The sequence below is a fragment of the Pseudoduganella danionis genome (assembly GCF_009720775.1).
GTDB classification, from domain to species: domain Bacteria; phylum Pseudomonadota; class Gammaproteobacteria; order Burkholderiales; family Burkholderiaceae_D; genus Rugamonas; species Rugamonas danionis.
This window is the reverse complement of record NZ_WNKW01000002.1, coordinates 57,672-288,357: the sequence shown is the minus strand read 5'-3', so window position 1 is coordinate 288,357 and position 230,686 is coordinate 57,672. Positions and strand designations below refer to the sequence as shown.

Annotated in this window: 201 protein-coding genes, 1 other RNA gene, 1 CRISPR repeat array and 1 riboswitch (2 of these 204 only partly in view); of the genes, 76 read left to right on the top strand and 126 right to left on the bottom strand. The window is 60.6% G+C overall.

What is annotated here, in order from left to right; all coding sequences use genetic code 11:
- Nucleotides 1-573 carry the 5' portion of a choice-of-anchor A family protein gene (locus tag GM655_RS09465; protein WP_155434426.1) on the bottom strand. The gene continues 366 nt to the left of window position 1, outside the view, so only the first 573 of its 939 coding nucleotides appear in the window; its start codon is at nt 571-573; its stop codon lies beyond the left edge, outside the window.
- A gap of 121 nt (nt 574-694) precedes the next feature.
- Entirely contained in the window at nt 695-1,780 is a 1,086-nt protein-coding gene (locus tag GM655_RS09460; RefSeq protein ID WP_229632490.1) for an FxDxF family PEP-CTERM protein, read from the bottom strand.
- A gap of 116 nt (nt 1,781-1,896) precedes the next feature.
- Between GM655_RS09460 and GM655_RS09455 the strand changes: the two genes are divergently transcribed.
- The 5 genes from GM655_RS09455 to GM655_RS09435 all read left to right on the top strand — a co-directional run bounded on the left by GM655_RS09455 (nt 1,897) and on the right by GM655_RS09435 (nt 5,157).
- Nucleotides 1,897-2,514, top strand: a complete 618-nt coding sequence (locus tag GM655_RS09455; protein WP_229632489.1) for a GNAT family N-acetyltransferase — start codon at nt 1,897-1,899, stop codon at nt 2,512-2,514.
- 139 nt (nt 2,515-2,653) lie between these two features.
- Nucleotides 2,654-2,917: a hypothetical protein gene (locus GM655_RS09450; RefSeq protein WP_155434425.1), complete on the top strand. Its 264-nt coding sequence runs from the start codon at nt 2,654-2,656 to the stop codon at nt 2,915-2,917.
- On the top strand, nt 2,917-3,846 hold the full coding sequence (locus GM655_RS09445) for a sensor histidine kinase (protein WP_155434424.1): 930 nt from the start codon (nt 2,917-2,919) through the stop codon (nt 3,844-3,846). The genes GM655_RS09450 and GM655_RS09445 overlap by 1 nt, the downstream gene beginning before the upstream one ends.
- Nucleotides 3,843-4,619, top strand: a complete 777-nt coding sequence (locus GM655_RS09440) for a LytR/AlgR family response regulator transcription factor (protein ID WP_155434423.1) — start codon at nt 3,843-3,845, stop codon at nt 4,617-4,619. Before GM655_RS09445 ends, GM655_RS09440 begins: the two co-directional genes overlap by 4 nt.
- A gap of 79 nt (nt 4,620-4,698) precedes the next feature.
- A complete protein-coding gene (locus tag GM655_RS09435) occupies nt 4,699-5,157 on the top strand; it encodes a VOC family protein (protein ID WP_155434422.1) in 459 nt (152 codons plus the stop codon).
- Here GM655_RS09435 and GM655_RS09430 read toward each other — a convergent pair.
- From GM655_RS09430 to xapA, 7 genes are all read right to left on the bottom strand, one after another.
- Nucleotides 5,106-6,350, bottom strand: coding sequence for a nucleoside deaminase (locus tag GM655_RS09430; protein ID WP_155434421.1), 1,245 nt, complete (start codon nt 6,348-6,350; stop codon nt 5,106-5,108). The genes GM655_RS09435 and GM655_RS09430 overlap by 52 nt on opposite strands.
- Nucleotides 6,351-6,384: 34 nt before the next feature.
- A complete protein-coding gene (locus tag GM655_RS09425; protein ID WP_155434420.1) occupies nt 6,385-6,789 on the bottom strand; it encodes a cytidine deaminase in 405 nt (134 codons plus the stop codon).
- A gap of 14 nt (nt 6,790-6,803) precedes the next feature.
- Entirely contained in the window at nt 6,804-8,126 is a 1,323-nt protein-coding gene (gene deoA, locus GM655_RS09420; RefSeq protein WP_155434419.1) for a thymidine phosphorylase, read from the bottom strand.
- 99 nt (nt 8,127-8,225) lie between these two features.
- A complete protein-coding gene (locus GM655_RS09415; RefSeq protein WP_371866762.1) occupies nt 8,226-10,613 on the bottom strand; it encodes an aldehyde dehydrogenase family protein in 2,388 nt (795 codons plus the stop codon).
- 42 nt (nt 10,614-10,655) lie between these two features.
- On the bottom strand, nt 10,656-11,618 hold the full coding sequence (gene deoC, locus GM655_RS09410; RefSeq protein WP_155434418.1) for a deoxyribose-phosphate aldolase: 963 nt from the start codon (nt 11,616-11,618) through the stop codon (nt 10,656-10,658).
- Nucleotides 11,615-12,808: a phosphopentomutase gene (locus GM655_RS09405; RefSeq protein WP_155434417.1), complete on the bottom strand. Its 1,194-nt coding sequence runs from the start codon at nt 12,806-12,808 to the stop codon at nt 11,615-11,617. The genes deoC and GM655_RS09405 overlap by 4 nt, the downstream gene beginning before the upstream one ends.
- A gap of 52 nt (nt 12,809-12,860) precedes the next feature.
- Nucleotides 12,861-13,712, bottom strand: coding sequence for a xanthosine phosphorylase (gene xapA, locus GM655_RS09400; RefSeq protein WP_155434416.1), 852 nt, complete (start codon nt 13,710-13,712; stop codon nt 12,861-12,863).
- A 263-nt stretch (nt 13,713-13,975) separates the two neighbouring features.
- Here xapA and GM655_RS09395 point away from each other — a divergent pair, with 263 nt between their 5' ends.
- Genes GM655_RS09395 through GM655_RS09385 form a run of 3 tightly spaced genes read left to right on the top strand, consistent with a single transcriptional unit; the run spans nt 13,976 to nt 16,971 of the window.
- Nucleotides 13,976-15,124, top strand: a complete 1,149-nt coding sequence (locus tag GM655_RS09395; protein ID WP_155434415.1) for a carbohydrate kinase — start codon at nt 13,976-13,978, stop codon at nt 15,122-15,124.
- Nucleotides 15,125-15,134: 10 nt separating this feature from the next.
- Complete coding sequence (locus GM655_RS09390) at nt 15,135-16,052, top strand: pseudouridine-5'-phosphate glycosidase (protein WP_155434414.1); 918 nt, start codon at nt 15,135-15,137, stop codon at nt 16,050-16,052.
- 16 nt (nt 16,053-16,068) lie between these two features.
- Complete coding sequence (locus GM655_RS09385; protein WP_155434413.1) at nt 16,069-16,971, top strand: LysR family transcriptional regulator; 903 nt, start codon at nt 16,069-16,071, stop codon at nt 16,969-16,971.
- 42 nt (nt 16,972-17,013) lie between these two features.
- Here the strand turns inward: GM655_RS09385 and pcp are convergent, their stop codons facing one another.
- From pcp to GM655_RS09360, 5 genes are all read right to left on the bottom strand, one after another.
- The gene (pcp, locus tag GM655_RS09380; protein ID WP_155434412.1) at nt 17,014-17,664 is read right to left on the bottom strand and encodes a pyroglutamyl-peptidase I; all 651 of its coding nucleotides are present in this window, start codon (nt 17,662-17,664) and stop codon (nt 17,014-17,016) included.
- A gap of 87 nt (nt 17,665-17,751) precedes the next feature.
- Nucleotides 17,752-18,708: a DUF979 domain-containing protein gene (locus tag GM655_RS09375; protein WP_155434411.1), complete on the bottom strand. Its 957-nt coding sequence runs from the start codon at nt 18,706-18,708 to the stop codon at nt 17,752-17,754.
- Nucleotides 18,705-19,412 (bottom strand): DUF969 domain-containing protein, encoded by a 708-nt coding sequence (locus tag GM655_RS09370; RefSeq protein ID WP_348699390.1) that lies wholly within the window; start codon nt 19,410-19,412, stop codon nt 18,705-18,707. Before GM655_RS09370 ends, GM655_RS09375 begins: the two co-directional genes overlap by 4 nt.
- A gap of 110 nt (nt 19,413-19,522) precedes the next feature.
- Entirely contained in the window at nt 19,523-21,829 is a 2,307-nt protein-coding gene (locus tag GM655_RS09365) for a TonB-dependent receptor (protein ID WP_155434410.1), read from the bottom strand.
- A 197-nt stretch (nt 21,830-22,026) separates the two neighbouring features.
- Nucleotides 22,027-22,410: a hypothetical protein gene (locus GM655_RS09360; protein WP_155434409.1), complete on the bottom strand. Its 384-nt coding sequence runs from the start codon at nt 22,408-22,410 to the stop codon at nt 22,027-22,029.
- Here GM655_RS09360 and GM655_RS09355 point away from each other — a divergent pair.
- The 4 genes from GM655_RS09355 to GM655_RS09340 all read left to right on the top strand — a co-directional run bounded on the left by GM655_RS09355 (nt 22,409) and on the right by GM655_RS09340 (nt 27,098).
- Nucleotides 22,409-23,404: a BMP family lipoprotein gene (locus GM655_RS09355; protein WP_155434408.1), complete on the top strand. Its 996-nt coding sequence runs from the start codon at nt 22,409-22,411 to the stop codon at nt 23,402-23,404. The two genes, GM655_RS09360 and GM655_RS09355, sit on opposite strands and share 2 nt — an antisense overlap.
- Before the next feature lie 112 nt (nt 23,405-23,516).
- Entirely contained in the window at nt 23,517-25,046 is a 1,530-nt protein-coding gene (locus tag GM655_RS09350) for an ABC transporter ATP-binding protein (protein ID WP_155434407.1), read from the top strand.
- Nucleotides 25,043-26,119 carry an ABC transporter permease gene (locus tag GM655_RS09345; protein WP_229632488.1) on the top strand — a complete coding sequence of 359 codons (1,077 nt, stop codon included), beginning with the start codon at nt 25,043-25,045 and terminating at the stop codon, nt 26,117-26,119. The genes GM655_RS09350 and GM655_RS09345 overlap by 4 nt, the downstream gene beginning before the upstream one ends.
- Nucleotides 26,120-26,126: 7 nt before the next feature.
- On the top strand, nt 26,127-27,098 hold the full coding sequence (locus GM655_RS09340; RefSeq protein WP_155434406.1) for an ABC transporter permease: 972 nt from the start codon (nt 26,127-26,129) through the stop codon (nt 27,096-27,098).
- 84 nt (nt 27,099-27,182) lie between these two features.
- Here the strand turns inward: GM655_RS09340 and GM655_RS09335 are convergent, their stop codons facing one another.
- The 3 genes from GM655_RS09335 to GM655_RS09325 all read right to left on the bottom strand — a co-directional run bounded on the left by GM655_RS09335 (nt 27,183) and on the right by GM655_RS09325 (nt 30,744).
- Nucleotides 27,183-27,542 (bottom strand): c-type cytochrome, encoded by a 360-nt coding sequence (locus GM655_RS09335; protein ID WP_155434405.1) that lies wholly within the window; start codon nt 27,540-27,542, stop codon nt 27,183-27,185.
- A 191-nt stretch (nt 27,543-27,733) separates the two neighbouring features.
- Nucleotides 27,734-29,935 carry a methyl-accepting chemotaxis protein gene (locus GM655_RS09330; protein WP_155434404.1) on the bottom strand — a complete coding sequence of 734 codons (2,202 nt, stop codon included), beginning with the start codon at nt 29,933-29,935 and terminating at the stop codon, nt 27,734-27,736.
- A gap of 14 nt (nt 29,936-29,949) precedes the next feature.
- Complete coding sequence (locus GM655_RS09325; protein WP_155434403.1) at nt 29,950-30,744, bottom strand: TorF family putative porin; 795 nt, start codon at nt 30,742-30,744, stop codon at nt 29,950-29,952.
- 230 nt (nt 30,745-30,974) lie between these two features.
- Here GM655_RS09325 and GM655_RS09320 point away from each other — a divergent pair, with 230 nt between their 5' ends.
- Nucleotides 30,975-31,838 (top strand): transporter substrate-binding domain-containing protein, encoded by an 864-nt coding sequence (locus GM655_RS09320; protein ID WP_371866761.1) that lies wholly within the window; start codon nt 30,975-30,977, stop codon nt 31,836-31,838.
- A 15-nt stretch (nt 31,839-31,853) separates the two neighbouring features.
- Here the strand turns inward: GM655_RS09320 and GM655_RS09315 are convergent, their stop codons facing one another.
- From GM655_RS09315 to puuE, 10 genes are all read right to left on the bottom strand, one after another.
- The gene (locus GM655_RS09315; protein WP_155434402.1) at nt 31,854-32,924 is read right to left on the bottom strand and encodes a S1/P1 nuclease; all 1,071 of its coding nucleotides are present in this window, start codon (nt 32,922-32,924) and stop codon (nt 31,854-31,856) included.
- Complete coding sequence (locus tag GM655_RS09310) at nt 32,917-34,146, bottom strand: phospholipase D-like domain-containing protein (protein ID WP_155434401.1); 1,230 nt, start codon at nt 34,144-34,146, stop codon at nt 32,917-32,919. The genes GM655_RS09315 and GM655_RS09310 overlap by 8 nt, the downstream gene beginning before the upstream one ends.
- A 17-nt stretch (nt 34,147-34,163) precedes the next feature.
- Entirely contained in the window at nt 34,164-35,828 is a 1,665-nt protein-coding gene (locus GM655_RS09305; protein WP_155434805.1) for a bifunctional metallophosphatase/5'-nucleotidase, read from the bottom strand.
- A gap of 207 nt (nt 35,829-36,035) precedes the next feature.
- Entirely contained in the window at nt 36,036-38,408 is a 2,373-nt protein-coding gene (locus GM655_RS09300; protein ID WP_155434400.1) for a TonB-dependent receptor, read from the bottom strand.
- 580 nt (nt 38,409-38,988) lie between these two features.
- Nucleotides 38,989-40,479, bottom strand: a complete 1,491-nt coding sequence (locus GM655_RS09295) for an amidohydrolase family protein (RefSeq protein WP_155434399.1) — start codon at nt 40,477-40,479, stop codon at nt 38,989-38,991.
- Nucleotides 40,480-40,577: 98 nt separating this feature from the next.
- The gene (gene guaD / locus GM655_RS09290) at nt 40,578-41,897 is read right to left on the bottom strand and encodes a guanine deaminase (RefSeq protein WP_155434398.1); all 1,320 of its coding nucleotides are present in this window, start codon (nt 41,895-41,897) and stop codon (nt 40,578-40,580) included.
- 26 nt (nt 41,898-41,923) lie between these two features.
- A complete protein-coding gene (gene xdhC, locus GM655_RS09285) occupies nt 41,924-42,952 on the bottom strand; it encodes a xanthine dehydrogenase accessory protein XdhC (RefSeq protein ID WP_155434397.1) in 1,029 nt (342 codons plus the stop codon).
- Nucleotides 42,953-42,960: 8 nt separating this feature from the next.
- Nucleotides 42,961-45,294, bottom strand: coding sequence for a xanthine dehydrogenase molybdopterin binding subunit (gene xdhB, locus GM655_RS09280; protein ID WP_155434396.1), 2,334 nt, complete (start codon nt 45,292-45,294; stop codon nt 42,961-42,963).
- Nucleotides 45,291-46,775: a xanthine dehydrogenase small subunit gene (xdhA, locus tag GM655_RS09275; protein WP_155434395.1), complete on the bottom strand. Its 1,485-nt coding sequence runs from the start codon at nt 46,773-46,775 to the stop codon at nt 45,291-45,293. The genes xdhB and xdhA overlap by 4 nt, the downstream gene beginning before the upstream one ends.
- A 7-nt stretch (nt 46,776-46,782) precedes the next feature.
- Complete coding sequence (puuE, locus tag GM655_RS09270; RefSeq protein WP_155434394.1) at nt 46,783-47,736, bottom strand: allantoinase PuuE; 954 nt, start codon at nt 47,734-47,736, stop codon at nt 46,783-46,785.
- Between the two features lie 114 nt (nt 47,737-47,850).
- Between puuE and uraH the strand changes: the two genes are divergently transcribed.
- The 9 genes from uraH (at nt 47,851) to yacG (ending at nt 57,131) form a co-directional block, all read left to right on the top strand.
- A complete protein-coding gene (gene uraH / locus GM655_RS09265) occupies nt 47,851-48,204 on the top strand; it encodes a hydroxyisourate hydrolase (protein ID WP_155434393.1) in 354 nt (117 codons plus the stop codon).
- A gap of 30 nt (nt 48,205-48,234) precedes the next feature.
- On the top strand, nt 48,235-49,746 hold the full coding sequence (locus GM655_RS09260; RefSeq protein ID WP_155434392.1) for a tetratricopeptide repeat protein: 1,512 nt from the start codon (nt 48,235-48,237) through the stop codon (nt 49,744-49,746).
- Nucleotides 49,747-50,096: 350 nt separating this feature from the next.
- Entirely contained in the window at nt 50,097-51,386 is a 1,290-nt protein-coding gene (locus GM655_RS09255) for an HlyC/CorC family transporter (RefSeq protein WP_155434391.1), read from the top strand.
- A 166-nt stretch (nt 51,387-51,552) separates the two neighbouring features.
- Nucleotides 51,553-53,289 carry a type IV-A pilus assembly ATPase PilB gene (pilB, locus tag GM655_RS09250; RefSeq protein WP_155434390.1) on the top strand — a complete coding sequence of 579 codons (1,737 nt, stop codon included), beginning with the start codon at nt 51,553-51,555 and terminating at the stop codon, nt 53,287-53,289.
- 10 nt (nt 53,290-53,299) lie between these two features.
- Nucleotides 53,300-54,523 (top strand): type II secretion system F family protein, encoded by a 1,224-nt coding sequence (locus GM655_RS09245; RefSeq protein ID WP_155434389.1) that lies wholly within the window; start codon nt 53,300-53,302, stop codon nt 54,521-54,523.
- Nucleotides 54,524-54,614: 91 nt separating this feature from the next.
- Complete coding sequence (locus GM655_RS09240; RefSeq protein WP_155434388.1) at nt 54,615-55,484, top strand: prepilin peptidase; 870 nt, start codon at nt 54,615-54,617, stop codon at nt 55,482-55,484.
- A 9-nt stretch (nt 55,485-55,493) separates the two neighbouring features.
- A complete protein-coding gene (gene coaE, locus GM655_RS09235; RefSeq protein ID WP_155434387.1) occupies nt 55,494-56,132 on the top strand; it encodes a dephospho-CoA kinase in 639 nt (212 codons plus the stop codon).
- Nucleotides 56,133-56,193: 61 nt separating this feature from the next.
- Nucleotides 56,194-56,949, top strand: a complete 756-nt coding sequence (gene zapD, locus GM655_RS09230) for a cell division protein ZapD (protein WP_155434386.1) — start codon at nt 56,194-56,196, stop codon at nt 56,947-56,949.
- 8 nt (nt 56,950-56,957) lie between these two features.
- Nucleotides 56,958-57,131, top strand: a complete 174-nt coding sequence (gene yacG / locus GM655_RS09225; RefSeq protein ID WP_155434385.1) for a DNA gyrase inhibitor YacG — start codon at nt 56,958-56,960, stop codon at nt 57,129-57,131.
- Nucleotides 57,132-57,151: 20 nt separating this feature from the next.
- Here yacG and GM655_RS09220 read toward each other — a convergent pair whose 3' ends face one another.
- From GM655_RS09220 to argJ, 3 genes are read right to left on the bottom strand one after another with little or no spacing between them, the layout of a single operon-like run.
- Complete coding sequence (locus tag GM655_RS09220) at nt 57,152-57,550, bottom strand: NUDIX domain-containing protein (protein ID WP_155434384.1); 399 nt, start codon at nt 57,548-57,550, stop codon at nt 57,152-57,154.
- Nucleotides 57,547-58,419: an ATP-binding protein gene (locus GM655_RS09215; RefSeq protein ID WP_155434383.1), complete on the bottom strand. Its 873-nt coding sequence runs from the start codon at nt 58,417-58,419 to the stop codon at nt 57,547-57,549. The genes GM655_RS09220 and GM655_RS09215 overlap by 4 nt, the downstream gene beginning before the upstream one ends.
- Nucleotide 58,420: 1 nt before the next feature.
- Nucleotides 58,421-59,659: a bifunctional glutamate N-acetyltransferase/amino-acid acetyltransferase ArgJ gene (argJ, locus tag GM655_RS09210; RefSeq protein WP_155434382.1), complete on the bottom strand. Its 1,239-nt coding sequence runs from the start codon at nt 59,657-59,659 to the stop codon at nt 58,421-58,423.
- A 333-nt stretch (nt 59,660-59,992) separates the two neighbouring features.
- On the opposite strand from argJ, the gene GM655_RS09205 reads away from it, so the two are divergent.
- The 3 genes from GM655_RS09205 to GM655_RS09195 all read left to right on the top strand — a co-directional run bounded on the left by GM655_RS09205 (nt 59,993) and on the right by GM655_RS09195 (nt 63,701).
- Nucleotides 59,993-61,198, top strand: a complete 1,206-nt coding sequence (locus GM655_RS09205) for a hypothetical protein (RefSeq protein ID WP_155434381.1) — start codon at nt 59,993-59,995, stop codon at nt 61,196-61,198.
- Between the two features lie 13 nt (nt 61,199-61,211).
- Entirely contained in the window at nt 61,212-61,619 is a 408-nt protein-coding gene (locus GM655_RS09200) for a type 2 periplasmic-binding domain-containing protein (protein WP_155434380.1), read from the top strand.
- 75 nt (nt 61,620-61,694) lie between these two features.
- On the top strand, nt 61,695-63,701 hold the full coding sequence (locus tag GM655_RS09195) for a sensor histidine kinase (RefSeq protein ID WP_155434379.1): 2,007 nt from the start codon (nt 61,695-61,697) through the stop codon (nt 63,699-63,701).
- Nucleotides 63,702-63,703: 2 nt separating this feature from the next.
- On the opposite strand, the gene GM655_RS09190 is transcribed toward GM655_RS09195, so the two are convergent.
- Complete coding sequence (locus tag GM655_RS09190; RefSeq protein ID WP_229632485.1) at nt 63,704-65,542, bottom strand: AI-2E family transporter; 1,839 nt, start codon at nt 65,540-65,542, stop codon at nt 63,704-63,706.
- 153 nt (nt 65,543-65,695) lie between these two features.
- Entirely contained in the window at nt 65,696-68,482 is a 2,787-nt protein-coding gene (gene secA / locus GM655_RS09185; RefSeq protein ID WP_155434378.1) for a preprotein translocase subunit SecA, read from the bottom strand.
- A 233-nt stretch (nt 68,483-68,715) separates the two neighbouring features.
- On the opposite strand from secA, the gene GM655_RS09180 reads away from it, so the two are divergent.
- Nucleotides 68,716-69,195, top strand: coding sequence for a DciA family protein (locus tag GM655_RS09180; protein WP_229632484.1), 480 nt, complete (start codon nt 68,716-68,718; stop codon nt 69,193-69,195).
- A 62-nt stretch (nt 69,196-69,257) separates the two neighbouring features.
- Here GM655_RS09180 and lpxC read toward each other — a convergent pair whose 3' ends face one another.
- Nucleotides 69,258-70,193 carry a UDP-3-O-acyl-N-acetylglucosamine deacetylase gene (gene lpxC / locus GM655_RS09175; RefSeq protein ID WP_155434376.1) on the bottom strand — a complete coding sequence of 312 codons (936 nt, stop codon included), beginning with the start codon at nt 70,191-70,193 and terminating at the stop codon, nt 69,258-69,260.
- A 614-nt stretch (nt 70,194-70,807) separates the two neighbouring features.
- On the opposite strand from lpxC, the gene GM655_RS09170 reads away from it, so the two are divergent.
- Nucleotides 70,808-71,275, top strand: coding sequence for a GNAT family N-acetyltransferase (locus tag GM655_RS09170; protein ID WP_196308738.1), 468 nt, complete (start codon nt 70,808-70,810; stop codon nt 71,273-71,275).
- A 40-nt stretch (nt 71,276-71,315) separates the two neighbouring features.
- Here GM655_RS09170 and GM655_RS09165 read toward each other — a convergent pair whose 3' ends face one another.
- Nucleotides 71,316-72,158 carry a DMT family transporter gene (locus GM655_RS09165; protein ID WP_155434803.1) on the bottom strand — a complete coding sequence of 281 codons (843 nt, stop codon included), beginning with the start codon at nt 72,156-72,158 and terminating at the stop codon, nt 71,316-71,318.
- Nucleotides 72,159-72,344: 186 nt separating this feature from the next.
- Between GM655_RS09165 and GM655_RS09160 the strand changes: the two genes are divergently transcribed.
- Both GM655_RS09160 and GM655_RS09155 read left to right on the top strand, forming a co-directional pair.
- Nucleotides 72,345-72,602 (top strand): AbrB/MazE/SpoVT family DNA-binding domain-containing protein, encoded by a 258-nt coding sequence (locus GM655_RS09160; RefSeq protein WP_155434374.1) that lies wholly within the window; start codon nt 72,345-72,347, stop codon nt 72,600-72,602.
- The gene (locus GM655_RS09155) at nt 72,599-72,961 is read left to right on the top strand and encodes a type II toxin-antitoxin system PemK/MazF family toxin (RefSeq protein WP_155434373.1); all 363 of its coding nucleotides are present in this window, start codon (nt 72,599-72,601) and stop codon (nt 72,959-72,961) included. The genes GM655_RS09160 and GM655_RS09155 overlap by 4 nt, the downstream gene beginning before the upstream one ends.
- A gap of 96 nt (nt 72,962-73,057) precedes the next feature.
- On the opposite strand, the gene GM655_RS09150 is transcribed toward GM655_RS09155, so the two are convergent.
- The 27 genes from GM655_RS09150 to rnpB form a co-directional block, all read right to left on the bottom strand.
- Nucleotides 73,058-73,561, bottom strand: coding sequence for a peroxiredoxin (locus GM655_RS09150; protein ID WP_155434372.1), 504 nt, complete (start codon nt 73,559-73,561; stop codon nt 73,058-73,060).
- A gap of 113 nt (nt 73,562-73,674) precedes the next feature.
- Nucleotides 73,675-74,898 carry a cell division protein FtsZ gene (gene ftsZ, locus GM655_RS09145; protein ID WP_155434371.1) on the bottom strand — a complete coding sequence of 408 codons (1,224 nt, stop codon included), beginning with the start codon at nt 74,896-74,898 and terminating at the stop codon, nt 73,675-73,677.
- Between the two features lie 135 nt (nt 74,899-75,033).
- Nucleotides 75,034-76,266 (bottom strand): cell division protein FtsA, encoded by a 1,233-nt coding sequence (ftsA, locus tag GM655_RS09140; protein ID WP_155434370.1) that lies wholly within the window; start codon nt 76,264-76,266, stop codon nt 75,034-75,036.
- A gap of 91 nt (nt 76,267-76,357) precedes the next feature.
- Nucleotides 76,358-77,143 (bottom strand): cell division protein FtsQ/DivIB, encoded by a 786-nt coding sequence (locus GM655_RS09135; RefSeq protein ID WP_155434369.1) that lies wholly within the window; start codon nt 77,141-77,143, stop codon nt 76,358-76,360.
- Nucleotides 77,144-77,151: 8 nt separating this feature from the next.
- Nucleotides 77,152-78,111 (bottom strand): D-alanine--D-alanine ligase, encoded by a 960-nt coding sequence (locus GM655_RS09130; RefSeq protein WP_371866759.1) that lies wholly within the window; start codon nt 78,109-78,111, stop codon nt 77,152-77,154.
- Between the two features lie 2 nt (nt 78,112-78,113).
- A complete protein-coding gene (gene murC / locus GM655_RS09125) occupies nt 78,114-79,505 on the bottom strand; it encodes a UDP-N-acetylmuramate--L-alanine ligase (protein WP_155434367.1) in 1,392 nt (463 codons plus the stop codon).
- The gene (gene murG / locus GM655_RS09120; protein WP_229632483.1) at nt 79,502-80,569 is read right to left on the bottom strand and encodes an undecaprenyldiphospho-muramoylpentapeptide beta-N-acetylglucosaminyltransferase; all 1,068 of its coding nucleotides are present in this window, start codon (nt 80,567-80,569) and stop codon (nt 79,502-79,504) included. The genes murC and murG overlap by 4 nt, the downstream gene beginning before the upstream one ends.
- The gene (ftsW, locus tag GM655_RS09115) at nt 80,566-81,783 is read right to left on the bottom strand and encodes a putative lipid II flippase FtsW (protein WP_155434366.1); all 1,218 of its coding nucleotides are present in this window, start codon (nt 81,781-81,783) and stop codon (nt 80,566-80,568) included. Before ftsW ends, murG begins: the two co-directional genes overlap by 4 nt.
- Nucleotides 81,783-83,291, bottom strand: coding sequence for a UDP-N-acetylmuramoyl-L-alanine--D-glutamate ligase (gene murD, locus GM655_RS09110; RefSeq protein ID WP_155434365.1), 1,509 nt, complete (start codon nt 83,289-83,291; stop codon nt 81,783-81,785). The genes ftsW and murD overlap by 1 nt, the downstream gene beginning before the upstream one ends.
- Complete coding sequence (mraY, locus tag GM655_RS09105; RefSeq protein WP_155434364.1) at nt 83,291-84,460, bottom strand: phospho-N-acetylmuramoyl-pentapeptide-transferase; 1,170 nt, start codon at nt 84,458-84,460, stop codon at nt 83,291-83,293. The genes murD and mraY overlap by 1 nt, the downstream gene beginning before the upstream one ends.
- Nucleotides 84,461-84,462: 2 nt before the next feature.
- A complete protein-coding gene (locus GM655_RS09100; protein ID WP_155434363.1) occupies nt 84,463-85,854 on the bottom strand; it encodes a UDP-N-acetylmuramoyl-tripeptide--D-alanyl-D-alanine ligase in 1,392 nt (463 codons plus the stop codon).
- Nucleotides 85,854-87,407 carry a UDP-N-acetylmuramoyl-L-alanyl-D-glutamate--2,6-diaminopimelate ligase gene (locus tag GM655_RS09095; protein WP_155434801.1) on the bottom strand — a complete coding sequence of 518 codons (1,554 nt, stop codon included), beginning with the start codon at nt 87,405-87,407 and terminating at the stop codon, nt 85,854-85,856. The genes GM655_RS09100 and GM655_RS09095 overlap by 1 nt, the downstream gene beginning before the upstream one ends.
- 20 nt (nt 87,408-87,427) lie before the next feature.
- Nucleotides 87,428-89,203 (bottom strand): peptidoglycan D,D-transpeptidase FtsI family protein, encoded by a 1,776-nt coding sequence (locus tag GM655_RS09090; RefSeq protein ID WP_155434362.1) that lies wholly within the window; start codon nt 89,201-89,203, stop codon nt 87,428-87,430.
- The gene (gene ftsL, locus GM655_RS09085) at nt 89,200-89,475 is read right to left on the bottom strand and encodes a cell division protein FtsL (RefSeq protein ID WP_155434361.1); all 276 of its coding nucleotides are present in this window, start codon (nt 89,473-89,475) and stop codon (nt 89,200-89,202) included. The genes GM655_RS09090 and ftsL overlap by 4 nt, the downstream gene beginning before the upstream one ends.
- Nucleotides 89,472-90,440: a 16S rRNA (cytosine(1402)-N(4))-methyltransferase RsmH gene (gene rsmH / locus GM655_RS09080; RefSeq protein WP_155434360.1), complete on the bottom strand. Its 969-nt coding sequence runs from the start codon at nt 90,438-90,440 to the stop codon at nt 89,472-89,474. The genes ftsL and rsmH overlap by 4 nt, the downstream gene beginning before the upstream one ends.
- Before the next feature lie 9 nt (nt 90,441-90,449).
- Nucleotides 90,450-90,878 (bottom strand): division/cell wall cluster transcriptional repressor MraZ, encoded by a 429-nt coding sequence (mraZ, locus tag GM655_RS09075; protein WP_161036408.1) that lies wholly within the window; start codon nt 90,876-90,878, stop codon nt 90,450-90,452.
- Between the two features lie 750 nt (nt 90,879-91,628).
- Nucleotides 91,629-97,919: a CRISPR direct-repeat array (repeat unit 32 nt; unit sequence GTTTCAATCCACGCGCCCGTGCGGGGCGCGAC).
- Between the two features lie 184 nt (nt 97,920-98,103).
- Nucleotides 98,104-98,394, bottom strand: coding sequence for a CRISPR-associated endonuclease Cas2 (gene cas2 / locus GM655_RS09070; RefSeq protein ID WP_155434358.1), 291 nt, complete (start codon nt 98,392-98,394; stop codon nt 98,104-98,106).
- A 13-nt stretch (nt 98,395-98,407) separates the two neighbouring features.
- A complete protein-coding gene (cas1c, locus tag GM655_RS09065; RefSeq protein ID WP_155434357.1) occupies nt 98,408-99,448 on the bottom strand; it encodes a type I-C CRISPR-associated endonuclease Cas1c in 1,041 nt (346 codons plus the stop codon).
- Nucleotides 99,433-100,071, bottom strand: a complete 639-nt coding sequence (gene cas4, locus GM655_RS09060) for a CRISPR-associated protein Cas4 (RefSeq protein ID WP_155434356.1) — start codon at nt 100,069-100,071, stop codon at nt 99,433-99,435. Before cas4 ends, cas1c begins: the two co-directional genes overlap by 16 nt.
- Before the next feature lie 19 nt (nt 100,072-100,090).
- On the bottom strand, nt 100,091-100,984 hold the full coding sequence (gene cas7c / locus GM655_RS09055) for a type I-C CRISPR-associated protein Cas7/Csd2 (RefSeq protein WP_155434355.1): 894 nt from the start codon (nt 100,982-100,984) through the stop codon (nt 100,091-100,093).
- Nucleotides 100,981-102,750 (bottom strand): type I-C CRISPR-associated protein Cas8c/Csd1, encoded by a 1,770-nt coding sequence (gene cas8c, locus GM655_RS09050; RefSeq protein WP_155434354.1) that lies wholly within the window; start codon nt 102,748-102,750, stop codon nt 100,981-100,983. Before cas8c ends, cas7c begins: the two co-directional genes overlap by 4 nt.
- Complete coding sequence (gene cas5c, locus GM655_RS09045; protein WP_155434353.1) at nt 102,747-103,424, bottom strand: type I-C CRISPR-associated protein Cas5c; 678 nt, start codon at nt 103,422-103,424, stop codon at nt 102,747-102,749. The genes cas8c and cas5c overlap by 4 nt, the downstream gene beginning before the upstream one ends.
- Nucleotides 103,425-103,472: 48 nt before the next feature.
- Nucleotides 103,473-105,692 (bottom strand): CRISPR-associated endonuclease Cas3'', encoded by a 2,220-nt coding sequence (locus GM655_RS09040; protein ID WP_155434352.1) that lies wholly within the window; start codon nt 105,690-105,692, stop codon nt 103,473-103,475.
- Between the two features lie 57 nt (nt 105,693-105,749).
- Nucleotides 105,750-106,748 carry a helix-turn-helix transcriptional regulator gene (locus GM655_RS09035; protein ID WP_155434351.1) on the bottom strand — a complete coding sequence of 333 codons (999 nt, stop codon included), beginning with the start codon at nt 106,746-106,748 and terminating at the stop codon, nt 105,750-105,752.
- A gap of 318 nt (nt 106,749-107,066) precedes the next feature.
- A complete protein-coding gene (locus GM655_RS09030) occupies nt 107,067-108,374 on the bottom strand; it encodes a glycosyltransferase (protein WP_155434350.1) in 1,308 nt (435 codons plus the stop codon).
- Nucleotides 108,375-108,411: 37 nt separating this feature from the next.
- On the bottom strand, nt 108,412-109,917 hold the full coding sequence (glpK, locus tag GM655_RS09025) for a glycerol kinase GlpK (RefSeq protein WP_155434349.1): 1,506 nt from the start codon (nt 109,915-109,917) through the stop codon (nt 108,412-108,414).
- Nucleotides 109,918-109,980: 63 nt separating this feature from the next.
- An RNA gene (gene rnpB, locus GM655_RS09020) (RNase P RNA component class A) lies at nt 109,981-110,347 on the bottom strand.
- Nucleotides 110,348-110,528: 181 nt separating this feature from the next.
- Between rnpB and GM655_RS09015 the strand changes: the two genes are divergently transcribed.
- Nucleotides 110,529-112,232 (top strand): thiamine pyrophosphate-binding protein, encoded by a 1,704-nt coding sequence (locus GM655_RS09015; protein WP_155434348.1) that lies wholly within the window; start codon nt 110,529-110,531, stop codon nt 112,230-112,232.
- Nucleotides 112,233-112,238: 6 nt separating this feature from the next.
- Here the strand turns inward: GM655_RS09015 and GM655_RS09010 are convergent, their stop codons facing one another.
- Nucleotides 112,239-112,847: a hypothetical protein gene (locus tag GM655_RS09010; RefSeq protein ID WP_229632482.1), complete on the bottom strand. Its 609-nt coding sequence runs from the start codon at nt 112,845-112,847 to the stop codon at nt 112,239-112,241.
- An 85-nt stretch (nt 112,848-112,932) separates the two neighbouring features.
- Nucleotides 112,933-114,009: a porin gene (locus GM655_RS09005; protein WP_155434347.1), complete on the bottom strand. Its 1,077-nt coding sequence runs from the start codon at nt 114,007-114,009 to the stop codon at nt 112,933-112,935.
- 1,034 nt (nt 114,010-115,043) lie between these two features.
- On the opposite strand from GM655_RS09005, the gene GM655_RS09000 reads away from it, so the two are divergent.
- From GM655_RS09000 to GM655_RS08955, 10 genes are all read left to right on the top strand, one after another.
- Nucleotides 115,044-115,976 (top strand): MerR family transcriptional regulator, encoded by a 933-nt coding sequence (locus GM655_RS09000; RefSeq protein WP_155434346.1) that lies wholly within the window; start codon nt 115,044-115,046, stop codon nt 115,974-115,976.
- Nucleotides 115,977-116,078: 102 nt separating this feature from the next.
- A complete protein-coding gene (gene ftsY, locus GM655_RS08995) occupies nt 116,079-117,140 on the top strand; it encodes a signal recognition particle-docking protein FtsY (RefSeq protein WP_155434345.1) in 1,062 nt (353 codons plus the stop codon).
- 15 nt (nt 117,141-117,155) lie between these two features.
- Complete coding sequence (ftsE, locus tag GM655_RS08990) at nt 117,156-117,812, top strand: cell division ATP-binding protein FtsE (protein ID WP_155434344.1); 657 nt, start codon at nt 117,156-117,158, stop codon at nt 117,810-117,812.
- Complete coding sequence (ftsX, locus tag GM655_RS08985) at nt 117,809-118,729, top strand: permease-like cell division protein FtsX (protein ID WP_155434343.1); 921 nt, start codon at nt 117,809-117,811, stop codon at nt 118,727-118,729. Before ftsE ends, ftsX begins: the two co-directional genes overlap by 4 nt.
- A gap of 294 nt (nt 118,730-119,023) precedes the next feature.
- A complete protein-coding gene (gene rpoH / locus GM655_RS08980; RefSeq protein ID WP_155434342.1) occupies nt 119,024-119,923 on the top strand; it encodes an RNA polymerase sigma factor RpoH in 900 nt (299 codons plus the stop codon).
- Between the two features lie 166 nt (nt 119,924-120,089).
- Complete coding sequence (locus tag GM655_RS08975) at nt 120,090-120,578, top strand: hypothetical protein (RefSeq protein ID WP_155434341.1); 489 nt, start codon at nt 120,090-120,092, stop codon at nt 120,576-120,578.
- A 15-nt stretch (nt 120,579-120,593) separates the two neighbouring features.
- Nucleotides 120,594-122,369, top strand: coding sequence for a gamma-glutamyltransferase (gene ggt / locus GM655_RS08970; protein ID WP_155434340.1), 1,776 nt, complete (start codon nt 120,594-120,596; stop codon nt 122,367-122,369).
- Nucleotides 122,370-122,423: 54 nt separating this feature from the next.
- Nucleotides 122,424-123,104, top strand: a complete 681-nt coding sequence (lepB, locus tag GM655_RS08965) for a signal peptidase I (RefSeq protein ID WP_155434339.1) — start codon at nt 122,424-122,426, stop codon at nt 123,102-123,104.
- A gap of 103 nt (nt 123,105-123,207) precedes the next feature.
- The gene (locus tag GM655_RS08960; protein ID WP_155434338.1) at nt 123,208-123,945 is read left to right on the top strand and encodes an ABC transporter ATP-binding protein; all 738 of its coding nucleotides are present in this window, start codon (nt 123,208-123,210) and stop codon (nt 123,943-123,945) included.
- Between the two features lie 35 nt (nt 123,946-123,980).
- On the top strand, nt 123,981-126,350 hold the full coding sequence (locus tag GM655_RS08955) for a CPBP family intramembrane glutamic endopeptidase (protein ID WP_229632481.1): 2,370 nt from the start codon (nt 123,981-123,983) through the stop codon (nt 126,348-126,350).
- Nucleotides 126,351-126,419: 69 nt separating this feature from the next.
- Here GM655_RS08955 and garD read toward each other — a convergent pair whose 3' ends face one another.
- Nucleotides 126,420-127,982 (bottom strand): galactarate dehydratase, encoded by a 1,563-nt coding sequence (gene garD / locus GM655_RS08950; RefSeq protein WP_155434336.1) that lies wholly within the window; start codon nt 127,980-127,982, stop codon nt 126,420-126,422.
- Between the two features lie 311 nt (nt 127,983-128,293).
- Between garD and GM655_RS08945 the strand changes: the two genes are divergently transcribed.
- The 8 genes from GM655_RS08945 (at nt 128,294) to GM655_RS08910 (ending at nt 140,495) form a co-directional block, all read left to right on the top strand.
- Nucleotides 128,294-128,998: a FadR/GntR family transcriptional regulator gene (locus GM655_RS08945; protein WP_155434335.1), complete on the top strand. Its 705-nt coding sequence runs from the start codon at nt 128,294-128,296 to the stop codon at nt 128,996-128,998.
- A gap of 249 nt (nt 128,999-129,247) precedes the next feature.
- Nucleotides 129,248-131,962: a TonB-dependent receptor plug domain-containing protein gene (locus GM655_RS08940; RefSeq protein WP_155434334.1), complete on the top strand. Its 2,715-nt coding sequence runs from the start codon at nt 129,248-129,250 to the stop codon at nt 131,960-131,962.
- Nucleotides 131,963-131,972: 10 nt separating this feature from the next.
- A complete protein-coding gene (locus tag GM655_RS08935; RefSeq protein ID WP_155434333.1) occupies nt 131,973-133,865 on the top strand; it encodes a glycoside hydrolase family 28 protein in 1,893 nt (630 codons plus the stop codon).
- Between the two features lie 55 nt (nt 133,866-133,920).
- Nucleotides 133,921-134,727, top strand: a complete 807-nt coding sequence (locus GM655_RS08930) for a rhamnogalacturonan acetylesterase (RefSeq protein ID WP_155434332.1) — start codon at nt 133,921-133,923, stop codon at nt 134,725-134,727.
- A complete protein-coding gene (locus GM655_RS08925) occupies nt 134,724-137,390 on the top strand; it encodes a pectinesterase family protein (RefSeq protein WP_155434331.1) in 2,667 nt (888 codons plus the stop codon). The genes GM655_RS08930 and GM655_RS08925 overlap by 4 nt, the downstream gene beginning before the upstream one ends.
- Before the next feature lie 10 nt (nt 137,391-137,400).
- Nucleotides 137,401-139,242 carry a glycoside hydrolase family 28 protein gene (locus GM655_RS08920; RefSeq protein WP_155434330.1) on the top strand — a complete coding sequence of 614 codons (1,842 nt, stop codon included), beginning with the start codon at nt 137,401-137,403 and terminating at the stop codon, nt 139,240-139,242.
- Nucleotides 139,243-139,347: 105 nt separating this feature from the next.
- Nucleotides 139,348-139,950 (top strand): ORF6N domain-containing protein, encoded by a 603-nt coding sequence (locus GM655_RS08915; protein ID WP_371866783.1) that lies wholly within the window; start codon nt 139,348-139,350, stop codon nt 139,948-139,950.
- Between the two features lie 59 nt (nt 139,951-140,009).
- A complete protein-coding gene (locus GM655_RS08910; RefSeq protein WP_155434328.1) occupies nt 140,010-140,495 on the top strand; it encodes a hypothetical protein in 486 nt (161 codons plus the stop codon).
- A 76-nt stretch (nt 140,496-140,571) separates the two neighbouring features.
- On the opposite strand, the gene GM655_RS08905 is transcribed toward GM655_RS08910, so the two are convergent.
- The 11 genes from GM655_RS08905 to GM655_RS08855 form a co-directional block, all read right to left on the bottom strand.
- Nucleotides 140,572-141,450 (bottom strand): SMP-30/gluconolactonase/LRE family protein, encoded by an 879-nt coding sequence (locus tag GM655_RS08905; protein ID WP_155434327.1) that lies wholly within the window; start codon nt 141,448-141,450, stop codon nt 140,572-140,574.
- Between the two features lies 1 nt (nt 141,451).
- On the bottom strand, nt 141,452-143,026 hold the full coding sequence (locus tag GM655_RS08900; protein ID WP_155434326.1) for an aldehyde dehydrogenase (NADP(+)): 1,575 nt from the start codon (nt 143,024-143,026) through the stop codon (nt 141,452-141,454).
- 226 nt (nt 143,027-143,252) lie between these two features.
- The gene (locus GM655_RS08895) at nt 143,253-144,065 is read right to left on the bottom strand and encodes an NAD-dependent epimerase/dehydratase family protein (protein ID WP_155434325.1); all 813 of its coding nucleotides are present in this window, start codon (nt 144,063-144,065) and stop codon (nt 143,253-143,255) included.
- Between the two features lie 76 nt (nt 144,066-144,141).
- Nucleotides 144,142-145,053: a 5-dehydro-4-deoxyglucarate dehydratase gene (gene kdgD, locus GM655_RS08890; protein WP_155434324.1), complete on the bottom strand. Its 912-nt coding sequence runs from the start codon at nt 145,051-145,053 to the stop codon at nt 144,142-144,144.
- Nucleotides 145,054-145,184: 131 nt separating this feature from the next.
- On the bottom strand, nt 145,185-145,943 hold the full coding sequence (locus tag GM655_RS08885) for a FadR/GntR family transcriptional regulator (RefSeq protein WP_155434323.1): 759 nt from the start codon (nt 145,941-145,943) through the stop codon (nt 145,185-145,187).
- An 81-nt stretch (nt 145,944-146,024) separates the two neighbouring features.
- Nucleotides 146,025-146,843 (bottom strand): HDOD domain-containing protein, encoded by an 819-nt coding sequence (locus GM655_RS08880; RefSeq protein WP_155434322.1) that lies wholly within the window; start codon nt 146,841-146,843, stop codon nt 146,025-146,027.
- Nucleotides 146,844-146,990: 147 nt separating this feature from the next.
- The gene (locus GM655_RS08875; RefSeq protein ID WP_155434321.1) at nt 146,991-148,934 is read right to left on the bottom strand and encodes a phosphatase PAP2 family protein; all 1,944 of its coding nucleotides are present in this window, start codon (nt 148,932-148,934) and stop codon (nt 146,991-146,993) included.
- Between the two features lie 174 nt (nt 148,935-149,108).
- The gene (locus GM655_RS08870) at nt 149,109-149,693 is read right to left on the bottom strand and encodes a TerD family protein (RefSeq protein ID WP_155434320.1); all 585 of its coding nucleotides are present in this window, start codon (nt 149,691-149,693) and stop codon (nt 149,109-149,111) included.
- A gap of 20 nt (nt 149,694-149,713) precedes the next feature.
- Nucleotides 149,714-150,412, bottom strand: a complete 699-nt coding sequence (locus tag GM655_RS08865; RefSeq protein WP_155434319.1) for a TIGR00266 family protein — start codon at nt 150,410-150,412, stop codon at nt 149,714-149,716.
- 18 nt (nt 150,413-150,430) lie between these two features.
- Nucleotides 150,431-151,006 carry a TerD family protein gene (locus GM655_RS08860; protein ID WP_155434318.1) on the bottom strand — a complete coding sequence of 192 codons (576 nt, stop codon included), beginning with the start codon at nt 151,004-151,006 and terminating at the stop codon, nt 150,431-150,433.
- Between the two features lie 99 nt (nt 151,007-151,105).
- On the bottom strand, nt 151,106-152,152 hold the full coding sequence (locus GM655_RS08855) for a DUF475 domain-containing protein (protein WP_155434317.1): 1,047 nt from the start codon (nt 152,150-152,152) through the stop codon (nt 151,106-151,108).
- Nucleotides 152,153-152,255: 103 nt separating this feature from the next.
- Between GM655_RS08855 and nhaR the strand changes: the two genes are divergently transcribed.
- Nucleotides 152,256-153,167 carry a transcriptional activator NhaR gene (gene nhaR / locus GM655_RS08850; protein WP_155434316.1) on the top strand — a complete coding sequence of 304 codons (912 nt, stop codon included), beginning with the start codon at nt 152,256-152,258 and terminating at the stop codon, nt 153,165-153,167.
- A 9-nt stretch (nt 153,168-153,176) separates the two neighbouring features.
- On the opposite strand, the gene GM655_RS08845 is transcribed toward nhaR, so the two are convergent.
- The gene (locus tag GM655_RS08845; RefSeq protein WP_155434315.1) at nt 153,177-153,545 is read right to left on the bottom strand and encodes a hypothetical protein; all 369 of its coding nucleotides are present in this window, start codon (nt 153,543-153,545) and stop codon (nt 153,177-153,179) included.
- Nucleotides 153,546-153,699: 154 nt separating this feature from the next.
- On the opposite strand from GM655_RS08845, the gene GM655_RS08840 reads away from it, so the two are divergent.
- Nucleotides 153,700-155,037, top strand: a complete 1,338-nt coding sequence (locus GM655_RS08840; protein ID WP_155434314.1) for a hemolysin family protein — start codon at nt 153,700-153,702, stop codon at nt 155,035-155,037.
- Nucleotides 155,038-155,103: 66 nt separating this feature from the next.
- Here GM655_RS08840 and GM655_RS08835 read toward each other — a convergent pair whose 3' ends face one another.
- Genes GM655_RS08835 through GM655_RS08810 form a run of 6 tightly spaced genes read right to left on the bottom strand, consistent with a single transcriptional unit; the run spans nt 155,104 to nt 160,162 of the window.
- Complete coding sequence (locus GM655_RS08835; RefSeq protein ID WP_155434313.1) at nt 155,104-156,144, bottom strand: AI-2E family transporter; 1,041 nt, start codon at nt 156,142-156,144, stop codon at nt 155,104-155,106.
- A 3-nt stretch (nt 156,145-156,147) separates the two neighbouring features.
- Nucleotides 156,148-156,759, bottom strand: a complete 612-nt coding sequence (locus tag GM655_RS08830) for an SCO family protein (RefSeq protein ID WP_155434312.1) — start codon at nt 156,757-156,759, stop codon at nt 156,148-156,150.
- On the bottom strand, nt 156,756-157,649 hold the full coding sequence (gene cyoE, locus GM655_RS08825) for a heme o synthase (protein ID WP_155434311.1): 894 nt from the start codon (nt 157,647-157,649) through the stop codon (nt 156,756-156,758). Before cyoE ends, GM655_RS08830 begins: the two co-directional genes overlap by 4 nt.
- On the bottom strand, nt 157,646-158,830 hold the full coding sequence (locus GM655_RS08820) for a COX15/CtaA family protein (protein ID WP_229632479.1): 1,185 nt from the start codon (nt 158,828-158,830) through the stop codon (nt 157,646-157,648). The genes cyoE and GM655_RS08820 overlap by 4 nt, the downstream gene beginning before the upstream one ends.
- 11 nt (nt 158,831-158,841) lie before the next feature.
- Complete coding sequence (locus GM655_RS08815) at nt 158,842-159,459, bottom strand: SCO family protein (protein WP_155434310.1); 618 nt, start codon at nt 159,457-159,459, stop codon at nt 158,842-158,844.
- Nucleotides 159,428-160,162, bottom strand: a complete 735-nt coding sequence (locus tag GM655_RS08810; RefSeq protein ID WP_155434309.1) for an SURF1 family protein — start codon at nt 160,160-160,162, stop codon at nt 159,428-159,430. The genes GM655_RS08815 and GM655_RS08810 overlap by 32 nt, the downstream gene beginning before the upstream one ends.
- Before the next feature lie 45 nt (nt 160,163-160,207).
- Between GM655_RS08810 and GM655_RS08805 the strand changes: the two genes are divergently transcribed.
- Nucleotides 160,208-160,411, top strand: a complete 204-nt coding sequence (locus tag GM655_RS08805) for a twin transmembrane helix small protein (RefSeq protein WP_155434308.1) — start codon at nt 160,208-160,210, stop codon at nt 160,409-160,411.
- A gap of 108 nt (nt 160,412-160,519) precedes the next feature.
- Here the strand turns inward: GM655_RS08805 and GM655_RS08800 are convergent, their stop codons facing one another.
- From GM655_RS08800 to GM655_RS08775, 7 genes are all read right to left on the bottom strand, one after another.
- Entirely contained in the window at nt 160,520-161,380 is an 861-nt protein-coding gene (locus GM655_RS08800; RefSeq protein WP_155434307.1) for a cytochrome c oxidase subunit 3, read from the bottom strand.
- Between the two features lie 34 nt (nt 161,381-161,414).
- Complete coding sequence (locus tag GM655_RS08795) at nt 161,415-161,615, bottom strand: DUF2970 domain-containing protein (RefSeq protein WP_155434306.1); 201 nt, start codon at nt 161,613-161,615, stop codon at nt 161,415-161,417.
- A 15-nt stretch (nt 161,616-161,630) separates the two neighbouring features.
- Complete coding sequence (locus GM655_RS08790) at nt 161,631-162,188, bottom strand: cytochrome c oxidase assembly protein (protein ID WP_371866758.1); 558 nt, start codon at nt 162,186-162,188, stop codon at nt 161,631-161,633.
- A 1-nt stretch (nt 162,189) separates the two neighbouring features.
- Complete coding sequence (locus GM655_RS22945; RefSeq protein WP_308807406.1) at nt 162,190-162,300, bottom strand: cytochrome oxidase small assembly protein; 111 nt, start codon at nt 162,298-162,300, stop codon at nt 162,190-162,192.
- Nucleotides 162,301-162,302: 2 nt separating this feature from the next.
- Complete coding sequence (ctaD, locus tag GM655_RS08785) at nt 162,303-163,898, bottom strand: cytochrome c oxidase subunit I (protein WP_155434305.1); 1,596 nt, start codon at nt 163,896-163,898, stop codon at nt 162,303-162,305.
- 15 nt (nt 163,899-163,913) lie between these two features.
- Nucleotides 163,914-165,140 (bottom strand): cytochrome c oxidase subunit II, encoded by a 1,227-nt coding sequence (gene coxB / locus GM655_RS08780; protein WP_155434304.1) that lies wholly within the window; start codon nt 165,138-165,140, stop codon nt 163,914-163,916.
- Between the two features lie 369 nt (nt 165,141-165,509).
- Nucleotides 165,510-166,436 carry a methyltransferase domain-containing protein gene (locus GM655_RS08775; RefSeq protein WP_155434303.1) on the bottom strand — a complete coding sequence of 309 codons (927 nt, stop codon included), beginning with the start codon at nt 166,434-166,436 and terminating at the stop codon, nt 165,510-165,512.
- Nucleotides 166,437-166,509: 73 nt separating this feature from the next.
- Between GM655_RS08775 and GM655_RS08770 the strand changes: the two genes are divergently transcribed.
- Both GM655_RS08770 and trmL read left to right on the top strand, forming a co-directional pair.
- Nucleotides 166,510-167,373 carry a ComF family protein gene (locus GM655_RS08770; RefSeq protein ID WP_155434302.1) on the top strand — a complete coding sequence of 288 codons (864 nt, stop codon included), beginning with the start codon at nt 166,510-166,512 and terminating at the stop codon, nt 167,371-167,373.
- A gap of 20 nt (nt 167,374-167,393) precedes the next feature.
- Nucleotides 167,394-167,864: a tRNA (uridine(34)/cytosine(34)/5-carboxymethylaminomethyluridine(34)-2'-O)-methyltransferase TrmL gene (trmL, locus tag GM655_RS08765; protein WP_371866757.1), complete on the top strand. Its 471-nt coding sequence runs from the start codon at nt 167,394-167,396 to the stop codon at nt 167,862-167,864.
- 19 nt (nt 167,865-167,883) lie between these two features.
- Here the strand turns inward: trmL and rfaE2 are convergent, their stop codons facing one another.
- The gene (gene rfaE2, locus GM655_RS08760; protein WP_155434300.1) at nt 167,884-168,366 is read right to left on the bottom strand and encodes a D-glycero-beta-D-manno-heptose 1-phosphate adenylyltransferase; all 483 of its coding nucleotides are present in this window, start codon (nt 168,364-168,366) and stop codon (nt 167,884-167,886) included.
- Between the two features lie 49 nt (nt 168,367-168,415).
- Nucleotides 168,416-169,612: a PilT/PilU family type 4a pilus ATPase gene (locus tag GM655_RS08755; RefSeq protein ID WP_155434299.1), complete on the bottom strand. Its 1,197-nt coding sequence runs from the start codon at nt 169,610-169,612 to the stop codon at nt 168,416-168,418.
- Between the two features lie 104 nt (nt 169,613-169,716).
- On the opposite strand from GM655_RS08755, the gene GM655_RS08750 reads away from it, so the two are divergent.
- The 3 genes from GM655_RS08750 (at nt 169,717) to GM655_RS08740 (ending at nt 172,062) form a co-directional block, all read left to right on the top strand.
- Entirely contained in the window at nt 169,717-170,652 is a 936-nt protein-coding gene (locus GM655_RS08750) for a hydrogen peroxide-inducible genes activator (protein WP_155434298.1), read from the top strand.
- Between the two features lie 60 nt (nt 170,653-170,712).
- Nucleotides 170,713-171,567, top strand: coding sequence for a 4-hydroxybenzoate octaprenyltransferase (gene ubiA, locus GM655_RS08745; protein WP_155434297.1), 855 nt, complete (start codon nt 170,713-170,715; stop codon nt 171,565-171,567).
- A 141-nt stretch (nt 171,568-171,708) separates the two neighbouring features.
- The gene (locus GM655_RS08740; RefSeq protein ID WP_155434296.1) at nt 171,709-172,062 is read left to right on the top strand and encodes an ElaB/YgaM/YqjD family protein; all 354 of its coding nucleotides are present in this window, start codon (nt 171,709-171,711) and stop codon (nt 172,060-172,062) included.
- 90 nt (nt 172,063-172,152) lie between these two features.
- Here the strand turns inward: GM655_RS08740 and GM655_RS08735 are convergent, their stop codons facing one another.
- Entirely contained in the window at nt 172,153-172,452 is a 300-nt protein-coding gene (locus GM655_RS08735) for a high-potential iron-sulfur protein (RefSeq protein ID WP_155434295.1), read from the bottom strand.
- A gap of 150 nt (nt 172,453-172,602) precedes the next feature.
- Between GM655_RS08735 and GM655_RS08730 the strand changes: the two genes are divergently transcribed.
- Complete coding sequence (locus GM655_RS08730) at nt 172,603-173,862, top strand: parallel beta-helix domain-containing protein (protein WP_155434294.1); 1,260 nt, start codon at nt 172,603-172,605, stop codon at nt 173,860-173,862.
- Nucleotides 173,862-175,028 (top strand): SO2930 family diheme c-type cytochrome, encoded by a 1,167-nt coding sequence (locus GM655_RS08725; protein WP_229632520.1) that lies wholly within the window; start codon nt 173,862-173,864, stop codon nt 175,026-175,028. The genes GM655_RS08730 and GM655_RS08725 overlap by 1 nt, the downstream gene beginning before the upstream one ends.
- A gap of 70 nt (nt 175,029-175,098) precedes the next feature.
- Here the strand turns inward: GM655_RS08725 and proC are convergent, their stop codons facing one another.
- Together proC and GM655_RS08715 are read right to left on the bottom strand one after the other, a co-directional pair.
- Nucleotides 175,099-175,929, bottom strand: a complete 831-nt coding sequence (gene proC / locus GM655_RS08720; protein ID WP_155434293.1) for a pyrroline-5-carboxylate reductase — start codon at nt 175,927-175,929, stop codon at nt 175,099-175,101.
- A 20-nt stretch (nt 175,930-175,949) separates the two neighbouring features.
- Nucleotides 175,950-176,654: a YggS family pyridoxal phosphate-dependent enzyme gene (locus GM655_RS08715; RefSeq protein ID WP_155434292.1), complete on the bottom strand. Its 705-nt coding sequence runs from the start codon at nt 176,652-176,654 to the stop codon at nt 175,950-175,952.
- Nucleotides 176,655-176,727: 73 nt separating this feature from the next.
- Here GM655_RS08715 and GM655_RS08710 point away from each other — a divergent pair, with 73 nt between their 5' ends.
- The 4 genes from GM655_RS08710 to GM655_RS08695 are packed head-to-tail and all read left to right on the top strand — an operon-like array spanning nt 176,728 to nt 182,004.
- Nucleotides 176,728-177,771 (top strand): type IV pilus twitching motility protein PilT, encoded by a 1,044-nt coding sequence (locus GM655_RS08710; protein WP_155434291.1) that lies wholly within the window; start codon nt 176,728-176,730, stop codon nt 177,769-177,771.
- Between the two features lie 26 nt (nt 177,772-177,797).
- The gene (locus GM655_RS08705; protein WP_155434290.1) at nt 177,798-178,934 is read left to right on the top strand and encodes a PilT/PilU family type 4a pilus ATPase; all 1,137 of its coding nucleotides are present in this window, start codon (nt 177,798-177,800) and stop codon (nt 178,932-178,934) included.
- A complete protein-coding gene (locus GM655_RS08700; RefSeq protein ID WP_155434289.1) occupies nt 178,934-179,419 on the top strand; it encodes a glutathione peroxidase in 486 nt (161 codons plus the stop codon). Before GM655_RS08705 ends, GM655_RS08700 begins: the two co-directional genes overlap by 1 nt.
- Before the next feature lie 35 nt (nt 179,420-179,454).
- Complete coding sequence (locus tag GM655_RS08695) at nt 179,455-182,004, top strand: EAL domain-containing protein (RefSeq protein ID WP_229632478.1); 2,550 nt, start codon at nt 179,455-179,457, stop codon at nt 182,002-182,004.
- On the opposite strand, the gene glcF is transcribed toward GM655_RS08695, so the two are convergent.
- From glcF to GM655_RS08680, 3 genes are read right to left on the bottom strand one after another with little or no spacing between them, the layout of a single operon-like run.
- Nucleotides 182,001-183,221 carry a glycolate oxidase subunit GlcF gene (gene glcF / locus GM655_RS08690; RefSeq protein WP_155434288.1) on the bottom strand — a complete coding sequence of 407 codons (1,221 nt, stop codon included), beginning with the start codon at nt 183,219-183,221 and terminating at the stop codon, nt 182,001-182,003. The two genes, GM655_RS08695 and glcF, sit on opposite strands and share 4 nt — an antisense overlap.
- A 7-nt stretch (nt 183,222-183,228) precedes the next feature.
- The gene (gene glcE, locus GM655_RS08685) at nt 183,229-184,368 is read right to left on the bottom strand and encodes a glycolate oxidase subunit GlcE (RefSeq protein WP_155434287.1); all 1,140 of its coding nucleotides are present in this window, start codon (nt 184,366-184,368) and stop codon (nt 183,229-183,231) included.
- 15 nt (nt 184,369-184,383) lie between these two features.
- Complete coding sequence (locus GM655_RS08680; protein ID WP_229632477.1) at nt 184,384-185,901, bottom strand: FAD-linked oxidase C-terminal domain-containing protein; 1,518 nt, start codon at nt 185,899-185,901, stop codon at nt 184,384-184,386.
- A 134-nt stretch (nt 185,902-186,035) separates the two neighbouring features.
- Here GM655_RS08680 and GM655_RS08675 point away from each other — a divergent pair, with 134 nt between their 5' ends.
- Nucleotides 186,036-186,593 carry a cob(I)yrinic acid a,c-diamide adenosyltransferase gene (locus GM655_RS08675; RefSeq protein WP_155434286.1) on the top strand — a complete coding sequence of 186 codons (558 nt, stop codon included), beginning with the start codon at nt 186,036-186,038 and terminating at the stop codon, nt 186,591-186,593.
- Between the two features lie 106 nt (nt 186,594-186,699).
- Here the strand turns inward: GM655_RS08675 and dxs are convergent, their stop codons facing one another.
- From dxs to GM655_RS08660, 3 genes are read right to left on the bottom strand one after another with little or no spacing between them, the layout of a single operon-like run.
- Nucleotides 186,700-188,571 carry a 1-deoxy-D-xylulose-5-phosphate synthase gene (dxs, locus tag GM655_RS08670; RefSeq protein WP_155434285.1) on the bottom strand — a complete coding sequence of 624 codons (1,872 nt, stop codon included), beginning with the start codon at nt 188,569-188,571 and terminating at the stop codon, nt 186,700-186,702.
- The gene (locus tag GM655_RS08665; RefSeq protein WP_155434284.1) at nt 188,572-189,462 is read right to left on the bottom strand and encodes a polyprenyl synthetase family protein; all 891 of its coding nucleotides are present in this window, start codon (nt 189,460-189,462) and stop codon (nt 188,572-188,574) included. It lies immediately after the preceding gene.
- Nucleotides 189,459-189,722: an exodeoxyribonuclease VII small subunit gene (locus GM655_RS08660; protein ID WP_155434283.1), complete on the bottom strand. Its 264-nt coding sequence runs from the start codon at nt 189,720-189,722 to the stop codon at nt 189,459-189,461. Before GM655_RS08660 ends, GM655_RS08665 begins: the two co-directional genes overlap by 4 nt.
- A 332-nt stretch (nt 189,723-190,054) precedes the next feature.
- Here GM655_RS08660 and GM655_RS08655 point away from each other — a divergent pair, with 332 nt between their 5' ends.
- The 5 genes from GM655_RS08655 to GM655_RS08635 all read left to right on the top strand — a co-directional run bounded on the left by GM655_RS08655 (nt 190,055) and on the right by GM655_RS08635 (nt 193,726).
- A complete protein-coding gene (locus GM655_RS08655; protein WP_155434282.1) occupies nt 190,055-191,161 on the top strand; it encodes an aromatic ring-hydroxylating oxygenase subunit alpha in 1,107 nt (368 codons plus the stop codon).
- A gap of 18 nt (nt 191,162-191,179) precedes the next feature.
- Complete coding sequence (locus GM655_RS08650; RefSeq protein ID WP_155434281.1) at nt 191,180-192,103, top strand: DMT family transporter; 924 nt, start codon at nt 191,180-191,182, stop codon at nt 192,101-192,103.
- Nucleotides 192,104-192,187: 84 nt separating this feature from the next.
- Complete coding sequence (locus tag GM655_RS08645) at nt 192,188-193,042, top strand: sulfurtransferase (protein WP_155434280.1); 855 nt, start codon at nt 192,188-192,190, stop codon at nt 193,040-193,042.
- 85 nt (nt 193,043-193,127) lie between these two features.
- Nucleotides 193,128-193,394, top strand: a complete 267-nt coding sequence (locus GM655_RS08640) for a type II toxin-antitoxin system Phd/YefM family antitoxin (protein WP_155434279.1) — start codon at nt 193,128-193,130, stop codon at nt 193,392-193,394.
- Nucleotides 193,391-193,726: a type II toxin-antitoxin system RelE/ParE family toxin gene (locus GM655_RS08635; protein WP_155434278.1), complete on the top strand. Its 336-nt coding sequence runs from the start codon at nt 193,391-193,393 to the stop codon at nt 193,724-193,726. Before GM655_RS08640 ends, GM655_RS08635 begins: the two co-directional genes overlap by 4 nt.
- A gap of 19 nt (nt 193,727-193,745) precedes the next feature.
- On the opposite strand, the gene GM655_RS08630 is transcribed toward GM655_RS08635, so the two are convergent.
- The 3 genes from GM655_RS08630 to polA all read right to left on the bottom strand — a co-directional run bounded on the left by GM655_RS08630 (nt 193,746) and on the right by polA (nt 198,472).
- Entirely contained in the window at nt 193,746-194,450 is a 705-nt protein-coding gene (locus GM655_RS08630; protein ID WP_155434794.1) for a ZIP family metal transporter, read from the bottom strand.
- Between the two features lie 223 nt (nt 194,451-194,673).
- Nucleotides 194,674-195,561 (bottom strand): dienelactone hydrolase family protein, encoded by an 888-nt coding sequence (locus GM655_RS08625; RefSeq protein WP_155434277.1) that lies wholly within the window; start codon nt 195,559-195,561, stop codon nt 194,674-194,676.
- Between the two features lie 70 nt (nt 195,562-195,631).
- On the bottom strand, nt 195,632-198,472 hold the full coding sequence (gene polA, locus GM655_RS08620; protein WP_155434276.1) for a DNA polymerase I: 2,841 nt from the start codon (nt 198,470-198,472) through the stop codon (nt 195,632-195,634).
- A gap of 263 nt (nt 198,473-198,735) precedes the next feature.
- Between polA and GM655_RS08615 the strand changes: the two genes are divergently transcribed.
- The 4 genes from GM655_RS08615 to GM655_RS08600 all read left to right on the top strand — a co-directional run bounded on the left by GM655_RS08615 (nt 198,736) and on the right by GM655_RS08600 (nt 202,099).
- The gene (locus GM655_RS08615) at nt 198,736-199,143 is read left to right on the top strand and encodes a hypothetical protein (RefSeq protein WP_155434275.1); all 408 of its coding nucleotides are present in this window, start codon (nt 198,736-198,738) and stop codon (nt 199,141-199,143) included.
- A gap of 92 nt (nt 199,144-199,235) precedes the next feature.
- The gene (locus tag GM655_RS08610; protein WP_155434274.1) at nt 199,236-200,195 is read left to right on the top strand and encodes a homoserine kinase; all 960 of its coding nucleotides are present in this window, start codon (nt 199,236-199,238) and stop codon (nt 200,193-200,195) included.
- Nucleotides 200,192-200,959 (top strand): BPSS1780 family membrane protein, encoded by a 768-nt coding sequence (locus GM655_RS08605; protein ID WP_155434273.1) that lies wholly within the window; start codon nt 200,192-200,194, stop codon nt 200,957-200,959. The genes GM655_RS08610 and GM655_RS08605 overlap by 4 nt, the downstream gene beginning before the upstream one ends.
- 39 nt (nt 200,960-200,998) lie before the next feature.
- Entirely contained in the window at nt 200,999-202,099 is a 1,101-nt protein-coding gene (locus GM655_RS08600; RefSeq protein WP_155434272.1) for an acyltransferase family protein, read from the top strand.
- A 12-nt stretch (nt 202,100-202,111) separates the two neighbouring features.
- On the opposite strand, the gene GM655_RS08595 is transcribed toward GM655_RS08600, so the two are convergent.
- The 12 genes from GM655_RS08595 to GM655_RS08540 all read right to left on the bottom strand — a co-directional run bounded on the left by GM655_RS08595 (nt 202,112) and on the right by GM655_RS08540 (nt 216,460).
- Nucleotides 202,112-204,406 (bottom strand): UvrD-helicase domain-containing protein, encoded by a 2,295-nt coding sequence (locus GM655_RS08595; RefSeq protein ID WP_155434271.1) that lies wholly within the window; start codon nt 204,404-204,406, stop codon nt 202,112-202,114.
- A gap of 26 nt (nt 204,407-204,432) precedes the next feature.
- Entirely contained in the window at nt 204,433-206,763 is a 2,331-nt protein-coding gene (locus tag GM655_RS08590) for a M56 family metallopeptidase (protein ID WP_155434270.1), read from the bottom strand.
- Nucleotides 206,764-206,933: 170 nt separating this feature from the next.
- Nucleotides 206,934-208,040 (bottom strand): S-(hydroxymethyl)glutathione dehydrogenase/class III alcohol dehydrogenase, encoded by a 1,107-nt coding sequence (locus GM655_RS08585; RefSeq protein WP_155434269.1) that lies wholly within the window; start codon nt 208,038-208,040, stop codon nt 206,934-206,936.
- Nucleotides 208,041-208,102: 62 nt separating this feature from the next.
- On the bottom strand, nt 208,103-208,618 hold the full coding sequence (locus GM655_RS08580) for a DNA-binding transcriptional response regulator (RefSeq protein WP_155434268.1): 516 nt from the start codon (nt 208,616-208,618) through the stop codon (nt 208,103-208,105).
- A gap of 274 nt (nt 208,619-208,892) precedes the next feature.
- Entirely contained in the window at nt 208,893-209,522 is a 630-nt protein-coding gene (locus tag GM655_RS08575; protein WP_155434267.1) for an ANTAR domain-containing response regulator, read from the bottom strand.
- Between the two features lie 119 nt (nt 209,523-209,641).
- Nucleotides 209,642-210,349, bottom strand: coding sequence for a thiamine phosphate synthase (gene thiE, locus GM655_RS08570; RefSeq protein ID WP_155434266.1), 708 nt, complete (start codon nt 210,347-210,349; stop codon nt 209,642-209,644).
- 123 nt (nt 210,350-210,472) lie between these two features.
- Nucleotides 210,473-211,267: a bifunctional hydroxymethylpyrimidine kinase/phosphomethylpyrimidine kinase gene (thiD, locus tag GM655_RS08565; RefSeq protein WP_371866755.1), complete on the bottom strand. Its 795-nt coding sequence runs from the start codon at nt 211,265-211,267 to the stop codon at nt 210,473-210,475.
- A gap of 134 nt (nt 211,268-211,401) precedes the next feature.
- Nucleotides 211,402-212,226: a thiazole synthase gene (locus GM655_RS08560; RefSeq protein WP_155434264.1), complete on the bottom strand. Its 825-nt coding sequence runs from the start codon at nt 212,224-212,226 to the stop codon at nt 211,402-211,404.
- A gap of 29 nt (nt 212,227-212,255) precedes the next feature.
- Entirely contained in the window at nt 212,256-212,495 is a 240-nt protein-coding gene (gene thiS / locus GM655_RS08555) for a sulfur carrier protein ThiS (RefSeq protein ID WP_155434263.1), read from the bottom strand.
- Nucleotides 212,496-212,502: 7 nt separating this feature from the next.
- Nucleotides 212,503-214,419 carry a phosphomethylpyrimidine synthase ThiC gene (gene thiC, locus GM655_RS08550; RefSeq protein ID WP_155434262.1) on the bottom strand — a complete coding sequence of 639 codons (1,917 nt, stop codon included), beginning with the start codon at nt 214,417-214,419 and terminating at the stop codon, nt 212,503-212,505.
- Between the two features lie 109 nt (nt 214,420-214,528).
- Nucleotides 214,529-214,632, bottom strand: a riboswitch (TPP riboswitch).
- 104 nt (nt 214,633-214,736) lie between these two features.
- Nucleotides 214,737-215,444 (bottom strand): hypothetical protein, encoded by a 708-nt coding sequence (locus tag GM655_RS08545; RefSeq protein ID WP_229632476.1) that lies wholly within the window; start codon nt 215,442-215,444, stop codon nt 214,737-214,739.
- 188 nt (nt 215,445-215,632) lie between these two features.
- On the bottom strand, nt 215,633-216,460 hold the full coding sequence (locus tag GM655_RS08540; RefSeq protein WP_155434261.1) for a crotonase/enoyl-CoA hydratase family protein: 828 nt from the start codon (nt 216,458-216,460) through the stop codon (nt 215,633-215,635).
- 139 nt (nt 216,461-216,599) lie between these two features.
- On the opposite strand from GM655_RS08540, the gene GM655_RS08535 reads away from it, so the two are divergent.
- A complete protein-coding gene (locus GM655_RS08535; RefSeq protein WP_155434260.1) occupies nt 216,600-219,392 on the top strand; it encodes a valine--tRNA ligase in 2,793 nt (930 codons plus the stop codon).
- 123 nt (nt 219,393-219,515) lie between these two features.
- Here GM655_RS08535 and GM655_RS08530 read toward each other — a convergent pair whose 3' ends face one another.
- On the bottom strand, nt 219,516-220,484 hold the full coding sequence (locus tag GM655_RS08530) for a threo-3-hydroxy-L-aspartate ammonia-lyase (protein WP_155434259.1): 969 nt from the start codon (nt 220,482-220,484) through the stop codon (nt 219,516-219,518).
- 154 nt (nt 220,485-220,638) lie between these two features.
- Between GM655_RS08530 and GM655_RS08525 the strand changes: the two genes are divergently transcribed.
- Both GM655_RS08525 and GM655_RS08520 read left to right on the top strand, forming a co-directional pair.
- Entirely contained in the window at nt 220,639-221,079 is a 441-nt protein-coding gene (locus GM655_RS08525) for a DUF2147 domain-containing protein (protein ID WP_155434258.1), read from the top strand.
- 13 nt (nt 221,080-221,092) lie between these two features.
- Nucleotides 221,093-221,533, top strand: coding sequence for a YbaN family protein (locus GM655_RS08520; RefSeq protein ID WP_308807405.1), 441 nt, complete (start codon nt 221,093-221,095; stop codon nt 221,531-221,533).
- Here the strand turns inward: GM655_RS08520 and GM655_RS08515 are convergent.
- From GM655_RS08515 to tyrS, 10 genes are all read right to left on the bottom strand, one after another.
- Nucleotides 221,530-222,018 (bottom strand): YaiI/YqxD family protein, encoded by a 489-nt coding sequence (locus GM655_RS08515; RefSeq protein ID WP_155434257.1) that lies wholly within the window; start codon nt 222,016-222,018, stop codon nt 221,530-221,532. The two genes, GM655_RS08520 and GM655_RS08515, sit on opposite strands and share 4 nt — an antisense overlap.
- Nucleotides 222,018-223,073 carry a Holliday junction branch migration DNA helicase RuvB gene (ruvB, locus tag GM655_RS08510; RefSeq protein WP_155434256.1) on the bottom strand — a complete coding sequence of 352 codons (1,056 nt, stop codon included), beginning with the start codon at nt 223,071-223,073 and terminating at the stop codon, nt 222,018-222,020. Before ruvB ends, GM655_RS08515 begins: the two co-directional genes overlap by 1 nt.
- A gap of 95 nt (nt 223,074-223,168) precedes the next feature.
- Entirely contained in the window at nt 223,169-223,747 is a 579-nt protein-coding gene (ruvA, locus tag GM655_RS08505) for a Holliday junction branch migration protein RuvA (RefSeq protein ID WP_155434255.1), read from the bottom strand.
- Between the two features lie 23 nt (nt 223,748-223,770).
- Nucleotides 223,771-224,379: a crossover junction endodeoxyribonuclease RuvC gene (gene ruvC, locus GM655_RS08500; protein WP_155434254.1), complete on the bottom strand. Its 609-nt coding sequence runs from the start codon at nt 224,377-224,379 to the stop codon at nt 223,771-223,773.
- Nucleotides 224,380-224,478: 99 nt separating this feature from the next.
- Nucleotides 224,479-226,056, bottom strand: coding sequence for a bifunctional phosphoribosylaminoimidazolecarboxamide formyltransferase/IMP cyclohydrolase (purH, locus tag GM655_RS08495; RefSeq protein ID WP_155434253.1), 1,578 nt, complete (start codon nt 226,054-226,056; stop codon nt 224,479-224,481).
- Between the two features lie 131 nt (nt 226,057-226,187).
- Nucleotides 226,188-226,421: a helix-turn-helix domain-containing protein gene (locus GM655_RS08490; RefSeq protein WP_155434252.1), complete on the bottom strand. Its 234-nt coding sequence runs from the start codon at nt 226,419-226,421 to the stop codon at nt 226,188-226,190.
- A 121-nt stretch (nt 226,422-226,542) separates the two neighbouring features.
- Nucleotides 226,543-227,571, bottom strand: a complete 1,029-nt coding sequence (gene dusB / locus GM655_RS08485; protein WP_371866754.1) for a tRNA dihydrouridine synthase DusB — start codon at nt 227,569-227,571, stop codon at nt 226,543-226,545.
- Nucleotides 227,572-227,748: 177 nt separating this feature from the next.
- The gene (locus GM655_RS08480) at nt 227,749-228,399 is read right to left on the bottom strand and encodes a histidine phosphatase family protein (protein WP_155434251.1); all 651 of its coding nucleotides are present in this window, start codon (nt 228,397-228,399) and stop codon (nt 227,749-227,751) included.
- 114 nt (nt 228,400-228,513) lie between these two features.
- Nucleotides 228,514-228,975: a D-aminoacyl-tRNA deacylase gene (dtd, locus tag GM655_RS08475; protein WP_155434250.1), complete on the bottom strand. Its 462-nt coding sequence runs from the start codon at nt 228,973-228,975 to the stop codon at nt 228,514-228,516.
- Nucleotides 228,972-230,225 (bottom strand): tyrosine--tRNA ligase, encoded by a 1,254-nt coding sequence (tyrS, locus tag GM655_RS08470; protein WP_155434249.1) that lies wholly within the window; start codon nt 230,223-230,225, stop codon nt 228,972-228,974. The genes dtd and tyrS overlap by 4 nt, the downstream gene beginning before the upstream one ends.
- A gap of 159 nt (nt 230,226-230,384) precedes the next feature.
- Between tyrS and GM655_RS08465 the strand changes: the two genes are divergently transcribed.
- A protein-coding gene (locus tag GM655_RS08465; RefSeq protein ID WP_155434248.1) for a M23 family metallopeptidase crosses the window boundary here: on the top strand, nt 230,385-230,686 show its start. Its footprint extends 1,081 nt past the window's final position; 302 of the gene's 1,383 nt are visible here — the first part of the coding sequence; its start codon is at nt 230,385-230,387; the stop codon falls past the right edge of the window.

Here is a 230,686-nt window from a genome sequence, read left to right as displayed (position 1 = left end):
AGAACCGCTGCTGAGGTTGCTGAAGTTAAAGTAGCTCACGCTGGACAGGGTCTTGGCGTCGATATCGATCACCTCGACCTTGCTCTTGCTGCCAGTGATGTTCAGACCGCCCCACTGTACTGTAGCGCTGCCCGTAGTGGCCAGCGTGGACAGCGAGCTCGATGTCGATTTCAACTGCGTCGCGAGCGCCGTCAGATTCGCCGGCGCATTGGCTGCGCCCGTTTGAATTTTTTTGCCGTACACGTCGACCGACTGGGTCACATTGGCCGTGCCGCCCACATAGGTATTGCCGTTCTTGATAGAGCCGCTGCTGAAACTCAGATTGCGCCCAGCGATGAGGGAATAACTGCCGTAAGCATCGAAATTCTTGTCGTTGACCGAATAGTTGCTCAACTGGACATCGCGCCCGGCAAGTATAGCCCCTTCCACATCTGAGCTCGGAGCTTTGAAATCCGTCAGCGCAAAAACGTTGGCGCCATGCAGGTTCAGATCAACCACGCCGGCCTGAACGCTACCGGCAGCTACCACGGTCATGCAGGCGAACGCCAGCGCGGACTTGAACACTACTTTCATCTGAAATTCCCTCAAAGAAATTTAACTTACTTCGAGGATAGCACATTAAATTTCCGTATGGAACTATTTTTCCACTCGGAAATTAAAATGTGCTTATTTTCAGAATTTTGTACTTTTGCTCTTATTGCTTGCGGCGGCGTGCCAGTGCACCGACCAGGCCGAGCCCGGCCAGCAGCATGGCATAGGTTTCCGGCTCCGGTACCGGGGTCGTAGGGATCGTACCGCTAAAGCTCTGCAAGTGAATTTCACCCGTCTGGTTGAGCGCTTTGGCAAACACGCCACCTTCGACATTGGCATGATTCATGTCGTTCAGCGTGCCATTGGCTACCAGCATCTGGCCACCAAACGTGGCACCGATAGTGACGCTCTCGGCACCGGCAAAATTCCAGATCAGCTTGCTACCCAGCGCCTGCGCCGAACCACCGAGGAAGTTGGCCGAAACGCTGAGATTTTTGTCATTGGTATTGAAAATCACCGTGCTGGCGCCGTGCAGATTGAAATCGAATTCCGCCGTAGTGGACGAGAACACCTGGCTATCGAGAGTGGTCAGGTCGAACACCAGTACGCCGTTGACGGCGGTACCGCTAAACGTCACTTTGTGGTTAGAATTGCTGAAGTCGACCGATGCACCGTCCGTGCCGTGCAGCGCCGCCAGTTGGCTGGACAGGCCAGTCATCACATTGCCAAAGTTGGTCGAAGTGGCAGCGGCCAGCGTGCTGTTCATGGTGGCGGTTGGTGCACCCAGCACTTTGCCATTCAGATTCATATTGTTATAGCTGGCAGCATGGATCAGGTTACCGAAGTTGATGCCATCGGCCGAACCCACCACCCAGGCATTGCCATTCAGACTGGACGAGCTGGCATTGCCGCCGATATAGCTTTCACCCGAATTTACCGCGACGCCCTGCACATCGCCGCCCACCACCATGCCCAGGCCATTCACGTGGACATTGCCGCTCAGCTTGCCGCCGACAGTCAGGCCCGCATAGGCCGAGGCAGGCGTATCGCTGACGTGCTGCACATAGTCGCCGCCCACCACATTGCCGCCCACATAGCTGCGGCCATCCACGTGCGAAGTCGAATTCACGTCGCCCGTCACCACCACGTTAAATTGCTGCAGCATCTGCTGTGCAGTCAGTGGAGCAGCATAGGCGCTGCTGGAGATCAGGGCGGCAATCGCAACGGCAAAACGGGTAGGCTTCAGCATGAAATTCTCCATTTAAAGAGGCCGTGCGCCCCTGCGCCAGCCGAAATTGCTATTTTATAAGCATAATTGCTATTTGTACACTGCCTGTTACAAATTTACCATGACTAGTCAGCAACATGCATTCTGGGCTAAGCTGGCAGGTCTGTTCACCGCCCGCTTGCGCCATGCCCGCCTTCCAGCCCGTCCCGTTGCACACGCCACGCCTGACCCTGCGCTTTGTAAGCGCCGAGGACGCAGGCGCCATGTTCCAGTTATTCTCCGATGCCGAGGCGGTGCGCTACTGGAGCTGCCCGCCCTGGCAGGACATGACGCAAGCCAGCGACTATATTGCCCAGACACTGCAAGGCTATGCCGATGGCAGCAGCCTGCGCTGGGCCCTGGTCGATCAGGATCAGGCCGTGGTGGGCGTGGTCACGCTATATCACTTCGACCGGCAGAATGCGCGCTGCGACGTCGGCTATATGCTGGCCCGTCCCTACTGGGGCCAGCGCTATATGCAGGAAGCACTGACCGCCGTGTTCGATTATGGCTTCGGCCCGCTGGGCCTGCACCGCATCGAGGCCGACATCCATCCCGACAATGCCGCTTCCGTGCGGCTGCTGCAAAGTCTGCACTTCCGGCTCGAAGGCCATCTGCGCGAACGCTGGTTCGTCGCGGGCGAAATCTCCGATAGCCTGATCCTCGGCCTGCTGGCGCGCGACTGGCGCAGCGCGCGCGAGCGCACGGCAGACTGAGCGGGCCAGCGCGGTTTACCATTCGTCGGCGCTTTTACCGCACTTATCCCTAAGAAACAACCGTTGATCGTATCGCGCTGCCCCAAGCAAAAACGCTTTGCTAAAGTAACTCCATCGCCAACGAAACCGGAGTCGCATCATGAAAAAGATCACCGCTCAATCCGTCTACAATTTCCTCGAAGAAGTGCTGCAAGCTTTCGTGCGCGTGGCCCGCTTCGGCGGCCGTCTGCTGCGCCGCATGTCGCCGCAAGCCATCCTGGCCGCCGCCCTGCTGCTGGCCCTGATCGTCGCCGTGCTGCCACTGGCGCTGGTACTGTTCGTCGTGTTCATGGTGTTCAAGGTCATGGTCGGTGCCAGCTTCATCCACGGCCGCCGTGATCCACGCTTCAAGGACATCAACTGATGGCCAAATCGCGTCTGGCACAGAGCAGCTACGCCAACGCCAAAGGTCTGCTCGACCTGATCCGCGAAATCGGCGAAACCGCCGTCGCGATCTGGTGGCGCTTCTTCGACTGGCTGGCCCAGGTCGAATGGCGCAAGCTGATCATCGTGTGGGTATTGTTGCTGCTGCTGGGCCTGACGCCATTCGGCCTGTCGAAACAGGCCGTGGCCTTCATCATGCTGTCGCTGGGTCTGAAAGTACTGGCTGGCGGCAAGCGCAAGGCCGAACTGGAAGCCCTGCATGCCCACCATCAGGCCGACGAAGAAAGCATGGAACGGCGCGTGGTGGAAGCGCGCATGGCCGCCCTGCAGGCACAGGTGGAGCCGCACTTCCTGTTCAATACGCTGGCCCTGATCGGCCAGCTGATCGAGACGGACCCGCCGCAAGCTGCGCGCATCCACCAGAACCTGATCGATTATCTGCGCGCCACGCTGCCGCAGATGCGCGCCGCCGGCGCCGGCACGCTGGGCCGCCAGATCGACATGTCGCGCGCCTATCTGGCCATCATGCAGGCCCGTATGGGTGCCCGGCTGGCCGTCTCGATCGACGTGCCGCAGGAAATGCTGAGCGCTACTTTCCCCGTCATGACGCTGCAGATTCTGATCGAGAACGCCATCAAGCACGGGCTGGAACCGAAGATCGCCGGTGGCCGCATCGATATCCGTGCCAGCGTCGATCAGGGCGTGCTGCAAGTGGATGTGCTCGACGACGGCGTGGGCTTCAATCTGCACGCGGCCGATGGCATAGGCCTGGCTAATGTACGTGAACGCTTGCGCATACTGTACGGCAACCGCGCCCAGCTAGTGCTGGAAGCGCCGCTCACGGGTGGCACCCGTGCCAGCGTACGTCTGCCCTATGCACCCGACATCTTTGCCGGAGCAGCCAAATGAATCAGCCGGCCAGCAACCAGCGTGTCACGGCCCTGATCGCCGATGACGAAGCGCCCATGCGCGCCCAGTTGCGCGCCCGCCTGCACGAAAGCTGGCCCACGCTGGATATCGTGGCGGAAGCGGCGAACGGTGTGGAAGCGGTAGAACTGGCCACGCAACACGAGCCGGACATCGTTTTCCTCGACATCCGCATGCCCGGCATGTCCGGCATCGAAGCGGCGCGCCTGCTGTTCAACCGCTGCCATCTGGTCTTTGTCACGGCCTACGACCAGTACGCCATCGAGGCATTCGAACAAGGTGCGCTCGATTATCTGCTCAAGCCGGTCGGCGGCGAACGTCTGAAGACGACCTGTGCGCGCCTGCAGGCGCGCGTGGGCACCCAGCCGCAGGACATCACGCGCCAGCTTGGCGCGCTACTGGCCCAGCATACGGCGCAGCCAAAACGCGAATACCTGCGCTGGATACAGGCGCAGGTAGGACAGAACCTGCGCATGATCAGCACACGCGAAATCCTGTATTTCCAGGCCGATGAAAAATATACGCGCGTGTGTACGGCACAGGGCGAAGTGCTGATTCGCAAAACCCTGAAAGAACTGGCCGACGAACTCGACCCCGATGAATTCTGGCGCATCCACCGCTCCACGCTGGTGCGCGTGGACGCCATCGATTCCGTGGGACGCGATCTGCGCGGGCGCCAGATGGTGAAAGTGAAAGGTGCTGACGCAGCACTGGAAGTAAGCCGCGGCAACACTCATTTGTTCCAGCAAATGTAATCAGCCCTTGCCACGCATCGGGCTATACTGCTTGGGCTACGCTGAGTATATCCATTCCAACCACCTACGGGAGAGTAACATGGACAGCATACCCAAGACGACGCTATGCAATGTCGTGCCCTGCATGCGCTACCGCGATGCGCCAGCCGCCATCGACTGGCTGTGTACCACCTTTGGCTTCACGGCCACGCTGGTCGTACCGAACCAAGACGGCAGCATTGCCCACGCCCAGCTAGGCTTCGGCAGCAGCATGGTGATGCTCGCATCGGTAGTCGACACGGAATATGGCCGCCTGCTCAAACAGCCGCAGGACATCGGCCAGTTCGTCACCCAAAGTAGCTATCTGGTAGTCAACGATGCCGATAAAGTGTACGACCGCGTGCGCGAAATGGGTGGCCAGATCGTGCTGGATATTCAGGATGAAGATTACGGCGGCCGGGGCTTTACCTGCCGTGACCCCGAAGGTCACGTCTGGAGTATAGGCACTTACGATCCGGCGCAGGCACTCAGTTCGCTCAGTTCGTCTATCAGCAACTGATCGGCCACGGCCACAGGACGTATGCGGATCACGTCGCGATACAGCGGCGGCATGGCTGCGCATATCTGCTCCAGTGCCGCGTCCGCCAGACGCGGTAGCACATACTGGAACTGGGCCGGATTGTAGATAGGTAGTGGCCCCTCCATGGTGGAGCCATAAGCGCCCAGATTCATGAAACTCAGGGCACTGGCATCCGGCCCCAGCGCAAACACAAACGTCCCCTCTTTCGGGTGGCCCAGATACTGCTGCACTTCCTGCTGGCGTTCCGGCGTAGCGCCGGCCATCAGCTTGTAACGCAACTGGGCATAAGCGCGTGTGGTTTCCATGAAGGCGCTGCGTATGCCGGACTGGCTCAAGCGCCCGCTCATGCACAACAGCAGATTACCAAAACCGTCCAGCAGCGCTACCGCGTCGCCGGCGCCGCCATGTTCGCGGTCGCGCAGCATGGCCTGTTTGAGGAAGGGTGCCAGCCCCGCATCGGGCTGCTGCGGCATGCAGCGGTGCGTGAGCGCATCGGGATACAACTGCTTGAGGCCCTGCACGATGGCATGGTCGGCCGGCAGCGTGGCAGGGTCGCGCAACTGCTCGCGCGGCAGATCATTCTGGAACAGTGCCAGCACGGCTTCCGAAGTGGCTTCGAACACCAGCGAACACAAGGCCTGTGTTGGTTCGGCTATCGTCTTACCGATGAAGAAAGACTTGGGTGCGGCACCGGAAGCACTGCGCTGGTAAGACGAAGCGCCCAGCACAGCCGGATAGCTGAAACTGCCCGCCGCCTGCGGGCGCAAGGCTGCCGGCAACGCCACGAAACTGGCCGTGCCATCATAGTTGATGCCGGCATTGTGGTCAGGCGCCGCCACCAGCACATTGAAACCGGCCGCCAGTATCGCCCCCGCACACATGCAGCAGGGATCGAGCGAAGTCACGATGGTGACTTCGCCTGGTGGCGGCAGCGCCGTGCCGCGGGCTTTTTCCGCGTAATACCAGTCGATTAGCTGGCGTTCGGCATGGGCGGTCGGATCGAAAATCAGGCCCTGCTTGATCACATTGCTGTGCACGGACTGCAGCACGTTGCCGTGCTGGTCCAGCATCAGGCCACCGACGCCGAAAGTCCCTTGAGTCTTGGCGCTGATGGCTTCTGCCGCAGCAATCGCCACGGCAGCCTGCACATCGATGGTTTTTTTGTAGGCCATCCTGATCGTATTTCTATCTTCGTTTCCGTCGCGCTTACTTCTTCAGATCGGCGCCACCAAACGCGTTCGGCAATTGCGCCGCCGCGGTGGTTTCGAACACATCGCCTTTCAGATTGGTCAGCAGCACGGGCAGCTCATTACCACCGAGTTCCAGCGTCACCTGACGGCAGGCGCCGCACGGTGCTATCGGGCCATCCGTTTCGCCTATCACCACCAGTTGAGCGAAGTCGCCCGGCTGATAGCCATCGGCAATCGCACTGAAGAAGGCAGTACGCTCGGCGCAGTTGCACAGGCCATAGGAAGCATTTTCCACATTACAGCCGTGGAACACCTTGCCATCACGGGTCAGCAGTGCTGCCCCCACCTTGAAGTTGGAGTAAGGCGTGTAAGCCTTGAGCCGCGCGGCGGCGGCTTGGGCGATCAGTTCCTGTTTATTCATCAGGCGTCTTTCGGTTAAGGGCGAATGGTACGGTAGATCACCGGATTAGCGGCCGGTGCCACGGCGCTGATCTGGTAGGCCGCCTGCACTTCACGCACGGCCTGCTCGGCCGCTTCCTGCGTGCGCGCATGCACCATGGCCAGCGGTTGGCCCGCTTCCACCTTGTCACCCAGGCCAACCAGATCGGTCAGACCCACAGCGAAGTCGATCGGGTCGGCAGCGCGGCGACGGCCACCACCGAGGCTGACCACGGCCAGACCCAGACCACGACAATCCGTGCTGGCGGCATAGCCTGCGCTCAGGGCAGGCGCTGGCATCACGATAGGCGCACGTTCCAGATGGCGATCCGGATTTTCCATCAGATCAGCCGGACCACCGAGTGCGACCACCATACGGGCAAAGCGTTCTGCCGCGCTGCCATTATCGAGGCAGGCTTGCAGCTTGGCGCGCGCTTCCGTTTCATTGGCAGCCAGCTTGCCGAGCACCAGCATTTCGGCGCACAGCGCCATGGTCACTTCGTGCAAACGGGCCGGACGCGAACGGCCGCTCAGGTAGTCGAGCGCGCCGCGCACTTCGATGGCGTTACCAGCATACGGTGCCAGCGATTCATTCATGTCGGTCAGGATGGCCGAGGTCATCATGCCCGCGCCATTGCCCACTTTGACAATGCTGTCGGCCAGTTCCACGGATTTTTCGTAGGTCGGCATAAACGCGCCGCTGCCCACTTTAACGTCCATCGCCAGTGCATCCAGACCGGCCGAGAGTTTTTTCGACAGGATGGAGCCGGTAATCATGGCCACCGATTCCACCGTTGCGGTTACATCGCGCACGCCGTAGAAGATCTTGTCCGATGGTGCCAGCGACGAGGTCTGGCCGATGATGGCCACGCCCACTTCTTTGACCACTTTGCGGAACAGCGCATTGTCCGGCACCGTCGTGTAGCCGGGAATCGAATCGAATTTATCCAGCGTGCCACCGGTGTGGCCCAGACCACGGCCCGAAATCATCGGCACGTAGCCGCCGCAAGCTGCCACCATAGGGCCCAGCAGCAGCGACACGACATCGCCCACGCCGCCCGTCGAATGCTTGTCGACCACGGGACCGTTCAGGTCGAGCGAGCGCCAGTCCAGCACTTCACCCGAGTCACGCATGGCCAGCGTGAACGCCACGCGTTCGTCCATGGTCATGTCGTTGAAAAATACCGCCATCGCCAGTGCGGCGATCTGACCTTCGGTCACGCGGTTGGAAGTAATCCCGCCTACAAAGAACTGGATCTCTTCGGCGCTCAGTACACCGCCGTCACGCTTCTTGCGTATGATCTCTTGAGGTAAAAACATGGAACACTCCACAGGTATAAGGTATTGAAAGCACAAAGGCGGGTCCGCAGACCCGCCCTACTTTGCCGCTTTTAGACGGCGCTGGCAGTCCGTGGCGGCTTAAACGCCGTAAGGAATCCAGATATTTTTAACTTGCGTAGCGTGGGCCAGCACGGCACGGCCACCGGCTTGCGCCGTGCTGTACCAGTCGCGGCCTTTGGCGCCACCTACCCAGGTACGCTTGAGCGAACTAGCCGACAGGCGCTCCACTTCGGCGCAACCGGCAGCAGAACCATCGTGGCGCCATACCGCATCGATATCGCTGTGAGTGGCCAGCGTGCGGGCCAGTTCATCGGCGCTACCGGTGATGATGTTGACCACACCACCCGGCAGATCGGACGTATCGAACACCTGATACAGATCGGTGGCCGACAGCGGATGCGCTTCCGACGGCACTACCACCACGCGGTTGCCCACGGCGATGGCCGGCGCTACCAGCGAGATGAAGCCCAACAGCGGTGCTTCGTTCGGGCAGACGATGCCGATCACGCCGATCGGCTCATTGAGTGCCACGGTAATGCCATGCATAGGCGGCTGGTGTGCCAGACCGTCGTATTTGTCGGCCCATGCCGCGTAGTAGAACAGGCGCTCGATGGATGCCTGCACTTCTTTTTCGGCATTGCGATCACCCGTCATGGCGGCGATGCGGGCAGCGAATTCGTCGGCACGTGCTGCCAGATTTTCAGCGATGTAGTACAGCACCTGCGCGCGGTTGTGCGCCGTGGCTTTGCTCCAGCCGCCAGCTTTGTGCGCCGCTTCGACAGCGTTACGGATGTCCTTGCGGTTGCCTTCGCCCACTTCAGCGATGAAGCTGCCATCCACGCCATTGATGGCGCGGCTGTAGGCGCCGTCAGGGCGGGCTTGCTTGCCGCCGATGTACAGCTTGGCCGTACGGTCGATGGCGAAACCGCCGCCCGTGGCCAGCGTGGCCTTGGCTTTGGCCTTGCCTTGCTCCGGCTGTACCGGTGCGGCAGGACGGGCATCTTCGGCCAGCGCTGTCATGTACTCATACATGCCTTCGCGGCCACCTTCGCGGCCATAGCCGGATTCGCGGTAGCCACCAAAACCGCAAGCGGCGTCGAACTGGTTGGCGGTGTTAATCCACACCACGCCAGCCTTGATCTGCGGTGCCATGTCCAGCGCCAGCGAGATGTTCTCGGTCCACACGCAGGCGGCCAGACCGTACACAGTGTTGTTGGCCAGTTGCACAGCTTCCGGCGGCGTGCGGAAGCTCATCGCCACCAGCACAGGGCCGAAGATTTCTGCCTGCGCTACCGCAGCAGAAGTGGATGCGCCGGTAATCAGAGTCGGTGGATACCATGCGCCGTTGGCAGGGATTTCGCACGCTGGCTGGTACACGGTGCAGCCTTCGGCGCGTGCCGAATCGACCAGACCGGCGATACGCTGCTGCTGGATAGGATCGACCAGTGCGCCAATGTCCATCGACTTGTCCAGCGGCGAACCGAGCGTGAGCTTGTCCATGCGGGCGCGCAGCTTGGCGAGGAATTTCTCCTGCACGGATTCCTGCACCAGCAGGCGCGAACCGGCGCAGCATACCTGCCCCTGATTGAACCAGATCGAATCGACCAGACCTTCGACAGCAGCATCCAGATCGGCATCGTCGAACACGATGAATGGCGACTTGCCGCCCAGTTCCAGCGACAGCTTCTTGCCGCTACCAGCGCTGGCCTGACGGATCAATCGACCGACTTCGGTCGAGCCGGTAAAGGCCAGCTTGTCGATGCCCGGATGGGTGACGATGGCTTCACCTACGCGGCCGTCGCCCGTAACGATGTTGACCACACCGGCCGGTACGCCAGCCTGTACGCAGATCTCGGCGAACAGCATGGCAGTCAGCGACGTGAATTCGGCTGGTTTGAAAACGATGGTATTACCTGCTGCCATGGCAGGCGCGATTTTCCATGCCAGCATCAGCAGCGGGAAGTTCCACGGCACGATCTGGCCCACCACGCCCACGGCGCGGTAGTCGGCAAATTCTTCCGCCTGCAGCTGGGCCCAGCCAGCGTGGTGGTAGAAGTGACGCGCGACCAGCGGCAGATCGACGTCGCGGGTTTCGCGGATGGTCTTGCCGTTGTCCAGCGTTTCCAGCACGGCGAACAGGCGCGCATGCTTCTGCATGAGACGGGCCAGCGCGTACATGATCTTGGCGCGGCCATGGCCGCCCAATGCCTGCCAACCCGGCTGCGCAGCGCGGGCTGCGGCCACGGCGCGATCGACGTCGCCGGCAGTGGCTTGGGTCAGGTCGGCCAGCTTGCTGGCGTCGGCCGGATTGATGGAGGCGAACAGCTCACCTGCTGCGCTCCACTCGTTATTGATGAACAGGCCGAAGCTACGGCCATGCTGGTCCAGCCATGCTTGCGCTTCTTTCGTGCTTTCGGGTGCAGGGCCGTATTCCATGGTGTTGAGGATCTCTTTAATTGATGGCATGACGTGTCCGATATTCTGTAGGCTAAGGTGCGCGCTAACGATTTAAGGCAGCGCGTGACGATGGGCGGCCGAGTAATTGCCGGTCACATAGTGCTCAAGCTGACGTTCGATGTCGGTCAGCAGGCTGGAAGCACCAATGCGGAACAGGTGCGGCTGCAGCCATTCATTACCCAGTTCTTCTTTCATCAGCGTCAGGTATTGCAGCGCAGCCTTGGCCGTGCTCACGCCACCGGCAGGTTTGTAGCCGATCTTGAAGCCGGTCTGCTCGTGGTAGTCGCGAATCGCGCGCACCATGGTCAGCGACACAGGGATGGTGGCGTTGACAGGTTCTTTGCCGGTCGAAGTCTTGATGAAATCGGCACCGGCCATCATGCACACCCACGACGCTTTCGCCACATTTTCCAGCGTGACCAGTTCACCCGTCGCCAGAATCGCTTTCACGTGGGCTTCGCCGCAGGCTTTGCGGTAAGCCAGCATTTCGTCATACAGCGCCTGCCAGTTCCCCGTCAGCACGTGCTGGCGGGTGATGACGATATCGATCTCGGTAGCGCCAGCAGCCACCGACAGTTCGATCTCGCGCACCTTGGTTTCCATGCTGGTCAGGCCAGCCGGGAAACCGGTCGATACGGCCGCAATCGGCAGACGGCCTTGCAGCACCTGCACGGCCGGTTTGATCATCTCGTGATAGACGCATACGGCGCCAGTGGTCAGCGGGTAGTCCTGCAGACCCATGGCTTCCACCAAGTCACTGCGCAGCGGGCGCATGGCCTTCATGCACAGGCGCTCGACGCGGCCCGGCGTATCGTCACCGGACAGCGTGGTCAGGTCGATCAGGCCGATGGCCTTGATCAGCCACGCTGCCTGATATTCCTTCTTCACCGTGCGGCGATTGGCCAGACTGGCAGCACGACGGTCGGCCGCACTCTTGTTGATGTGGATGTGATTGATCCAGCCCAGATCGAGGGGGACCGCTTCGTTGCGCTTGAAGTCGGAGATGATGGTCATAACAGATTGCTTCCGTTGGAAAGTGGTTTGACGCCGAGATGATGGGCCAGAGTCTGGCCGATGTCGGAGAAGGTTTCGGAAATCGGCAGTGCCTGCGGCTTGACTTGCGGACCGAAGAAGATCATCGGGATATGTTCACGCGTGTGGTCGGAACCGGGCCAGGTCGGATCGCAGCCATGGTCGGCGGTCAGCACCACCAGATCGCCCTCTTTCAGACCAGCCATGAATTCCGGCAGACGCGCATCCATTTCGCGCAGTGCCTGCGCGTAGCCGTTCACATCGCGGCGGTGACCGAAAGCCTGATCGAAGTCGACGAAGTTCACAAAGGTCAGCGACTTGTCGCCCGCTTCCTGCTGCACTTTCAGCAGCGCGTCGAACAGCGCCATATTGTCCTTGCCCTTGACCACGCGCGAAACGCCCTGCGCTGCGAAGATGTCGCTGATCTTGCCCAGCGCGATAACTTCGCCGCCATCGTTCTTGACGTGATCGAGCAGCGTCGGCGCCGGTGGTGCAACTGCGTAATCGTGACGGTTGGTGGTACGGGTGTAGTTGCCGTTGGCGCCCAGGAATGGACGGGCGATCACGCGGCCAATGTTGTACGGCTCGACCAGTTTGAACGCGATCTCGCACAGTTCGTACAGACGCTCCAGACCGAACGATTCTTCGTGCGCAGCGATCTGCAGCACCGAGTCGGCCGAGGTGTAGATAATCGGCTTGCCGGAAGCGACGTGTTCATCGCCATGCTTGTTGATGATTTCCGTACCCGAAGCGTGGCAGTCACCGAGGAAGCCCGGCACCTTGCCCAGTTCCTGCAGCTTGGCCGTCAGTTCGGCGGGGAACGATGGCACGGTTTTCGGGAAATAGCCCCAGTCGAATTCCACCGGCACACCAGCGATTTCCCAGTGGCCGGACTGGGTATCCTTGCCGGTCGAGCGTTCGCGCGACGCGCCATAGGCGGCCGTAAAGCCTTCGCGCTGGTCAAAGCCAGCGGCCCACTGGCCGCTGGCCAGTTGGGCGGCCGCTGCCAGCCCGAGTTTTTCCAGGGTGGGCAGGGCCAGCGGCTGGCCGCCAGCGGCGATGCGCTCGGCGATGTGGCCGAAGGTGTTGGCGCCCGCGTCGTTGTATTTCGCTGCGTCCGGCGTAGCGCCCAGACCGAAGGAATCCAGCAGCAGAATAAATGCGCGTTTCATGTTTTCCAGCTCCTCAAATGCAAAGGGGCGGACTAGCCGCCCCTCGGGGTTGTTACGCCTGCTGCGTTTTGGCGACGTTGGCCAGGAAGGCCAGAATCACGTCGATCAGCGAGGTCGCTGCCACGGCAGCATATTTCAGCGTCTGTTCATGCGACAGCGGGAACGGCGACAGGCCTTCGGCCAGATTGGTGATGGCCGAAACGCCTACCACTTTCAGGCCGCAGTGACGCGCCGACACCACTTCCGGCACTACCGACATACCGACCACGTCAGCGCCCAGCGTCTTGAAGGCGCGGATTTCTGCCGGAGTTTCGAAGTTAGGACCGGCGTAGGCGATGTACACGCCTTCATGCAGTGTCACGCTCTTCTCTTGGGCCGAAGCGTGCAGCAGTGCGCGCAGGTCGGCATCGTAGGCATTGGCCATGCTGAAGAAGCGCGGACCGAAACGCTCGTCGTTCGGGCCCATCATCGGGGTGCCCGGCAGGAAGTTGATATGGTCGGTCAGCGCCACCAGCGAACCGGCGTCCACTTCGGTGCGCAGCGAACCGGCAGCATTCGTCACGAACAGCATTTCGCAGCCCAGCAGCTTGATGGTGCGCACGGCGCTGGTCATCACGCCCAGGCCGTAGCCTTCGTAGACGTGGCCGCGACCCTTCATGCACACCACATCGACGCCCGCCAGCGTGCCGATCACCAGTTCACCGGCGTGGCCGTGCACGGTGCTGATCGGGAAGCCCGGCAGCTCGTCGTAGCTGATGGTGACAGGATTGCTCATCTGTTCGGCCAACACACCCAGACCGGAGCCCAGAATCAGGGCAACACGTGGTTTGAAACCGGCAGGAAGACCAGCACTAATACGGGCACGAATAATGTCAGCAGCCTGGAATGGGGAATTGTTCGACATGAAGATCCTCTAGTTTTAGGGAAGCCCGCGCGGGGCACAGCATGGGACTGAAGCCGACACTATGCATCATCGGCCATATGTATGGCAAATACCATTTTTCTTGCACATTTATACGAAACAGATATAAATCAGGAGTATTATGTGGATCAGTATTGACGCCAGCAAGCGGGATTGACGCCGCACAAACAAATGTTTAAACTCGCAGACAATTGTTTATTCGACCGAAATCCGCCGTTTCATTTCCTGCCCTAGCCTGCACCGCCATGTCCGACGCCTCTAAAAAAGATCAGCTATATCAACTGATCCGCGCTAATCCCTTCATTTCGCAGCAGGATCTGGCAGTGGAGCTGCGCCTGTCACGTTCGGCCGTAGCTGGCCACATCGCCAGCCTGATCCGCGAACGCCGCCTGCTGGGGCGCGCCTATGTGTTACCCGATAAGCGCCCTGTACTATGTATAGGCGCTGCCAATCTGGACCGCAAGCTGCGCAGCATCGCGCCACTGCAGCATGGCACTTCCAATCCGGCCACGGCGGAAGAAGTGCATGGCGGCGTGGCGCGCAATATTTCGGAAAATCTGGCCCGCCTCAACCTGCCGGCTGCCCTGCTCACCGCCTTTGGCGATGATGCGGCCGGCCGCACCCTGCAGGATCAGGCCGAGCGCGCCGGCATCGATACACGTGGCAGCCTGAAACTGCCCGACACGGCCAGCGGCACCTACACGGCGATACTCGACGAACGTGGCGAACTGGTACTGGCACTGGCCGATATGGCGCTGTACGACCATATTACGCCGGAATTCCTGACCAGCCGCCAGCCGCTGCGCGCTTCCGCTGCGATGACCGTGGTGGACCTCAACCTGCCGCATGCCAGCGTGGCCCTGCTGCTGGAAAGCGCGCGCGCCGACAATGTCCCGCTGATCGTGATTGCCGTCTCGCAGCCCAAGATGAGCCACTTGCCGGCAGATCTGCGCGGCTTGCGCGTGCTGATCCTCAACCGCGGCGAACTGGAGACCCGCGTCGGCCGCGCCCTGCCCACGGAAGCCGATGTGCGCGCCGCCTGCCAGAGCGTGCAGGCCGAAGGCGCGCAGGATCTGATCGTCACCTGCGGCAGCCACGGCGTCTATCACACGCGCGGCACGGAGCTGGTCTGGCTGCCGGCCCATCAGGTGGAAGTCGTGGATGTGACGGGCGCCGGTGATGCGTTTTCGGCTGCCGTCTGCTGGTCGCTGTACCAGGGCAGCCAAGATCTGACGCTGGCCTGCCGCCGTGGCCTCAAAGTGGCCGCCATGACGCTGGAAACCCAGGATACGGTATCGCCCATGCTGGCCGCCGACATCCTCGATGAAATTCACGACTTCGATCTGTCGGCCGATTACCATCCGCCGCTTTTCCCATCTAGCCCGAAATCCTAAGGAATACCCCATGCAGCAATTTCTCCTCTATTCGCCGGAAGTCGCCGCCGCCCGCGCCGCCGGCAAAGCCATCGTGGCACTGGAATCGACCATCATTTCGCACGGCATGCCCTATCCGCAGAACGTGCAGATGGCACGCGAAGTGGAACAGATCATCCGCGATGCAGGCGCCGTGCCAGCCACCATCGCCATCATGGACGGCAAGATCTGCATAGGCTTGAATGAGCAGCAACTGGAACTGCTGGGCACTTCGCCGGACGCCATGAAAGTCAGCCGGCGCGACCTGCCCTTCGTGCTGGCACAGCGCAAGCTGGGCGCCACCACGGTGGCCGCCACCATGATCTGCGCCGAACTGGCCGGCATCAGCGTGTTCGTCACGGGCGGTATAGGCGGCGTACACCGCGGCGCCGAAACCAGCTTCGACATTTCGGCCGACCTGCAGGAACTGGCCCACACTTCGGTCGCCGTAGTGTGCGCCGGCGTCAAATCCATCCTCGATATCGGCCTCACGCTGGAATATCTGGAAACCTATGGCGTGCCTGTGGTGAGCGTAGGCCAGCGCGGCTTCCCTGCTTTCTTCACACGCGAGAGCGGCTTCAATGCCGACTTCCAGCTCGATACGCCAGCCGAACAGGCAGCCTTCATCCACACCAAATGGCAACTGGGCCTGAAGGGCGGCGTGGTGGTCAGCAATCCCGTCCCGGCGGCCGAAGCCATGCCGAAGGCGGAGATCGACGCGATCACGGAACAGGCACTGCAGGAAGCCGATACACAAGGCATTACGGGCAAACAGGTCACGCCTTTCCTGCTTAGCCGCATCAAGCAGCTCACCGATGGCCGCAGCCTCGCTACCAACATTGCACTGGTCAAGAACAATGCGCGCTGCGGCGCCGCACTGGCACTGGCCATGCACGCGCACCAGAACTGAAGCAGGCTAGCTCCCTATGTCTATCGATCTGAAACAACTCAAGTATTTCCTCGCCGTGGCAGAAGAAAAAAGCTTCAGCCGCGCCGCCGAACGGCTGCACATTTCGCAGCCACCGCTGAGCCAGCAGATCATGAAGCTGGAGAGCGAACTGGGAGTCAAACTGTTCGCCCGCACCACCCGCACCTTCGAACTGACGGTGGCCGGCAAGGCACTGATGCAGGAAGCCACCGACCTGCTGGCCAAGATGCGCATGACGGTGGACACCATACGTCAGATCGACCGCGGCGAAGTGGGCCGGCTACGCGTGGGCATCGTCGGTTCCGCCATGTGGGGACCGATACCTAGCCTGCTGGAAGAATTCCAGACCAAGTATCCGCGCGTGACGTGGACCATCCATGAACTGGGCCCTACGCTGCAGTACGAAGCGCTGCGCGCCAAGCAGGTGGACGTGGGTTTCTGGCGCGAACCTCGCCTTGATGAAGAAGATCTGAAGCGCGACAATCTGCGCCAGGAACTGTGCTTCCGTGAAGACGTGTGCGTGGCCATCAACGAGCACCACCCGCTGGCCAAGGAAGAAGCCATCGAACTCAGTGATATTGCCGAAGAACCCATGCTGACTCTGGCGCTCGACAAGTCATCGTTCCCGCGCTATCTGATCCAGTGCTGCGTCAAGGCTGGCTTCCAGCCGACCATTTTTCAGGAAGCCACCGAACCGCAAACCCTGCTGGCCATGGTGGGCGCTGGGCTGGGCGTGGCGCTGATGCCGGAAACCACCAGCCGCATAGGCTGGCCCGGCGTGGTGTTCGTACCGATCCGCAGCAACCCGCCTTCGGCCAATCTATATATCACCTACACCACGCTCGACGATGCGCCCGTGGTGCGGGCTTTCCTCAACATCCTCAATCCGCCGGCCGCCTGATTGCAGCGCGCCGCGCTCGCAAGGCAGGCGCCGCATCACGGCCTAGTGGGTTACGCCGCCCGCCTCGCGCATGTCGACGTCGTAGGCCAGCGTGGTGCGCACGGCAATGCGCAAGCCTTCTACCATGTCGTCCAGCTTCATGCTGGCAGCACCCGGATGGGCCGCCGCCTGCTGCGGCAGATAGGGAATGTGGATGAAACCGGCGCGCATGGTGGTGCCCCATTCATGCGCCTGATGCATCAGACTATAGAACACATGGTTGCACACATAGGTGCCCGCCGTATGCGACACGGATGAAGGCAGCCCCGCTTCGCGGATCGCATGCACGATGGCCTTGATAGGCAGGGTAGAAAAATAGGCTGCCGGACCGGCCTTGACGATGGGTTGATCGACTATCTGGCGATTTTTGTTATCGGCTATCGGTGCATCGTCGATGTTGATGGCGATGCGCTCCACCGACATATCAACACGGCCACCGGCCTGCCCCACACCGATCACCACACTGGGCTGCAGCTCCTCGATGGCGTGATGCAGCATGCGCGCCGAACTGCCGAACACGCAAGGCAGCTGGCGCGCATGCACGACGAAGTCGCCTTCACGCCAGCCCTGCAAAGCCCGCACGGCTTCCCACGAGGGATTGATTTTCTCCTGATTGAACGGCTCGAAGCCCGTCAACAATATGATTTTTTCCATCTTGCTCAACTCCGCGAATAGCGGGACGTTACTGACCTGTGCAGCACTAGCCCAATGCTGCGCTACTCTACTCTAATCCGGTCAGGTTCAGAGATTCATCAGAAAATAAAGAAGTGCAATATTTGCAAGCAATAGAGGCAGCGCCGTGCCTATCTGGGCACGGATCACGGCATTCTTGTCAGGCAGCTCCAGCAGCGCGGCCGGCACGATGTTGAAGTTGGCCGCCATCGGCGTCATCAACGTGCCGCAGTAAGCGCTGAACATGCCGATGGCCGCCATCACGGCCGGATTGGCGTGATACACACCCACCAGCACGGGGATGCCGACACCGCCCGCAATCACGGGGAAGGCGGCAAAGCCATTACCCATGATGATGGTAAACAGCGCCATGCCTATGCAATACACGGCCACGGCCACCAGCCGGATATCCAGGTTGATGTAGGAAGTGACCACGTGCGCCACTGCCTTGCCCATGCCCGCCTCGGTAAACAGCAGGCCCAGTACCGCCAGCATATGCGGCAGCACCAGCGCCCAGCCCAGATGGTCCATCAGACGGCGCGATTCGCGCAGCGCCTGCAGCGGTGTGGCGCGGGTCAGCCAGCATGCGGTGGCCACCGCCAGCAGCGAGCCGCAACCGAGGCTGACCAGCGTGAGGTTTTTCGGATCGAGCAGCAGCGCGCCGGCTATCTGCACATCTTTGAGCAGCGTGGAACCTATCATGGTGGTGATGGGGATCAGCAGCGCCGGTATCAGCAGGCGATGCCCTAGCCGCTGCGCGCTGTCCTTGCGCTGTTCCGCAGTACGTTCCGTATGGCGCCCCAGCGCCACGCCGCCGAAACCGGCCAGCAGTGCCATCAGCACCATCATCAGGCCCGACACGGCAGGCGGGATCTGCTCGCCGGCCAGATAGATGGCCGCATACAGCACCCAAAACAGCGCGCTGCTGTAGCGCTTGGGATTATCGCGGTCGAGCAGCGCCATCACTGCGGCCGACAGCAGCAACAGGCCGACGATAACAATGAACCAGTCGAGTTTGACGATCATGGCTGGCCCTCCCCGCGCTGCATGGCACGGGCAATTTCTGCATCGAGCCGGTGCAGCCGCCACGAGTGGATCAGGAAGGCCGTAATCGCTGTCGGTATGCCCCACATGGCGATGTGCAGCGGATCGACTTCCAGCCCTTCGCCGCGCAGGATGGTCTGCATCAGCACGATGGCGCCAAACGCCACGAACACGTCTTCGCCGAAGAACAGGCCGACGTTATCGGTGGCTGCTGCCATGGCGCGGATGCGGTGCCGCAGTTCGTCCGTCAGCGCCGGATAGCGCACTTCGGCCGCGCCCTGCGCCATCGGTGCTACCAGCGGGCGCACCATATTCGGATGGCCACCGAGGCTGGTCAGGCCGAAGGCCGCACTGAGTTCGCGGATCGCCAGATACACGATCAGCAGACGGCCCGTGGTGGCGGAACGGATGCGGGCTATCGACGCCTGCGCATGTTCTTTCAGACCGTAGCGCTCGAGCAGGCCGATGGCGGCCAGCGGCAGCAGCAGGATCAGCGGCAGGTTGCGCGTCTTGACGAAGGCTTTGCCCAGCGTCTCCAGCAACTGGTGTACCGGCATGGCTGCGGCCAGCCCCGTGACCGCGCACGCGGCAATCACCACCAGCACCGGATGGGCGCGCAAGGCAAAGCCCAGAATAATGACGGCCACGCCTAACAGTGGCCAGAGATTGACGACAGTTTGTTGCACAAGCGGCTCCCCGAATGGAAAAAATCCCCGCCACCTTGCGGTGGGCGGGGATTGCTAGCATAAGCGAGTTTGCGGCCAGTTTAAAGCCGCACTGCAAAAACGCTGTCTGCTTAGAAGTTGACCTTGAAGGTCGCGCCTATGGTGCGTGGCTCGTTCAGCATACCGGTCAGGTTGTCGAAGTCGATCGCGCCGATCAGCACACGTTTGTCGGTGATGTTGCGAGCAAACGCTGCCACTTCATACTTGCTCCATTTGTAGCCTACGCGTGCGCCACCTTCGACCAGCGTCTTGGCCTTGTATTCAGGCGCTTCGTACAGGAAGAAGTTGTAGCTGCTGCGGTAGGTCCAGTCGGTGTAGGCATAGAACTCGCCGTTGCCGATGTCGGTGCTGTACTTCAGGGTGAAGTTCATCTGGGTCTTCGGAGCGCGTGGCAGCGGGTTGCCATCGATCTTGGAAGTACCGGCGAACGGGCCAGCCGCGTTGGTCGGGGTGCAGCCATAAGGATTAGGCGCCGTGTTACCCAGATTACCGCAGTACTGGACGAACAGGTTCTTGTCCTTGATCTCGGTATCGTTGTAGCTACCGCCCAGCGTGGCGCTGAAACCGCTGCCCAGATTCGCCTGGAAGTCCACTTCCACACCCTGGCCGGTGACTTTGTCAGCGTTGATCAGCTGGTTCATATTGATACCGCCGCTACCGGCCGTCAGCTGCTTGTCTTTCACCGTGTACTGGAACACCGAGGCACTCAGACGGGCGCGTTTTTCAAACAGATCCTGCTTGATACCGGCTTCAAACGACAGAGCTTTCTCGGCGCCGGCGAACGATGGCTTGTCGCCCAGGCCATTCAGACGGCCCTGCATGGAAGGTGCACGATAACCGGTAGCGACACGGCCGAACAGATTGGTGCTCTTATCGAGTTCATAGGTACCGCTCAGATCCCAGCTCAGATTATGCGAAGTATTGTTGATATTGAACGGGCCAGCGATCTTCGGTGGCTCTACGCGCATCGCCTTGAACTCTTTTTTGTCGCTGGTGTAGCGCAGACCGCCGCGCAGTTTGAACTGGTCGCTCACCGTGTAGTTCAGCGAGCCGAAAGCGGCCCACGATTTGGCGTCCTGGAATTGCTGGGCGTACTGCGGGTTCTGCGGATTACCCGGCGCAAACGTGTTGAAGCTGATCGAATCGATCTGGATGTTCTCGTTGAAGAAGAACAGACCACCTATCCATTGCAGCGGGCCCTTGTAGTTGGACTCGGCGCGCAGCTCTTGCGAGAACTGCTTATGGTTAGGCAGCAGGTCAGCCGTTTCAACCGCAAACGGAATAAAGCCCGGACCGTAAGGTGGCGCGTAGGAGGCACCGAAGCCGCCATCAACGTCGGCACGGCTGTTGAACTTCAGCGTTTCGTAGCCGGTGATCGAGTGCAGGGTGATGTCATCCAGATTGTATTTCAGACGGATGTTGCCGCCTTTGGTGCTCAGACGCTGGTAGTTGACGCCATCGCTAGGGTAGGAACCATAATCGAAACCGTCGACCAGATCATTGGTGCCCTTCTTGATGATATTGGCGCGGAACAGCGTGGCGCTGCCATGGTAGTCACGCTCATGGTAGTTCAGCAGTGCGCTGAAATCCTTGCTCGGCTGGATCAGCGCTTGCAGGCGGAAGGCGTTGTCGCCGTAGCCTTCGAAATCTTTGGTGCCGGTGTTCGGATTCGGGTTGGTGTTGTGTACACGGTTGTCGCGATGCTGGGTGGTGCCCGAGAAGCGCAGTGCTACGGTATCGCTGACAGGAATATTGAACGCGCCTTCGGCCGTCTTGGCCGAGTAGTTACCGATGCCCAGCGTCAGATAGCCTTCCTGCTTGAACACTGGCTTGGCCGAATCGAACTTGATCACACCGGCTGGCGAGTTACGGCCGAACAGCGTGCCCTGTGGGCCGCGCAGTACTTCCACCTGATCGACGTCGAACACCGGGAAGCCTTTCAGCATGGCGTTTTCCTGCACGATGTCATCCATCACCAGACCGACCGGCTGGGAAGCATTCAGGTCGAAGTCGGTGTTACCCAGACCGCGGATATAGAAACGCGGGAAGGTACGGCCGTAGTCAGATTCCACGTTGACCGATGGCGAACGGCCGGCCAGGAAGCGGATGTCGGCGGCGCCCGAAGTCAGCACGTCGAGTTTGTCGCCTTTCAGGGTGGCGATCGACATCGGCACGTCTTTGATGTTTTCCGCACGGCGCTGGGCCGTCACGATCACGGTTTCCAGCTGGCCCTTGGTGGACGAGTCTGCGCTACTGGTGGCAGCCTGGTCGGCCGCGTCCGTGCCTTCGGCAGCGTAAGCGCCGTGCAGCGGGAAAGCACTCGCCACAGCCAGCGCGATCAGCGTACGGGCGGCGAAAACACTATTTTTTTTGTTCATCGGTTGGACTCCTTCAAGTGTGTGTACTGGCATAGATATGCGAGTTGCCAGCCACTCTAGCACGGAAAAAAATGTCATAAATCTACTTTTCCTCAGAACAGATTCATATCAAAAAGATATAAATAAGCAAGAAAAAATGAATTTGTCGTACATATCGCGCCTCATGCATAGTTATGGATGGCCGTAAAATCAGGCAGTTAGCAGGGCTGGGAGAGCGTTTCCATAGTGCTGGAATGCAGTTTGGAATGCGCGGCAAAATTAGCCGAATGGCATGAATTTTGTCCAAGCGGACAAAAAAGCAACATTTTAAAAAATTTTAATTCGGCGCTGATTGTTGCTGCGATGCGACAAAGACAGCGGCGCGCAGTCAATTGCAGGCAAGAAAAAATTGCAGATGGTGCAAACGGTGACGCGAAAAGATTGTCGGACGTGCAATGAAGTGCGCCGACGATCAGCGCAAGAACCGCACCGTTACGGGGCAAACGGCGAAAAATCGGCCATTTGCTGCGATAAACCGGCACCAAATTACATGTTTCGTCAAATAAAAATATACAATATCGATCTTCCAGGAGCCCATTCATGAAACTTTCACAACTCGGTTTGACCGTGGCCGCACTGTTTGTTGCTGCCAGCGCGTCCGCAGCAGATCCTAAGCTGGGCATCGTGTATGACGCCGGCGGCAAGTTCGATAAATCGTTCAACCAGTCCGCATTCGAAGGCGCTTCGCGCTTTACCAAGGAAACCAATATCAAATTCATCGAGGTGCAAGCCTCCAGCGATACGCAAGCCGAGCAAGTGCTGCGTGGTCTGGCCCGCAAAAACCTCGACATGATCGCTTCCATCGGTTTTGCCCAGCAGGCAGCCGTGCAAAAGGTCGCCAAGGAATTCCCTAAAGTCCGCTTCGTGCTGATCGACGGCGTGGCGCAAGGCGCCAATGTGGAATCCATCACCTTCAAGGAAGAAGAAGGTTCGTATCTGGTCGGCGTGGCCGCTGCCATGGCTTCCAAATCGAAGAAGATCGGTTTTGTTGGCGGCGTCGATATTCCGCTGATCCGCACTTTCGCTTGCGGCTATGCGCAAGGCGCCAAAGCCATCAACGCCAAAGTCGATGTAACGTCGAACATGGTGGGCACCAGCGCCCAGGCCTGGAACGATCCGGGCAAAGGCGGCGAACTGGCCCGCTCGCAGTTTGATCGTGGCGTGGACGTGGTGTTTGCCGTGGCCGGTGGTTCCGGTCTGGGCACGCTGCAGACGGCCAAGGAAAAAGGCAAGCTGGCCATCGGCGTGGACTCCAACCAGAACAGCCTGTATCCGGGCACCATCCTCACTTCCATGGTCAAGCACGTGGACGTGGCCGTGTATGACGCCTTTATGCAAATGAAGAACGGTACCTGGAAAGCTGGCGTGAGCGCCAAAGGCCTGAAAGAAGGTGGCGTGGACTGGGCACTCGATGAACACAACCGCAAGCTGATTACGCCGGAAATCGAAAAGCGCGTGCTGGGTGCACGCAAGGACATCATCGACGGCAAAGTTAAAGTGATCGATATCCGTTCGGGCGCATCCTGCCCGGTATAAACCTCGTCTGACATGAAGCGCGCCGCCGGAGAATTTCTCCGTTCGGCGCGTTTTACCGTTTAGCGTTTTAGCTTTTTGTTTGAGCTTTTTTATAACCCCCGAAAACCATCCTATGCAGCCAGCAGTAGAATTTCGCGGCATCTCCAAGCACTTCGGAGCGGTCAAAGCGAACACGGACGTCAGCTTCACCATCGCCAAGGGTTCCATCCATGGTCTGGTAGGCGAGAACGGCGCCGGCAAATCGACCCTGATGAGCATCCTGTACGGCTACTACCGTGCCGACAGTGGCGACATCCTGCTCGACGGGCAAGTGCGCCGCATCCACAACAGCCAGGAAGCCATCAGCCTCGGCATCGGCATGGTGCACCAGCACTTCATGCTGGTCGAGAACATGACGGTGCTCGACAACGTCATGCTGGGTACGGAAGGCGGCTTCCAGCTGAATAAGCACCGCGCCCGGGTGGAGCAGGAACTGCGCGAGATCTGCCAGCGCTACCGGCTCGATGTCGATCCGCTGGCCACCATCCACGATCTGTCGGTGGGGGCACAGCAGCGCGTGGAGATACTCAAGCAGATCTACCGCAGCGCCAACATCCTAATTCTGGATGAACCGACGGCCGTGCTGACGGCGCAGGAAACCGCTTCGCTGTTCGAAATTCTGCGCCTGTTCAAAGAGCAGGGTAAGACCATCATCCTGATCACCCACAAGCTGCAGGAAATCCTCGACATCACCGACACTGTCACCGTGATGCGTGGCGGCCGCGTGATCGGTGCCGTGCCGACGGCCGGCACCACCAAAGAGGATCTGGCCAATATGATGGTAGGCCGTCCGATCGAGAACAATCTGCCGCGCAAACCGTACAATCCGGGTGCACCCGTGCTGCAGGTGCAGAACCTGCAACTGCTCGACGATCAGGGCGTGAAACTGCTGGCCGATATCGGCTTTACGCTGCGCGCCGGTGAAATCGTCGCGATCGCCGGCGTGTCCGGCAATGGCCAGAGCGAACTGATGGAAATCCTGTCCGGCATGCGCCTGCCCTCTGCGGGCCAACTGGACTTGCTGGGCCAGCCGCTGCCGTTTGCAGGCCGCAGCAATGCCGATGGCCTGCCGCGCACCTTCCGCGATCTGGGCATTGCCCACGTGCCGGAAGACCGTCTGCGCGATGGCGTGATCAAGGCTTTCTCGGTCATGCACAACACCATCTTCGGCTATCAGGATCAGCTCAAAAACCGCTGGGGCCTGCTCAACTTCAAGGCCATCGCCAGCCGCTGCGCGGAGCTGATGAAAAACTTCGACGTGCGTCCGAATAACCACGATCTGCGTATCGGCCTGCTCTCGGGCGGCAACCAGCAGAAGGTGGTGATCGCGCGCGAAGTGCTGGCCCAGCCCAAGCTGATGCTGGTCGGCCAGCCTACCCGTGGCGTCGATATCGGCACCATCGAAAGCATCCACACCCAGTTGCTCAAGTTGCGCGATGAAGGCGTGGCCATCCTGCTGGTGTCGGTGGAGCTGGAAGAAGTGCGTGCGCTGGCGGACCGCATCCTCGTCATGTGCGGCGGCCGCATCACGGGCGAACTGAAAATTGAAGAATTCGATACCACCCGCATCGGTCTGCTGATGGGGGGCGAGCATAAATCATGAATAAAGACTTGCCACGCTGGGCCACTGCCTTCGTCATGCCCTTACTGAATCTGCTGTCGGCACTGCTGGTGACGGCACTGGTGATCCACATGCTGGGCGAAAGCCCGGTCGAATCGCTGCAGATCCTGATCAACAGCGCCGTGATCAATCCTGAAGGTTTGAGCTACACGCTGTTCTACGCTTCTACCTTTATCTTCACGGGTCTGGCCGTGTCCATCGCCATGCAGGCCGGCCTGTTCAACATCGGCGCCGAAGGCCAGATGTATATCGGCGGCCTCGGTCTGGCCTGGGCCATGCTGGCCTTCGACAGTTCGCTGCCAGGCTGGATGCTGATACCGCTCGGCGTACTCGGTGCTGCCGTCTTCGGCGCGCTGTGGTCTTTCCTGCCCGGCTATCTGCAGGCCAAGCGCGGCAGCCACGTGGTGGTGACCACCATCATGTTCAACTTCATCGCTTCCCAGCTGATGAACTTCCTGATCGTGAAGTACATGATACCGGTCGGCGAACAGAATCCGGCCAGCCGCGCGTTTGAGGCCGCAGCCGAAATGCCGCGCCTGAACCAGTGGTTCCCCGTGCTCGGCGAAACCCCGCTCAACATCAGCTTCTTCCTCGCCATCTTTGCACTGGTAGTGTATGGCGTGGTGGTCAGCCGTTCGGCGTGGGGCTTCAAGCTGCGCGCCACCGGTCTGAATCCTCACGCGGCCCACTACGCCGGCATCCGCATCAGCAAGATGATCATCATCGTCATGCTGATCTCGGGCGCGCTGGCCGGCCTCGGTTCGGTCAACTCCATCATGGGTTCGACCCACTACCTGTCGCTCAACTTCGTTGGCGGTGCGGGCTTTATCGGCATCGCGATTGCGCTGATGGGGCGCCAGCATCCGGTCGGCATTTTCCTCTCGGCCGTGCTGTTCGGTGCACTCACGCAGGGCGGCTTCGACCTGTCGCTGGAAAAGCAGAACATCCCGCCCGAGATGGTAATACTGGTGCAGGGCCTGATCATTCTGTTCTGCGGTGCCATGGAAAACCTGTACGGTCCGGCCATCGCCAAAATGCTGAAACTGAAGAAGTGAGAACGATATGACTTTTGATGATCTCCATATCGGCAGTATCCTCGTCTCCACCGTACGCAATGCGCCGGTGCTGATTTTTGCCGGCATGGCCGGCCTGTTTGCCGAACGTTCGGGCGTGATCGACATCGGCCTCGAAGGCAAGATACTGGCCAGCGCTTTTGTCAGTGCAGCCGTGGCCTTCCTGACCCAGAACCCGTGGTATGGCGTGGCTGCCGGCATGCTGGTATCGCTGCTGCTGGCTACCCTGCAAGGCTATGTGGCGATTACCCAGAAAGGCAACCAGTTGGTGGCCGGTATCGCCATCAACATCGCCATGAGCGGTCTGACCTTCGTGGTGGCCCAGTATCTGTTCCAGCAAGGCGGCCGCACGCCCGATCTGGGTCAGGCGCGTCTGTTTGACGTGGTGCTGCCCGGCACTGCTGCCGTGGAAAACATTCCGTTCATCGGCTGGCTGTACGCCCACCTGATCGGTGGCCATTCGGTACTCGTTTATCTGGCGTTTGCGCTGGTGCCGCTGGTGCACTGGGTGGTCTACCACAGCCGCTTCGGCCTGCGCCTGCGCGCCTGTGGCGAGAACCCGCATGCGGCTGATGCTGCCGGCATCAACGTCGAGCGTCAGCGCTACATGGCCATGCTGATCGCCGGGGTACTGTGCTCGTTCTCGGGCGCTTATCTGTCGGTGGTGCAGAGCGGCTTCTTCCTGCGCGATATGTCGGCCGGTGCCGGCTATCTCGCACTGACAGCCATGGTGTTCGGTAACTGGCGTCCGCTGCACACCTTCCTCGGCTGCCTGATGTTCGGCTTCTTCGGCGCCGTGCAGATCCAGATCGAAGGCGTGGAACTGCCGGTAGTCGGCCGCATCCCCGGCTCGCTGATCCAGATGATTCCTTACGTCGTCACAGTGATCGTGCTGGCCGGTCTGATGGCCAAATCGGTGGCGCCTAAAGCACTGGGCACACCGTTCGTCAAATCGCGCTAAGACTCGGCACTTATTCCCTCCTGCGGGGAAGCCAGCCTGGCTTCCCCCGACCGCTGCCTGTCCCTTCTTCAGACTTTCCGCTGCCTACTGCGCACTGGCTTTCAAATAGGCCAGCAGATCGGCTATTTTCTGCTCATCGCTTATGCCCCAGAAGCGCATGCGCGTGCCCGGTACCACATGGTCAGGCGCACGGATAAAGGCCGCTAACTGAGCCTCGCTCCAGACGATGCCGGACTTCTGCATGGCGTCCGAATAATGGTAATCGCTGGTGCTACCCGCCTTGCGGCCTATGATGCCCGTCAGTTGTGGGCCAAATCCCGCGCGCGCACGCGGCCCGACCTGATGGCAGGACGCGCACAGTTTGAACACGGCCTGACCAGCCTGCGGATTGCCTGCCAGCGGCGCTGCCAGCGCACTAGCGGTTACGGTGCAACTGGCAGCCATAGCCACGGCGAGCCGAACGGCGAGGCCGAAGGCCGGACAGGTGCGGAATCGGACGGCAGCCGGCCCGCGCGGGGGGAATAGATACGGATACATGGCAGGAACGTAGAACAGAAATGAAAAACGGCGTGGCAGCGCCACGCCGTTACCATCATTGTGCCAGAGCTGGCGACAGCCTGCCCGTCACGAACGGGCTAGAACTCTTCCCATTCGCTGTCGGCTGCAGCGGCCGGCTTGGCGGACGGTTTGGCGGCTTTGCCGGCGGCGACACTGCCTGCGCTGCTGCCCGCACTACTGCCTGAGGTGCTGGCGGCCGCACTGGCGGCGCTATTGGCTGGCGCCCGCGCCGTCAGCTGGCGTGCAGCTGGGGCTTGCGCTGCACGGGGCAAGGCCGGCCGGCGCGTGGTCTGGCTCGCAGCGCTACTAGCGCGCTGCAGCCGGAATACGCTGACGGCCTGCTCCAGATGGTGGGCCTGTTCCTGCAAGCTCTCCGCTGCGGCAGCAGCCTGCTCCACCAGCGCCGCATTCTGCTGCGTCACGCCATCCATCTGTACGATGGCCTGATTGACCTGTGCAATGCCGTCGCTCTGCTCGACCGTCGCGACCGTAATCTCGCTCATGATTTGCGTGACGCGCCGCACGCTGCTCACCACCTCTTCCATGGTGCTGCCGGCTTCATCCACCAGCCGGCTACCGGCAGCGACCTTGTCCACCGAATCATCGATCAGTTCCTTGATCTCCTTGGCCGCAGCAGCACTGCGCTGAGCCAGATTACGCACTTCGGTCGCCACCACGGCAAAGCCACGTCCCTGCTCGCCCGCGCGTGCTGCTTCCACCGCCGCGTTCAGCGCCAGAATATTGGTCTGGAAAGCGATGCCATCAATCACGCTGATGATGTCGACGATCTTGTTGGACGAAGCATTAATCGACGCCATGGTGGAAACCACCTGCGCCACCACGGAGCCGCTGCGCTGCGCCACTTCGGAAGCGGCTTCCGCCAACTGATTGGCCTGACGGGCGTTTTCCGCATTCTCTTTCACGGTTCCCGTCAGCTCGTCGATCGAAGCGGCCGTCTGTTCGAGTGCGCTGGCCTGATGCTCGGTGCGCGCCGACAGATCGGTATTGCCCTGTGAGATTTCGGAACTGCCGCGTGCCACATTTTCGGCACTGGCGCTGACCTGTACCAGCACATCATGGATCTTGCCGACGAACTGGTTGAAGCCATTGCCGATCACGGCCAGTTCATCGTTGCCATGCACTTCCAGCTTGACGCTCAGATCAGCATCGCCGCTGGACAGCGCCGTCATGCGTTCACCGAGCGCACGCAATGGCGCCGTCAGGCGGAACACCACGGTGATCAGCACCAGCGCGGTGGCAATTGCGCACAGCAGGGAAACCCCCAGCGTGTACCACAGCAGCTCGCGCGCTGGCGCCAGTGCGACGCTCTTGGGGAAGACCAGTTGCACCGACCATGGCGCCGAATCCGCGTGGATCGCCAGCGGCTGCAGCAGGTGCACCATGCCGGCCGCATCTTCATACTCATAGGTCTGGCCCTTGCGCACATGCTCGAGTGCTTCGGCCGGAATATCCTCGGCCTTCTTGCCCAGCCGCGCCGCATCACCATGGCTGGCATACAGGCCGCCATTCGAAATCAGGCTCAGTTGCGCACCATCGATCACTTTCAATTCTTTGAGGATGGCCGTCAATCGGGTCAGCATGAAGTCGGCGCTGGCCACGCCCTGGAATTTGCCCTCGATGATGATAGGCGCCACCAGCGACGCCATCAGGGTCGGCTTGCCATCGACGGGATAGTTATACGGTTCGGTGAAAAATACCTTGCCGCTCTTCTTCGGTATGTCGTACCAGTCATTGGCACCGGGCGCACTATCGAACACGATAGGCTCCACATGGGTGCCGCCGCCACTGGCGCGGGTCCAGTAGGGCATGAAGCGGCCCGTGGCATCGTACAGCGGCAGCTTGCCGGCAAACTCGGCATCCTTGCCATCGAGCGCATTCGGTTCCCATGTGACGGCCGCACCTATCAGATCCTCGGAACCGAGCAGCGTGGCTTTGACCATCTCGTTGATCTGGTCGCGCGCCAGTGCCTGATTGGCGGCGCGAGTCTGGCGCATGGCACCGGACAGATTGATCACGGCCGACAGATTGCTGACGATGCGGCTCTGCAGCGCGCCCGCCACTTCGCGCGCCGAGGTCCGCGCCAGATTCATGGCCGCCGCTTCGGCACTGCTGCTGCTGCGCACACCGATCACGGTGGCCGTCACGGCCAGACTCAGTACCACCAGCGCTGTCGCCGCCGCGCAGATTTTGCCGTTGAGTGAAAGGGAAAACAGCGAACGCCCCGACGGGCCGGCCGAACTAGAAAATTCCATGCTCATGCGTCACCTGAAAGTCAGAAAGTACGGGTCAACGCCAGCACCAGCGTGCCAGCGGCGGGATTGGAAACATCGATCTTGCCGGCTGAATTAGGAATGCCCAGCGTGTAAGCATCGTAGGCATTGGTCTTGCCGTGAGCGCGCGTGTAGGCACCGGACAGCGCCCAGCCGGGTGCCAGCTGGCGCGTTACGCCCACTTTGTAATCACGCCAGCTCCACATGCTGTTATTGGCCACCCTGCCCTGGCCATAGTGCAGGTTCAGCGTATAGCCGCCGCCCAGATCAGGGTTGGCGCCGACATCGAGATAACCGGTGCCGCGCGCATTGGTGATACCGAAGAACTCCTTGCTCACCGTGTAGTTGTACTTGAGGTAGGCCACCTGATAGCTCAGGCCCAGCGCCAGTTCGGTGTAATCATAGGTGGTGTGGCTGGCGCGGTACTCGGCGCCCGGATATTTGTACACATACAGACCGGCGCTGTAGCCCAGCTCGCCCACGCTGCCGTTGTAATTGCCATAGATATCCCATTCCAGCGTGCCGTCTTCGATATAGCGGTTGCTCACCGTAGACAGCCAGGTACCGGCCGAGAAGCCGCTGGGGTCGGCATAATCGAAACCGCCCTGCAGCGCGGGCTTGCCCCAGGTCTGGCGGAAGCCGCGCGAAATGTATTGCGAGGTCAGCGTGAGGTTGGCAGTGAGCGGTGCGGCGGCGGCCACTGGCGCGCTGGCATCGGCGCTGGTCTGGGCCTGCACGGCGGCAGGCAGCAACAAGTAGCTGGAACTGAGCAAAGCTAAACGGACGAGTAACTTCATACGACACCACCCCCGGAATAGAAAACATTGACGTACATAAACATCTCTAGGATAAGCAGGTGGGAGTTTTCGAGTCAACGCTAGCAGCAACAATCCTGCATAAGCGTTGCAACAACGTTGCATACTTTCAAATTGATATGCACATAGGCCGCAGCCATGGCACACTAGAGAGTATTCAATTCAGAGAGTGCTGGTGCTGTATGTGGCGTACACAGGGAATCCGATGCGTTGTGGCGCTGCTACTGGCCATGTCGGCCAACTACTGTCAGGCTCTGACCCAGCTCACTTTTCCGCTCACCAGCGAAGGCGTCGATAGCCGCTACGACTACGACTGGGCCGTGCTGCGTATGGCCATGGAAAAGACCCGGCCGGCTTATGGTTCTTATCGCCTGCATCAGTCCGACGTCGCCATGTCGCCGCAGCGGGTGCTGCAGGAAATGAGCGCGCCGCAGGGGCGCGTCAATGTATTCGTGCGCGCCACCTCGTCCGAACTGGAGCAACGCTACCTGCCCATCCGCTTGCCCGTGGATCGCGGTCTGCTGGGCTACCGCCTGCTACTGATACGCGCCGATGATCAGGCCCGCTTTGCCAAAGTGCGCACGCTGGACGACTTGCGCCACCTGCGTGCCGGGCTGGGCAAAGGCTGGGCCGATGTGAACATCTTCGAGGCAGCGGGGGTGGAAGTGGTGGAAGGCAGCAATTACGAAGGCCTGTTCGGCATGCTGGAAGCCCAGCGCTTCGATTTCTATTCGCGCTCGGCCGATGAAGCACTGCGCGAATTCGACGAGCGCCGCACCAGCCACCCAGGGCTGGCCATCGAATCGACGCTGCTGCTGCAATATCCGCTGCCGCGCTACTTCTTTGTGCGGCGCGACGCCGCAGGCGAGAAGCTGGCGCGCCGCATCGCCGACGGCATGGAAATCATGCTCAAGGATGGCAGCCTGAATGCGCTGTTCCAGCAGCATAAAGGCCGGCTGATAAAGAAAACGGCGCTGTTCAAGCGCCGTCTGATCAAACTGCCGAATCCCGATCTGTCACCGCAAACGCCGCTGGCCCGTAGCGAATGGTGGATCAATCCGCTCACCGGCCAATGACGCTGCGCACTACTCTCAGGGCCAGATCGCCTTGAGCACGGCCGCCAGTTGGTAGCCGCCCTGTATCAACTGGGTTTTCGCCAGTGTGGAGCTGGGCACGGGATAATTATCCGGCACCGTCAGCGCCCACACGGCATAGCTCTCGCCACTCTTGCTGGTCTGGCGCGACAACGCGCCGGCCGTCACACCATCATGCGCCTGCTTGGACACGGCCAGCGCCTGATCGGCCCACGCGTAAGGCCACTGCACTGGATCGCCGCTCTGGCTGGCCACCTGCGGCTGCCCTGCAATCACCTTCTGGGCAAACTGCTGCGGCGTACGCACACCCGTGCGGCGGAAAACATAGTTGACCACCGTGGTATCCCAGTAGGAATGGAACGGCCGCGTAGTCTGCGGCGCGCGGGCCGGCTGGCCGCTGGTTGCTGCCGGCTTGTCGTCGGCCGGACCGGCTTCGATCAGCTGGGCACTCAGGGTGCTGAGTTTCACATCATCGAGCAGCAGGTTATTGCCGCCACGGGCATCGAACAGATTGACAGCATCGACCTGCGCCGCCGTCTGCGGCACCACAAACGTGCCGCGCTGATCGACATAAGCTGCACCTACATGCAGCGGCTGGGTGATATCACCGGCCAGATGGGTCAGTATCAGAAGGGCTTGACGCGGCGTGAAGCGGTGCGGGTTGCTGGTCGCGTCATCCTTGCCCTGCAAGACCTGTATGCACTGCTTGAGCGTCTGCACGATATCGTTGTCGGCGCTGCCCACATCGTGGTCGTGGTAATGGCTGTACTGGAACGGCAGATCCGTGTAGTGGTACTCGCTATGTTTGGGGTTGGCCGCCACATAGCTTTGCATCTCGTCCGTCTGCGGGCCGCAATAACTACCCTTGACGCAATCAGCCCAGGTGGCGATCTTTTCCAGCGATTCACCCGGCAGCAGCAGCGCTTTGACGCGCTGTTCGGCCGCGCTGCCCTGCAGCAACTGGTCGGCAATCGCGCCGACAGCACGGTGGCCATCATTGCCCCATGCGTGGGCGTTAAAACTGGCAAACACGCCGCACAGTGCGGCGCTCACAACTAATTTATTCATTCGGACTACCTTTGGCCGGTTTCGGATATTGACGGTTGATGTCGAGAGGCTGGCTATACGCGGAGCTCCAGATCTGCTCCTGCAAGGCCGCCAGGCGCTGGGCCATTTTCTCGTTGCGCAGCACCACTTCCAGATTGCGCGACAGGTCGAAATAGCCGCCGCTCCAGTTGCTCGTACCTACCCAGGCGATCTGATTGTCGATCACCATGGTCTTGCTGTGGATGACGCGAGCAAACGGAATGAAGCCACTGCTGGCCGCAGGCAGTGTGGCCACGCGGATTTCCACATTGGGCAGAATCGCCAGACTTTTCAGATACACTTGCGGCAGTGCTTCCAGATTCCAGTTCGACACCAGCAGCTTGATCTTCACGCCGCGGTTGGCCGCCGCGCGCACGGCATTATCGATCACGGCGTAGTATGGCCGCGTACCTTTGGGGCCATAGCTGAGCGGCGCGTAATCGAGCAACTGTACCCGCACTTCAGTCTTGGCCTGTGCCAGCAAGGCTGGCAGCGCGGCTTCGCTATCGTCCACCCCGACCGGATTGTAGGCCTGCGGGCTGGCCACCAGCATGGCGTCGCGCTGCAGATTGAGCGGTTGGCGTGCCACGTTCAGCGCTGGCACCACCATGCCTTGCGCGGTCAGCGCCTGCGCACGCCAGTCCTGATTGAAGATGGCCTGCACCTGCGCCACCAGCTTGGGTTCGCTGATGCGCAAGCCCGTTTCATGGATATGCTCGAACGAGCGCCAGTCGAAATTCTGGCTGCCCACATAAGCCACCGCACCATCGACCACCAGATACTTGGCGTGGATGATGCCGTTGCCGGTCAACTTGTTAAAGTCGATTACGCGCAGTTCCAGATTCGGAATGGCTTTCAGCTGCTCTATGGTGCTTTGCTCGGACAGGCCCACGCCTTTCTGGTCCAGCAGGAAGCGGATTTTCACGCCGCGCTGGCCTGCTGCGGCCAGCCGTTCCACCACTTTGCTGAACACGCTGCCGGACTTGTTGACGGCATAGAATTGGCCGATCAGGATTTCCTGTTTGGCGTGATCGAACAACTCACTCCAGACGGTGGCCGGATCGCGCAAATCACTATTCGTCAGCGTGGTTTCGACGGGCGCAGTCTGCACCAGCTCGAAACCGGGAATGGTGAATTCGGCGCGGGCGGGGCTGGCCAGTGCCAGCAGTGCCGGTAGCACAACGGCGGGTAAAACACGACGCATAAGGTCACTCCTAGAAATTATTGCAGGCGCTTGATGCGGCCCAGCGGTTCGCTGCGGCCGGCTGGCTTGCCGGCCTGTTCGCGTTTGACCAGATAATCAGTCAGCGCATCGATATCGCGTATGCCTGTTTCGGCACGGTTGCGGCCCAGCGGGAAGACGGAAAAGCCTTCCCCGCCCTCGGCCAGAAAATTCGTCACGATGATGCGGTAGGTGGTGTCGTTCTCGATCGGCACGCCATGCAGCATCACGCTATCAGGCACGATCTTGCTGCCAATGGTGGCGCGCGGATCCCAGCTATAGCTAAAGCCTTCCGACACCTGCATCAGACCACGCGTGATATCGCGCCCGCCCAGCCACTGCTGCTCGAGCAGCTCGCGGATCTGGCTGCCACGCAGATTCATCGCCACCACGGTGTTCCCGAACGGCAGCACATACAGCGCCTGTCCCGCCGTGACGCGGTTGCCGCTGGTGGTTTCCAGATCCTGCCGCATGGCGCCATTGTTCATGAAGGCGATCTGGCCGCCATAAGGACGGCCAGCCGCCAGTATCGCATCGGCTACCAGATCGCCGAGCGCCGATTCGCCGTCATCATGTTTTTCGCGCAGCACGCTGGGCACGGCCAGTCTCGCCACAGGACGGGCCAGCGCACTGGCACTGCGCTCGCGCACCTGGGCCAGATAGGCATCCATTTTCGGATCATTAGGCCAGCGTCCCGCTGTCATCACTTCCTGGCTGGCACGCAGCTCGCGCACGCTCTGGCTGGCCAGATCGACTTTCATGGTAATGCGCGATAGCACATGGCCACCCATGTCCGATTGCGTTACCAGCCGGTCATCCACCTTGCACAGATAGCCGCGGTGCGAGTGGCCCGTGACTACCAGCCGGATGGCCGGATCGAGTTTTTTGACCACATCGACCACAGGCCCGGTCAGGTGGCTGCAGTCCTGCTGGTCGAATTTATCGGTGGTGCGGCCGCCCTGATGGATCAGCACGACGAACACGCCCACGCCCTGCTTGCGCAGTTCCGGCAACTGGCGGTTGATGGCTTCCGCCTCGTCGATGAATTCCAGCCCGGCGATGCCCGAGGCCAGCAGCTTTTCTGGCGCATCGCGCAGCACCGTGCCGATGAACGCCACTTTGACACCGCGCGCCTGTTCAATCTTATAGGCCGGCAGCAGCGGCTTGCGCGTGACCATGTCGATTACATTCGCGGCCAGATACTGGAACTTGGCGCCTTCATAGGTGGCGCTGAACTGGCAGGCTTTTTCCGGCCGTGGCGAAGCACAGCCGCCCTTCTGCTGGCGCAGCAGTTCGAGCCGGCCCGCATCGAATTCGTGATTGCCCACCGAGCTGGCTTTTAAACCCAGCAGATTCATCGCACCGATCGTCGGTTCATCGGCCCACATCGAGGATATCGCCGGGCTGCCGCCTATCAGATCCCCTGCGCCCACCAGCAACAGCTCGGGATCTTCCTTGCGCCATGCCTGCAGGGCCGCGCCCAGCGTATCGATGCCGCCGGCCGTGACAGTGCGCGGACCAAGCCCGTAAGCACTGTCGATGACATATTTACTGGCCTCGATATTGCCGTGGAAATCATTGATGGTTACCAGCTGCAGCTCGACTTCCTTGGCAGTTTGGGCTGGTTGGCGCCAGGGCAGCGCACAGCCGGCCAGCGTGGCCATCAGCACGGTCCCGATCAGGGCAGAAGACAATTTTTTCATAAGACTGCTAGCTTACCGTAAGCAAGGTACAACGGGGGACGGAGAAACATATGTGATACAAAGCCGGATCAGCCCGGCTTTGCGGACCTCATGCCATTAACGGCAGCCGGATAAAAAAACGGACCCGAAGGTCCGTTTTTTTGTAGTACGGCTTTAAGCAGGCTTGGCTTACAGATCGATCGACAGGGTGACCGATGCGAAGCGTGGTGCGCCCAGGTAGTAACGCTGGGTGTCAACAGCGGTGGTCACGCCTGGGATAGCCAGGGTGTTCTTAACCGTGGTCGACGACGCATTGCGGTACTGCTTGTCGGTGATGTTGCTCAGGTTGAAGGTCAGCTTAGGACGCTTGAACATGCCGAAGTTCGCGAAGGTGTAGCCACCGTCGATACCGAAGGTGGTGTAGCCTGGAGCTTGTTCGTCATTAACCATCGAGGTCTGCTGCACGCCGGTAGCGCGGGCTTTCAGACGGGCCCAGAACGCGCCATCCTGATACTCAACCGACAGGCCAGCTTTGCGGCGTGGGGTATTGATCATTTCCTTGCCAGCGGTAGGCAGGAAGACATTGCTACCCAGCTGCATGTTGTCCTGGATCTTGCTGTTGTTGAAGCCCAGCGAAGCGTAGAACGACCAGCCGTTGATAGGCATGTTACCCAGTTCGAATTCCAGACCATTGTTCTTCACGCGGCCTACGTTGTTGTAGGTGCTTACCTGGGTCAGCGGATCGAAAGCGGTTGCTTGACGATCTTTGAAGTCCACCCAGAAAGCGGTCACAGTCGCGATGAACTTGTTGTCCTGGTGACGGTAGCCGATGTCGGTGTTCCACGACGATTCTTCTTTCACTTCACCCACGAAGGTTGCAACACCGTTGGCCACTTTGATATTGCCGCTGTTAGCGAAAGCAAAGTTAGGTGGTGCTTTGACGTTTTTCGCCATCGAAGCGAAGAACTGGTCGTCGTTGGTCAGACGGTAACGGGCACCCAGTTGTGGCAGCACGTCGTTGTACTTCTTGGTCAGAGCGTATGGCTTGTAGCTGTTGTTCTCGTCGCCGAAGTTGGTGAACTCGCGTTTGACTTGCGGGTTACGCACGCCGACGTTGATCTTCAGCTTGTCTTCCATGAAGCTCACGGTGTCTTGCAGGAAGAACTGGTAAGCGGTCGAGATGGTCAGCTGATCGCGGCTCTGGGCGAATTTGCCGTCAGGGCGCAGGATCTTGCCGATCTGCAGGTATTCGTCAGCACGTTCGCCGTCGTTGCTCAGAGCCAGCATTGGGCCGGTTTGCTCGTGACGGGCACGTTCGTACCAGAAGCCACCCAGAATTTCGTGGTTGTCCACGGTCCACAGCAGCGACGAGGTCACGCCTGGACGGTAAGTTTTGGTCACGCTGGCGTTGGCCACCAGTACGGTATCCAGGGTATCGCCGTCGCCGTTCAGATCGACCAGGCCATCACGCGCGCCGGTAGCCGAGTTGTAGAAGGCTTTTTCCGACTGGGCGCGTTGCTGCACGCCGCCGTTACCGAAGCCGTACCACAGGTATGGCAGTACTTTCAGGTCCAGATTGTCAGCCAGACGGAACTTGGCGGTAGCCGAAGCGATCGCGTTCTTGAACGGATTCACGCCCAGTTTGTAGTAAGCAGGCGACTGGGTGGTTTCGGTCTGAGCCGTACCTTTAACTGGGGTCAGGTGACCTTTGAAGGTGTCGGCGTAGTCGTAGTAGTAACCGTTCTTGTTGATTTCCGACAAGGTCAGGTTGTTGATGTTGTTGTTCATCGCTTCGTTGTACAGCACGGTTGCGTGTACGTAGTTGAAGCGGTCCCAGTCGTAGTTCAGGCCAGCGTCGATGTGGTCGCGCTTGGCGCCGCCTTTGCCTTTCCATTTGTCGGCTTCAGCGTGCGAGAACGAGATGAAGGCTTTGGTGCGCTTGTCCGACAGCAGGCCGGTGTCGTAGCGAGCGAAGGTTTTCTTCATGCTCAGCTGACCGATGGTCTGCATCAGGCGGACGCGCTGCTTGTCTTCAGGGTTGCAGGTGTTGATACCGAAGTTACCGCCGGTAGCGCCCACTTGTGGCGAGTCGGCATCGGTCGAACCTTGGGTAACGAATTGCGAGCAGGTGTTTTCCTGGTCAACGTATTCTTGTGGGTAGATCGCGAAGTTACCCGAGTCATTCACTGGCACGCCGTTGATGGTGGCGCCGATCTGGTCGGAGTTGAAGCCACGCAGGGTCAGGCCGCCACCGAACAGGCCGGTTGCATCCTGGTTGAAGCTGTTCACTGCAGGCAGCATTTCCAGAGCTTCATAAGCATTGCCGGTTGGGCGTTGCTTTTCCAGTTCCTCAGCAGTAATCGTGCTGCGTGCTTTCGGTGCATCCTCGGTCACCATCAGGCCCATGCCGAGCTTCTTGCCGGTAATGATCACTTCAGCAGGTTTTGCTGGAGCTGCGTCAGTCTGCGCGTAAGCGACCGAAGCGCTCAGGCACATTACTTGGCAGGCCAGAGCAACGAGGCTCAGGCGCAGCTTAGGATTGTGTTTAACAGAGGATTGCATTGAGGGAACTCCCAGTTATGTGAAAAAAATTATTGTGTTCTACGATGCTTGCGAGTCCTACAGCTTGTGGCTGCGGCTCTTGCATGGCACAAGGTGCCCATGACATCACAAAATTGTAACCAGTAAATATTTCATCAACATGACAGCACTACCGTTGATAAACTGTCACGCTTTACGCTTGCTACTACCCTCCTCGGAACAGACCCAACCACGCCCGAATGAGGCATCTCTGGCAACTATGCATGAGCCAAAAATGTGTGACAAATACGATTTACTTTAGGGATTTATATGAAAGCGATATAAATAAAGGCACGAATTACCCGCCTTTACATCGCTGGGCAGCCTAGCCTCATTAAGAGGCAAATTATAGTTGACCAGCCCATCCTTGAAAGGAATTCACACACAATACGCACCAAATTGGTGCATATTACGGGATTCTGTCGCACCACCACCACATTCCTGACGGCAACTGCCGAGAACGGGTTGATCCACCCGAGGCTGGTCGAGCGGAAAATAAGTGCGCGATTTTAGAGTACGCGTCGCGGCAACGCAACATTTCTTGCCGCGACGGTCTAGGAACTCAGCGCGGCTTGACCTGCGCTGCTGCCGCGATGGCGGCTTCGAACTGGCTGAATTTGCTCCGCATATCCTTGAGCAATTGCTGCTTGTCGGCTTCTTTCAGGAAACTGTAGCGTATGCTGTCGAAGGAAAGTTTCTTGATTTCAGCGTAGTCCGGCTTGTAGCGTGCTGCGTATAACACATACTCGCTCGACAGATTGTTACGTGACACGCCAGCGTCGTCCGTGGCCAGTACAAAAGGCACGCCATATTTGCGGTACAAGGTCACTGGATGGGCCTCGCCCTGTACGCCGAGGATGAACTGGTTGCTGCTCAGGTTGACTTCGACAGCGATGTCCTTGTCATGCATGTTTTTCATAATAGCCAGCGCATCCGTCTCATGCGCGATATCCATGCCATGGCCGATACGGCTGGCGCCAGCGATATCGAGCGCATCGCGGATATGGAAACTCAGGTCTTCCGGCTGCACCATGCCCAGCGCCAGCTCACCCGCATGCAGCGCCAGTTTCACGTCGGGATAACGCGCTTTGAGGAACTGGTACATGCGCATATGCAGCTTGTAATCGCGCATGGAGACATAGGTGCTCTCCTGTCCGACGATGTTGGCACCGACGATTTTCGGATGCGACCGTGCCAGCTTGAAGCTGGAGACGATTTGCGAGAACACCTGCGAAGGCGACAGGAAGCGCAGCGCGAATGGCTGGTAGCGCATGGTGAAATTGGCATCGTCGATACCGGCGCTGCTGGCATCCAGATTGGCCGTATAGCCATTGATCCACTGCTGGAAGGGCTGGTTATCGTCCAGCCGCGCGGCCAGTGCCGCCATATCCGCTTCCGTCACTGCGCCAGACTGGGCCAACTGGTCGAACGCGGCATCCTGCGCCATCGGCGCAATCTCGAAGATGGTTTCGATGTAGCGCAGGTTTTCCTGCACGGCGCGCTGCTTCAGGCGCTGCAGGCCATCGGCCGTATTGGTCGACGATACGGGGCCGAAATAGGCAAAAGTATCGAAGAACTGGCGGTCCGGCGGCGACTGGATCGCGCTGTGGTTGTAGAAGTCCTTGTCGGACCAGCGCTGCAGCAACTGCGCCAGCACCGTGTTGTTCTGCATGACGTCGACGCCGGACAGGCAAGTACGCTCAGCCAGTGGCTTGGCACGTTCAGCCGCCACTTCGGCTGCCACCGTGTTGATCATGTAACTCTGCTTGTTGACGCAATAGCCCTGCTTGTCCACCCACTCCAGATACTGCTCGGCATAGATAGCACCCGAGTAATGGTGGTGCAGATCGCCGCCTTTGGGCAGCATGGTCATGAACATCGTCAGTTCGGCCAGTTTGGGTTCACCGCCGGACAGCAGCGCAGCGAAGTGGCGCTTGGTCACTTCCTCGTTGCTCGGTGCTGCGGCCTGTGCTGGCGCCACGGCGCACAGCAGGGCTAGGGCCGTCTGCACGGCCAGTGCAGCGGTCTTCAGGCTGACGAATTTTTTTTGCATGAGTTTTCCCGTATAGAGTGGATGACTAGCGAAATCTGTCTGAAGTGCGCTACCGCTGCGGCGCCAGGCGCCGCCCTGCCCTGCGCAGACCGGCGCTGCTAGTGCGCTGCGCGCTGATACACCGGCTGGCCGGCCGCATAGGTGGCGGCTACCGCGCGGTCATCGCCCAGCAGTGCCAGCGCAAACAGCAGCTCTTCCAGACTGGCGCCGCTCTCCTGCCATGCACGGTTGCGGCGCGCCAGCAATGGCGTCGCGGCCGGATCGAGCACGATGAAATCAGCTTCGGCACCAGTGGCAAAATTGCCGATCACGCCCTCTAGCTGCATGCTGCGCGCGGCGCCCAACGTGGCCAGGTAGAACATGCGCAAGGCTGGCAGATAACTGCCCTTCAGTCGCGCTACTTTATAGGCTTCATTCATCGTTTGCAACATCGAGAACGAGCTGCCGCCGCCCACATCGCTCGCCAGCGACAGCGCCATGCCGGCCCGGTCGGCCGCGGCAAAATCGAATAGACCACTACCGAGGAACAGGTTGGAAGTGGGGCAGATCGCCGCTGCCGCGCCACTATCCGCCATGCGGGCGCGGTCGGTTTCATCGAGCCAGATGCAGTGACCATACATGGAACGTGGGCGCAGCAGACCGACGCTGTCATACACGTCGATATAGCTGCGCGCCTGCGGGAACAACTCATGCACCCATGCGCATTCAGCCTTGTTTTCCGATACGTGGGTCTGGATAAAGGTATCAGGATAGGCGCGTGCCAGCTCGCCGGCCAGATGCAACTGGACGTCAGTCGAAGTCGGTGCAAAGCGAGGCGTGATCGCATACAGGGCGCGGCCGCGCTTGTGCCAGCGCTGGATCAATGCTTCCGTATCGCGTGCACCGCCTTCGGCCGTATCGCGCAAAAACTCGGGACAGTTACGGTCCATCAGCACTTTACCTGCCACCATACGCAGGCCACGCTGCTCGCTAGCGCTGAAGAAGGCATCGACCGATTGCGGGTGCACGGTGCAGTACACCATGGCGGTGGTGGTGCCACAGCGTAGCAGTTCGTCGAGGAAGAACTCGGCCACCTGCCCGGCGTGGGCCGGATCTTCGAACTGGCGCTCGGTCGGGAAGGTGTAGGTTTCCAGCCATGGCAGCAGGCCATCGGCGGGCGAGGCGATCATATCCGTCTGCGGATAATGCACGTGAGTGTCGATAAAACCGGGCATCAGCAGCTTGCCGCGATAGTCGTGCACGGGCGTGCCGGCAGGCAGCGTGGCATGCAGGCTGGCGTAATTGCCGGCTGCCTGCACCTTGCCATCGGCCACGATCAGCAGGCCGTCCGCATGATAGACATGGGCATCGCTGCTGAAGGCCGGATCGGCGAGAAAGTGCAGCAAGCTGCCTCGGTAGGCTTGCAGATTTGGGAGCATAACGAAGTCCTGAATAGTAATGAATTCTAGCGCGAGTCGGCCGGTGTCGCGTACTGCGCTTCCCACACCATCAGCAACTGGGCGCAGACGGAGGTGGCAATCACGGCAGGCAGCTTGCTGCGGATGCCGGGCAGGCCGATCGGGCAGACCATGGCGGCGATGCGCTCTGCGGGCAGGCCGCGCGCCGCCATGCGCCGCTCGAACTGTACACGCTTGGTCTGCGAACCGATCAGGCCGAACCAGCCCACATCGGCACGCGCCACGATGGCTTCGCTCAAACGCTGGTCCAGCGCATGGCTGTGAGTCAGCACCAGATAACTGGCACCGGCGGGGGCGCTGGCAACCAGCGCTTCCGGCACATCGGTCGCTTCGATGCGCACATTGGACGGCAGCTCGGCCGGGAACATGTCTTCGCGCTCGTCTATCCAGCTCACGGTGCAAGGCAATTCGCCCAGCAGGCGCACGATCGCGGCGCCCACATGACCGGCGCCGAACAGTAAAAGATGGGCGCGTGGCGCCAGTACAGCATCGGCCAGCCAGCGGCGTCCCGCCTCGTCGCGCAGCACTTGCGTCGTGCGCGCGTATTCGAAGGCAGGCAACAGGGTGCGCACATCGCCCGCCCCGTTCAGCAAATGACCATCGGCATCCAGCAGCATGCTGGCGGCAGCACCATCGAGTGCGCTGAGGCGCCAGTAGTCGCTGCGCTGATCCTGCTGGAGCACGGCCAGCGTCTGTGTCAGTCCGGCATCCACCAGCTCGAAAGCCAGATACACCACACCGCCGCAGCACTGCCCAAGCGTGGGGCCCAATGCATAGCGTTGCAGTTGCGGCGCCGGCGTTGTGGTTGCAGATCCTAACGCTGCCGCTTCGCGCAGCATGGCGCGCGCCACTTCCAGCGCACACAGCTCCAGATGGCCGCCGCCTATGGTATCGGCCTGCGCATCAGCCGTCACCAGCATATGTGCACCGGCCTCGCGCGGGACCGAGCCCTCGGCGATGGCGACCGTGACCAGAACTGCCGGTCCGGCAAGTGCAGCGTTCAGCCATGGATTCATTGCAGTCCTCAGGCAGCCATCTGCACCGCAGAGATGGCACGCAGGATTTCTTCGCTGGTCGCGGGTGCATTCAGCGGCGGCTGCACGCGATGGCCGCCTACGCTGGAAATCGCATCGCGGATGGCGAAGAACACGGAGAACGGCAACAGCAGCGGCGGCTCTCCCACGGCTTTGGAACGATGGATGCTGTCCTCGACATTCCGGTTCTGGAACAGCTCCACCCGGAAGTCCTGCGGACAGTCCGAAATGCCCGGTATCTTGTAGGTCGAAGGCGCATGGGTCATCAGCTTGCCCGCCGCATTCCACCACAGCTGTTCCGTGGTCAGCCAGCCCATACCCTGTATGAACGCGCCTTCCACCTGCCCTTTGTCGATGGCGGGATTGAGCGAATTGCCGGCGTCGTACAGCGCATCGGCACGCAGCAGCTTCCATTCGCCGGTCAGGGTGTCCACCACCACTTCCGACACCGCAGCACCGTAGGCATAGTAGGAGAATGGGTGGCCGCTCATGGTCTTGGCATCCCAGTGCAGGCCCGGCGTGGCATAGAAGCCGTCCGACCATAGCTGCACGCGCGCCAGATAAGCCTTCTGCACCAGTTCCGCAAACGCTACGCGGTGGCCGTTCACCAGCACGGCATTATCGAAGAACTGCACGGGCAGGCCATCCTCGTCGCCATACAGCTTGATGGCGAAAGTGCTCAGCCGTTCGCGGATCTGGCGCGCCGCATCCTGCGCGGCCTTGCCGTTCAGGTCTGCACCCGTCGATGCGGCCGTGGCCGAGGTATTGGCCACCTTGCTGGTATCGGTCGCAGTAATGCGCACATGCTCGAGATCCAGCCCCAGTTCATGCGCCACCACCTGCATCACCTTGGTGTTGATGCCCTGCCCCATTTCCGTACCGCCGTGATTGACCAGCACGGAGCCATCCACATACACGTGTACCAGTGCACCGGCCTGATTGAGATGGGTAACATTGAAGGCGATGCCGAATTTCAGCGGCGTCAGCGCCAGCCCTTTTTTCAGCACGGGGCTAGTGCGGTTGTATGCCTCGATGGCGCTGCGGCGCGCGCGGTATTCGCTGCTGAGTTCCAGTTCTGCCGTCAGCGCGTCGATCACGTTATCGACGATCTGCTGACCGTAAGGCGTGACATTGCGCTCGGTCTTGCCGTAGAAATTCAGGCGGCGGATATCCAGCGCATCGCGCCCGAGCTGACGGGCAATCTCGTCGATCACATATTCGATCGCTATCGCCCCCTGCGGGCCGCCGAAGCCACGGAAGGCCGTATTCGACTGGGTATTGGTCTTGCCGCAGGCCGCGCGTATGTCCACATCCGACAGATAGTAGGCATTGTCGAAGTGGCAGACGGCGCGCGTCGCTACGGGGCCGGACAGATCGGCCGAGAAACCGGCACGCAAGGTCATGTCCACGCGCGCTGCCAGTATGCGGCCTTCCGCATCAAAGCCCACTTCGTACTCGTAATAGAAGCAGTGGCGTTTGCCTGTCACCAGCATATCGTCGTCGCGGTCGGCGCGCAGCTTGACGGGACGGCGCAGCTTGGACGCGGCAATGGCTGCACAGGCGGCCCACAGCGCCGACTGCGACTCCTTGCCGCCGAAGCCGCCGCCCATGCGGCGGCATTCCACCTGTACCTTGTGCGCATGAATGCCCAGCGCGTGGGCCACCACATGCTGCATTTCGCTAGGGTGCTGGGTCGAGCACTGCACCAGCATGGCCTGATCTTCCTTCGGCGTGGCGTAGGCGATCTGGCCTTCCAGATAGAACTGTTCCTGCCCGCCGACAAATAGCTGGCCGCGCACCACGTTGGGCGCGCTGTCGAATGCGGCTTTGAAATCGCCGCGCTGTAACTGCATGGGCGGCAGCACGTACTGCTGCGCCGCCTTGGCTTGCTGCGGCGTGAAGATGGCCGGCAGTTCCTCGTAGTCGATGCGGGCCAGACGGGCCGCGCGGCGCGCGTTGTCATGGCTATCGGCTACCACGATGAATATCGGCTGACCGACATACTGCACTTCGCCGGCGCTCAGGATAGGATCGTCATGGATGATGGGGCCGCAGTCATTGGTACCCGCAATATCGCTGGCCGTATAGACCGCCACCACACCACTTGCCGCCAGCACGGGGGCCAGATCCATAGCCGTGATACGGGCGTGTGCCTTGGACGACAGGCCCAGCGCCGCGTGCAACGTACCGTGCAGTTCAGGGATATCGTCCGTGTAGGTGGCCTGCCCCAGCACATGCAGGGTGGCCGATTCATGTTTGCTGCCTATGCCGACGGCTTTCCAGTCTTGCGCTGCCAGCAGTTTGGGGGCGACGTTCTGATTCATGGCTTCTCCTTGCAGCCGCCGCAGGCAAACGGGTTGACATCCTGTGCGGCCAGCGGTGCATAGCCGCGCGTCTCGAACCAGTAGCGACGCAGCAGATTCTGCGCCGTCTGCATGCGGTAACTGCTCGAAGCGCGCATATCGGACAGCGGCTGGAAATCCTGCGCCAATTTATCCATCGCCACCTGCAGATTCGCTTCATTCCAGCGCAGGCCCAGTAGCGCGGCTTCCGCCTGCGCGGCACGGCGCGGCGTGGCAGCCATGCCGCCAAAGGCGATACGCGCATCCCTGATCACATCGCCATCGAAGCGGAAGGCAAAAGCTGCGCAGACGGCCGAGATATCCTGATCGAAGCGCTTGGCCAGCTTGTAGGTGCGGAACTGCACATCTGGCCGTGGCAGCGGTACGCGCACGGCCGCAACGAATTCGTCGCCGCGCATATCCTTCTTCTGATAGTCGAGATAGAACGCTTCCAGCGGCAGCACACGCTCGCCTTGCGGACCACGCAGCACCACTTCGCTACCCAGCGCTATCATCCACGGCATGGAGTCGCCGATAGGCGAGCCGTTGGCCACATTGCCGCCCAGCGTACCCGCATTACGGATGGGCAGCGAAGCAAAGCGCTGCCACAGTTCACCCAGCTGGGCAGGATAGTGGCGGCACAGCGCCTCATAAGCCTCATTGAGTTTGACGCCGGCGCCGATGTGCAGCATGCCGTCCGCCTCGTGCACGCTTTGCAACGCCGTCACGTGGCCAAGATAGATGATGTCGCCCAGTTCGCGCATCTGCTTGGTCACCCACAGACCGATATCGGTGCAACCGGCCAGCAGGGTGGCAGCCGGATGGGCTGCCCGCAGCGCCACCAGTTCGTCCAGCGTGCGCGGCGCATGGAAAATCTGGCCCTGCGCGCTGTAATGGCTGCCGCCGTCGCGCTGCATGGCCTGCAGCTGCGCCGTCAATGCGGCGCGGTCAAATGCCACTTGCGGCAGTTCCGTCATGCGCTGGGCCGCATCGATGATGGGACGATAGCCCGTGCAGCGGCACAGATTACCGGACAGGCAGTCGTCGATCTCATGGCGCTGGGCCGGCTGGCCATCCTTGTCCAGATACATGCCCCACAGGGACATGACGAAACCGGGCGTGCAGAAGCCGCACTGCGAACCATGGCATTCCACCAGCGCCTGCTGCACCGGATGCAGCACCCCATCGGGCTGCTGCATGTCTTCCACCGTGAACAGGGCTTTGCCATCGAGCGTAGGGGCAAACTGTATGCAGGAATTCACGGCCTTCATTTCCAGTTCACCGGCCGCATTCAGGCTGCCCACTACGACTGTGCAGGCGCCGCAATCGCCCTCGGCACAGCCCTCCTTGGTGCCAGTGCAGTGCAGGTCTTCACGCAGATGCTGCAGCACTGTGCGGGTAGGCTTGAGGCCGGAAATTTCGCGGACTTCGCCACGGTAGAAATAACGGATGGTGTCGGACATCAGGGCCTCACACGGAATAAGGATGCGTGGTATGCCAGTGTTCGGCAATATCGATGCGGCGCGTGACCCAGACATGGTCATGCTGCTGCACATAATCAAGGAAGCGCGCCAGCGCGGCAGCACGCGCAGGCCGGCCCACCAGACGGCAGTGCAGACCTATGGACAGCATCTTGGGCTGGTTCAGGCCGGCCGGATCGCCTTCCTGGTACAGCACATCGAAAGCGTCTTTCAGATAATCGAAGAACTGCGTGCCCGAGTTGAAGCCCTGCGCTGCCGCGAAGCGCATATCGTTGGTGTCCAGCGTATACGGCACGATCAGCTGCGGCGCCACGGCGGCCAAGCCGTTCGCGTCGGTGTAAGCCACCTGCTGCCAGAACGGCAGATCGTCGCCGTAATTGTCGGCGTCGTAGCGGAAGCCGCCATGCTCGACCACCAGCTTGCGCGTCTGCGGCGAATCGCGCCCCGTGTACCAGCCCAGCGGCGCGCTGCCCGTCAGCTCGCGCATGATCTCCACCGCTTCCTTCATGTGGGCGCGCTCGGTAGCTTCGTCCATATTCTGGTAGCTGATCCAGCGCAGACCATGACAGGCAATCTCGTGACCCAGTTCGCGGAACGCCGCGACGGCCTCGGGGTGACGCTTGAGCGCCATGGCCACGCCGAAGATGGTCAGCGGCAGCTTGCGCTCCTCGAACATGCGCAACAGACGCCACAGACCGGCACGCGAGCCATACTCATAGAGGGACTCCATGCTCATGTGGCGGTTGCTGAACGAGGCCGCGCCGATGATCTCCGACAGAAAAGTTTCGGAGCCGGCATCGCCATGCAGCACATTATTCTCGCCGCCCTCTTCGTAATTGAGCACGAACTGCAGCGCCACGCGGGCGCCGTTGGGCCATTTTGCATGGGGCGGTTTCGGGCCGTAGCCTATCAGGTCACGCGGATAGTGGTCGTAAGTATTCATGTCGCAGGGGCGGCCAGTCTATGAGTTATATATCTGCAATCATATATGGCTAGCGGCCGTCCAGTATATGATTTACACAATAGACACTCATCACCTACCAATATAGGACAAGCCATGGGCAAACTCAGTACCCACGTTCTCGATATCAGCATCGGCAAGCCGGGCGCCGGCGTGCAGGTCAGCCTGTATGCCGTCACGCCGCAGGGACGCGAGCTGCGCGCACAGGCCGTCACCAATGCCGACGGCCGCTGCGATGCGCCGCTGCTAGAAGGCGAGCGCATGCAGACCGGCAAATACGAGCTGGTGTTTGCGGCCGGCGCCTATTTCGCGGCACGCGGCGTGGAACTGCCCGAACCGCGTTTCATCGACGAAGTCACGCTGGCCTTCGGCATAGCCAGTCCCGAGCAGAACTACCATGTGCCGCTGGTCGTTTCGCCGTGGGCCTATTCCACCTATCGCGGTAGCTGAAACGCTGCGCAGGCGCTAACATAGGCGTCCATGACCTCAAACAATACGGCGCTGATCGCCTCATTGCTCCAGCAAGCGCTGGCCCACCACCAGCAGGGCCAGCTGGGCGCCGCGCAAGCTTTTTACCGGCAGGTACTGGCTTTGCAGCCACAGCAGTTCGACGCGCTGCACCTGCTCGGCGTGATCGCCCGCCAGCAGGGCGATACCGATCAAGCCATAGACCTGATCACGCAAGCCATCCGGCTCGACGGCCAGCAAGCCAAAGCCCATTGCAATCTGGGCGTGGCACTGATGGATCAGGGCCGTGCGGCCGAAGCGCTGGCCAGCTACGACAGCGCATTGGCCCTGCAGCCCGATTACGCCATGGCATGGAGCAACCGCGGCAACGCCCTGCACCGCCTCGGCCAGCAGGAAGCTGCGCTGGACAGCTACCAACAAGCCCTGCGCTATCAGCCCCGCTATGCAGAAGCACACTGCAACCGCGCCGTCGTGCTGCAGGAGCTGGGCCGCTACCTCGATGCACTGGGCGCCTCCGAAGCTGCGCTCGATCTGAACGACCGCCATGCCGACGCTTGGCTCGCACGCGGCCATGCGCTGCACTGTCTGCGCTGGCTGCCGGAAGCAGTGGAAAGTTTTGACCGCGCCCTGCACCTGCGGCCGGACTGGGCCGAAGCCTATGCAGCGCAGGGTGCCGCCCTGCACCGACTGGGCGAGCTGGCGCCAGCGCTGGACAGCTATGAACGGGCACTGGCGCTGCAACCGCGTCATCCCCAATGGCATACGGCGCGTGGCAACACCCTGCGCGCCATGCAGCGCCACGAGGAAGCGGCACAGGCCTACCGCACGGCGCTCGAATGTGGCGAACAGGCCGAAACTGTGGCATACGCGCTGGCTTCCGTCGGCGCAGGCGAGGCACCGGCCAGCCTGCCGGCCGAATATGTGCGCAATCTGTTCGATCAATATGCCAACCATTTCGACGAGCATCTGCTCAAGGTGCTCGACTACCAGACGCCGGCCCATCTGGCGCGCCTGCTGCAGCAGCACTTGCCCGCCACGCCGACGCCGCACGACATTCTCGATCTCGGCTGCGGCACCGGTTTATGCGCGCCGGCCCTGCGCCCACGGGCGCGCAAGCTGTGCGGCGTCGACCTGTCGCCGCAGATGCTGGAAAAAGCCGCCCAGCGCCAGCTCTACGATGAACTGCACTGTGCCGATCTGCTCACCTATCTGGCCGATCAGTCCGACGCATGGGACCTTGCCGTTGCTGCCGACGTATTCGTCTACATCGGCGACCTGAGCGCCGTGTTTCATGCCATCGCCCGCGCCCTGCGCAGTGGCGGCCAGTTCTGCTTCTCGGTCGAAGCGGCCAGCAGCGGCGACTACACGCTGCAAGCATCAAACCGCTACGCCCACAGTCACGCCTATCTGCAGCGACTAGCCAGTGCCAGCGGCCTGCAAGTGCTGGCCTGCGAAGAACTCACGGCCCGCGAAGAAAACGGCGCACCGATACAGGCGCTGGCCCTACTGCTGCAAAAGGCCTGAAGCTGCAGGCCGGCAGCAACTTCGGGGTCAGGTCTGTCATTCGGACATCCGTAACGCACTTTTGACCACCCTCAAGCCAGGTCCGAAATTCCGGTCGCCAGAAAACACAAAGCACGTTGTGAGTGCCTCAGAAAACACACTCTTCTTCAGATGCACAGTATTGAGAAATAACAAAAGTAATTCATCGGTGTCCGAATGACAGACCTGACCCCGAAGTTCAGTAAAGTTGCGTGGATGGGCTGCTTGCCTTAGAATCAAAAGTTCTGTGGCCAGATTTTGCTGGCCATGCCGCCTGTGTCAGCGCAACTCCGGCTGACCAGTTTCCCATGCAGTTTTCTTGACGGTGACCCTTGGATACCGTGCCGTTTTGGGCAGAATGTCTTGCCCTCGCACTCCTGATACTCTGTTCGGCCTTCTTCGCCATGGCCGAAACCGCCCTGATGGCGGCCAACCGCTACCGCTTGCGCCACATGGCCAAACGGGGCAGCCGCCGCGCCATTACCACGCTATGGCTGCTGGACCGCACCGATAAGCTGCTGTCGCTGGTGCTGATCGCCAATACCCTGATCAACGCGATGGCCACGGCGCTGGTTACGGCCATCGCCATCGAAACCTTCGGCCATGACGATAACGTCATCACCATTTCCACCGGCGTGGTGGCCTTCCTGCTGATCGTGTTCGCCGAAATCAGCCCGAAAGTGATAGGTGCTACCTACCCCGAGCGCATCGCCCTGCCGACCAGCATGCTGCTGAAGCCGCTGATGGGGCTGGCCAAGCCGGTGATCTGGTTCGTCAACCTGTTCGTCAATCTGGTACTCAAGCTCTTCCGCATCAAGGCCGGCGCTCATGCCCACGATGCCCGCCTGTCGCCGGAAGAACTGCGTTCCATCGTGCTCGAGGGCGGCAACTTCATGCCGCAGAAGCACAAAAGCATCCTGCTCAATCTGTTCGATCTGGAAACCATCTCGGTCGAAGACGTGATGACGCCGCGCGCCCAGATCGAAGCGCTGAATCTGGAACTGAGCGTGGAAGAAATCAAGCGCGAGCTGACTACCTGCTATCACAACAAGCTGCCCGTGTATGAAGGCGAAATCAACCGTATCGTCGGCATCCTGCACGTGCGCAAGGCCGTGGCCCTGCTCAATCAGGACGACGAGCTAACGGTCGACGACTTCCGCAAGCTGCTCAGCGCGCCGTATTTCATCCCGCAGGATACGGGCGTGTTCACCCAGCTCCAGTATTTCCAGGAAAACCGCGAACGCCTCGGCATCATCGTCGACGAATACGGCGAGGTGCAGGGTCTGGTTACGCTCGACGATATCATCGAGGAAATGATAGGCGAGTTCACCACTTCCATGCCCGGCGCGGCGCGCGCCGACAGCTTCGGCTGGTCGGAACAGGGCGAATGCCTGCTGGAAGGCGCCACGGCGCTACGCGATATCAACAAGCGGCTGGGCCTGAACTTCCCGCTGGACGGGCCCAAGACCCTGAACGGCTTGCTGCTGGAAGTGCTGCAGGAAATCCCTGACGCCCCCATCAGCCTGAAACTGGAACCCTGCATCGTCGAAGTGGTCCAGGCCCACGATCAGGCCATCAAAGTGGTCAAGCTGATACGACTGCCACAAAAACGGGCACACTGAAGCAAGCAGACTTGCGCCAAACGCAACGTTGCAGAGTAAAATCGGTCATCTGCGGCGAAAAACGCCGCCTTACGGCTTTACAAATATAGTTCCTGAGAGCATCATTTCAGGATATAGCCACCCCTCTTGGCCGCCTGTTCGGGCCAAGCTTTCCGACTGATTGACTATGGCAGCAGTTCTTCCCAATACCGCGCCCGGCGCCTCCATGCCGGGGCTGGCAAGGGCCCTGATGCAGGCCGGGCGGCTCTCTGCCGTGCAGGCCGAACTGCTGCAAAAAAAGGCCGTGACGGAAAAGCAGGCCTTCATCGATGTGCTGCTGGCCAGTCAGGCGATCGATGCCAACAGTCTGGCCCAGTTCTGTTCCGAAACCTTTGCCTATCCCCTCATGGATGTGCATGCGCTGAATATCGAAGCGCTGCCCGCCAAGATCATCGACAGCCGGCTGATGCAGGCCCAGCGCGTGATTGCGCTGGCCAAGCGCGGCAACCGCATGTCGGTGGCGATTTCCGATCCGACCAATACGCAGGCGCTGGACCAGATCAAGTTCCAGACCGAGACCACGGTAGAACCTGTCATCGTTGCCCACGATGCCCTGCTGCAGCTCCTGGCGCGCCTGAACAAGGATAACGAGCAGGCGCTGAGCGATCTGGCCGGCGAAGATGCCGATATCGAATTCGCCGAGGAAGAGGAAGTCATCTCGGCCAATGCGGCCACTGATCCCAGTGCCAACGATGTGGAAGATGCGCCCGTGGTGCGCTTCCTCAACAAGATGCTGATGGACGCCGTACACATGGGCGCTTCCGACTTGCACTTCGAGCCTTTCGAGAAGTTCTACCGCGTGCGCTTCCGCGTCGACGGCGTGCTGATCGAACATGCCCAGCCGCCCATCTCCATCAAGGAAAAGCTGGTTTCGCGCATCAAGGTGCTGGCCAAGCTGGATATTTCGGAAAAGCGCGTGCCGCAGGATGGCCGCATGCGCCTGATCGTCTCGCCCACCAAGACCATCGATTTGCGCGTCTCTACCCTGCCCACGCTGTTCGGCGAAAAGACCGTGATGCGGATTCTCGATGCCACCCAGGCGCAGATGGGCATCGATGCGCTGGGCTACGATCCGGACCAGAAGGAATTGCTGCTCGACGCCATCCAGCGCCCTTACGGCATGGTGCTGGTGACGGGCCCTACCGGCTCGGGCAAGACGGTGTCGCTGTACACCTGCCTGAACGTGATCAACAAGCCGGGCATCAATATCTCGACGGCGGAAGATCCGGCCGAGATCAACCTGCCGGGCGTGAATCAGGTCAACGTCAACGAAAAAGCCGGGCTGACTTTCCCCGTCGCGCTGAAATCGTTCTTGCGCCAGGATCCCGACATCATCATGGTGGGCGAAATCCGTGATCTGGAAACGGCCGATATCGCCATCAAGGCGGCGCAGACGGGCCACATGGTGTTCTCGACCCTGCACACCAACGATGCGCCGTCCACCCTGACCCGTTTGATGAATATGGGCGTGGCGCCATTCAACATCGCTTCCTCGGTGATCCTGATTACGGCCCAGCGGCTGGCGCGCCGGCTGTGTAGCTGCAAGCAGCCGGTCGATATTTCGCCCGACCTGTTGCGCAAGGCCGGCTTCCGCGACGACGATCTGGACGGCACATGGAAGCCTTATGGCCCGGTCGGCTGCGAACGCTGCAATGGCGGCGGTTACAAAGGCCGGGTGGGCATCTACCAGATCATGCCGATCACGCCCGCGATCGAGGCGCTGATTCTGGCCCATGGCAATGCCATGCAGATCGCCGCCCAGTCGGAACAAGAAGGCGTGAAATCACTGCGTCAGTCCGGTCTGCTCAAGGTGAAGAGCGGGCTGACCAGTCTTGAAGAAGTGCTCGGCTGCACCAACGAATAGGATCCCCGTCATGGCGACATCGAGCAACGCTGGCCATCAGGTCAAGGAAGTAATCTTCGCGTGGGAAGGCCGCGACAAGAGCGGCAAGGCCGTGCGCGGCGAAATGCGCGCGGGCGGCGAAGCCGTGGTCAATGTGACGCTGCGCCGTCAAGGCATCATGGTCACCAAGGTCAAGAAGAAGGCCTACCGCAGCGGCAAGAAAATCACTGACAAGGACATCACCCTGTTCACGCGCCAACTGGCCACCATGATGAAGGCCGGCGTGCCGCTGCTGCAATCGTTCGACATCGTCGGCAAAGGTCATGCCAACCCGTCCGTGTCCAAGCTGGTGATGGATTTGCGCGCCGATATCGAAACGGGTACCAGCCTGAATCAGGCTTTCCGTAAATTCCCGCTGTATTTCGACCCGCTGTTCTGCAACCTGGTGGGCGCCGGCGAACAGGCCGGCATCTTGGAAGACCTGCTGACGCGGCTGGCCATCTACAAGGAAAAGACCGTGGCCATGAAGGCCAAGATCAAATCGGCGCTGATGTATCCGATTTCGATTCTGGCTGTGGCCTTCATCGTCACCGCCGTGATCATGATCTGGGTGGTGCCGGCCTTCAAGGAAGTATTCAAGAGCTTCGGCGCCAACCTGCCCGCGCCCACGCTGTTCGTAATGGCCATGTCGGAATTCGTGGTGGCGTGGTGGTATGTGATCTTCGGCGGCACGTTTGCCGCCATCTACTTCTTCTTCCGCGCGTGGCAGCGCTCGCTGCAGATGCAGCGCTTCATGGACCGGCTGCTGCTGCGCCTGCCCGTATTCGGCGCAGTGATACGCAAAGCCACCATCGCACGCTGGACCCGCACGCTGGCCACCATGTTTGCCGCCGGCGTGCCGCTGGTGGAATCGCTCGATTCGGTGGGCGGCGCGTCCGGCAATGCCGTGTATTTCGACGCCACCCGCAAGATCCAGAGCGAAGTCAGCACCGGTACCAGTCTCACCGTGGCCATGCAGAATGCCGAAGTGTTCCCGAATATGGTCACGCAGATGGTCGCCATCGGCGAGGAATCGGGCTCGCTCGATGCCATGCTGGGCAAGGTGGCCGACTTCTACGAAGACGAAGTGGACGAAGCCGTGGCTGCCCTGTCCAGTCTGATGGAACCGGCCATCATGGTCATCCTCGGCGTGCTGATCGGCGGTCTGGTCGTGGCCATGTACCTGCCCATCTTCAAACTCGGCTCGGTGGTGTAACACGCGGCGCCGCGATGGCGCTGCAGTGTTTCCAGCGGGCTTAACTATAATGCGCCTCTCCTACTCAACAAACTATTTCCAGCCCTGATACATGACTGAATCGTCCCTCTTGTTTGCGCCTGCCGGCATGCTGTCCATCAGCCTCGTGGCCGGTCTGTTCGGGCTGCTGTTCGGCAGCTTCCTCAATGTGGTGATCCACCGCCTGCCGAAAATGATGCAGCGTGAATCCGATAACTATGTGGCGTCGGAAAGCGGCCAGCCGCTGCCCCACACGGAGCGCTACAACCTGATGCTGCCGCGCTCGGCCTGCCCCCAGTGCGGCCACCAGATCACGGCGCTGGAAAATATCCCCGTGCTCAGCTATCTGTTCCTGCGCGGCCGCTGCAGCCAGTGCAAGACGCCCATCTCGGCGCGCTATCCGCTGATCGAACTGCTCACGGGCCTGCTCTCGGCCGGCGTGATCTGGCGCTTAGGCAGCGGCTGGATGGGCCTGTCCTGCCTGGTATTCCTGTATGCCTTGATCGCCCTCACCTTCATCGATCTGGATACCCAGTTGCTGCCCGACGACATTACTCTGCCGCTGCTGTGGCTCGGGTTGCTGCTCAATCTCAACCAGCTATTCGTGCCCCTGCACGAAGCCGTGATCGGCGCCGCTGCCGGCTATCTGGCGCTGTGGGCCATCTACTGGCTGTTCAAGCTGGCGACAGGCAAGGAAGGCATGGGTTATGGTGACTTCAAGCTGCTGGCGGCACTCGGTGCATGGATGGGCTGGACCATGCTGCCCGTGATCATCCTGCTGTCCTCGCTGGTCGGCGCCGTGGTCGGCATCTGCCTGATCGTATTCCGCCGCCATGGCCGCAACCAGCCCATACCGTTCGGCCCCTATCTGGCGGCCGCCGGCCTGCTGGCCATGATGCATGGCCACGAGCTGTCGGCCCTGATGCGCCAGTTGTTCGGCTAGGAAGTGCCCATGTCCCGTTTGAATTTTGCCATCGGCCTCACGGGCGGCATCGGCAGCGGTAAATCCACCGTGGCCGACCAGTTCGCCGCCCTCGGCGCCAGCGTGGTCGACACCGACCAGATCGCCCACAGCCTGACGGCGCCCGGTGGCAGCGCCATGCCGGCCATCGTGGCTGAATTCGGCGCCGAGTTTGCCGATGCCAGCGGTGCGATGGACCGCGCGCGCATGCGCGAGCTAGTGTTCAGCGATGCCAGCGCCAAAGCGCGGCTGGAAGCCATTTTGCACCCGCGCATACGCGATGCCGCACTGGCTGCAGGCGAGGCCGCTACTGGCAGCTATGTGATCTTCGCCGTACCGCTGCTGGTGGAATCGGGCACCTGGCGCCAGCGCGTGAGCCGCATCGTCACGGTGGACTGTCCCGAAGAGGTCCAACTGGCCCGTGTGATGGCACGCAACAATTTAACAAAAGAGCAAGTTTTAGCCATCATGGCCAATCAGGCCAGCCGCCAGCAAAGGCTGGAGGCGGCCGATGATGTAATCGACAACGGTGGCGAGGTCGCTGCTCTGGCCCCGCAAATTGCCCGGCTACACGAGTTATATCTGGCGATTTCGAAAAGAAGCGCCACAAACGCTGCACAATGTTTGTAATTTTGCTTCGCTTGCTTCAAAATCATAGGATTCACGCAAGTCCACCTAAAGGGATGTTATTTTGATCGTCTACGAATATCCATTCAACGAGCGCATCCGCACGTTGTTGCGATTAGAGGACCTGTACGAGAAATTTAAATTTTTTGTGCAACAAGACCATCCCATGCAGCATCACGTGGCGCTGGCGACGATCTTCGACATGCTGGAAGTGGCCGGCCGCGCCGATCTGAAATCCGATCTGCTGCAGGAACTCGAGCGCCAGCGCCAGACCCTGCTGGGCTACCGCATGAACCCGAATGTGCAGGCCGACATGCTCGACGCGATATTGGACGAACTCGACGGCGTCAGCACGGCGCTCGTCAATGCCCAGGGCAAGACGGGCCAGAACGTGCGCGACAATGAATGGCTGATGAGCATACGCGGCCGCACCATCATCCCGGGCGGCGCCTGCGAATTCGATCTGCCGTCCTACTATGCGTGGCAAAAACGTCCGGCCGATCTGCGCTACAACGACATCATGAACTGGTTTGCCCCGCTTGCGCCGCTGTTCGACGCACTGGGCCTGGTGCTGCGCCTGCTGCGCGATTCGGGCAGCGCCGTGAAAATGATCGCCGTCTCGGGCAGCTACCAGCAAATGCTGCAAGGCAAGGTCTACCAGATGCTGCGCCTCACGCTGGACGAGGAAATGGGCGCCATCCCCGAAGTGTCGGCCAATAAATACATGCTGTGGGTGCGCTTCACATCGCAGGATGGCGACTTGAAACCCAAGCCGCTGGAAGACGATGTGCCGTTCGAACTCACCCTGTGTAACTTCTGAAGCAAGTCATGACCACCGTAGTTGATTGCCCTACCTGCGGCGCCAAAGTTGAATGGACGCCCGCCAACCGCTATCGCCCGTTCTGCTCGGAGCGCTGCAAGAAAATCGATCTGGGTGCCTGGGCCGAGGAAAAGTACGCGATTCCTGCGGCCCCGCCCAAAGACCCGCTGGACCAAGAGTAAGTAGAGATCACACTCAGGCCTCAGGCCGGATAGCGCAGTTCGTCCAGCCAGCCCAGCAGCGGTATGGTAGCTGGCAGCAGCGGCTCCACACCTACCGTGCCCTGCCATGCAAACGCCTGTCCTTCCAGACTCTGGGGCTCGCCCTGCCAGTCGCGGCTGAGGTAGAAATGCAGCCGCACATGGGCATGCGGATAGACATATTCCACCCCGCACCATTCCTCGGCACTGTGGATGGTCAGGCCCAGTTCTTCCATGAATTCGCGCTGCAGCGCCGCGAAGATGGTTTCGCCGGGATCGACTTTACCGCCGGGGAATTCCCAGTAACCCGCATACGGCTTGCCTTGCGGACGCTGGCCCAGCAGCACATCGCCATTCGGCTTGATCAGCACGCCCACGGCCACATCGACGATACCGCTCATGCGTGCTTCCCTGCGTAATCCTTGGCGAACTGCCATGCTACGCGGCCCGAGCGCGAACCGCGCTGCAGCGCCCAGCGCAAGGCATCAGCGCGTGCCGCTTCGATCTGTACAGGCGTGCAGCCCAGCGTGGCCAGCCAGTGCGCCACGATGGCCAGATAATCATCCTGCTTGAACGGATAGAAGCTCAGCCACAGGCCGAAACGCTCGGACAGCGAGATTTTTTCTTCCACCGTTTCACCCGGATGCAGGTCGCCATCTTCGTCATGGCGGTAGCTGCTGTTATCCGACATACGCTCCGGCATCAGGTGACGCCGGTTCGAGGTGGCATAGATCAATACATTGTCCGACTGGGCCGCGATACTGCCATCGAGCGCCACCTTCAAGGCCTTGTAGCCGCTTTCGCCTTCCTCAAACGACAGGTCGTCGCAAAAGATCACGAAGCGCTCGGGCCGGCCCGCTACCAGATCGACGATGTCGGGCAGATCAGCCAGATCGGCCTTGTCGACTTCGATCAGGCGCAGGCCCTGCGCGCCGAACTGGTTCAGACAGGCTTTGATCAGCGAGGATTTTCCCGTGCCGCGTGCGCCCGTCAGCAGCACATTGTTGGCGGGCTTGCCCTGCACGAACTGGCGCGTGTTCTGCTCGATCTGCTCTTTCTGCGGTCCGATGTGCTGCAGATCATCGAGCGCGATCGGGGCCAGATGGCTGACGGCCTGCAGATGGCCGGCCCCGCCACCGCTGCGCTTGCGCCAGCGGAAAGCATGGGCCAGCCGCCAGTCCGGCTCGCGCGGTGCAGCCGGCAATACGGCTTCCACCCGCGCCAGCAAGGCTTCAGCGCGGGTCAGGAACTGCTCGAGTGGCGTCGTCATATCAGGAACGGTAGTCGGCGTTGATGCTGACGTAGTCGTGCGACAGGTCGCAGGTGTACACGGTGGCCTGGGCCGCACCGCGCGCCAGTTTCACGCGCACGGTGATTTCGCTCTGCTGCATCACGCGCTGGCCGTCTTCTTCCTTGTAGTCGGGATTGCGGCCGCCGTTCTTGGCCACCCACACGTCGTCGAGGTAGAGATTGAGCTTGCTGACGTCGAGATCATCCACACCGGCGTAGCCGATCGCCGCCAGAATCCGGCCCAGATTCGGATCGGACGCAAAGAAGGCGGTTTTCACCAGCGGCGAGTGGGCGATCGAGTAAGCGATCTTGCGGCACTCTTCCATGCTGTTGCCCTCTTCCACCGTCACGGTGATGAACTTGGTCGCGCCTTCGCCGTCACGCACGATGGCCTGGGCGAGGAACACCGCCAGTTCCGTCACGGCGGCCGCCAGTTCGGCATATTCGGGGCTATCGACCGAGTTGACTTCCAGCGTGCCGGCGCCGGTGGCGATCAGCATGAAGGAATCATTGGTCGAAGTATCGCCATCGATGGTGATGCAGTTGAACGACTGGTCGGCCACCTGTTTTACCAGTACGTCGAGCACCGGCTGGGCCACTTTGGCGTCGAAGGCCAGATAGCCGAGCATGGTAGCCATATTCGGCTTGATCATGCCGGCGCCCTTGCTGATGCCGCTCAGCGTCACGCTGTGGCCGGCGATGGTCACGCTGCGCGAACCGGCTTTCGGCTGGGTGTCGGTAGTCATGATGGCTTCGGCCGCGTTATACCAGTTATCGGCTTTCAGACCGGCCACGGCCTGAGGCAGACCGGCGATCACTTTCTCGGCCGGCAGCGGTTCCAGAATCACGCCGGTCGAAAACGGCAGAATCTGGGCCGGGGCGCAACCGAGCTGCTGCGCCAGCGCGGCGCAAGTCTGGTTGGCCAGCGACAGGCCCAGTTCGCCCGTGCCCGCATTCGCATTGCCCGTGTTCACCAACAGCGCCACGATGGGCTGGCCGCTGGTTTGCGCGGCCGCCAGATGGGCTTTGGAAATCTGTACCGGCGCTGCGCAGAAGCGGTTGAGCGTAAACACCCCGGCCACCGTGGCCGTCGGTGCCAGCTTCATCACCAGTACGTCTTTGCGGTTCGGTTTTTTAATCCCGGCTTCGGCATAGCCGATTTCGATACCGTTGACGGGCTTCAGGTCGGCGGCGACGGGCAGAGGGGAATTAACGGCCATTTCAGTGTTCTCGTGTGGGTAGAAGGGAAGCCGCTATTGTAATCCCTGCAGGGGCAAATGGCGCAGGCGCATGACTCTTGCGCAGCAGTTCATAAATCACGCAAAAGATGTCTGACAAGTTATTGAATTAACTTTAAAAATAGACATCATTCGCAGAAAAACGACAAATTTTTAGCACGATCGTACACATTTATCGAAAGAAATTTCCCTATTGCACTTAAAAGCGCTTAAATGATGGATGGAATGCCGTACCCCCGCATCTCAAGAGACGATTGTGACGACAAAATCGTTCAAGCAGCACACAAACGACAACAATTTCAAGGAACCCTACTCATGAACAAAACTCTGTTAGCCGCAGCCCTGTTCGCCGCCATGCAAGCCCAGGCAGGCACCCTCGACGACGGCAACCTGAGCCTGAGCGGCTTCGGTACTCTGGGCGTCGCCAAATCCAATACCGATCAAGCGCAGTTCACCCGCTACAACCAGGCCGAAGGCGTGGCCGATCAGGCCAAAATCGGTCTGGACAGCAATCTGGGCCTGCAAGCCACCTACAAGATCAATGACTGGCTGTCCGGTACTGCGCAGATTCTGACCCGCAAGAACACCAGCCCGACCTTTACCACCGACCTGACCTGGGCCTTCCTGAAAGCCCGCATCAATGACGAAACCAATGTGCGCGTCGGCCGCGTGGTGCTGCCTGCCTTCCTGATTTCGGAATACCAGAACGTCGGCTATGCCAACACCATGATGCGCCCACCGGTCGAAATGTATGCGCAGGCACCGATCGAAGCCGTGGATGGCGCCGACGTGACCTACCAGCACGCTTTCGGTGACTTCAACTTCACCACTTCGGCCTACGCCGGCGTGAGCCGCGGCAAGCTGTTCGTACCGGCCGCCGCTACTGTGGCCACCTACCGCGCCCCATCGGCCGGCCTCAGCGTGGGCGGCGAATACGGCCCGTTCAGCGTCCGTCTGGCCCATGCCCGCGTGAAAATGACCAGCAACGATCTGGGCCCCGTCAACACCCTGACCAGCACGCTGGCCAAGGTCGGCTTCGCCCAGCTCGGTAGCGACCTGAGCCTGATCCAGGGCAAGAAAATTGCCTTCACTTCGCTGGGCGGCACCATGGACTGGAACAACGTGGTCGCGCAGGCTGAACTCGCCATGCGCGTGGCCAAAGAGCCGGTCTACATTCCGGACACCACCTCGTGGTACCTGATGGCCGGTTACCGTATCGGCAAAGTGCTGCCTTACTTCGCTCACGCTGCCGTGCGCGATGCTGGCCACTCCGTCACCCCGCCCGCCACCTTCCCGAAAACCGGCGCACTGGCTGCGACCGTGGGCGGCCTGATGGCTGCGGCTGAACAGAAGAACGACCTGATCGGCGTGCGCTGGGACTTCGCCAAATCGATGGCCCTGAAAGTGCAGATCGACCGCGTCAAGCCTAAGACCAAGGCCGGCACCCTGATCTTCGCCCCGGCTGCAGGCTACACCAACACCGTTACCGTGGTCGGCGCTGCGCTCGACTTCGTCTTCTAATCCGGAGCCCACCATGCATAAACTGATGTCCTCCCTGCTGCTGTCGGCGCTGGCCATGGCAGCTCTGCCGGCGTCGGCAGAAATCGTTGTGATCGTTAGCCAGAAGAACCCTGCCACCCGTATGTTCTCGGAACAGGCTTCCCAGTTCTTCCTCGGTAAATCCAACCTGTTCACCCCGGTCGACCAGCCGGAGAGCTCGCACATCCGTGCCGAGTTCTACCAGAAAATCGCCGACAAGGATCCCGCTCAGGTGAAAGCTTTGTGGTCGAAACTGGTGTTCACCGGTAAAGCCACACCGCCGAAAGAATATGCCAATAGTGCCGAGGTAAAGAAAGCAGTTGCTGCTGATCCGAAAGCAATCGGTTATATTGATAAATCGGCAGTAGATGATACGGTGAAAGTCATTCTGACCTTGCCTTAACATCCGGTAGTATCGCCCGCGCAGCAGCACATCTGCGCGGGACGGCACTCCCGGTTAGCCCGAGGAGTGCCTGATTTGAGTCTCACACTACGTGCGAAATTCCTGCTGCTGAGCGCCCTGATCCCTACCCTGGTGGTCGGCCTGCTGATCTGGAACAGCCTGCGGCTGATGAACAACGCCGTCAGCGCCAATGCCGAACGGGTTGCGCAGGAATATGCGGTAGCCCTCAATCTCGCGCTCAGTCCCTACGCCACTGGCGGCCGTCTGCCGCAACTGCACGGCCATCTGGCCGAAATGCTGGCCGATCCGGCCGACAGTTATCTGCGCTATCTGGTCATCCTCGACCAACATCAGCAGCCCATCCTGTCCGTCGGCCAGCCGCCGGCCCGGCTGCCGGAAACGCTGCGTCTGGGCGGCGGCACTGTTTTCAAAGGCGTACGTACGGAACTCGGGGCCAAGCTGCTGCATGCACGCGCCCCGCTGCTGCTGGTGGATAACCACATCGGCTCGATCAATTTCGGCATCACCACCACTGAGCTTGAACAGGCACGCGATGAAGTGATGTGGCAGGGCGGCGTGATTTCCATGGCCGGCCTGATGCTGGGCATGCTGCTGTTCTACATCGTCACCCAGGGCATCGCGCGCCGCCTCAATGTGCTACGCCGGCAATCCACCCGCATGGTGCTGGGCGATTACAGCACCACCCTGCCGGAACAGGGCAATGACGAAATCACCGTCTTCACGCGCACCCTTAACACGCTCAGCGCAGCGCTGCGCGAGCGCATCAAGCAGCTCGAGCTGTCACAGCAGCGCCTGCTGGAATCGGAGCAGCGCTTCAAGACCCTGTTCGACATGGCCCCCCTGCCGCTGACCGTATCGGACCGCGCGGGCCGCATGATCGCAGCCAACCGCGCCGTCACGGAAACTTTTGGCCACCCCGTGGCCGAGCTGATCGGCAAGCGCTCGGAAGAAGTACGCTTCTGGGCCAGTGCAGTGGAGCGCAAGCGCATCTGGAATATGTACCAGAACGATGGCGCCGTGCATGGCGATATCGCCGGCGTGCTGCTGGCCGATGGCAGCGTGGGCAGCGTGGCCATCTGGTCTTCCTCGCTGACGCTGGACGGACAGGAGGCCATCATCTGGGCCCTGCTCGACCTGACGGAAGAACTCAATGCTAAACGCGAACTGAAAGACCTCAACTTCTCGCTCGAGCTGCGTGTCAAGGAACGCTCGGCTGCACTGGAGCGGGCCAATACGGAATTGCAGGCCACGCTGGAAACCCTGCGCATGACCCAGAGCGAGCTGCTGTCGGCAGAAAAAATGGCGTCGCTCGGTTCGCTGGTGGCCGGCATCGCCCATGAACTCAACACCCCTATCGGCAACAGCCTGCTGGCCTCGACGTCATTGCGTGACCGTGTGATCGAATTCGACCGCAAAGTGGTGGCCGGCGCGCTGCGCCGTTCGGAACTGACGGTGCATCTGGAAGAAGTGCGCATGGCCAGCGAACTGATTTCGGGCTCGCTGCACAAGGCGGCCGAGCTGATCTCTTCGTTCAAGCAGATCGCGGTCGACCAGACCAACGACCAGCGGCGCGAATTCGATCTACTCTCGGCCGTGCATGACACGGTGGCGACCTATATGCCGCGCCTGCGCCGCGCCGAATGTGAAGTCCGGCTGCAGATCAATGAGGGGCTGATGCTGGATTCCTATCCGGGTGCGCTGTATCAAGTGCTCAACAACCTGATCAACAATGCCCTTAATCACGCCTTCGAACAACGCAAGGGCGGCCACATCACCATCCGCGCCGAAATAATAGACGACAGCACCATCGGCCTGCTATTTGCCGACGACGGTGCCGGCATGCCGGAAGAGGTGCTGCGCCGCGTGTTCGATCCCTTCTTCACCACCAAGATGGGACAGGGTGGCACGGGCCTCGGCATGAACATCGTCTACAACGTGGTGACGGGCGTACTCGGTGGCCGCATCAGCATCGATTCCACGCCAGGCGCCGGCACCAACGTGCGCCTGATCCTGCCGCGCTGCGCGCCCCAGCGCAACAGTGGCAGCAGCAACGGCCACTAAAACTAGTTGCGGCCCGCTGCGCGCGGCGCCACAAAGGCCAGCGCTTCTTCGAACGAGCGCAGCACCATGTCCACATGGGGCTGAACGCTGCCGAGCGCCGGCACATCTTCTTCCAGCGTGGGCCGGATAGTGGCCAGCAGGGCTTGCGGCAGATTGGCACGCAGTTCGTCCACCACGGTTATCCATGGCTCCAGCGTTTCGCGGGTCGGATAGGGGATGAACAGCGTCGACACCAGATCGGCCTTGTCGGGATCCTGTTCCTCGGGCGCGATAGGCACCACCACGGAACGGGCATCATGGCTGGCTTCGCGCAGCGCGCGTGCCAGCAGTTCGCTGACCAGTTCGTCGCGCTCGGCGGCCTGGCTTACGCACAGGATGATGGAGCGCTGCGGCACGTCGAGCGAGCCCTGCCAGCGGCCCAGTCGCGCTTCGCGCAGATGGCGCAGATGCGCGCCCACATTGGCATCGAGCAGCGACACCTGGCAGCGTTTGGCGCGCGTCACGCCACTCGGTGCCAGCGCTTCCGCTACTTCGGCCACAGTATGGCGCAGATGCTCACGCTGAGTCGCGTCTATCAGTTCGGCGCGGATTTCAGCACCGGCCAGAGCCAGCCCCGGCAGCAGCACCTGATCGCAGTAGCGTGCCAGACTGTTACGGCGCAGGAAAGGCCGCGCATCGCGCAGGATGGCCCCCGTGTCGCCATTCAGCGCGCGCTGGTAGAAGCGCTGCGCGCCCGTCACATCGGGCGCCTGCCCCAGTAAGATCGCCAGCCACTCGAGCGCGGCCACGTGGCGCCCGGCCACCACCAGGCATACCGTTAGCGGGGTCGACATCAGCAAGCCTACCGGCCCCCACAGCGTGCCCCAGAACAGCGCCGACACCATCACGGCCAGCGGCGACAAGCCTGTGCTATGGCCATACACATTCGGCTCCACCACATTCGCCACCGTCAGTTCCAGCACACCGAACAGCACCAGACAGGACAGCGCGAGCTGCCAGCCCGGATCGACGGCTGCGGCAAAGCCGGCAATCAGGGCACCGGCCACCAGCGCGCCCAGATACGGCACGAAGCGCAGCACGGCGCTCAGCGTACCCCACAGCACGGCATGCGGCAGGCCCATGGCCCACAGCGACAGGCCGATGGCGATGCCGAAAGCGGCATTCACCACAAACTGGGAAAAGAAGAAGCGCGCCACGCCTTGCGCGGCATCGGCCAGTGCACGCGCCGTGCGGCCGATCTCGCGCTGGCCGGCCAGCCGGATCAAACGGTCCTGCAGCGACTCGTGCTCGAGCACGACGAATATCAGCAGCACCAGCACCAGCCCCGTTTCGCCCAGCGGCCCCCAGACCTTGCTGGTCAGGTCGCTCAGCAAATCGGTGCGCGGCCCCGTCGCCAGATTCTGCGCTGCTGGCGGTGCCGCCTCCTGGGCTTCGGGCGCCAGCGGGCTGATATGGCCGAAGCTGTCCTGCATGTGGATGAACGGGCGCTCGACGGCCGTGCGCACCTGCTCGATCTTGGTCTGGATGGCGGCGCGGTACTGCGGCAAATCTTCCGACACACGCAGCAGCTGGGTGGCCAGCACCATGGCCGTGCCCACCACGCACACACCGGCCAGCACCAGCGTCACCAGCATGGCCGGCAGCCGGCGCAGGCCGAAGCGGCCCAGCACCTGCAACATGGGCGCCAGCAGCAGACTCAGGATCACGGCCAGCGCGACCGGCTGCAGCACGTCGCGGCCGAAGTACAGCAGCGCCAGCACACAGGTGATCGTAACGATGGAATTGGCGCTGACGCGCGTGGCGAGGGACGGCGGGCTGGACATGGGAGCGGACAAGGGCATAGGGTGTGACTAGTTTAATTCATTCTCTCAGGCAAATCACTGCCCTGCCCCGCCGGCTCACCCGGAAGACGAAAAAAAACCCGGTACTGACTAACAGTACCGGGTCGGGTGAGCTTCAGGCTTGGGCCGGCGCAGTGCGCCAGCACCTGGCACTTAGGCCAGCTTGCCGTGGCAAGCCTTGTATTTCTTACCGCTGCCGCAAGGGCATGGATCGTTACGGCCGACTTTCAGGCCCAGTTCCATCAACTGTTCGCCCGTCAGGCCAGCCAGTTCCGCTGGCAGACCGGCGATGGCCGGTGCGGGTGCCAGCAGTTCTTCCGGTGCCGCGTTCGGGTTGAAATCGGCGTGCTGGTAGCTGACGTTTTCCACGTGCGACTGCTGCATAGCCGCTTCGGCAGCATCGATCTCTTCGCGCGACTGGATGCGTACCGTCATGATCAGCTTGACCACTTCCTGCTTGATCATGTCCAGCATCTGGCCGAACAGTTCGAATGCTTCGCGCTTGTATTCCTGCTTGGGATTCTTCTGCGCATAGCCGCGCAGGTGGATACCCTGACGCAGATGGTCGAGTGCGGCCAGGTGTTCGCGCCAGTGGCTGTCCACGCTTTGCAGCATCACGTTGCGCTCGAAACCGGCAAACGATTCCTTGCCGACGATAGCCACTTTCGACTGGTACAGCGCATCGGCTGCGGCCAGCACGCGTTCCAGTATGTCTTCGTCGTTCAGATTGGCTTCGGTTTCCAGCAGGCCGCGCAGCGGCAGCTCGATCTGCCATTCGGCGGCCAGGGCTTTTTCCAGGCCGGCCAGATTCCACTGTTCTTCCACCGATTCTTCCGGCACATATTCGCGCACCAGATCCGTGAAAGCGCCATGGCGCAGCGAATCGATCAGCTCGGAAATATCGGCCGCTTCCAGCAGCTCGTTACGCTGCTGGTAGATGACTTTACGCTGGTCGTTGGCGACATCGTCGTATTCGAGCAACTGCTTACGGATATCGAAGTTGCGCGCTTCCACTTTGCGCTGGGCCGATTCGATCGAACGCGACACGATGCCTGCTTCGATCGGTTCGCCTTCCGGCATCTTCAGACGGTCCATGATGGCGCGCACGCGGTCGCCCGCGAAGATGCGCAGCAACTGGTCGTCCAGCGACAGGAAGAAGCGCGACATGCCAGGGTCACCCTGACGCGCAGCACGGCCACGCAACTGGTTGTCGACGCGGCGCGATTCGTGGCGTTCGGTGCCGACGATGTGCAGGCCGCCAGCGGCCACTACTTGTTCGTGCAGTGCCTGCCAGCCATCGCGCAGCGCTTTCGACTGGGCAGCTTTTTCCGCATCGCTCAGGGCTGGATTGGCTTCGATGAACTGGATCTGCTTCTCGACGTTACCACCCAGCACGATGTCGGTACCACGGCCGGCCATATTGGTGGCAATGGTAATGGCTTTCGGGCTACCGGCCTGGGCGATGATTTCCGCTTCGCGCGCATGTTGCTTAGCATTCAGCACGTTATGCGGCAGGCCGCCCTTGGTCAGGATGCCGGACAGCAGTTCCGAGTTTTCAATCGAAGTGGTACCCACCAGCACAGGCTGGCCGCGGTCGTAGCATTCGCGGATTTCCAGCATCATGGCGTTGTACTTCTCGGCCGAAGTCTTGTAGACCTGATCGTGGCGGTCTTTACGCTGCGATGGACGGTTAGGCGGAATCACCACGGTTTCCAGACCGTAGATTTCCTGGAATTCGTAAGCTTCCGTATCGGCCGTACCGGTCATACCGGCCAGCTTGGCGTACATGCGGAAATAGTTCTGGAAGGTGATCGAGGCCAGCGTCTGGTTCTCGTTCTGGATCTTCACGCCTTCCTTGGCTTCCACGGCCTGATGCAGACCATCGGACCAGCGGCGGCCCGTCATCAGACGTCCCGTGAATTCGTCGACGATCACCACTTCATTGTTCTGCACCACATAGTGCTGATCCTTGAAGTACAGCGCATGCGCGCGCAGCGCTGCGTACAGGTGGTGCACCAGCGAGATATTGGCCGAATCGTACAGCGACGCGCCTTCCGGCAGCAGGCCCATACGGGTCAGGATGGCTTCGGCCTTTTCGTGACCGGCTTCGGTCAGCAGCACCTGATGGGCTTTTTCATCCTTGGTGTAATCGCCGGGTACTTCGACCTTGCCCTTGCCGTCCGGGGTTTCTTCGCCGATCTGCAGGGTCAGCAGACGCGGCACTTCATTGATTTTGTAGTACAGGTCGGTGTGGTTCTCGGCCTGACCGGAAATGATCAGCGGAGTACGGGCTTCATCGATCAGGATCGAGTCCACTTCATCGACGATGCCGAAGTTCAGTGCACGCTGGACGCGGTCGCGCGCTTCGAACACCATGTTGTCGCGTAGGTAGTCGAAGCCGAATTCGTTGTTGGTACCGTAGGTAATGTCGGAAGCGTAAGCAGCCTGTTTGGCGCTGTGCTCCATCTGCGACAGGTTGATACCGGTGGAGAGGCCCAGCCAGCCATACAGCTTGGACATGGTGTCGGCATCGCGCTGGGCCAGATAGTCATTGACGGTCACGATGTGCACGCCCTTGCCGGACAGCGCATTCAGATAGGCTGGCAGCGTTGCGGTCAGGGTTTTACCTTCACCCGTGCCCATTTCGGCGATCTTGCCATAATGCAAGACCATGCCGCCGATCAACTGCACGTCGAAGTGGCGCATCTTGAACACGCGCTTGCTGGCTTCGCGGCAGACGGCAAATGCCTCTGGCAGCAGCGCATCGAGGCTGGCGCCCTGGGCGATACGTTCCTTGAAAGCCGGGGTTTTCGCTTGCAGCTCGGCGTCGGACAGTTTTTCCATGGCCGGCTCGAGCGCATTGATCTCGCGTACCGTTTTTTGGTATTGCTTGAGCAGCCGCTGGTTGCGGCTACCGAAAATCTGGGTCAGTAATGACATGCTTGAATTCTTGAAAAAACGCCGTTAAAAAAGCCCGGAAGGGATTGCGTGCCCTAGCGCTCGCTATTCGACTATGGCAAAAGACCATGATTTTATCATGCGACCGCGTCTACATTGGGTTATTGGCCTGATTAACAATAGCTCAAGCATGAACAAAGTCATAAAACCGGCGGATTTAGGACCGTTTTTCCTTTGCCGTGACGTTTTTTTGCCGCTGTGATATGTTGCGGCCCATGCGCTTCAACTCTTCCAACCTGACCATCAAACGCCGCACCGCCGTCGAAGCGACGGATTTCCTGCGCCGCGACGACCGCATGGCCAGCCTGCTACCGGCCATCGAACGCATGGCATCGCTGCAGAAAGACTGCGCCGCGGCTTTGCCAGCCATGTTCAAGTATTGCGAAATCCTCGCCTACGAGCAGAATGTGCTGACACTGGCCCTGCCTAATGCGGCGCTCGCGGCCAAGCTCAAGCAGCAGATCCCCAAGCTGCAGGACACACTGGCACGGCGCGGCTGGCAGGTCGATCAGGTCAAATTACGCGTGCAGATGGTGAAAGCGGCCGAAATCAAGGAGCCTATGCGCGCGCTGTCGCTGTCGGAAGCGGCGGTGCAAGCGTTCGACCAGCTCGGCGACACGCTGGAACCGAGCAGCCAGAATGCGCCCTTGATTGCAGCACTGAAGGCCATGGTAGCGCGCCGGCGCACACCTTGAAGCCGGCCTGACCTGATCTGGCGCACGCGCACGCACTGCCTAAGCGCCCTGCGCGCTGGCGATCAGGTAAGTGCCCACTCGCGCGCCATCTGGCGCAGATACGACGGTGGTGCAGCCTGTTCCGAACCGAACGAAACAATCTCGTAGGCGTCGGGATGCTTGAGCAGTTCCAGCAGCAGTTGGTTGTTCAGCGCATGGCCGGACTTGTGGGCTTCGTAGCTGGCCAGCAGCGGGTGCCCCACCAGATACAGGTCGCCGATGGCATCGAGGATTTTGTGGCGCACGAATTCGTCGTCATAGCGCAGACCATCCGCATTGAGGATGCGGTACTCATCCATCACGATGGCATTTTCCAGCGAACCACCACGCGCCAGACCTATGCCGCGCAGCATTTCCACGTCCTGCATGAAGCCGAAAGTACGCGCGCGCGCCACGTCATGCACATAGGACACGTCGCCGAAATCGACTTCTGCGCGCTGCTGGGTGCCATCCACGGCCGGATGGTTGAATTCGATGAAGAAGTCCAGCTTGAAGCCGTTATACGGCGTCAGACGGGCCCATTTTTCCTTGTCGCCCGTACCTTCGCGGATTTCCACCGGCTTCAGCACACGGATGAACTTCTTGGCCGCTTCCTGCTCCTGCACGCCTGCCTGTTGCAATAAATACACGAACGACGACGCCGAACCGTCCATGATGGGAATTTCTTCCGCACTCACGTCGATGTAGAGGTTATCGAGCCCCATGCCGGCGCAAGCCGACATCAGGTGCTCCACGGTCGAAACGCGCGCACCATCCTTGATCAGCACGGAAGCCATGCGGGTGTCGCCCACGGCCATGGCACTGGCAGGGAATTCCACCACCGGCGTCAGATCGACGCGGCGGAACACGATACCGGTATCCGGCGCGGCCGGACGCAGGGTCAGTTCGACCTTGGTGCCGGAATGCAGGCCTACACCTGTGGTGCGGACCATTTCTTTGATAGTGCGTTGTTTTAGCATCTGAAGATTATAGCGAAGTTAGCCCGGCCGCGCTGTCAACGATGTTTCCAACAGTAAAGCATAAAGCTCGCCGTACAGGTGCTAGCTATGGCGTCGGCATAGCTGGCAGCCCATACTTGGCGATACACGCATTTTCAAAGAGGCAAAAGTGCTACTATTGCCACACTCAACAGAATACTGCCGGTCAATACACAGCACATAGCTCAGGAGAGAAAAATGCGTAAGTGTCCATGTTGTGGAAAGGCGGCGATATCGTCTTCAGTGCTCTCGACGATACGTTGGACTGGCTCGGCACAATGCCCGGCGTGCGGCAAGCATCTAAAAGTTAAGCGCAATATTTTCAGCTTACTCCCGCTGGTGTACACCACAGGCCGGATAGCACTGGACCGCATATTCCATATCCGCTTTAGCCTAGGCGATCGCTGGGAACTGGGCGTGATTGCTGCCCTGTTACTGCTTGCAATCTGGCGCGTTTCCCTGCGACAAGACAGCACAAAAAAATCGGCCGATGGCGATGTTGCCAGCACTGGCTGAAGATTCACTCAGGCAGGCCGTCATTCTGGAATAATCACTGCAGGCTCACAATCAGAATCAGCGCCAGAATGAAAGAACTGATGGAATATACCCTACACACACCTGCCCCCCGGCATTTCGCCACACTGGGCGGCTGGATCAGCGATGCCGAGCAGTGCCTGCGCTGGGCCGGGCCCAAACTCGCATTTCCCTTTGAAGCCAGTATGCTGCAGACTTTGCTCGAAACCGAGCCCATGGATAGCTACGCACTGCTGGACCAACACGCCAGTCTGGCAGGGTTCGGGCAGATTTTCCGCCGCGAGCCCGCCACTGGCCATCTGGGCCGGATCATTATCGATCCCCGCCGTCGCCAGCAGGGCATAGGACAGATACTGTGCAGCGAGTTAATCCAGGCGGGCGTGCGCCGGCACGGCTTTCGCTCGATGACGCTATGGGTCTATCTGGACAATGCGCCCGCCGTACAGCTCTACCGTGCGCTCGGCTTTGTGCCGGAAGCCCGCGAAGGTGCTGCCGGTTGCCAGTTCATGCGGCTACCGATAACACCATGAGTTCAAGCGCTGCGGGGCCAGGCGGCACCGCGCTGCGCAGTCACGGATGCTCGGCTTCTGCGTGCACGCTTTCACGCCGCACCAGATAAATGCCACTGGCGATGATGATGGTGGCACCCAGCAGCGTGTAGCCGTCCGGCAGCACCTGCCACAGCAGCCAGTCGATTGCCACGCCCCAGGCCAGCGCCGAATATTCGAACGGCGCCACCACGGAAGCCTGCCCCGAGCTGAACGCACGGGTAATCGCCAGTTGGCCAAAGAAGCCGCTCAGCGCCAGTGCCAGCAGCACCCAGCCGTCTTCTGCGCGCAGCGCCACCCAGTGCGACAGCGACATGGCCAGCCCGCCGGCCGCCATCATCAGCAGATACCAGAACATCATGGCTTCATTACTATCGGTACGCGCCAGCACGCGGCTGACGATGGCCGACAGCGCATAGCAGATGGCCGCGCCCAGCACAGCCAGCCCGCCCAGCGAAATAAAGCCGCTGCCTTCGGGGCGCAGCACCACCAGCACGCCCAGCAGGCCCACCACGATGGCCACCCACTGGCCCAGTCCCACCCGCTCTTTCAGCACCCACACCGACAAGGCAGTAATCAGGGTGGGCGCGATGAAGAACAGGGTGTACGCCTGTGCCAGCGAGAGTTCCTTCAGGCCGAAGGCGAACGAGGTCAGCATGATCACCCCCAGCGCACTGCGCAGCAGATGGACTGACCAGCGTATCTGGGTAATGCCGCGGAACGCGCCGCGCGCCAGCATATAGCCGCACAACAGCGGCAGCGAGCTTAAAGCCCGCATGGCCGTCACCTGTGTGGCCGGATAGTGGGCCGACAGCACTTTCATGGCCGTGTCCATCATCGAGAACATGGCCACCGACACCAGCATGGCGTAGATGCTGCGCAGATTATCGGAACGGGTAGCAGAAGACAGAGCAAGCTCCTTGCAGGGTGTTCGTTTGAACGAAGAAGACGTCAAGCGTGGCGACGTCGGGAGCCGGAATCGGGTATAAAAGAACTTCGATTCAAGACTGATGATTATAGCAAGCTGCTCAGCCATACGCAGGAGGCAACGATGGAGACCCAAGTAACGCTGGAGTTACGGCAGATCGGCAAACATCTCGCACTATGCCTTCCCCGCGAGCTCGCCCTGATACATCAGCTGACTGCAGGGCAGTCACTCACCGTTACGATTCCTAGCCAACAAGCCAACACAGCAGCGCCTGTTAGCAGTGTCGGGACACTAGAGCAGATGCTGGCTTTATTTGATCCGGATAAATTCGGTGGAGAGTTTCACCCCAGCTCCAACATTGGAAGCGAAATCATAAAATGAAACGCCCGCCTGCATGGGTACCTGATCGGCGCGACATCATCTGGATAGATTTTAATCCGCATGTCGGTGCGGAAATGAAAGATCTCCATCCCTTGCTTGTGCTGACTCCCCGGAATTTTTGCAATGCAACCAGTCTGGTCATAGGGCTGCCCATGACGACGGCAACCTTTAACGAACACAATCCCTTCGCCATTAAAGTTATCTGGGAAAATGGACTGATAAGTTATGTGCTTGCCGCCCAGCCCAAGTCCTTTGATTGGCGACGCCGCCGGGCCACGCCACATCCGCTAAGACAAGTACCCGCCGAGGCCTATCGACGCGCCTGTCTGACACTCAATCGCATCATCGAGATTTGCTGACACCACGCGAGCTGCAGCGTAATTGCCCGCATCCGGTTCAAAAGATTTCAGACAAAAAAATGGCGCCGCAGCGCCATTTTCTTGCTGTGTTACCGATCAGGCCTGTGCCAGCATGGTTTCGGCGTTCGACACTTCGAACTTGCCGCCCTGCTCCACGTTGAGCTGGGTAACCACGCCATCGACTACCAGCATCGAGTAGCGCTGCGAGCGGGTGCCCATGCCGAACTTGCTGAAGTCGGCGTCCAGGCCCAGCGCTTTCGAATAGGCGGCATTACCGTCAGCCATCATACGGACGATGCCGGTGGCTTTCTGATCGCGGCCCCAGGCGCCCATGACGAAGGCGTCGTTGACGGAAATGCACCAGATTTCATCCACGCCCTTGGCTTTCAGCGCATCAGCGTGCTGTACATAGCCGGGCACGTGCTGGGCCGAGCAGGTCGGGGTATAAGCGCCTGGCAGGCCGAAGATAGCGATCTTCTTGCCCTTCACCAGATCTTTCACCTGGAAAGTATTCGGGCCCAGCGAGCAACCTTCGGTTTCCGTCTCGATGAATTCGGACAGGGTGCCTTCTGGCAGGGTGTCACCGATCTTGATGGTCATAATAATCTCCGCAATGAATGTAAACAAAAAAGCCGCGCTCTAGCGCGGCCTAAACCGGCATAGAACGCGCAGTATGCCTGAAGCCTGCGGTTCTTGCCGGACGCGGATAAATTTTAGTCAGCTTGCTTGCGCAGGAAGGCTGGAATGTCGTACTGCTCCATACCATTTTTCTCCAGCGCAGCCACTTGCTCGGCGGCCGAATCACGACGCCATACGGCTGGTGCTTTCATGCCGCGCATGGCGGCATTGGCACCGCCGTCGATGCTGCTGCCCACACCCATCGAAACGGTAGTAGCGGCGGCACCGCCCATGGCTGCCGATGGCACCATAGGAGCGTTGTGGGTACCGGTACGCAGCATCTGCTGTGGCACCAGTTGTACATGTTTCTTGGCTTTGCCCAGACCGGTAGCAACCACGGTCACGCGGATATCGTCGCCCATGCTGTCGTCGTAAGCGATACCCTGTGCAATCGAAGCATCCGGTGCAGCGAAGGCGCGTACGGCAGCCATGACTTCCTTGATTTCCTTACCCTTCAGGCCACGGCTGGCGGTCACGTTGACCAGCACGCCACGGGCGCCCGACAGATCGACGCCGTCCAGCAGTGGCGAAGCCACAGCCTGTTCGGCAGCGATGCGTGCACGGTCGATACCGGAAGCGGTAGCGGTGCCCATCATGGCTTTGCCCTGCTCGCCCATGATGGTCTTCACGTCGTTGAAGTCGACGTTGATGTGGCCCGGCACGTTGATGATCTCGGCGATACCGGCGACAGCGTTGTTCAGCACGTCGTCGGCGTGTTGCAGCCATTCGATCAGCGATTCGTCTTCGTAGATCTCTTCCAGCTTCTCGTTCAGGATCACGATCAGCGAGTCGACATTGGCCGACAGTTGTTCCAGACCTTCGTCAGCGATGTCCATGCACTTCTGGCCTTCGTGCGAGAACGGCTTGGAGACGACCGCCACGGTCAGCGCGCCCAGCGATTTGGCCACTTCGGCCACGATAGGTGCAGCGCCGGTGCCGGTGCCGCCGCCCATGCCGGCAGCGATGAACACCATGTGCGCACCGCGCAGCGAGTCTTCAATGCGCTGACGCGATTCTTCCGCCAACTGGCGGCCGACGTCAGGCTTCATGCCAGCACCCAGACCAGTCTCGCCGATCTGGATGATGTTGTCCGCCTTGGAAGTCGACAGTGCCTGGGCATCGGTATTGGCGGCGATGAACTCCACGCCGGACATACCCTTGTTAATCATGTGTTGAACTGCATTGCCACCTGCGCCGCCGACTCCGACGACCTTGATGACGGTGCCCAAAGCTGCGTTATCGACCATATCAAACTCCATGATGTGCTCCTATCAGAATGCGGTTTTCAAGCGCCAGGCCTCATATTAGTAGGAGAACTGGAGATTGAAAACTGCGGTTTTTATATAAAAAAGGTTGTGTGTGTTTTGTGCTGCAAATACTGCAAAAAAAATACGTCAGAAATTACCCAGGAACCATTCCTTCATGCGCTGCCAGACTGCTTTAACCGAACCATCCTGACGCGTGACGATATGCCCGCGCAGATACTGCTTTTTCGCTTCCATCAACAGGCCCAGCACAGTCGCGTAGCGCGGGCTGCGCACCACGTCGGCCAGTTGGCCACGGTAGTCCGGCGTGCCCAGACGTGCCGGTTTGAGGAAAATATCTTCTGCCATTTCCACCATGCCCGGCATGATGGAGCTGCCGCCCGTCAGCACGATGCCCGAGGACAGCACGCCTTCGTAGCCCGATTCGCGCACCAGCGTGTGGACCATGGCGAACAGCTCTTCCACGCGCGGCTCGATCACGGCGGCCAGCGCCTGACGCGACAGCGTACGCGGCGAGCGGTCACCGAGGCCCGGCACTTCCAGCGTCTCGCCCGGATCGGCCAGCACCTGCTTGCCCACGCCGTAGCGGATCTTGATCTCTTCCGCTTCAGCGGTCGGCGTACGCAGCGCCATGGCGATGTCGCTGGTGATCTGGTCGCCGGCGATCGGCAGCACCGCCGTATGGCGGATTGCGCCATCGGAGAACACGGCCACGTCGGTGGTACCGCCACCGATATCGATCAGCACCACGCCCAGTTCTTTTTCATCGGCCGTCAGCACGGCATCGGCCGAAGCCATAGGCTGCAGGATCAGGTCGGACACTTCCAGACCGCAGCGGCGCACGCACTTGACGATGTTCTGCACGGCCGACACGGCGCCGGTGACGATGTGCACTTTGACTTCCAGACGGATGCCGCTCATGCCGATAGGCTCGCGCACATCTTCCTGATTGTCGACGATGAATTCCTGCGGCACCGTATGCAGCAGCTGCTGGTCGGTCGAGATGTTGACGGCTTTGGCCGTTTCGATCACGCGCGCCACGTCGGTGGCCGTGACTTCCTTATCCTTGATGGCCACCATGCCGCTCGAATTGAAGCTGCGGATATGGCTGCCCGCGATGCCGGCATATACGTTGCGGATCTTGCAGTCGGCCATCAGCTCGGCCTCTTCCAGCGCGCGCTGGATCGATTCCACCGTTGCTTCGATGTTGACCACCACGCCTTTTTTCAGGCCCCGCGATTCATGCTGACCCAGCCCGATCACTTCGTGGCGCCCGTCGGCCATTACTTCGGCCACCACGGCCACCACTTTCGAGGTGCCGATATCGAGGCCGACGATCAGGTTTTTCGCGTCTTTAGTCATGTCTTTTAACCTACTCTCTTACCCGCTGATGCTGCTATGTTTTGTGGTTAGTCTTAACAACGTTTGTTCTGTGCTGCGTGTTCTGTACTGCCTAGCGTACTACCGTCACCGGCTTGGGTTTCACACCTTCGGCCGGTATCTTGAGGCCTTTGGCGCTGAGCGCCAGTCCGTTCTGATAACGCATATCGATGGTCTCGATGTTCTGCAGATGCGTTATCAGTTGCGGATAAATGCCCGTCAGCCGGTCTACCCTTTCCTTCAGCGTGGTGCTGCTCTGTTCCCGTCCCAGCGCCACGCTCATGCCGTTATTCAGCCGCACTGTCCACGCATACCGGCTCGATAACGACAGCGCTTCCGGTACCAGCTTGAGCGGCGCGAACCATTTGCGCAACTCGCTATAACGCGACAGTACTTCCTTCTCGCTGCCTTCCGGTCCTTCGAACTCTGGCAGCACATGATCCTCTTCCGCTTCGGCCAGATTGGCGGTGAAGATATCGCCCTTCACCGACAGCAGCCGCCCATCTTCGCCCCACGTACCCAGCGCTTCATGCTCTTCCAGCGCCACGATCAGCTGGTTGGGCCATTCGCGCCGGATGGTGGCCCGGCGTACCCACGGCACCGACTCGAAGGCCTGACGCACTGCATCGAGATCGGTGGTGAAAAAATTCCCCTTGATCTTGCCCAGCACGTTGTTACGCAAGGTCAGGTTATTCACATGCCTTAACTCGTCCTCGCCCATCGTTTCAACCCGGATGGTGCGCAGATTGAACATCGGCCGCTGCGACACCCACCACACTCCGGAGGCTATGCATGCCAACAGCGTCAGCACGAACAGCGTGCTCGAAGTTGCATTCAATGCCTTGACGTCTTGCCACATCCTGCTACTTAACCCTTCATCTTCAAACGTGCGCTAGCCAGAATCTCGACACACAGATCTTCATAGCTGATACCCAGCGCGCGCGCCGCCATCGGCACCAGCGAGTGCCCCGTCATGCCGGGCGAAGTATTCACCTCCAGCAGATAAGGCTTCTGGTCACGCTCGCGCAGCAGCACGTCGACCCGTCCCCAGCCTTCGCAACCAAGCGCACGGTAGGCTTCCACCGCGATGCGCTGCATTTCGGCCGTCAGTTCGGCCGGCAGTTGCGCCGGGCAGAAGTACTGGGTGTCGTCGCTGAAGTACTTGTTCTGGTAATCGTAATTGCCTTGCGGTGCAACGATTTCCACTACCGGCAGCGCACGCGCTGCTGCACCGGCGCCCAGCACGGCCACGGTGAACTCGCGCCCCGTGATGAATTCTTCCGCCAGCACGGCATCGTCCAGCGCTGCCGCCACATCGTAGGCAGCTTTCAGTGCGCCCGCTTCGCTGACCTTGGTGATGCCGATGGTCGAACCTTCATGCGGCGGTTTGAAGATCAGCGGCAAGCCCAGATCGGCGCACACGCCAGCCAGATCGGACTGCGCGTTCAGTACCGCATAGCGCGGGGTTGGCAGGCCGGCCGCCAGCCAGACGATCTTGGTGGTGATCTTGTCCATGCCGACCGCGCTGGCCATCACGCCGCTGCCCGTGTACGGAATGCCCAGCAGTTCCAGCGCGCCCTGCAGGCTGCCGTCTTCGCCGTAGCGGCCGTGCAGCGCGATGAACACGCGGTCGAATTTTTCCGCGGCCAGTTCGGCCAGCGAGCGCTCGCCCGTATCGAACAGGTGAGCGTCGATACCTTTGCTCTGCAGCGCCTTGGCCACGCCCGTGCCGGACATGATGGACACTTCGCGTTCGGCGGAACGGCCGCCGAACAGCACGCCCACCTTGCCGTATGCTTTAGCCTCAGTTGCAATTGCTTGATTCACGTTCAGACCTTAGGATAGTTAGTCAGTTTGGCTGGGACGCCGCTGATCGAGCCTGCGCCCATGGTGAGTACGACGTCGCCGTCGCGCACCACGCCCATGATGGTTTCCGGCAAATCGCCGATCGCCTCAACAAAAATCGGTTCGGTTTTACCGCGCGCGCGCAGCGCATGCGCCAGCGAGCGGCCATCGGCAGCCACAATCGGGGCTTCACCGGCGGCATACACTTCGGCCAGCACCAGCACATCGGCATGGCCCAGCACTTTGACGAAATCTTCAAACAGGTCGCGCGTACGGGTGTAGCGGTGCGGCTGGAACGCCAGCACCAGACGGCGGCCCGGGAAAGCAGCGCGGGCAGCGGCCAGCGTGACTTCCGTTTCCACCGGATGGTGGCCAAAATCGTCCACCAGCGCGAAGCTGCCACCAGCAGGAATGGCGATGTTGCCATAGCGGGTGAAGCGGCGGCCTACACCGGCAAAACCGGCCAGACCGGCTTGCGTGTGCTGGTCTTCGATACCGATTTCGCGCGCAATTGCCACCGCCGAGCAGGCATTCTGCACATTGTGCAGGCCGGGCTGGTTCAGCACCACGTCCAGATCGGGATAGCCTTCCTGAATCACGGTGAAGTGCATTTCCACGCCCACCGCGCGCGCGTTCACGGCGCGCACTTCGGCTTCTTCATGGAAGCCATAGGTGGTCACCGGCTTGGTCACGTGCGGGATGATGGCGCGCACATGCGGATCGTCGATGCACAGCATGGCGCGGCCGTAGAACGGCAGACGATGGGTGAACTGCACGAAAGCCTGCTTGAGCTTCTCGAAATCGTGCTCGTAGGTTTCCATGTGATCGGCGTCGATATTGGTGATCACTTCTATCATCGGCGACAGATTCAGGAACGAGGCATCCGATTCGTCGGCTTCGGCTACCAGATAGTCGCCCGTGCCCAGTTTGGCGTTGGCACCGGCCGCCGTCAGACGGCCACCGATGACGAAGGTAGGATCGAGCCCGCCCTGTGCCAGCACGGAAGCCACCAGACTGGTGGTGGTGGTTTTGCCGTGGGTGCCAGCGATGGCGATGCCGCGCTTGAGGCGCATCAGTTCGCCCAGCATGACGGCGCGTGGCACGATAGGAATCTTGCGGCTACGTGCAGCCACCACTTCCGGATTGTCCTGCTGCACAGCGGTCGAAGTGACTACTGCATCGGCTGCGCCGATGTTCTCGGCCGCATGGCCCTGATGCACGGTGGCGCCCATATCGGCCAGACGCTGGGTTACAGCATTGCTGCCCAGATCAGAGCCGGATACCGTGTAGCCCAGCGTGAGCAGCACTTCGGCGATGCCGCTCATGCCGCTGCCGCCGATGCCGACGAAGTGTATATTTTGTACTTTATGCTTCATGTCAGTTGTTCCAATACCTGAGCGATCGCGTCATTCGCATCGCGTTTGCCTGCGCCCAGTGCGGCCGTTGCCATTTCCAGGCAGGCGCTGCGGGTAAGGGATTCCAGCAGCGCAGCCATGCTGCGGGCGCTCAATTCTGTCTGCGGCAGATGGATGGCTGCCTTCTGTGCCGCCATCCACTGCGCGTTGTCACGCTGATGGCTGGTGGTCGATGCCACCAGCGGCACCAACACGCTGGCCACACCGGCCGCCGTCAGTTCCGACACGGTGATGGCACCGGCGCGGCAGATTACCAGATCGGCCACGCTGTAGGCGCCCGCCATATCGTCGATGAAGTCCACCACATTGGCGCTCACGCCAGCCTGCGCATAAGCAGCGCGCAACGCATCGATATTTTTCTTGCCCGACTGGTGAGTGACCTGCGGACGCTGAGCTTCGGGGATCAGCGCCAGCGCAGCCGGCAGGCTATCGTTGAGCGCCTTGGCGCCCAGACTGCCGCCTACCACGAGGATGCGCAGCGGACCCACACGGCCAGCAAAGCGCTGCACAGGCAGCGCCATTTCCAGGATTTCCTTGCGCACCGGATTGCCACTCACGACAGCTTTGCTGGCGGCATTGCCGAAGTTGGCAGGGAAGCCGAAGCACACGCGCTGGGCAAACGGCACCAGCGTCTTGTTCGACAGCAGCAGGGCCGCATCGGCGTTCACCAGCACCAGCGGCACACCGCGCAGGCGCGCCATCAGGCCACCCGGCACCGTCACATAGCCGCCCATGCCCAGCACCACGTCCGGCTTACGCTGGCCGATAAAGCGGAAGCAGTCGGCAAACGCCTGCACCATCTTGAAGGCGCCGCCCAGCGTATGCTGCCAGCCTTTGCCGCGCATACCGGTAAAGTTAATGCTGTCCATGGCCACGCCCTGCTTGGGCACCAGTTCCTGCTCCATGCCAGCCTGCGTACCGAGCCAGCTCACTTCCCAGCCGCGCGCGCGCATCGTGTGCGCAATCGCCAGCCCGGGGAAAATATGACCGCCCGTACCGGCCGCCATAATCATCAATCGTTTCATAATCTGCCACCTCGCATCAGAACCCGGTTCTCGTAATCGATCCGGAGCAGGATCGCGAGTCCGACGCAATTAATTACAACACCCGTGCCGCCATAGCTCATCAGCGGCAGGGTCAGCCCCTTGGTCGGCAGAAGACCAAGGTTCACACCCATGTTAATAAAGGTCTGCACACCGATCCAGATGCCTATGCCCTTGGCCGTCAGGCCGGCAAAAGTCTGGTCGATGGCGATGGCCTGACGGCCGATATCGAAGGCGCGTTTGATCAGCCAGTAGAACATGGCGATCACCACCAGCACGCCCACTAGTCCCAGCTCTTCGCCGATCACGGCCAGCAGGAAGTCGGTATGGGCTTCCGGCAGGTAGTGCAGTTTTTCCACGCTGCCGCCCAGCCCTACGCCAAACAGTTCGCCGCGACCGAACGCGATCAGCGAGTGGGTCAACTGGTAAGCCTTGTTGAGCGCATTGTCTTCTTCCCACGGATTGAGGTAGGCGAAATAACGCTCGCGACGGAATTTGGACAGCGCGATGATGGAGGCAAAGATCAGCGCCAGCAACGCACCGATACCGCCGAACCAGATCACGTTGATCCCGCCCAGGAACAGGATGCCCATGGCGATGCAGACGATCACGCCGAAGGCGCCAAGGTCAGGCTCCAGCAGCAGCAGGCCGCCGACGAAGGCCACCGCAGCAGCCATGGGCAGGAAGCCCTTGGTCAGCTTGTGCATGTATTCCTGCTTGCGCACCGTGTAGTCGGCCGCGTACAGCACGATCACCACTTTCATCAGCTCGGACGGCTGCACATTGAACACTTTCAGCGACAGCCAGCGGCGGCCACCGTTCACCACCACGCCGAGGCCGGGAATCAGCACGGCCACCAGCAGCACCAGCGTGCCGATGAACAGATACGGCGCAGCCTTCTGCAGATCGGCGATGCGGATGCGGAACACGAACAGCGCGGCCACCAGCGATACGGCCACGAACATGGCCTGACGCTGCAGGAAGTAGGTATTCTGCCAGCGCACATAGTTGGCGAATTTCGGCGAGTCGGGCAGCGAGATGGAAGCCGAATACACCATCACCATACCGAGCAGCATCAGCAGCAGCGTGACCCACACCAGCGGCTGATCGTACTCCATCATTTTCGACAGCCGTGCGCGGCTGTCCATCGACGGCGTCGATTTCTCAGCAAAGCGGAACGGCATCTGGAAGGCCATTAGAGCTCCTGTCCGGCGTCGAGGGCGATATCGCGCACGGTGTCGATAAACACCTGAGCACGATGCGCGTAGTTCTTGAACATGTCCATGCTGGCGCAAGCAGGCGATAGCAGCACGGCGTCGCCACTATGTGCCAGTGCGGCAGCGCGCTTGACGGCGGCCGGCAGATCGGTGCCGCAGTCTTCCAGCAGCACGCCGCTATCCTGCAGGGCAGCGCGCAGCTGCGGCGCATCGCGGCCGATCAGCAGCACGGCGCGCACATAGCGGCTGACAGGATCGGCCAGCGGCGCGAAGTCCTGGCCCTTGCCATCGCCGCCCATGATGACCACCAGACGCTGCTCGGCACCGGCGAAGGCTTTGCCCAGACCGATCAGTGCGGCCACGGTGGCGCCCACATTGGTGCCTTTGCTGTCGTCGTAGTATTCAACATCGTGTATCGAGGACACCAGTTCGACGCGGTGCGGCTGGCCGCGATATTCGCGCAGACCATGCAGCAGCGGTGCCAGCGGCAGATCGATGGCGCGGCACAGGGCCAGCGCAGCCAGCGCATTGGCGGCATTGTGCACGCCGCGAATCTGCAGCGCATCGGCCGGCATCAGATTCTTCACCATGCATTCCACTGGCGGTGGCAGCGGATCATTCTTGCGGCGTTTCTTCGGTTCGCCCTCTTCTTCCATCGGCACGGCGCTAGCCAGCCACAGTACGCCGCGTTCCGTATTCAGGCCCAGATCATCGCGCAGCACAGGAGCATCCGTACCGAAGGTAACGTTCTGGCCGGTAGCGCTGGCCATACGCATCACGGTGGCATCGTCGCGGTTCAGCACGCGCACGGTGTCGGCTGCAAAGATGCGGTGTTTGGCGGCCGCGTAGGAAGCCATGTCGCCGTGCCAGTCCAGATGGTCTTGCGTGACGTTCAGCACGGTGGCTGCATCGGCTTCCAGCGTGTAGGTAGTCTGCAACTGGAAGCTGGACAGTTCCAGCACCCACACTTCGGGCAGCGTGCCGCTGTCGCTGACCTGACGCAGCACGTCGAGCGCGGCAGGGCTGATGTTGCCAGCCACGCGCACGGTCTTGCCGGCGCGTTCGCACAGCTGGCCCACCAGCGTGGTGACCGTGGTTTTGCCATTGGTGCCCGTAATGGCGATGACTTTCGGTGCATAGCCCTGCTGCGCTTTGAGCGCTTCCAGCGCCTGCGCGAACAGTTCGATCTCGCCCCACACAGGGATATTTGCGGCAGCAGCGGCCGGCGCAATCTGGGCCAGTTCGCGGCCTGGCGCCAGGCCAGGGCTGACGGTGACAAAGTCCACGCTCTGCAGCAGATCGGCCGTGAACGGGCCGCCGACAAATTCCGCATCCGGCACGGACAGGCGCAGCGCCGGCAGGCGCTCGGGCGACTCGCGCGTATCGGCCACGCGCACGCGTGCGCCACTGCGGGCCAGCCACAGTGCCATAGCTAGACCGGACTCACCGAGTCCGAGTACCAGTGCGTTTTTGCCGTCGTAGATCATTAGCGCAGTTTCAGAGTCGACAAACCTATCAGTACCAGCATCATCGTGATAATCCAGAAGCGCACGACAACCTGGGTCTCTTTCCAGCCTTTTTGTTCGAAGTGGTGGTGCAGCGGTGCCATCAGAAACACGCGACGGCCTACGCCAAAACGCTTCTTGGTGTATTTGAACCAGCCCACCTGAATAATCACGGACACGGTTTCGGCCACGAAGATGCCGCCCATGATGAACAGTACGATTTCCTGACGCACGATCACGGCGATGGTGCCCAGCGCACCGCCCAGTGCCAGCGCACCCACGTCGCCCATGAACACTTGCGCAGGATGGGTGTTAAACCACAGGAAGGCCAGACCCGCACCGGCCAGTGCGCCGCAGAAGATAATCAGCTCACCTGCGCCCGGAATGTGCGGGATCAACAGGTATTTCGAATACGTGGCGCTACCGGTCAAGTAGGCGAACAGGCCCAGTGCGGCACCGACCATAATGGTCGGCATGATGGCCAGACCATCCAGACCGTCGGTGAAGTTCACCGCATTGCTGGTGCCGACGATCACGCAGTAGGTCAGCGCGATAAAGCCCCACACACCCAGCGGATAGCTGATCGATTTGAAGAACGGCACGATCAGGTCGGCCTTGGGCGGCAGATCCATCGAGAAGCCCGACTGCACCCAGGCGTAGAACAGTTCGAAAACTTTCGAGGCATTCGGGGCCGACACGGAGAACGCCAGATACAGTGCGGCGGCGATGCCGACCAGCGACTGCCAGAAGTATTTTTCGGCTGAGCGCATGCCCTCAGGGTCCTGACGCACCACCTTGCGGTAGTCATCTACCCAGCCCACCGCGCCGAAGCCCAGCGTCACCACCAGCACTGGCCAGATCAGACGGTTGGACAGGTCGCACCACAGCAGCGTGGAGACGCCGATGGCGATCAGCACCAGCACGCCCCCCATGGTCGGGGTGCCGTGTTTTTTCAGGTGGGTCTGCGGACCATCGGTACGCACGGCCTGGCCGTATTTCATCGCCGTCAGCTTGCGGATCACGGCCGGACCGGCGCACAGGCCGATCAGCAGCGCCGTCGCCGTGGCAAACACGGCGCGGAAGGTAATGAAGTTGAAGACCCGGAGTGGCCCGAGGTCCTGCTGGAAGTATTGCGCGAGCCAGAGCAGCATGATTAGTGTGTTTCCTTGTTAGCTTGTTGCGATCCAATCAAATGCTGCACGACCCGCTCCATTTTCATGAAACGGGAGCCCTTGATTAATACGGTTGCCTGTGGCGTGACGGCGGCATCGACTGCCGCAATCAGATCGCCGAACTGATCGAAATGACGCACTACCCCGCCATGCATGTGGCGGGCCAGTTCGCCCGTTACCAGCACCTGTTCGATGCCTTTCATTTGCGCGTAAGCGCTAATCTCTTCGTGGAACTCGCGACCGAGGCTGCCCACTTCGCCCATATCGCCGAGCACCAGCACGCGCGGCGCAGCGGCCTTGGCCAGCACTTCGATGGCGGCGCGCACGGAATCCGGATTGGCGTTATAGGTATCGTCGATCACCAGCGCGCCATTGCTGGCGCTCTTGCGCTGCAGACGGCCGCTGACTGGCGCGAAAGTATCGAGACCCAGTTTGATCTGTTCCAGCGCGATGCCGGCGGCATAAGTGCAGGCCACGGCAGCCAGCGCATTGAGCACGTTGTGCACGCCCGCTGCCTGCAGATTGACGAAGAACTGCTGCGCTTCGCCCTCGCCTTCCTGCACGGTGATGAACATCTCGCTGCCGAAATCATTGGCGCGGAAGCTGCAGCGCACTTCGGCGCCCTTGTCCAGACCGAAACGCAGCACACGGCGGCTGCCAGCCAGTTGCTGCCAGATAGGCGAATACTGGTCACCGAACGGGAACACGGCCACACCGTCGGCGGGCAGGCTGGCCAGCACGGCGCCATTTTCGTGCGCCACGGCTTCGACCGTGTGCATGAATTCCTGATGTTCGCGCTGGGCGTTATTGACCATGGCGATGGTCGGTGCTGCAATCGCGCTCAGACGGGCGATTTCGCCCGGGTGGTTCATGCCCAGTTCCACCACGGCGGACTGCTGTTTGGCTTCCATGCGGAATAGCGTGAGCGGTACGCCGATTTCGTTATTCAGATTGCCGCGCGTGGCCAGACGGCCTTCTTCGCCATGGGCTGCTGCCAGCACAGAGGCGATCATTTCCTTGACGGTGGTCTTGCCATTGCTGCCGGTGACCGCGATGACAGGCATGGCAAACTGGCTGCGCCAGTAGTTGGCGATCTGGCCCAGTGCGACCAGCGTATCGGGCACCACCAGCGCTGGCAGCGTCCAGCCTTCCGGCAGCTCTTCTACCACCACAGCCGCCGCGCCCTTCTCGGCCACTTGTACCAGGAACTGGTGTGCGTCGAAGACTTCACCACGCAGCGCCACAAACAGCGAACCGGCAGCCACACTGCGGCTGTCGGTCGAAACACCGTTGAACGCGACTTCGCCGCCAGTGCTATTCACCAACTGCGCGCCCGTCAGCGCAGGCAGAATCTGTGCGAGTACAGCGCGCATTAATTCGGCCTCATCATGGTTAAACGTGCCGACAGCGCCAGTTGGGCGTGGTCAGCGTCGGAGAATGGCAGTTTCTTGCCCTTGATTTCCTGATACGGCTCGTGGCCTTTACCGGCCAGCAGTATCACATCCGTCTTGGCCGCATGCTTGATGGCCGACAGAATGGCGGCCGCGCGGTCAGCCTGCTGTTGCACGCTCGATGCAGGATTGGCCAGATCCATACCGGCCACGATCTGGGCGATGATGGACTGCGGGTCTTCGCTGCGCGGATTGTCGCTGGTGACCAGTACATGGTCGGCAATCTGGGCGATCTTGCCCATCTGCGGTCGCTTGCCCGGATCGCGGTCGCCGCCGCAGCCGAACACACACCATAGCTGACCGGCGCGGTCGCTGGCTACGCTGCGCAGCGCGAGCAGGGTTTTTTCCAGCGCATCGGGCGTATGGGCGTAATCGATCACGATCAGCGGCGCATCCTGGCCACCCACCTGCTGCATGCGGCCCGGTGCTGGCTGCAGTGCTTCCACGGCTTCGATGGCAGCGCGCAGACCCAGACCTTTGGCCAGCAACGCCCCCATCACACCGAGTGCATTGCTGATGTTGAAGTGGCCCACCAGATGGGTCTTGATCATGGCAGCGCCCAGTGCGCATTCCAGATGGAATTCGGTACCGCCGCTACGGCCCGAGCGCAACTGGCTGGCGCGCAGCATCAGCACGCCGTCGATAGCAGGCTGGCTGGCAGCATCTTGCAGGGTGTAGCCGATCAGCGGAATTGCGCCGGCCAGCGGGGCCTTGGCCTTCAGGCTATTCATCAGGCGCACACCGGCAGCATCGTCCAGATTGATGACGGCGGTTTTCAGGCCGGGCCAGTCGAACAGGCGTGCCTTGGCAGCCTCGTAGGCTTCCATCGTGCCGTGGTAATCGAGGTGGTCGCGCGTGAGGTTGGTGAACAGCGCCACGTCGAAGTGCATACCGGCCACACGGCTCTGCTCGAGCGCATGCGAGGACACTTCGATGGCCAGTGCGCCAGCACCCTGCTCGCGCAACTGCGCCAGCGTGCGGCCCAGCAGCACGGCGTCCGGCGTGGTGTAGCCGGTGGCTTCAAATTCCACTTCGCCACGGGCGCGGAACATGCCCACGCCCAGCGTACCGACGACGGCAGTCAGCTCGCCAGCGCGCGACAGCGCCTGACCGAGCCAGACGGCGCTGGAAGTCTTGCCGTTAGTGCCCGTCACACCGACCGTGAACATGGCCGCATCGGGTTGTTCGTAATAGGCGTGCACAATCGCGCCGGCCTGCTGTTTCAGCTGTTCTACCGTGATATACGGGACTTTCCAGTTGGCGTTCCAGTTGAAGCCTGCTGGGTCTAGCACGATCAGGGCGGCACCCTGTTCGATCGCGCCTTCGATGAAGTTGCGGCCATCAGCGGCATCGCCGCTGGCTGCTGCAAAAGCAAAGAACACGTCGCCCAGCTTGATGCGGCGCGAATCCGACGCGAGCTGCGCACCGGGCGCCAGCTTGCGGATGGTCGCGGCGATGGCTTGTACGTCGGCCATGGGGGCGAAGTTAAAGGTCGTCACATTTTCTCCTGTGCTGCATTATCAGGAATGATGATATGGGTGAGGGTCGAATCCGGCGTCACATTCTTGGCACGCAAGGCGTTGGCGGCCAGCGCCGAAAATACCGGGCCGGCCACGTCGCCGCCGACGTGAACCGGACCACCCGGTTCGTCGATCATCACGGCGATAATGAAACGCGGATTCGTCATCGGCGCCATGCCGACGAAGTTACCGATGTATTTGGTCTGCGAGTAGCGGCCGTTGACCACCTTCTGGGCGGTACCGGTTTTGCCGCCGACACGGTAGCCAGGCACCTGCGCCTTGACGGCCGAGCCGCCAGGCTGGGTGACCATTTCCAGCATTTCGCGCATCTGTGCGGCAGTCTTTGCACTGATCACCTGCGTGCCGTGCGGCGCTTCATGCACCTTCTGGAACGACAGCGGAATGATGTCGCCATCACGCGCGAAGATCATGTAGGCACGTGCCAGCTGGATCAGCGATACCGAGATACCCTGACCGAAACTCATATTGGCCTGTTCCACCGGACGCCACGATTTATACGGACGTACGCGGCCTGCCACAGCACCGGGGAAGCCCCACTTGGGCTGCTGGCCGAAACCGACCTTGGTAAACATTTCCCACATATCCTGCGAAGGCATGCCGAGTGCGATTTTCGACGTACCGATATTCGAGGACTTCTGGATAATCGTCTGCACATCGATCACGAAGTGCGGGTGGGTATCGTGGATCACGTGGTCGGCAATCACCATCGAGCCGTTGCCGGTATCGAACATGGTGTGCGGCGTGATGCGTTTTTCATCCAGCGCCAGACCCACGGTGAACGGCTTCAGCGACGAGCCGGGCTCGAAGGTATCGGTCATCACGCGGTTACGCAACTGTTCGCCCGTCAGCTTGGAGCGGTCGTTCGGGTTATAGGTTGGCCAGTTGGCCAGCGCCAGCACTTCGCCCGTGTGCACGTCGAGCACCACGGCCGCACCGGCCTTGGCATGGAATTTTTCCACCGCGTCTTTCACCTGGGTGAAAGCGATGTACTGGATCTTGCTGTCGATCGACAGGGTCAGGTCCTTGCCGTCATGCGGTTCGCGCACCGACTGGATATCTTCCACGATGCGACCCAGACGGTCCTTGATCACGCGGCGGCTGCCCGGCTGGCCCACCAGATTCTTCTGCTGCGCCAGTTCCATCGATTCCTGACCGATGTCTTCCACATTGGTGAAGCCCACCACGTGGGTGGTCACTTCGCCCTGCGGGTAGTAGCGCTTGTATTCTTTACGGGTCTGTATGCCTTCCAGACCGAGTTTGGCGATCTGCTCGGCCACTTCCGGTTCGACCTGACGTTTCAGGTAGACGAAACTGCGGTCCGAATCGAGTTTTTTCTGCAGTTCGAAGTCGCTAATTTCGAGCAGACGTGCCAGTTCTTTGAGCTTGGCCTTGGGTGCATTCTGCAGATCGTCCGGAATCGCCCAGATAGCTTTCACGGGCAGCGAGGACGCCAGCACCTGACCGTCACGGTCAGTGATCTTGCCGCGCGTGGCGGGCAGATCGATGGTGCGGGCATAGCGGATTTCGCCCTGCTTTTGCAGGAACTGGGTGGACAGGCCTTGCAGCCACAGCGCACGGCCAGCCAGTGCAGCGAAAGCGGCAAACAGTACGAACAGCACCACGCGCGAACGCCATACGGGCAGACGCACTGCCAGTACGGGGCTCTTGGAGAATGGCACGCCTTTAGCGGCGGCCACGCGGGACGAGTTCAGACTGCTGCCGCGGCTCATTTCGATCCTTCCGGCGTCAGGTACTGCGTGCGGGCGGCCGTTAGCGGCGTCATATTCATTTCGCGGCGGGCGATTTCTTCGATACGCGCGTGCTTGCCCAGCGTCGACTGATCGAGCTGCAACTGGGCCCATTCGATATCGAGCTGGCGTGCCTGCGACTGGCTGCGTTCCAGTTCGATGAACAGGTGGCGTGCCTGATACTGGGCGTTCACCAGCGACAGCGCGCAGCCCACCAGCAGCGCCGTCAGGAACAGATTAATCTTGCCGCTCATGCCGCCCCCTTGGCTGCCACTGGCAGACGGCGTGCGACGCGCATCACGGCGGAGCGGGCGCGCGGATTCTCGTCCACTTCGGCGTCGGACGGTTTGATCTTGGCCAGCAGCTTGAGTTCCGGCTGCGGCAAGTCGACGGCGCGGATCGGCAGACGGCGATCAGGCTGCTCGACATTGGCCTTGGCGGCGAGGAAGCGCTTGACCATGCGGTCTTCCAGCGAGTGGAAGCTGATGATGGCCATGATGCCGCCCGGTGCCAGACTGGCCCAGGCCTGATTCAGCCCGGTCTCGAGGTCTTCAAGCTCTTTATTGATGAAAATCCGGATAGCTTGAAAAGTACGGGTGGCCGGATCCTTGCCCTTTTCCCGAGTCTTGACCGCGCCTGCCACGATGCCGGCAAGCTGTCGTGTGCTTGAAATTGGCTCGACTGCCCGGCGAGCAACAATCGCCTTTGCAATCTGAAAAGCAAACCGTTCTTCCCCATATTCTCTGATCACCTTTTCCAGTGTCTGTTCGGATTCTGTGGCAAGCCACTCGGCCGCCGACAGGCCACGCGTGGTATCCATGCGCATGTCGAGCGGACCATCATTGCGGAAACTGAAACCGCGTGAAGCATCATCCACCTGAGGCGAGGAGATGCCGAGATCGAGCAAAATGCCATCCACGGCCTGAACGCCGCGTTCGACCAGCGCGTCATGCATGGTGGCGAAGCTATCGTGCACAATGGTGAAGCGGCTGTCCTGCACCTGCTCCGCCGTGGCGATAGCCTGCAAATCCTTGTCGAAAGCGATCAAGCGGGCATTCGCGCCGAGGCGCGACAGGATCAGGCGCGAATGGCCGCCACGGCCAAACGTGCCGTCCACATACACGCCTTCGGCGCGTGCGCCAGCCAATTCGAGTGCGTCAACCGCTTCGTTAAGCAGCACCGTACGATGCTGAAATTCCGGCACCGATGTCATCGTCATCCCAGTGCCTTAGAAAGAGAAATTTGCCAGTACATCCGGGGTGCCAGCTTCCAGAGCTTGCTGCTCTTTCTCGGCCATCTTGGCGGCATCCCAGATTTCGAAATGAGAACCCATACCCATCATCATCACTTCACGGTCGATGCCGACAGCAGCGCGCAGCTCCGGCGAAACCAGGATGCGGCCGGCCGTGTCGAGTTCGACGTCGGTGGCATAACCAAGGAAGATGCGCTGCCATGCACGGGCCTGCATAGGCCAGGCGGCAATTTGCTGACGGTGCTGTTCCCACACGGGACGGGGGAACAACATGACGCAGCCATCGGGGTGACGGGTGAGCGTGAGGCGGCCTTCGCACTGGATCGCAAGCGCGTCACGATACTTGGCAGGGATAGCCATCCTGCCTTTCGCATCGAGATTGATTGCAGACGCACCTTGAAACACGGAATACCTCACTTGGGTTAGCGGCGCATGGTCAGTGTGCTATTTCGCTTCCATCTCCCCCGCCGCTAAGTCGGGTGAAATTTCCCACAAAATGACACTTTTCCACACATGTGCCCACTTTAGAGGATGGCTGATCCGTGGTCAAGCGGTTTCAGGCAATCGAAACACCGATTTTAGTAATGAAATTAAGGACTTAGCGCAATTCGTTGAAGCCGGATAGAAATAAAATAATCAGCCAAATTAAGTACTTATGCCGGACAGTGAAAGTGCTACTTCACGTATGCACATGGGTTTCTGGCGAATTTGCTATGCTGAATTAATTGCACATAGTTGCATCGCGACAACATGGCAGTGCCAAATCGGCAACACTGAGGCGGGAGGATAAAAGCTTTAGGCGGGGATTAGCGGGGAGATCAGGACATGTAATGATACCGCAGTTCCACCAATGCACGCGGACTAGCTATGAATTAACGGGCTGATGCGCGTCTATATCTCTACGGAGATGATCGCATATTCCCATAGCATGGATTGCCTTTTTAATAATATCGACGTCTGCTTGCCAACAGCGAACAAATTCAGCGTCCGCACCTTGAACATTGAACTAGTGAAAAGGGGAGTATTTTTATCAACCACATATTGCGGCTAAAAATATTTGATCCACGCATCTACACGGCACATTAAGGCGACCTAGATACCACCCTGATCGTCGGCATCATGTGGAGCGGGTGCAGAAACTGGCGAGTGATATGGATTTCAATCCACGCGCCCTCGCGGAGCGCGACATCCACCATCCTCTCCCCCCATCGCCGCCATAGAGTTTCAATCCATGCGCCCTCGCGGGGCGCGCTCCACGTTGCCGGCAGCGCAGCCAGCACAGGCGCAGTTTCAATCCACGCGCCCGTGTGGGGCGCGACACAAGATGGTCGACATTAGCTCGCGTAACCTGGCGTTTCAATCCGCGCGCCCGTGCGGGGCGCGACTGCCGGATCGCCGGTTCTTCACCGAGATTGACCTGTTTCAATCCACGCGCCCGTGCGGGGCGCGACATCTGAATAGCCGGGTGTTCTGCCTTCAGGGTGCGGTTTCAATCCACGCGCCCGTGCGGGGCGCGACGCCACCCGATAAATCTTGGTAGGCTGATCGTCAAGGTTTCAATCCACGCGCCCGTGCGGGGCGCGACCGGCGCCGGCCTGAGTGGAGGAGCGGCAACCGCAGTTTCAATCCACGCGCCCGTGCGGGGCGCGACTGCACATGATAGCGCCAGTTCGCAATCGACTTGCTGTTTCAATCCACGCGCCCGTGCGGGGCGCGACTTTGCCTGACCGCTGGGGGCGTCGGGCTTACACGGTTTCAATCCACGCGCCCGTGCGGGGCGCGACGCGCACTGACGAGCAGAAATGCAACGAACTCATGGCGTTTCAATCCACGCGCCCGTGCGGGGCGCGACGAATGCCTCAAGCGCTACCGCTGGAACATAAGCCAGTTTCAATCCACGCGCCCGTGCGGGGCGCGACTTGTTCAATGGCGCGATTATGTCGTCACGACTATGTTTCAATCCACGCGCCCGTGCGGGGCGCGACGCTACCCTGACAGCTACAATGATGTAGCTGCAATGGTTTCAATCCACGCGCCCGTGCGGGGCGCGACCAGGCGATGGATGAAAAATCCGACGCCACTGAAATGTTTCAATCCACGCGCCCGTGCGGGGCGCGACGTGTCATCAGCTGATACATCTGCGGCTCCAGCGCTAGTTTCAATCCACGCGCCCGTGCGGGGCGCGACTTTCCACATAGTTATCATCAGGATCCTTATAGAGGTTTCAATCCACGCGCCCGTGCGGGGCGCGACGCCAGCGGTGCAGCAGGATGCGGCGCGATATCGTGTTTCAATCCACGCGCCCGTGCGGGGCGCGACTTTTTATTCCGGTATTCCAACGACGAACCAACTAGAGTTTCAATCCACGCGCCCGTGCGGGGCGCGACGGTTGTCGGGTCGGTCGATTTTGCTTTGGTGCCATGTTTCAATCCACGCGCCCGTGCGGGGCGCGACCCCGCATCAAGCATTTTGTTTTGCCAATTCCGCAGTTTCAATCCACGCGCCCGTGCGGGGCGCGACGGCATCTACATAGGCCTGATCGTAGCCCTTTGCGTGTTTCAATCCACGCGCCCGTGCGGGGCGCGACGCGTTTAAAAAGACCGTAACTCCTAAGCGTAGCGGTTTCAATCCACGCGCCCGTGCGGGGCGCGACGAGCGACCCATTAGACTTGATAGAACCCGATGGAGTTTCAATCCACGCGCCCGTGCGGGGCGCGACGCTGCTGCGTCTTGGGGTCCATTGGATCGCTGAAGTTTCAATCCACGCGCCCGTGCGGGGCGCGACACCACACGTTTAACCCGTTCTCGCGCAATCGCGGAGTTTCAATCCACGCGCCCGTGCGGGGCGCGACGCCCGCATGTGGTCATACTGAACGATGTGGCGTGGTTTCAATCCACGCGCCCGTGCGGGGCGCGACTAATCATGCTGCAGCACCTACCGTGCGGCTGCAGTGTTTCAATCCACGCGCCCGTGCGGGGCGCGACGCTCATGGGCTACACACATAAGGCCAAATGCATCAGTTTCAATCCACGCGCCCGTGCGGGGCGCGACTACCTTTGCCACCTCCCGCTGCTCGATGCGCTCGGTTTCAATCCACGCGCCCGTGCGGGGCGCGACGCTGCCGGGTGTCGGCTACGACTCGGCGCATATGTTTCAATCCACGCGCCCGTGCGGGGCGCGACTGGACAGATTTTAGCGGGATCCACTTCCGACATGTTTCAATCCACGCGCCCGTGCGGGGCGCGACATCGCTTGGCGGCATCGGGACCTCATTGCTTTGGGTGTTTCAATCCACGCGCCCGTGCGGGGCGCGACGGTCAGGTAATCAGTACCAGCGGAACCTTGATTATGTTTCAATCCACGCGCCCGTGCGGGGCGCGACCAGAACATCTCGGCCAGCGGCGTGCAGATGCCGATCGGTTTCAATCCACGCGCCCGTGCGGGGCGCGACGTGAATGGAGAGACGCAACGCCTGAAAGCCGAGTTGGTTTCAATCCACGCGCCCGTGCGGGGCGCGACCGGCTCGATTGGCCATCGCCACGGCCTCACGCAGTTTCAATCCACGCGCCCGTGCGGGGCGCGACTAGGATGCGCAGGGCAGTATTTCGCGCTGCACAGGTTTCAATCCACGCGCCCGTGCGGGGCGCGACAGCCAGCCATGCCTGCAGACGTGGGCGGGGTGGATCAGGTTTCAATCCACGCGCCCGTGCGGGGCGCGACTCCGCAGGCGTGGCTGGCTGGGCGGCGAGGGCGGTTTCAATCCACGCGCCCGTGCGGGGCGCGACTACCCCAGCGGGCACCTGAAAATTGTCGCTGTATGAGTTTCAATCCACGCGCCCGTGCGGGGCGCGACTCACGCGCCACGAGGCTATCACCAGACTGGCAAAGTTTCAATCCACGCGCCCGTGCGGGGCGCGACCTTACCGGCCAGCTGTTATTGCTGATGATGATTGTTTCAATCCACGCGCCCGTGCGGGGCGCGACACTGGAAACCGCTAAAAATGACGATCCACCAGGGTTTCAATCCACGCGCCCGTGCGGGGCGCGACGGACCGTGATCTATACGCCAAAAAGCGGGCACAGGTTTCAATCCACGCGCCCGTGCGGGGCGCGACCTGCGACGATCAACCTTTTCAGCGGCTGGAAGATGTTTCAATCCACGCGCCCGTGCGGGGCGCGACTCGCCTACTTCATTGACGAAGTGCGCCGCCTCAAGGTTTCAATCCACGCGCCCGTGCGGGGCGCGACAGCCATCCCACATGCACTAGCGTGGCGTTTGATAGGTTTCAATCCACGCGCCCGTGCGGGGCGCGACGTTCTGATGCGCTGGAGGTAATCACGTGGGCGACGCTGTTTCAATCCACGCGCCCGTGCGGGGCGCGACTTGGGCGGCTCATAACTTCGGACAGTTCGATGCAGTTTCAATCCACGCGCCCGTGCGGGGCGCGACCGCGTCCGATTTGAAAAGGATTCCATAGATTTTGTTTCAATCCACGCGCCCGTGCGGGGCGCGACATGGAGACGCCGCCACCTTTGACGCCATCAATGACTTTTGTTTCAATCCACGCGCCCGTGCGGGGCGCGACTTTGACGGGACGCGACTGCAATCAGGCGTAGAAGGTTTCAATCCACGCGCCCGTGCGGGGCGCGACGGGCATTCGTCTAGCGGGTTTGGCCGCCCGCAGAAGTTTCAATCCACGCGCCCGTGCGGGGCGCGACGGACGTGCACCGTAAGTTCCATGAGCTTTACGAGGTTTCAATCCACGCGCCCGTGCGGGGCGCGACGAGCACTACCCGGCGCGATATTGAAGTTATGCGAGTTTCAATCCACGCGCCCGTGCGGGGCGCGACCCGCGCGGTCGAAGAAGCCCGTACCGACGCCGAGTTTCAATCCACGCGCCCGTGCGGGGCGCGACCGAGTTGGCCGCAAACCCATCGGAGACTACGAAGGTTTCAATCCACGCGCCCGTGCGGGGCGCGACGCTCGTCCAAGTTCCACATCGATCCCTACACGTGCGGTTTCAATCCACGCGCCCGTGCGGGGCGCGACGTTCCGAGGCATATCGGATTCACGTGGAATCGAAGGGTTTCAATCCACGCGCCCGTGCGGGGCGCGACCAGGTAAACAGATCGGTCCGACGGTCACGTTATCGGGTTTCAATCCACGCGCCCGTGCGGGGCGCGACCGACATAACACAATGTGGTCAGGCTATTCATATCGGTTTCAATCCACGCGCCCGTGCGGGGCGCGACGTCAAACGAGAACCCATGCACAGGCGTAAAGAAGTTTCAATCCACGCGCCCGTGCGGGGCGCGACCCGATGGACCTTCGGGCACCTCGTCAGGTAGCAAGTTTCAATCCACGCGCCCGTGCGGGGCGCGACTACAATAGGCAATACAAGTCCATAGCTGGATTGTTGTTTCAATCCACGCGCCCGTGCGGGGCGCGACCCGCCCGAAACGTAAATCATCTTGAGGCGCAGAAGGTTTCAATCCACGCGCCCGTGCGGGGCGCGACTCAGGTCTGCGAGGCGGTCAGGCGCTACGGTGATGTTTCAATCCACGCGCCCGTGCGGGGCGCGACCATGGTCAATGAATGGGCTACGCGAGAGGGCAGGGTTTCAATCCACGCGCCCGTGCGGGGCGCGACGTGGACTTCGTGTTCTTCTTGCTAATCAGCAGATAGTTTCAATCCACGCGCCCGTGCGGGGCGCGACTTTGATGCGGCCATGAGACACGTGCTGTTACGTTAGTTTCAATCCACGCGCCCGTGCGGGGCGCGACGTCGTTTATCCAGATGGTGCGACGGCTCCGCCAAGTTTCAATCCACGCGCCCGTGCGGGGCGCGACGTGAGCGCAACGCACAGCTTGCGGCGGCTATGCAGTTTCAATCCACGCGCCCGTGCGGGGCGCGACACGAACACGCAGCCTTGGTTCTTGGCGATAGGCTTGTTTCAATCCACGCGCCCGTGCGGGGCGCGACGCGCAGGTAAATGTGTCGTATGACTTCGGCTATGGTTTCAATCCACGCGCCCGTGCGGGGCGCGACACAGTGGCTAGACGGTCATTGCAAGCCATGCGGAGGTTTCAATCCACGCGCCCGTGCGGGGCGCGACCGACAGCACCGAATTCACGATCATGGATAGGCTGGTTTCAATCCACGCGCCCGTGCGGGGCGCGACGCCCTGCAAGCGGAGCGGCTAACGCCAAATACACAGTTTCAATCCACGCGCCCGTGCGGGGCGCGACACGAGGCTGGCCGTGCGCACGAGATATTGCGCAGGTTTCAATCCACGCGCCCGTGCGGGGCGCGACTCGCATGGTGGCAAACCTGTACCAACAGAGCGGAGTTTCAATCCACGCGCCCGTGCGGGGCGCGACGCTTATGCGGATATGACGAAGAAGCGGAAGAAGTCGTTTCAATCCACGCGCCCGTGCGGGGCGCGACATGTTCCAAGAGGCAACTGGCGGGCAAGTTTCTCGGTTTCAATCCACGCGCCCGTGCGGGGCGCGACCTTCTGCCCCTGCTTCCCCCATCAGGCCCAACGGGTTTCAATCCACGCGCCCGTGCGGGGCGCGACTAGCCTGCAGCGTAGGCTTGACGACCATCGTTTTGTTTCAATCCACGCGCCCGTGCGGGGCGCGACTCGGCCGCTATGGTGACTAGCTCGCCCGGTACTTGTTTCAATCCACGCGCCCGTGCGGGGCGCGACATGATCCTGACATCGATCCCGTTCGGGAATCAGTACGTTTCAATCCACGCGCCCGTGCGGGGCGCGACTTCAACGCTGTGAATGAGGCCGCACCACGTCTGATGTTTCAATCCACGCGCCCGTGCGGGGCGCGACTTGTTCCCATTTTTCCACCCATTCATTCACTGCAGGTTTCAATCCACGCGCCCGTGCGGGGCGCGACGCTTGAGTTGTTTAATCTGACGCATACTGCCGCGGTTTCAATCCACGCGCCCGTGCGGGGCGCGACCTTCGAATCGTCCATTTAGTCCGAGTTCTGGATCAGTTTCAATCCACGCGCCCGTGCGGGGCGCGACGCTTGCTCTCGGTGCTGTTATTGCCCCACTCCTGTTTCAATCCACGCGCCCGTGCGGGGCGCGACCAGATTGCTATTAAATAGACAGATGGCTACCAACAAAGTTTCAATCCACGCGCCCGTGCGGGGCGCGACTCAGGTGGGCATACTTTAGTCTGGAATCAAATAGGTTTCAATCCACGCGCCCGTGCGGGGCGCGACGGACCCAATCAAGGGAAATTTATTGGATTTATAGTTTCAATCCACGCGCCCGTGCGGGGCGCGACTTCTGCGATTCGATCTGCAGTTGACATTGAGAATGTTTCAATCCACGCGCCCGTGCGGGGCGCGACGCACCGACACTGGGAACGGAGGCCGTATTAGGCGGTTTCAATCCACGCGCCCGTGCGGGGCGCGACTGTGTTTCTGTAAGTCATTGTATCGAACGAAAAAAACTTCGTCATCCCGCGAACGCCACAGCAGCGTCGCAGTTTTTTTACTCCCGGATAGTTTCGAACGGGAATGCTTCAGAAAATCAATAAGATATGGACGCGCGAACCGCACTCCTCAGCTCAGATCATTGTGGGTTCGCGCAGAGAATAGCTACATTACAAGAGGACCATTCAGGTCCAACAACGGCTTTGCACCGATGTGCTCAACTTTTGATGACCAATTGCGACCCAGATAATAGAATCGTAAACTATCGCATTCAGGATCAATAATTTCAGAGAGGCGCCGCTTAACCACCACCCATTGCGCCTGATCTACCTCTAACTCAAATACTGAATATTGTGCTCTCTGCCCAAAATCAAGGCATGCGCGAGCGAGCCGCCTCAGCCTTCTAGCGCCGCCGGGATCACTTACGCGAACGTCATAACTTACCAATACCATCATATCGCTATTTCATTCATTTCCAGAGAAATGGAGGATAACCGTCCAAGTCGCCCCTCAAGTGCCTGGCCAGTAGTTGCGCCTGCACAAAAGGAAACTGCCCAAGTGGTACTTTCTCATCTATAAATGCATGGTAAATATCTTCACGCTTTCTATCTTGATACGCAATTAATACCTTCTTTCTTGCGTCATCCCGCAGAATCACAGCACCATTATCCATGGTCCGAAAATCTCTTTCTATAATTTGCCGCCGGTTCAACAATGAAAGGACTAACCTGTCGGCAAATACAGGCCGAAACTCTTCCATCAAATCAAGTGCTAGGCTTGGCCGTCCGGGTCGATCTCTATGCAAAAAACCAACTGCAGGGTCAAGCCCAACAGTTTCCAAAGCCGAGCGGCAATCATGCGTCAGCAAAGTATAAATAAATGAAAGCAATGCATTTACCGGATCTAACGGAGGACGCCGACTACGGTTCGTAAACCGAAATGCTGAATTATCAACACGAATCAATAAATCAAAGACCGAAAAATAGAGCTGCGCAGCCTCCCCCTCCATACCTCGTAATATATCGATCTCATCAATTGAAAACAGCTGCTCTCCAATTCGCTTTAACCGCAACAGTGCATAGCGCAATCTATCGCTGCCGTCAGTTGAAAAACCAGCGCCATGATCTCGCATTGCCCTAGCCAGCACAGCCCGCTGATTAAATATCTTCCCTTTCAATACATTTCGGACAATTTCTAGATCTTCCTGAATCTTTTCACTCCGCCTATATTGCTCACGCCGCAACAACACATTTCCGGAGACTGGGCCTTCGACCCGAGCAAGAAATTTTCCATACGAAGAAAGAAAACTAATGCAAATTCCTTTCTCAGCACAAAATCCAAGCAATGGTGGCGATACTAAAACACGCCCAAAGCAAACCATACTTTCAAGCATATGAACGGGGATACGCGCTTTAGTCTCTCCCTCCACATCCATAACAATATTTTCACCATCCTTATGTAGCCACGCACCTTCCGTGGTCACGTACAAGGTGTTTAATTGTCGCCGCATGATTCTTCTTTCGTTTGCTCGGTCAACCAATCGGATACTGGTTTTCTACGGCCCAATAATCGAGGCTGACAGAGATCAAAAAGTGAACAGGAATCGCAACGCTTGGGAAGATATTGTGGAAGCGGAGTCTTACCTGACAGGAGAAGCTCACGAGTTGCAGAAATAATTTCGCAGGTTAGATTCCGTAATTCCTGATCAAATAAAACAGCAACTCGACGGCGCGTGAGTCCGTAAAAAAGCGCCCCCTCTGGAATGCTCACATCCAGCATTGCTTCAAGACACAGTGCTTGTGCACACAGTTGCACCTCATCTGCGCGGTGTGCTTTTTTTCGTCCTCGTTTATATTCAACAGGAAAAACATTGGGGCAGGATCCATCAGAAAATTCAACAACATCAGCCACCCCGCTTATTCCCAATGCAGGATTCACTATAGGCAAAGCACAGGCTGTTCTAACACCGCGTCGTCGCCCTGAATGAATTTTATCCACCCGATCATGCATCAGCAGTCCTTCGGCAGTCTGCTGATTTTCTGCCCATAATCGCTCGGTGTGAATGAGTGCACATTGACGAGGACAATACAGAAAATGCTGGAGTGCCGATAGCGGTATAAAATCCTGATCCATCGCCGCACTCCAGACTTAATTAAATCAGATCGGTAACATTTACACCGGCAGGCACTGCAGCAACATCAACAGTTACCTGGTAATCAGCAAAGCTGCGGGCCGGTGTGTTCGCTTCGCCTTTCACACGCTGCACCTTAACAGCATCGAACAGCACATGAGACGGAGCATTGCCCATCACATTTTCATGTTTAAAGACGATTAATTTTCGCGCTGACATTTCACCACGCGCTGCCGCGTGATCGTGCTCAAACATATTTATCAGGCTACGCCACAAGAGCTCAAGATCGGCATCTGAAAAACCAGTACGTTCTGCAAGCTTGGCCGAAATATAGCCATGTGCGCGATACAAGCCATAAGGAATAATATGCTTACGGCCCATAGTACGATTGGCACCACTCTGATCTTCGGCTTCCTTTTCAGTGGTAACGGCCATACGCGTAATCGAAATTTCCATAGGCACGACAGGATCAATTGACGTAGCAAATGCCATTTGGATAGGGCCGCGTACCTGTCCACAATTTACGCCCGTGCTCATTACTGCACCAAAAGTTCGTACATCGAAGAAATTCTGGCACATCCAGTCTGTCAATTCTTTCGCTTTTGCAGCGTCTTTGGGCAGCTTTTTATAGCCGTCCTTAGCATCTGCCGGAATCTCCAAAGCCTTCCATGCCAGCTCATGCTGATTATTAAGAATCGCTCTTTCTTGCATGTAGATCGCATAACCCTCGCCACCATCTTTTTCAAGCGTGACGTAATTACGGATCTTGCGCTTGAGACAGACGTCAGTGACAAGGCCCTGATTCGTTTCAGGATCAAGCCGTGGCATGTTGCCAGCGTCAGGATCCCCATTGGGATTACCATTCGTCACATCGAACAAATAGACAAACTCATACCGATTAGCGATAGCGCTCATTTTTCAATTCCCTTTTCAGTTTCAACATTACGATTAAAGCGAGAGTTAGTCTGCTGGTAGTAGCCAATAGCAAAGCGGCCCTGATCTTCTAGACGCAAACTCCGAGGAAAATCACTGCCCAACCCGCCAATGATCTCGCCAATTTCACGCTCCAGAACCACTGCAAGTCCGGGCTTTTCTTTACGAAGCTTACTCAAGTGATTCTGCGAACTACGGACTAGAACCGGGAAAATCGTCGCTGGAGTTGCTGATGCTGCACCAAAAAAACGATCACGTATCGTTGCATTCACATGTGTTCCGACGGCATGGCGTTGAGCATCCTCCAGCACGGCAAATAACCTCCCCAACCGATAACCGGGATTACAATTTTCTAGATCAAGACTCACACTAATCTCCTCGTTAATTCCATGAACACCTAGCCGCTTATCGCGGACCAAGATTGCTTTACACAATGCGATTCGTATGCCGGACACATCCCCGTCACTGCGCATACGCATAATGAGATTTGCCAGCAAACTACGTGGGTAGCGGCCACCTCCGAGCACCGCCCGCGCGATATCGCCAGCCAACTGGGGAGCAATATCTTCAGATCGAGTCTTCCCATCACGCACAGGAACGGTCGCGTGCAGCAAGCGCCAGATAGCAGGCGGAGTCCGCCAAGGTAGGGGGGAAATCTCAAGGTCTTTGAAGTGCTCTGCAATACGCCTTGCAAACAATTCCAGACTGCCGTATAACCAGAACCGGATCGACAAACGTGATGAGTTCGGCGCCAATCCAAGCACAAATAATTCGGTATCATCATCGAGGTCTAGCCCCAGCTCCTTGAGCGCTGTGCCTGCGCTTATCGCATCAAGTACCGTACGCAACTTTGCTGTTTCCTGCACATCGTCGCTCGGCGGATTCAGTAAATCCGCAAAAATCGATTCTGCCTGCGCGCATGCACTTGCACGCGCTGCCCTGGCCCAGAACACAACGGTGGTATCGCCTATCTGTATGCGCTGCCGATTATGTTCGTCGCGACGCAGCAAATAATTCAGTATGGTGGTATAAGAAAAAGCAACCGCTTCGGAAATCGGTGCATTGTCTCCCTGCTCCTTCCCGTATGACCTAAAGGATTCAAGATTGAATGACACGATCGAGGCACCAGCACTCTGTGCCCCATTCACGCCTTTAATCGATGGATGCAGACGTGCCAAGGGCATCGTTTCACCAGTCACCAGACATACCCCTTCCTGAACCTGCGCATCGGCGAGTAACTTTGCCCTTAACATTCGCGCTACAGAATTCTGATGGATGTAAATATGCTCACCATCCAATCGGAAAACGAAATTTGCATCCCGCATTTCGTCACTGAATAAAGGACTACAGAAATTCTCTGGAACCCAATTTTCCAAGAATTTTCGAAGTGCCAATAGCGCAGGTTCATCGACTCCCGCCAGTATCGCCAGATGCATAGCCTTGAAAGCTGCATGCTCCTGCGCTGTACGCACTTCCCCTTTTTCACTTACGCCTAGCACATAGCTCGACTTATCCCACAAAAAACAAGGGGATATATTCGAGGCCCGTTTGGGTGGTTGCGGCACTTCCATGACTTTAGGGTGAACCTTCTTACCTGAAGTGTCTTGAATGTTCTGCACATCAACCAGCATGCCGTCAGGGGACAAAATCAATGCATAGCTAATTTTCTCCTGACTGAAACCAAATAGTGGCACCTTGCCACTTTCAGCCATAGATTGGTAGTACCGATTAAGCTCTCCCAGAATCATGTTCGCACCTCACGCGGCATGAACTTAGGAACAGCGATCAATCCATCCGTCATCTGCGCACGGAAAAAATGTGGCGTCATGTCGTTGGCAAAATCAATGTCATGTAACATCCATCCGAGATCAATACTCTTACCGAGATGAACTGGATCGGCTTCGGGCAACTCTGCTTCGGCCTCGACTAATTGAAAATTAGCTGCGAATTCCCGCACTCCTAGACAGGGTGCATGAAAGCACTGTCCTTTCCTGGCACGACGGGTAAATATATCCAGATGTTTCCCAATTGAATCCGCCGCCTCGGCTTTATTCGTCATTTCGAAATGTGCCTCAATAACATAGGCAACATCACGCAATATGGTCGCCGCCCGTTGCTGTCGATCTTCATCCACGAAAGTCAGCAGAGTATCCGTACGTCCGGCTTTACTAGCCTTGGCGATACTCACTGACGAGAGTTTGCTCCCGACTTCATTGCGCCGTATGGTTTCAAACCGTATTGGCTTCAGCACTTTAATTCGGTCGATCTCCCAGCGAATTGCCGGTTTCCAATGTATCGCCTCGAGGATGCCGCGTGCTGCAGACGGCGTAATGACGTCATAAGAAACACGCTCCACTTTCATTTCGGGACGGGTGAAACAGGCACGCTCCCCCCACACCAACAATCGAACTCCAAAAGTCATGTATCCTCCATTAATTTTTTGCTCCGTGTACCAATAACCTTCGCCTGATTACCAGCACAATCTCTCGCTCTGAATAAAGCTGGGGTCCTCCCAGTGCAAGCCGTACTCTTGATGATAAAGGTCGCTATTCAACAACTGGACAAATTGCAAACCATAGCGCTCCTCGTTAATTGGCTGTATCGCCCCCGTAGAACGCAATGCAAGAAACGCCTGACGTGGAACTTGAACGGTGTAAGGCTGCAGCCGCCGCGCCTCGCGCGGCGTCCCGAAAGCTGACGCTAGATGCTCGATCACTGCACGGGCTTCTTCATCCGCTGGGATAATTACCGGCATCTGAATACTCTCGATCATGCGGAACTTTTGCGCCAATATCTCGAATGGAAAACCGTCGAGCCCACCAGCGTGGATTTGTTCCAGCAAGTTGTAGGCGTCTAGTTCACGTTCTCCCTTCTGCCAATAAAGCAGGCGGAAATAACTTTCAATCGCCGCTGGACTCAACGGATCGTGACTATGTTGCCGTAATACCTCCCGGGCAGCCTGTGCATATTGCTTCAGTTCAGCTGGCGGCACCCAGTCAGCATTCTCCGGATTAAAAATCTGAAGTTCGCTTTCTTCCAAGGGGCGGCGCCCCTCCCGATTACACCGTCCCGCCGCTTGAGCAATAGAGTCAAGACCAGCTTCCGCACGAAATACACAAGGGAAGTCAATGTCGACACCGGCCTCAATCAACGAAGTCGAAATTAGTCGGCAAGGCTCGCCGGCGCGAAGCAAGCTACGAATTTCTGCAAGTGCTGCACTACGATGTTTGGGGTACATCAGCGTAGAGAGATGGCGCGCACCCGGCAAAGGCGAAATCAGATCATATAAGGCACGGGCGTGACGTCGATTATTAACAATGCAAAGAGCCTGTGAGCTTTGCTGGATGCGCTGCGCTAATTGCAAATCACTCAAAATTCCGACGTGTCTGATCTGCACTCGCTTTAATGCATCGAATAACCGCTTGGGCTCCGGTGCCAATTCACGCACATTCGATAAGCCATCCGTCATGGCATCTTCTTTTAGTGCTGGCTGGGTTGCCGTACACAACACGACACTGGTCTGATAATTCAGCGCTAGCTCGTCTATTGCAGCAATGCAGGGCTTCAGCAATTTCAGAGGAAGCGTCTGCGCTTCGTCGAGAATGACGGCACTTCCCGCGATGTTATGCAGCTTGCGGCAAGCCGCTGGTCTAGCGGCAAATAAACTTTCGAAGAATTGCACGGCGGTCGTAACAATTATCGGCCTGTCCCAATTTTCCATTGCAAGCTGAAGCTTCTTTTTTGCTTCTGCATTTTGAGTAGGATCATCAATAAATGAACCATGGTGCTCCAACACAACGTCTGCATAATCTCCGAGTACTTGACGAAAAACCGCCGCTGTTTGCTCGACTATGCTAGTGAATGGGATGACATAGATAATGCGATCAAGACCATGTGCAATCGCATGATCCAGCGCGAAGGCGAGCGACGCTAACGTCTTGCCCCCGCCAGTTGGTACCGTCAACGAGAACAATCCGGGAATCAGCGACGCCTCAGCACGCACGTGCCGCAGAATCTCGCCGCGTAGGCGATTCACCGGAGTATCTTGTTTAAAGCCAGATAAATGGACATCAAGTCGATCTCGCAGCATTTTCAGGTCAGGCATTTCTGCTGCACGCCTTGGGGAGCGAGATTCGATACGATCATAGTAGGCTTCAGTGTCAAGATAGTCCGCATCAACCAGGCAGGAAAATATCATCCGGCACAAGAATGACAACTGAAACTGCCCGCGCCCCTTTTTTACCCGAAACTTCTGAGGATGGGATAATTTTCCTTCTGGCGGCAGATCAATCTCCTCGCGCCAGTCAGGCTGTAGTGCAGGTAGATCCGATCTCAATCGGTCTGCCAGTGCCGTACGCTCCCCCGAATCACGTCCGTTGGCTAGGCCAGCATGATGGCCTGCAATTCCGTACGCCAACAATTTACCGAACGCGCCATAACGCTCACAAGCTACTTTCGCCCCCCAGGTAGAATGGTCAACAGGGCCAGCGTCGCCGCATAGTCGACGCTGAAATTCTTCAGTGTACTTACCCAGATCATGCAGAACGCCAGCAACTCGCGCCAGCTCATCGGCGCTGAAGTGCCTGGCGAACTTTGCAGCAAGATCCCCCACTGATTGCAAGTGATCGCTCAGTATTTGCCAATCCGCTTTATCGGATTTTGCAGTGGAGTGGGCATAGTAAGTGGACATTTTTCAGGATAAATATTCTGCTTGCCTGAGCGCTATGGTTAATCGATGTTGCAGATGCTACAGAGCGCTAGGCTCATAGGATGAGCCTGTCCTAAATTGCTCCAAACCTTTTTTCAGTTGGCGTTGTACTTGTTCGCATAAATCCTGCGGGGCAATTACCTGCACTTCAGGTATGTGCCGCATTATGTCCATCACTAATTCGCGTGTATCGCTGTACGGAACCGTCAGGTGGTAATTTCCAGCTTCATCAAAATGACCTTTTTGTTCTGGGTGCCAGGTTTCTTTGCTGACCCAGCGCGCCCGTTCATTGAGAAACATCAATTGAGCCCAGCGCTGTTCTGGTCCCGAGAAAATCCCATAGCCACCATCGAGCGCTTTCTGGATATCTTTCTCAGGTACATCTAATGCGGTTTCAGGCAAAACGCGTACAGACTGTAAAGAATCCAGCGCAAATCGTCTTAGATCATTCCGCAGATGGCACCAAGCATCCAAGTACCAGTTTTCCTGATAATGATTCAACCGCTGCGGTGAAATTTCGCGGGATGTCGAGGCATTTTTTGAGCGGTTATAGTGCTCAATTCTCAGCCGTTGGCGCATTAAAACTGCAGCCGCAACTGGAGGAAAATGTTCAGGCTCATAATGGCGAGCATTCAGCTTCTGAATTCGAATGCGACGTGCCAGATTTTCGACTGAATACGAGCTATGGTCGAGAATGCTGCCTAGCCGATCAAGTAGAGGGGTAATGTGCGGCGTCAATAAGCCAGGTCCCAGACTGGTCAACAGCTGCTGCATCGTTAATAGCGCATGAACTTCCGCAGCGCTGAACCAAAGTCCCGGCAGTTCAAACTTGGTTTCACTACTTATTTTCTGCAGTCGATATGCGGACACCTCGCGGTCCCACACGATGGGCGCATTAAATCGATCGCGCAAATATTCTAGGTCGCGCTTAAAAGTCGCCTTAGAAACCTCTAACTCGTGCAGAAACACATCGAGGCTAACTGTCCCCCTGTCACGCAGGAGGCGCTCAATCTTATAGATCCGTTCCGTACGATTCATAGTTAAGTAAGAACTAAAATTAAAGCGAAAAATCAAATACTCGCCACTTGGAAGGTAATCCCCCCAAAGGATTGCATAATGATTATTGCAATAATATTACTTAACTTTTAGAAATTGTGGAAATTTAATTATCTATAACCAACAACAAAATGTAGATAAGTCGTAGCAAAGATTGGGAAATCCGTTGTTGAATTTACCATTAGCCTGCCAGATGCCGGTAACGCTCTGATTACAATTGATCTGCATCCGTAAAATCGAATCGACTTTCTTTGGCGGTCCAGATAACTATTACGACATAAATTAGACGGCCTAATGTGATTAGATCTGTTGCGACGTTAAGATAGGGAACAGAGCAAGCTCAACTTGTGTCAGCAATTGTGGCATTGACGCTTCTGCCTTTAACTGACGGGCTTGCGTCTGGCAGGCCTGCGCCACCTGCGGCGCCGTCAGCAGATGCTGTAGGCGCTGCTGCAAGCCGCGCGCCGACAGGCGCTTGGCCAGCAGCACGTCCGCCACGCCTAGCTGGCGCGCGCGCAGGCCGTTATCGAACTGGTCATAGGCAAACGGTACGATTAACTGCGGTGTGGCGCAACGCAAAGCTTCGGCTGTGGTGCCTATGCCGCCGTGATGGACGATCGCGGCCACCCGTGGCAGCAGCGCATGGAATGGCGCTTGCGCCAGCGCCATTACACCGGGCGGCAGCACGGCCGGCAACTGGGTCGCGTGCGACGTGACCAGCAGGCCGCGCCGTCCGAGACGCTGCAAGGCTTGCAACGCCGCAGCGAAATACTCGGCCGCATGCTGGTGCCCGGTACCGGGCGTGAACAGCACGGGCGCTGTGCCCGCCGCCAGAAACTGCTCGAGCTCGGGCGCCAGCGCTGTCGCCACCGTCGTTTCATCCTGCACGAAGCCGCTGCACAGCCAGCCCTGCGGCCAGTCCGGCTGAGGCGCGGCAAACCATTCGGGGAACAGCCCCAGCGAGACATCGGGCACCTCGAACATATGTTCGAAGAAGTGCGACACCGGTACCATACCATGCTGGTTGCGGCGCGCATTCAGGCCGGGCAGCATGAGCGGATCTATCATGTGCTGGTGGATCAAGCTCCACAAACCCTGACGCCAGCCCAGCGGCACCCAGCGCGGCACGGTTAGCGAACCGGCGCACAGCATGTCATGACTGCTGCACAGATTGGACGGTGCCAGATAGGCCCCGACTATGCGCAAGTCAGCCCGCACCGAGCGGGCCAGATCGGCCATCGGCAGCAGGATAGGATGACTGAGCACCACGCATTGCTGCTGGGCCGGTAGCTGACGTACCAGCTCGCGCAGCGCGTCCAGATACGGCACCAGCCCGTTCCACAGTACCCCCCAGCCGCGCCGTTCATCCCACAGGGCCGGATTAGCGAGCATGCTCTGGAACGCTGCCGGTGTGGAAAAACTCCGGCATGGCAGGCCTGCTTGGGCCACCAGTGCGGCATGGAAGGCCGGCGCCAGCATCAGCACCTGATGGCCACGCGCCTGCAGGCCGCGTGCCAGCGTGATGAAAGGATACATATCACCACCCGTGCCGCTGGCGGCAACGATGACCAGCGGTTTGGAGCTATCGAAGTTGGTGCTGCTGGACATGGCGATCGATCTATTAGAGAGACTGGAAAGAAGTAGGTCAGGCCGGCAGTTCCCAGCCGCGCGAACGTTCGACCGCGCGCTGCCACTGGCCCATCAATTCAAGCCGGCGCTGCTCCGGCATGGCCGGCTCGAAGCGCCGCTCGCAGCGCCACTGGGCACGGATTTCATCCTGGGTCTCCCAGTAGCCCACGGCCAGTCCGGCCAGATAGGCGGCGCCAAGTGCCGTGGTTTCCGTCACGGTAGGCCGGATCACGGGCACGCCGAGCAGGTCGGCCTGGAACTGCATCAGCATATTATTGCAGGCGGCACCACCATCGGCCCGCACTTCCGTCAGCGGTATCTGCCGGTGCGCGGCCGCCACATCTTTCTGCATGGCGGCCATCAGCTCGGCGCTCTGGTAGGCAATCGCTTCCAGCGCGGCGCGCGCGATATGGCCACGGTTGCTGCCGCGACTCAGGCCCACCAGCGTGCCGCGCGCATACGGGTCCCAGTGCGGCGCACCGAGGCCGACGAAGGCCGGCACCATGTACACGCCGCCGCTATCGGGCACGCTGGCCGCCAGTACCTCCACATCCGACGATTTACTGATGATGCCCAGCCCGTCACGCAGCCACTGCACGGTAGCGCCGCCCATGAACACGCTGCCTTCCAGCAGATAGTCGGTAGCGCCATCGACGCGCCAGCCCACGGTGGTCAGCAGGCGGTTGTGCGAGGCCACCGGATGGCGGCCCAGATGCATCAGCATGAAACAGCCCGTGCCATAAGTGTTTTTCACCATGCCGGGGGTCATGCAGGCCTGACCGAAGGTGGCGGCCTGCTGGTCGCCGGCGATGCCGGCCACGGGAATCTCGGCGCCGAACAGCGCGGCATGGGTGGTGCCCACTTCCTCGCTGGACGACACTACTTGCGGCAGCAATTCTTCGGGAATATCGAACAGGTGCAGCAGATCGCTGTCCCAGCGCATCAGGTGTATATTGAACAGCATGGTGCGCGAGGCATTGCTGACGTCCGTCACGTGCTGGCCGGTCAGCTTATAAGTGAGCCAGCTATCGATGGTGCCGAAGGCCAGCGCACCACGCCTGGCCCGCTCGCGTGCGCCGGGCACGTGGTCGAGCAGCCATTTGAGCTTGGTGGCGGAAAAATAGGCATCCAGTTCCAGCCCCGAGGCATCGGCGATCAGCTTGGCCTTGCCGGCCGCGCGCAGTTGCTGGCACAGATAAGCCGTACGGCGGTCCTGCCAGACGATGGCAGGGGCGATCGGCTCGCCGCTCTTGCGGTCCCACACCAGCGTGGTCTCGCGCTGGTTGGCAATGCCGATCGCAGCGATCTGCGCGCCGCTCACGCCATGCTCGTGCAGCACTTTGCGCGCTACCGTGAGCTGGCTATTCCAGATTTCGTTGGGGTCGTGTTCCACCCAGCCGGACTGGGGGAAATGCTGGGGAAATTCCTGCGCGGCGCTGGCGCAGATCTGACCGGCGCGATCGAACAGGATCGCGCGCGAGCTGGTCGTGCCCTGATCGAGGGCCAGTATGTAGTGTTTCATCGGCATCGTCCCCGTAGGCGTCGTGCTGCACGCCGTCGGCGCTCCAGCCGCGCACTGTAAATTAGTTGAAGCAAGCCGATAGGCCGGATTTTGTTACGGCACAGGCGAACCTGCGCTATGACAGCCATTCCTCTAGGCGCCGGATTACTCCGGCGCTCAAGCTTCCTACCCGCACGCTCCGCGAGCCACATCATCGCGTGCCTATTTGGAATTGCACCAGGTGGAGGTTACCGCGTTTCACCGTAACTTAATACGCTCGTCTCTGTGGCCCTATTCCTCGCCTTATACCCCTGTTCCGCACCAGTACAAGTACCGGTACGGCACAGCAGGCTTTCAACGGACGGCCGTTAACCGTCACCCCGCTCTATGGAGTCCGGACCTTCCTCCCGTCAGGCATTACGCGCTGACCAGCGGCTGTCTGGCTTGCTTCGGGCGCTATTGTACCAGTTGCCGCCTACCCCATGCCACCGGCAGCCCCGTCGTGCCAGAAATCTGAAATTTGGTGTCGCCATTAGAAAAGCCGTGCTTCGGGCTGCGCCGTAGAATGGCTGACATCCTGACACCCGTCTGGCCCACCCGAACCCAGACTTATAAGATCGCAAAGGCAAGCAATGACCCTCCCATCCCGTACCGGCGGCCAGATTCTGGTCGATGCCCTGAAGATCCACGGCGTAGACATGGCTTTCGGCGTACCCGGCGAAAGCTATCTGGACGTACTCGATGCCCTGCACGATTCCGGCATCCGCTTCATTATCAACCGGCAGGAAGGCGGCGCCGCCTTCATGGCCGACGCCTACGGCAAGATGACGGGCAAGCCCGGCATCTGCTTCGTCACGCGCGGCCCCGGCGCCACCAATGCCTCGATAGGCGTGCACACGGCGTTTCAGGATTCCAGCCCGATGATTCTGTTCATCGGCCAGGTAGGCAATGACTTCGTCGACCGCGAAGCCTTCCAGGAAATCGACTACCGTCGCATGTATGGCCAGATGGCCAAATGGGTAGCCCAGATCGACCGTGCCGATCGCGTACCGGAATACATCGCCCGCGCGTTCCAGATCGCCACCAGCGGCCGGCCCGGTCCGGTGGTACTGGCCCTGCCGGAAGACATGCTGACTTCCATGGCCAGTGTGGCCGACACGCGCGGCTACCAGCCGGTGCAAGCCGCGCCAGCGGCCAGCCAGATCGAACAGCTGCGCGGCCTGCTGGCCGGCGCCAAGAAGCCGCTGGTACTGCTCGGTGGCGGTGGCTGGACGCCGGCCGCCTGCGCCGACCTGCAGCGCTTCGCCGAAGCCAACCACCTGCCTGTCGCTTGCGCCTTCCGCTTCCAGGACCTGCTCGACAACGCCCACCCCAACTATGTCGGCGACGTAGGCATAGGCATCAACCCGAAACTGGCCGCGCGCGTGCGCGAAGCCGATGTGCTGATCGCGATTGGCCCGCGCCTCGGCGAAATGACCACAGGCGGCTACAGCCTGATCGAGGCACCCGTGCCGCGCCAGCAACTGGTGCATGTGCATGCTGACACAGAAGAACTGGGCAGCGTGTATCAGGCCCAGTTGATGATTAACAGCGGCATGCCGCAGATGGCCGCCATGCTGGCTGCCATGACGCCTGTCGACAGCAGCGCGTGGCGCGACAGCGTGGCTGCGGCCAAGGCCGATCTGGCCGCATGGCAGCAACAGCCGCCGATATTCCAGGATGGCAAAGCACCACTTGATCTATGGCAGCTGGTGCAGCAACTGGACCAGCTCACCCCGGCCGATACCATCATCACCAACGGTGCCGGCAACTACGCCACCTGGGCACACCGCTTCCACCGCTATGGCGGCATGCGCACCCAGCTCGCACCGACCAGCGGCGCCATGGGCTATAGCGTACCGGCCGGTGTGGCCGCCAAAATAATTGATCCAGATCGCACCGTGATTACGTTTGCCGGCGACGGCGAGTACATGATGAACGGTCAGGAACTGGCCACGGCCGTGCAATACCGTGCCGGCGTGGTCATCATCGTGTTCAACAATGGCATGTTCGGCACCATCCGCATGCATCAGGAGCTGCACTATCCGGGCCGCGTCTCGGGCACCCAGTTGCACAATCCCGACTTTGCCGCACTGGCTGCAGCCTATGGCGGCCATGGTGAAGTGGTGGAAACGACGGCCGCGTTTGCGCCCGCGCTGGAACGTTCGCTGGCGTTTGCGCGCAGCCAGAACCTGCCGGCCGTGATCGAATTGCGCTATGACGGCAACCTGATTACGCCGGGTGCCACGTTGGAGACCATCCGCAGCAACGCCCTGAAAGCCCAGGCCGCAAAATAAGCCGGTCTAGAGGCTGGCGGTAGTGCGGCCAGCCTCGATTTTCTGCAAGGGCTGCGGCGGCAAGGACGGCTGTGGCTCTGGCTGCGGCTGCGCCGGTTCCGCTTCGGCCGGCGGCGGATTTTTCGGCGCCGGACAGACGCGGCAAGTGCCGGCCGCACGGCCGAAATCCGTCACGCGCGCCAGCTTCATCGGCACTTTCGGGTCATTGCAGTAACTGCCGTCGAGCACCAGCGCCTTGCCATCATCACTGAGCGTGCCGCGTATGGTGCGCTCTTCCTCGTCGGGCGGCTGCACCGTGAAATAGAACTGGCGGCCACGCGGATCGATCACCACTTCGCTGGCCACCACGGGCCAGCTCAGGCCACCGGCCGTATATTCGTACAGCACCGTATCGACTTCGGCGAAGCGCTGCAGCGTAATGCGCTGGCCGCCGAATTCGCCGTTCTCGGGACTGATGCACAGATCGGAAAACACCAGCATGCCGTAACGTGGTAGCACCTGTGCAGCCGGCTTGCGCGCCAGCTTGGGCGCCGCCAGTACGGCAAACGACGCCAGTAGCAGAGAACTGGCGATGAGGGCGCGGCGCGACAGCAGCATGGTAGGGGCTTTCAACAAAAATGAAGGTGATCCGAAATCGGGCGCAGAAATGAACAACGGCTGCACGAGGCAGCCGTTGATGATTCTACCTGATCAGATCAGATTAGAACGAGTGACGTACGCCCACGTTGAAGGCTTTGTCACCGGTACCGGATTCAGCGTTGTTACCAACGGTGTAGCTGGCGCCGTTTTTGTTGTGGATCTTAGCGTACGAAACGTAGGTGCTGGTGCGTTTCGACAGAGCGTAGGAGTAACCCACTGCCCACTGGTCAGCGTCACGGTTCGCTACTTCTTTGTCGTTCTTACGGGTGTACGAAGCCATCAGGGTGCCTGCTGGGCCCACTGGTGCGGTCAGACCGATCAGAGCAACGGTGCTGTCTTTCGACGCCACTGGAGCAACGGTGTAGCCGAATGGGTTGCCGGTGTTACCCAGAGCCGAGCTGTTGGTGCCCTTGTCTTTGCTGAAAGCAGCGTAAGCTTTAACAACTGCGAAGTCGTAGTTAGCGGCGATCAGGGTGTTGTGGCCAACGTCGGTGCTCAGCTTCGATGCTGGCAGGTCGTTGTTACGGGCATTGTGAGCAACGCGCACGTTCAGAGGACCGTTAGCGTAACCAATGTAGGCACCGATTTGACGCTGAGCCGATGCATCGCCAGCTTGCTCGCCAACGCTGTACGACACTTCGCCTACGAAGCCTTCAACTACTGGCGACTGGTAAACGATGGCATTGCTGTTACGGGTGTTGTTGCCAGCCACGCCGAACAGGTTTTTAGCGGTACCAGCGTAGCCCATAGCGAATGGATCAGCTACGTCACGTACGGACTCGTAGTAAGGGGTGTACTGACGACCCAGGGTCAGGGTACCAGCGGTGGTCGATTTCAGACCAACGTAGGATTGACGGTTAGCGATCGAACCAGCAACGTCGGATTCGCCGGTGTCAGCTTTGATGCCCGATTCCAGCACGAAGACAGCGCTCAGACCACCGCCCAGATCTTCCGTACCTTTGAAGCCCAGACGGGAGGCTGCGCCTACGCCGCTGGAAACTTTGGTGGTGTTGGCTACGCCGCCGCGCTCGCTCACCAGACCGGCATCAACGATACCGTAGATGGTGACGTTCGATTGGGCGAAGGCTGCAGCGCTGGTTGCGCTCAGGACGGCCAAGGCGATAAGGGATTTTTTCATAACGTGTTTCCTTCAGTTGTGTTGCTGTAAATAGGTAAAGCTAGTATTACGGCATGTTCGGTGCTTATCGACGCCACATGAGGCGCCGTGTATTTGTGAGGGCAAACTCCCCAGCTGCCACTTTGCGTCGCGGGGTACGTGACGCGTTCACTTAAATGCGGCCGATACGGTCGCCGCTGGCTTTATCGCAGCGCGCTTGCGCGCCGGAGGCGGCACTATACTGATGCTTTGTTTGTCTATCAAGAGTCACACAGGCAAAATTGCCTTTTGTTACTCTTGGCAGAATTTCAAAACGCCAGCATTTTACCGCATCGCAATATTTCCTGCCGACAGAGCCAACTAGCCCGGTTTCTCCGCCCGATTTCTTCCTTGCAAACTGCCCTCGCCTCGCGGTTCGGACATCGTTGTCGGACCAAGTGAAAATAGCTACATTTGCTATTAACCATGACATTTTATACCGGAGTCTGCTGTCAACGACCTCAACTAATTGGTAATAAGCTTACAACTCCGCAGAAAATTCGGCGATTTCAACGGGGAAATATGAGGCAACACCAACTATATTCATGAAAAATCACAATATTGCTGAATGAAATTCAGTCCACTCTGCAAGCTGTTGCGCCGCATCAGCAATTTGTAAGTAATTGCTACTTGTCACATTGGCGCAACATAAACACTCAGAAATATTGCGCAAAATCGCGAAATGTGTAGATATAAGTCAGTTTCATTGAGAAAGTAAGAACTAAAAACAACAGTTATCAGTCATTTGATAAACTTTCCTGAGAAAAATATTTTGTCTATGACAAAATTTCTGCAACTGGCAGAATCAGATGATTCGTCAGGACTGTCTCAAGCATGTCGTGGACAAGCTGTTTTCTGTATGTGCGCACAGACAAGCGGTGAGCCGCGTGCCATACTTGCGTTCATAAATCGAATGTAGAATGCAGGTCGCGTTATCCGGCGTGACTCTGCGCGTTGTGCACCCGGACCCTGTGCCAACCCTTGCGGCCATCGAAAAAAGTGGCCGCTGTAGCCTGATGATTAATAGAGAAAATACACCACTTGCACTGAGCACAATTAGTGACGTGGAACGCGACACCGGCGTTGCCAAGGAGACTTTGCGTGTATGGGAACGCCGCTATGCCTTCCCTCAGCCATTGCGCGACCCTAATGGCGAACGCATCTACCCGCAAGACCAGGTGCAGAAGCTGCGTCTGGTGAAGCGGCTGATCGATCTCGGCTACCGCCCCAGCAAAATCATCCAGCACAGTGCTGACGAACTGCGCGCTCTCACGGGACAGGCTACCAGCGTCAAAACCACCAGTGTGGCGCCGCCCGAACTGCAGGGCTACATCGACCTGTGCAAGAGCCACCAGATGGAAGCACTGCGGCGCAAGCTGTCGCAGGCGCTGCTGATGATGGGGCTGAAAAGCTTTGTGATTGATCTGGTCGCCCCGCTCACCTCGCTGGTAGGCGAAGCCTGGGCCAGCGGCATGCTGGCCACCTTCGAAGAACATCTGTACACGGAATCGCTGACGGTAGTCATGCGCAGCGCCATCTTTGCCATGCCCCAGGCCAACGGCAACAGCCATGGTGCGCCGCGCATCATGCTGACCACGCTGCCGCAGGAACGCCACGGGCTGGGCCTGCTGATGGCCGAAGCCATGTGCGTGGCCGAAGGGGCCCACTGCATCTCGCTGGGTGTGCAGACCCCGCTGATCGACATCGTCGAAGCAGCACAGGCCCAGCGCGTCGACATCATTGCGCTGTCGTTCTCGGTCGCCATGAATGCGCGCCAGGCGCTCGACGGTCTGGCCGAACTGCATACCCGCCTGGGCGGCCATGCCGAACTGTGGGCTGGCGGCAGCAATGTCGCGCTGAAACGTCGCCGCCCGCCGTATGTACGCGTGTTTGCACTCAATGAACTACAGAGCGCCATTGCCGACTGGCGCCAGCGCCACCCGCGCTAAGCGAGCCGGTGGGCGAAATCGCTGTAGGGCTCTGGTAGAATAGGCGTTTCCTAGTGGCTGGCCCAGCCAGCCTCCGCTTGAAGCGCCCGTAACCACCTGCCCATGTTTAGTTTCTTCAAGAAAAAACCCGTCACGCCACCCGAGGCGATTACTCCTGCTGCTGCAGCGACCGCTGTACCTGCTCCCGCACCGGCGGGCGCAGCTACCCCATCCGTTTCCGACCCGGCCGCCGCTGCACCGCTGCTGGTAGAAGAGCCCGCACCGCGCCAGTCGTGGATGGCGCGCCTGAAAGCGGGCCTGTCCAAAACGTCCTCGAATCTGTCCATCCTGTTTGTCGGCGCCAAGATCGATGACGATCTGTACGATGAACTCGAAGCGGCGCTGCTGATGTCCGATGCCGGCGTGGAAGCGACCACCTATCTGCTCGACGCACTCAAGCAGAAGGTCAAGCAGGACAAGCTGCTCGATGCCGCGGCCGTGAAAGCGGCGCTGAAACAGTTGCTGGTGGAACTGCTGCTGCCGCTGCAACGTCCATTCGAACTGGGCCGCCACCAGCCCATGGTGATGATGATCGCGGGCGTGAATGGCGCCGGCAAGACCACCACCATCGGCAAGCTGGCCAAGCATATGCAGACCCACCACCAGTCGGTGCTGCTGGCTGCCGGCGACACTTTCCGCGCGGCTGCGCGCGAACAGTTGATGGTCTGGGGCCAGCGCAATAACATTACGGTCATTTCGCAAGCTTCCGGCGATCCGGCTGCCGTGGCCTTCGATGCCGTGCAGTCGGGCAAAGCCCGTGGCCACGATGTGGTGATGGTGGATACGGCCGGCCGCCTGCCGACCCAGTTGCACCTGATGGAAGAACTGAAGAAAGTCCAGCGCGTGCTGGGCAAGGGCATGGAAGGCGCGCCCCATGAAACTCTGCTGGTGATCGATGGCAATACGGGGCAGAATGCGCTGGCGCAGGTAAAAGCTTTCGACGATGCGCTGCATCTGACCGGGCTGATCATTACCAAGCTCGATGGCACGGCCAAAGGCGGCGTGCTGGCCGCCATCGCGCGCGTGCGTCCTGTACCGGTCTACTTCATCGGCATAGGCGAGAAGATAGAGGATCTGCAGCCCTTCGTGGCGGCCGAATTTGTCGATGCTTTACTGGGTGAATGACCGGATAACCGTTCCATGATCGAATTCCGCAACGTTTCCAAACAATATTCCACTGATACTTACGCGCTGCACGACGTGTCTTTCACGGTGGCCAAGGGCGAGCTGGTGTTTCTGGCCGGCCCTTCCGGCGCCGGCAAATCCACGCTGCTCAAAATGATCGCCGCCATCGAGCGCCCCAGCAGCGGTCAGGTGCTGATCAACGGCACCGATATTTCGCGCATCCGCCCGGCCGCGATTCCTTCGCTGCGGCGCAATCTGGGCCTGATTTTCCAGCAGCAGCGCCTGCTGACGGACCGCAGCATCCTGGCCAATGTGATGCTGCCCCTGCTAGTGGCCGGCGCCTCGCACAAGGAAGCGGAAACCCGCGCCCGCGCCGCACTGGAAAAAGTCGGGCTGGACGAACGCGCCGATGCCCAGCCGCTGTCGCTGTCGGGCGGCGAGCAGCAGCGCGTTTCGATCGCGCGCGCGATCGTCAACCGTCCCCAGCTAATACTGGCCGACGAACCCACGGCCAATCTGGACCGCGCCAGCGCCAACCGCGTGCTCGACGCGCTGAAAGCATTTAATTCCGTGGGCGTGACCTGCATTATTTCCAGTCACGATGAGCAGATGCTCGATGCAGCCGCCCGCGTCATCCACCTCAACCACGGCCAACTGGAGGGCGCAGCATGACCAACTGGTTACGCCAACACCGTTATGCGTTGGGCGCGGCACTGGTGCACCTGCGCCGTTCGCCCGGCGGTTTCCTGTTCAACATCCTCGTCGTCGCGATCGCGCTGGCGCTGCCGTTTGCCGGCGTCACCCTGCTCGACAATGTGCGCCCCATGTCGGAACAGCTATCGGTCGATCCCGAAGTCAGCGTATTCCTGCGTCAGGATACCCCGCGCGAACAGGCTCAGGCACTGGCTTCTGCGCTGCGGCAGGCCGTCAAGGACAAGCAGGCCAAGATCATCTTCACTCCGCGCGAAAAGGCGCTCGAGCAACTACGCGACAAAAACGGTCTGGCCGATGTGCTGACCACGCTCGGCGAAAACCCGCTGCCTGATAGCTATGTCATCAAGATCGATGCGTTCCGCAATGCACAGGCCGGCGGCGATGTGGACCAGTTGGCCGAACAGCTCCGCAACCTGCCCGCAGTGGAATCCGTGCAGGTCGATTCAGCCTGGGTCAAGCGGCTGGCCGCGCTGATCAATGTGCTGCGGCTGGCCCTGCTGATCCTGGCCGCCACGCTGGGCACGGTCGTGGTAGCCGTGATTTTCAATACCATACGCCTGCAGGTGCTGACCCAGCGCGAGGAAATCCTCGTCTGCAAGCTGATCGGCGCTACCGATAACTTCATCCACCGCCCCTTCTTCTACACGGGCGCCCTGCTTGGCCTGTGCGCCGGCGGCGTAGCGCTGGGCGCCGTGGCCCTGGCACTGCACCCGCTGAATCAGGCCATCGCCGAATTTGCCCGCCTGTATGCGTCGGAATTCCAGCTTACCCCGCTGCCGCCGCTGGCCATGGCCGGCTTGCTGGCGCTGTCCGCCGGCCTGGGCCTGCTGGGCGCCATGCTGTCCGTACAGCGCCACCTGTCGCGCATGAACTAGGCGCTGCTTGCGCTCGCGTCCGTGCGGCCCCGCACGGACGCTCTCCCCTTCCGCTCCTACCCTGTGCCGTATTAAGTCCGCCCTAAGATCCGGCGCGCATTCTCTTCCTTGCACCAGCGACTGTTCTTGATTTTTACTATAGCTTTTTTGCTATCAATGCGATAAATTGGCAGTGATTGGCACTCAACGGCAGAGAGTGCTAATATATATCGACTGTAGGGCAAAATGAGTTCTCTACAGCAACCAAGCAATACGAATACATAGCTAAGACGCACTCACCACTAAGGAATGAATATGACTACGATGTCCGCACCGACTGCTCTGGTACCGGTCACCAATCGCGCCTTGGGACTGGGATTCACTGGTAATCTAGGCAATATCGATGCCTACATTTCGGCCGTCAACCGTCTGCCGATGCTGAGCCATGACGAGGAAACCTCGCTCGCCAAGCGTCTGAAAGAACACAATGATCTGGCCGCCGCACAGGAGCTGGTGCTGTCGCACCTGCGTCTGGTGGTGTCCATCGCGCGTGGCTATCTGGGCTACGGCCTGCCGCACGCTGACCTGATTCAGGAAGGCAACATCGGTCTGATGAAGGCCGTCAAGCGCTTCGATCCCGATCAGGGCGTGCGTCTGGTGTCGTATGCGATGCACTGGATTAAAGCCGAGATGCATGAGTACATCCTGAAGAACTGGCGTCTGGTCAAAGTGGCCACCACCAAGGCCCAGCGCAAGCTGTTCTTCAATCTGCGCAGCCACAAAACGGGGCTCGATGCCATGAGCCCGGCCCAGATCGACCAACTGGCACAGACGCTGGATGTGAAGCGCGAAGAAGTGATCGAGATGGAAACCCGTCTGAGCGGCCGCGATATCGCGCTGGAATCGCCGAGCGACGACGAAGACGACAAGTTCGCACCGATCGCCTACCTGTCCTCGGAAGCCAGCGAACCGACCCGCGTGCTGGAAGCGGAACAGGTCACCCGTTTGCATTCCGAAGGTCTGGAACAGGCGCTGGCCAAACTTGATGCGCGCTCGCGCCGCATCGTCGAAGCGCGCTGGCTGGCCAACGATGATGGCAGTGGCGCCACGCTGCATGCGCTGGCCGACGAGTTCGGCGTGTCCGCCGAGCGGATCCGCCAGATCGAAGTAGCGGCGCTGAAGAAAATGAAAGGTGCACTGGCCGATTACGTGTAAGCCAGTTCCGCAGCACCGAACAGCCGCCGGTTCCCCCGCGCGGCTGTTTTTTTTTCGTGGCACGCTGCGCTCAGGCGTAGCGTGCGCCCCATCTATGGTGTTTTTGTTAAGCTGATCATGTGTCGCGCCGCATGATGGCTTGCGTTCGAGGTTTTGAGGTATTCCCATGAAATCCAGCATACTCCGGCAGCTCGTGATCCTGCCCGTGCTGACGGCCTGCATGGCCCTGCTGTACGCGTGTAGCGGCCAGCTCGGGCGTGCCGCTGGCACACCCGCGCTGCCCATTACGCGCGAGGTGGTGCTCACCCAGGGCGGCAGCATCGTGCTGGGCAGCATCGCCAGCCCCAACGCTGCCAGCGAAGGCGCGCCAGTCGCCCAGCTAAAACTGGAACGCGTCAACGATAGCCGCTGTCGCACAGGCATGGTGTGCGTCTGGGCCGGCTACATCAGCTACAGCTTTATCCTGACAGGAACGGACGGCAGCACGAGCCAGTTTGTGCTGTCTGACAACATGCCGAATGCCCGCCCGAGCATCACGGAACAGGGCTGGACCATCACGCTGACAGGGCTGGAGCCGCAAGCGGCCCCGGCAAAAGATGAAATCACGCCGAATTATCGGGTAAGCTTAAGGGTGAGCAACGCACCTTCATCCTAACCCGAGTAAGCGCCCATGACCCAGCTCCGCCAGTCCACCCTGTCCTTCGTCGTTTCCACCACTGTTCTAACCACCCTGACCATCAGCTTTAGCGCGCCCGCTGCGGCATGGGCCAAAAGCCCCGTCGCTACCGGCACGGGCGGCGCCGTGGCCACCATCAGCGAGCCGGCGTCGCAAGCGGCGATTACCATTCTCAACAAGGGTGGCAATGCGATCGATGCAGCCGTGGCAGCGGCCGCCACGCTCGGCGTGACCGACCCGTTCAGCTGCGGCATAGGCGGCGGTGGCCTGATGGTGATCTATCTGGCCAAAGATAAGCGCGTGATCACCATCGACCACCGCGAAACGGCACCGGCCAGCTTTACGCCTAGCGTGTTCCAGCAGGATGGCAAGGAACTCGATTACGACACGGCGATTGCGAGCGGCATGGCAGTCGGCGTGCCGGGCACGGTGCGCGGCTGGCATGAAGCGCTGCAGCGCTATGGCAGCATGTCGTTCGCACAGGTGCTGGCACCGGCCATCGGCGTGGCCAGCAAGGGTTTTACCGTGAATGCCAACTTCAGCCACCTGATCGACGAGAACCTCAACAAGTTCAAGCTATTCCCCGCCACGGCCGCGCTGTACATGAAAGACGGCAAGGCGCTGCCGGCCGGCACGTTGCTGCGCAACCCCGATCTGGCCAAGGCCTACCGCGAACTGGCCAGCGGCGGCATCCGCACTTTCTATGAAGGCAAACTGGGCCGCGCCGTGGTGGCCGCCGTCAACCAGCCGCCCGTGGCGCCCGGCGTGCAAGTACGTGCCGGCAAAATGAGCATGGCCGATCTGGCCAATTACGAAGTGCGCATCCGCCAGCCCATCCACAGCACCTACCGTGGCTACGATGTGTACGGCATGGCCCTGCCCAGCAGCGGCGGCATCGCCATCGCCGAGGCGCTGAATATTCTGGAAGGCTATGACCTGAAAGCCCTGCCGCGTGCCCAGGCCGAGCATCTGTATCTGGAAGCGAGCCGGCTGGCCTTCGCCGACCGCAATGCCTATCTGGCCGATCCCGAGTTTATCGATGCGCCCGTGGCCGGCCTGCTGAGCAAGGAATACGCAGCGCGCCGGCGCGAGCTGATCAACCCGCAGCAAGCCAGCCCGCATGCTGACGCGGGTGATCCGTATCCGTTCCAGAACGATGTCAGCGTGCCGCTGCGCCCGCGCAGCAACAAACTGCTGGCCGAAGGTGCCCACACCACCCACCTGACGGTCTCGGACAAGGAAGGCAATATCGTTTCCTACACCTACACCATCGAATCGTGGGGCGGTAGCGGCATCGTGGTGCCCGGCTATGGCTTCCTGCTCAATAACGAAATGACGGATTTCGATTTTTCCGGTCCCGCACCGAACGTGCCGGAAGCCGGCAAACGGCCCCGTTCCAGCATGTCGCCCACCATCGCCTTCCGCAATGGCAAACCGGCCTTCACCATCGGCAGCCCCGGTGGCGCCACCATCATCACCACGGTGCTGCAAACCATGGTCAACTACCTCGATCTGGGCATGAGCATGGCCGATGCGCTGAATGCGCCGCGCCTGTCCGAGCGTAACGGCATGGCCACCGATGTAGAGCCGGGCTTTGCCGGTACGGCGCAAGCGCAGGCGCTGGAAAAACTGGGCCAGCGCTGGGGCCAGCCGGAAGAAATCGGCGCGGCCAACGCGCTGGTGTTCAATCCGGATGGCACGGTGACAGCCGTGAGCGAAGGCAAGCGCCACGGTGTCGGCAGCGCCATGGTGCAAAAGGGCGCGCACTAAGCCGCGTTTAAGATAAAGCTAACACACTGACAACTCCACCACACGGGAGTTGTCATGAAAAACTGGATGCGCGCCAACAAAGGCTTTGTACTGTTTCTGATGCTGTTCGGGATCTTCCGCACCGCCGTAGCCGACTGGAACCCGATTCCGTCCGCCTCCATGCACCCCAATCTGCTCGAAGGCGATGTGGTGTTCGTCAACCGTCTGGCCTACAACGTCAAACTGCCGCTGACCGACATCGTGCTGGGCCACACGGGTGAACCGCAGCGCGGCGACATCGTCACGTTTTCGTCGCCAGCCGATGGCACCCGGTTGATCAAACGCGTGATCGCCCTGCCCGGCGACCGGGTGGAAATGCGTAACGAACAGCTGATCATCAACGGTCAGGCGGCCAACTACGGTGGCGTGGTACAGGCCGCCGAGCACATTCAAGGTCTCGGTGCACTGAAGGCCTTGCAGGTGGCAGAGAAAATCGATGGCAGCCGCCCGCACACCATCCAGATCCTGCCGCAGCTTCGGGCCCAGCGCGATATGGCGGCGCTGGTAGTGCCGCCTGGCCAGTATCTGATGCTGGGCGATAACCGCGACAACAGCGCCGACTCGCGCTACATCGGCATGGTGCCGCGTGCGCTGCTGATCGGCCGCGCCGAGCGGGTGCTGGCTTCGGCTGACATTCAGGGCAACTGGCTGCCGCGCACGGAGCGCTTCGGCATGAGCTTGTACGCCAGCCATTAAGGCTGAAACCCGCCACTCGCCGCCGTCATCCGGCAATGCTATGATCCGTAGCATCTTCTTAACATTGCCGAATACGCCAACAGCGTGCGGCGCGCGAGACAGCATGATTGCATTCGAAGCACTGGCCAAAAACTACGGCGAGTTCCACGCCGTCCATCCCCTCTCGCTGCACGTACGCCGCGGCGAAGTGTTCGGTTTCCTCGGTCCCAACGGGGCCGGCAAGACCACCACCATCCGCATGATGATGGGCATACTGGTGCCCAGCAGCGGACGGGTACTGATAGACCAGCTCGATTGCCATGCCGATGCCACCGAAGTCAAACGGCGGGTCGGCTATCTGCCCGATACGCCGGTGTTTTACGACTATCTGCGCGGGCGCGAAATCCTCCAGTTCGTCGCCGAAATGCACGGTTACGGCCGCGCCGAAGCACGCACACGCAGCGCCCGTCTGCTTGAAGAATTCGGCCTGCAGGAAGCGGCCGAAGACTATGCCGTCAACTACTCGCTGGGCATGAAAAAACGGCTAGGACTGGCCTGCGCCCTGATCCACGATCCGGCCGTGCTGATACTCGACGAACCCATCAACGGCCTTGATCCGCGCGCCTCGCGCGATGTGCAGGAACGCTTGCTGGCCGCCGCAGCGCGGGGCGTGACCATCTTCGTTTCCACCCATTTGCTGGATATGGCGGAAAAGCTGTGCGACCGCGTCGGCATCATCCACCACGGCCAGCTGGTGGCCACCGGCACGCTCGACGAAGTGCGTGCCCAGGCTTCCGCCAGCGGCTCGCTGGAAGAAGTCTTCCTGAAGATCACCGACGCTGACAGCGCCCACGCCGCATGATGCCGCGCCTGTCCGCGCTGCAGACCATCTGGCTAATGACCAGAATGCGCTGCCTGCGCCAGCGCAACCTGTTGCTGCATGCACTGCTGCGCGGCTTGGGCCGCAAGGCCGCGCGCGATGGCAATGGCGGCAAGCGCAGCACCAGCTGGATACTGGGCGGGCTGGTGGCCGTGACCATGGCCATTTCGCTGCTGAGCATCTCCAGCAACATCGTGCTCAATCTACAGTGCCATGTGGTCAGCAGCAGCGCCTGCCATCACAGCTCGCCCGACATCGGCGGCGCGGCGCGCAACCGCATCGCTGCGGCCGAACTGGAACAAGCTGCCAGCTTCGCCGCGCCGCTGCAGCACGCACTCGCACTGGAGCTGGGCGCACTATTTCTGGTCAGCGTGCTGCTGTCACTGGGCAGCAAGGAGCTGGCCCAGCCGGACTGGGATCTGGAATGGCTGGTCACCCTGCCCGTCAGCCGCTCCAGCCTGCTGTGGGGCCGCGTGGTCGAACGCAGCGCTGCCAACCTGATCGGCATCTTCCTGTTCGGCGCCGCCTACGGCATGATCGCCTGGTATGGCGGCAAAGGCTGGGCCAGCGTGCCACTGGCCCTGCTGGCTGCAATCGCCCTGCTGCCGCTATCGGCCATCGTGCAGACGCTGGCCGACACGGGCTTGCGCATGGCCTTGCCCGCTTCGCAGCTGCGCAATCTGCAGGCACTAATCTCCCTGCTGGGCTTGCCGCTGATGTATTTGGTCATCGCCACCAGCATGCCGGAAGCGAGCAGCTTCATCATGGACTGGGCGCGTGCCAGTCCGGCGTGGCTGATGTGGACGCCGCCCGGCCTGCTGCTGCAAGCCATGCAGGCGCCCGGCGGCGCCGCCCTGATCACCAGCCTCTGCCTGTTCGCCTTGCAAAGCATAGTCCTGCTGTGGGGCGGTGTGATCCTGCTGTCCTACCAGCTGCGCCACGGCGTGGTGCGCTCCGGTGCGCGCGACAGTGCGCGCCGCATTGCCGTGGGCGCAGCGCAAACACCCATCCACTCCATGGCACAGGCAGAGCCGCACAGCGGTAGCCAGCCTGCTGGCTGGCTCGAGCGGCGGCTCTCGCCGATACAGCGGCGCGAACTGCGTCTGCTCAGCCGTGACCGCAACTTCCTCGTGCAGACCCTGGTGCTGCCGCTGGTGATCGTGTTCAGCCAGCTGATCTTCAACGGCAAGCTCGATAGTCTGGCCGAACTGGGCCAGCACCATGCCGCCACGGCCGCTATCGCCTTCAGTATAGGCGCTTATGTGCTGATGCTGTCAGCCTTCCAGACCCTCAACAATGAAGGGCAGGTATTGTGGCTGCTGTACACCATGCCGCAATCGCTCAACGATATCCTCAAGCAGAAGGCCCGCCTGTGGGCCTTGCTGGGCCCGCTGTATCCGCTGGCCGTGTTTGCCATCGGTGCCTACTACAGCACGGCATACGCATGGTCCATGCTGATACCGCTGCTGACGGCGCTGGTGGGCATCCCCATCTACTCCATACTGGCCGTGGCGCTGGGCGTGTTTGCCTGTAATCCCCATGCGGTGGATACCCGCCACAAGGTCAAGCCTACCTTTGTCTATCTCTACATGCTGCTGGCCAGCTTCTACATCTGGTCCATTACGGCCAGCTTCTGGTGGCAGAAGCTGATCGTCACGGTGCTGATTACCTCGATGGCGCTGGCGCTGTGGCAGAAGGCGCGCGACGCCATGCCCTATCTGCTCGATCCGGCTGCCGCCCCGCCGGCACGGGTGGCGCTGGCCGATGGCCTGATAGGCGCTACCGCCTTCTTCATCCTGCAAGGCGTGGCCGTGCTCATCATCGCCGACGACCCGAGCACAGTCGATATGCGTGCCACCACACTGGGTTTCATCAGCGCCGGCATCCTCGTCTATGTGCTGATGCGGCTGTACTACTGGCGCGCCCGGACGGCCGGCGTACCAGCCATATTGCGCGGTACTCAACTAGTCACGACGCTCAAAGCCGTGCTACCGGCTGCCGCGCTGGCCATCGCTGCCGGCCTGCTGGCCCAGAGCGTAATCCGCCATAGCGAATACGCGCCCATGCTGCATCTGAATGTCGATGGCAGCCCTACGCTGCAATACTGGCTGCTAGGGCTGACGGTACTGGCCGCACCACTGTGCGAGGAATTCATTTTCCGTGGCCTGATCTTCGGCGGTCTGCGCCGCACGCTGACGCCATTGTTATCGGCACTGGTCAGCGCGGCCATCTTCGCCGTGGTGCACCCGCCCCTGTCCATGCTGCCTGTCTTCATGCTGGGCCTGTGCACGGCATGGGCCTACCAGCGCAGCCAGACTTTGCTGGCCCCCATGCTGGTGCATGCGCTGTATAACGCCGCTGTCGTAACCGCCCTGCTACTGGGCTAAGCCCCACCCAAAAAAAACGCCGCTGTGCTCAGGCGCAGCGGCGTTCCAGTAAAACCAGTGCAAGGGGAGTCAAGTCACGGGAGCTGGATTAAACAGTACCAGGGAATTATGCAGCTTCCACTTCTCGGCCCAGGTCTGGCGACCGCTGGCCACTTCCAGCAGCAGGTGGAACAGTTCCCAGCCCACGTCGGCAATGCTGGCTTCACCGCTGGCGATACGGCCAGCGTTGATATCCATCAGATCATGCCAGCGTGCGGCCAGTTCGTTACGCGTGGCTACTTTAATCACCGGCACTTCAGCCAGGCCGTAAGGCGTACCGCGTCCCGTGGTAAACACATGCAGATTCATGCCGGCCGCCAGTTGCAGCGTGCCGCAGATGAAATCGCTGGCCGGCGTCGCCGCGTAGATCAGACCTTTCTGGCTCAGCTTTTCGCCCGGCGCCAGCACGCCCGCAATCGGGCTGCTGCCCGACTTGACGATGGAACCCATGGCTTTTTCCACGATGTTCGACAGGCCGCCCTTCTTGTTGCCGGGCGTGGTGTTGGCGCTGCGATCGACGCCGCCGCGCTTCAGATAATTGTCGTACCACTCCATTTCGCGGATCATGGCCTGCGCCACTTCCGGCGTGGCTGCGCGCGCCGTCAGTTGATCGATACCGTCACGCACCTCCGTCACTTCCGAGAACATCACCGTAGCACCGGCGCGCACCAGCAGATCCGTCGCAAAACCTACTGCGGGATTGGCCGTCACACCGGAGAAGGCATCGCTGCCGCCGCACTGCACACCCACCACCAGTTCGGAGGCTGGCACGGTCTCGCGCCGGCGTGCATTCAGCACGGCCAGATTGGTTTCGGCCTGCCGCATGATGGATGCTATCATCGACATGAAGCCCACATGCTGGGCATCCTGCAGGCACACGAGCGCCGGATCGGCACCGCCGCCATTCTGGATAGGGATGGCGCCTTTAGGGAACAAACGCGCAGGCTGCAACTTCTCGCACCCGAGGCTGACCACCATGGCCTGACCACCAAAGTTGGGATTAAGCGTAATGTTGCGCAGCGTCTGGATAGGCACCATGGCGCCCGGCGCATCGATCGCCACGCCGCAGCCATAGGTGTGCTCGAGTCCCACCACATCGTCCACGTGAGGATACTTGGGCAGCAATTCGTTTTTGATGCGCTGCACGGCAAAGTCCACCACGCCGGAGACGCATTGCACGGTGGTGGTAATCGCCAGAATATTGCGCGTGCCCACGCTGCCATCAGGATTGCGATAGCCCTCGAAGGTATAGCCTTCCAGCGGCGCCGCCGCGGCAGCCAGATTGGTCGATATGGGCAGGTTGACCAGTTCGCGCGCATCCGGCATTTCCACCTGCGCTTCTGCCACCCAGCTACCGGCCGGCAGATCGCAGGCAGCATAGCCGATGATGACGTTGTAGCGCCGCACAGCTTCGCCCTTGGCCAGCGCGCGCAGCGCCACCTTGTGCCCTTGCGGCACGGCCTCGCGCAGCGTCAGGCCGCTCTCGAATACGGCGCCGGCCGGCAGGCCGCCATCGTTGACGACGATCGCAACGTTATCGTTTTCATGCATGAGGATGTAGCGCGGTGTAGCGGCGCTGGCGGGTGTGCTCATCTGGCGTCCTTTGCTGTGTTCGGCGTCTCGAATATCGTTGTTTTTTTCTGTTGCAGGTGTGGTAAAAAGTGGTCAGGCCACTTTGCGGGGAGCGCCCCGGCGCTACTTTGTGGTCTACGCACCACAGTGTAAAATCGCTTATTTTTCAAGGCTTTACCCTTGTAAATCACGATAATTCAGCGCTACAACACGATTCGAGTATGACAGCTAAAAATTATTTTGGCTAGTCCACATTGCTTCTTTGGTCTGACCACCTTAGAATTGTCCTAACCACAAAGCACTTAGATGCTTACCAAGAGAATAACGAGACCATGCAGAAAAAACCGTCTTCCGTTGCCGATAGCTCCGCCCACGAACCGCGCCTGTATCGTGTGGTGGCCAATCGCATACAGGACCTGATCCGCGATGAACATATCGCCGGTGGCGAACGCCTGCCGTCGGAGCGTGACCTGTCCACCAAGCTCAATGTCAGCCGCGCCTCGCTGCGCGAAGCGCTGATTGCACTGGAACTCAGTGGCGTGATCGAGGTGCGTGGCGGCTCCGGCGTGTATGTGTGCGAAGAGGCGCAGCCGAGTGCAGCCGAACTGGCCGAAGCCGGACCGGGTCCGTTCGAAGTGCTGTCGGCACGCCGCCTGATCGAATCGGAAATCGCTGCTATTGCAGCACGCGTGGCGACCGATGGTGCCATCGACGCCATCCTGCAGGCGGTCGAGGAAATGGAAAAGAACCACGACAACTACGCCAGCAACGAACAGGCCGACCGCAACTTCCACCTGTCGATTGCGCGCGCCACCGGCAATAGCGCGCTGGTTGGCTCGCTCAACTACCTGTGGGATCAGCGTGGCCGTCTGTGGCACAAACTGAAAGAACACTTCCAGACCGAAGAACTGCGTCAGGAAACCCTGAAGGATCACCGCCGTATTCTGGAGGCGATTGCCGCCCACGATCCGGCTGCAGCACGTAAGGCCATGCGCTCCCACCTCGAGCGCGTGACCCGTACCTTCTCGCGCGGTTAAAAGCCGACGCGTTGCAGTGGCAGATAAGCAGCACATAAGCAGCAAATAAGCAGCAGGAAGTACCGCAGGACCAGCCTAGCTGCTGGTCCGCGCATAAAAAAGTAATCAAGTTATCGACCGGCTTGCGACCTCGGCGCGCGTTTAACGCAGCGACCCTCGTCTCAACGGCACGGAGTACGCGAGGTGCTCCACACACGCTTGCGCTTTTCAGCGCGCGTATAACTTTATTCAAAAACCAAGGAGACTCGTATGAAACAGCCCGCACAGCAACGCTCTGCACAACCTCGCTTGCTGCTGTCGGCCATCACGGTGGCCGTACTGACCCTGGCCAATCAGGCCGCTGCACAACAGAATGGCGAAGGCGCCATCACCCGCGTGGAAGTGACCGGTTCCAGCATCAAGCGTCTGGCCACGGAAGCATCGCTGCCAGTCAGCACTGTCAAAGCCGAAGACTTCATCAAGCAGGGCATGACTACGCTGGCCGACGTGATGATGACGCTGCCGCAATCGGCCTCGCTGGCACCATCGAACGCCGGTTCGGGCACAAACATCAATCTGCGCGGCCTCGGTGTGAACCGCACGCTGGTGCTGCTGAATGGCCGCCGTATGGCCAACGAGGCGATTGCCGACGGCTACGCCAATCTGGACGTAATCCCGATGAGCGCGATCGCCCGCGTGGAAATTCTGCGTGACGGTGCTTCCTCGATCTACGGCTCGGACGCCATCGGGGGCGTGGTCAACTTCATCACCAAGACCTCGTTCGAAGGCCTGTCGCTGACGGGTCAGGCGGTACAGCCGGAGCGCAATGGCGGCGGCGACGAACAACGCGCCAGCATCACCTGGGGCAAGGGCAATCTGGAACGCGACGGCTGGAGCTTCTACGGCACTATCGATGCGCACCAGCGCACCCGTCTGGCCTCCTCCGATCGCGCCGACCTGAGCTCGGCCGAGCTGCTGACCAGCATAGGCCGCGCGCCAACGCTGGGCACGGGCGGCAATGCTACGCCGGCCAACTTCACCACCGCCACCAACAAGACGGCGCAGAACCCATACGGCAGCACCGGCTGTCTGGCGCCCTACTCGATCAGCGGCCAGAAAGGCACTTGTATCCTCAACGCCAACGAGTACGGCACGGCGCTGTATGCCAACCAGCAGGTGACCTTCTATGCGCGCGCCGCCAAGAAACTCAGCGAAGATCACGTGATCACCATGGACTATTCGCGCGGCGAAGAGTTCATCCTCGGCACCAAGAACCCGACCAATGCACTGGCCGTCAACGGTGTCGCAGCAACGCTGCCATCGACCAGTAAATGGTATCCGGGCAAAGCGGGCGGCGTACCTGCCGTCGCTGGCCTGAACAACGCACCGCTGACGGTGACGTGGGCTGTGGCCGATCTGGGTCTGGCCACCACCAAAGACGTCCAGCTCAACCAGCGCTTCGCCATTAGCGACGAAGGCAAAATCGGTGCATGGGACTACAAGGCCGGTCTGGTCATCGGTATCTCGAACCGCGATAACTACTACCACTCGGGTTACGTTAAAGGTCAGGGCCTGCTCGATGGTCTGAAAGGCGGCCAGCTCAATCCATTCGGCCTGCAGGATGCCGACGGCAAAGCCTATCTGGAAACCATCAAGGTGGACGGCCAGAAGAACCGTACTTCCAAATCGACCTTCACCGGCATCGACGTAACGGCTAGCCGTTCGCTGATGGATCTGGAAGGCGGCGCGCTGGCACTGGCACTCGGTGCCGACCTGCACCGCGACACCACGGAAGATACCAAGCTGCCGCTGTCGGGCGAAGTCACCTACGCCAACAGCTCGCCATCGCACGGCGAAGGCCAGCGCAATGTGGCCGCACTGTTCGCCGAGCTGAATATGCCGCTGACCAAAACGCTGGAGCTGAATGCCGCTGTACGTGACGACCATTTCAGCGATTTCGGTAACACCATCAATCCGAAAATCAGCTTCCGCTACGAGCCTTCGAAACAGCTGATGTTCCGCGGTTCGGCCAACACCGGCTTCCGCGCACCGACCCTGTTCGACCGCTACGGCTACCGCCTGCCCGGCGCCACCGGCCTGACCGCTGCCAAATGGGATGATCCGGTACTCTGCCCGGGCGGCACGCCGGGTGTAGCGGGCACCGGCAAAGCTCTGCCGGGCTATGTGGCTTCCACCGTCTGCAACACTACGCTGCCTAAGCAGACCGGCTCCAACTCGGAACTGGTGCCGGAAAAATCCCGCGGCTTCACGCTGGGTACCGTGTTCGAGCCGACTTCGAGCTCGTCGATCTCGCTCGACTACTGGAACATCAAGATGACCGACATGCTGGCCAATCTGCCAGAGCAGGTCTACTTCCTCGATCCAGTGAAATACGCGGCCTACTTCGTGCGTAATGCCGACGGCACCATCAACTACATCAAGAACACCACCATGAATCTGGGTGGCCAGAAAGCTGCCGGTATCGACGTATCGGCCGCCTACATGTTCCCGAAAACTTCGTTCGGCACCTTCAAGGTTTCGCTCGACGGCACCTACCTGACCCAGTTCGACAACCAACTGGATAAAGGCAGCCCTTATGTTTCCAACGTCGGTCAGTTCGGTCTGGCCAGCAATGGCACCACCTCCAGCTTCCCTATCATTACCTACCGCTGGAAGCACACGCTGAAACTGAACTGGGCTGCCGGCAACTGGAACAGCCAACTGACCCAGAACTACAACTCCAAATACACCGACCAGAATCTGGTGGCGCAGCAGTACTGGCGCAACATCAATTCCTACAAGGTGTGGAACATGACGACCACCTACAGCGGCTTCAAGAACATCTCGGTTACCGCCGGTATCACCAATCTGTTCAACGTGAATCCGCCAGTCACCAACAGCAGCCTGTATAGCTTCGGTTACCTGAGCAGCGCCGCCAGCCCTATCGGCCGCGCCTACAACGTACGTGCTACCTACTCGTTCTAACGGAGTCTAGATGTCTAAACTGGAACAGCAAGTATCAGCAACGGTGGCAGGCCCGGGCCGTCGCCGCTTCCTGCGGACCCTGTCGGCCGTGGGTGCAAGCAGCACCCTCGGCGGCTTCGGGCCAGCAGCGATGGCGGCGGCCCGGGCCGACGATCCGTGGCAGGCCGCCGCAGCGATCGTCAAGCGGGTACGCCATCCCGTCAAGTTCCGTGACGAAGATTTCCTCGTCACGGCTTACGGCGCCAAGACCTGTGAAGTACGTGCCGTCACGGCATGGACTTCCTTCACCGAATCCGACACGCTGCAAACACCGGTGGCCGGTTCGCACGACTGCTACCCTGCTATCGCTGCGGCGATCGCCGCCTGCCACAAGGCCGGTGGTGGCCGTGTGGTGATCCCGGGCGGGAACTGGTACTGCGCCGGCCCTATCGTGCTGCTGTCGAACGTGCACGTGCATCTGAAAGCGGGGGCCCACGTCTACTTCAGCAACAACCCGCTCGACTATGCCCGCTATGGCGCCTACGACTGCGGCAAGCACGGCAAGCTCTCCATCACACGCTGGGAAGGCAACGACCTGCTCAACTACTCGTCCATGGTGTATGCCCACGGCCAGAACAACATCGCTCTCACGGGCGAGGACTGGACCAGCATCCTCGATGGTCAGGCTGGTGTGACGTTTGATGGCGACACGGATTGCTGGTGGTCGTGGAAGGGCCGCGAAAAGCCTAACTGGGCCGGCGACATTGCTGCCGGTACGGGCAACTACGTCAAGCACACCAAGGGCAAAACGGAAGTGCACGTCAACCCTATCAATCCCGTGTCGCTGCGCGAAGTAGCGCCGCACCTGAGCGAGGAAGAAGCCCTGTTCATCCAGGGGCCGAACGACAAGTGGCGCACCGATTCCTACTTCCTGCGTTCGCTGGCGGAAGCCCGCGTACCAGTGGAGAAGCGCATCTTCGGCATCGGCCACTATCTGCGGCCGCACATGGTGCAGTTCATTAGCTGCACCAATGTGCTGTTCGAAGGCTATCAGACCACCAACACGCCGTTCTGGCAGCACAATCCCGTCAACTGCCACAACATGCACGTGAAGAAGGTGTATGCCAACAGCATGGGGCCGAACAGCGACGGCTTCGATCCGGAATCGTGCACCAATGTGCTGATCGAAGACTGCCACTTCAATACAGGCGACGACTGCATCGCGATCGACTCGGGCAAAGGACCGGACATCCAGTTCGGACCAGCCAAGGACATCGTGATCCAGAATTGCCGCATGCAGAGTGGCCACGGCGCACTGACGCTGGGCAGCATCATGTCGGGCGGAATAGAGAACATCTATGCGCAGGATCTGGTGTTCGAAAACGCGCACTGGAAGACCGATCCGCTGAACATCGCGATACGGCTCAAGACCAATATGAGCCGCGGTGGCTACCTGCGCAATATGCATGTGCGTAATGTGCATATCCCTAACGGCATCCGCACCACGCCCGCGTTCTATTCGACCTTGCCCGGTTCGCTGATCCCGACCAAGACGGTGGCCACATCGGCCGGTGGCATCATCACCATCGATTGCGGCTACGATCCGATCAACGATAACGTGCGTATCCGTCCGCCTAGCGTGAGCCATGTACGCATTTCCAACGTGACCTGCGCAAATGCACCGACCAAGGCCGGCAACTACTCGTGCTATCAGGCCGTGGTGGTACTGGGGCCGGTGGCGTCGGACTACAACGGTCCGGGCAAGCCTACCATTCTGCCCGTGTCCGATATCGAGATCAGCGACTGTGATCTGGGCACGCCGGTCAAGGCCGATCAGCCGCTGTATCTGTACAACGTGAAAGATCTGAAGCTGAAAAACGTCAAGATCGCCGGCAAGGTGATCAATCAAACTCTCTCCGCCTGAGTTGAAGCGCCGGTCTAGTCTATGGCCGGCGCTTTTTTTATACGCTGAACCATCCATGAACATGTTCCGATTCTGCCGCACCGCAGCGCTGGCAAGCCCCCTGATGCTCGGCATCGCCAGCAGCCATGCTGCCGACGTTCCCGCCAAACCGATCCGCATACTGCTGGTGGGCGACTCCACCATGGCGAACAGCAGCGGCTACGGCGACGCCTTCTGCGCGCGCGTCAACCGCGCCCACACCTGTCTGAATCTGGCCAAAGGTGGCCGCAGCTCGGGCAGCTTCCGTGTCGAGGGGCGCTGGGATGAGGTGGAAGGCCTGTTGCGCGGCAGCGCCGCCTACCGCAGCACCTATGTGCTGATCCAGTTCGGTCACAACGACCAGCCGGGGAAACCGGGCCGCTCGACCGACCTGAAAACCGAATTCCCCGTCAATATGGCGCGCTACGTACGCGAAGTACGCGCACTGGGCGGCATCCCTGTGCTGGTCACGCCACTGACGCGCCGCACCTTCAAGGACAAGGTGCTCGAGAATAATCTGCAGCCCTGGGCGGAGGTAGTCCGCGCGACGGCCACCGAACAGCAGGTTGCGCTGCTCGATCTGAATGCCGAGAGCTATGCCGCCGTACAGGCCATGGGACAGGACCAGGCGGATACGCTGGCGGTGGTACCACGGCCGGACAACTTCAACGACGCCGCTAACGGCAGCACCAAGGTGGAAGTGGCCGGCGCGGCGAAGTCCGCTTTTGACCGCACCCACGTGGGCAGCAAGGGCGCAGCCTATTTCTCGCGCATGGTGATGGATGAAATCAAGCGCGCGTTGCCGGAGACGGCTGGCTACTTCAAACCAGAGAGCGAGCAATGAAGCGCGGCTTGCCTGATCTGGCCCTGACGGCCAGCCTGCTCTGCGCCGTCACGCTACCGGCACAGGCGCAAGATAGCCGCAACGTACAGGAACCGCTTGTGCCGCCCACCTGCAGCACGCTGATGGCGACGGCAGCCGCCTCCACGCCGGCTTCCACGTCAGCCGCTATTTCCGCAAGCGACGATACTGCACGCATCCAGCAAGCCATCGACCATTGTGAGACCGGTCAGGCAGTACGCCTGAGTGCCGCTGCCGGCCAGAACGAGTTCGTCGCCGGCCCGCTCACTCTGCGCAGCGGCGTCAGTCTGCTGATCGATCACGGCGTCACGCTTTACGCCAGCCGCAACCCTAAGCTGTATGACCGTGGCGCAGGCACTTGCGGCAAGATCACTGATGCCAGCAAAGGCTGCAAGCCTTTCATCAGCGCCCAGAATACCGAAGGCAGCGGCATCTATGGCGAAGGGATCATCGACGGCCAAGGTGGCCGTGTGGTGGAAGGCCTGAGCGAATCGTGGTGGCAACTGGCACGCCGCGCCCAGAAAGAGGACGGGCACCAAAACGTGCCGCGCCTGATCGAAGTGACCGGCTCGCGCAATTTCACGCTGCACCACATCGCCTTGCGCAATTCGCCCAACTTCCATGTCACGCTCAATGGTGTGGACGGCTTTACCGCCTGGGGTGTGCGCATCGATACGCCGGCGACGGCGCGTAACACGGATGGCATCGATCCTATCTCGTCGCGCAATATCACCATTGCGCACAGCTATATCCGCACGGGCGACGACAACATCGCCATCAAGGCCAACAGCAGCGGCCCGTCGGAAAATATCTCGGTGCTGCACAACCATTTCTACAGTGGCCACGGCATGTCCATCGGTAGCGAAACCAATGGCGGTGTACGCCGTGTGCTGGTAGAAGACCTGACGCTCGACGGCACCACTTCCGGTCTGCGCATCAAGAGCGATATTTCGCGCGGCGGCGTCGTCGAACAGGTGCGCTACCGAGACGTCTGCCAGCGCAACGTCAAGACACCGATCGATATCAGCACGCGCTACAATCCGCGCGCTAGCGGCAAACTGATACCGCTGTACCGCAACATTGCACTGGAATCCGTGCATAGTGTGACGCCCGGCCGCGTAGTCATCGCCGGCTATGATGCAGCCCATCCGCTGCAAGTAAAGCTCGATCAGGTATCAGTGGCGCAGGGCAGCGCCAGTGCCATCGAATTTGCCAACGTCAACGGCACTGTGGATAGCGCAGACAAATCCGGCCGCAGCAATTGCGAACAGCGCCTGCTGCCCTACCCCGAATTGGTGGCGCGCGCCAGCCGGCCCCAGTTAAGTCTGGAGCAGGCCAAGCTATACAGTTATAGCGAAGTACTGAAGTTCGTCGGCATGGCAGGCAAGGAGCGCGTCGATCCTTGGGATCCGCTGAATGACCCGCTGGCACGCGGCGTCAGCTTCACGCCGGACTACATAGTCGACCAGAACGCAGCGGCCGATGGCGTCAAGATGTTCCGCACCGTGCAGCAGGCCGTCAACCGCGCCATTAGCGGCAGCAAGCGCGATCCGGCGCGCCGGCTATACCTGCTGATCAGACCGGGCATCTACCATGAACTGGTCTACGTGCCAGCAGTCACCGCACCATTGACCATGTACGGTGAAGGCAGGGACGCCAGCGCTACCCGTATCACCGCCAAGCTGGACGCCTCGAATTCCGGCGCCGAGTACATTGCCCGCCATGGTGCGCAATTCAACGATGCAGCGCCGGAAGTACAGGCCATGTACGCCACCGTCAAAGACCGCCCACAGATAGGCACGATGGCGACAGCAACGGTGTGGGTACAGAATAACGGTTTTCAGGCGCGTAATCTGACCTTCGAAAACGGCTACAACAAGGATATCGGCAACGCCCGCGCCGAGGAACTCCCGAATATCAACAACGTGCACCATCAGGCGCTGGCCCTGCAGGTGGATGGGGCTGACAAGGCGCAGTTCGAAAGTATCCGCCTGCTCGGTTTTCAGGACACGCTGTACCTGAAATCACCGCAGATCGGCAGCACCAGCCGCAGCTTCTTCAACAAGTCCTACATCGAAGGCGATGTGGACTTCATCTTCGGCGACAGCACAGCCTATTTCTACCAGAGCGAAATCCGCACGCTAGGCGACCGTGGCACCTCTTACGTTGCTGCGCCCGATACCCACCTTAACACCCGCTACGGCTTCGTGTTCGACCAGTGCCATTTCACGCACGACAATTCGGTCAACGCCCGCGCCGGAAAATTCTCCCTGTTGCGCCAGTGGTTCCACAGCGCCCGCTGCAGCCCGTACGCGCCCGTGGCGGTGGATGGCTATACCTGCAGCTACGGCACCAGCAATGGCTATCAGGCGCCGAAAGGCACGGTGGCGCGCACCTCGCTGGAAGCAGTCGGCAAGATGGTGGTGCTCAATTCGCGCATCGGCACGCATATCAACCGGCTCACGCCGTGGTCGGACTGGAACAAGAAGGGGGCTCTATCCTACCGGCCAGCCCAGTACAACTCGGACGATCACTGGAACTATCTGCAGCAGGCAGGCATCGATCCAGTGCGGGACCTTGGCTACACGGCACGCCCCGCACCGGCCTTGATCTTCCTCGGTGAATTCAATAATTCGGATGAATAGGACACTCAACATGAGCATCAATACCCACCGCCGCAATCTGCTGAAAGCCTTACCTGCCGCAGGCATGAGCGCTGCGCTGCCGGCCAGCGCCAGCACGGCGCCCGATCCATGGCTGCAGGCGCAAGCCATCATCGACCATGTATCGAAACCGCTGCAGTTCCGCAAGCAGGACTTCCTCGTCACGGCCTACGGCGCCAAGCCATGCACTATGGAGAAGGTGCGCGCCTGGATTTCGTTCGAGGAGCAGGACACCATCGACACCCCGGCCAAGGATGCACCGGACTGCTACCCTGCCTTCCGCGACGCGATACAGGCCTGCCATGACGCTGGTGGTGGCCGCGTGGTAATCCCCAAAGGACGCTGGTACTGCGCCGGCCCTATCGTGCTGCGCTCGAATGTGCACGTGCATCTGGCGTCCGGTGCGCAGATCTACTTCAGCAACCAGCCGCAGGACTATGCGCGCTATGGCGATATCGATTGCGGCAAGCACGGCAAGCTGTCCATTTCGCGCTGGCAGAGCAACGATTGCCTGAACTACTCGTCCATGATCTACGCTCACGGCCAGCACAATATCGCACTGACGGGCGAAGACTGGAGCAGCACCTTCAACGGTCAGGGCGGTGTACCTTTCAACGAACAGGGTGACTGCTGGTGGACCTGGAAGGGCAAGCTGAAAACCCTGAATGCGGTAGCACAGGGCTCCACGCCGAATTTCAGCAAAGGCAAAATGTCCGAGAATACCGAGAATCCGCTTAACGCCATGTCGCTGACCGAAGTGGCGCCGCAACTGACGGAAGCCGAGCGCCTGCTGATACAGGGCGAAGGCCAGCGCTGGCGCGCCGATGCGCAGTATCTGCCTGCACTGTCCGAAGCGGGCGTGCCGATATCACGGCGCGTATTCGGTATCGGCCATTATTTGCGTCCGCCGATGATACAGCTAATAGGCTGCACCAACGTGCTGCTGCAAGGCTACCACGTGACCCACACGCCGTTCTGGCAGCATCACCCTGTCCATTGCCGTAACATCGTGATCCGCAATGTGCACTGCGAGAGTCTGGGTCCGAATAGCGACGGCTTCGATCCGGAAGCCTGTGACCACGTGCTGATCGAAGGCTGCACCTTCGACACGGGCGACGACTGCATTGCCATCAAGGCCGGCAAGGATCTCGACACCCAGTATGGCCCGTCGCAAAACATCGTGATCCAGAACTGCATCATGCAAAGCGGTCATGGTGCCGTCACGCTGGGCAGCGAAATGGCGGGTGGCATCCAGAACGTGTATGCGCAGAAGCTGACCTTCCAGAACATCAACTGGGCCACCAATCCGCTCAACACGGCGATCCGCCTTAAGACCAATCTGAACCGCGGCGGCTATCTGCGCAACTTCTTCGTGCGCGATGTGACAATTCCTAACGGCGTGCAGACCAGCCCTTCGTTCTACGCTTCCCTGCCCGGCTCACCGATCCAGTCCAAGACGGTGGCCACGGCAGCAGGCGCCATCGTCACTTTCGACTGCGACTACACCCCCATCAGCGACAACGTGCGTACGCGCCCGCCCATCGTCGATAACGTCCACATCTCCAACGTCAAGGCCGGCAACGTGCGTACGCGTGACGGCAAGTCAGCCTCCTGCTATCAGGCCATCGTAGTACTGGGTCCCGTCGCCTCCGACTACAACGGCCCGCTGCCGGTACCGCCCGTGCCACCCGTGACCAACGTCAGCATCAGCGACTGCGATTTCGGCACGCCGGTAAATACTGCGCAGCCGTGGTTCCTGTTCAACGTCAAGGATCTCAAGCTGAACAACGTTACCATAGCCGGCAAGGTCCACAGCACCACACTCTCCGCCTGATGAAGCCTCACATACTTTCGGAGCGATGTTTGCTCCGGAAGTAAATGCCCGGAGAGCCAGTAGTGCACAGTTCAAGCGGATACTCGTGGCCTGATCCAAGTTTGAATTTCCGGAGCACGCAGCCATGGAAGCAGGAAGCCTGAAGGCCTTCATTTTCAAGCGAGGATAGAAACCCGCATTCTGCTAATACGCGGGCAGAAGGTTTTGCTTGATGCTGAACTGGCGTATCTGTACGGCATAACCACTAAACGCTTCAATGAACAGGTCAAACGCAATCTGGAATGCTTCCCGGGCGATTTCATGTTCCGGCTTACAGCCGAAGAAAACACCACTTTGAGGTCGCAAAATGCGACCTCAAACCAGTCTGTCAAGGAACGGGGTGGCCGGCGCTACCTGCCATTCGCCTTCACCGAGCATGGCGCCATCATGGCAGCTACTATCCTCAATTCGCCCAGAGCCACGCAGGTTTCAGTGTATGTGGTACGAGCATTCGTGCAACTGCGCGAGCTGTTAGTATCGAACCGCGAATTGGTACTACGGCTGAATGAGCTTGAAAAGAAGGCCGAACTGATGGCACTACAGTCCGAAACTGATCGGCGTGACAATCAGGAGCAGTTCAGGAGAATCTTACAAACGCTGCGAGAGTTGATGGCGCCCCCAATGCCGGTGAATAAGCGGCCCATCGGATTTGTCACCCCTGACGAATAAGCCACACCATCATCCTGAAGCTGGCCTATACTAGCCCTGTCTCTACAGGGAGCTGGGCCATGCGCAAACTCTTACCGATACTACTGCTGGCAGCGACGGGCGTGCAGGCTGCACCGCCCACGCCCTTGCAGCCTATGGCTTTTCTGGCAGGCCACTGCTGGAAAGGCACTTTCGCTGATGGTAAAACCACGGATGAACACTGCTTCCAGTGGCAGTACGAAGGTCACGTGCTGCGCGATGTGCATACGGTGAGGGCGGCAGGCCGGCCAGACTATGTGGGCGAAACGCTGTACTACTTCGACAGTGCCAGCGCGCAGGTGGCTTTCCTGTATGTGGAGAATGGCGGCGGATATAGTCGCGGTACCATGCTCGCCACCAAAGATGGACTGGATTTCCCCGAAACGGACTATGTGGCAGGAGGCAAGGCCCTGCGCTACCGCGTGCGCTGGACGCCCTCGTCAGCCGATGGCTACGAAGCCCACAGCGAAATGCTGCTGAACGGCCAGTGGACTACGCAGTTCCGCCTGCAAATGAAAAAGCAGTGAGCACAGTTCACTGTGACTCACTGCTTACACTGATGCGACTGAGCTTATACGCCTGACTAGCTGGCCTGCGCCAGCCTTAGGCAGCGAACAGCGTTTCCGCTACGCCCTGTGCGCCGGGTTGCAGCAGCACGACGGCGCCACCCCACTCGGCATCTTCGGGCTTGCCGGAAATGATGGAAGTAACCATCAACGTATCGAGATTCTTGCCGCCGAACGCGCACATGGCTGGTTTGAGCATCGGCACTTCCAGCCGCCTATCCAGCTTGCCGTCCGGCGTGAAGCGCAGCACGCAGCCATCATCATTCCCGCACACCCAGTAGCAGCCATCGGTATCAATCGCTGCACCATCAGGGCGACCGGTCATTGCCGTCATGTCGGCAAACACGCGGCGATTACTCGGTACACCATCGGCGATATCGTAGTCGAAAGCCCACACCATGCGCCGCGCCGGATGCGAATCCGACAGATACATGGTGCGGCCATCCGGCGAGAAGGCCAAGCCGTTCTGGGTCAGCAGTTCCGATACGAACGGTGCGGACAAGCCGCGCGCTGAATCGTAACGATACAACTGCCCGACAGCACGCGCCGCCGCCATGTCCATGAACATGGTGCCGCTCCAGAAGCGTCCCTGCCGGTCGCAACGGCCGTCATTGAAGCGCATCCCCTCGCCCAGACCACTGGCCGGCGCGGCCAGCTTGCGCTGCGCCAGCGCCGTGCAGGCATCGAGTTCCAGCGCGAAGATGCCCGTTTCCATACCGGCAATCAGGCCACCATCGGAACGGGGCGCCACGCAGGCCACCATCTCGTCCGCCACCCAGTAGCGGGTGGCGCCCGTGGCGCCATCGAGCCGCCATACGCGCTGCTGCGGAATATCGACCCAGTACCACGCGCCTTCGCCAGCGTGCCAAGTCGGGCTTTCGCCCACCTTGCAGCTAACGTCGCTCAGGCGTTCCATCTTAGCCATTCCAGACCAGATCGCCGTTCACCACGCGCGGAATGTTCTGCGGGTTGGCGTCGGCCAGCGCTTCCGGCAGCAGATAGGATGGTACGTCCTGGTAGCAGATCGGGCGCAGGAAGCGGTCGATGGCGGAAGCACCCACCGAAGTGGTGCGGCTGTCCGAGGTGGATGGGAATGGACCACCGTGTACCATGGCATGCGCCACTTCCACGCCGGTGCCGAAGCCGTTGAACAGGATACGGCCCACTTTGCGTTCCAGCGTAGGCAGCAGCTTGGCTGCCAGTGCGCGGTCGTCCGCGGTAGCGTGGACGGCCGAAGTCAGTTGGCCTTCCACATGCTCGGCCACGGCCAGCATCTGCGCTTCATCGTCGCACACCACCAGCAGCGAAGTTGGTCCGAAGATTTCGCCCTCCAGTGCAGGGTTGCTGAGGAATTCGCTGGCAGGCACCTGATACAGGAAAGCCTGAGCTGCGCATGGCGCATCAGTGCCCTGACCTGCAGCCTTCTGGCTTACGCCGGCGATACCGGCCAGCGCAGCCACGCCCGTCACATAGGCTTTGTGGATGCCCGGGGTCAGCATGGTGGTGGCTGGCTTGGCGCCTATGGTGCCGCCCACGGCTGCGACGAAAGCATCCAGCTTGTCGCTCTTCAGGCCCACCAGCATGCCGGGGTTGGTGCAGAACTGGCCCGAGCCCATGGTCAACGAGTCCGCAAACGCCTGCGGCAGTTTAGGATTATCGAGTGCACCCGGCAGCAGGAACACCGGATTGATGGAGCTCATTTCGGCATACACAGGAATCGGTTCCTTACGTGCCGCAGCAGTGCGCATCAGCGCAATACCGCCATTGCGCGAACCGGTGAAGCCGACTGCCTTGATGGCAGGATGGGCCACCAGTTCCTGACCGATGGTCTGGCCGGAACCAATCAACAGCGAGAACACGCCTTCCGGCATGCCGCATTCTTCTGCCGCGCGTGCCACAGCTTTACCTACCAGCTCGGAGGTGCCGAGGTGGGCCGAGTGAGCTTTGACCACAACAGGGCAACCGGCCGCCAGTGCCGAAGCGGTATCGCCGCCAGCCACCGAGAAGGCCAGCGGGAAGTTGCTGGCGCCGAATACGGCGACCGGGCCAAGACCGATTTTGCGCAGACGCAGATCAGGACGTGGCGGCGTGCGTTCCGGCAGCGCTGAATCCAGCGTGGCCGACTGCCAGCGGCCATCGCGCACGACTTTGGCGAACAGACGCAACTGGTTGCAGGTGCGGCCACGCTCGCCTTCCAGACGCACTTGCGGCAGACCAGTTTCCTGCATGGCGCGTTCGATCAGCGCAGGGCCCAGATCCATGATGCGGTCAGCGATGGTTTCGAGGAATTTGGCGCGCGCTTCCAGGCCGGTGGCGCGGTACACATCGAAAGCCTGCTCGGCCAGTTCGCAAGCGCGTTGCAGATCTGCCGCACCAGCCAGACCAAAAGCTGGTTCGATTTCCGCATTACGCGATGGGTCCACCGCTTTCATCGTGCCTTCCTTGCCGAAAAACGCGCTACGGCCGATGATCATTTCGCCTGCAATTTGCATAAAGCCTCCGTAAATTTGTTCCCGGGTGTAGTCAGACCACACCCTGCTTCATCATGAATTGTGCTGATTGCTGCAACACCTGCGCGGTGTTCAGCATAAAGTGCTCGCCTATGTTGCGCACATACGGCTAAAGGGCCGCAGGCCGCAAACTAAAACGCCAGCGTCAGTTTCCGCAAAGGCGAAACCAACGCCGGCAAGTATACTCCGCTATCGCAAACTGGTGCGATCAGGGCTGCTGATATTGCGGACCGGGTACGACGAAACCACCGCCCTGATAAAGCGTGGCACGATCATCGGCGGCCGGATAGTTACCCGTGGGCGGGAACTTGTCGGCAAACTGCAGCGAGCTGTCTTTCGGTCGGAAGCCCAGATGTTCGGCCTTGCTGTTATCCCACCAACTAGCCGGATTGTTGGATGCGCCAAACAGGATGGTGTGCCCTACGCGCGGTGCGAACAGCGAGCAGCGCAGCGACTCCACCAGATCGTCGTAGCTGAACCATGTCACCAGCATGCGCGGATTGACAGGCTCGGGGAACGACGAACCGATACGCAGGCAGACCGTTTCGATGCCCACGCTGTCATAGTAGTAGCGCGACAGCGATTCACCGAAGCACTTGCTCACGCCATACAGGCTGTCCGGACGCATCGGGCTATCAGCGTCGATGTAGTCAGTGGTCTTGTAGAAGCCTATGGTGTGGTTCGAACTGGCAAACACGATGCGCTTGATGCCGTTCTTGTGCGCTGCTTCGTACAGGTTGTAGGTACCGGCGATATTCGCCGCCATGATGTTTTCGAACGTGTTTTCGGTCGAGATGCCGCCGAAGTGCAGCACCACATCCACGCCTTCCAGCAGCTTGATCACGGCCGCCTTGTCGGCCAGATCGCAGCGCACCACTTCCTCGCCCTCACCGGCTGGCGCCATTTCGCCGATATCGGACAGGCGCACCACATCGGCCCAAGGCTTGATGCGTTCGCGCAGTATCTTGCCCAGACCACCGGCCGCGCCGGTCAGCAGTATCCGTTTAAATGGTTTACTCATTTTTCACCCGAAGTTAAACCGCACCGCGCGGCCAGTTGCCGCAGCGGTGCGCAAAGACATTGAAACCGGCGCAGGCTTATTGCGCGCCTTGTTTGCGGATCAGTTTATCGAGCATATCGCATTCTTCAGCCGTCAGGTCGGTCAGCGGTGCACGCACCGGGCCGGCGTCGTGGCCAACCAGACGGGCGCCCGCCTTGACGATGCTGACCGCGTAACCGGCTTTGCGGTTGCGGATTTCCAGATACGGCAGGAAGAACTCGTCCAGCATGCGGTTCTGCTCGGCGTGATTGTCCGATGCCACGGCGTGGTAGAAGTCCATCGCCAGCTTCGGCATGAAGTTGAACACGGCCGACGAGTACACCGGCGTGCCCAGCGCCTTGTAGGCGGCAGCATAGACTTCCGCCGTCGGCAGGCCGCCGAGGTAGCTGAAGCGGTCGCCCATGCGGCGCCAGATCGACACCATCAGTTCGATATCGCCCACACCATCCTTGAAGCCTATCAGGTTAGGGCAACGGTCGGCCAGTTTGGCCAGCGAGTCCGGCGTCAGGCGGCAATTGGCGCGGTTATACACCACCACACCGAGACGGGTGGCTTTGCAGACCTGCTCGACGTGCGCGATAAGACCATCCTGGCTGGCTTCCGTCAGATAGTGCGGCAGCAGCAGCAGACCGTCAGCGCCCACGCGCTCGGCTTCGCGGGCATAGGCTGCCGCGACGCGGGTCGGGCCGCCGACTCCGGCCAGGATCGGCACTTTACCGGCGCAGGTATCCACCGCGGTCTTGATGATGTCGGTGTATTCGCTAGGCTCCAGCGAGAAGAACTCGCCCGTACCGCCAGCGGCGAACAGCGCGCTCGCGCCATACGGCGCCAGCCACTCGAGGCGTTCAATATAGGTCGACTTGCGGAAATTGCCTTCCGCGTCGAAGTCGGTCACCGGAAACGACAGCAGTCCGGAAGAGAGAATTTTTTTAAGGTCATTCGGTTGCATACAGTCTCCAGTGTGTGAGGTGGCTATGGGCGCGCCGTTTTTGCGCCTTGTTGTATGACATCGTACAACTATATCGAAACGCAGGCAAGCGATTTAGCAAAATCTCCCGCCGCGTCAAAAATTCGTGGTTTTCAGGCGTCCTTGGATGCCATGCCCTCCTGCGCACGGCGCAGGCGTTCACGGCTATTGCTCAGGTGGGTGCGCATGGCGGCACGGGCCGCTTCTGCATCTTTGCGGGCAATCGCGTTGTAAATGTCTTCGTGCTCGCGGTTCAGGCGTTCCAGATAGACATTCGGGTCGTCATGGGCCAGTTGGGCCGAATCGACGCGGGCACGCGGGATGATGGTATGCCCCAGATCGCTGAGGATATCGACGAAATAGCGGTTGCCGGTGGCTTGCGCAATCAGCAGGTGGAAAGCTACATCGGACTCCACCGAGCCGGGCCGGCTCTGCGATTCCTGTATGCGCTTAAGCACCGCGCCCATTTCCGCGACCTGCGCCTCGCTACGCCGCGTCGCCGCCAGCCACGCTGCTTCCGTCTCCAGACTGATGCGCAGCTCGAGTATCGCCAGCACATCGGCAATGGTACGTATGGTTTCGGAAGAAATACGCAGACTGGCAGCGGGCGGCTCCAGCACAAACGTGCCGATGCCGTGGCGGGTCTGCACCAGCCCGGCTGCCTGCAGATGGGAAATCGCTTCGCGCACCACGGTGCGGCTGACGCCATGCATTTCCATGATGACGGATTCGGTCGGCAACTTTTCGCCGGGCTTGAGCGTACCTGCCTGTATGCTGCTGGTGATGGCCGCCACCACGCCCTGGGCGAGATTGCGGTGCTTCTTCACGGGCGCGGCAGGCAGGCTACCAGGCTGGGCAAAAGTCTGATTCATGGCGATGATAGGTTGTATGATGACCGTTAGCATACACGCTAAGCCAGGCCAGAGAAAGAGGCAAGCAGGCGGTGGGCAAAATCAGGCCAGCAGGGCGGCGCTCATGGAAGCGGCATCCTCGGCCGATTCTTCCAGTATCTGGGCCAGTGCCACATTGCCATCGATGAATTCGGCCAGGCTGGCGTGGGCAGGTTCGGTGGCCAGCGGCGAAGGCACGGGCGCCAGCGCACGCGCTACCAGCAGCGTATCGCGCAAGCCTATCGGTGGCGGCATCAGGCTGGCGCCACGCAGGGCCACGATGGCCTGGCTGACGGGCTCCGGTATCGCCATTTTCTTCATCATTTCGCGCGTGATGATTTCCTGTGCTGCGCCCTGCCACTGCTCGGGATGTTCGAGCAGGCCGGGCAGCTCGTCGGCGCAGGACAGCAGATAGAAGCCGCCCGCCTCGTGCACGATGGCGGCAAACAGCGCCGTGTCGGGATCGGTATGGGTCAGCTTGCGGCCGATGATGTAGGACAGTGCGGCTACATGGGCCGTGTGCTGCCACAGTTGATCGGCCTTGGCGCGCAATTCGGGATCGTTGATGCGGTTGCCGAATTGGCGCACCACCATCGAAGCGGCCATCGAATACAGATGGCGGAAACCCAGCCGCTGCACAGCGACCCGCACATTGGTCACGGGGCTGTTGCTGCGATTGAAGGCCGCCGCATTCGACAGCGCCACGGTACGCGCCGCCAGCTGCGGCTCGGCCAGCACCTTGCGGATCACGTCTTCCATTTCGCAGTCAGGATCGGCCAGCGCCAGCTGCAGGCGCAGGGCGGCATTGACGCTGGTAGGGAATACCAGTTCACCGCGCTCGGCGCGACTCACGACTTCCGCATAATCCTTGAGCTTTTCCATAGCTTGATTATAGCCTTAGCCAGCGCGCAAGGATTATTCCGTGAAGAAACTCTCTACAAAATGTGCAGAAATTGCCACTATCACGATAAATCTGTGGGAAAACGGCAATTCCTGCAATTCTCGTTATCAAGCCGTTAAGGAAAACACTTAGTTCCCCAGATTCAGCGTCAGCGCGGTAGCACCATACACGGGGCTCACATTGCTGAAGCCATCCACGCTGATGCTGGCATAGCGGCCTTTCAGGCTGCCTGCCGTCAGCACGGCCAGACTATCGCCCGCCTTGGGCTTGTAGCCGCTGGCAAAGCGGATGCGCAAGCTGCCGCCACCCACCGTGGCCGTACCGGCTACGCTGAGGCTGCCCTGCCCGTTCGCGCCCAGCACCAGTTCCGTCGTGGTGGCGCCCGTCAACTGGGTATATTTGCCGGCCAGCTTGAGCGCCTGCGCTGCGGCCACCGTCAGCGTGCCGCCGCTCACATACACGTCGCCCGTACCGAAAGCCGTGGCCGACTCGGCCTGCAGGCCACCAGCCGTCAGCTCTACCCCGCCGCTCCAGCTATTGCTGCCAGCCAGCTTGAGTACACCCGTGCCCTGCTTGACCAGTTTGCCCGTGCCGCTGATGTCGTTGCGCCAGCGGTCGGCCGCATTGAAGCCGCCTTTGCTGGCATCCATTGCGATCACCACGTTGCCCGTGAAGCCAGCATAGCCATCGGCTGCAGCGAACAGATTCAGCCGGCCCCAGCCTTCCGCATCATCCATCACGGGATAGCCCGATGCCAGCGCCGTGGTTTTCAGCACCACGCGGCGCTGCGCATCGCTCAGATAAGGCTGGCGGGTTTCCAGCAGCACTTCCGCACCTTTCGGCACCACGGCCGCCATATTGGTAGCGGCGATAGGCGCGAAACCGTAAGTGCTGCGGCGTACATAGTTGGCCTTGTTGACGCTGTAATCCGCAAAGCGGTCATTCGCCACCGTTCCGGACTGGGCAAACGCGGCAAAGCTATCGGCATTGGTGCCGGTAGCCGCCATCAGCGTGGCATGGGCTTGGGTAACGGCAGCAGCCTTCTTGGCAGCATTGGCCGGATCAACCAGATTGGCCGCAGCGCTGGCCTGACCGAGGATGCGGCCACTCAGCACGTCCAGCGGCGAGTGCATGCCGGCAAAAATACGCGATTCGCCCAGTTCCAGCCCGCGGCTGAGGATTTCCTGATAGCGCTCGGGCAAGGCATAGGCCATCGCCACCGCATCGCGCACGGCTTCGGCCGAGTGCCCGCTGGTGTAACCACCGTCCGTGGCAGGCGTGCTGCTCTTGGCCGGCAGCAGTGCCGGCAGCACCTGCACGCTGCTGCTCCAGCGGTAAGGACGGGCATATTTGTAGAAGCGCTTGGCCGGTTCGGTGGACGCGTTATTGCCCACCAGATTGACCAGATCCACCACATTGCCAAACGCCGCGTTGGCACTGCCGCCCACGCCGGTATTGTTGCCGCCATCGTTGTACAGCACCGTGCTGGCATCGGCCGGGACATTGTTGATGGTGGTGGTCTGCTGGGCCGCCGTACGCCACGCCGCCGTCAACGGGCCCAGACCTTCCGTCACGCTATAGCCTTTGCCACGGCGGTCATCCAGATAAGCTTGCACGGCCTGAGCTTCGGTGCGGCTGGCCGTTGCCGTTACCACGTAACCGATATTGGCCGCGTGCACGGCAGCGTTGAGCACCATGCCATCCGGCGTGCCGTCGTTCGGTACGCCGCTCCATTTCGAGGCCTGCACGGCAGGGAAGCCATCCACCGCAGGCGCGGTCACGCCGGCATCGACGATTTCCGTCAGCGGTTTCCAGATCTGCAGGAAGCCACCCAGCACGCGCACGCCGGCATTGGTCGCCAGCGTGGCATAGCGGGCATCGCCGCGCTGATTGGTGGCAGCCGTATCGACAAAGGCGGTGACGGCAGGGACAGGCACCACTTCCGCCGCGCCCTGATCTGCCGGAGCTGAAGGGATGACCAGTGGCTGGTCTTCAACATTCGAGCCGCAGCCGCTCAAAGCGAGCGCAATGCTGACGGCCATAAACATAGGACGGGGCTGGAAAGGACGCATAGAGATTCCGTTACTGTTGGTTAAAGTAGCGGAACGGTAACATCGCGATATGACATAGTTGTTACACGTCATATGACATGCAAATTGCACATCAACTTTCTCTCGCAGCAACTCCGACAATAAAAAAGGCAGCGGGAAAACTTCCCCGCTGCCAAGGGCGACTACAAAACCGGATTACAGATGGGCGGCTATCTGCGGCAGCAATTCATCAAAAGTGCGGCCTTTGCCGTTTTCACCGATCGCATGCATTTTCCATTCGCCGTTATGGCGATACAGCTTGGCCATGATCTGCGCCGAGTGCGGTCCCTGCACGGACAGGTTGAAGCGTGCCACTTCCTTGTGCTGGCTGGCGTCGAGCAGGCGGCAGTAGGCGTTTTCCACCTGTGCAAAGCTCTGGCCCGTAAAGCTGTTGACCGTGAACACCAGACTCTTGACGGAGGCTGGCACGGCATTCAGATCGACATTGATCTGCTCATCATCGCCATCGCCGGCACCAGTGCGGTTATCACCCGTATGCTGCACGCTGCCATCGCGGCTGCGTAGCTGACGGAACCAGATCACATCGACCGGACGGCCGCCTTCATCGAACATCACGCACGAAGCATCCAGATCGACCGCTTCCGTCTTGGCGCCAAAGCCGAAGAAACCCTTGCTCTTGATGGCATCCCAGCCCAGCCCCATGGTCACACGGCCGAGTGCCGCGCCACCGCTTTCCTTGGCCAGCGAAATCTTCTGGCCCTTGCTTAAATTAACCGTCATTGCTGACTCCTTGAATACGTTTATTGCTGTGCGCCGCGCTGCGCCCACAACTGGAAGGCAGCACGATTGCGCGAACAGATCAGAATCTTGCCCTGCCCCGAGAAGCGCAGCACCATGCCTTCGCCGCTGGTCTGGCTATTCACCAGATTGCCGAGGAAGCCGCCGCTACTGCCGGTCGTGACCGAAATCTCGTAGCGCAGCGAGCTATCCCATGCCACCACGTGGGCGTTATCGATGATCATGTCGTTACCGGGCGTGACCTCGAGCTGCGAGATCGCGCCGAAGCCCGACACTGCCACCTGCCCCACACCGGCCGTCTCGGTGATGAAGAAACCGCCGCTCTGGGCAAACAGTGCATTGCCCAGACTCTGGGTACGCACTTTCAGTTCCACCTTGTCGCTGGCCGCCACGAATGCGCCGTCGCTCAGCAGATACTGGCGCGCGCCCACATCGAGCACCTGCATGGCACCGGGCAGGCGTGGCGCCAGCAGACAGTCGCCGCCGCTACGCACGGCTTCGATATGCTGCTGGAAGAAGGACTCGCCGTTGGCGAAGCGGCGCATCAGTGCCGCACCGAGGCCGCCGGTTATCTTGCCTTTCAGATCGAGGCCCGCTTCCATCATCACCATCGCGTCGGATTCGCAATAGATCTTTTCGCCATGCGCGAGCGATACATGCAGGAAGGGATCAATGTCACCGGTAATCGAAAATACAGGCATGATAAAGTCCCCTTCCGCTTAAACGCGTACGCCGAACGATGCCGCCAGTGGGCCCAGACCGCCCTTGTAACCCTGACCGACGGCCTTGAATTTCCAGTCGCCGCCATAGCGGTAGACTTCACCGAAGATCATGGCCGATTCGGTCGAACCGTCTTCCGACAGGTCGAAGCGGGCGATCTCGCCGCTGTTGGCTGCATTCACGCAGCGGATGAAGGCGCGCTGCACCATGCCGAAGTTCTGGTGGCGCTCGTCGCCTTCGTGGATGGTGGCGCAGATAGCGATGCGCTCGACTTCGGGCGGAACGCGGGTCAGGTCGATAGTGACGGTTTCGTCGTCGCCATCACCGGCGCCGGTGCGGTTGTCGCCCGAGTGCGCCACCGACTGGTCGGCCGATTTCAGATTGTTGTAGAAGATGAAGTCGTTATCGGCACGTACCTTGCCATCGACTTTGAGCAGGAAGGCCGAACCATCGAGATCGAAGTCCTTGCCGTCGGTGCTGCGCACGTCCCAGCCCAGACCGATGACGACCTTGTTGAGGCCAGGAGCTTCTTTGCTCAGATTGACGTTACCACCTTTTTGCAGACTGATTGCCATGATGTGTTACTCCTAAAAGAAACAGCGGACTAATTTTTACTACAGGCGGCGTGCCGTGTCCGTTTTTAACGGCGCGCCGTATTCTTTACATGCCTCGGTTCAAGCCGTGAGCGCCGCAGCTTCCTGCTGGCGACGGTGGCGTACCGAGGACCACAGCGAGGCAGCGATAAAGGCCACGCCGATCAGACCCGTGAACAGCTCCGGAATGTGGTACTTCATACTGGCCAGCATGATCGCGGCGAGGATACCGATGGCGTAGTGGGCGCCATGTTCGAGGAAGACAAATTCGTCGAGCGTGCCCTTCTTCACCAGATACACCGTCAGCGAACGCACAAACATCGCGCCGATGGCCAGGCCCAGCATGATGATCACCACGTCGGTGGTAATCGCAAACGCGCCGATCACACCATCGAAACTGAACGAAGCATCCAGCACTTCCAGATACAGGAAGCCACCAATACCGCCCTTCTTGACCATATCGCCGACATTGCTGCCCTCCTCTTCCTTCTCCAGCAGGTTGCTGATCGCATCCACGCCGACGTAGATCAGAATGCCCCACAGACCCGAAATCAGCACCACCAGCTTCTGTGCTTCCGCCACCAGACTCATGGAGCCCAGCAGCACGCCCATGGCGATCATTACCGCAATCGACGACACCTTGCCCAGCGCGCCCAGCTTCTGCTCGACGTGGCCCAGCCAGTGCACTTCCTTCTCGTGGTCGAACAGGAAGTTGAGGAATACCAGCAGCAGGAACATGCCGCCGAAGGCTGCCACTTCCGCATGGTGATTGGTCAGGTGCATGGAATAAGTCTTCGGATCATTGAGCGCCAGATGCCACACATCCGTGATGCCGATATCTGCCGCCACGGCCACGATCACCAGCGGGAACAGCAAACGCATACCGAACACGGCGATAATGATGCCCACGCCGAGGAACAGCTTCTGCCAGTAGTCGTCCCAGGTTTTAAGCACGGAAGCATTCACCACCGCGTTATCGAACGACAGCGACACTTCCATCGCTGCCAGAATCGCGGCAATGCCGACGGCCGACAGGGCACCGCCCCAGCCGCTTAATTCGAATCCCCACCAGCCCGCTGCTGCCAGACACAGCGCAGTAACGAGAAAAGACACTTTGAAGTGCTTCATGTTTTACTCACATATTGTTTTAACGATGGGACGCAGTGTAGAGAAAAACAGGATTTTAAAAAATAGAAGATAATTGAAGCGTTACTTCGAAAAAACAGAAGATATGAAAACTTCGGGACTGAATTTCCGCCATCTGTATTTCTTCTACATGGTGGCCAAGGAAGGTGGCGTCACGCGTGCAGCCGAGCGGCTGGGGCTGGCCGTGCAGACCATCAGCATGCAGCTAGCCCTGCTGGAACAGAGCATAGGCAAGCAGCTGCTGGAGCCGCAGGGGCGCCGGCTGGTGCCGACCGAAGCCGGCAAGCTGGCGCTCAATTATTGCGAGCAGATTTTCCTGCTGGGCGACCAGTTGCAGGATGCGCTGGAAGCCTCCGATGCCGGTACCATGCGCCTGACAGTGGGCATTTCCGATTCGCTGCCCAAGCTGGTGGCCTACCGTCTGCTGCAGGCCACCCAGCAGCTGGATCAGCAGGTAAGGCTGGTATGTATGGAAGATGAATTCGAATCGCTGCTGGCCGATCTGGCGCTCGGCAAGCTCGACGTGGTGCTGACCGACCGCACCGTGCGCGCGGGCGGCAGCCTGAAAGTCTTCAGCCATTTGCTGGGCGAAAGCGATATGCAGCTCTATGGTACGCAGCAGTTGGCGCGGCGCTACCGGCGCAATTTCCCGGCCAGCCTGCACGGTGCACCGCTGCTGCTACCGACCCGTAACAACGCACTGCGCGGGCGCATCGATGCCTGGTTTATCGAGCACGGGGTCAGGCCCGAAATCGCCGGCGAGTTCGAAGACAACGCCATGCTCAACACCTTTGGCCGTAACGGCATGGGGCTGTTCTTTGCGCCAGCGGCGCTGGAAGCCGATATCAAGGCCCAGTTCGGAGTGGTACTGGTGGGCCATGCGCCGGAGCTGCGCGAACAGTTCTATGCCATATCCAACGCGCGCAAGATCACCCACCCCGCCATCGAGGCGATACTCAACACCGTGCATGACGGTCCATTCAGCGTCAGCGTTTAAGTCAGGGATTTAGAGCAGCGGCGTGAGGCTGTGGCGGCAGGTTTCCAGCAGCTTGCGCGCAGTCTGCAACTGGCGCTGATACGGCAGCATGGCACTGCCCTCGCCGCCAGCGGGCACGGGCCGCAGCAGTGTATCGATCTGCTGCAGCGCGCGGAAGCAGTCCAGCAGAGCTTCGAAATCCGTCACCACCTGCCGGCCCACGCCGGCCGCACGCACGCGCAGGCGCGCCGTATCGATCAGCGCGAGTTCGGCATCGAGCGTGAGCGGCGCATGCAGCGCGATACCGCACAGCGAGGACAGCAGCATGGCAAACTCGTTACGCGCCCGCGCGTAGCCATAAATGATCTGCCCTATGCTCTGGTAATCAGCGGTTTCCATGTGCGGTAGTCGATAGCATTTTTATAATTACCCCACTATACCGCAAGCCCTTGCGCCAATTTACACACATTGTTGCAGTCCACCCTTTTTAGCGGGAATGGCAACAGTCGGCTAAGATACTGGTTTTTACACTGCTGACGGTCGCCGTCTTTCTATGCAAAACCTACTGCTTGTCGTGCTGGCCCTGATTCTGGTTGCTCTCAACGGATTCTTCGTGGCCGCCGAATTCGGCATCGTCACTCTGCGCAAAACCCGTGTGCGCGCCATCGCTAAAACCCAGGGCCTGCGCGGCCGCATACTCGCCACCGTACACGGCGAACTGGATGCCTATCTGTCCGCCTGCCAGCTCGGCATCACGCTCGCTTCGCTGGGTCTGGGCTGGGTAGGCGAACCGGCTTTCGCCGGCCTGCTCGAGCCGCTGCTGTCGCTCATCGGCATCAGCTCGCCGGAGCTGGTGCACGGCATCGCCTTCGTATTCGCGTTCGGCGTAATCTCCTTCCTGCACATCGTGGTCGGCGAACTGGCACCCAAGTCGCTGGCGATCCGCCTGCCGGAAGCCGTCAGCCTGTGGAGCGCGCTGCCGCTGTACGGCTTCTACTGGGCCATGTATCCGTTTATCTGGGTGCTCAATGCCAGCGCCGCCATGGTACTGGGTCTGGCCGGCCTGTCCGGCAAGGGCGGCCACGACAGCCACTATTCGATCGACGAACTGAAACTGATCCTGCGCACCAGCCAGCCCGGCGAAAACTTCAATCAGGAAGAGCGCAAGATACTGGCGCACACGCTGGACCTCAGCGATATGTCGGTATCCGACCTGATGCGGCCAATTAACGAAGTAATCGCCCTGCATGCCAGCCGCACCTTGCAGGAAAACCTGGACACCATGCTGCGCAACCGCTTCAGCCGCTATCCCTATTACGATGAGGATGGCGAGACGGTGCTGGGCGTGATCCACCTGAAGGATCTGTTCTTTGCCCAGCAGTCCGGCAAGCCGGTGACCGACCTCGTGCCCTTCCTGCGTCCGGTCGAAACCATCGCCGCGCGTACGCCCGCGCTGGAACAGTTCCGCCGCTTCCGTGACGGTGCGCCCCACTTCGCCCTGATCGGCGAAAAAGGCAAGCGCCCGCTGGGCTTCGTCACGCTGGATAATCTGCTCGGTGCCATGGTGGGGGAAATCCACGACGAATTCCGCCTGAATGAAAACGACTGGCTCAAGCAGCCGGACGGCACCCTCGTCGGCAAGGCCAGCCTGCCCATCGTCTCGCTCGAGCGGGCACTCGGCATCGATATCGAAAACGAGGAGCTGGGTATCGAAGACGTGGAATCGGTGGGCGGCCTGCTGATGCTCAAGCTCGGCGATATTCCTAAACAGGGCCAGCGCATCAGCTTCAAGGAATTCGATATCGTGGCGCGCAAGATGAACGGCCCGCGCATCCTGCTGGTGAAAGTCATCCCGCGCGACGACACCGACGATCACGCCGAACACGACTGACTCCTAGCCCGCTGCTGCGCGCCAGCCGGTACAAACCGGCGGCGCGATTGAAGTCCCAAGCAGCGCCTATTGCGGCGCCGGTGCGCTCCAGTTATTCAGCAGGCCCAGTGCCACGGCCAGCAGTGCCGGCCCGATAAACAGGCCGACAAAGCCGAAGGCCAGCACGCCACCCGTCACGCCCAGCAGCACAAGGATGAATGGCAGGCTGCTGCCACGGCTGATCAGCATGGGCTTGACCACGTTATCGACACTGCTGATCAGGAAGAAGCCCCACACCAGCATGAAGATGCCCCAGCCAGTCTGGCCCGCATCGAACAGATAGATGGCAGCGCCACCCCATACCAGCGGCGGCCCTACCGGCACCAGCGACAGCAGGAAGGTAGCGGCCGACAGCAGCGCCACGGCCGGCACACCGGCGATCAGGAAGCCGATAGCGGCCACGCCAGCCTGCGCCAGCGCCGTACCCAGCAAACCATACACCACGCCGCGCACGGTACGGCTGACCGTCTCCGTTACTAGCTGGCCCTGCGGGCCGATCAGGCGCTGCATGGCCGTCTGCAGCGTTTCGTGCAAGGCTGCGCCATCGCGGTACAGGAAGAAGCTGACAAACACGGCCAGACTGACCTGGGCCACACCGCTGCCCAGCACCACGCTGGCACCGAGCAGCAGACGACGCGCCGGTTCCAGCAGATTTTTGGCCAGATTGAGTAATTCTTCTCGGCTGCCCAGCAGCTTGCGCAGATAGTTATCGGCCGCCTCACCCAGCAGTGGTATGTCTTTCAGCCATGCGGGTGGCGCCAGCGTGCCGCCATCCAGACTGGCCTTTATATGGTCGTAGAACACGCTGATGTTGTCGGCCACATTCCACGTCACGGCCGTCAGCGGCGCGATGATTAGCAGGGTCAGGGCCACGCTCATGATGGCAGCGGCCAATGAACGGCGCTGGCGGCAGCGCGCCAGCACATACAAATAGACGGGCCAGCTGGCGATGGTGATCGCGGCAGCAAACAGTATCGCAGCCAGAAACGGCCGCAGCACCGCCACACAGCCCACCAGCAGCAGGACGATGGCGGCCAGACGGGTGTAGGGCTGGTAGCGGTCGTGCATGGATCAGGACTGGGCCAGCAACAGCTTCACGTCATGCACCACCGAAGCCGGGCCCTGGCCATTGCGCACCATCAGGCGGATCTTGCCCTGACGGTCGAACACATAGCTGGCGGCCGTGTGGTCCATGGAATAACTGCCCGGATTCTTGCCCGGCACTTTGGCGTAGAACACCTTGAATTCCTTGGCCACGGCGGCAGTCTGCTCGGCCGTGCCATACAGGCCGATGAAGCGCTTGTCGAAGGTCGGCACATATTGCGCCAGCAGCGGCTGGGTATCACGCTCGGGATCGACAGTGACGAACAGCACCTGCACCTGATCGGCCTGCGGGCCCAGCTCCTGCATCACCTGCGCCATTTCCGTCAGCGTGGTCGGGCAGACGTCGGGGCACTGGGTATAGCCGAAGAACATCACTACTACCTTGCCTTTGAAGTCGCCCAGTGTGCGCGACTTGCCCGTGTGGTCGGTCAGGGCGAAGTCCTTGGCGTAGGCCAGCCCCGTCAGGTCGGTGTTCTGGAATGCCACCTTCGGCGCGGACGATTTGTTTTCACCGCAGCCAGTCAGCACAGTCAGGGCCAGGGCAAGGGCGGTAGAGCCCACAGCAAACAGTTTTTTCATATTTTGAAGTAGTGGTCCACCAGCAGAGCGGCGAACAGCAGCGACAGATAAATAATGGACCAGGTGAACGCCTTGCGTGCAATCAGGTCGGTGTAATGACGGTAGATTTTCCAGGCGTGGTGCAGGAACACGGCATTCAACACGATGGCGCTGACCAGATAGATCAGGCCCGACATGCGTACCGCATACGGCATCAGCGTGGTGGCCGCCAGCGCGATCGAATACAGCCAGACGTGGAAGCGGGTGAACTGCATGCCGTGTGTAACGGGCAGCATGGGCAGGCCGGAACGCGCATAGTCATCGCGGCGGTACATGGCCAGTGCCCAGAAGTGCGGCGGGGTCCAGACGAAGATGATCAGCACCAGCAGCCAGGCCTGCATGGGCACATCGTTGGCCACGGCAGCCCAGCCCAGTGCCGGCGGCATGGCGCCGGACAGGCCACCGATGACGATGTTCTGCGGCGTGGCCGGCTTGAGTATCATGGTGTAGATGATGGCGTAGCCGACGAAGGTGACAAAGGTCAGCCACATGGTGAGCGGGTTGACCAGCGTGTAGAGTATCCACATGCCGGCGCCGCCGATCACGCCAGCAAACACCACCGTCTGCATGACCGTGATTTCACCGAGCGCCATCGGGCGGCGCGCGGTACGCGCCATGCGCGCATCGATTTCACGCTCGGCCAGACAGTTGACGGCAAACGCCGCGCCGGACAGCAGCCAGATGCCGGCCGTGGCCGCGATCAGCAAGCGCCAGTCGGGCATGCCATCGGTCGCCAGAAACATGCCGATCACGGCGCAGAACACCGCGAGCTGGGTCACGCGCGGCTTGGTCAGCGCCCAGTACTGGGCGGCACGGCTAGGAAGCTTGGAAGAGACAGTCTGTGTGGTCATGAGGGGGTGTTATCTTTGCGGCCATGTTGCGCATGCGCGGCTGCAGTGGCATTAGTAGCAAGGGCCAGCGCAAACTGGCATTTTGCCTGATAGTTTAACATGGTCAGCCACAGCACCAGCAGCGCCGCACCGGCGTTGTGCAGCACCGCGATGGCCAGCGGGAAGTTCAGATAAATGGTGGCGATGCCCGTGGCCAGTTGCAGCAGCAAGGTCAGGGCCAGCCAGCGCGCCGTGCGCTGCAGCGCCGCATGCTGCCACGCGCGCCAGGCCGTGTAGCCTGCCACCATGGCCAGCAGCAGGCCGAAATTACGGTGTACCCAGTGGATCGCCGTCAGCGCGGAAAATGGCAGGTAGTGGCCGGCCGCCGTTTTGCCCAGCGCGCGCCACAGCGTGAAACCATGTTCGAAGTCCATAACCGGCACCAGCTCGCCACCACACAGCGGGAATTCGGTACAGGCCAACGTGGCGTAATTGGTACTGGTCCAGCCGCCCAGCGCCAGTTGCACCAGCAGCAGCGCCGCCGACAGGCCGGCCAGCCAGCGGATGCGGCGCATGGCCGGCGGCGAAGCGGTCAGCGTGCGCGCGGGTGTAATCAACTGGTCCTGGCGGCAGCCATACCACACCAGCAAGGCCAGCAGCCCCATACCCAGCAGCAGATGGGTGCTGACGATTACGGGCTGCAGTTTCAGTGTGACGGTCCACGCGCCGAACGCGCCCTGCAGACACACGGCAAAAAAAAGCAGCGTAGGAATCAGCGGTGCATAGTCGGCCCGGCGTGCGGCCGGCGTGGCTGCACTGCGACGCCACTGGTACCACGCCTGCGCCAGCATCGCCACGATCAGCACGCCGATGGCCATGGCCAGATAGCGGTGGATCATCTCTATCCATGCCTTGAAGACGGTGACGGGGCCGGTCGGCATCAGCGCTTCGGCCGCGATGATTTCCTCATGGGCGAGGAAGGGATTGGCCGCGCCATAGCAGCCGGGCCAGTCCGGGCAACCGAGGCCAGAATCGGTCAGGCGCGTAAACGCGCCGAACACGATCAGGTCGAAGGTGAGGAACACCGTCACCCACACCAGCTTGCGGTATTTGCTGACGTCGGACGAAGTCCACACCAGCGTCAGTGGCAGCAGCGCCACCAGCAGGGCCGTTACGGCCATCTGGGCCAGAGTCAGATGCATGATGAGCCTATTTAACCTATGGCGGAAGCCTTGAGCAGTTTGGCGATATCTTTATGCACGCGCTTCACCTGCTCGATATCGCTCGATACGGCGCCTTTGGGGAAGCGCATCATCAGATTGCCCAGCGGGTCGATCAGGTAGACATGATCGGCCGCCTGATCACCGTGCGCTTCGGTGGGCAGCCAGCGCGCCACCACATCGGCCGGTGCGCGCAACATGCGCGTGCCATCGTTCACGCGCAGCAGCATGGTATCGAGCGGCTGCTGGTCGGTAATCAGCCAGACCCGTTCGATGCGTTCCATTTCCTTGCCCTGCATGGTGCGCAACTGGCGCATGGCAAACAACTGGTCCTGACAGGCTTGCTGGCAATCGGATGGCCCCACTTTCAGCATGATCCACTTGCCCTTGTACTGCTCCAGCGTCTGCGGCTGGCCATCCAGCGTGGTGCTGGCCATGGCCGGTATCGGATGCTGGCGCGGATCGATCAGGCTACCGGAATTGGTGGCGCCACCCTGCGGCTTGATCACGTAATAGGTAAAGTAGGAAGCCAGCAACGGTGCAGCACATACGGCCAGCACGGCCAGCAGCTTCAAACGGTTAATCTGCTTTTTTTCCACGTCTAAATCCATTCACAACAAAGAAGACAACGGCCATTGCCGACAGCGCATACCACTGCAGTGCATAGCCCTGATTTTTTTCCACCCCCAGCGCCGGTGCCGGCCAGTCACGTACCAGACTGGCATCGTCACCCGCCGGCTGGGCCGCAGCGTGCTGCTCGACCACGAAAGGCTGCATGGTCAGGCCGCTATCCTTGGCCAGTTGCAGCGGATCGACATTCGAGACGATGGCGCCCGGCGTGAGTGGCGCGGCACTACCGAGCTCCATCACATGGCCGGTGCCAACTCTGGCCAGCCCGGTCAGCGTCACGGGACCGGCCGGAGTAAGCAGCGCCGGCAGGCGGTCGCGCTGCTGCGCGTCGCGCGGCACCCAGCCACGCATCACCAGCACGTGCATGCCGCTGCCCGTCAGGCGGAACGGCATCAGCACATAGAAGCCGGCACGGCCCTGATACGGCCGGTTATCCAGATACAGCGGCCAGTTACGGACAAATTCGCCCTCCAGTTGCACGCGACGGAATTCCACCGCTTCGGCTGCCAGCGCCGCGCCATCCAGCCGCAGCGGCGCCGCATGCTGGCCCTGCTCGAGCTGGCTCTGCATCACCAGCTTCTGTGCCGCTCGGCGCTGCTGCCAGTTGCCTAGCTGTATGCCCAGCGTGACCACCAGCACCGTCGCGATAAACGGAATTAGCTTAAAGCGGAAGCGAATACGCATTACAATGAGTTCTCCCTTTCCTGACATTTAACCACTGCCGCCCACATGAAAATCGTTGTCGCCATCGCCTTCATCCTGATCATCGGCAGCCTCGCCTCGGCATTTTTCTTCCTCATGCGTGACAAGGGCAAGACGAATAATACCGTGCGCGCGCTCGCTGTGCGTGTCGGACTGTCCATAGCGCTGTTTGCCGCCCTGCTGCTGGCCAACAAGCTCGGTTACATCCACCCCACCGGCATCCGCACGTAGCGCGCGCCTGGCGCTAAAAAAACAGCCGCATCCGGGCTTCCCCGCATGCGGCTTTTTTTGTCGCTACAGCGACCGCAGCGCAGGCGCTGCGGTCAGCACACTCTCGGCTTACAGCCAGTACACCACAACGTACAGGCCGAGCCAGACTACGTCCACGAAGTGCCAGTACCATGCTGCACCTTCGAAGGCGAAGTGGTTTTCCGGCGTGAAGTGGCCTTTCAGTACGCGCAGCAGCACCACCGACAGCATGATCGCGCCCATGGTCACGTGGAAGCCGTGGAAGCCGGTCAGCATGAAGAAGGTGGAACCGTAGATGCCCGAAGTCAGCTTCAGGTTCAGTTCGGTGTACGCATGGTGATATTCGTAAGCCTGGAAGCCCATGAACACGGCACCCAGCAGCACGGTAGCGAACAGCCAGAAGGCGGTTTTGCCGCGCTCGCCCGCACGCAGTGCGTGGTGCGAAATGGTCAGGGTCAGGCCCGAGGTCAGCAGCAGTGCCGTGTTGATGGTCGGGATAGGATACGGACCCATGGTCTTGAATTCCTGCACCGTACCGGCCGGCCCCGTGTTGCCCCAGTGTGGCACGAAATCAGGCCAGATGGCTTTGTGATCGAGATCGCCCAGCCATGGCATGGTGATGGAACGCGCATAGAACAGCGCACCGAAGAAGGCACCGAAGAACATCACTTCGGAGAAGATGAACCAGCCCATGGACCAGCGGTAAGAGTAATCGATACGCTGGCTGTACTGGCCGCCTTCCGATTCGCGGATAGCGTCACCGAACCAGCAGAACAGCACGGCCAGCGTGGCTGCCAGACCGATGTAATTCACGGTCGGACCCCAGGACACATCATTGACCCATGCCGACGCGCCTATCATGGTGGTCAGCAGCGACATACCGGCCATCAGCGGCCACTTGGATGGACCTGGCACAAAATAGTACGGTGCCGCAGCGTTATGTGAACTCATCTTCATCTCCTCACTTTTTCGAGTGTGCTTCGTTTTATTTTAAAACTACATATTTGACGATGGTGATCAGGGTGCCGATAAAGCAGGCTACGGCGATCAGCGCTGCAATGATGATGTGCAGCGGATTGAGTTTCGCTTCGTCGCTGTCGAAATCGCTTTTGCGGCGCAGGCCGAAGAACGACCAGATCACCGCTTTCAGCGAATACAGGAACGAGGCCTGCTTGTTCGATTCCATGCCACCCCTTAAGCCTTAGCGTGCTGCTGTTTTTTCCAGTCCACCCACTTCAAAGAAAGTGTAGGACAGGGTAATCGTTTTCACATCCTTGGGCAGAGCCGGATCGATGAAAAACACCACCGGCATCTGCTTTGCTTCGTTGGCCTGCAGGGTCTGCTGCTTGAAGCAGAAACACTCGACCTTTTTAAAATGCGGCATGGCGTTCTGTGGTGCGTAGCTCGGTATGGCTTGCGCACTCACGGGACGGTTGAGCGTGTTGACCACTTCATACATGGCCGTTGCCAGTTCGCCCGGATGCACGGTCATGCTGTGCGTCACAGGACGGAAACGCCACGGGCCTTGCGCATTGCCGTCGAACTCCACCACCACCTGACGCGTGGTATCGATCTGCGTATTTACCGGCGCGCTCACCGTGCCGTCTTTCTGTGTCAGCACATTGATGCCCAGTGCTTCGCAGATCTGGCGGTAGAACGGATTGAGCGCGTAGGCAAAGCCGAACATCAGAATCGCGACGACGATCAGCTTGCCCAGTAAAGTGCGGTTCAGACCACGGCTGGCTGCTTCGTCGCTCACGTTAGCTCAGCCACATGCGTTTAACGAATACCGACACGAAGAAGAACAGTGCCAGACCGGCCAGCAGCCAGCCGGTACGGGCGTTGTTCGTCTTTTTGCTAGGCTGGTTCACGATTACTTCACCTGTGGCGGGGTTTCGAAAGTATGGAACGGTGCCGGCGAAGGCACGGTCCACTCCAGACCTTCGGCGCCTTCCCATGGCTTGGCTTCGGCTTTTTTGCCGCCACGGATGGTCGGCAGCACGACGAAGAACAGGAAGAAGGCTTGCGACAGGCCGAAACCGAAAGCACCGATGGTAGCGATCGAGTTGAAGTCGGTGAACTGGGCCGAGTAGTCGGCATAGCGGCGTGGCATACCGGCCAGACCCAGGAAGTGCATAGGGAAGAAGGTGATGTTAAAGGTGATCAGCGACGCCCAGAAGTGGAACTTGCCCATGCCTTCGTTGTACATATGGCCAGTCCATTTCGGCGACCAGTAGTAGAAGCCGGCGAACAGGGCGAACAGCGAGCCGGCCACCAGCACGTAGTGGAAGTGGGCCACCACGTAGTAGGTGTCCTGCAGCTGGATGTCGATCGGGGTCACGGCCAGAATCAGGCCGGTGAAGCCGCCGATGGTGAACACGAAGATGAAGCCGACGGTGAACAGCATCGGGGTCTCAAAAGTCATCGAACCCTTCCACATGGTAGCGACCCAGTTAAACACTTTCACGCCAGTCGGTACGGCGATCAGCATGGTGGCGTACATGAAGAACAGCTGCGACGTCACTGGCATACCGGTGGTGAACATGTGGTGGGCCCACACGATGAAGGACAGAATCGCAATCGACGCGGTGGCGTACACCATCGAAGCGTAGCCGAACAGTTGCTTGCGGGCGAACGCCGGCAGGATCTGCGAGACGATGCCGAAGGCCGGCAGAATCATGATGTACACCTCTGGGTGACCGAAGAACCAGAAGATGTGCTGGTACATCACCGGATCACCGCCGCCGGCGGCGTTGAAGAAGGAAGTACCGAAGTGACGGTCGGTCAGGGTCATGGTGATAGCACCGGCCAGCACAGGCATTACAGCGATCAGCAGGTAGGCAGTGATCAGCCAGGTCCAGCAGAACATCGGCATCTTCATCAGCGTCATGCCCGGTGCGCGCATGTTGAGGATGGTGACGATGATGTTGATCGAACCCATGATGGACGAGGCGCCCATCAGGTGCATGGCGAAAATACCCATGTCCATGCCGATACCCATCTGGCTCGACAGCGGCGCGTACAGGGTCCAGCCGGCCGCCGTGGCACCGCCCGGCACGAAGAAGGAACCGGCCAGCAGCAGCGCTGCCGGTGGCAGCAGCCAGAACGAGAAGTTGTTCATACGGGCAAACGCCATATCGGATGCGCCGATCTGCAGCGGGATCATCCAGTTAGCGAAGCCGACGAAGGCTGGCATGATGGCGCCGAACACCATCACCAGACCGTGCATGGTGGTCAGCTGGTTGAAGAACTCGGGCTGGAAGAACTGCAGGCCCGGCTTGAACAGCTCGGTGCGGATCATCAGGGCCAGTACGCCGCCCGACATCAGCATAATCAGCGAGAACCACAGGTACAGCGTACCGATATCCTTGTGGTTGGTGGCAAACAGCCAGCGCGACAGGCCATGTGGATGGTCGTGCGCGTGGTCGCCATGGTGATCGTGCGCGTGATCTAAAGTGCTAGTGCTCATTTGTAACGCTCCTGATTACTTACGTGCAGCCACAACTTCGGCTGGTTGGACGATGTTTTCGGCGGCCTTGTTCGACCAGCTATTGCGGGTGTAGGTGATCACCGCAGCAATATCCGTATCCGACAGTTGCTTCCACGCTGGCATCTCCGTGCCATATTTACCGCTCTTCTTACCGTGCAACAGCACGTTAATCTGTTCCGCTTTCGGGCCCGTTACAACAGGCGAGCCGTCCAGTGGCGCGAAGGTGCCGGGCATGCCCTTGCCGTTGGCCTGGTGGCAGGCTACGCAATTGGCGGCATATACTTTTTCGCCCTTGGTTTTCAGTTCGTCTATCGTCCAGGTCTTGCTCGGATCATCGGCCAGTGCGGCCATTTCTTTTTTCTTGGCAGCGACCCAGGCGCTGTAATCGGCATCGCTGACCACACGCACCACGATAGGCATGAAAGCGTGTTCTTTGCCACACAGTTCCGAGCAGTAACCGCGGAAGGTGCCCGTGTGTTCCGATTTGAACCAGGTATCGCGCACGAAGCCGGGGATCGCATCCTGTTTCACGCCGAAGGCGGGAATCGACCACGAGTGGATCACGTCGTTGGCCGTAGTAACCAGACGGATTTTCTTGTTGACCGGCACAACCACTTCCTGATCGACTTCCATCAGGTAGTTGTCGCCACGTTTTTCGGTCGGCTCGAAGCCGGGCGCGCCCACTTGCGAACGCGGGGTGGACAGGTTGGACAGGAAGGAAATGCCTTCGCCCTCGCCTTTCAGGTAGTCATAGCCCCATTTCCACTGCATGCCGGTGACCTTGATGGTGATGTCGGCATTCGAGGTGTCTTTCATGCCCACCACGGTGCGCGTGGCTGGCAGTGCCATTCCGATCACGATCAGGAAAGGCACCACGGTCCAGGCGATCTCGACGGCGGTGGATTCATGGAAGGTCGCCGGTTTGTGACCAAGCGACTTACGGTGTTTGAAGATAGAGTAGAACATCACGCCGAACACGCCGACGAAGATGACCAGACAGACCATCATCATCCACGTGTGCAGACTGTAGATTTCCGATGCAATCTGGGTTGCCGGCGGTTGCAAATTCAGTTCGCCGGCGACAGGTCCGCCGGTACCGCCCGTAGCTGACGTATAACTGCCTGCCGCTTCAGCCGCCCACGCTGGGACGCTGGCTGCCATTGCGGCTGCCATCACTGACAGTCCGAGCATCAACGATGGAAGTCGTTTCGCATGTTTCATGTTGTCCCCAACCACCCAAGAAATTAAAAATTAGTATATTTTTTAACGACTCCGGATTTCGGTGAACTGAACCGGCGTCGCTCCTTAAACAACCTCAGGCCCCATGCCAGAATGGCGGGGCCTTAGGGCCTAGCTAGCGTCCTCGATGCTGCCTAAGGACAATAAAAAAGCCCGATTCTGCTTAATTCCACTGCTCGTTCGTGCTCGCTGCTATCCGCCCCCGGTTCAGGCTGCCTTTTTATGGCTGGCAGCTTGGTCCGAAGGCAAAATTTGTTGGCCGATTATATATAAGTAGACTACCACGCTCAAGAAATAATCTATATCAAGATTTCGACTTGCTAGGCTTACCACACTTCCGATAGAAAAACCCTATTTTGGCCCTTTTCGTGGTAAATCAAAGCGGATTATGGCCTCGCCACTTGACGTCATGCGCGCCTGGGGACGGAACGCGTGTCCATAAATGACCTCAAAAGTGAGCGCTAACTTGCCATCCGCACGGCGTCCGCGCTCCAGCGCAGCCAGCATGCGCTGCCAGCGCTGGCGCCCCATCAGGCCACGCGGCACGGTAGCCAGCGGGTTGCCACCGAGCGCACGTACATCGGCCAGCAGGGCTTGCGCCGTGTCGTAGGTGACGGTGATGGTTTCCATATCGAGCACGGGGGTGGCAAAACCGGCGTCCACCAGTTGGTCGCCGAAATCGTGCATGTCGACGAAGGGCAAGGTATGTTCGGCCAGATCCGCCTCGGCAAACGCGGCGCGCAGCTCACGCAGACTGTCCGGGCCGAAGCAGGAGAACATCAGCAAGCCGTTCACGCGCAGCACGCGGCGCCATTCAGCAAACACGCGGTCCGGCTGCGGGTGCCAGTGCAGCGCCAGATTCGACCACAGCAGATCGACACTCAGATGGCCCAGCGGCAGCTCGGCGAAATCAGCACACAGCAGGTCCACGCCAGCCTTGGCCGGTAGCAGCTTGCTCAGCAACTGGTTCAGCGAAGAGCCACGACTGCCCGGCTTCTGCGCCGCCTGCAACATGGGTAGAGCCGCGTCCACACCCAGTATCTGGGCGGCGGGATAGGTTTTTTGCAACTGGGGCAGGTCGGCGCCCGTGCCACAGCCGGCATCGATCAGGCGCTGGGGGGCAATTTTGACCAGTTCCAGTCGGTCGAACATGCGCGAGGCAATTTCACGGCGCAGGAAATCCGCCGCGGCCACGCGCTGCGGGCGGCGAAACAGGCTGCGTACACGCTGCAGATCAATAGGAGCACTAAGTTTGGGAGCTTGGGCAGGGGCTTGCATGGTGATGAGGACGATGTAATGCGATAATGTCGGCAGTGTACATGGTTGGAGACTCTCGCGTCCGGAGGCTGCTATGTCTGCCGCTGCACCGCCAGCACCAGCGCGCCTGCCGCGCAGTCTGGCTAACTTTGGGCGCCGCACTGCGCAGCGCCTGCTCGATGCCCTGCTACCGCCTGCCTGTGCCCTGTGCGGCGACGCCGAGGCGGGCGCCCTGCTGTGCCCCGCTTGCTGCGCGCAGTTTTTCAGCGCTGCCGCCAACGGCTTGCGCTGCGCCTGCTGCGCCAATCCGTTGCCGCAATTGCCACCCGCAACGCTGGATGCCAGCGCGTTGCACGCAGCAGACGCCGTGCCGGCCCAGCCGGCCGGACCGGCCACGACAGAACCGGTGCTGCCGCAGCTATGCGGCCAGTGTCAGCAGCAACGGCCAGCCTATGCGCGGACCGTGGTGGCATGCGACTATGCGCTGCCGCTCGACCAGCTCGTGCTGCAGCTGAAATTCGGCCAGCGGCTGGCCTACGCAGGACTAATGGCACAGCAGTTGCGCGATGCCGTGCTGCGCCAGCCTGGCTACCGCCTGCCCGAACTGCTGTGCCCCGTGCCGCTGGGGCCGCGCCGGCTGGCAGAACGGGGCTACAATCAGGCGCTGGAAATCGCCCGTCCGCTGGCACGCCAGCTCGGCATCGCACTGGCACCACGACTGCTGCTGCGCGTGCGCGACACGGCGCCGCAAAGTCTGGTCACGGCCAGCGCGCGCCAGCACAATCTGGCCGCTGCGTTTGCCGTCAGAAGCGCGGCGCAGGTGCGCGGCCGGCACATCGGCATCGTCGATGACGTGATGACCAGCGGCAGTACCTTGCAGGAAATTGCGGCCACGCTGCAGCGCTATGGCGCCAGCCGCATCAGTAATCTGGTGTTCGCCCGTACACCGCCCCATTGAATTGCATTAAGGAGAAGCACGTGTTTCATGTCGTTTTAGTTCAGCCGGAAATTCCACCGAATACGGGCAATGTGATCCGCCTGTGCGCCAACACGGGCGCCCAGTTGCATCTGATAGAACCGCTGGGCTTTCCGCTGGAAGACTCGAAACTCAAACGCGCGGGACTCGATTACCACGAATACGCGCGCATGCAAGTACATCCGGACTGGGCGGCGTTTCTGGCCGCCGTGCAGCCGGCGCCGGAACGCATGTTCGCCATGACCACGCACGGCTCCTCGCCGTTTGCGCAAGCGAACTTCCAGCCCGGTGATGTGTTCGTATTCGGTTCGGAAACGCGCGGCCTCGACCCGGCCCTGCGCGAAAGTTTTGCTCCGGCCCAGCGCATCCGTCTGCCCATGCGGCCCGAAAACCGCAGCATGAATCTGTCGAACACGGTGGCCGTGGTGGTGTTTGAAGCGTGGCGCCAGAACGGCTATGCCGGCGGCGCCTGATACCGCAAGGGTGTCAGCCTTACAGCTTGTGCGAGCGCACTTTGGTGAGTAATTTGGTGGTGGAGCGGTCGTGTTCGAATTCGATCGCCACGGCTTCGCCGCCATACGCCAGCACCGCCAGCCCTTCGGGAATTTCGTCCATCTGGTAATCGCCGCCTTTGGCATAGATTTCCGGACGCGCCGTCAGCACGGCCTGCAAGGCCGTATCTTCATCGAATTCCACCACCAGATCGACCGATTCCAGCGCAGCCAGTACGGCCATGCGGTCGGCGCAGTTGTTGAGCGGGCGGTCATCGCCCTTGCCCAGGCGCTTGACGGAGGCATCGGTATTGGCCGCCACCACCAGCGAAGCGCCCAGAGCGCGGGCTTGTGCCAGATAAGTGACGTGGCCGCGATGCAGTATGTCAAACACACCGTTGGTCATGACCACGGGCTTGGGTAGCGCTGCCACGCGCGCTGCCAGCTGGTCGCGGCTGCAGATTTTTTCTTCGAATTGTGGCATGGGTTACTTCCTATAGTGATACTGAATCGGGTGCTGCCTTATTTGCTACTTAGTTGCTATCTGCTTGCTGATCGCCTTCTGCCGCCTCGTCATCGAGCTGCATGCTGAGCGTATCAGCCGGCGTAGCGGCGCCTTCTGCCGGCTCCTTGCGGCCGCCGTGCAGCTTGATCTGCAGGCGTAAACCGTTCACCGAGTCGGCATTGCGCAACGCTTCTTCGTAAGCGATGTAACCGTTATTATAAAGTTCGTACAGCGCCTGGTCGAACGTGCACATACCGAGTTCGCGCGACTTGTGCATGATCTCCTTGATGCCGTGGAAGTTACCCTTGAAGATCATCTCGGCTATCGTCGGCGTGTTGAGCAGGATTTCGATGGCCGCTTTGCGCCCCATACCATCTTCCGTGCGGATCAGGCGCTGCGACACGATGGCGCGCAGATTCGACGACAGATCCATCAGCAACTGGTTGCGCCGCTCTTCGGGGAAGAAGTTGATGATGCGGTCCATGGTCTGGTTGGCATTGTTCGCATGCAGGGTGCCCAGACACAGGTGGCCCGTCTCGGCAAACGCAATCGCATGCTCCATGGTTTCCGTATCGCGGATTTCGCCGATCAGAATCACGTCGGGCGCCTGACGCAATGTATTCTTCAGCGCGTTATGCCACGACAGCGTATCGACGCCCACTTCGCGGTGCGTGATCAGACAGCCCTTGTTCTTGTGCACGTATTCGACCGGATCTTCCACCGTGATGATGTGGCCGGCCGAATGGGCATTGCGGTAATCGATCATGGCGGCCAGCGTGGTGGACTTGCCCGAGCCCGTGCCGCCCACCACCAGTACCAGCCCGCGCTTGCTCATGATCACATCCTTGAGCACTTCCGGCAGGGCCAGCTTGTCGAAATTGGGGATTTCCGAAGCGATGGTACGGATTACCATGCCCACGCTCTGCTGCTGCACGAACACGTTGACGCGGAAGCGGCACACCTCGGGCAGCGAGATGGCGAAGTTACATTCGAGCTCGGTTTCGAACTCGCGCTGCTGCTTCTCGTTCATGATGGACAGCGCCAGCGCACGGGTCACATGGCCCGTCAGTTTCTGCTGGCTCAGCGGCTTCATCGCCCCCTGCGCTTTCACGCTGGGCGGAAAATCAGCCGCGATAAACAGATCGGAAGCGCCCATGTGATGCATCACCTTGAGCAGCTTGTGCAGATAGGCTTGCGCCTCTTCCGGACCAAACGGGGTAGTCATATCAGCCTTTCGATGCTTCAGAGCAACCCACATTATATAGTTGGCGGCGCGACAATCGGTCGAGATTTATTGCATACCACCATAGGCTGTGTTCAAATACCTGCATGACTCTGACCGAACTGAAATACATCGTAGCAGTTGCCCGAGCCAAACACTTCGGCCACGCCGCCGAAGCGTGTTACGTTGCGCAGCCCACCTTATCGGTCGCCATCAAAAAACTCGAAGATGAATTGGGCGTGGTGCTGTTCGAACGGGGCGGCGCGGAAATTTCCGTCACCCCGCTGGGCGCGCAGATCGTCGCTCAGGCCGAACGCGTGCTGGAACAGACCGCCGCCATCAAGGAACTGGCCAAACAGAATAAAGACCCGCTGGCCGGTCCGCTGCGTCTGGGTGTGATCTACACCATAGGCCCCTATCTGCTGCCGCCGCTGGTCAAAGGCATGATAGACAAAGTGCCGCAGATGCCGCTGATCCTGCAGGAAAACTTCACGGTACGTCTGCTGGAAATGCTGCGTCAGGGCGAGCTCGATGCCGCCATCATGGCGCTGCCGCTGCCCGAACACGGCATGGCCGTGCAAGCCCTGTATGACGAACCGTTCGTGGTGGCCATGCCGGCCCAGCACGCATGGTGCAAACGCCGCACCATCCCTGCCGACGACCTGAAAACGGAAAACATGCTGCTGCTGGGAAATGGCCACTGCTTCCGCGATCAGGTGCTGGAAGTCTGCCCGGAGATGGCGCGCTATGCCACGCCGGGCAATGGCATGCAGCGCACGTTTGAAGGCTCTTCGCTGGAAACCATACGCCATATGGTAGCCAGCGGCATAGGCCTGACCGTGCTGCCGCGCGCGTCCGTGCCTGACATGGAAAGCAAGGACGGCATGCTGCAGTTCCGCCCGTTCGACCAGCCCGTACCGTCGCGCCGCGTGGTCATCGTCTGGCGCAAGAGCTTTACCCGCAAAGCCGCGATCGACGCCGTCTGCGCAGTGGTGGCCGGCTGCAACCTGCCCGGCATTACCCCCGTCAGCGGCAGCGACTGAGGCAGCGCAAGCGCTCAGGATTTGCGATAATCGCTACTTTCCCATCCTGTAACGCACACGATGAACAAGCTGGCACTCTATTACCGTCTGGTCCGACTCGATAAACCCATAGGCACGTTGCTGCTGCTCTGGCCTACCCTGTGCGCACTGTGGATGGCTTCGAACGGCCACCCCGATCCCGTGCTGGTGCTGATCTTCTCGCTCGGCACCCTGCTGATGCGCTCGGCCGGCTGCGCCATCAACGACTACGCCGATCAGGATTTCGACAAATACGTCAAGCGCACGGCCGAACGGCCCATCACCAGTGGCCGCATCAGCGGCAAGGAAGCGCTGGCCATCGCCGGCCTGCTGGCCATCCTGTCGTTCTGCCTGATCCTGCCGCTGAATACTCTGACCAAGCAGCTATCCGTGGCCGCCGTGATCATCGCCGCCAGCTACCCCTACTTCAAGCGCTTCTTCGCCATCCCGCAAGCCTATCTGGGCATTGCCTTCGGCTTCGGCATGCCGATGGCGTTTGCCGCCATCCAGAACAGCGTGCCGCCCGTGGCCTGGCTGCTGTTGCTGGGCAATGTGTTCTGGGCCGTGGCCTATGACACGGCCTACGCCATGGTCGATCGCGACGACGATCTGAAGATAGGCATCAAGACGTCCGCCATCACCTTCGGCCAGTACGACGTAGCCGCCATCATGCTGTGCTACGCAGCCCATCTGGGCCTGCTGCTAGTGTGCGGCAAGATGCTGAACATGGGCTTGTACTATCTGGGCGGCATCGTAGTGGCTGGCGGTATCGCCGCCTACCACTACACGCTGATCCGCACGCGCGAGCGCGACGCCTGCTTCTACGCCTTCCGTCACAACAACTGGCTCGGCGCGGCCGTGTTTGCCGGCGTGCTGCTCGATTACGCGCTGCGCTAGCCGCACGCGCCGCCGTGCTGGCCGCTCGCAACGGCGCCAGCACGACACTTTGCACACAGGCAAACGCGCGCCAACACCCGCGTGCTCAGGCTACATTCGTAACTCGCGGCCCGGTACAGGCCCATCTAGAGTGAGGACAGCATGGAACATACCCAGCAAAATGGTAAAGACATAGCCGAAAGCAAAGCCGCCAGCAGCGATGCGCGCGATCGCCTGATGAGCGAACTGAAAACCGCCATAGGCGCCGCCGAAGGCTGGCTGCAGGACGACAAGGACAAAGAGCCCAGCAAGGCGCCCACGCCCGCCCAGACCCAGTTTCACGAAACCCTGAGCACGGCGCGCAAAGACTTGCAGCAGCTGCAGCACAGCCTGCAGGAGCGCGGCCGCAGCGCGGCCCAGTCGGCCGGCGCCTATGTGCACGAAAATCCGTGGAAATCAGTCAGCCTCGGTGCCGCGCTAGGCGTCATCGTCGGCCTGCTCATCGCCCGCAAATAAAATACGGGGTCAGGTCGGGCATTGGCGCAGAGCTCGCTTTGGGCTTAGCAGACTCAGCGCCAATGCCCGACCTGACCCCGCCTGTATTCATCAGCCGAAGGACGTGCACCAGCCCGCCGCTGCCACTAGACGCTTGGGGAACAGCGGGCAGCCGCCCATCTCGTCCGGGCCGTCTTCATAGATCTGGCATTTGCTGCAGCGGTCACCCGGTTTGAAGTCGGGGAATTTTTTCGGATCGACTTTGCTCGCATTGTTCACGTAGCTGAACTCGCGCGCCTGTGGTTCGTCCTCCTGCAAAGGCTGGCGATCCTCGGCCAGTGCGCTCCGCGTGGCCAGGGCCGCCAGCGCCGCCGCGCAGCTACCCAGCATGAATATCCGTCGGCTTGTCATGTCTCCCCCTCCCAGGCTTACACTAGTTTCATTCTGTCGTAGCCACGCCACAGCGTGATGTGAAATGATACAACGTTGACCCTTAGACATGCTCTATACTCGGCTGGCATTGCTTTAAATATCAAACAAAACCAACAACGAGGGGATGATATGGTTAAGGCTTTACGCGCACTCGCCATCTGTGGCGCCGTCAGTGCAGCGCTGGTCGCCTGCAGCAAATCTGAAGCGCCGCCGAGCGCCGACAAGGTCAGCGCCGATGCGGCATTCCAGAAGAAATTACAGGAACAGTTGCTTGATGCCAAGCCCGGCAGCGTGATCGACATTCCTGCCGGCAGTTATCACCTGACCAGCGGCCTGACCTTGCGCGCCAACGGCGTGACCATACGGGGCGCCGGCATGGACAAGACTATCCTCTCGTTCAAGGATCAGGTGGCTGGTCCCGAAGGCATGCTGGTGTACGCCAGCAACTTCACCATCGAAGGCCTGACCATCGAAGACTCCAAGGGCGACGGCCTGAAAATCAATGACGGCGACAACATCACCATCCGCAAAGTCAAAGTACAGTGGACGGGCGGCTCCAAAGTCACCAATGGCGCTTACGGCATCTACCCCGTCAAGACGCGCAATGTGCTGATCGAAGACTGCGTGGCCATCGCCGCATCGGACGCCGGCATCTATGTGGGCCAGTCGAACGGCGTAGTGGTACGCCGCTCGCGCGCCGAGCAGAATGTGGCCGGCATCGAAATCGAAAACACCGTAAATGCCGACGTGTACGACAACGTGGCCACCAATAACACGGGCGGCATCCTGGTATTCAACATGCCCAACCTGTCGCAGCCCGGCCATAGCACGCGCGTGTTCAAGAACAAGGTGGACAAGAACAATCTGGGCAACTTCGCTGCACGTGGCACGGCCGTGGCCAGCGTGCCGGCCGGTTCCGGCATCGTCATCAACTCCAATTCCAAAGTGGAGATTTTCGATAATGACGTGACGGACAACCAGACGGCCAACGTGATCATCTCCAGCTACCACTCGACCGGCTACTTCACGGAAAAAGGTGTGGCCAGCAATTACGACCCGTATCCGAAAGCCATCTACGTGTACGGCAACCGCTTCAAAGGCGGCGGCGATTCGCCGGATGGGCTGGACCTCAAAGCCCTGAAGATCGCCATGTATGGCCTGAGCGGCCATCTGCCCGATGTGCTGTGGGATGGCTATGTGGATACCAAGCTGCTGGTCAAAGGCCAGTTGCCGGCCGAGCAGCGCATCTGCATCCAGAACGATGCGGAAGTGCTCAACGCCGATGGCCCCAACAAATACAAGAACCCCAGCAAGGATAGTGCACCGTTCCGCTGCGAACTGGCCAAACTGCCGGCCGTCTCGATTACCCAGCTGGCGGCGCAATCGTGATGCGGTGGCAGTGGAAACAGGGCGCCGTTGCGACGGCGCTGTTGGCCATGGCCGCCGGTGCCGCGCTGGTGTTGAGCGGCTGCACGCGCAGCCAGCCTGAAGTGAGCTTCATCACCGAGGGCAATCCGGCCAAGCTCAGTGACTGGCACCTGATGGCCGTCAATAGCGGCCGGCTGAATCTCAACGCTGGCGTAGTGCCTTATGATCTGAACACGCCGCTGTTCACCGACTACGCCCAGAAGCTGCGCACCATCTGGATGCCGAAAGGCGTGAGCGCGACCTATGACGCCGAGAACACATTCAACTTCCCGGTCGGCACCATCATCAGCAAGACCTTCTACTATCCGAAAGAAGCCGGCGGCGGCAAAGCCGTACTGGCCACTTACGATAGCAGCCGCAGTGGCGGCGACCGGCTCGATCTGGCCCATGTGCGGCTGGTGGAAACCCGCTTGCTGGTACGCCGCGCCGATGGCTGGATTGCCCTGCCCTATGTGTGGAATGCCGATCAGACTGACGCCGTACTGGCGCGCACGGGCGAGCAGATCCCCGTCGAAGTGCTGCACGAAGACCAAACCCGCAAGCCGCTCACCTATGTGGTGCCGAACGTGAACCAGTGCGCGGCCTGCCACGTGGCCGACATCAAATCGCGCCAGTTCCAGCCCATAGGCCCGAAAGCGCGCCATATGAACCGCGACTATAGCTACGATGGTGTGAGCAGCAACCAGTTGGCCTATCTGGCCAAGATGGGCTACCTGACAGGCCTGCCGCAAGATCCCGCCAAGACTGTGCCGCGCAACGCCAACTGGCGCGACAGCAGCCAGCCGCTTGATGCGCGTGCGCGCGCCTACCTCGACATCAACTGCGCCCACTGCCATAACGACAAGGGCGCAGCGAATACCACGGCACTGCATCTGAATATGGGCGCACCGGCCAATCTGCATCTGGGTCTGTGCAAGCCACCTGTGGCGGCAGGCGCCGGTACGGGCGGGCATACGTTCGGCATCTATCCGGGCAAGCCAGATGATTCGATCATGGTGTATCGCCTGAACAGCGCGGAGACAGGCGTGATGATGCCGGAACTCGGGCGCGGCTCGGTGCACCGCGAAGGCGTGGCGCTGATCAAGGAGTGGATCGCTGCGATGAAACAGGGCTGCGACCAGCGCTGAGCCTAAGGCCGTGTGCCGCGCCGCCCGGCTGCGCTGCTGCGCTGCCGCGCGGCGGCACTCGGGATATTTGCTAGCTGGCGGCGCCCAGTTCGTCGCCCATTTCCTTGCCGCGTGCTGCGGCCGCCTTCATCGCCTGAATAATCGCCGGCTTCACGCCCGCCGCTTCCATACTGGTCAGCGCGGCATAGGTGGTGCCGCCTTTGGAGGTCACGCGTTCACGCAGCAGCGTTACCGGTTCGTCCGACTGCTGCGCCAGTTGCGCTGCGCCCGTAAAGGTGGCCATGGCCAGTTGCTTACCCTGCTCGGCACTGAGACCCATTTCCTGCGCCGCCTGCTGCATCGCTTCGATGAAGTAGAACACATAGGCCGGGCCGCTGCCGGAAACTGCCGTCACTGCATCGATCTGGGCTTCATCGTCGAGCCACACGGTAGGACCGACGGCACGCAGAATATCGTCGGCCGCCTGCTTCTGCGCAGCGCTCACACCGGCCGTAGCCACCATGCCAGTGATGCCCATGCCGATCAGCGCGGGCGTATTCGGCATGCAGCGCACGATGGGGCCATAGCCGCCCAGCCAGCGCGACAGATCGGCGCCACGGATGCCGGCCGCAATCGATACGATCAGCGGCTGGCGCTCAGGCACGGCCTGCAGCAAAGGCAGCAACTGGGCTGCGACGGCGCGCATGGCTTGCGGCTTCACTGCCAGCACTATGACGTCGGCCGCAGCAGCGACGGCATCGGCCTGCTCCGCCGTCGTCACCCCGAACTGCTGCTGCAGCCGCACCAGCGCTTCTGCACTCGGGTCGGCCACATGGATATGTGCACCGGCCGTCAGTTTGTTGGCCAGCCCCGCGATCAGGGCAGAGGCCATATTGCCGCCGCCGATAAATGCTATTTTCATACTTGTCATATTCGACCTACTCAAGCCTTGTGATAATTTCGTGAACCGAAAATGGCGCTGCCCACCCGCACGATGGTGGCCCCTTCCACGATGGCGGCGCGCAGATCGGCCGACATGCCCATCGACAGGGTATCGAGTGCCAGTCCTTCGGCGCGCAACTGCTGGTACAGCGCCCGCAGCGCGGCAAACGCCGCACGCTGCTGGGCATAGTCCTCGACCGGCTCAGGGATCGCCATCAGGCCACGCAAGGTCAGATTGGGTAGCGCGGCAACCTTGTGGGCCAGCGCTGAAAGTTCTTGCGGGGTCACGCCGCTTTTGCTGGCCTCCCCGCTGATATTTACCTGCAAACAGATCTGCAGCGGTGCCAGTCCGGCCGGACGCTGCTCGGACAGGCGCAGGGCGATTTTTTCGCGCTCCACCGTGTGTACCCAGTCGAAATGCTCGGCGATAGGCCGCGTCTTGTTGCTCTGGATAGGACCGATGAAATGCCATTCCAGTTTGGGCGCGCCGGCATCCTGCACAGCCTTGATCTTGTCCACCCCTTCCTGCAGATAATTCTCGCCAAATGCGCGCTGCCCGGCTGCCACCGCTTCCAGCACGGCGTCAGCACCAAAGGTCTTGGACACGGCCAGTAGTTGCACGGATTCGGCAGGTCGACCGGATTCTTGTGCTGCGGCAACAATTGTGGTGGCGATCGCTTGCAAGTTCTGGGGAATCAGAGACATAATCAGTAGATAAAGGTTGTAAACCGGCAAGCGTCATGAAGACGCTCCACCATGTCAGGCACAGGAATTATAAATGGACATCACCGAGCTACTCGCATTCTCCGTCAAGAACAAGGCCTCGGACCTGCACCTTTCGGCCGGTTTGCCGCCCATGATACGGGTGCACGGCGACGTGCGCCGCATCAATCTGCCGCCGCTGGAACACAAAGACGTGCACAGCATGATCTATGACATCATGAACGATGCCCAGCGCAAGGCTTACGAGGAAATGCTCGAGTGCGATTTCTCGTTCTCGATTCCCGGTCTGGCCCGTTTCCGCGTGAATGCCTACAATCAGGAGCGCGGCGCTTCTGCTGTGTTGCGTACCATCCCGTCCAAGATCCTGACGCTGGAAGAACTCAACGCGCCCAAGATCTTCGCCGACTTCTCGCTCAAGCCGCGCGGTCTGGTGCTGGTGACGGGGCCAACCGGTTCCGGTAAATCCACCACGCTGGCCGCCATGGTCAACCATCTCAACGAAAACGAGTATGGCCATATTCTGACCATCGAAGACCCGATCGAATTCGTGCACGAATCGAAGAAGTGCCTGATCAACCAGCGCGAAGTGGGCCCGCACACGCTGTCGTTCAATAACGCGCTGCGCTCGGCCCTGCGCGAAGACCCCGATGCGATTCTGATCGGCGAGATGCGCGATCTGGAAACCATCCGTCTGGCCCTGTCGGCCGCCGAGACGGGCCACCTGGTATTCGGTACGCTGCACACCTCTTCGGCCGCCAAGACTATCGATCGTATCGTCGACGTGTTCCCGGCCGACGAAAAGGAAATGGTCCGTGCCATGCTGTCGGAATCGCTGCAGGCAGTGATTTCCCAGACCCTGCTGAAAACCAAGGATGGCAGTGGCCGCGTGGCGGCGCACGAGATCATGGTGGCCACTCCGGCCATCCGTAACCTGATCCGCGAAGCCAAGGTAGCGCAGATGTATTCCGCCATCCAGACCGGCAGCAATGTCGGCATGCAGACGCTGGACCAGAACCTCAGCGATCTGGTGCGACGTAATGTGATCAGCGCGGCGGCGGCACGCAGCGCGGCCAAGTCGCCCGATAACTTCCCCGGTTAATTCTCCACACTAGGACAGGACGCACCATGGAACGCGATCAGGCCTCTAAATTCATGTTCGACCTGTTGCGCCTGATGACCAGCAAGAAGGGTTCGGACCTGTTCATCACGGCCGGCTTCCCGCCTGCCATCAAGATCGACGGCAAGCTCACGCCCGTCTCGGCGCAGGCGCTGACGGCCGCGCACACCACCGATCTGGCCCGCTCCATCATGAACGACAAGCAGGCCGCGACGTTCGAGCTGACCAAGGAAGCCAACTTCGCCATCAGTCCCGGCGATCTGGGCCGCTTCCGCGTTTCCGCTCTGGTGCAGATGGGTTCCGTGGCCATGGTGCTGCGCACGATTAACACGGAAATCCCCCAGCTGGAAAGCCTGGGCCTGCCGCCTGTGCTCAAAGATATCGTGATGGCCAAGCGCGGTCTGGTCATCATGGTGGGCGCCACCGGTTCCGGCAAATCGACCACGCTGGCGGCCATGGTGGGCCACCGCAATGAAAACAGCTACGGCCACATCATCACCATCGAAGACCCGGTCGAATACGTGCACCCGCACCGCAACTGCATCGTCACCCAGCGCGAGGTGGGCGTCGATACGGAAGACTGGGAAGTGGCGCTGAAAAATTCGCTACGGCAGGCGCCCGACGTGATCCAGATCGGCGAAATCCGCGACCGCGAAACCATGGACCACGCGATCGCGTTTGCCGAAACGGGCCACCTGTGTCTGGCCACGCTGCACGCCAACAGCGCCAATCAGGCACTCGACCGCATCATCAACTTCTTCCCCGAAGAACGCCGCCAGCAACTGCTGATGGATTTGTCGCTGAACCTGAAAGGCATGGTGTCGCAGCGCCTGATTCCGCGCAAGGAAGGCGCGGGCCGCGTAGTCGCCATCGAAATTCTGCTCAATTCTCCGCTGATTTCGGACCTGATCTTCAAAGGCCAGATCCACGACATCAAGGAACTGATGAAAAAATCGCGCGAACTGGGCATGCAGACGTTCGACCAGTCGCTATTCGATCTGCACGAGGCGGAGCTGATCAGCTACGAAGATGCGCTGCGCAATGCCGATTCCGTCAACGACCTGCGCCTCGCCATCAAACTGGAAAGCAAGACGGCACGTAACCGTGACCTGAGCGCAGGTACCGAACATCTGGGCATCATCTGATGACTACTATTTTCGACTACAGCGCCGATACGCTGGCCGGCACCCCGGCCAGTCTGGAGCAATACCGCGGTCAGGTTCTGCTGATCGTCAACACGGCCAGCCAGTGCGGCTTTACACCGCAGTACAAAGGGCTGGAGGCGGTCTACCAGCAGTTCAAGCAGCGCGGCGTGACGGTACTCGGCTTCCCGTGCAACCAGTTCGGCCAGCAGGAGCCGGGACAGGCCGACGAAATCGGCGCCTTCTGCGAAAAGAATTACGGCGTGAGCTTCCCGCTGTTTGCCAAGATCGACGTGAACGGCGATCAGGCCCACCCGCTGTTCCAGCGGCTCAAAAAAGACGCCCCCGGCATCCTCGGCACGCAGGCCATCAAATGGAACTTCACCAAATTCCTCGTGCGTAAAGATGGTCGGGTCTACAAGCGCTATGCGCCCAGCACCACACCGGAACAGCTAATCACCGACATCGAAGCCCTGCTCGCAGAATAAGTCGCCATGCCACCACACGAGGAAAACCGGCGCCCATGACGCTGTTCGAAAAAATACAGTCGCGCTGGATGCGCACGGGGATGTACGCGCGCATGTTCATCCCCGTTTTCATCATTATCGTGATTGCGCTCAGCGTGCGCTACTCTATGTTGTACGGCAACGAGACCGAGTATGCCAACCAGCGCTACCAGCGCGATGCAGGCGATCTGGTCACCTATATGCACAAGGCGCTGCTGCCATCGCTGCAAGTACGCGACCGTGCCGCGCTCGATAACACGCTGGCCAGCGCCATGCTGCTGGAGGCCGATCTGGCCGCCGCCCACCTCGATTATCCGGGCGGCCATCTGGAGGCGCTGCGCAGCCAGCCCACGCTGGCCGAATATCCGGCCTGGTTTGCCCGCCTGGGCGGCATCACGCCGCAGCAGCGCACGCTCGATTTGGGCAATGCCAAGCTGGTACTGAGCTTTGTTCCTACCCTGCCGCTGACACAGGTGTGGCGTACGCTGCGCCAGCAGGCCGTCATCACGACCGGAAACATCATCATCATCTACACCCTGCTCGGCCTGCTCATCTACGCCAACACGCGCATGCTGCGCCGCGTAACGGATGGCACGGCGCGTTTTCAGGATGGCGACTACGGCGTGCGCCTGCCTGTCAGCGGCACGCTGGAAGCGCGCACGCTGGCCATCAGCTTTAACAACATGGCCCAGCGCATGCAGTCGCTGGTGCACAAGCTGCAGCAAAGCCAGAGCCAGCTCAGTGCCCAGCTAACCCAGACCCTGCAGGTACAGGCCACGCTGCAGACAGAGAAGGAACGCATCGAAGTCACGCTGGCCTCGATCGGCGATGCGGTGATCACCACCGACCTGTCAGGCCGCATCGCCAGCATCAACGTGATGGCGCAGCAGCTCACGGGCTGGCAGCAGGAACACGCGCGCGGCATGGAGCTGCATCAGGTGTTTGTGCTGGCGAATAACTTCGGCCAGCATTCGCTGCTCAAATCCATGGCCGCCATCTACGCGGGCAGCTCCGTCATCAAGGTGGGCAACCAGAGCATGCGCAACCGCAACGGCCAGCTCTACACGGTGGAATACACGGCCAATGCCATCCGCTCGGGCGCGGACGAGATCCAGGGTGCCATACTGGTGTTCCGCGACGTGACGGAACGGCGCCAGCTCATGCAGCAGATTTCGTGGCAGAGCAGCCATGACGTGCTGACCGGCCTGCCCAACCGCACGGCCCTGACCACCCGCTTCGAGCAGGAAGTCTTCCACGCTCGCGAAGAACACTACCCGCTGGCCGTCTGCCTGTTCGATCTGGACCGCTTCCAGCAGGTCAACGATACGCTGGGCCAGCACATCGGCGACGAAGTGCTGAAACAGGCAGCCAGCCGGCTGCATGACTTTGCCGGCCCGCGCCATTATGTGGCCCGTCTGGGCGGCGACGAATTCGTCATGCTGCTGCCCCAGCTCGATGATAGGCTGGCCACCGAACAGGCACTGGAACGCCTGCTGGCCGAACTGTCGCGCCCCTATCTGTGCAATGGCCAGCAGGTCAGCATGTCGGCCAGTGCCGGCGTGACCATCTATGGCGGCAGCGAAGTCAGTGCCGACAGCCTGCTGCGCCAGGCCGACCAGGCGCTGTATCAGGCCAAGATCACGGGCCGCAACCGCGCCCACTTCTTCGATGCCGATCTGGACGAGCAGGTACGTACCCACCACAACCGCCGCACCGAAGTACGCGCCGCCGTGCGCGCGGGCGAACTGCGGCTGTACTACCAGCCCAAGCTCGATATGCGCAAAGGCCGCATCATCGGCATGGAAGCGCTGGTACGCTGGGCCCATCCGGAGCGCGGCATCGTCGGACCGATGGAATTCCTGCCCATCGTCGAGCATAGCGATGTGATCGTCGATATCGGCGAATGGGTGCTGCGCGAAGCGCTGCGCCAGTTGCAGCAGTGGCGCAGCTACGACGCCGAGTGGGTGGTCAGCGTGAACATCGCGGCGCGCCATTTCCAGCGTCCCGACTTCGTGCCCAAGCTGAAAACCATACTGGCCGAATACCCCGACGTGCCGGCCCATATGCTGGAACTGGAGATACTGGAGTCGTCTGCCCTCAGCGATATGGCCCATGTACGCAACATCATGCTGGACTGTCAGGCGCTGGGCATCAGCTTTGCGCTCGATGATTTCGGCACCGGCTATTCGTCCATGTCCTACCTCAAGCGGCTGCCGGCCGATGTGCTGAAGATAGACCAGAGCTTTGTGCGCAATATGCTGGTGGACCGCGACGACCTGCATCTGGTCAGCGCCGTGATCGGGCTGGCCCGTTCCTTCGGATTGGGCGTGATCGCCGAAGGCGTGGAGACAATAGAACACGGCGCCATGCTGATGCGCCTCGGCTGCGATCTGGTACAGGGCTACGGTATCGCGCGTCCCATGCCGGCCAGCGAAGTGCAGCCATGGGTGGACAACTTCGGCAGCGCCGATGTGTGGCAGGCCGCTGCGCAACTACCGCCCATCGTCAATCTGCACCACGAACATGCGCTGGGCACGAGCCAGATTCCAGCCTTGCAGCAAAGCTAGTTCAGCGCCCGCTCCAGCAATTCTATCCAGTGCATGACGGGCGTTTGAGTACCCGTCTGCAAGTGGGCGCTACAGCCCACATTGGCCGAGACGATCGTGCTGGCGCCCGTATCGGCCAGACTGGCCAGCTTGCGGTCACGCAGCTGGCGCGAGAGTTCCGGCTGCAGCAGCGAATAGCTGCCGGCCGAGCCGCAGCACAGATGGCTGTCGGCGCACAGCACCACATCCACCCCGACCGCACGCAGTATCGCTTCTACCTTGCCGCGTATCTGCTGGCCGTGCTGCAGCGTGCATGGCGGGTGGTAGGCCACCCGTTCGTTCAGCCGCGTACGCAGCGCCAGTTCCGCTTCGAATTCCGCCAGCACCTCGCTCAGGTCGCGCGTGGCGGCTGCTACCTGCTGCGCCTTGGCAGCATAAGCCGCATCATGCGCCAACAAGTGGCCATAATCCTTGACGGTGGCACCGCAGCCAGACGCCGTCATCACGATGGCTTCCACCGTCCCATCCTGCAGCATGGGCCACCATGCATCGACATTGCGCCGCATATCGTCGAGCGCTGCTTCATGCTCGTTGAGGTGGTGGCGCAAAGCACCGCAGCAGCCGGCACGGGGCGCCACCAGCAGCTGCACGCCCAGCGCATCGAGCACGCGCGCCGTGGCGGCGTTGATGTTGGGCGCCATAGCTGGCTGGGCACAACCGTCCAGCACCAGCATCTTGCGCGCATGGCTGCGTGCAGGCCAGACCCCGGCAGGCTGCCGCGCCGGCAGCTTATCCTGCATGGCCGGCGACAGCAGCGGCTTGACCAGCCGGCCTGCCGCCAGCGCCGCGCCAAACACGGCCTTGCGCGACACCCCTTCGCGTACCAGCAAGCGCTGCATGCGCTGCATGAAAGGCCGCTGCACGCGCTGCTCCACCACCTTGCGGCCGATATCGACCAGACGGCTGTATTTCACGCCGGACGGGCAGGTGGTCTCGCAATTGCGGCACGTCAGGCAGCGGTCCAGATGCTGCTGAGTTTTGGCCGTGATCGGTGCACCTTCCAGCACCTGCTTGATCAGGTAGATGCGGCCGCGCGGGCCATCGAGTTCATCACCGAGTAGCTGATAGGTAGGACAGGTGGCCGTGCAGAAGCCGCAGTGCACGCAGGCGCGCAGGATGGCATCGGCCTCTTCGCCTTCGCGGGTGTTGCGGATGAAGTCAGCGAGATTAGTCTGCATGGCGCTCTCAGTACATGCGGCCGGGGTTGAAGATACCGGCCGGATCAAACGATGCTTTCAGCCGTTCATGGATGCGCATCAGCGGCGCGCTGAGCGGATGGAATACGCTGACAGGCTTATGCTCGCTGCGGTACAGCGTGGCATGGCCGCCGGCAGCGGCTACCGTGCGGCGTATCGCTTCCTCCTGCGCTTCGTCGCATGCCGCCGTTTTCAGCCAGCGCTGTGCCCCGCTCCATTCGATCAGCTGTTCACCGCCGAGGATCACGGCACTGGCCGCAGAGGGCAGCGACAGCCGCCACAAACAGCCAGCGCTGAAGTGCGGGTGGGTCTGGTCGCGCAGTGCGGTCCAGAATGCGTCGGCATGTTCGAGCGGCGCGCCGCCCATGCGCTGCTGCGCTGCCGCCACGGCAGCCCGCGCACCGGACAGGCGCACTGCCAGCACGCCCTGATACCAGCAACTGGCCGAAATCGGCAAAGGCTGGCCGGCCCATTCATTCAGGCGGCGCAGCGCGTCGATCTCGCTCAGATCAAAACGCAAGCTGGTTTCGCACAGCGGCAGCGGCAGCACCTTGAGCGAGACTTCAAGGATCAGGCCCAGCGTACCGAGCGATCCGGCCAGCAAGCGCGACACATCATAACCGGCCACGTTTTTCATCACCTGCCCGCCAAAACGCAGCATGGTGCCCTGCCCGTCCATCAGCACAGCACCCAGCACGAAATCACGCACGGCGCCCGCACTGGCACGGCGCGGACCGGACAGCGCACTGGCCACGACGCCGCCTATGGTCGAACCTGCGCCAAAGCGGGGCGGCTCGAACGCCAGCATCTGCTGGTGTTCGGCCAGCAGCGCTTCGATCTCGGCCAGCGGCGTGCCGCAGCGTACGGTGATGACCAGTTCCGTCGGTTCGTAGGACACTACACCCGCATAAGCGCGGGTATCGAGCACTTCGCCTTGCGGCGGCTGACCATACCAGTCCTTGCTGCCGCTGCCGCGCAGGCAGAGCGGCGTACCGGCGGCACTGGCCGCGCGGATACGCTCGGCAAATTGCGCGGCAATGGCGGCATAGTCATGCGCCGGCGTTGCGCCACTCGCCGCAGTGCCCGCGGCGCTCGCTGCGTCCGGTATAGCCTTGTCTACTGTCGTCATATTCGTCAGGCCTCCTCAGAAGCGCGGCAGATAGGCAAACGGCAGCTTGCCGCCGCTGACGCGCATCTTGCCGAATTCCGCACAGCGGTTCAGCGTCGGTATCGCCTTGTCAGGATTGAGCAGCCGCGCCGGATCGAACGCGCGCTTGACGCCGAAGAAGGCTTCCAACTCGGCCGGCGCGAACTGCGCGCACATGGAATTGATCTTCTCTATGCCCACCCCGTGCTCGCCGGTGATGGTGCCCCCCACTTCCACGCACAGCGCCAGTATCTCGGCGCCAAACGCTTCGGCCCGTTCGAATTCGTCAGGAATGTTCGCGTTGAACAGGATGAGCGGGTGCAGATTGCCATCTCCCGCATGGAACACATTGGCGCAGCGCAGGCCGTACTTCACTTCCATCTGCGCGATGCCTTCCAGTACCTGCCCCAGTCGCTTGCGCGGGATGGTGCCATCCATGCAGTAGTAGTCGGGCGATATGCGCCCGGCTGCCGGGAAGGCATTCTTGCGGCCGGACCAGAACTTCATCCGTTCCACTTCCGACTGCGACACAGCAATCGCACTGGCACCGGCCTGCTGCAGCACGGCCGACATGCGCGCGATTTCTTCTTCCACTTCCTCGGCCGTGCCATCGGCTTCGCACAGCAGGATGGCGGCCGCTTCGGTGTCATAACCGGCATGCACGAAAGGCTCCACCATGCGCGAGGAAGTCTGGTCCATCATTTCCAGCCCGGCCGGAATAATGCCGGCCGCGATCAGCGCAGCGACGGCATTGCAGCCTGCCACCACCTCGTTGAACGAGGCCATGATGACGCGTGCGCAGGCCGGCTTGGGCACCAGTTTTACCGTCACTTCGGTGACGATACCGAGCATGCCTTCCGAGCCTATGAATACGGACAGCAGATCCAGCCCTGCCGCATCGAGCGCTTCGCTGCCCAGTTCCACCACCTCGCCTTCTATCGTCACCATGCGCACGCGCAGCACGTTGTGCACGGTCAGGCCGTATTTCAGGCAGTGCACCCCGCCCGAGTTCTCCGCCACATTGCCGCCTATGGTGCAGGCGATCTGCGAGGAGGGATCGGGCGCGTAGTACAGCCCATGCTGGGCCGCTGCATCGGAAATCGCCAGATTGCGCACGCCGGGCTGCACCACGGCCGTACGCGAATAGGCATCCATGCGCAGGATGCGGTTGAGGCGCGCCGTAGATAGCACTACCCCGTCCGCGATCGGCATGGCGCCACCGGACAGCCCCGTGCCGGCGCCACGCGGTACGATGGGCACCTGCAGTTCGTGGCACAGCTTGAGCACGGCCACGATCTGCGCCTCGCTATCGGGCAGCACCACGATCAGCGGCATCTGGCGGTAGGCGGCCAGACCGTCGCACTCGTAGGGACGGGTATCTTCGGGGTCGGACAGGATGGCACCGGGCGGCAGCACCTGTAGCAAGGCGGCGGCCAACTGGACGCGGCGGGCGGAAAGCGCAGCCGGCGAGGCCGCGGCCGCTGTAACTGTGGTGACTGGGGTGGCTGTGTTCATGGAGCGGGCACCTGAAAGCACGGGATCAGAACAGAATTGTAAGCACAAATGTGGGGTCGATCCGGCCCGCCGGTGAAATACAAGCGCAAACTGTTGTATTCTTCGGGCGCTAACCTCCAACACAAGGAAATGACATGGGTAACCGACTTTCTAAAATCGCCACCCGCACGGGCGACGGCGGCACCACCGGCCTAGGCGACGGCAGCCGCACCGACAAGGATAGCGTGCGCATACAGGCCATAGGCGAAGTCGACGAACTCAATTCCCATCTGGGCCTGCTGCTGTGCGAAGACATGCCGGCCGAGCTGCGCGAAGAACTGGTCACCATCCAGCATGATCTGTTTGATCTCGGTGGCGAGCTATGCATCCCCGGCTACCAAATGATTACCGAAGACCACGTGCTGCGTCTCGATGAGCATCTGTCCAAATACAACGCCACCCTGCCCGCACTGACGGAATTCATCCTGCCGGCCGGTTCGCGTGCGGCCTCGCAGGCCCACGTCTGCCGCACCGTGTGCCGCCGCGCCGAACGCGCCATCGTCACGCTGGGCAAGGCCGAAACCATCCATGAACACCCGCGCCAGTACGTCAACCGCCTGTCCGATCTGCTGTTCGTACTTGCCCGCGTACTGAACCGCCATGCGGGCGGCAGCGATGTGCTGTGGCAGCACGAACGCCGCCGCAAAGCCTGAAAATAAAAACGGGGTCAGGTCGGGCATTGGCGCAGAGCTCGCTATCAAAATAGCGGACTCTGCGCCAATGCCCGACCTGACCCCGAACTAATGCGGCAGGGCCGCCTTAGCCGTTATTGACCACCAGACGCGGCTCGACGGCAGCACTGCGCTGGCGGATGGATGCCGTGATACCGGCGCCATCAAGGCCCACGCTGGCCAGCAGCTTGGCCGGATCGCCATGGTCGATGAACTGGTCCGGCAGGCCCAGCATCTGCAGCGGCTTGACGATGCCTTCGGCAGCCAGTGCTTCGGCCACGGCCGCACCGGCACCACCCATGATGCAGCCCTCTTCCACCGTTACCAGATAATCGTGTTCGGCCGCGAGCTGGCGCACCAGCTCTACGTCCAGCGGCTTGACGAAGCGCATATTTGCGACCGTCGCGTCCAAGGCTTCGCCCGCTGCCATGGCCGGTGCCACCATCGAGCCAAAGGCGAGGATGGCGATCTTCTGGCCGCGGCGCTTGATTTCGCCTTTGCCAATTTCCAGCGTGGTCAGCGCTTTTTCTACCGCTGCACCGATGCCGGCACCGCGCGGGTAACGGATCGCTGCCGGGCCCTGGTAATGGTAGCCCGTGGTCAGCATCTGGCGGCATTCGTTTTCGTCCGATGGTGCCATCACCACCATGTTAGGGATGCAGCGCAGATAGGCCAGATCGTAGTTACCGGCGTGGGTGGCACCGTCGGCACCTACCAGACCGGCACGGTCCAGCGCAAAGGTCACGTCCAGATTCTGCAGGGCCACGTCGTGGATCAGCTGGTCGTAGCCGCGCTGCAGGAAGGTGGAGTAGATCGCCACGACGGGCTTCAGGCCTTCGCAGGCCAGACCGGCGCCAAACGTCACCGCGTGCTGCTCGGCGATGCCGACGTCGAAATAGCGGTCCGGATATTCCTGATCGAAGCGCACCATGCCCGAGCCTTCGCGCATGGCCGGCGTGATGCCGACCAGCTTCTTGTCGGCAGCGGCCATGTCGCACAGCCAGTTGCCGAATACTTCCGTGTAGGTCAGTTTGCTAGGCGCGGTAGGCGGCTTGATGCCTTCGGCCGGATTGAACTTGCCCGTTCCGTGGTACAGAATCGGCTCGGCTTCGGCCAGCTTGTAGCCCTGGCCTTTTTTGGTCACCACGTGCAGGAACTGCGGGCCTTTCAGGTGGCGGATATTCTGCAGCGTAGGAATCAGCGATTCCAGATCATGGCCGTCGATAGGGCCGATGTAGTTGAAGCCGAATTCTTCGAACATGGTGGCCGGTACTACCATGCCTTTGGCATGCTCTTCGAGGCGCTTGGCCAGTTCCAGCACAGGGGCAGGCAATACCGATTTACCCACGTTCTTGGCCGCCGCGTAGAACTGCCCCGACATCAGGCGGGCCAGATAGCGGTTCAGCGCGCCCACGGGCGGCGAGATCGACATATCGTTGTCGTTCAGGATCACCAGCAGATTCAGGTCTTCCTGCACACCGGCGTTATTCAGCGCTTCGAAGGCCATACCGGCCGTCATCGAGCCGTCGCCGATCACGGCGATGGCGTGACGGTTTTCGCCCTTGATCTTGGCTGCCTGCGCCATGCCCAGTGCGGCCGAAATCGAAGTTGACGAGTGCGCCGTGCCGAAGGTGTCGTATTCGCTTTCGTCGCGCTTGGGGAAGCCGGAAATGCCGCCGAGCTGGCGCAGCGTGTGCATGCGCTCGCGCCGTCCGGTGAGGATTTTGTGCGAATAAGTCTGGTGGCCCACGTCCCACACGATGCGGTCGTAGGGCGTGTTAAACACGTAATGCAGTGCCACCGTCAGTTCCACTGTGCCCAGATTGGACGACAGGTGGCCGCCCGTTTTCGACACCGAATCGAGCAGGTAGGCGCGCAGTTCGTGCGCCAGTGGCGTCAGCTGGGTGCGCGCCAGTTTGCGCACATCCGCCGGCGAATTTATAGTTGCTAGCAAGTCCATTTATGCCTTCCGCTGTACGATCAGATCCGCGAGTTCGCGTAACCGCAAAGCTTTATCTCCGAACGGCGCGAGCGCTGCATGCGCATCGAGCCGCAATTTTTCCGCCAGTGCCCGTGACGGTTCCAGACCCAGTATCGAGACATAAGTCGGCTTGTTGTCGGCGGCATCCTTGCCAGCCGTTTTGCCCAGCGTGGCCGAATCGGCCGTCGCGTCGAGCACATCATCCACCACCTGGAAGGCCAGACCGATGGCACGCGCGTAGTCGTTCAGCGCCTGCAGTTCGGCTGCGTCCAGTTCCTTGCCGGCCAGCGCACCGAGCACCACCGAAGCGCGCAGCAGCGCGCCGGTTTTCAGCTGGTGCATCTGTTCCAGTTGGGCCAAGGTCAGGCTCAGACCCACGCTATCGAGGTCAATAGCCTGGCCGCCGCACATGCCGGCCGAGCCGGAAGCATGGGCCAGCACGCGCAGCATGGCCATCTGGCGCGCCGGCGGCAGCGTGGTTGCTTCGGCCAGCACCATGAAGGCCTGCGATTGCAGCGCGTCGCCTACCAGCAGCGCGGTGGCGTCGTCATAGGCCACGTGCACGGTCGGTTTGCCACGGCGCAGTTCATCATCGTCCATGCAGGGCATGTCGTCGTGCACCAGCGAATAGGCGTGGATCATTTCCACTGCGGCCGCAGCGCGGCTCAGGGCCTGCGCTTCGGCATCGAACAGGGCGCCGGCCGCGTACACCAGCAGCGGGCGCACGCGCTTGCCGCCACCGAGCAGCGCATAGCGCATGGCTTCGTGCAGCTTGGTCGGCACCACCGTGGCGGCAGGTAAAAAGCCGGCTAGATCAAGTTCCGATCCGGCTTGTACGGTTTTCATCCAGTCGTCGAAAGCGGCCGTCATTGTTCCGCCTCCCCGCCCGGTGCGAATGGTTTGAGCATGTCGCCTTCCAGAATTTTGACCTGAGCTTCCACTTTTTCCAGCTGCGCAGCGCAGAACTGCACCAGCGTCGAGCCGCGTGCGTAGGCGGCCACCGAGCCTTCCAGCGGCAGCTGGCCGCCTTCCATCTGGGCTACCAGTTGCGCCAGTTCGGCCATGGCGTCTTCGAACGAGGCCGGGACCGGGTCCGGACCTGCGCCAGCGGCAGTTGATTTCTTAGACATAGTTACTCAAGTTGTATGGCAATACACATGCCCGCGCAGTGTAGCCCGTTATTTTAGAACAAACCACCTGATCCGGTGGTACTCTAGCGGCCCGCGCGGCAGTGGAAACAGTGGATTTTATCGCAATTAGGCATGCAGGCAGCGCAAACCTGCCGTTTATCGTCCCTAGCGAGGCCTGATAGGCCCTAAAACACTGGCTGGCGCGCCTCAGGGGGCGGAAACACGGTATAATCGCCGGTTCTGTCCGAAATACCATTTTCAACAAACTTGAATTCAGGTCTTTACGGATTCTGTCTCTTCTTGGTTTGAAGTACATATTAAGGGGGGTTGGGATGTCCGATCTGGGTACCCACGCTAAGCTGGCGCGTTCGAACGCGCAACTACCGGTTGACGTCTATTTTGACGAAGCGCTACTGCAGCGTGAAATGCAGCAACTTTTCCAGAACGGTCCGCGCTATATCGGCCACGAACTGATGGTGCCGAATGTGGGCGACTTTGCCACGCTCGCATCCGAAAACGAGGGCCGCGTACTGGTGCGCAATGCCGATGGTCTGGAATTACTGTCCAACGTATGCCGTCACCGGCAGGCGGTAATGGTCAATGGCCGTGGCAATGCAGACAACATCGTCTGCCCGCTGCACCGCTGGACCTATGACCTCAAAGGTGAGCTGATCGGTGCGCCGCACTTCCCGGCCACGCCTTGCCTGCACCTGCCACAAACCAAGCTGCAAAGCTGGAATGGTCTGCTGTTCGAGCAGAATGGCTACAACGTGATGGAAAAGCTGTCGCAGCTGTCCGTCACCAAGGATCTGGATTTCACCGGCTATATGCTGGACCACGTGGAAGTGCACCACTGCGATTACAACTGGAAGACTTTCATCGAAGTCTATCTGGAGGATTACCACGTCGAGCCGTTCCACCCGGGGCTGGGCAGCTTTGTCAGCTGCGACGATCTGCGCTGGGAATTCGGTGCCGACTACAGCGTGCAGACGGTGGGCGTGCACAAAGGCCTGCAGAAGTCCGGCTCGGAAATCTATAAGCGCTGGCAGGAGCAGGTGCTCCAGTTCCGTGGCGGCGAAGCGCCGCCATATGGCGCCATCTGGCTCACGCTCTACCCCAACATCATGGTGGAGTGGTATCCGCATGTGCTGATCGTCTCGACCCTGTGGCCGGACGGTCCGCAGCGCACCAAGAACGTGGTGGAGTTCTATTATCCGGAAGAGATCGTGCTGTTCGAGCGCGAGTTCGTCGAAGCCGAGCGAGCCGCCTACATGGAAACCTGCATCGAGGACGATGAAATCGGCCAGCGCATGGACGCGGGCCGCAAGGCGCTGATGAAGCGCGGCATGACGGATGCGGGGCCTTACCAGTCGCCAATGGAAGACGGCATGCAGCACTTCCACGAATGGTACCGCGCCAACATCGAACTGCCGAAGTAACTCGGTAGGCAGCTAACGATGCAATCTCTGTGGATGCTGTTTGCCAGTTTCATGTTCGCCGCCATGGGCGTGTGCGTGAAGCTGGCGTCGCAGCAGTTCTCCACGTCCGAAATCGTGATGTACCGCGGCATCGTCGGTGTCGTGGTCCTGTCCCTCATCATCCGCCTGCAGGGCGGCAGCTTCCGCACGACTATGCCGGGCGCCCATTTGTGGCGCGGCGTGGTCGGCGTGGTATCGCTGTGGATGTGGTTCTACGCAATTGCCAACCTGCCGCTGGCCACCGCCGTCACACTCAACTACATGGCGCCCATCTGGATCGCCCTGTGGCTGTTCATCATGGGCTGGTGGCATGCCAAGAATCAGGTGCGGTGGCCGCTGCTGGCCGCCATTGCTGCCAGCTTCGGCGGCGTCACGCTGCTGCTGCAACCGGCTTTCCACGCCAACCAGCTAGGCACGGCGCTGATCGCGCTGGGCTCCAGCGTGCTGTCCGCCATGGCCTATATGCAGGTACGCAAACTGGGGCTGGCCGGTGAACCGGAAAACCGCGTGGTGCTGTATTTCTCCGCGATGAGTCTGGTCGCGGGTATTGCCGGCAACTATGCACTTGCGCCCGATGGCGCGGCCGTCTGGCACCCCATCACGAGCTGGCACGGCGGCTTGCTGCTGCTGGGCATAGGCATCTGCGCCACCAGCGCCCAGATCGCCATGACGCGTGCCTACCGGCTGGGCCAGACGCTGGTGGTGGCCAATCTGCAGTACACCGGCATTGTGTTCTCCAGCGTATGGGGCGTGCTGGTGTTCGATGATGCTTTCAGTTGGCATAGCTGGGCCGGGATCAGTGTGATCCTGCTGTCGGGCGTGGCCGCAACGTTCTACAATACCCGTAACACGGAGCGCGGTAAGGCCATCGCCAGTACCGATCCGATTGCCAGCGAAGTCTGAGTTCTGGCCTGCGGCCTGGTCCGGGGCCGCAGGCCGGGATCAGGACTGGACACTGGTGCCAGTCACTCAACGAGGAGCCCTGTTATGCACACTACCCTGATCAGCGCCGCCGAACTGGCGCGCAATGCCCACGATAGCCAGTGGGTCGTGCTCGATTGCCGCCATGACCTGATGAACCCTGCGGCCGGCCGCGTAGCCTACGCCGGCGGGCATATCCCGGGCGCCCGTTTTGCCCATATCGATACCGATCTGTCGGGCGCCAAAACGGGCGCGGACGGCGTGTTCCGTGGCCGCCACCCGTTGCCCGAGCGGGCTACCCTGCTGGCCACCTTGCGTAGCTGGGGCATCAGCGATGGCACGCAGGTGGTGGCGTACGACGCCCACGGCGGCATGTTTGCGGCCCGCCTTTGGTGGTTGCTGCGCTGGATGGGGCATGACAGTGTGGCCGTGCTGGATGGCGGCCTGCCCGCGTGGCAGGCCCAGGGCCAGCCGCTGGAAACGGCGGAGCCAGCACCGGCCAGCGCAGGGACGCTCAGCGAACGTGCGGCGCTGGTGCAGACGGTGACGGTGGAAGACGTGCTGTTCAACCTGTCCACGCAGGACCGCATCGTGGTCGATGCGCGCGCAGCAGACCGCTATCGGGGCGAGAACGAAACCATCGATCCCGTCGGCGGCCACATTCCCCATGCACGCAACCGCTTTTTCAAGGACAACCTGACGGCCGACGGCACTTTCAAGGATGCGGCCCAGCTGCGCAGCGAGTTCGCGCCTCTGTTTGCCACGGCCGCGCAAGCCATCATGCAGTGCGGTTCCGGTGTAACGGCCTGCCACAACCTGCTGGCTCTGGAAGTGGCCGGCATGCCGGGCGCCGTGCTCTACCCCGGCTCGTGGAGCGAATGGTGCGCCGATCCGGCCCGCCCTGTCGCCACCGGCAATTAATCAAACACAGGGCATTTATCCGCAAGCCATCGTTGACGGGGCAGAATCCGGCTCGTATTCTGACCCCATACTTTCAGGAGCTGCCATGCCTCTCCCTCAACAGATCAGGCCCATCACCTATCTCAAGTCCAGCGCCGCGGAAATCGTCAAGGAATTCATCACCAATCCCGAACCTATCATCATCACACAGCATGGTGAACCCAAGATGGTGGTGATGGATATCCGCGAGTACGAAAAACAGCAGGAAACGCTGGCGCTACTCAAGCTTATCGCGCTCGGCAAACAGGAATTCAAAGAGGGGAAATTCAGCGACGCAGAATCGTTCCTCGATGAAATGGACGATCACCCGTGAGCCGCAAGGTCGTCGTTCTTGAGAGTGCCAAGCAGGACTTCGTAGAGGTCAAGCGCTATATCAGGAACGACTTCGGTGAGCACGTATGGAACGCCATCAATCTGGAATACAAGACAGCGATACGCCAGATCAGGGAACATCCCCATCTCGGCAGCCAGATCGATGATCTGCTGGAACTTGGCATCCGCAACATCCGCTACATATTGGTGCGGCAAACTAGAATCGTCTATGAATACGACGATGAGCTAGTGCTCATCCACATGTTCATACATACCCGAAGAAACTTCCGAACCCAGCTATTCCAGCGCATCGGAGGCGCGCCTTCAGGCTGAGCGTGGTTCCCGATACGACTTAATGGTGGCTGTGGGTTAGCCACAGCACGATAGACACGCCGGCCGCGATCAGCAGCACTTGCGGCACGCTTTCGCGCAGGGTAGCGCGGCGCTGCATCTGCGGCATCAGATCGCTGACGGCAATGTAGATGAAGCCCGACGAGGCAAACACCAGCACATAAGGTATCAGGCCGCTGGCACGGTCCAGCGTGTAGTAGCCAAGCAGGCCGCCAGCGATCGACAGCAGGCTGCACAGCAGGTTGTAGACGTAGGCACGCGTGCGCGAGAAGCCGGCATTGAGCAGCACGATGAAGTCGCCGATTTCCTGCGGGATTTCATGCGCGACGATGGCCAGGCCCGTCACCAGCCCGAGTTCCGGATTGGCCAGGAACGCGGCCGCGATCAGGATGCCGTCAGTGAAATTGTGCATGCCGTCGCCGACCAGTATCATCCAGCCCGCTTTGCCCGCTTCATGCTTGTCATGACCATGGTGATGGTGGTGGCCATCACCTTCATGGTGGTGCGAGTGGCGCAGGATGGCCAGCTTCTCCAGCAGGAAGAAGGCCAGCAGGCCGGCCAGCAGCGTGGCGAACAGGCTGCGCGCGCTGGCCTGCGATTCGAACGCTTCCGGCAGCGCATGTAGCAGCGACGTCGACAGCATGATGCCGACCGACAGGCTGACCATCCGTTCCACCATTTTCGATAGCAGCGCGAACGAAAACAGCGCGGCAGCAGAAATGCTGACGACGCCGGCCACAGTGGTGGCTAACAGGATGGAAATCAGTACGGGATCGATCTTATCGCCTCTTCTTACGGGACTACCGCTGCCAAACTGGACAGCGGGGGCATTATTTTAACGCCCAGCCCGGTTTTCTGCCTAAAACAGCGCCGGAATCGCTAACCGCCGCCGCCACGCCGCGCACTTGCGCGGCTGCCTGGCGGTGTATTCAGGGCGCCACGCCGTACTGCTTGAACCAGTTCTGCAGGCGCTGCCAGCCATCGCGCGCATCGGCCGCCACATAGCTGGGGCGGTAGTCGGCATGGAAGGCGTGGCCCGAATCGGGATAGATCACGAACTGCGAGCCACTGCTACCCTTGGCCAGTTCCTTCTGCATGGCGGCGATGCTGTCCTGCGGGATGCCCGCATCTTTCAGGCCGTACAGGCCCAGCACGGGAGTTTTCAGAGATCCAGCGATATCAATAGCTTGCCTGGGAGTCATGGCACTACTGGTTCCCACCAGACGGCCATACCACGCTACACCTGCTTTGACTTTGGGATTATGGGCGGCGTACAGCCACGTGATACGGCCGCCCCAGCAGAAACCGGTAATGCCCAGCTTGTCCGTATTACCGCCATGGGCTGTGGCCCAGGCCACGGTGGCATCGAGATCGGCCATCACTTGCTCGTCTGGCGTGCGCGCAATGATGTCGCGCTGCAGTTCGGCGATCGAGGCCACTTTCTGCGGATCGCCCTGGCGCACGAACAGGTCGGGCGCCAGCGCCATGTAACCGAGTTTGGCGAAACGGCGCGCCACATCGGCGATGTGTTCGTGCACGCCGAAGATTTCCGACACGACCAGCACCACGGGCGGATTGGCCTTGCCTTCCGGCTGGGCGCGATACACGGGCACGCGCTGACCTGCCACGTCGAGCTCGATGGTGCCGGCGATCAGCCCCTTGCTATCGGTGCTGATGACGTTCTGCGCCACCACCGGCATGGCCGCCGCAGCGAAGCCCGTGCCGAGTGCCACCTTGATGAAATCGCGCCTTGCTATGCCGTCCGACAGACTGGTTTTGGCCAGCAGGCTTGCGGCGTCCTGTTGAAGATCATCCATGCATTGCTCTCCCAGATTGATGGGCGCCGCCTGCGCCGCTGCGGGCGCCCGGCGCGCGTTTGGTAAGTAATTAGTGTGCTTCTTCCCAGTTGTTGCCGACGCCGACTTCGGCGATCAGCGGTACTTTCAGTTCGGCCACGCCGGCCATCAGCTTGGGCAGCATGTCCTTGACCAGCGACAGTTCGGCGTCCGGCACTTCCAGCACCAGTTCATCGTGCACCTGCATGATCATGCGGGTCTGCAGTTGCTGCGCTTCGAGCCAGTCCTGCACGGCCACCATGGCCAGCTTGATCAGATCGGCCGCGGTACCCTGCATCGGTGCGTTGATCGCTGCGCGTTCGGCAGCCTGACGGCGCGGGCCGTTGGGCGAATTAATTTCGGGCAGCCACAGGCGGCGACCGAACACGGTTTCCACATAGCCGCGTGCCTTGGCCTGCTGGCGGGTGTCGTCCATATACTGTTTGACGCCGGCGAAGCGGGCGAAATAGCGCTCGATATAGTTTTGCGCAGCGCCCCGTTCTATGCCCAGATTGGCGGCCAGACCGAAGGCGCTCATGCCGTAGATCAGACCGAAGTTGATCACCTTGGCGTAGCGGCGCTGTTCGCTGTCCACATCCTGCGGTGCCACGCCGAAGATTTCGCCCGCCGTAGCGCGGTGGATGTCCACCCCGTCGGCAAACGCGCGCAGCATGGCTTCATCTTCCGAAATGTGCGCCATGATGCGCAGTTCGATCTGCGAATAGTCGGCCGAGACGATATGGCTGCCGGCCGGCGCGACGAAGGCTTCGCGGATGCGGCGGCCTTCCTTGGTACGCACGGGGATGTTCTGCAGATTCGGATCGTTCGAAGCCAGCCGGCCCGTGACGGCTACGGCCTGCGCATAGTTGGTGTGTACACGGCCCGTGGCTGGGTTGATGCCCTTGGGCAGCTTGTCGGTATAGGTCGATTTGAGCTTGGACAGGCTGCGGTATTCCAGCAGCACTTTCGGCAGCGGATAGTCTTCCGCCAGCTTCTGCAGCACTTCTTCGTCGGTCGATGGCGCACCGCTCGGCGTCTTTTTCACTACCGGCAGTTTCAGCTTCTCGAAGAAGATTTCGCCGATCTGCTTGGGCGAACCCAGATTGAAAGGCTGCTCGGCCAGTTCGTGCGCCTTGGCTTCCAGCTCGACGATGCGCGCACCCAGTTCGGCCGATTGCTGCTGCAGCAGGGCGGCATCGATCTGCACGCCGTTGCGCTCGATTTTCTGCAGTACCACGGCGGTCGGCAATTCGATCTGGCGGTAGATGAAATTGAGTTTGTCGTGTGGTTCCACTTCACCGATCATGGCCTGATGCAGGCGCAGCGTGATGTCGGCATCTTCTGCCGCATAGGCTGTGGCGCGCTCGATTTCCACTTGATCGAAAGTGATCTGGCTGGCGCCCTTGCCGCACACATCCACGAACGGAATGGTGGTGTAGTTCAGGTGGCGCAGCGCCAGACTGTCCATGTCGTGGCTGCGGTGCGATTCGAATACATACGATTCGAGCAGCGTGTCGTGCGCGATGCCGCGCAGGGTGATGCCCTGATTGGCAAAAATGTGTGCGTCGTATTTGAGGTTCTGGCCTACCTTGGCCTTGCCGGCGTCTTCCAGCCATGGACGCAGTTGCGCCAGCGTGGCAGCACGGTCGAGCTGCTGCGGCACGCCCGGATAGGCGTGTGCCAGCGGGATGTAGCAGGCTTTGCCCGCTTCCACCGACAGCGAGATGCCGACCAGCTGCGCCGTCATCGGTTCCAGCGAGGTGGTTTCCGTGTCCACCGCCGTCAGCGCGGCCGCGTTGATCAGGGCGATCCAGCGCGCCAGCTGTTCCTGCGTCAGCACGGTTTCGTATTCGGCCTTGATTTCCGGCGCTGTGCCGAACATGTCGAGGTTGGCCGAGACGGCGCCACCGGCGGCAATGGCAGGCGCACCGGTAGCACCCGCGGCGTCAGCGCCGCGGCCGGCAGCGCCCGCACCTGTGCCTGCACCTGCGCCTGCACCTGCACCGCGCGCTGCTGCACCGGCACCCGCTGCGCCACTGCTCAATTCACGCAGCAGGGTCTTGAAACCGTATTTGCTGAAGAAGGCCAGCAGCCCGTCCTTGTCTTCCGGCTGCGCCACCAGCGAGGCGCTGATGCTGTCCATGTGTGCCGACAGGTCGCAGTCCAGCTTCACGGTGATCAGTTCACGGCCCTTGGGCAGCCATGGCAGCGCTGTACGCAGGTTCTCGCCCACGGCGCCACCCACTTCGGCCGCATGCGCCATCACGCCATCCAGACTGTCGTACGCGGTCAGCCACTTGAGCGCCGTTTTCGGGCCGCACTTGTGCACGCCCGGCACGTTGTCGACGGTATCGCCGATCAGGGTCAGGTAATCGATGATGCGATTCGGCGGCACGCCGAATTTGGCCAGCACGCCCGCTTCATCCATCTTCTCATTGGTCATGGTGTTGATCAGCATGACTTGCGGATTGACCAACTGGGCCAGATCCTTGTCGCCGGTGGAGATCACCACATTCATGCCGGCCTGCGCGGCCTGCAGCGACAGCGTGCCGATCACGTCGTCCGCTTCCACCCCTTCCACCATCAGGATGGGCCAACCCATGGCTTTGACCACTTCGTGGATAGGCTCGATCTGCAGGCGCAGGTCGTCCGGCATGGAAGCACGGGTGGCCTTGTATTCGGGGTACATCTCGTCGCGGAAGGTCTTGCCCTTGGCGTCGAACACGCAGGCGATATAGGCTGCAGGATAGTCGGCGCGCAGGCGGCGCAGCATATTGACCATGCCGTGCATGGCGCCGGTCGGGTAGCCGTCCGCGCTGCGCAGGTCGGGCAGGCCGTGATAGGCACGATAAAGGTAGCTGGAACCGTCAACTAACAGCAGGGTATTTTGCATAGCGTGAAATCTGGGATGAGGCGGCTTTGCGCCGCCATAAACGTGCATTATCGCAGGTTTTACGGGCACACTGACCCATATGACAACTTTTCAAAAAAACAAGTAGAGACTGTCCTCAAAGGAAAATCCCACGCCGACCAGCGCTTTTAAGCCAGTCTAGCGTGTCAGTTTGTTACAATGGATCATACAGAAAATTTTGACGGATTTTTATCCCCCGGTTTTTACTCACTCGATACACTAGTACCCGATTAAGGCGATCCACCATGCTGCGCACTTCCACCCTCTGGCCTGCCCTGCTTCTGACCCTGAGCGCCCACTCGGCGTTCGCCCAGTCCACTCCTAGCCAGGCGCCACCAAAACTGGAAAAGCTCGAGGAAGTCACGGAAGACCCGATCACCGTCACGTCCAAACCGACGGCCGAGACCAAGATCACGGAACGCCGAGACAACACGGGTAAAGTCGTAGAAGCCACCGTCAAGAGCGGCCCTAGCACTTACACGGTGCGGCCAAATCACCCAGCCGGCACAGCTTTGCCCGGCGACGCAATGGGCGGCGCCAACCGCGGCCCGCAGTGGACGGTGATGGAATTTGATATTGGCAAGAAGAAGAAAAAAACGGCAGAGGATGAAGGCGCAGCCGAAGCGACCACGCCACCACCTGCCGCGAAGTAGTTTGCCAGACTAGCCACGCGCACGTCCGCAACTGCGGGCGCCTGCGGCTGCTGCCGTCCGGCGGCACCGCTCACCGAACCTGATTTATACCCATGGCAGTGTTTACCTCGGTCACGCTGGGCGATTTGACCCAGTGGATCAAACAATTCCCTCTCGGACAGGCTGTTGCCTTGAAAGGCATCGCGTCCGGCATCGAAAACAGTAATTTCTTCCTGACCACCGAAAGCGGCGAATACGTCCTCACCATTTTCGAAAACCTTTCCTTCGAGCAGTTACCGTTCTACCTCAAGCTGATGCACCATCTGGCCGAGCGGGGCGTGCTGGTGCCAGCCCCCGTGGCCACCCACGATGGCGAGCTGATCGTGCCGCTGCACGGCAAACCGGCCGCCATCGTCTCCAAACTCGAAGGTAGCTCGCAGATGGCACCGCAAGCGGTGCACTGCGCCGCCGTGGGCACCATGCTGGCGCGCATGCATCTGGCAGCGCAGGACTACCCGCTGGAACAGCCCAATCTGCGCGGCCTGGACTGGTGGAACTTGACCACGCCAAAAGTACTGCCGTATCTGTCGGCCGAGAATGCCCATCTGCTGCGCGCGGAAATGCATTTCCAGGAAGCTTTTGCCGGCTGCGACACTTACCGCCAACTGCAGCGCGGCCCCGTCCACGCCGATCTGTTCCGCAACAATGTGATGTTCGTGGGCGAACGCCTGACCGGCTTCTTCGATTTCTATTTCGCCGGCTGCGATACCTGGCTGTTCGATGTGGCCGTCACCATCAACGACTGGTGTATCGACCTCGCGACGGGCGTGCTCGATACGGCGCGCGTACGCGCCATGCTGGACGCCTACCATGCGGTGCGGCCATTCACGGATGCCGAGCAGACCGCATGGCAACCCATGCTGCGCGCTGCCGCGCTGCGCTTCTGGCTGTCGCGCCTGTATGACTACTACCAGCCACGCGAAGCCGAGATGCTGACGCCGCACGATCCGACTCACTTCGAGCGCATCCTGCGCGAACGCATCGCCACGCCCGCACCGGAGTTACGCGGATGAACCGGCTACCCATGCGTGCCGGCTTCGGCTGGGTGAAACAGGGCTGGCAGCTATTCCGCAAGCAGCCGGGCGGCCTGATGGCGCTGTTCTTCTGCTGCATGTTCCTGTCCATGTTCACGCTGTTCGTGCCCCTGCTCGGCTCAATTGCACCGACCTTGTTGGCGCCCATGTTCACGGTGGCGCTGCTGCAAGCGTGCACCGATGTCGATCAGGGCCAGCGCGCCCAGCCGCGTGTGCTGTTCAACGGCTTCCGCCAGCCGGCCCGCCATCCGCTGCTCGGCATGGGGCTGGTGTATCTGCTGCTGATGATGGTGGCGCTAGCCATCCTGTCGCTACTCGATGATGGCAATCTGATCCGCATGGCCGCCGGCGAAGTGGCCATGGACGAGGCCATGCTGGAACAGTCGCGCGGCCCGCTGTTTCTCGGTTCGCTGATCTACATGCTGGGCTGGCTGCTGACCTGTCTGACGGCGCCGCTGATCTACTGGCAGAAAATGACGCTGGGCAAAGCGCTGTTCTTCAGCGTGGTGACCGTCGTGCGCGACTTCCGCGCTTTCTTCGGCGCGGCCCTGCTGCTGTTCATGTTGTTCCAGGTCGGTACGGCGCTGCCAGTGCTGCTGTTGAGTTCGCCGCAACTGAAGCTGACCACCGTATTCGCGATTTTTCTGGTGCTGGTAGTGCTGCTGCACTGCACGCTGTATGCGTGCTACCGCCATTATTTCGGTACGCCGGCCGCCACCACGCCGTCCGTACCGTTGCGCTGAACTGCGCTCCATATTCATCGCCTGCCCGAGATCCCGCCCATGCAAGCACCCCGCACGCTGGCCAGCGCCATTGCTTCCAACGATAACAGCTTCAATCTGGTGCGCCTGATTGCAGCGCTGCTGGTGGTGCTGTTCCATGCGGGCGAACACAATACCGTGGCAGCGGGGCCAGACCCGCTCAGTGCCTTGATGCTGCCGGTGGCCGATATCGGCGCGCTGGCGGTGGATGTGTTCTTCGTCCTGAGTGGCCTGTTCATTACGCAAAGCTGGATGCGCGATCCCGATCTGCTGCGCTTCACCGTGCGGCGCGTAGCGCGCCTGGTGCCGGGCCTGCTGGTCTGTCTGGCGCTGACCACCTGCGTTGCCGTGATCTGGTTCTCGCCCAAAGGCATGGCGGGGCTGGCCGATGCTGCACCGTGGCGCTACATCGTCAACGGCGCCATGCTGCACTGGCTGGTCTACATCATTCCGCCATCCGAGCTGGCCATACCGGACGTGCTGGGTGGCGCCGCGCTGAATGGTTCGCTGTGGACCGTGTACTGGGAAGGCCGCATGTACGTGATGGTGGCGCTGATCGGTGCCGCCGCCATCCTGCCGATGCGGAGCTGGATGATGGTGATGTCGCTGCTGCTGGCACTGGCTGCGTTCCAGTTCCCCACCGTACTGGCCGGCTATATCTGGGAAGCGCGTCTGTGGAGTCTGTTCCTGTGCGGGATGCTGCTGCAGACACTGGCCGAACAGGTGCGCATCGGCGTGCGTCCTTTCCTCGTCGCCTGCGTGCTGCTGGCACTGAATTCGACGCGCTGGCTGGACCTTGAACATCAGGCGCTGACCGTGTTCGGCGTGAATCTGGTGGCGGTCACGCTGGCACTGTGGGTGGGCAGTTCGCGCCTGCTCGGTTCGCGCTGGCTGCAGCGTCATGACTATTCCTACGCCATCTACATCTATCACTGGCCCGTAATGCTGATGCTGAAAGCCGTGCTGCCGCCCGTTGGCATCTGGGCCATGCTGGCGGCCACACTGGCCATCGTGTTGCCGCTGTCGGTGTTCAGCTGGCACTGCGTCGAAGCGCCAGCACTGGCCTATGTACGCGCCAAGCTGGCCGGCCGCCGCGCTACCAGCGCCAGCAGCGCCGCCTGAAGCAGCGAGCGGCTAGATCCGCTCCAGCTTGGCGATGCTGAGGTCGAGCACCTTCATGCCGACATTGCCGAAGTTGATCTGGGCGCGCGCACTGGGGCCGCTGCCTTCGATATTCACGATCACGCCTTCACCGAACTTGGCATGCTGGACCGACTCACCTATGCGCCAGCCGCTGCCGGCGGATTTGTGCGCGATCTTCTGCGCAATCGCGTTATCGGAGCCCAGCACGGGTGCCGCATCCCATGCCGATTTAGGCGAGGCAAACCAGTGCGACTGCACTTTGGCCGACAGCCACTTCAGCGATTCTTCCGGCAGCTCGTCGAAGAAGCGCGACTTCATGTTGTAGCGCGTCTGGCCGTGCAGCATGCGGGTCTGGGCGAAGCACATGTACAGGCGCTGACGCGCACGCGTGATTGCCACATACATCAGACGGCGTTCTTCTTCCACGCCGTCGTGTTCGCGCGAACTGCTCTCGTGCGGGAACAGCCCTTCTTCCAGCCCCGTGATGAATACATTGTTGAACTCCAGCCCTTTGGCCGAGTGCACCGTCATCATCTGCACGGCGTCCTGCCCCACGGTGGCCTGATTGTCGCCCGCTTCCAGCGAAGCATGCGACAGGAAGGCCGACAGCGGCGACATCACAGCCGGCAGCGGCGCGTCGGCGTCGAGAATTTCGATGCCATCCTGATTGATCACGGCGGCGCCAGATTGTGCCTGCGCGGCCGGTCCCAGATGGGCCGGTGCGCCCTGTCCGTAGCCCTCTTCGGAGACGAACTGGGTGGCGGCACTGACCATCTGCTCCAGATTTTCGATGCGGTCGGCGCCTTCTTTTTCCGTCTGATAGTGGGTCAGCAGGCCGCTGTGTTCGAGCACCACGCGCACCAGTTCCGGCAAGGCCATCTGCTGGGTTTCGAAGCGCGCGCCTTCGATCAGGCGCACGAAGCCGGCCAGCGAGGAGCCGGCTTTGCCCGCCACATGGGGCACGGCCGCATACAGCGAAATGCCGTACTGGTCGGCCGCCGCCTGCAGCGCTTCGATGCTGCGCAGGCCGATGCCGCGAGTGGGGAAGTTCACCACGCGCAGGAAGGCCGAATCATTATGCGGGTTGTCCATCAATTGCAGATAGGCGATGGCGTGCTTGACCTCGGCGCGCTGGAAGTAGCGCAGGCCGCCGTACACGTGATACGGGATGCCGGCCGAGAACAGCGCATGTTCGATCACGCGCGACTGCGCATTCGAGCGGTATAGCACGGCGATTTCGCGCCGCTCGGCCCCGTCAGCGATCAGGTTCTTGGTTTCTTCCACGATCCACTGGGCTTCGGCCAGATCGGAGCTGGCTTCGTACACGCGCACCGGTTCGCCCTGCCCCGCATCGGTACGCAGATTCTTGCCCAGCCGCTTGCTGTTGTTGGAGATCAGCTGGTTGGCCGCATCGAGGATGTGGCCGTGCGAGCGGTAGTTTTGCTCCAGCTTGATCAGATTCTTAACCTGGAACTCGCGCTCGAACGCGCTCATATTGCCCACATTGGCGCCACGGAAGGCGTAGATGCTCTGGTCGTCATCACCCACGGCAAACAGTGCGCTGCCGTGCTGGCCCGGTACACCGGCCAGCAGCTTGAGCCACTTGTACTGCAGGTCATTGGTATCCTGGAACTCGTCGACCAGGATGTGGCGGAAGCGCTGCTGGTAGTGTTCGCGCAGCGGCTGGTTACGGCTCAGCAGCTCGTAGCTACGCAGCAGCAGTTCGGCAAAATCCACCACGCCTTCGCGCTGGCACTGTTCGTCGTATAGCTGGTACAGCTCGACCTTCTTGCGCTCATCGGCGTTATAGGCGTCGATCTTGTCGGCGCGCAGACCCTGATCCTTGGCGCCGTTGATGAAGTACATGACTTCTTTCGGCGGGAATTTTTCGTCGTCTACGTTATGCGCCTTGATCAGGCGCTTAATGGCCGACAGCTGATCCTGCGTATCGAGTATCTGGAAGGTCTGCGGTAGCGCGGCGTCGCGGTGATGGGTGCGCAGCAAGCGGTTACACAGCCCGTGGAAAGTGCCTATCCACATGCCGCGCGTATTGATCGGCAACATGGCCGACAGCCGCGTGAGCATTTCCTTGGCGGCCTTGTTGGTAAAGGTCACGGCCAGTATGCCCGACGGCGATACCTGTCCGGTCTGGATCAGCCAGGCGATGCGGGTGGTCAGCACACGGGTTTTACCGGAGCCGGCCCCCGCCAGAATCAGGGCACTTTGCGGTGGCAGCGTGACCGCTGCCAACTGCTCTTCATTGAGGTTGTGTAAAAGATTTTGCATGCCGTGATTATACCGGCACTGGCACCTCAGGCTGGATCGGGCGTGGCGATCTGCTGTGCTTTACCGTTCTTTTTGGCCTCGCGGATCAGCTCGCGCACAGCACGCTCGGCAGCACGGCTGGCGCGGGCCTGTTCGCGGCCGAGTTCGCCCATCTGCTGGCCCAGCGCTGCCATCGGTTTGCTGGCTTCGGCCATACGCGCGTGCAGACTCTGCATGGATTGATGCAAGGCCTGTTCCTGCGCTTGCACGTGCTGGCGTGCCTGCTGCTGGGCCAGTTGCTCGATCTGCTGGCGCAGCGGTTCCATGGCGCGCTGCAGCTCGGCCTGACGCTGGTGGAACTGCTGCAACTGTTCCGCCGTGGGCTGATCGCCCAGCTTGCGTGCTGCCTGTTCGATACGGCGGCCTATGGCTTCCTGCTGGCGTGCCAGCGCATCGATCTTGCGCTGCTGATCGGCCGAGGGGCCGGCAAACTGGCGCTCGATATCGCGCCCTATGGCGTCCATCTGCTTGCCGATATTGTCCATCACCAGCCCATGCTGCTCCATCTTCTTGCCCTGCTCTTCCATACGGGCACCCAGGCTTTCCACTGGCGCCCATGCGGCTTGCGCCTGCGCCAGCGTGGCGGCGTCCTGTATCACATAGGCCTGCTTGCCATCACGGAACCAGATGAAATCGCCCTTCACACGGGCACGGGCAGCGTCGCTTTCAGCGCGGTCACGGCTGCTGACGCGGCCCGTCATCGTGCGCTTCTGCTCGTGGAACATCACATAGGCTGCGCCTTTGCTATCGCCTGTTTCTGCCTGTGCTGCTGGCGCGGCTGGGGCGGCTGGCAGCGCCGGCAAAGCTGCAGCCGCAGGCAAGGCGGGAACTGCGGGCAAGGCTGGAACTGCGGGCACGCTGGCGGGCGGCGCAGGGACGGCAGGCGGAGCGGCACGCGCAGCCCGTGCGGGTGGCGCCGGTGGTGCCGGTGGTGCGGGCAATTCGGCTAGTGCTGGCAAAGACGGCAGCGCGCGTGCTGCGGGCGACGTTTCCCTGACGGCTGCTACGGCTTTGGCGGGTGCTGCGTCCTTGGCGGGTGCGGCATCCTTGGCTGCTGCTGCGTCCTTGGCTGATACTGCGTCCCGGGCTGGCACTGCGTCTTGCGGCGCTAGGGCATCGGGCGCGCTGAGCGGCGCGGCGGCGAGCGCGGCAGGCGTGCTGGCAGCACCCGTTTCGGCGGTGGCCTGGGCATACAGCATGACACCGGCAGCAAACAGACCAAGCAGGGGCAAGGCCAGTTTGCGGCTGGCAGGTTCAGAATGGGGGCGCACCAGGCGCTGGATACGAGACATGAGATTTCCTCCGTGAGCCGCATGGGCTAGTTGGGTACTGTCGAACTGGAACTGGTCCAGTTGCGCCAGAGCTTGTGCCAGCTTGTGCGGCTGGCCGAGCATGTCCACGGCAAGGTCGTCGGCGATTTGTTCTCGCTCTATACGTATCCTGCGTGACAAGGCCCAAACACTAGGGTGATAGAACAGCAGTATCTCGATCGCGCTTTGCAGCAGATTGACCAGATAATCGTGACGGCGGATGTGCGCCAATTCGTGTGCCAGCAACGCTTCCAGCAGGTCGGGCGGCATGCCGCTGATCAGGCTGGCCGGCACCAGAATAATGGGCCGCCAGCAGCCTGCCGTGATGGGGCTGTCGATGCCTTCGGCTACGCCGAGGCGGACATCGCGCCGCATTTCGCAGCGGCTGGCCAGCATGGCCATGCGGCGCTGCCAGTAGTGGTTGATGGTGTAGGCGCTGCGACGCGTGTGCGCTGCCACCCACTGCAGGCCCAGCATCAGGCGCAGCGACATCAGCACACCACCGGCCAGCCACAGGCCGACTATCCATGGCAGTTGCTGACGCAGCACCCGTTCGCTATCGTCCTGCACGGCGCTGCCCAGACGCTGCAGCGCATCCCATGCCGCCGGACTGGCGTCAGCGCTGCTGCGCGTGTTAGCGCTCTTGTTAGCGCTCCCGTTAGCGCTCGTGTTGGTGTTCGGGCTGGGGTTGGCGGCAGCGTCGCCCGCCGGGCCGCTAATACTGGCGTACAGCGTGGACGCCAGACTGCCCAGTAGTTGTGCGCTGGAACTGCTACTCTGGTCGCGCTTGAGGCCGCCGTTGTGCAGGCTGCTGATGACGCTGGTCAGCGGCAATATCAGGCATAACAACATGGCGCCGCAAGCGACGGCGTAGCGGGTCTGCGGGCGGGCGCGGCGTAGCAACTGCATGGCCAGCGCCACGCTGCAGCCTATCAGCACGCCCTGCCAGATAAAGTTGAGCAGCGCCCAGCCGAGCGCCGTAACCAGAGCCTCCAGCAGATTATGCATGGCGGCCTGCCTGCGGCTTGATGTGGTATTGGCGTAGTAAAGACATGCTGCGCTCCCGATGTGTAGATGTAGAATAAATTATCTAGATTGGGATGTCTAGAACTTTTTATCTACATCGCACAAAGGGCGCGCCATCCGGCGCGCCGCAAGGAGCGCGCCTGCCGAGCGGCTTAGTACAGCACGACGGAGCGTATCGATTCGCCGCTCTTCATCAGGTCGAAGCCTTCGTTGATGCGCTCGAGCGGCAGGCGGTGGGTGATCAGGTCGTCGATGTTGAGCTTGCCTTCCATATACCAGTCGACGATCTTCGGCACATCGGTACGGCCACGGGCGCCGCCGAACGCGGAGCCTTTCCACACGCGCCCCGTCACCAGCTGGAACGGACGGGTGGAGATTTCCTGACCGGCAGCAGCCACGCCGATGATGATGGATTGGCCCCAGCCCTTGTGGCAGCACTCGAGCGACTGGCGCATGGTGGTGGTATTGCCTATGCACTCGAAGCTGTAATCCGCGCCGCCATCGGTCAGCTGGATGATGGCATCGACCACGTTCTCCACTTGGTTCGGATTGATGAAGTGGGTCATGCCGAACTTGCGCGCCATGTCCTGGCGGGCCGGATTGATATCCACGCCGATGATCTTGTCGGCACCGACCATGCGCGCCGCCTGGATCACGTTCAGGCCTATGCCGCCCAGACCGAACACCACCACATTTGCGCCCGCTTCCACCTTGGCCGTGAACAGCACGGCACCGACGCCCGTGGTCACACCGCAGCCGATGTAGCAGACCTTGTCGAACGGCGCATCGCTGCGGATTTTGGCCAGCGCGATTTCCGGTACCACGATGTAGTTGGAGAAGGTCGAGGTGCCCATGTAGTGGTAGATCGGCTTGCCATCGAGCGAGAAGCGGCTGGTGGCATCCGGCATCAGGCCGCGCCCCTGGGTGGAGCGGATCGACTGGCACAGATTGGTTTTCTGCGACAGGCAGAATTTGCACTGGCGGCATTCCGGCGTGTACAGCGGGATGACGTGGTCATCTTTTTTCAGCGACTTCACGCCGGGACCGACATCGACCACCACACCGGCCCCTTCGTGGCCCAGAATGGCCGGGAAGATGCCTTCCGGATCAGCGCCGGACAGGGTGTAGTAATCCGTGTGGCAGATGCCGGTGGCTTTGATTTCGACCAGAACTTCGCCCTCGCGCGGGCCGCCCAGTTCGACTTCTTCTATCGTCAGCGGTTTGCCCGCCTGCCATGCTACGGCTGCTTTGGTTTTCATGGAATATCCTCTGGCTGGTGGTTGCAGTATGCACGGCGACTAGGTGCCGCACAGGTACGACATCATACCAGCGCAGAGTTTTCCTTGCCGGCCCCGGCTGCGCTGCGCAGCACGGCACCGCTGCCCAGCAGTTCGCTGATCGCATGCCATAACTGGCGCGGCGTGCTCCATGGTTTGGCCAGATACGTCAGGCCGCGTGCACCGACTATGGTATGCGGCGCGCGGGCCGAGTACAGCAACAGCGGTGCCTCGCCGTGATGCTGGCGCACCAGCGCCAGCAGATCGGGCGGCGGCACATCTGCCAGCCCTTCCGTCTCGGCGTCCGGGTCCGGCACGGCGGGATCGAGCACCACCAGCGCAAAACTATCCTGTTGCAGCAAGCTCAGTGCGGCGGCACGGGTGTCCGCCACGCACACCTGGTTTTCCGGCACCAGCAAGGCGGTCAGCACCAGCACGGCATCGGCGTCCGCATCGATCAGCAACACGCGCGGCACTTCGGCAACGATACCGAGTTCCGGCTGTTCCAGTAGCGACCATTCAATTTCGGCCGCCTGTTGATCGGTCATGAATCGACTCATCTCTGTGTCTCCGCAAGGAATACGGGTGGCACTGCATAGCACTGCGCAAACGCGGCCATGCATAAGTCGGCGGAGTTGGGCCGGACGCTGGGCGTGTCACCGCAGGGCAGAGGCGGTGACGGCACGTTCGGGGAGACTAGCTGGGAATGGCTAAACTAGCCCGTCGCACACTGTTGCTTGCAGGTATTTCGTTCTGCTAACCAACAGTCTACAACAGAGGACGGGGCAAATTAGTTGTAAATTAAGTAAACCTCGAAAAAAATGCTGCCGACGTTTACTTTTTCAGACGCTGATTGAAAGCGGCGTGCAAAGCATTCAAGGTTTCTTCCGCGCTCAGCAACTGATCGGCCACTTCATTGACTTTGCGGCGATTCGAGCGTGCATGGTCGCGCAAGACTTCAAAGGCCGTGTTGCGGTCAGTCTGGAATTTGCACATCAGCAGACCTACGGCCAGACTGGTTTCGCGGCCGGACGCCAGCGCGGCATTCAGATTGAGTTCGGTACGGCGCAGCTGGCGGATTTCGTCGGCACGGGCCAGACCCGCAGCAAACGCGGGCATCAAATGCTTTTCATCCACAGGTTTGACGAGGAAGCCCACGGCGCCATAGGCGGCCGCCTGCTTGCCAGCATCGGCATCGCCGCGGCCGGACAGGAACATAAAGGGTACGGAAGAACTGGCGTGCAACTGCTTGGCCAGTTCCAGCCCGTTCATGCCGGGCATGTGGATGTCGAGCAGGGCCAGATCGGGCTCGCGCTGGCTGATCAGCTGTAGCGCCTGCTCGGCCGACAGTGCTTTCAGGACGTCGTAACCGGCATGACCGAGCACTTCGCCGAGAAAATCAAGCAGTAACTGGTCGTCATCAACGATCAGTATCAGACGTTTGGCGCTGGAGGAACCATTCATGTGCAACAACCTTGGGCTAAAGCTAACGACCTATTATAAGGCCGAAAACTTCACCTACTGTAAGGCTTTCGTGTGACTTTAGGCCACACCCAAGGTTTTTAAGCAGCTTTTATACGCGTTTAAACAACAGCCGCGGGCTGGAATAGCTGCAGGAATCCATCCACGGCACGCTGCACGGCCGCCGCGCCGGCAGCCAGTTGTGCCGCAGCAGGTGCGGCGTCGTCGGCCGCTGCGGCACCACTGGCCGCTGCCAGATACACGCTGCTGATGGCGGCTACCATGTGGGCGCCGCTTGCGACCAGCGGCGCGGCCAGCGCCGGCGTCATGCCACCGATTACCACCTGCGGCAGATGGATATGCTGCTGCGCTTGATCCAGTATGGCCGGCGCCGTGGTGACGGCATACTGTTTCACGCGCGACGGATAGAAACCGCCAAAAGCCACATAACTGGCACCGGCGGCCTGCGCGGCCAGTGCCAGCGCCATGTCGCCATAACAGGAAGCGCCGATGATCGCAGCCGGCCCCAGCTCGGCACGCACGGCGGCCAACGCGGCATCGCTGGCGCCCAGATGCACGCCATCTGCTTCCACCTGCTGCGCCAGTTCGACAAAGTCATTGACGATGAAAGGCACGCCGTACTGCCGGCACAGGCGGCGCAAGGCCGTGGCCTGTTGCAGCCGCAGCGCCGGGCTGGCGTGCTTGTGGCGGTACTGCAGCAGGGCGATGCCGGGCTGGCAGCCCTGCGCTGCCTGCAATGCCTGCTCGGTGACGGTGAGCAGACGTTCGGTGGAATCCCAGTTTGGGGTGACCAGATACAGTCCTTGCATGGTGAGCACTCGACTTTCAGTTTAATAGTTTCAATGTAAAAATTGCGTGCGGCAGCAGCGCTCGCGGCGATCTCGTTGGCTTATCTGTTCAGGCTGGATTCAGGCCACTCATTTACTGGCATCCTAGTAGTAAGAATTGCGTGCAGGAATGCGCTGGCCGCTGCCGATCGCATAGGAAGACTCCAGCGCGCTATGGCAATACGCCTGTGCCGCATCGAGCGCCAGCGCCAGTGGCACCTGCATGGCCAGTTGACCGGCAATCGCCGCAGCCAGCGTGCAGCCGCTGCCATGGAAAGCACCAGCCAGCCGCAGCCAGCGCCACTCGCGGCGGGCTGTCGGTATAGCTTCCGGGCCGTACCACTGATTGCACACGGTCTCACCCATGCCATGGCCGCCCGTCAGCAGCACGTGCTGACAGCCGTGTTCACGTAGCCGCTGCATCTGTGCCGCTGTCGCGGGCAGGCCTGTCAGCGCCTGCGCTTCCGGTTCGTTGGGCGTGAGCACGGTGGCCAGAGGTAGCAGCGGCGCCAGCGCCTGCACGGCATCATCGCGTGACAGCAGATCGCCATGGCCGCTGGCCAGCACAGGGTCGAGCACGACCGGCAGTTGCGGCTGATCGCGCCGCAACTGCACGATCAGTTCGGCAATGGCGCGCGCATTCTCGGCGCTGCCGGTGATGCCGATCTTGACGGCACGGATCGCAAACTTGTCGATCAGCGCCAGCGCCTGCTGCCGCATCAGACCTGCTGCCACCGGGTGCACGCCCCATACGCGGTCGTTGTCCTGCACCGTCAGCGCCGTCACCACCGTCAGCGCATGCGCGCCCTGCCCCGCTATGGCTTGCAGGTCGGCGCTCAGGCCGGCGCCGCCGGACGGATCGAGTCCCGCAAACACCAGCACGCAGGCCCGCTCGGGCACATTCTCAGTGCTGAGCGGGACCGCGTCTGCTGTCTGCTGCGGCTGCGGCTGCGGCTGCGACTGCGGCTGCGGCTGCGACTGCGGCTGCGACCGCGGTTGCGACAGTGACTGCGACAGAGGCCATGGCTGCGCTGTCATGCCAGCCGGCCCGCCATCGGCGAGGATGGCGATGCGGCAAACTTGCGCGCGATGCGGCCCGCCAGATAAGCTTCGCGGCCAGCCTGCACGCCCAGCTTCATCGCGCGCGCCATGCGCACCGGGTCCTGTGCACCGGCGATGGCAGTATTCATCAGCACACCATCGCAGCCCAGTTCCATGGCGATGGCAGCATCGGAAGCCGTGCCGACACCGGCATCGACCAGCACCGGCACCTTGGCCTGCTCGATGATCAGCGACAGATTCCACGGATTGAGGATGCCCATGCCGGAACCGATCAGCGATGCCAGCGGCATCACGGCGACGCAACCGATATCTTCCAGCATGCGCGCCTGTATCGGATCGTCGCTGCAATACACCATCACGTCGAAGCCGTCTTTGACCAGCGCTTCAGCGGCGATCAAGGTTTCCGGCATGTTCGGGAACAGCGTCTTTTCGTCGCCCAGCACTTCCAGCTTGACCAGCTTGTGGCCATTCAGCAGTTCGCGCGCCATCTGCAGCGTGTAGATGGCGTCCTTGGCGTTGTAGCAGCCGGCCGTATTCGGCAGGATGGTGTACTGCGAGGGTGGCAGCACGTCGAGCAAACTCGGTGCTTTCGGGTCCTGCCCGATGTTGACGCGGCGGATGGCCACGGTGATGATTTCGGCTTCCGCTGCATCGGTCGCTGCGCGCGTCTGCTGCAGGTCGCGGTATTTCCCGCTGCCGACCAGCAGGCGCGATTGATAGGTCTTGCCGGCGATGGTCAGCAGGTCCTGTGCGGCCGTTGCGGCGGCCGCGCCTTGGTTACGGTTAATGCTGTTCATGTGAATTCCTTGATCCGTTAAATGGGTATTTAGCCGCCACCGATGGCGCGCACAATCTCGACCTTGTCCTGCGCCTGTAGCTGGCGCTGCGGCCACTGCTGGCGCGGCACCACGCTGCGGTTGACGGCCAGCGCCAGCGCCTGTCCCGTCAACGCCAGCGCGTCTATCAGTTGCGCCAGCGTGTGCTGCTGCGGCACGCGATACGGCGCGCCATTCAGCTCAATCTCGATTTCATTTTCGATGTCATTTTCGAGTTCGATCTCCGTCATGCCGGCCTCACAGTTTGTGATATAGCTGGGCGCCATCGCGCATGAACTCGACAGCCTTCACTTGCATGCCCTGCTGCAGCGCGGCGCCATGCGTGACGCCATTCGCGGCAGCGAAGTCGCGCACTTCCTGCGTGATTTTCATCGAGCAGAAATGCGGACCGCACATGGAGCAGAAGTGCGCCACCTTGGCCGAATCCTTGGGCAGGGTCTCGTCGTGGAACTCGCGCGCCTTGTCGGGATCGAGGCCCAGATTGAACTGGTCGTCCCAGCGGAATTCGAAGCGCGCTTTGGACAGCGCGTTATCGCGAATCTGGGCGCCGGGGTGGCCCTTGGCCAGATCGGCTGCGTGGGCGGCGATCTTGTAGGTGATGATGCCGTCCTTGACGTCGTTCTTGTCGGGCAGGCCCAGATGCTCTTTCGGCGTGACGTAGCACAGCATGGCCGTGCCGTACCAGCCGATCTGCGCGGCGCCTATGCCGGAAGTGAGGTGGTCATAGCCCGGCGCGATATCGGTGGTCAATGGGCCCAGCGTGTAGAACGGCGCTTCGTGGCACTGCTCCAGCTGCAGATCCATATTCTCCTTGATCAGCTGCATCGGCACGTGGCCCGGCCCTTCTATCATCACCTGCACGTCGTGCTTCCAGGCGATCTGGGTCAGTTCGCCCAGCGTTTTCAGTTCGCCCAGCTGGGCTTCGTCGTTGGCGTCATAGATGGAGCCCGGACGCAGGCCATCTCCGAGCGAGAAGGCCACGTCATAGGCTTTCATGATTTCGCAGATCTCTTCGAAATGCTCGTACAGGAAGGATTCCTTGTGGTGGGCCAGACACCATTTGGCCATAATGGAGCCGCCGCGCGAGACGATGCCCGTCAGGCGCTTGGCCGTCATCGGCACATAGCGCAGCAGCACGCCGGCGTGGATGGTGAAGTAGTCGACACCCTGCTCGGCCTGTTCGATCAGGGTGTCGCGGAAGATTTCCCAGGTCAGGTCTTCGGCCTTGCCGTTGACCTTTTCCAGCGCCTGATAGATAGGCACGGTGCCGATAGGTACGGGGCTGTTACGGATGATCCATTCGCGGGTTTCGTGGATGTGCTTACCGGTGGACAGGTCCATCACGTTGTCGCCGCCCCAGCGTATGGCCCACGTCATTTTTTCCACTTCTTCGCCTATCGAGGAAGTCACGGCCGAGTTGCCGATGTTGGCGTTGATCTTGACGAGGAAGTTACGGCCGATGATCATCGGCTCCACTTCGGGGTGGTTGATATTGGCGGGGATGATGGCGCGGCCACGGGCGATTTCTTCACGTACGAATTCCGGCGTGATCTCGGCCGGGATGCTGGCACCGAAGGACTGGCCACGGTGCTGGCGCCCCATCAGATCGGCCAGACGCTGGCCGTTAGGGCCCGAGTTTTTCAACTGCTCCAGATACTCCTTGCGGCGCAGGTTTTCGCGGATGGCGACGAACTCCATTTCCGGCGTGATGATGCCCTGACGCGCATAGTGCATCTGGGTGACGTTCTTGCCGGCGCGCGCGCGGCGCGGCTGGCGGTGCAGGTTGAAACGCAGTTCGGCCAATGCAGGATCGGCCAGCCGCGCCTTGCCGTAATCGGACGTGGGGCCGTCCAGCTCCTCCGTATCGTCACGCTCGAGTATCCACGGCAGGCGCGGCGTGGCGGCCAAACCGGAACGGATATCGATCACGGCATCGGGATCGGTGTAGGGGCCGGAAGTATCGTAGACATACACGGGCGGATTGGCTTCGAAGCCGAAGGAGGCAGGCGTATCGGCCTGGCTAATTTCGCGCATGGGCACGCGAATGTCAGGACGGCTGCCCTGTACATAGACTTTGCGCGAATTGGGTAAAGGCTGGATGGCTGCACTATCCACCGTGGCGGTGGCAGACAGGAATTTGGCGTTGGCGTTCATTTGGCTCCTCGGTTGGCTACAGGAGCCAGCAAAGGAGGTAGGACGGCTATCATGTGCGCGCCAGATTACGAGGATGGCCGGAGCGATCCGGATCGTAAAGGCGGTGTGACGGCGCTATCCTTAGCTTCCCTTCGCTGGCATTATCCAGATCAGGTTCGGAGGGTATTTCTCACCCGCGCATCACAGCGATGCACAGGACCCCTAGCGTTTGCTACCTTGTGGCAGCGCGCCGATTATACGCCGCGTCTTGGCACGGCGACAATAGCTGATTCGATTGCAGCAGTGGATGCCGCACGCCCTGCATAGACACAGCGTCCCTAGCTGAACGCAACATCTTCCAGACGGAAGCGGAACTTGCGTCGTTCAGGCAAGTCCCAGCCTTCGCCTTTGCTGCAGTCGCGCGGCGGGGCAAGGACTGGCTGGGGAAATAGCGAGGCAATTGCGGACTTGGTCTGCTCGCTAGTCTGCAAGGCCGCAACTACGGCATGCAGAACTTCTGCCAGCAGATTATTAGGGGCTGACGGTAGCGCTGTGCGTGCCGGTACGTCCTCGGGTGCTGCGGATGTTGTGACGGTAGCAGTGGCACGTTCTAGCTCTTGTGCGACCTGTGCGCGCAATCGGCTGGCCAGAATATAGAACTTGTCCTGCGGGCGGCGTAGGTAGAGATCGTTCCACGCATTGCGCGTGCTGCGGCCTGCCCAGTGTGCAAACTGGTTGGGCGAAACCGCCCTGCCGCAGAAAATAATCTGTCTACCGATGACGCGGGCATGCTGTTCGTCGCCATAGCTATAGGTGCATAGCAAAGTACCTTCCGGCAGAAACACGGTTTTCCATTGATAACCGCGCACGCAGGCAGGATCAGCGCCCATCTGCAATTTGACTTGCTCGCCCAGCCACATCTCTATGGCCGCGGACAGTGCTTGCTGTAAATCCGGCGCGCCACCGCGCCGTGCCAGTTGCTCGATCAGGCGCTCCAACTGCTGGCGCTCGACCGGGACACTTACCGAGGCTTCCATCCCGTCCATTATCTATTCCCTCCTATTTTTTCTTCTATTTCCTCCTGCTTTCCTATTTTTAGACCCGCGTTTGCCCGCAGAGTTCAAAAATAGGAAAAATAGGAGGAAACAGGAAGAAAAATAGAGCGTTTCAGATAACGGAAGTGCAGAGAGGGCAGCACCCCGCGCCAGCCGGTACATGGCGCTGCCCGGCGGAATTAATCCTTGAAGCTAGGCGTGGTCTTGCTCATGCCGGCCATCATGGCGGCCTGCAGGTCTGCCGACATCAGCATGGCGGCATTCCACGTGGCGACGTAGTTGAGGCCGTCAGCCACGCTATGGTCGCGTGCATAGGTAATCATTTCTTTCACGCCGCGCACGGCCAGCGGTGCCTTGGTAGCGATCTCGGCAGCAATCGCACGCACCCCCTCGCGCAAGGCTTCCGGCGTCTCAAACACGCGGTTCACCAGCCGGATATCCTTGGCTTCGGCCGCATCCACCTTGCGCGCCGTGTAGGCCAGTTCGCGCGCCATGCCATCGCCGATCAGCTTGGGCAGGCGTTGCAGCGTACCCACATCGGCCGTCATGCCGATATCGATTTCCTTGATGCTGAACCACGCATCAGCCGAGCAGTAGCGCATATCGGCGCAGCAGATCAGATCGATGCCACCGCCCACGCAAGCGCCATGCACGGCAGCCAGCACCGGCTTGCGGCAGCGCTCCAGACTGGTCAGGCAGTCCTGCAGATCGAGAATGATACGGCGCAGCGATTCGCGCATACGGCCGTCGCAATCGTTCTGGATCTGGCTGCCCAGCCCCATCATCATCTGCAGATCGATGCCGGCAGTGAAGCCGCGGCCCTCGCCTTCGAGCACGATGGCGCGGGCGGCCGGCAGGCCGTCGAGGAACTGGAAAGCGCTGCGCAAATCATTCCACATAGCAAGATTCATCGCATTCAGCTTGTCGGGCCGGTTCAGGCGCACGATGGCAACAGCGCCTTCCAGAGTGACGGACAGGGTTTCAAAAGCAGGGATTTGATCAGACATGCAAGACTCCAAAGTACAGTTATGTTTCTATCTTGTCGGTAAAAAACCGGCTACGTCAATCAAAAAGCCCGCCGCGCCTGCCGTTTGGCCTGCACAGTCATCTATAATGGCTGTTTTCGCCAATTTAATTTGTCAAATCATGGAATTAGCCAAGTCTTTCGAGCCTGCCGACATTGAACAGTTCTGGCGCAGCGAGTGGGAACAACGCGGTTACTACCGCGCCTCGCTGGACGCCGGTAAACCTTCTTTCAGCATCCAGCTGCCGCCGCCGAATGTGACCGGCACCCTGCACATGGGCCATGCCTTTAACCAGACCATCATGGACGGCCTGACCCGCTACCACCGTATGCTGGGCCACAACACGGCCTGGATTCCGGGCACCGACCACGCTGGTATCGCCACCCAGATCGTGGTGGAACGCCAACTGGACGCCCAGAAAGTGTCGCGCCATGATCTGGGCCGCGACGCCTTCATCAAGAAAGTCTGGGAGTGGAAAGAGAAATCCGGTTCCACCATCACGGGCCAGATGCGCCGCCTGGGCGCGTCGCCGGACTGGGAACGCGAATACTTCACGATGGACGAAGCCCGTTCCAAAGTGGTGACGGAAGTGTTTGTGCGCCTGCACGAGCAGGGCCTGATCTACCGCGGCAAGCGTCTGGTCAACTGGGACCCCGTACTGGGCACCGCCGTGTCCGATCTGGAAGTGGTATCGGAAGAAGAAGATGGCTCGATGTGGTACATCCAGTACCCGCTGGCCGATGGCAGCGGTACGCTGACGGTGGCCACCACGCGTCCCGAAACCATGCTGGGCGACGTGGCCGTGGCAGTCGATCCGACCGACGAGCGCTACCAGCCGCTGGTCGGCAAGATGCTCAAGCTGCCGCTGTGCGACCGTGAAATTCCTATCATCGCCGACAGCTATGTGGACAAGGAATTCGGCACCGGCTGCGTGAAGATCACGCCGGCGCACGACTTCAACGACTACGCCGTAGGCCAGCGCCACAATCTGGGCATGCCGTCCATCCTGACGCTGGAAGCCAAGATCACCGACGATGCACCGGAAGCGTATCGTGGTCTGGACCGCTTCGAAGCACGTAAGAAAATCGTCGCCGATCTGGAAGCACAAGGCTTGCTGGAACAGGTCAAACCGCACAAGCTGATGGTGCCGCGTGGCGACCGTACCGGCGTGGTGATCGAACCTATGCTGACCGACCAATGGTTTGTCGCGATGAGCAAGCCGGCACCGGAAGGCACTTACAATCCGGGCAAATCGATCGCCGAAGTGGCGCTGGAAAAAGTCTCCTCGGGCGAAATCAAATTCGTGCCGGAAAACTGGACCACCACCTACAACCAGTGGCTCAACAACATCCAGGACTGGTGCATCTCGCGTCAGCTGTGGTGGGGCCACCAGATTCCGGCATGGTATGACGATGCCGGCAATGTGTTCGTCGCCAAGACGGAACAAGAAGCACAGGCACAGGCTGCCGCCAAAGGCAGCAGCGGTCCACTGCACCGCGACAACGACGTGCTCGACACCTGGTTCTCGTCCGCGCTGGTACCCTTCTCCACGCTGGGCTGGCCGAATGAAACGCCGGACCTGCAGGCCTTCCTGCCTTCGTCGGTACTGGTGACGGGCTTCGACATCATCTTCTTCTGGGTCGCGCGCATGGTCATGATGACGGCGCACTTCACGGGCAAAGTACCGTTCAACACGGTGTATGTGCACGGTCTGGTACGCGATTCGCAAGGCCAGAAAATGTCCAAGTCCAAGGGCAACACGCTGGACCCTATCGACCTGATCGACGGTATCGGCGTGGAAGCACTGGTGGAAAAACGTACCACCGGCCTGATGAACCCGAAAGCAGCCGAAAAGATCGCCAAGGCCACGCGCAAGGAATTCCCTGAAGGTATAGCCGCCTACGGCACGGATGCCGTACGCTTCACCATGGCGTCCTACGCTTCGCTGGGCCGCAACATCAACTTCGATCTGGGCCGCGCCGAAGGCTACCGCAACTTCTGCAACAAGATGTGGAACGCCACCCGCTTCGTGCTGATGAATACGGAAGGCAAGGATTGCAGCGCCAATGAAGCCGACCTGTCGATGGCCGACAAGTGGATCATCTCGCTGCTGCAGAAAGCCGAACTCGATGTGGCCAAAGGTTTCGAAGACTACCGCTTCGACAACATCGCTTCGACCATCTACAAATTCGTCTGGGACGAATACTGCGACTGGTATCTGGAAGTGGCCAAAGTGCAGGTGCAGAGCGGCACGGAAGGCCAGCAGCGCGCTACCCGTCATACGCTGCTGCGCGTGCTCGAAGTGGTGCTGCGTCTGGCCCACCCTATCATCCCGTTCGTTACGGAAGCACTGTGGCAGGCCGTTGCGCCGCTGGCCGGCAAAACGGGCGACACCATCATGCTGCAACCTTACCCGATCGCCAACACGGCCAAGATCGACGAAACGGCCGAAGCGTGGATGCAGCAGCTCAAGGCGCTGACCGACGCGACCCGCAACCTGCGTGGCGAAATGCAGCTGGCGCCATCGCTGCGCGTACCGCTGATCGTGGAACCGGGCAATGCCGACGACAAAGCAGCGATGAGCGTGTTCGCGCCTTACATCCAGTCGCTGGGCAAGCTGGCCGAAGTGCAGATCGTGGACGTGCTGCCGGAATCGCCGGCGGCCGTGTCCATCGTCGGCACGACCAAGCTCATGCTGAAAGTGGAAATCGACGTGAAAGCCGAGCGTGAGCGCCTGAGCAAGGAGATCACCCGTCTCGAAGGCGAGATCAACAAGGCCAACGGCAAGCTGTCCAACGAAAGCTTCGTGGCACGTGCGCCAGCCGAAGTGGTGGCGCAGGAAAAAGAACGCGTGGCCAACTTCAGCGCCACGCTGGCCAAGATCCGCGAACAGTACGCCAAGCTGCCAGCCTAACCCTAGGGGTCAGGTCGGGCAAAGTGCAGGGGTCAGGTCGGGCAAGTGTCATTTGCCTTACCTGACCCCTGTTTGTATTTGAGATTTCTCAAAAACTGCACTTTGCCCGACCTGACCCCAAGTTTATTCGGCCAGCAGGGCCGCGTAGCGCGCGATATCGACGTTGCCGCCGCTGAGGATGATGCCCACGCGCTGGCCTTGCAATTGTTGCTTCATCGCTCGTGCGGCAGCAAAACCGAGGCAGCCGGTCGGCTCCACCACGATCTTCATGCGCTCGGCAAAGAAGCGCATCGCAGCGCGCAACTCCGCATCGCTGACGGTCAGAATATCGTTCACATCACGCCGGATGATGGGGAAAGTCAGATTGCCCAGATGCTGGGTCTGGGCGCCATCAGCTATCGTCTGCGGCGTATCGATGTGCACGATGCTACCGCTACGGAACGATTGCTGACCATCATTGCCCGCTTCCGGCTCCACCCCGTACAAACGGGTGTGCGGCGACAGCGCGCGCGTCGATAAAGCCGAACCACTGAGCAAGCCGCCACCACCGAGGCAGACGAACAGGCTGTCGAGCGAGCCCACTTCTTCGAACAACTCCTTGGCCGCCGTGCCCTGCCCCGCAATCACGTCGGCATGGTCATAGGGCGGGATCAGCGTCATGCCTTTTTGCTGGGCCAGATTGCGGCCGATTTCTTCGCGGTCTTCCTTATACCGGTCATACAACACCACTTCCGCCCCGTAGCCCCGGGTGGCAGCGACCTTGGCGGCCGGCGCATCGAGCGGCATGACGATGGTGGCCGGGATGCCCATCAAACGGGCCGACAGCGCGATCGCCTGCGCGTGATTGCCGGAAGAAAAAGCCACCACGCCGGCGCGGCGCTGGGCTTCATCGAAACGGGCCAGCGCATTGTAGGCGCCGCGGAATTTGAAAGCGCCCATGCGCTGCAGGTTTTCACATTTGAAAAAAACTTCGGCGCCCAGTTCGGCGTTGGCCGTACGCGAAGTCAGCACGGGCGTGCGGTGGGCATAACCATCGATGCGGGCGGCAGCGGCCTGCACATCGGCGTAAGTCGGCAGTGGGAGCGAGCTCATGTAGTTCCTGTAGAAAGTGTTCTGGCAGTCAGTGTTTCCAGCCGCAAATGATAGCGGTTTTTGGCATTTTCACGACAGTTACATAAAAATAGCACGATCGGTCATTTTATTTGCTACACTCGCCGGACACTAAAATTCACCCTGGAGACTCACAATGAAATGGTTTGCTTTCGCCCTCGCCGCCGCCGTCAGCATTGCCCCTGCTTTTGCCGATGACAGCACACCAGTAGGCCTGTGGAAAAATATCGATGACGTAACGGGCAAGCCTAAAGCCCTGATCCGCATCTCGGAAAACAATGGCGTCCTGCAAGGTAAGATCGAGCAGCTGTTCCGCGCGCCGACCGAAGACCAGAACCCGAAATGCGAAAAGTGCGAAGACGCACGCAAGAACCAACCCATCATCGGCATGGTATTCATGTCCGGTCTGAAAAAGGATGGCGACACCTACACGGGCGGCGAAATTCTTGATCCGGACAACGGCAAAGTCTACAAGAGCAAAATGCACCTGAGCGACAACGGCAAGAAACTCAATGTACGCGGCTACATCGGCGTACCGATGCTGGGCCGTTCGCAAGTCTGGGTACGTCAGGAATAAGCAGGGCTAGCCCATGGACCCGCTGCCCCGCCAGCGGGGCAGTGTTACCATGCAGGGCATGAAAATCCTGCTGAATCTGATCGGCGCCATCGCCGTGGTGCTGGGCGTACTGGGCATCTTCCTGCCCCTGCTGCCCACCACACCCTTCCTGCTGCTGGCCTCGGCCTGCTTTGCGCGCGGCTCGACGCGGCTGCACAACTGGCTCATCACCAATCCCATGTTCGGGCGCTATCTGCGCAACTACGAGCTCGGCTACGGCATCCCCTTGCGCGCCAAAGTCTGGATACTGCTGCTCATGTGGTTATCGCTGGGCTACTCCGCCTATGTGGTACACCGAACGGGCTTGCAGATCATGCTGTTTTGCATAGGCTGCGGCGTCACGCTGTATCTGTGCCGTTACGTCCCCACCATGCGCCTGCCAGTGCCAGAGCAGGACGGCGCGCCACCGCCCTAATCGCCGGCTGATCCGGCAGACTGCTGGCGCGCCTGCTCGCGCAATACTTTGCTGATGTGGCGATCCAGACTGTTGGCAAAATTCTGCCGGTCGCTCTGGCTGAACGCGGCCGGTCCGCCCGTATCCACGCCGCTGCCACGCAGCTCATCCATAAAAGCCCGCATGGTCAGCATCTGTTCGATATTGTGCTCGGTATAAAACTCGCCGCGCGGATTGAGCGCATAGCCGCCCTTCTTCAGCACATCCGCTGCCAGCGGTATATCGCCCGTCACCACCAGATCGCCGCGCGCCAGCAGACGCACAATTTCCCTGTCGGCCACGTCGGCACCGGCCGGCACCTGCACAGCGCGTATGTAGCGCGACGGCGGCACGCGCAGCAGCTGATTGGCCACCAGCGTAAGCGGCACGGCCACACGCTCGGCCACGCGGTACAGAATTTCCTTGATGACGGCAGGACAGGCGTCGGCATCCACCCAGATCTGCATCACAGTTCCCACAGCTCGCCGTTGGGATTGGTGCGCGGCGGGTTCACGCCGAAGTGTTTATAGGCCGCCGCCGTGGCCACGCGGCCGCGCGGCGTACGCTGCAGATAGCCTTGCTGGATCAGATACGGTTCCAGCACATCCTCGATGGTATCGGCCGCCTCGCCTATGGCTGCAGCCAGATTGCCAATGCCGACCGGCCCGCCGCCGAATTTGTACAGCACGGCTTCGAGCAGCTTGCGGTCCATCACATCGAAGCCCACCGTATCGACGTCCAGCATCACCAGCGCCGCATCGGCGATCGCCTTGGTGATATCGCCATTGCCTTTGACTTCCGCATAATCGCGCACGCGACGCAGCAGCCGGTTGGCGATACGCGGCGTACCACGCGCGCGGCGGGCAATTTCATGCGCTCCCTCCTCGTCGATATTCGCCTTGAGCAGCATGGCGCTGCGCTTGACGATCAAGGTCAGCTCCTGCGTGTTGTAGAACTCCAGCCGCGCCACGATGCCGAAGCGGTCGCGCAGCGGATTGGTCAGCATGCCGGCGCGCGTGGTGGCGCCCACCAGCGTGAACGGCTGCAGATCGAGCTTGACGGAGCGGGCCGCCGGCCCCTCGCCTATCATGATGTCGATCTGGTAGTCTTCCAGCGCCGGATACAGAATTTCTTCGACCACGGGCGAAAGACGGTGGATCTCATCGATGAACAACACATCGTTGGCTTCCAGATTGGTCAGCAGCGCCGCCAGATCGCCGGGGCGCTCGAGCACAGGGCCGGAAGTCTGGCGCAGGTTGACGCCCATCTCGCGCGCAATGATGTTGGCCAGCGTAGTCTTGCCCAGACCGGGCGGGCCGAACAGCAACGTATGGTCAAGCGCTTCCTTGCGCTTGCGCGCCGCCGAAATAAAGATTTCCAGCTGATCGCGGATCTTGGCCTGACCGACGTACTCATCGAGCAGCTTGGGCCGCAGCGCGCGCTCGATTGCCTCCTCGTTGGGCGAAGCGGGTGCCGCATCGATGATGCGCTGTTCGGTAAAACTATCGGTCTGGATGCTCATGCAATGTGTGAAAACCTATTCAATCACGGATGGTGGCAGGCTGCTGTACCACGGACTACGCGCACTATGCCCTGCCAGCCATGATACTACGCGCCTCAGCCTTTCGAGAGCGCTTTCAGGGCCTGCTTGATACCGTCCGAAACGGAGGCGCCGGCCGGCACCGTCTTCAATGCCAGCACGGCTTCCTTGTCGGAGTAACCGAGCGCCAGCAGCGCATTCAGAATGTCCGACTGCGCATCCGGCACGGCATGGGCGCCGCCCGCACCAATGTCGGCACCCAGCTTGCCTTTGAGTTCCAGCAGCAGGCGCTCGGCCGTCTTCTTGCCTATGCCCGGCACTTTCACCAGCCGGCCCGATTCCTGCAGCGTCACGGCCTGCGCCAGATCGGCAATCGACATGCCGGACAAAATCGATAGCGCCGTGCGCGCGCCCACACCCGTGATCTTGATCAGTTGACGGAACACGGCACGTTCCTCGGCATTGCCGAAACCGAACAGCAGATGGGCATCTTCGCGGATGGCCTGATGGGTGAACAGCACGACTTTCTCGCCCACCCCGGGCAGGTTGTAGAAGGTGGTCATGGACACATCGACTTCGTAGCCGACGCCGCCGCAATCGACCAGCAACTGGGGCGGATTTTTTTCGAGCAGAATACCGGAGAGACGACCGATCATGTTGCAATGCCTTTAGAGTGAATTCAGCCCACCAGTCGGCCGCGCCGCATGCGCAAGCCGGCCAGCGGGCCTTGAGATACTGTGCCGGCCGCCGTGCCGGCCAGCTTGGCGGCCGCTGAACCTGCGCTCTGACCACGGGACTGGCTCTGACTCTGAATCAGCGTCAGCGTTTCGCGGTTATGCGCATGGCAGATGGCCACGCCGAGCGCATCGGCAGCGTCAGTGCCGGGCAAGCCGGGCAGCGCCAGCAGGCGCGCCACCATGTCCTGCACCTGCGCCTTGACGGCGCGGCCCGTGCCGACCACAGCCTGCTTGACCTGGGTAGGCGAATATTCGGCCACCGTCAGCTCGGCCGAGACCAGCGCACAAATGGCCGCGCCGCGCGCCTGCCCGAGCAGCAGCGTGGATTGGGGATTAACGTTGACAAACACCTGCTCGATGGCCGCGTAGTCGGGCTGATAGGTGCGCGCCACTTCGGCCACACCGTCGAGGATGACTTTCAGGCGGGTCGGCAGATCGCCCTCGCCGCTCTTGATGGTGCCGGAGGCGATGTAGCGCAGCTTGCTACCGCGCTGCTGGATCACGCCAAAGCCGGTGGTGCGCAAGCCGGGGTCTATGCCGAGAATTATCATTCCGCGATTGTAACCGCGAAACTTGAATGCTGTATATAAAAACAGTGTGGCGACCTGAACAGGTCGCCACACTGTAGAGATTAGCGCAAGGCTAGAAGATTAATGACGGAAGTGACGGGTGCCCGTGTACAGCATCACCACGCCGCGCTCGTCGGCAGCGTCGATCACTTCCTGATCGCGCATCGAACCGCCCGGCTGGATCACGCAGCGTGCGCCCGCGTCCACCACCACATCCAGACCGTCGCGGAACGGGAAGAAGGCGTCCGACGCCACCACCGAATTCTCCAGGCTCAGACCAGCGTTCTGCGCCTTGATGGAAGCGATACGGGCCGAATCGATACGGCTCATCTGGCCGGCGCCCACGCCCAGCGTCATGTTGTTAGCGCAGAACACGATGGCATTCGATTTGACATACTTGGCCACGCGCCATGCGAACATCAGATCCTGCAGTTGCTGCTGGGTAGGCTGCAGCTTGGTCACCACTTTCAGGTCCGAGATCAGCACGTTTTTCGCGTCTGCCGACTGCACCAGCAGACCGCCACCCACGCGCTTGAAGTCCATGGCGTTCACGCCCGTGCCCAGCGGGATTTCCAGCAGACGCACGTTCTGCTTGGCCGACAGGATCTGTTTGGCTTCGGCCGTGAACGATGGCGCGATCAGCACTTCGACGAACAGCTTGGCCAGTTCGGTGGCGGCTGCGCCATCCACTTCCACGTTAAAGGCGATAATGCCGCCGAAAGCCGAAGTCGGGTCGGTCTGCAGCGCGCGCTTGTAAGCCTCGACCGCATTGGCACCCAGCGCCACGCCGCATGGATTGGCGTGCTTGACGATCACGCAGGCAGCGCTCTGGTCGAAGCCACCCATGCTCTTCACGCATTCCCATGCTGCATCAGCGTCAGCGATATTGTTGAACGACAGTTCCTTGCCCTGCAACTGGCGGTAGTTGGCCAGCGCGCCGGCAGTCGCCGTCACGTCGCGGTAGAAGGCAGCCGACTGGTGCGGGTTTTCGCCGTAGCGCATGTCCTGCACTTTTTCGAACGCCACATTCAGCGATTGCGGATAGGTGCCGCGTGCCGCGTGGCTGCGGCTCGCATCCAGACTGGTCAGGTAGTTGGCGATCGCACCGTCATATTGTGCCGTGTGCGAATACACCTTGGTAGCCAGACCGAAGCGAGTGTCGTAGCTGACCACGCCATCGTTGGCCTTGATCTCGTCCAGCACCTTGCTGTAGTCGGTCGGGTCGCAGATCACCACCACGTCCTTGTGGTTTTTCGCCGACGAACGCAGCATGGCCGGGCCGCCGATATCGATGTTCTCGATGGCGTCTTCCAGCGTGCAGTCATCCTTGGCCACGGTGGCCTGGAACGGATACAGATTGACCACCACCATATCGATGGTCGGAATGTTGTGCTCAGCCAGTTTGGCCATGTGCTCAGGGAAATCGCGACGGGCCAAAATGCCGCCGTGCACCATAGGGTGCAGGGTTTTCACGCGGCCATCGAGCATCTCCGGGAAGCCCGTGTAGTCGGCTACTTCGGTCACGGCTACGCCGTTGTCGGCCAGCAGTTTGGCCGTGCCGCCGGTCGACAGGATGTTGACACCCATGGCGGACAGGGCGCGCGCGAAGTCGAGCACGCCGGTTTTGTCGGATACGGAGATGAGAGCTTGTTTAATCATGGCTTTTCGGGCTAGTGGCGTCCAGCGTGAGCTGGACTGGTGGTTAAATATTCGATGCGAACTTCGGTTCGATATTCTGGCGGCCGGCCACAGCGGCCGTCCCCAGCCACTGATGCCGGAAACAGCGCGGTTTACAGCAGACCGTGTTCCTGTAATTTCTTGCGCAGGGTATTGCGGTTAATGCCCAGCATCTGCGCAGCATGCGACTGGTTACCATCGGCGCGGTGCATCACCACTTCCAGGATCGGCTTTTCTACCGTCAGCACTACCATGTCGTAGATATTCGAGGCCTGCTGCTCGCCCAGATCGTTGAAGTACTCTTCAAGGCTCTTCTGGACTACTTCCTGGATACTTTCTTTGCTCATTTTGTTTCGTTCGCTGTATTTATTTAACTGTAAAGCGGATGAATCACAAGGGGCTTATGGCCGCGGTGTTCACCGTTCTTATCCGACTTTTTTGACGTCTTTTATAGTGCCGGCTGCCTGTTCAGGCCGCCTCTCGCTCAGCTTCGGACTGAGACGAAGGGCAGTATTGTAACCGCTCGCCGTACTGCGCCTGCGATTCGAAGAACTGGGCCACGGCCTGCAACTGTTCTTCGGTCGATTCCAGCAGGTTCATACGCTGTCGGAACGGTTCGCCGCCGGGCAGTTCGCGCACATACCAGCCGATGTGCTTGCGTGCCGTGCGCACCCCCAGGTATTCACCGTAGAACGCATAGTGGGCGCGCAGGTGCTCGTCCATCAGGTGGCTCACTTCGGTCACCAGCGGCGGCGGCAAATGACTGCCCGTGCGCAGATAGTGGTCGATCTCGCGGAAGATCCACGGGCGGCCCTGCGCGGCGCGTCCGACCATGACCGCATCGGCGCCCGTCACATCGAGCACGTAGCGGGCTTTCTCCGGCGTGGTGATATCGCCGTTGGCCACCACGGGGATAGAAACCGAGCGCTTGACCGCCGCAATGGTGTCATATTCGGCCTCGCCCTTGTAACCGTCGGCGCGGGTACGGCCATGCAGCGTCAGCATGGCGATACCGGCGTCTTCGGCCATCCGGGCGATGGTCAGCGCATTCTTGTTGGCACGGTCCCAGCCCGTGCGGAATTTCAGCGTGACGGGCACGTCGACGGCCGCCACCACGGTTTTCAAGATGGTCTGTACCAGTTCTTCGTGCTGCAGCAGGGCCGAACCGCACCACGCATTGCAGACTTTCTTCACCGGGCAGCCCATGTTGATATCGATGATCTGGGCGCCGCGCTCGACATTGAAGCGCGCGCAATCGGCCAGATCCTGCGGATCGGCACCGGCGATCTGCACGGCTTTCGGCTCCATCTCGCCCGTGTGGTCGGTGCGGCGCGAGCTCTTTTCCGTCGCCCACAGGCGCGGATTCGACGCCGCCATTTCCGATACGGCATAGCCGGCGCCCAGCTGTTTGCACAACTGACGGAACGGACGATCCGTCACACCCGCCATGGGAGCGACGAAAACGTTGTTGCGCAGGATATAAGGACCGATTTGCACTGGAAATAACTGTAGCGAGGGAAGGAACCCTCTATTTTAACCTATCGGCTGCTCAAATAATAAGCACTATTTTTCATACTTGCGCTCGCCAGACCAGTGCAATTGAATGTTGCGGCATGTGGCGGCGTGTTGCGGCACGTAGTGGCGCGCGCCGGCTCCACTCAGATCCGGCAGCACTCAGATGATGTCGTCCAGTGCCGTCGGCGCCAGATGGTCGACATCGCCCCAGTGTTCTAGTTGCAACTGCGTACCGTCCCACACGAAGCGGTTGATGCTGGCATTCTTGACCTGGAAATCACGCGGGCTGTCCAGGCTCATGCCGCGCGCTGCGCGGTAGGCGCATTCCAGCACGCCGCCGTGGGCCACGATGGCGATGGTCTGGCCCGGATGGCGCCGGGCCCAGTCGGCGATACCGCCCAGACAGCGCTGATAGAACTGGCGGAAACTCTCGGCCGGCCGCGTGCCGTCCGGCATCACGGCATCCACTTCGCGCGCCTGCCAGCGGGCGTAATCGTCGGGATATTGCGCGGCGATCTCGCTATACAGCATGCCTTCGAACACGCCGTAGCAGCGCTCGCGCAACCGCGCATCAGTCTGCAGCGCCAGCCCTGGTTGCAGCTCGCTCAGCGCCTGCGCCGTCTGCATGGCGCGCTGCAGGTCGCTGGCCACCAGCACATCCACGCCCTGCTCGAGCAGTGCGCGCGCCAGCGCCGCCGCCTGCCGTTCGCCCTCCTCGTTGAGCGGAATATCGGTATGGCCCTGCAGACGGCGCATGGCGTTCCACGGCGTTTCGCCATGACGGATCAGAAGTATGGTGCTGTTATTCATGTGGCTTCACAAAAAAGCCACGCGCTACGGCGTGGCTGGGACTACAAGCATGCTCTGCCAGCACAGCCCACCGCAGACGGCGCGTAAGCTGGCGGCGTTTCTTATGTGTGCTACTTAGGCCGCGGGCATCGCTTTGGGACGGGTCTGCAGCCAGAAGGTCACAGGGCCGTCATTGGTCAGCGACACCTTCATGTCGGCGCCAAACTGGCCGCACGCGACCTTGGGATGGCGTAGCCGCGCCTGCGCCAGAAAATACTCGAACAAACGCTTGCCATCGGCCGGTGCCGCAGCGGGCGTGAACGAAGGGCGGGTGCCCGAATTGGTGTCGGCTGCCAGCGTGAACTGCGGCACCAGCAGCAGTGCGCCACCCGTATCCGTCACGCTGCGGTTCATCTTGCCCGCCTCGTCGGCAAACACGCGGTAGCCCAGCAGCTTGTTCAGCAAGGCATCGGCCTCCTGCTCGCTGTCGTGGCGTTCAGCGCACACCAGCACCATCAGACCGGCTTCGATGGCGCCGATCGTGGCGCCATCGACCACCACACTGGCGCTGCTGACTCTTTGCAGCAGGCCTATCATGCCGTCAGCGTGACGCGAGCGAACTTGCGCTTGCCCACTTGCAGCACCATGGTGCCGGCTTCGACTTTCAGCGTCTTGTCGCTGATGACGGTGCCATCGATGCGCACGCCGCCCTGCTCTATCATGCGGCCCGCTTCCGACACGGAGGCGCACAGACCGGCCGTTTTCAGCAACTGCTGGATGCCGGATGGTGCGCCCGGCACGGTGATTTCGGCGATATCGTCAGGAATCCCGCCTTTGGAGCGGTTGACGAAATCGTTCAGCGCCTGCTCGGCCGCGTCCTGCGAGTGGAAGCGCGCGACGATTTCCTGCGCCAGCGCCACTTTGGCATCGCGCGGGTTGGCGCCACCTTCCACCGCCGCCTTCAGCGCCGCCAGATCAGCCAGCGAGCGGAACGACAGCAGTTCGTAGTATTTCCACATCATGGTGTCGGAAATACTCATGATCTTGGCGAACATGGTGTTGGGCACTTCGGTAATGCCGATGTAGTTGTTCTTGGACTTGGACATCTTCTCGACGCCGTCCAGACCTTCCAGCAGCGGCATGGTCAGGATGCACTGCGGCTCCTGGCCATAGTCCTTCTGCAGCTCGCGGCCAACGAGCAAGTTAAATTTCTGGTCCGTTCCACCTAGCTCAAGGTCGGCCTTCAAAGCCACCGAATCGTAGCCCTGCATCAGCGGATACAGGAACTCGTGGACCGCAATCGGAGTCCCATTCTTGAAACGCTTGCTAAAATCATCACGTTCCATCATGCGCGCCACCGTGTAGTGCGAAGCCAGCTTGATCAGGCCGCGTGCGCCGAGCGGGTCGCACCACTCGGAGTTGTAGCGGATTTCCGTCTTGGCCGGATCCAGCACCAGCGACGCCTGCTTGAAATAAGTCATGGCGTTTTGCTCGACCTGCTCGCGCGTCAGCGGCGGACGGGTCATATTGCGCCCCGAAGGGTCACCGATCATGGACGTGAAGTCGCCGATAAGGAAGATTACCTGATGTCCCAGATCTTGCAATTGACGCATCTTGTTCAGCACTACCGTATGGCCCAGGTGCAGGTCAGGAGCGGTTGGATCAAGTCCGAGCTTGATGCGCAGCGGCACACCGGATTTTTCCGAGCGGGCCAGCTTCTGGGCGAACTCGCTTTCAATAAGCAACTCGTCAACACCGCGTTTCGTGATGGCGAGCGCCTCCAGTACACGGTCTGTCAGGGGCAGGTTCTCATTCGCGGACGGCGCTGTCGATGCAGTAGTAGTCATAATTTTAGGGCGGTATTTTTCAGAAATGGGTGAGTAGCGGATAGAATTTGATATAATCCTCGATCGATCAATATTGCCGTACGAAAACGAACTTAGACCACAAGAAGAAGAAATAAAAACCCTATCGAATAGTTCAAGCGGCAAATTTTAACTGATTGCATGAACCAAATACATAAAATCACAAGCTCACGCTTGTTCAGTCTGCTAGGTTCGACGCGCAAAGCGCGCATTATCAGCGCGTCTGCATTGTTTCTTGCAGTATGTGCTTTTGGTGCTGCCGGCGTTGCCCCACTGGCGCCTGATGCATCGGATCTGCCCGTGAAGTCGGTTCAGGAAGACGTCGTCGCACCTGATCTGGGCGCCCAGATCGCTGCCATCGAACAAAAGTCCGCTACCGAACAATTCGTCCACGAAGAAAAAATCCGCGCCGGCGACACGCTGGCCACCCTGCTCACCCGTCT

Bases quoted from the DNA above. Each gene is read 5' to 3' on its own strand.
- GM655_RS09460 (WP_229632490.1), bottom strand. From the start codon at position 1,780: ATGCTGAAGCCTACCCGTTTTGCCGTTGCGATTGCCGCCCTGATCTCC.
- GM655_RS09455 (WP_229632489.1), top strand. From the start codon at position 1,897: ATGCATTCTGGGCTAAGCTGGCAGGTCTGTTCACCGCCCGCTTGCGCC.
- GM655_RS09450 (WP_155434425.1), top strand. From the start codon at position 2,654: ATGAAAAAGATCACCGCTCAATCCGTCTACAATTTCCTCGAAGAAGTG.
- GM655_RS09445 (WP_155434424.1), top strand. From the start codon at position 2,917: ATGGCCAAATCGCGTCTGGCACAGAGCAGCTACGCCAACGCCAAAGGT.
- GM655_RS09440 (WP_155434423.1), top strand. From the start codon at position 3,843: ATGAATCAGCCGGCCAGCAACCAGCGTGTCACGGCCCTGATCGCCGAT.
- GM655_RS09435 (WP_155434422.1), top strand. From the start codon at position 4,699: ATGGACAGCATACCCAAGACGACGCTATGCAATGTCGTGCCCTGCATG.
- GM655_RS09430 (WP_155434421.1), bottom strand. From the start codon at position 6,350: ATGGCCTACAAAAAAACCATCGATGTGCAGGCTGCCGTGGCGATTGCT.
- GM655_RS09425 (WP_155434420.1), bottom strand. From the start codon at position 6,789: ATGAATAAACAGGAACTGATCGCCCAAGCCGCCGCCGCGCGGCTCAAG.
- deoA (WP_155434419.1), bottom strand. From the start codon at position 8,126: ATGTTTTTACCTCAAGAGATCATACGCAAGAAGCGTGACGGCGGTGTA.
- GM655_RS09415 (WP_371866762.1), bottom strand. From the start codon at position 10,613: ATGCCATCAATTAAAGAGATCCTCAACACCATGGAATACGGCCCTGCA.
- deoC (WP_155434418.1), bottom strand. From the start codon at position 11,618: ATGACCATCATCTCCGACTTCAAGCGCAACGAAGCGGTCCCCCTCGAT.
- GM655_RS09405 (WP_155434417.1), bottom strand. From the start codon at position 12,808: ATGAAACGCGCATTTATTCTGCTGCTGGATTCCTTCGGTCTGGGCGCT.
- xapA (WP_155434416.1), bottom strand. From the start codon at position 13,712: ATGTCGAACAATTCCCCATTCCAGGCTGCTGACATTATTCGTGCCCGT.
- GM655_RS09395 (WP_155434415.1), top strand. From the start codon at position 13,976: ATGTCCGACGCCTCTAAAAAAGATCAGCTATATCAACTGATCCGCGCT.
- GM655_RS09390 (WP_155434414.1), top strand. From the start codon at position 15,135: ATGCAGCAATTTCTCCTCTATTCGCCGGAAGTCGCCGCCGCCCGCGCC.
- GM655_RS09385 (WP_155434413.1), top strand. From the start codon at position 16,069: ATGTCTATCGATCTGAAACAACTCAAGTATTTCCTCGCCGTGGCAGAA.
- pcp (WP_155434412.1), bottom strand. From the start codon at position 17,664: ATGGAAAAAATCATATTGTTGACGGGCTTCGAGCCGTTCAATCAGGAG.
- GM655_RS09375 (WP_155434411.1), bottom strand. From the start codon at position 18,708: ATGATCGTCAAACTCGACTGGTTCATTGTTATCGTCGGCCTGTTGCTG.
- GM655_RS09365 (WP_155434410.1), bottom strand. From the start codon at position 21,829: ATGAACAAAAAAAATAGTGTTTTCGCCGCCCGTACGCTGATCGCGCTG.
- GM655_RS09355 (WP_155434408.1), top strand. From the start codon at position 22,409: ATGAAACTTTCACAACTCGGTTTGACCGTGGCCGCACTGTTTGTTGCT.
- GM655_RS09360 (WP_155434409.1), bottom strand. From the start codon at position 22,410: ATGAATGGGCTCCTGGAAGATCGATATTGTATATTTTTATTTGACGAA.
- GM655_RS09350 (WP_155434407.1), top strand. From the start codon at position 23,517: ATGCAGCCAGCAGTAGAATTTCGCGGCATCTCCAAGCACTTCGGAGCG.
- GM655_RS09345 (WP_229632488.1), top strand. From the start codon at position 25,043: ATGAATAAAGACTTGCCACGCTGGGCCACTGCCTTCGTCATGCCCTTA.
- GM655_RS09340 (WP_155434406.1), top strand. From the start codon at position 26,127: ATGACTTTTGATGATCTCCATATCGGCAGTATCCTCGTCTCCACCGTA.
- GM655_RS09335 (WP_155434405.1), bottom strand. From the start codon at position 27,542: ATGGCTGCCAGTTGCACCGTAACCGCTAGTGCGCTGGCAGCGCCGCTG.
- GM655_RS09330 (WP_155434404.1), bottom strand. From the start codon at position 29,935: ATGAGCATGGAATTTTCTAGTTCGGCCGGCCCGTCGGGGCGTTCGCTG.
- GM655_RS09325 (WP_155434403.1), bottom strand. From the start codon at position 30,744: ATGAAGTTACTCGTCCGTTTAGCTTTGCTCAGTTCCAGCTACTTGTTG.
- GM655_RS09315 (WP_155434402.1), bottom strand. From the start codon at position 32,924: ATGAATAAATTAGTTGTGAGCGCCGCACTGTGCGGCGTGTTTGCCAGT.
- GM655_RS09310 (WP_155434401.1), bottom strand. From the start codon at position 34,146: ATGCGTCGTGTTTTACCCGCCGTTGTGCTACCGGCACTGCTGGCACTG.
- GM655_RS09305 (WP_155434805.1), bottom strand. From the start codon at position 35,828: ATGGCCACGCTGGCCGGCTGTGCGCTGCCCTGGCGCCAACCAGCCCAA.
- GM655_RS09300 (WP_155434400.1), bottom strand. From the start codon at position 38,408: ATGCAATCCTCTGTTAAACACAATCCTAAGCTGCGCCTGAGCCTCGTT.
- GM655_RS09295 (WP_155434399.1), bottom strand. From the start codon at position 40,479: ATGCAAAAAAAATTCGTCAGCCTGAAGACCGCTGCACTGGCCGTGCAG.
- guaD (WP_155434398.1), bottom strand. From the start codon at position 41,897: ATGCTCCCAAATCTGCAAGCCTACCGAGGCAGCTTGCTGCACTTTCTC.
- xdhC (WP_155434397.1), bottom strand. From the start codon at position 42,952: ATGAATCCATGGCTGAACGCTGCACTTGCCGGACCGGCAGTTCTGGTC.
- xdhB (WP_155434396.1), bottom strand. From the start codon at position 45,294: ATGAATCAGAACGTCGCCCCCAAACTGCTGGCAGCGCAAGACTGGAAA.
- xdhA (WP_155434395.1), bottom strand. From the start codon at position 46,775: ATGTCCGACACCATCCGTTATTTCTACCGTGGCGAAGTCCGCGAAATT.
- puuE (WP_155434394.1), bottom strand. From the start codon at position 47,736: ATGAATACTTACGACCACTATCCGCGTGACCTGATAGGCTACGGCCCG.
- uraH (WP_155434393.1), top strand. From the start codon at position 47,851: ATGGGCAAACTCAGTACCCACGTTCTCGATATCAGCATCGGCAAGCCG.
- GM655_RS09260 (WP_155434392.1), top strand. From the start codon at position 48,235: ATGACCTCAAACAATACGGCGCTGATCGCCTCATTGCTCCAGCAAGCG.
- pilB (WP_155434390.1), top strand. From the start codon at position 51,553: ATGGCAGCAGTTCTTCCCAATACCGCGCCCGGCGCCTCCATGCCGGGG.
- GM655_RS09245 (WP_155434389.1), top strand. From the start codon at position 53,300: ATGGCGACATCGAGCAACGCTGGCCATCAGGTCAAGGAAGTAATCTTC.
- GM655_RS09240 (WP_155434388.1), top strand. From the start codon at position 54,615: ATGACTGAATCGTCCCTCTTGTTTGCGCCTGCCGGCATGCTGTCCATC.
- coaE (WP_155434387.1), top strand. From the start codon at position 55,494: ATGTCCCGTTTGAATTTTGCCATCGGCCTCACGGGCGGCATCGGCAGC.
- yacG (WP_155434385.1), top strand. From the start codon at position 56,958: ATGACCACCGTAGTTGATTGCCCTACCTGCGGCGCCAAAGTTGAATGG.
- GM655_RS09220 (WP_155434384.1), bottom strand. From the start codon at position 57,550: ATGAGCGGTATCGTCGATGTGGCCGTGGGCGTGCTGATCAAGCCGAAT.
- GM655_RS09215 (WP_155434383.1), bottom strand. From the start codon at position 58,419: ATGACGACGCCACTCGAGCAGTTCCTGACCCGCGCTGAAGCCTTGCTG.
- argJ (WP_155434382.1), bottom strand. From the start codon at position 59,659: ATGGCCGTTAATTCCCCTCTGCCCGTCGCCGCCGACCTGAAGCCCGTC.
- GM655_RS09205 (WP_155434381.1), top strand. From the start codon at position 59,993: ATGAACAAAACTCTGTTAGCCGCAGCCCTGTTCGCCGCCATGCAAGCC.
- GM655_RS09200 (WP_155434380.1), top strand. From the start codon at position 61,212: ATGCATAAACTGATGTCCTCCCTGCTGCTGTCGGCGCTGGCCATGGCA.
- GM655_RS09190 (WP_229632485.1), bottom strand. From the start codon at position 65,542: ATGCCCTTGTCCGCTCCCATGTCCAGCCCGCCGTCCCTCGCCACGCGC.
- secA (WP_155434378.1), bottom strand. From the start codon at position 68,482: ATGTCATTACTGACCCAGATTTTCGGTAGCCGCAACCAGCGGCTGCTC.
- GM655_RS09180 (WP_229632484.1), top strand. From the start codon at position 68,716: ATGCGCTTCAACTCTTCCAACCTGACCATCAAACGCCGCACCGCCGTC.
- lpxC (WP_155434376.1), bottom strand. From the start codon at position 70,193: ATGCTAAAACAACGCACTATCAAAGAAATGGTCCGCACCACAGGTGTA.
- GM655_RS09170 (WP_196308738.1), top strand. From the start codon at position 70,808: ATGGAATATACCCTACACACACCTGCCCCCCGGCATTTCGCCACACTG.
- GM655_RS09165 (WP_155434803.1), bottom strand. From the start codon at position 72,158: ATGCTGGTGTCGGTGGCCATGTTCTCGATGATGGACACGGCCATGAAA.
- GM655_RS09160 (WP_155434374.1), top strand. From the start codon at position 72,345: ATGGAGACCCAAGTAACGCTGGAGTTACGGCAGATCGGCAAACATCTC.
- GM655_RS09155 (WP_155434373.1), top strand. From the start codon at position 72,599: ATGAAACGCCCGCCTGCATGGGTACCTGATCGGCGCGACATCATCTGG.
- GM655_RS09150 (WP_155434372.1), bottom strand. From the start codon at position 73,561: ATGACCATCAAGATCGGTGACACCCTGCCAGAAGGCACCCTGTCCGAA.
- ftsZ (WP_155434371.1), bottom strand. From the start codon at position 74,898: ATGGAGTTTGATATGGTCGATAACGCAGCTTTGGGCACCGTCATCAAG.
- ftsA (WP_155434370.1), bottom strand. From the start codon at position 76,266: ATGACTAAAGACGCGAAAAACCTGATCGTCGGCCTCGATATCGGCACC.
- GM655_RS09135 (WP_155434369.1), bottom strand. From the start codon at position 77,143: ATGTGGCAAGACGTCAAGGCATTGAATGCAACTTCGAGCACGCTGTTC.
- murC (WP_155434367.1), bottom strand. From the start codon at position 79,505: ATGAAGCATAAAGTACAAAATATACACTTCGTCGGCATCGGCGGCAGC.
- murG (WP_229632483.1), bottom strand. From the start codon at position 80,569: ATGAAACGATTGATGATTATGGCGGCCGGTACGGGCGGTCATATTTTC.
- ftsW (WP_155434366.1), bottom strand. From the start codon at position 81,783: ATGGCCTTCCAGATGCCGTTCCGCTTTGCTGAGAAATCGACGCCGTCG.
- murD (WP_155434365.1), bottom strand. From the start codon at position 83,291: ATGATCTACGACGGCAAAAACGCACTGGTACTCGGACTCGGTGAGTCC.
- mraY (WP_155434364.1), bottom strand. From the start codon at position 84,460: ATGCTGCTCTGGCTCGCGCAATACTTCCAGCAGGACCTCGGGCCACTC.
- GM655_RS09100 (WP_155434363.1), bottom strand. From the start codon at position 85,854: ATGCGCGCTGTACTCGCACAGATTCTGCCTGCGCTGACGGGCGCGCAG.
- GM655_RS09095 (WP_155434801.1), bottom strand. From the start codon at position 87,407: ATGGCCGACGTACAAGCCATCGCCGCGACCATCCGCAAGCTGGCGCCC.
- GM655_RS09090 (WP_155434362.1), bottom strand. From the start codon at position 89,203: ATGAGCCGCGGCAGCAGTCTGAACTCGTCCCGCGTGGCCGCCGCTAAA.
- ftsL (WP_155434361.1), bottom strand. From the start codon at position 89,475: ATGAGCGGCAAGATTAATCTGTTCCTGACGGCGCTGCTGGTGGGCTGC.
- rsmH (WP_155434360.1), bottom strand. From the start codon at position 90,440: ATGACGATGACATCGGTGCCGGAATTTCAGCATCGTACGGTGCTGCTT.
- cas2 (WP_155434358.1), bottom strand. From the start codon at position 98,394: ATGATGGTATTGGTAAGTTATGACGTTCGCGTAAGTGATCCCGGCGGC.
- cas1c (WP_155434357.1), bottom strand. From the start codon at position 99,448: ATGCGGCGACAATTAAACACCTTGTACGTGACCACGGAAGGTGCGTGG.
- cas4 (WP_155434356.1), bottom strand. From the start codon at position 100,071: ATGGATCAGGATTTTATACCGCTATCGGCACTCCAGCATTTTCTGTAT.
- cas7c (WP_155434355.1), bottom strand. From the start codon at position 100,984: ATGAGCGCTATCGCTAATCGGTATGAGTTTGTCTATTTGTTCGATGTG.
- cas8c (WP_155434354.1), bottom strand. From the start codon at position 102,750: ATGATTCTGGGAGAGCTTAATCGGTACTACCAATCTATGGCTGAAAGT.
- cas5c (WP_155434353.1), bottom strand. From the start codon at position 103,424: ATGACTTTTGGAGTTCGATTGTTGGTGTGGGGGGAGCGTGCCTGTTTC.
- GM655_RS09040 (WP_155434352.1), bottom strand. From the start codon at position 105,692: ATGTCCACTTACTATGCCCACTCCACTGCAAAATCCGATAAAGCGGAT.
- GM655_RS09035 (WP_155434351.1), bottom strand. From the start codon at position 106,748: ATGAATCGTACGGAACGGATCTATAAGATTGAGCGCCTCCTGCGTGAC.
- GM655_RS09030 (WP_155434350.1), bottom strand. From the start codon at position 108,374: ATGTCCAGCAGCACCAACTTCGATAGCTCCAAACCGCTGGTCATCGTT.
- glpK (WP_155434349.1), bottom strand. From the start codon at position 109,917: ATGAAACACTACATACTGGCCCTCGATCAGGGCACGACCAGCTCGCGC.
- GM655_RS09015 (WP_155434348.1), top strand. From the start codon at position 110,529: ATGACCCTCCCATCCCGTACCGGCGGCCAGATTCTGGTCGATGCCCTG.
- GM655_RS09005 (WP_155434347.1), bottom strand. From the start codon at position 114,009: ATGAAAAAATCCCTTATCGCCTTGGCCGTCCTGAGCGCAACCAGCGCT.
- GM655_RS09000 (WP_155434346.1), top strand. From the start codon at position 115,044: ATGATTAATAGAGAAAATACACCACTTGCACTGAGCACAATTAGTGAC.
- ftsY (WP_155434345.1), top strand. From the start codon at position 116,079: ATGTTTAGTTTCTTCAAGAAAAAACCCGTCACGCCACCCGAGGCGATT.
- ftsE (WP_155434344.1), top strand. From the start codon at position 117,156: ATGATCGAATTCCGCAACGTTTCCAAACAATATTCCACTGATACTTAC.
- ftsX (WP_155434343.1), top strand. From the start codon at position 117,809: ATGACCAACTGGTTACGCCAACACCGTTATGCGTTGGGCGCGGCACTG.
- rpoH (WP_155434342.1), top strand. From the start codon at position 119,024: ATGACTACGATGTCCGCACCGACTGCTCTGGTACCGGTCACCAATCGC.
- GM655_RS08975 (WP_155434341.1), top strand. From the start codon at position 120,090: ATGAAATCCAGCATACTCCGGCAGCTCGTGATCCTGCCCGTGCTGACG.
- ggt (WP_155434340.1), top strand. From the start codon at position 120,594: ATGACCCAGCTCCGCCAGTCCACCCTGTCCTTCGTCGTTTCCACCACT.
- lepB (WP_155434339.1), top strand. From the start codon at position 122,424: ATGAAAAACTGGATGCGCGCCAACAAAGGCTTTGTACTGTTTCTGATG.
- GM655_RS08960 (WP_155434338.1), top strand. From the start codon at position 123,208: ATGATTGCATTCGAAGCACTGGCCAAAAACTACGGCGAGTTCCACGCC.
- GM655_RS08955 (WP_229632481.1), top strand. From the start codon at position 123,981: ATGACCAGAATGCGCTGCCTGCGCCAGCGCAACCTGTTGCTGCATGCA.
- garD (WP_155434336.1), bottom strand. From the start codon at position 127,982: ATGAGCACACCCGCCAGCGCCGCTACACCGCGCTACATCCTCATGCAT.
- GM655_RS08945 (WP_155434335.1), top strand. From the start codon at position 128,294: ATGCAGAAAAAACCGTCTTCCGTTGCCGATAGCTCCGCCCACGAACCG.
- GM655_RS08940 (WP_155434334.1), top strand. From the start codon at position 129,248: ATGAAACAGCCCGCACAGCAACGCTCTGCACAACCTCGCTTGCTGCTG.
- GM655_RS08935 (WP_155434333.1), top strand. From the start codon at position 131,973: ATGTCTAAACTGGAACAGCAAGTATCAGCAACGGTGGCAGGCCCGGGC.
- GM655_RS08930 (WP_155434332.1), top strand. From the start codon at position 133,921: ATGAACATGTTCCGATTCTGCCGCACCGCAGCGCTGGCAAGCCCCCTG.
- GM655_RS08925 (WP_155434331.1), top strand. From the start codon at position 134,724: ATGAAGCGCGGCTTGCCTGATCTGGCCCTGACGGCCAGCCTGCTCTGC.
- GM655_RS08920 (WP_155434330.1), top strand. From the start codon at position 137,401: ATGAGCATCAATACCCACCGCCGCAATCTGCTGAAAGCCTTACCTGCC.
- GM655_RS08910 (WP_155434328.1), top strand. From the start codon at position 140,010: ATGCGCAAACTCTTACCGATACTACTGCTGGCAGCGACGGGCGTGCAG.
- GM655_RS08905 (WP_155434327.1), bottom strand. From the start codon at position 141,450: ATGGAACGCCTGAGCGACGTTAGCTGCAAGGTGGGCGAAAGCCCGACT.
- GM655_RS08900 (WP_155434326.1), bottom strand. From the start codon at position 143,026: ATGCAAATTGCAGGCGAAATGATCATCGGCCGTAGCGCGTTTTTCGGC.
- GM655_RS08895 (WP_155434325.1), bottom strand. From the start codon at position 144,065: ATGAGTAAACCATTTAAACGGATACTGCTGACCGGCGCGGCCGGTGGT.
- kdgD (WP_155434324.1), bottom strand. From the start codon at position 145,053: ATGCAACCGAATGACCTTAAAAAAATTCTCTCTTCCGGACTGCTGTCG.
- GM655_RS08885 (WP_155434323.1), bottom strand. From the start codon at position 145,943: ATGAATCAGACTTTTGCCCAGCCTGGTAGCCTGCCTGCCGCGCCCGTG.
- GM655_RS08880 (WP_155434322.1), bottom strand. From the start codon at position 146,843: ATGGAAAAGCTCAAGGATTATGCGGAAGTCGTGAGTCGCGCCGAGCGC.
- GM655_RS08875 (WP_155434321.1), bottom strand. From the start codon at position 148,934: ATGCGTCCTTTCCAGCCCCGTCCTATGTTTATGGCCGTCAGCATTGCG.
- GM655_RS08870 (WP_155434320.1), bottom strand. From the start codon at position 149,693: ATGACGGTTAATTTAAGCAAGGGCCAGAAGATTTCGCTGGCCAAGGAA.
- GM655_RS08865 (WP_155434319.1), bottom strand. From the start codon at position 150,412: ATGCCTGTATTTTCGATTACCGGTGACATTGATCCCTTCCTGCATGTA.
- GM655_RS08860 (WP_155434318.1), bottom strand. From the start codon at position 151,006: ATGGCAATCAGTCTGCAAAAAGGTGGTAACGTCAATCTGAGCAAAGAA.
- GM655_RS08855 (WP_155434317.1), bottom strand. From the start codon at position 152,152: ATGAAGCACTTCAAAGTGTCTTTTCTCGTTACTGCGCTGTGTCTGGCA.
- nhaR (WP_155434316.1), top strand. From the start codon at position 152,256: ATGAAAACTTCGGGACTGAATTTCCGCCATCTGTATTTCTTCTACATG.
- GM655_RS08845 (WP_155434315.1), bottom strand. From the start codon at position 153,545: ATGGAAACCGCTGATTACCAGAGCATAGGGCAGATCATTTATGGCTAC.
- GM655_RS08840 (WP_155434314.1), top strand. From the start codon at position 153,700: ATGCAAAACCTACTGCTTGTCGTGCTGGCCCTGATTCTGGTTGCTCTC.
- GM655_RS08835 (WP_155434313.1), bottom strand. From the start codon at position 156,144: ATGCACGACCGCTACCAGCCCTACACCCGTCTGGCCGCCATCGTCCTG.
- GM655_RS08830 (WP_155434312.1), bottom strand. From the start codon at position 156,759: ATGAAAAAACTGTTTGCTGTGGGCTCTACCGCCCTTGCCCTGGCCCTG.
- cyoE (WP_155434311.1), bottom strand. From the start codon at position 157,649: ATGACCACACAGACTGTCTCTTCCAAGCTTCCTAGCCGTGCCGCCCAG.
- GM655_RS08820 (WP_229632479.1), bottom strand. From the start codon at position 158,830: ATGCATCTGACTCTGGCCCAGATGGCCGTAACGGCCCTGCTGGTGGCG.
- GM655_RS08815 (WP_155434310.1), bottom strand. From the start codon at position 159,459: ATGGATTTAGACGTGGAAAAAAAGCAGATTAACCGTTTGAAGCTGCTG.
- GM655_RS08810 (WP_155434309.1), bottom strand. From the start codon at position 160,162: ATGCGTATTCGCTTCCGCTTTAAGCTAATTCCGTTTATCGCGACGGTG.
- GM655_RS08805 (WP_155434308.1), top strand. From the start codon at position 160,208: ATGAAAATCGTTGTCGCCATCGCCTTCATCCTGATCATCGGCAGCCTC.
- GM655_RS08800 (WP_155434307.1), bottom strand. From the start codon at position 161,380: ATGAGTTCACATAACGCTGCGGCACCGTACTATTTTGTGCCAGGTCCA.
- GM655_RS08795 (WP_155434306.1), bottom strand. From the start codon at position 161,615: ATGGAATCGAACAAGCAGGCCTCGTTCCTGTATTCGCTGAAAGCGGTG.
- ctaD (WP_155434305.1), bottom strand. From the start codon at position 163,898: ATGAGCACTAGCACTTTAGATCACGCGCACGATCACCATGGCGACCAC.
- coxB (WP_155434304.1), bottom strand. From the start codon at position 165,140: ATGAAACATGCGAAACGACTTCCATCGTTGATGCTCGGACTGTCAGTG.
- GM655_RS08775 (WP_155434303.1), bottom strand. From the start codon at position 166,436: ATGCAAGCCCCTGCCCAAGCTCCCAAACTTAGTGCTCCTATTGATCTG.
- GM655_RS08770 (WP_155434302.1), top strand. From the start codon at position 166,510: ATGTCTGCCGCTGCACCGCCAGCACCAGCGCGCCTGCCGCGCAGTCTG.
- rfaE2 (WP_155434300.1), bottom strand. From the start codon at position 168,366: ATGCCACAATTCGAAGAAAAAATCTGCAGCCGCGACCAGCTGGCAGCG.
- GM655_RS08755 (WP_155434299.1), bottom strand. From the start codon at position 169,612: ATGACTACCCCGTTTGGTCCGGAAGAGGCGCAAGCCTATCTGCACAAG.
- GM655_RS08750 (WP_155434298.1), top strand. From the start codon at position 169,717: ATGACTCTGACCGAACTGAAATACATCGTAGCAGTTGCCCGAGCCAAA.
- ubiA (WP_155434297.1), top strand. From the start codon at position 170,713: ATGAACAAGCTGGCACTCTATTACCGTCTGGTCCGACTCGATAAACCC.
- GM655_RS08740 (WP_155434296.1), top strand. From the start codon at position 171,709: ATGGAACATACCCAGCAAAATGGTAAAGACATAGCCGAAAGCAAAGCC.
- GM655_RS08735 (WP_155434295.1), bottom strand. From the start codon at position 172,452: ATGACAAGCCGACGGATATTCATGCTGGGTAGCTGCGCGGCGGCGCTG.
- GM655_RS08730 (WP_155434294.1), top strand. From the start codon at position 172,603: ATGGTTAAGGCTTTACGCGCACTCGCCATCTGTGGCGCCGTCAGTGCA.
- GM655_RS08725 (WP_229632520.1), top strand. From the start codon at position 173,862: ATGCGGTGGCAGTGGAAACAGGGCGCCGTTGCGACGGCGCTGTTGGCC.
- proC (WP_155434293.1), bottom strand. From the start codon at position 175,929: ATGAAAATAGCATTTATCGGCGGCGGCAATATGGCCTCTGCCCTGATC.
- GM655_RS08715 (WP_155434292.1), bottom strand. From the start codon at position 176,654: ATGTCTCTGATTCCCCAGAACTTGCAAGCGATCGCCACCACAATTGTT.
- GM655_RS08710 (WP_155434291.1), top strand. From the start codon at position 176,728: ATGGACATCACCGAGCTACTCGCATTCTCCGTCAAGAACAAGGCCTCG.
- GM655_RS08705 (WP_155434290.1), top strand. From the start codon at position 177,798: ATGGAACGCGATCAGGCCTCTAAATTCATGTTCGACCTGTTGCGCCTG.
- GM655_RS08700 (WP_155434289.1), top strand. From the start codon at position 178,934: ATGACTACTATTTTCGACTACAGCGCCGATACGCTGGCCGGCACCCCG.
- GM655_RS08695 (WP_229632478.1), top strand. From the start codon at position 179,455: ATGACGCTGTTCGAAAAAATACAGTCGCGCTGGATGCGCACGGGGATG.
- glcF (WP_155434288.1), bottom strand. From the start codon at position 183,221: ATGCAGACTAATCTCGCTGACTTCATCCGCAACACCCGCGAAGGCGAA.
- glcE (WP_155434287.1), bottom strand. From the start codon at position 184,368: ATGACGACAGTAGACAAGGCTATACCGGACGCAGCGAGCGCCGCGGGC.
- GM655_RS08680 (WP_229632477.1), bottom strand. From the start codon at position 185,901: ATGAACACAGCCACCCCAGTCACCACAGTTACAGCGGCCGCGGCCTCG.
- GM655_RS08675 (WP_155434286.1), top strand. From the start codon at position 186,036: ATGGGTAACCGACTTTCTAAAATCGCCACCCGCACGGGCGACGGCGGC.
- dxs (WP_155434285.1), bottom strand. From the start codon at position 188,571: ATGGACTTGCTAGCAACTATAAATTCGCCGGCGGATGTGCGCAAACTG.
- GM655_RS08665 (WP_155434284.1), bottom strand. From the start codon at position 189,462: ATGACGGCCGCTTTCGACGACTGGATGAAAACCGTACAAGCCGGATCG.
- GM655_RS08660 (WP_155434283.1), bottom strand. From the start codon at position 189,722: ATGTCTAAGAAATCAACTGCCGCTGGCGCAGGTCCGGACCCGGTCCCG.
- GM655_RS08655 (WP_155434282.1), top strand. From the start codon at position 190,055: ATGTCCGATCTGGGTACCCACGCTAAGCTGGCGCGTTCGAACGCGCAA.
- GM655_RS08650 (WP_155434281.1), top strand. From the start codon at position 191,180: ATGCAATCTCTGTGGATGCTGTTTGCCAGTTTCATGTTCGCCGCCATG.
- GM655_RS08645 (WP_155434280.1), top strand. From the start codon at position 192,188: ATGCACACTACCCTGATCAGCGCCGCCGAACTGGCGCGCAATGCCCAC.
- GM655_RS08640 (WP_155434279.1), top strand. From the start codon at position 193,128: ATGCCTCTCCCTCAACAGATCAGGCCCATCACCTATCTCAAGTCCAGC.
- GM655_RS08625 (WP_155434277.1), bottom strand. From the start codon at position 195,561: ATGGATGATCTTCAACAGGACGCCGCAAGCCTGCTGGCCAAAACCAGT.
- polA (WP_155434276.1), bottom strand. From the start codon at position 198,472: ATGCAAAATACCCTGCTGTTAGTTGACGGTTCCAGCTACCTTTATCGT.
- GM655_RS08615 (WP_155434275.1), top strand. From the start codon at position 198,736: ATGCTGCGCACTTCCACCCTCTGGCCTGCCCTGCTTCTGACCCTGAGC.
- GM655_RS08610 (WP_155434274.1), top strand. From the start codon at position 199,236: ATGGCAGTGTTTACCTCGGTCACGCTGGGCGATTTGACCCAGTGGATC.
- GM655_RS08605 (WP_155434273.1), top strand. From the start codon at position 200,192: ATGAACCGGCTACCCATGCGTGCCGGCTTCGGCTGGGTGAAACAGGGC.
- GM655_RS08600 (WP_155434272.1), top strand. From the start codon at position 200,999: ATGCAAGCACCCCGCACGCTGGCCAGCGCCATTGCTTCCAACGATAAC.
- GM655_RS08595 (WP_155434271.1), bottom strand. From the start codon at position 204,406: ATGCAAAATCTTTTACACAACCTCAATGAAGAGCAGTTGGCAGCGGTC.
- GM655_RS08590 (WP_155434270.1), bottom strand. From the start codon at position 206,763: ATGCATAATCTGCTGGAGGCTCTGGTTACGGCGCTCGGCTGGGCGCTG.
- GM655_RS08585 (WP_155434269.1), bottom strand. From the start codon at position 208,040: ATGAAAACCAAAGCAGCCGTAGCATGGCAGGCGGGCAAACCGCTGACG.
- GM655_RS08580 (WP_155434268.1), bottom strand. From the start codon at position 208,618: ATGAGTCGATTCATGACCGATCAACAGGCGGCCGAAATTGAATGGTCG.
- GM655_RS08575 (WP_155434267.1), bottom strand. From the start codon at position 209,522: ATGAATGGTTCCTCCAGCGCCAAACGTCTGATACTGATCGTTGATGAC.
- thiE (WP_155434266.1), bottom strand. From the start codon at position 210,349: ATGCAAGGACTGTATCTGGTCACCCCAAACTGGGATTCCACCGAACGT.
- GM655_RS08560 (WP_155434264.1), bottom strand. From the start codon at position 212,226: ATGAACAGCATTAACCGTAACCAAGGCGCGGCCGCCGCAACGGCCGCA.
- thiS (WP_155434263.1), bottom strand. From the start codon at position 212,495: ATGACGGAGATCGAACTCGAAAATGACATCGAAAATGAAATCGAGATT.
- thiC (WP_155434262.1), bottom strand. From the start codon at position 214,419: ATGAACGCCAACGCCAAATTCCTGTCTGCCACCGCCACGGTGGATAGT.
- GM655_RS08545 (WP_229632476.1), bottom strand. From the start codon at position 215,444: ATGGACGGGATGGAAGCCTCGGTAAGTGTCCCGGTCGAGCGCCAGCAG.
- GM655_RS08540 (WP_155434261.1), bottom strand. From the start codon at position 216,460: ATGTCTGATCAAATCCCTGCTTTTGAAACCCTGTCCGTCACTCTGGAA.
- GM655_RS08535 (WP_155434260.1), top strand. From the start codon at position 216,600: ATGGAATTAGCCAAGTCTTTCGAGCCTGCCGACATTGAACAGTTCTGG.
- GM655_RS08530 (WP_155434259.1), bottom strand. From the start codon at position 220,484: ATGAGCTCGCTCCCACTGCCGACTTACGCCGATGTGCAGGCCGCTGCC.
- GM655_RS08525 (WP_155434258.1), top strand. From the start codon at position 220,639: ATGAAATGGTTTGCTTTCGCCCTCGCCGCCGCCGTCAGCATTGCCCCT.
- GM655_RS08520 (WP_308807405.1), top strand. From the start codon at position 221,093: ATGGACCCGCTGCCCCGCCAGCGGGGCAGTGTTACCATGCAGGGCATG.
- GM655_RS08515 (WP_155434257.1), bottom strand. From the start codon at position 222,018: ATGCAGATCTGGGTGGATGCCGACGCCTGTCCTGCCGTCATCAAGGAA.
- ruvB (WP_155434256.1), bottom strand. From the start codon at position 223,073: ATGAGCATCCAGACCGATAGTTTTACCGAACAGCGCATCATCGATGCG.
- ruvA (WP_155434255.1), bottom strand. From the start codon at position 223,747: ATGATCGGTCGTCTCTCCGGTATTCTGCTCGAAAAAAATCCGCCCCAG.
- ruvC (WP_155434254.1), bottom strand. From the start codon at position 224,379: ATGATAATTCTCGGCATAGACCCCGGCTTGCGCACCACCGGCTTTGGC.
- purH (WP_155434253.1), bottom strand. From the start codon at position 226,056: ATGATTAAACAAGCTCTCATCTCCGTATCCGACAAAACCGGCGTGCTC.
- GM655_RS08490 (WP_155434252.1), bottom strand. From the start codon at position 226,421: ATGAGCAAAGAAAGTATCCAGGAAGTAGTCCAGAAGAGCCTTGAAGAG.
- GM655_RS08480 (WP_155434251.1), bottom strand. From the start codon at position 228,399: ATGAATAACAGCACCATACTTCTGATCCGTCATGGCGAAACGCCGTGG.
- dtd (WP_155434250.1), bottom strand. From the start codon at position 228,975: ATGATAGGCCTGCTGCAAAGAGTCAGCAGCGCCAGTGTGGTGGTCGAT.
- tyrS (WP_155434249.1), bottom strand. From the start codon at position 230,225: ATGACTACTACTGCATCGACAGCGCCGTCCGCGAATGAGAACCTGCCC.